We start from the raw sequence: 168,714 nt of genomic DNA on the forward strand, positions 1-168,714 counted from the left end.
CCTTTTAAAACCTTGAGTATTTTATCGTAATTTGCTTGAAAGTTGTGCATATGAATTATAGTGTCGTAACTACAATTTACTGCCTTTTAGCAGTTTGCGCAACTTTTTCTAAATGCACAACGGGTTATATTACTCTTTTAATATCTCTCTCATATTATGATAACTACATATCATATATGTGAGTATAGTTAAATTAGTAAATCTTTTATGGTTTAAACTTTAGAGATACCGTCTATTAGTTTTTGGGTAGATAATACAGTTGCAAATTCATCTTTTAAACTTGCGATAGCAGTATCATGAATAAGTTGTGCTCCATAGTGCTCACCATTTACTCCAACCTTATTAAAAGTGGCAACAGCATCTTCTATTAAATAAGTATTAAAACCAAAATTACCAGCCATTCTCGTAGTCGTAGAAACACAATGATCGGTAGTAAGACCAGCAACCACCAGAGTATCAATATTTTTGTTTTCTAATTGTTCTTTGAGGTTTGTACCAATAAAAGCACTATTTACCTCTTTTTCGATAATAGGCTCATTAGTTAACGGCACTATAAAATCCATGAAATCGTTACCAGGATTGTTTTTTGATAATGGAGAAGAGGGAGTAGTAGAACAATGTTTAATATGAAATACAGGTAATTTCTTCTTACGCCAAAAAGCAAGCAGTTTTTTCATATTAATTTCGGCATCAGGGTTATTGCGCTCGCCACCCCAATATGCTATATCTTCAAAACCTTTTTGAATATCAATTAGCAATAATGCAGAAGTGTTGTCTTTTGAAATACTCATTAGTTTTTTTCTTTTTTTCTAAAGTCGGTATTATAGATCACACCTAACTGCAATCGATCAAAATTAACACCGGTAAAGTGGTTTTTAAGATACCCTAATTGGATACTAAAATTAGATTTTACATTATATCCAACAGCTCCGTATAACCTGTTTTGACCAAAAATTGGCTCCTGTAGGTTAATGAACACTTCATCATATACATTGAGAAACCATTGTTCATTAATAGGGTAGGTGAGCTGTAACCTATATCTTGCTCGGTGTTCGGTGAAATCATCATTTTGTGTACTTATAAATCTTTGCTCAAGACGATATCGGTGTTCAAATTTAAATTTACCGACGCTGTTTTTTAAAATAAACTGTTCGAATATTCGATGTTCATTGGAGTTTTCTTCATCAGGAATATCTTCAAAAGTGCCATCGGTACTAATAAAACCATATCCAAGAGTAGCAATTGCTTTATCATTGATATGATAATTTAACCCGGTCCTTAAGAGTAATTGATTAAATGTGGAAGTCACTTCGTAAAAACGGAATTGCGCTTCAGAATGAATACTAAAGTTATTGCTAATACGATTGGTGCCAAAATACATATACCAGGCACCAAATTCATCTTCGCCATTATCTTGAGCACTCGAGAAATTAATTAAAGAAAGCAATATTAAAAAAAGAAATAGTTTTTTTGTGTTCATGTGTGATTTGTATTTTGAGTTTTTCAAAATTAGGAATTAATTCTGTAGACCATCTGATTTGATAATAAATAAAGGGTGTAAAGATAGAATAAACCAACACCAGTTTTGATATAAAATTATGCTAAAGAAATTACAGTTTTTTTTTGTTGATCATTTCAAAAAAGGATTTGCGATATGTATCACTTATAGGTAATGCTTTATTGACAATATAAGCATGTAAAGAATAGGTTTTGATAATATGATTAATAGATACAATATAGGATTTATGAATCTTAATAAATGTCGTAGAAGGAAGTGTACTTTCTATATGTTTTAGTGTGCTATATGTAATAATTTGTTTGTCTAATAAATGAATCGCTACATAATTTTTTAGCCCCTCGATATAGAGAATCTCATTTATATATACTTTTTCATAATTATTTTTACCATCGGTCTTTACAAATAGGTATTCTTCGGTGGATTTATTTTGATGAATCGAAGATTCTTTCTGCTTAATTTTAAGTACTGCCTGATAAAAACGATCAAACTCAAAAGGTTTTAATAAATAATCAACAGCATTAAGTTCATATCCTTCTATGGCAAATTGAGGATAAGCAGTAGTAAAAATAATCTGTACTTTATCTTTAATAATTTTTGACAACTGAATTCCAGATAAATCCGGCATCTGAATATCAAGAAATACGAGGTCTATATTTTCATTTTCGATATGTTGTAGTGCTTCCAAAGCTTTTGTGGTACTACTGATGAGGTCAAGAAAAGGTACTTTTTCTACATAGTTTTTAAGCAAACGTATTGCTGGCGGTTCATCATCTACAATAAGGCAACGTAAAGATCTGCTCATAATGGAATTTTTAAATAGGCTTCAAAATAAGATTTTTCTTCTTTTTTATGCAATGTAAAATCATTTTTAAAAAGAGCAATTAACCTTTTTTGGATACTAGAATATCCAATTCCCGATGCTGCATAATGCTCTGAATTAGCAACTCTATTTTTAGTGTTGATTTCTAAGCTTTCTGGTAGGATAGTGATTGTGATATTGGCTACTTCAGAGGTGTCATTTACAATTCCATGTTTAAAAACATTTTCAACAAAATGAATAAGCAGCATGGCAGGTACCTTTTGATTTGTAACAATCCCATGTACCTGGTAATTCACAGCTAGATTATCTTCGTAACGTTTTTGGAAAAAATATATATAATCTTCAATAAACTTAAGATCTTTTTCTAGTGATATACTATCCTGGTGAGCTTCATAAGTAACAAATCGTAAAAGATCAGAAAGCCTATGAATGTCTGCAGCAGTTTTTGGTTGACTTTCTATGAGTTCAGAATAAAAACTATTTAGCGTATTGAATAAAAAGTGAGGTCCCAATTGGGATTTAAGTAATTGTAATTCTGCCTTTTTATTCTCAATTTTTAATTGATGAAGTGTTTCTTTATGGTCTATGAATCTAAAGAAAAGATAGATAGCTGTACTAAAAAGTAGACTTTTAGAGGCATAATAAGAGTTGTCAAAAACATAAAACCCAAAATGTCGAGTACGTTCTACATAATTATGCTGTCCTGTAATGGAGTATAATAGCACTTCTTCTAATACATATCGAATACCAGCAAATAAAAATGCCAGTACAATAATTCCGATACTAAATTTAAGGATGTGCTTTCGCGAAAGCGTAAGAGGGCACAATACTTTATAGTTTAATACGTAAATACTAAAAAAAGTGATATACATAGTGATACCGAATAAATATATAGGGTAATCAAAATATTCTGCCCAACTACTTTTGTTCTTATATATGTAATCACCATATAAATCCATTATGATGATTAATGCACCAAGTATGGTATGATATCTCCAACGGTATTTAAATGCTGTCATGATTCAAAAATAACATTTAGAATATTTAATTTTTCCTTATGTGGTTACAATCCCTCTTTTTCTTATACGAAAAGGGGAAACTATACAACCAAATATCTGTTAGCGCAATTATCCCTTTTTTATCCTGCGATTTACCTGTTACATGTAAATTAAAAACCTTTTAGAACACTAACCCTTTATTTTGTTTCAAAATCAAAAAACAATGAAACCAGTTATTATATTTATTACGTTATTTCTATTATTTTCTTGTAAAGAAAAACAATCAGAGCATGTTGTGAGCCAAACCCAAAATGTAGACAAGATACCCGTTATCGATTCTGCATATGTAGCAACTAAAACAGCTTATTTTAAAATTAAGGATGGAGTTATTGTAGGAGATGGTCGAACAGTGCTGGATACTATTATATCTACATCACAATTTGTGATGTTTGGAGAACGTCATGGTTCAAAAAATACTTCGCAATTGATTACCGCTTTGATTCCAATGTTACATACGGGAGGATTTAATCATACTGCTTTTGAAGTTGGACCATATTCGGCTAAAAAATTGGTCACACTTAGCACTCCACCATCAGAAACGGTGAATAACTTAAGGAAATTTACTTCGCAATATGCCGGCAAAGAGGATAATCAAGTTCCAATTCCATTTTTTGATGGTCTCGAAGATGCATATTTCCTTCAATCCATCCGGGAGCATGATATGGGTATTTGGGGACTAGATCAGGAATATTATTCGTCAACCTTATATTTTATGGATGAATTACTCTCTTTTGTAAAGAATGATGCTGATTATACTATTATCAAATCAGAAAAAGAACAAGCGTCCAAAATAATTGCTTCATGGTATGAGAAGGAGGAGAATTCGGATACTGATATTGATCTTTTTACAGAAATCCAAAAGGAACCTAAAGTGCAACAATATTTGAATCGTTTCAGGAAAAATGAAGCTACCAAAAAAATCATCGAAGATCTAGAAATTAGCTGGGATATTTATTCTCGTTGGCGTAAAGATTCACATGCAGATCGGATAAGTTATATGCGTAATAACTTTTTGAAACATTATCAACAAGTAGTAAAAATGGAATCTAATCCTAAGGTATTCTTAAAGTTTGGAGGTTTACACGCTTCTAAAATTCTAACTAATAATTGTTATGATTTGGGTAATTTGATTACAGAACTGGCACATCAGAATAATAGCAAAGCAACGATTATAAATTCCTGGAATTATCACTTTATTGATGAAACAGGAACAGAAGTGAATTATTTGAAAAAATATGCTTGGTATTATAAACGCTTACGAGATCTTATGGTGTTAGGTAAGAGAGATGAATGGACTATTATTGATTTGACAGCTATTCGTGATGATATCCAGAATGGTCGTGTAACTTTACCTAAAAACGGAGATTATCACCGTATCAAAAGTCTTATAGATGGATATGATTATCAGTTAATTCTTCCATTAGATACAGCAGTGACGCCCAATAAAAACTAATCTAAAAAGTATTAATAAAGATTCATTTAAAAACAAAAAATACAATTATGCGTATCATTATTTTGATAATACTACTCAATTTAAGTGTATTATCTATAGCTCAGGAACAAAAACCTGTTATTAGTGTCTTAGGAATGACCCATTTGCATAACCCAGGTGCTGATGCAGTAAATATGGATATGGGTAATATTCATTCTGATAAGAGACAGGCAGAGTTAAAAGAAGTCATTAGCTTAATTTCTAGGTTTAAACCTACTAAAATTGCCATAGAAATAGATAGAGCAGATACATTATGGAGTGAAACCTATTATAATGATTTTGTGAACAATACACTAGAGAAAACAATACATGAAGATGATAGATCTTTTATGTCAAGTGAAACGGTACAAGTATGTTATCCTTTGGCCCAAATGATGAATCATAATAAATTATATGGCATTGATGCTTCTGCAAATTTTGATACAGATGCTGTAATAGCATATGCAGAGAAGCATAACCAAACGGAAGAATTGAAGGAGTTTGAAAACCTAATCCAAACAATGCAAAGTGATGTTGAAGCCATAGCAAAAGGTTCTATTTTGGAAATTATTCAATTCGCAAATTCAGAGAACTTTGACAAGAATTATAATCAAAGATTTTATTTAAAACACCTGATTGGTTTTGGTAAAGATGGTCATTATGTGGGTACTCAAGCTGTTTCTGAATGGTATCTTAGAAATTTAAAGATTTTCACCAATCTTCATAGAATTGTTGAGCCAGAAGATAGGGTTTTAGTAATTTATGGAGCCGGACATAAAGATATACTTGTTGATCTTATTAAAGATCGGATAGATTGGGAATATTATGATATTAATCAAGTATTAAATGTTAGTAAATAGTTGCTTTTATAAAAAATGCTCCCTAATTAGATAATGAGGGAGCATTTTTTATTACATTTTCTTAAGTTGTTTTTTTAAGATTCTGAATCTACTTTTTTAGTTTCAGTTTTTCCATCATTTATTATTTCAGAACCTTTCCCTTTTAAATATGTATCCAAGAATTTAAGTACTCTACCATAAGCCTCAATTTGATTTTCTTTTTTTACAAATCCATGACCTTCATCTTCAAACAATACATATTCAACAGGAACACCATTTTTCTTAACTCCTGCTACAATTTCATCAGATTCTACTTTTAAGACTCTTGGATCCTGAGCACCTTGCAATACAATTAATGGTTTTGTAACCTTTTCAGTATGAAAAAGAGGGGAGATTTGTCTTAATCTAACAGAATCAGCAGTATTAGGATTACCCATTTCGGTATATAAAGCATCTTTAAATGATTCCCACCATGGCGGAATACTTTTTAACGTTCTTAACCAATTAGTTACACCAAAGATATTCACACCTGCTTTAAATTCTTCGGGAGTATAAGTAAGCGCCGCCATTGTCATATATCCTCCATAAGAACCGCCGATAATTCCTATTTTGTTAGCATCAATAATATCTTGTTTTGCTAACCAATCTTTCCCAGCAACACAATCTTTTAGATCTTTATCTCCATGATTTTGATCATCCATTTTGAAAAACGTTTTACCATAACCACTACTCCCTCTATTATTAACAGCTAATATAGCATATCCATGATTTACCAGATATTGAATTGTAGAGTTAAATCCTTGTCTAGATTGTCCGCCTGGTCCACCATGAACCCATACTAATGCGGGAACTTTGTTATCTGCATTAGCTTGTTTAGGTTTGTAATAGATCGCAGGGACTTCTAATCCGTCGAAGGATTTAAAACGAACAACCTCAGAAGTTACAAGATGATCGGCATTGATATCTTTATTAAGAACGTCGGTTAATTTAAAATACTCTTTAGATGTGAGGTCATAAGCATATGAATTGGTAGGAGTATTTGACCCACCCACACTAAGTATAGCCATAGTTTCATCTCTGGAAAATGAAGCTCTATTAATTTGTTGATTTTCTATTGAAGGAAAATCAACTGTTTTGCCGGTTGCAACTTCTTTTACATCCATTACCGTTTTAGCGTCTTCATTGGTAAGCATGATTTGGTATTTTCCGTTTCGAGTAAAATAAAACGTGGAAATATCCCAATCTTTTTCTACTACTTTTTCTTTAGTACCATCTTCAAGATTATACTTCATTAAATAACTGAATTCGGCACTATCGTCTGTTGTATAGTATAGAGATTTACCATCTGGAGAAAAATCCTGAGGAGAGTTGCCACTTATGTTTTCGTTGATTTTAATTTGCTCTTTGGTATTTGTATTCATCAAAAACAAATCATTATCGTTAGTGTTGATCGGTTTGGTAAGAGCTATATATTTTCGATCTTCTGACATACCTCCAAACTGCATTCCATCCTCGTTTTTATATATCAATTTTGATGTAAAGGTGTTAATATTCATTTCATAGTGATCCATGAATTTTGGATTTCGTTCATTACTACCATAGAAGAAACTTTTTCCATCTTTTGACCATCCCCTAAATAATGCCCTTACATTTTTTTCAGGAGTCAAACGTTTTATTCCAGAACTATCTTTTACAAAGATTTTGAATATTTCATCTCCATTGCCATCCATTCTAAATAAAATTCTATCATCTTCGGGAAAGTAAGATATGCCAAAAATAGAAGCACTATCAGATTTGGTAACCGGTATGAATTCGCCTCCTTTTGCAGAAACAGTATACATATTATAAATTCCTGATCGGTTACTGGTCATGAGCACTTTGGACTTGTCATTAGAAAATCCATTAGTAAAGGCATTCTCATTATTCATGAACTGCTCTATCGAATATTGGTCAATTTTAATAGGTTGTTGAGCTATTTCTTCTTTCTTTTCCTGTTTACAAGAATAGAGTAGAAGTGCTCCTATACTAAGTAAGATTAGTTTTTTCATCTATTATATAGTTTAGTTATTATTCTAAAACAAAATTCTTCGCTTCTTTAAAAGGAGAAACTTCTAATTTTTCGATTGCTTCACGATATGGTTTCCAATCACTATTAAAGAAGGTATTGGTTTTATTTAATGCATCTTGTAATGCATCTTTTGCATGTTTTATAAGCGTATTCTCTGTTGAAGTCAGTCCATTCTGACGACTACCAGAATACCAGCTTGCTGTTCCCAAACGCTGCATAACAGTAACTTCTGGGTTACGAGTGATTCCCTGACGCTTATCTTCTTTACCAATGTAAATCGCAATTACGCTATCAATTTTCTTAGAAATATCCTTAGACAGTTTGATTTGATCTTTGAATTTCTTTTTATCTAATTTTTGAAATTCTTTTTGATACTTAGAGGCTATATCTTTACTCTCAACCAATTGCTTTACAGCATCTGCAGCTGTTTGTTGCATTTTTTCTAAATCTTTCGAAATAGCATATATTTCATTAATGCTTTTCTGAGAAACTTTTAATCTAGGATCAGATTGTACTTCTACCGTAGTTTCCGATTTTTGATCACCGTATTCTATAACCAGTTTGTATTTTCCTGGTTTAACGCTAACACCTCCTGGTTCGCGATCTTTTTTCTGTATTTTTCTTGAAGGCCGATCCGCGCCTTTTTCATCCATAAACCAGGTAGTCTTATATATCCCTGTAGAATCAGGAGTTTTCTTTTTTAATGTTCTGATTAAACGATCTCCATCATAAAACTTAAAATGAATAGAGTCCCATTTTATTTTAGCTTCTTCTTTTTCATCCTCTTCTGGATCTTCTTCCTCTTTTTTGCCCTCGGTTTTATCAGAGCTTTCTTCTTTCTTTTTTTCTACCTGGATATAATACGATATCAATGAGCCATAGTCTTTATTTTCACCATTATACACAGCATCTCCACCAAAACGACTTCCTGTAGGTTGCTGATATGCTGCTTGATATGCTATTGATGGTTCAAATACCTGAAGTTTTTGGTTTAAAACGGCACTATTTTTGGCTAAAGCTCTTAGCGGTTTAATATCATCTAATACCCATGCAGCTCTTCCAAAAGTTCCAATAACAAGATCGTGTTCTCTGGACTGAATAGCTAAATCTTTTACAGGAACAGTAGGGAATCCTTTAGTCCATTTTGTCCATTTATTTCCAGCATTAAGGGATATATACAATCCGTCATCAGTACCTAAAAACATTAAGTTTTTTTCGATAGGATCTTCTATAATGCACAACGCATAGCTTTTTACGTCATTTTGATCTACAATACGTTCCCAAGTTTTACCATAATCTCTGGTTCTGTATGCATAAGGTGTATAGTTAAATCTACGATAATCATTAACAACAAGAAGTGCTTCTCCTTTATTTTTATTTGATGCTTTTATTTGTACAATCCAACTTCCTTGAGGCAATCCTTTTATGTTTTTAGAAACGTCGGTCCAATTTGTTCCTCCATTTTGAGTGATATGTAAACGTCCATCATCAGTACCAACCCAAAGCATATTTTGCTCTAATGGAGAAGGCTCGACTACTAAAACAGTACAATGATTTTCTGCTCCTGTTGCATCCATAGTTAATCCACCACTTTCTGCTTGTTTTAATTTTTCTGGATTATTAGTTGTTAGATCGGGTGATATTACTGTCCAGGTAAGCCCTTTGTCAGTGCTTTTATGTACGAATTGACTTCCAAAATAAATGGTACTATTATCAAATGGATCAATATTGATTGCAGCATTCCAGTTAAAACGTAGTTCTACTTTTGGATCTGAATGTGTAGGGCGAACTATATAATTATTTCCTGTCATCCAATCATATCGACTCACAAACCCTTGTTGACTCATTGACCATCCATATCTTGAGTCATCCTTATCCGGTACTACGTCAAAACCATCTCCAAAAGAAATTTCCTGCCAGTAAGAGTTTCGTATTCCTTGAGCTTTCCAAACATAAGCAGGACCTCTCCAACTACCATTATCTTGCATACCTCCATATACGTTATAAGGAAACTCATTATCTACATTAATATGATAAAACTGTGCTACAGGTAGATTACCTATAAAACGCCAGGTTTTACCACCATCACGAGTTATGTTTAAACCACCATCATTACCATCAATCATATAACTTCCATCATTAGGATGAATCCACCATGCGTGATGATCAGGATGTACACCATTATCTACACCATATGCAGGCATTAACTGAGAAAAGTTCTTACCTCCGTCTTCAGAAACATTCACATAAGTAAATACAGAGTATACTCTATTTTCATTTTGGGGATCGACAAATATATCTGAGTAATAAAATGGACGATTACCGATATCTTTTTTGTCATTTACTTTTTCCCATTTAAATCCTCCATCTGTCGATTTATATAATGCGTTCTTTTTGGCTTCAATCAATGCATATATAATATTAGTTTTATTAGGAGCTATTGCCAGCCCAATTCGACCTAATTCTCCCTTTGGTAATCCCTCTTTATCTGTTCTTTCTTCCCAGGTTTTACCTCCATCATGAGTTATATAAAGACCAGAGCCTTCACCACCAGATTTAAAAAACCAAGGATCACGTTTATGTTCCCACATAGCGGCAACTAATTTGTTAGGGTTTTTTGGGTCTATTACCAAATCTGCAGCACCTGTTTTGTTATTATTAAATAAGATTTTCGACCATGTAACTCCTCCATCGGTAGTTTTAAAAATACCTCTTTCTGGATGTTCTCCCCAGGGAGAACCAATAGCAGCAACATAGACGACATTTGGATTAGTAGGATCAATAATTACTTTATGAATATGGCGGGTTTGTTCTAAACCCATGAGTTCCCAGTTTTTACCTCCATCTAGCGATCTGTAAATACCAAAACCTCCATTAAGACTATTTCTCGGATTTCCTTCTCCTGTTCCTACCCAAATTACCGAAGGGTTTGATTGCTGAATCGCAACAGCTCCTATGGATGCAGTAGCTTCATTATCAAAAATAGGCTCCCATTTAATACCTCCCGAAGTAGATTTCCATAAACCTCCTGATGCTGTTCCTGCATATATAATATCAGGATTAGAAGTAACTACATCGATGGACGTGACACGTCCACTCATACCTCCCGGACCTATATTACGAGGAGTACCATCTTTTATAAGATCCATGGTGAATGTTTGTGCAGATACAGAAGAAATTATACCTAGGAATAGCAATAAAAATATTTGTTTTTTCATTTTGTCAAATGTGTGTTAATTATAGTTGTATTTGTTGTTCTAATGTGTTGAGAAAGTGAATGTTTGGATATCTTTCTTTTAATTCTGATAAGTTTTTATCTTTTACTCTTGGCGAAATATGAGTAGCAATTACTTGTTTTGGATTGATATATTTCTTGATCAATTCTAAAGCGTTATCATCTAATAGCATCCAGTATGGAAGAATAGCAATATCTATAGTTTCTTCCTGTAATTTTAATTGATCAAACAAGTTAATTTCTTCAAGCCAGTTGGTGTCGCCTACATGAAGAATGTTTTTGTCATTTAGACGTACAATATAACCCACATTTTCAACTGAGATATGTCTTTCTCCTGCATGATTTATTTTAAGACTTGTGATTGTAATCTCTTCTAATGTAGAAGTTTGCTTGCTATAATTGTCCGTTTTTATTGTAATTACTCTTTCTCCAAATTCAGAAAAGTTCTTGGTAACCTGACTAGCTGCAAAAAGGAACGCTTTTGTATTGGATTCTAAATATTCCTTTGTGAGTTGTTCGCTAAAATGATCTCCATGATAGTGCGTAAATAGAATGGCATTAGGTTTTAAATCGGTAGTAATCTTATCGACTAATTTTTTTGAAGGAAATAAATAATCATCACCATATTTTGTATGCAAGCCATCAATTAAAACAGAAGATTTTCCTCCAGAAATAAATACTCCCATATTGCCCGTATAAGTGAGCATTATGTTTTCTTGCGAAATGCCAGAGACATATAGTAGAAAACTAGTGAAAAGAACGAGTAATTTTGGCACTTTTTGACAGGTTTACTTAGAAGTCTCTAAAGTAAATAAAATGAAAATGCTAAAGTCTTAAAGGGGTGTTAAGGTGAAATCATCTACATTTGAAGGATAAAACCACGGTAAAAATGAAATTTATAGAACTCACACTGAAAAGTCATATAATTGTACATGGGTTTGATGCTCGTAATCAAGAAATCATAGAAGAGGTACATGTTGAAAAAGCTTCTAGAAAATTAGTAGCAATGGATAGAATCTTATCGGTAAGTGATAAGTATATTTTAATACAATATGCCTATGATCGAATTATATACTGGGAGTATATGGAAAGTTTTGAAGAATTGCAGAGCCTGTTAAAGTAATACTCAGAACAATAATATTATAAAATTAGGAAAAAGTTTTGCGTTATGCTTTACTTAAATTCCTGAGGAAAAGATGAAGGTTCAAAATTCCAGAAATAAGGCAATAAGTAGTATGTTATTATTACAATAAGTATAATGGATATTATGTTTAACCAAAATCCTTTTTTCATCATATCAGGAATCGTTAGAAATCCTGAGCCAAATACAACAGCATTGGGAGGAGTTGCCACAGGAAGCATAAATGCACACGAAGCTGCAATAGTAGCTCCTACCATTAATATAAAAGGATGTACATCAAGAGATAGCGACATAGATGCCAGAACAGGCAATAACATTGAAGTAGTGGCAACATTGGATGTGATTTCGGTTAAAAAGTTTACTACTGTGACAATAAATACTAATAGTGTAATAAGGTAAACTCCTTGTAGTAGTGTCATTTGTGTGCCTATCCACATGGCGAGACCAGATGTTTTAAAACCAGCAGCCAAAGCTAACCCTCCACCAAAAAGTAATAAAACTCCCCACGGTAATTTAACTGCAGACTCCCAATTCATCAGAGCTTTTCCTTTTTTACTGCTGGGAAGAAGAAAGAGAAGAATTGCAGCAGTTATAGCAATTGTAGTATCATCTATTGCAGAAAAAATAGGTTGTAATAAAAATGATCTAGTAATCCATGCAAAAGCTGTAAATACAAAAACGCCTAGTACTAACTTTTCTTCAAAAGATATTTTACCAAGTTCTTTTAGTTGTTTCCTTACCTCGTCTTTTCCTCCGGGAAATTCTTTTTGTTTAAATGTAAATGCTACTTGTACCAAATATCGCCAACAAATAAAAAGCATAAGTGCAGAAATAGGGAGCCCTATGACTATCCAGTTAGTAAACGTAATTTCAAAATCATAAATCTCCTTTATGACACCTGCCAAAATAAGATTGGTAGGTGTCCCAATTAATGAGGCAACTCCACCAATAGAAGCACTATAAGCAATGGCTAGCATTAGTGCTTTTCCAAATATTTTGTTTTCATTTTCAATGGTATTTGGGTTATCTGTAAGTTGGGTAATAATTGCAATTCCTATAGGTAACATCATCACTGATGTTGCAGTATTAGAAATCCACATAGATAAAAAAGCTGTAGCAACCATGAAACCAAGAATCATGTTTTTGACATCTGTACCTATAAGATTAATGATATTTAAAGCGATACGTTTATGTAAATTCCATCTTTCTATCCCTATAGCTAATATAAATCCTCCAGCATATAAAAAGACATTATGATTACCAAATGCAGCGGTAGTTGTTTTAATATCCAATCCCCCTGAAAGTGGAAATAAAACAATTGGTAATAACGAAGTAGCAGCAATAGGAATTGCTTCTGTAATCCACCATATAGCAACCCACAGAGTACTAGCTAATATTGCATTAGCTTCTTTTTTTAAGCCTTCTGGATGAAAAAATAATAGTACAAGAATAAAAATTAAAGGGCCCGAAATAATCCCTATTTTTTTAATACTTATATTCATAGGATAGGGATGCTTATTATGAAATCATAGGATTAATAAATGATTTAATATGAATAGTAAAAGTATGTATAAAAGAATTAAACAATTATATCTTTCAAGAAATATTACTTTCAAAAGTTAAAACTTGTAAATCAAATACATTTTATAATAAGTACACCAAGAAATAAAATACAATGGAAGCCTTGAGAAAAAATATTAAGAATTTATCTCAGTTTTTAAACTGGTAATTAAGAACATAATTAATTTCTTTTTGTAATTACTTAGGAGTCATGATTTTAGAATTATCACTATTTCTTGCCGAAATAAGTCTAAAGTCTTTATTTACTTTGATGATAAATATTTTACCTGTATGTAAATTAACCATCTTCCACCTAAATCCATATGAAGTTTCAAATATGGCCGATCTGGCGGTTTTTCGTAAATCAATTTTATCAATATTTTCAATAATTTGATTAGCTAATAAATCTAGACCTCTTTGTTTTACTTCTTCTGCAGAAAGTTTGCGATCTCTGGGGTTTTGAAGATATTTAGTTGAGAGTGTGAATGAATTTTTATCAATATTGATATTTGGGTACAAAGAAAATGAGCAAAGTATCAAAAGGGGTAGTATATAATTTTTCATAATCTGACGATTTTGGTAATTACATACTATGTCATGCACATATTTTGCAATTACACGGAGTTTACGTTTATTCTCATATGTATTTGTTGTAATGCTTTAACAATTATCTCAATAAGGGGTATTGTAAAATTAAACCATTAATGCCCTTTTTTTGGTATTATTTTGTTAAACAAATGATAAATTATCTTAAAATTTAAGATTTTTCATTAAAATTTCATGGATTTATTGAGAAATATTTAATTTGAATAATGATGAAAGGCTATTTTTTATATAATTTTTTACCTGCCTCATAATATTTATCTCCGTCTATCCAAAAAGGAGTTTTTGGATTATTAGCAATATTTCTACATGCTAAAACATAAGATTGAAAAAACTTCAATAAATATTCATAATCCAAAGTATCAGGATTATCAGTAACTTGATGATAATATTTGGTGATTTCTTCATCAAAAGCGGTAAATCCCATACTAAATGTTGGAGCAGGAATACCTTTTGCAGCAAAATTTACATTATCTGACCGGTCAAATAATCCTTGTTCAGGAGCAGGATCATCAATTGCTTTTAGTCCAAATTTGGCAGCAGCATCTACAATATCGTTTTCTGCAGTTGTCCTACCTAAACCAACTATAGTAGCAATGGTAGTATCATTATAACCTCCGTTATCACTATTAAAGCAATATACCATTTGATCTAGTGGAATAACAGGATGTTCTACATACCATTTGCTACCTAAAAGACCTTTTTCTTCACCTGTAAAGAGAATAAAAAGAGCGGATCTTTTGGTTGGGTATTTTGCAATGTTTTTGGCCGCAGAAAGGACAGTAACAGTTCCTACTGCATTATCTCGTGCTCCATTGTATATAGAATCATTTTCTACCGCTTTTCCGATACCTACATGATCATAATGTGCAGAATAAATAACATACTCATCTTTAAGTTTAGGATCTGACCCTTCTACCATACCAACAACATTTTGTGAAAAGCTATTCGTTTTTTTAATTCCTTCAACTACAATCTCAATATCTAATTCTTTATTTGTAGAAAAGAGTTTACTTATTTCTTCAGTTTTGTCATTGATCCAGGTATGAGAAAAAGTATCCGAATTATTTTTATCATCAATATTCATTTTCTCCCCGTTAAAATAATGATCCATCCTAGTCCAAATAGGAGCTTTAACATTGCAAAGTTCAATTATACCTAGAGCACCATTGTCTTTGGCAAGAGCTATTTTCTGAGCTCTCATTGAAAAAGCAGACATCGTATTTTTATTATCCTTAGTACCTACAATAGCAACTATATATTTGCCTTTTACATCAATATCACCATAATTTTCTTTCATTCCATAATCCAGAAAAACAGCTTTTCCTTTGTAATTAGTATTTACTTTAGTAACTGTTAGGATATCATCTAATTCGATATCTCCTATTTTAATTTTGGTTTTTGTAGCGCTGGAGATTTTATTCAATTTTACTTTTTGGAAGTAGGTGTTGCTATCGGGAACTGTTTTTACACCGTAGCCTCTAAGCATATTAGCCAAATATTGAGCAGCAATTTTGTTTTCAGGGGATCCAGTTTGCCTTCCTTTTAATTCGTCAGAAGCTAAAAAATAAATATGACCTTCGATTTCACTTTTAGAAACAGTGGATTTTACTTTGTCAATATCATTCTGTGCAGTAATAGAAAATGTAAAAAGTAATAGTAGTATTGTTAGAATATGTTTTTTCATGTGTAAAGAGATATAATATGTTATGAAAACGAATATATGTGATATGAATTTAAGGAATATCTACTCTCTTCAAAGATAATAAATGTTCGCGATTACAACTTTTGCAATAAAGGAGAAGTTGTTTTTGGTTTCAATTATCCAAAACAAATGTTAATTCTGATTTCTTCAAAGGTCGATTCGTTAGAATCTTTTGCAAAATATACTAACTTTAACATATGAAAAAGAAAAAAGATTTTTTTAAAAAGGGCTTTACCTTTAAAGCCTACGAAGCTCCAGAACAATCTCCTTTTGATAAGCTTTTTGATATTTTTCAGGAAATTATTACACATACTTCTGGTGATCTAGATGAAGCTTTGGATTGGATGAAAGAGTTAGATAAAGAATATGAATTAACTGATGAAGAATATACATTAGATGATTTTGTAGAAGACCTAAAGAAGAAAGGATATATTCGTGAAGAAGTTGATAAAAATGGTAAAGGAGGAATGTCGATTACTGCCAAAACAGAACAGGCCATTCGAAAAAGGGCGTTGGATCAGATTTTTGGAAAATTGAAGCGAAGTGGAGCAGGCAATCACAGAACAAACTATATCGGTAGAGGGGATGAACATTCTGGAGAATTTCGAAATTATCAATACGGAGATTCCTTGGAACGAATATCGATGACAGAAAGTTTAAAAAACGCTCAAATTAATCATGGTATCGGGGACTTAAATCTTACCGAAGAAGACCTCGTTGTTGAAGAAACACAGTTTAAAGCTCAAATGAGTACGGTATTAATGATAGATATTAGCCATAGTATGATTTTATATGGAGAAGATCGAATTACACCTGCAAAAAAAGTAGCTATGGCACTGGCCGAATTAATTACTACACGATACCCTAAAGATACATTAGATATATTAGTTTTTGGTAATGATGCCTGGCCTATTGCTATTAAAGATTTGCCATACTTACAAGTTGGACCCTATCACACTAATACTGTAGCGGGCCTACAATTAGCAATGGATATGCTGCGAAGAAAACGTAATACCAACAAGCAGATTTTTATGATAACAGACGGTAAACCTAGTTGTTTAATAATGCCAGATGGACAGTATTACAAAAATAGTAATGGTTTAGATAGACATATTGTAAATAAGTGCTATATGATGGCTCAACAAGCCAGAAAGTTACATATTCCGATTACTACATTTATGATCGCTCAAGATCCTTATTTGATGCAATTTGTAAGAGAATTTACGTATGCAAATCAAGGAAAAGCATTTTATACTGGATTAAAAGGATTAGGAGAAATGATTTTTGAAGATTATGAAACTAATAGAAAAAAAAGAATCAAAGGATAATATTATACCATTAGAAAATAATACTAAAAAGAAAAAGAAAAATTTCGAAATAGATGAAAATTGAAAAAATAAATACGCTGGGTCAATTAAAAAAAGAAGGATATAAAAGTATTTCCATTAAAGATGAACTTAGAAATAACCTGAGGACAAAAATTGGCAATAAAGAAAAAACCTTTACAGGAATTCATGGTTATGAAAATACTGTGATTCCCGAATTAGAAAGAGCAATTCTTTCCAGGCATAATATTAATTTACTGGGTCTAAGAGGTCAGGCAAAAACTCGTTTGGCAAGACAAATGATTAATTTGTTAGATGAATGGATTCCTATTGTAGATGGATCAGAAATTAATGATGATCCTTTTAATCCTATTTCTAGATATGCGACTAATTTAATTGAAGAAAAGGGGGAGGATACCCCAATTAGCTGGTTACATAGATCAGAACGTTTTTCAGAGAAACTAGCTACTCCAGATGTTACCGTAGCAGATATTATAGGGGATGTGGATCCTATTAAAGCGGCTAACCTAAAATTAAGTTATGCCGATGATAGAGTAATTCATTTTGGGATGATTCCCAGAGCAAATAGAAGTATTTTTGTAATCAATGAATTACCAGATTTACAAGCACGTATTCAGGTAGCATTATTTAATATTTTGCAAGAAGGCGATATCCAGATTAGAGGATTTAAGCTGAGGCTACCCCTAGATATGCAATTTGTATTTACCGCAAATCCAGAAGATTATACTAATCGGGGAAGTATAGTAACACCATTGAAGGATAGGATTGGATCGCAAATCTTAACACATTATCCTGAAACAATAGAAGTGGCAAAAACAATAACGCAACAAGAAGCTAAGCTTGATGAGAGGCAAGCGGATTTGGTGTATGTACCGAATATAGCAAAAGACATATTAGAACAGATTAGTTTTCAAGCGAGAGAAAGTGAATTTATTGATCATAAAAGTGGTATAAGTGCAAGGATGAGTATTACTGCTTATGAAAATTTATTAAGTACAGCAGAATATCGAGCTTTGCAATCTGGAGATAGTACCACTTTATTGCGTTTGAGTGATTTTATAGGTATTATTCCTGCAATCACTGGTAAAGTAGAGTTAGTATATGAAGGGGAGCAGGAGGGAGCTGCATCTGTAGCACATTCTTTGATAGCAGATGCAATAAAAACATTGTTCCCGGATTATTTTCCTAATATAGAAAAATTAGAAAAGGAAGATTATGAAAGCCCTTATCAGGAATTAATTAATTGGTTTTTTGAAGAAAGCGGGTTTGAATTATTGGATGATGTATCAGACGCAACATACAAGGAGAAACTAGATGTAATAGCACCACTTAATGATCTAATCATAAAATATCAACCAGAATTGAGTAAAGAAGATAGCTATTTTATGAAAGAGTTCTTATTGTGGGGATTAGTAGAATTTAAAAAACTAAGCAAATACAGGCTGTCAGAAGGATTTAGGTTTAAAGATCTTTACGGGAGTTATATCAGTGGTTTATAGTATATATTTACCACCAAACAACAAAGAATCGTGCATAAGAATCTTCATTTTCTTTCATCCAAAGAAGTGGAGATTTTTTTTGTAAAAGAGGGGTTTGTATTTGTGGTAAGATTTCTTCAAAAGAAAACCATGTATTGCAATATTTTGGATTAGAAATCCAATCTTTTTTTTGTGGTATATAGAATTGATAATTACCATATTGTTCATCAGTAAAAGCATTTGATTTTTCCCAAAAACCAACAATACAGTTATTGTTTATCATAGGGAAAGTGTGATGTTTTAGCGTAATAGGAACAAACAAATATGATATAAAACAAGCTTGTTGATTGATTTTTGATACATCAAGCTGCAGGTTTTCTAAAATAGGTTTGGTTTCTTTTTTATACAGTAGAGGAAACTGTTTTAAAGTTAGTTTTTTTACTTTTTGGAGTAATGAATCTTTTCTATTTGGACCAATCCAAGTCTCAAGTCCATCTCCTAGAGTGGTGTCATAAAGATAAAATTTACAAACTAATTCTATATGTAATACTTTGTTTTGTTGAAGATCTTTAACGATAAAATCTAACTCTCCTATTGTAATTTTATGATCGAATACCTGAATGTTTTTTGCAAGAAGATCATATCGATCGGATGAAGTTATACAATATTCAAAAAAGTGCTCTACGCGTTTTCCTAAAACCTCATTTTCCCCAATATTAATTTGTACAATTTCAGGATGAATAGCATTTTTGATTAATTCTTCAAAATTAAAAATAGAGAATTCACATGATGTCCCACTATTCCATAAAGAAGTACTGTTTAAAAAACTCAGGTACTGATGTTTGAGAGACATCTAGGTCAATTTTGATTTAGTAAATACAGAAAAGTACTTGTTAATAATTGGCTTTAAGATTTTTCTATCTACAGGTTTAGAGACAAAATCATCACATCCAGCCTCTAATGCTTTTTCTATATCTTCTTCTGTTGAATATGCCGTTTGTGCAACTATAGGAAGACCAGGTCTCATTTTTTTTATTTTCCTTGTTGCAGTATATCCATCCATGATAGGCATTCTTATATCCATTAATACTAAATCTATAAGAGTATTATTCTCACAAATATCTACAGCTTCTTTACCATTTTCAGCACGATGAATAACAAATTTATATCCTTTCATTTTTGATAAAATGGTTTTAAGAAATAAGAAGTTAATGTCTCCATCTTCGACAATTAAAATAACCTGCTTGATTGGGATATCCATTTTCACTTCAGAAGTATCAGAAACAGTATCTTTATTAGGATCAATGATAGGCTGATAGGGAATTGTTAATTTAAAAGTAGATCCTTTATTGAGCATCGACGTGAATGAAATATTTCCATGAATCAATTTTGCGTTTTTTAAAGCAATGGATAATCCTAATCCAAGTCCGTCATAGCTTTTTGTTACTTCTTTTTCAGATTGAGAAAAATTTCTAAAGATTAATTCCTGGTCTTGTGGTTTAATGCCAATACCGGTATCAATAATCTTAATAAGGATTTGATTATCTATAATTTCACAAGAGATTTCAATAATACCTTTGTTTGTAAATTTGATCGCATTATCAATAAGGTTATATAAAATTTTATTGATTTTTAACTTATCCATTAATATAATTCCTTGATCATCAGTCAGAGAATTATTAAGGTAAATTGCAATATTTTTAAGGATGGCTTTGCTTTGAAAATTTGAGAATAGTTTTTGCAATAGATCATTAAGATTCATTTCTTCAAAACGAACCTCGACCTGATTGGTTTCTAATTTTGATATTTCAATAATATCATCTATTATATTGATGAGTTGATTGCTACTATCTATAATAATTTTTGAATATTCTTTTTGTTTCTCGGGAGTGATTTTTGGATCATTAATTAATTCTGAAAAACCAATAATACCATTCATTGGGGTACGTACTTCATGAGAAATATTATGAATAAATGCTGTTTTTAATTTGTTACTTTCTTCTGCACGTTCTTTTGCTATATTCAATTCTTTGGTTTTTTGTCTAATTAAGTACTTAAGATATCGATTAAGTAGAAGAATTATAATAAGAGAAAGAAGGATAATCCCTGTAAGTATTATCCAAAAACTTGGTTTTTTATAAAATGGAATAATTGCATGATATAACCAGCTGTCAAAAATAATTTCCTTTTCATCATCGGTTATGCTTTTGGTGGTTTTTGAAAAAATTTGATTAAGTATCTCATTGTCTTTCTGCACCGCAATGCTAGGAGTATAATTGTATTTTGTCTCAGAAACTATTTTAAGATTATCCAGATTTTCTGTATTAATCAAATAATTAGCGACTGCTTTAGGACCAATGTAGGCATGGTACTTTCCTGAACTTACTTGCCGTAAACAAGTAATACCATCAATTTCTGTCGAAACAATAAGGTTTTTTTCTTTTTCTTTAAGAATTTCATGTATGCCATAGTCTTTAGGAACTGCTATGGTTTTATCATAAAAATCTTTCAGATTTGATCCATAAGATGAATCTTTTCTAGTTATAATTGAATAAGGGGACTCAAAGAGTTTAGAATAAAATTCAAGGTAAGAACTACGCTTCTTGGTTTCTTGAATTTCTAATATGATATCAATTTTATTACTTTTTGCATCATTTAATAATCGCTCCCAATTGGTATATAATTTTTTTTGAAACTTATGATCTATTTTGTTCTCGATCAGTGTGAGATAATCGATCAAAATACCATCTATTTTTTCGTTTTCATTAATGAATTGATATGGGGCGTAATATGGAAATACACCAACAGAAATACTATCATTGGCTTGTAACCAATTTTTTTCATCTTCTGTAAGTATTTGAGATTTAGAACAAGAAAAGATACCTATTAAAGCAAGTGATAAAGGAAAAACATATTGTATTTTTTTTGGCATAGTAGTTAGCTAAATATCCATTACTTTTTCTCTCCCTCATTACTAAAGATACTATTTAATAGGAACACTATCAAAAAAAGAACAATCTTATTTTACAAAACGAATACTATCATAGTGTTTTTGAAGAAGTTGATGTTAGATACTTTTTCAGAATTTTACTAGTAATTTTTGGGTCCAAAGGTTTTGAAATAAAATCGTCACACCCGGCAGCAAGAGCATTCTTAATATCTTTATTTGTTGAATAGGCGGTTTGTGCGATAACAGGAAGTTCGGGGTGTGATTTTTTAATTAATCTTGTAGCTTCATAACCATCCATTTCAGGCATTTTTATATCCATAAAAACGAGATCTATATCCTTGTTTTTTTTACAAAATGCAACAGCTTCTTTACCATTTTTTGCGCGATGAATAACAAAATTGAAATCCTCCATCTTCATTAATATAGTCTTGAGAAATAAAAAATTGACTTCACCATCTTCTGCAATGAGAATGATATATTCTTTGAGATTTGTTTCTAAAGACTTAGGGGCTGTTTTAAGTCCAAAATTCTTAGAGGTTATAGACGTATAAGGAAGCTCAAGTCTAAACTTAGATCCTTTATCAGGAATGGAAGAAAATGATAATTTGCCTCCCATTAAAGCAGTATTTTCTTTAGCAATAGTCAATCCAAGTCCAAGTCCTCCATATTTTTCGGATATTTGGTTTTTTGATTGAGAGAAACTCTTAAATATACGATGTTGGTCTTTTAATTCAATTCCTATTCCAGAATCTCTTACAGTAATAATTAAAGAATCGTTTTGTATTGCACATGAAACTAATATACCCCCTTTTTTAGTAAATTTGATTGCATTTTGAATAAGACCATTGATGATCTTTTTCAATTTAGATTTATCAATAATGATAAAACGTTGTTGATTTGTAAGATTATTATTAAGAATAAGAGTAATTCCTTTTTTCTTTGCTTTAGTTTCAAAAGTAGAAAAAGTGTTATCTAATAGATAAAAAAGATCAGTTTCTTCGGCATGAATATTAACAAGTTTAGTTTGTAATTCTGAAATCTCGAGTATACTATCCATGCTATGAATTAATTGTCTACTACTGTCTACTATAATATCAATATATTTAGCTTTTTCTATTGAAGATACCCCGGGTTCTTTTAGGAGTTTAGAGAACCCAATAATACCATTCATCGGAGTACGGATTTCATGTGATATATTATTAATAAAAGCTGTCTTTAATTGATTATCTTTTTCTGCAAGATCTTTTGTAATTCTTAAAGCTTTTGTTTTTTGGCTAACTATATATCCCAAGTAAAAATTAATGCATCCAACACCTATTGCCCCTAATAGCATAAAAAAGAAAAAAGGAAACCAGAAATTTGTCTTCTTATAAAATGGTTTTGTTTCTATATAAAGCCAATTTTCTATTATACTTTGTTTTTCTTCATGAGAGATATTATGAATTGCTTTTTGAATAATAGAATTAAGTATAGTGTTATTCTTGCTTACGGCAATTCCTGGTTTATATGCTAATTCGGTTTCTGAAACAATTTCTAAATTGTTTAAATCCTTATTCTTAATAAGATAATTAATAACAGCTTTTGGACCAATAGATGCATCATATGTTCCTGAATTTAATTTTTGAAGACAAGTCAAATCATTGCCATCTTCAACAAAATTAAACAAAGGATACTTTTGCTTTAAATTTTCAAAAATTGCATAATCTTCTGGAACGGTAATTATTTTGTTTTTAAAATCACTAATCTTACTTCCATTATAAGTGCCCTTTCTAGCTACAATTACATGTTTTGACCTAAAGGATTCTGCATAAAAGTTTAAATAAGTTTCTCTATTTTTGGTAGATTGCATTTGCATAATAAGATCTACTTCACCGTTTTGTGCATCTTTCATTAATTCTGGCCAATCCAAGTAATATTTTCTTTGAAATTTATAGCCTATTTTTTCTTCTATTAAAGCTACATATTCTACAAAAACACCAACAATAGTGTCGTCATCATTGATGAATTCATAAGGAGGGTAATACGGGAAAGACGCAATGGCAATGCTATCATTTTGTGCTAACCATTTTTTTTCCATATCCGTTAATATCTCTCTCTTAGAACAAGAGAAAAACAGAACTGAACATAGTAAAAAGACAAGGGGGATAAGAAATATTTTCTTATTAGACATTTAAATACAATCTTATAAAACAATGATAGTGATCTTGTTAAAGATAGTATAATGATAATATTTTAAAAAATTTAAGTTGATTATTTATTTATTTCGGTGCCATCAGGGTATAATGCAAACCTACCTTTTGACGGTGAATGTACATGATCATAACCAGACCAAGGCCAGCCTCCAAATTCAGTTTGTTGATATTCTTGGATAGCTTCTCTAATTTCTATTTGACTATTCATAACAAATGGCCCATGTTTTACTACAGGCTCATTAATAGGCTTGCCTTGTAACATTAATAAGTGTCCCTCTGAAGCGGTATTTTTAATAGTTATTTCCTGATCAGATTCTAAAATGATTTCATGATGAACAGGTATAGTATATTCTTCTGCGATAATTTCTTTTCCTTTAAAGAAATATAATGACCTGTTAAGCCCACTAGAAGCTTTTGGAAAAGTGTAGATTGCGTTAGGGGCCATTTTTATAGTCCATATGGCTACTTCGTTTTGAGGATCTGCCGCCCAGGATTCTGGTGCAGGTTCTGGAGCGGTTTTATTATTTAGACTCCCTGCGATTAATGTAATCTCAGTATTGTTTTTGTGCTCATCCATTACATTAATTTTTGGAATTTCCTCATTCCACAACATTTTAAAATGAGGCGTCACCATTTTTTTATTTCTGGGAAGGTTAAGCCAAATTTGAAATAATAGAAATGGATTTTCTTCTTTTGTATTTAATAATGGAAACATTTCAGAATGTTGTACACCTTTACCTGCTGTCATCCATTGTACATCGCCATTTCCAAAACGTCCTGCAGCTCCTAAGGAATCAGAGTGATCTACTAATCCTTTTTGCACAATAGTAACAGTCTCAAAACCTCTGTGAGGATGTGCGGGAAAACCTGGTATTTTAGTACCATGATACATACGCCATCCATCTTTTGGAGTGAAATCTTGACCAATGTTCCTTCCTTCAAGTGAAGCATCGGGTCCTAATTGTCCATTTCCCTTGGGATATTGATCTTCATGATATGCACAAAATAAAAAAGGGTCACTGGTTTCCCAGGGAAAGCCTAAAGGTTTGATTTTTTTTATAGCACTCATAAGTTAGTATTTTGATCCTTTACTAATGTTAGATGATGATTTGGTTATAAATGCTCTAATGTCCTCATTAGCCTGAATTAGATCCTCATTACGTAGATACATCATATGTCCGCTACGATATCCTTTAAAACTAAGACGATTGGTAAGTTTTCCGTTAGCGTTTAATTGCCACATAACATATTTAGCATTAAAATAAGTGGTTGCTCCATCATAATAACCAGATTGTATCATGGTATGAAGATTGGCATTCATTGCCATTGCTTTTCGTAAATTTTTTCCGGTATGATTACCTTTACTTCTATCCCAGGGTCTAACCGGACCAAACATATTGTATTTTAAATCTGTTTTAAATTTTAGTTCCTGGCTGTAGTAATAGTTTATAGCTGGAGTAAATGCATGAAGCCACGAGGTCAATTCACTATTGTAGTCTGGGTTCTCTCCGGCTTCTTTGATATCCATTCCTTTATAACGAGAATCTAACCTACCAATCGTATATCCTTCCTTGTCGCGCAAAAGATCTTTCCAAAAATAAGATTTTGGTACTTCTAGATTATGTTGACGAATTGTTTTTTTGGAAAGACCAGAATAGTAGGACATCTTAGCAATCACTTCTTCTTTTTTAGAAGTATCAAGATATCCACTTTTTATGATTGATGGTAATAACTCATTGATTGTATATTGTTCGACTTCTGGTAAAACCTCTAATAAATCTTTGCTTTGAAGTTCAGAAGGAAGCATTTTATGATACCATGCAGCGGCAGCAAAATAAGGAAGGCGATTCACCACTTCTACTGGGCCAGCAAATTTGAAACCAATTTCGGTGGGAGAGACCAATATCACCCCGTTAAGATACATCCATTGACGATTTTGAAGTTCTAGAGCTAAACCAGAAACCCTTGTGGTTCCATAGCTCTCTCCTATAAGATATTTTGGAGATCTCCAACGATTATTTCGAGTAACAAAGGTATTGATCCAATCTGCAAGATATTTTACATCTTCATTTACTCCGAAAAACAATTTTTTATCAGGCATTTTTCCATCCTCACCTGGGGTCATTCTAGAATATCCTGTATTTACAGGATTTACAAATACAATATCTGCAACATCTAGTACAGAATTTGGATTAGATTTAATACCGTATGGTTGTATAGGGAATCCTTCATTATCAATTTTAAGAATACGTGGACCGGTATATGCGATATGCATCCAAACTGAAGCAGAACCAGGGCCTCCATTGAACGATATCAATAATGGTCGGTTTTCATCATTTTTGACATCTGATTTTTTATAATAGGTATAGCACAGAGATGCAATTGGCATTCCGGCTTCATCCCATACAGGCTGAAAACCAACAGTTGCGGTATAAGGAATTGTTTTTCCTTTTATCGTGGTGCTATGTGAAGTGACTATGGTTGTATCAATAGGAGTTTTTATATGCTGAGCTTCTGCAGAAATTGAAAAAACAAATACAATTGATAATAAAGAAAATATGGTTTTCATTTTGAAATATAATAATGGTTATCCCTAATTTTTACTAGCATTTTGAGCAATTTCCTGAAGTTTTTTATCAATCATCTCTTTTGTGATTAATTTCCCTTGCAGTATTACACCAAAAACTTGCATTAAGGCTTTACTGTTTTCTAACGGATTAGAATCCAGTAATACGATATCGGCTTCTAATCCTTCCTTAATTTGCCCAAAAGTATCTTCCTGATCAAAAAAACGAGCTGGATTGATGGTTCCTGATTGTAATATCTCTAATGGTGTTAACCCGGCCTCTGCCATTCCATTTATTTCATGATGAATAGAAAACCCCGGAACATTAAATAATTGAGGGGCATCAGAACCCAATAGAATTTTATTTCCACCACTAAGCTTTTTAAGTAGTTTTCTTCTTATGGTATTAAATTGTTGCCATTGCGCTTCATTAAAATTAGGATTATCCTCGGTGTACTGAGCTTTTCTTTGTTTCCAGTTTTGTAATGTAGATGCTGGCATATATTTCATTTCAGGATCTTGTAGTAATTCTTCTGCAGAAATAGGGGCAAACCACCTTTCGAATAAACTTTGCGTGGGAACAATCCAAATATTATTATTGTTAGCGAATTGAACTAATTCATCTATTTTTGATTCATCTGCTAAAGGTGTGAAGTTATACCCAAAAAATCCATTATCCTCAGGATTTACATTTTCTGAATCTGGTACCAATCCTTCTAGAAAACCATCAATATGATCAATTGAAGCGTATTTACTTTCTATAGCATGTCGTATTCCTACATCAACAGGGACATGTCCAGAAAATGGAATGCCTACTTCGTTTGCAGTCTTTACAAGTTGATCAAATACTTCTAATGTAATTCCTGGATGTATTTTTAAGAAATCATACCCTTCTTTTTGATATGCCGTTATTTTGTTTATAGCTTCTTCTTTAGTTTTAATGGAGTTACCATTAAGAGATGGGCTTGATGTATAAATTCTTGGACTTTGTATGTTGCTTGCTTTGGCTTTTTCTCTTAATTCTAAATGATAAGGATGTCCCAACATTCCTCGTATGGTTGTAATTCCATTAGAAAGATATAAGAAGAGAACTTCCTCAATACGTTCTTTAGATGATGATGTTGGCTGAGGAATATGAGCATGCATTTCTGCTAGCCCCGGGATAAGATATTTTCCAGTAGCGTTAATTTTGGTAAGATACCCTTCTGGATTTTCAATGGTATCAGAAATTCTTTTAATTTTTCCAGAGTCAATTACTATATGTTGCCTTTCTAGAACAGTACCTTTGACAACATCAATAATATTTGCATCTGTAATTAGAATGGCGGTTTTACTTACTTGCTTTTGTGGCTGAGCACATGATACAATAAGCAAAGTTAGAAGTATGAAAAGTGAATTTTTCATTTTTTTGTGTTTTACAATTTTTTAAAGCGGACTGCCTCTTCGCTTGTAAATTTACTTTTGAAAGAGAAGGCATAGGGTGTTTCACCATGTTCCTGTAAATGATATAATCTCTCTTTGGCTTCTTCGGGGGAAGGTTGGTGACCTTCTTCGATATACCAGAATGCCATATGCATACGAGGCATTTTATGAAACCATTCTTTTTTACGCTTTAAGATCTCTGAATGTGCTGTGTTATAAACAAAATCAAATAATGTTTCTGCATTTTCCCAAACAGACATATTAATGATTAAAAAAAGATTATCAAATACTGTAATTGCAGTGGCATTACCTTCGTCTCCTTTAAGCCTCCAGACAAAACCTTTGCTTTGTTCTGCCAATGCATTTATACGGTCTAGATTATTTACAAAATCTTCCATGATAGGATCATTTATTGGAGCTAGCATTTCTGCGATGTTTACTTGAGCAAGTTGCATAGGTATAGTGTTTTTTAATTATGTCCGATATGACAACCACATCCTGGGCGCATAAAACTTTGAGATTCTTTATGCCAAGGAAAAGCTTGACTATAGTTCGCATTCTCCCACCAGAATTTACTTCTGTTTTTGGTAGTATTTCCTATTTCATTCATGGTATCCGTATCAAATAACCTACCATTGACCATGGTATATTTTACCGTTTCAGTATTTCTAATATTTTCTAAAGGGTTTTTATCCAATACAATTAAATCTGCTAACTTTCCTTCTTTAAGGGAACCAATATCGTTTCCAGCTCCTATATATTGTGCACCATTTAAGGTTGCGGCTCTTAAAGCTTCTAAGTTTGTCATCCCGCCTTGTTGAAGCATCCATAATTCCCAATGTGCTCCAAGACCTTGTAATTGCCCATGTGCTCCCAAGTTAACCTTTACTCCTTCATCACTTAAAGCCTTACAGGTTTTTGAAACAAGAATATGTCCGTTTTCATATTCTTCATCTGGTACCATAGTTCTGTGTCTAGCACGTGCGTCAACAATAGCTCTGGGGGTATATTTAAGTAATTTTTCATTTTCCCAAACATTATCTTTTTGATAGAAGTAATATTCTCCATTCATACCTCCATAGTTTACAATTAATGTTGGAGTATATCCTGTCTTACTTCTTTTCCACAATTCATTTACATCTTTATATACAGGTGCTACAGGAATATTATGTTCTATTCCGGTATGTCCATCCATAATCATACTCATATTATGATAAAAGGTAGAACCTCCTTCTGGAACAACATTGATTTGAAGTTCTCTGGCTGCTTGTATTACCTGCTGACGTTGATCTCTTCGAGGTTGATTATAGCTTTTTACAGATTTGGCTCCAAACGCCTTGGTTCTACGGATTGAAGATCGTGCATCTTCTAATGAATTTACGACAGCTTTAAAATCTCCATCTGCACCATATAAAATAATTCCGGTAGAGTAGAGGCGAGGACCTACCATTTGACCATTTCGTATCATTTCAGACATGGTAAATATTGATTCTGTATTGGCAGAAGGGTCATGAGATGTGGTTACTCCAAAAGCAAGGTTCGCATATAATTGCCAGTGCTTCTGGGTTGTTAATCCGTATCTAAATCCTCCAACATGAGCATGAGCATCTACAATACCAGGCATAATCGTTTTGCCTTTTACATCATATACTTTTGCATCTCCAGGAACAGATATTTCAGAAACGTCACCTATTTTTTCAATACGGTTATTTCTTATAATGATTGTACCATTTTCTATGACCTGATCGCCTTCCATTGTAATTATTCTGGCATTAGTAAATGCAGTTCGACCTTGTGGTACATCGGTTTTTACTTTTAAATCAATTTTGATCCCATTATCCGTAATATCACCAACTTTTTCAGGAGAATCAGGTAAGAATGTAAAACGATCTTTTATATCATTAGAAAAATATTCATCACCTAATGTCCAGAATACTTTTTTACTATCCTTTGACCAATGAAGATTTACACCTGCATCTTTAGTAATCTGAGATACGGGTACAGATTTAGATTTATTATCGAGATCTACTTCTTTTCCATTGATCACCAAAGGAGCTACAAAAGCTTTATGTAAATTCGTAAATGCTATCCATTTGTTATCCGGACTAGGTACTAATCGATTTGCATATTTGGATTTGACATGTGTTTTTTTATCCTTTCCGTTTAAATCCACAGATTTTAGTTCCTTTGTAAGACTTCCAAAATATGTACCTCCAGTTTGATAAAAAACCCTTTCTCCATTAGCAGAAAACATAGGATATTCACCTTCATCTGTTATTAACTTTGCAATACCTCCAGAAGAAGACATAGTATATATCCCCGTGTTTTTTGTAAAACTCAATCCTTGATCACTATTTCCATTTTCTTTCCTAAAAGTGATCAAACTATTGGTAGAATTAAATACAGGGGTTCTATAAATCCCTTTTTTTGTCGTAAGCTTAGTAGGTGTTCCTCCCGACAATGGAATTTTACTTATTCCGCCTAAATTCTCATCATTCCAGGTGACATAAACGATATATTGTCCATCAGTAGAAAAGCTAGGTTCGAATTCAAAATCAGCAGACTGAGTTGTAAGCCGTTGAGGTTTGCCTTTGGGTAAATGTTTACTCCATAATTGCCCAAGAGCACTAAATACCAGTGTTTTGCCATCGGGAGAAGTTACTACATTACGAATTACCTTTGCAGTAAATTCATCTGGAGATACCGGAGCATTAAAATGTAATGTCTCTGCGATTTTAATGTTGGCATCTACTGAAAATGGAATATTAGCTATTTCCTGAGTCTCAATATTAATTTTATTAATTTTCCCGCCAGACCAGAAAACAATTTCTTTATTATCAGGTGCCCAGCTAAAATTAGGATAGGTGCCAAAAATTGCCCAGGCTTGTTGTTGATCTTTATTAAGTTTGTCATAAATAGGCCATTCTTCTCCTGTTTCCAGGTTATGAATGTACAATACAGTTTTTGTTCGTACTCTTTTTATAAATGCTAATTTCTTTCCATCTCGAGATACTTGTGGTCTCGCTGCTCCTCCTGGCCCTCCTGTAACTGTTATGGTTTTCCCAGTTTCGAAATCGTATCTTTTAATAGCATAGATTTGTTTGTTGGCATCTTTGTTATATTGAAAGAATCCACCGGGATACATATCTTCACTGTAATACATATATTTACCATCAGGAGTGATATTGGGTTCATTGACGTCTTGTTGGTCATTTTTTCTTTTGGTAAGCTGTATTCCAGAACCACCTGTGATATGATATTGCCACATTTCTCCAGCACCTAATGACCGTTGAGAAGTAAAATGTTTTCTTGCAATAAGATAATTACCATCAGGCATCCAGGTAGCATTGTTTAATAATCTAAAACTTTCTTTAGTAATTTGTTTTGCATTACTACCATCTCGGTTCATCACCCATATATTATCACCGCCTCCTGCATCACTGGTAAAGGAAATTTTCTTTCCATCTGGACTAAAACGTGGTTGTACTTCAAAAGGAATTCCTGTACGTAATACTTTTGCTTTTCCTCCAGAAAAGGGGATACTATAAATATCCCCTAAAAGGTCAAAAATAATAGTTTTTCCATCTGGACTTACATCTAGATTCATCCAGGTACCTTCATCAGTATTAAATTTGTGGTCTTTATAATTAAATTCTCCTTTGGGATTAGAAACATCCCATTTTTCTTCTTCTTTTTTATCTTTTTTGTCTTTCTGAGCTTGAGTAGTTGTTACAATTAATAATCCCAATATCAAGAAAGAGATAATGTGTTTGTGCATGATTCGTAGTTTATGTAATCCGAAAATAAGGATTTATCACATAAAATATCTTAAAGTGTTGTTAATGCAATTTTAGTTACTAAAGGAATCCTAAATCCTATTTTTTTCATCTTCAATTCCGGTTTTACGCTTTCTGGATTTTTTTACTTCTTTACTTCCAAAGTTATACGTCAAATTAAAACGAACCTGTCTGCTATCCCATCCTCCATTACCTCGTATTGATAGATCTCCAAATCGTGTATCTCCATGCCAGGGAGAGGTGTATAAAATATCATTAAATGCTAAGCGGGCAGTCAATTTATCAGAGAAAAAACGTTTTTGGAAGGCTAGATTTAAGGAGCCTAAACTTTTAATTTGGTAAGTCCCTCCCCAGATAGATGGAGAATTAAACCATCCAGAGATTTCCATTTTATAACCTTTTGGCAATGAAAAAGTATTTTGACCATATAGACTTAAGGTATTTTGAGATACAGAAACAAAATCTTGATTAGTGGCTTCAAAAATACTTCTATATGCATTAAGACTATAGTATACACTCCACCAGTTATTAATTTTGGTAGGATAAGATATACTAAGGTTAATAATTTTTTGGTCTGCTACATTTCTGGTGATTATAAAATTTTGATCTTCATCCTGTGCTTCTGTTACTTGTGCAAAATAATCTCCTACAAAACTATAACTTATAGCAGTTGTTAATCTATAATTGTGTGTATGTGATAATTTTATATTATCTGTATATTGAGGTTGTAAAAACGGGTTTCCTTTTCTAAACGATAATTCATTAAGTTTAAATTCGAAAGGATTTAGGTTTTGATAATTAGGACGTTGTATTCTTCGACTATAGGTTAATGCAATAGAATTTTTTTGATTCATTTGGTAAGTAATACCACCACTAGGAAAAAAATCAGTATAATCTCTTTTAACCCTATCATCGCCTGTATCCTGACGGCTAAATAACTGCCCGTCCGATTTTGTTTGTTCTACACGTAGACCAAATTGTAAATTAATTTTTTTGAATTTACGATTGTAATTAAAATAGGCAGCATATATCTCTTCATCATATGTAAAATCATTACTTTGATCAAGATTAATAATATCCTGACCACTTATTCTATCAAAAAAATCAAACCCGTTTTCAGTATCTATATTAGAATATTTAATACCAAGTCCCAATTTTCCTTTAAGAAAATTTTGTTCATAATCTGCTTTTGAAGTAAAAATAGTAATGTCTATCGGAGTACTAAAAAAATTGGTTGTTTCGCTTTGTAATTCGGTTTCATCTCCGTTAAAATATTGATTAGGCTGTAAGTTTGTTCGATCATTATTATATTGTCCATAATCCAAATCGATATTCATACTATATCCCAGGGTATCGCTATAACGGTAGTTTGCATTGGCATATAGGTTACTGGTTTGTGTATCAGAATCACTACCTGCAATTAAAACTTGCTCGGGGTTACTATTACCTTGACGAATAATTGGTGTTCTGGAATCAGTATCTGATATTACATTGTTAAAATTTCCGGTAAGAATAATACCAAAAGTAGATTTTTTATTAGCAAAGTAATCATATCCTAGTTTTAGATTATTACTGTTATTATCATTTACAGTTTCTGATTTGGCATCAAAAATAGTATTGTTTTGTGTTCTAAACAGATCAATAAAACTAAAACTCTTTCCAAAACGATTACTATAGGTTCCGAAGAAGTTTGATTTCTTATTCCTGGTGTTAAAGGAAACAGAACTGGTATATCGAGCAAAGTCACCATAGGTAATACCTGCACTTAGAGAACCATTTGTACCGAGAGTTTTATCTCTTTTTAATTTAATATTGATGATACCTGCATTTCCTTCGGCTTCATATTTTGATGATGGTTGTGTAATAATCTCTATAGCTTCTACATTACTGGATTGAATGGTTTTTAAATAGTTCGTGAGATCCTCTCCTCTAAGTACAGAAGGTTTGTCGTCTATATATATTAAAACTCCGGTTTTTCCTTCTACAATAAGATTATCATTATTATCTACAATAACACCAGGGGCCTTACGCAAAAGCTCATAACCAGATGTTCCGCTGGCACTTAATGTGTTTTGTACATTAAAAACAGTCTTATCTGCCATGACTTGTACGATTGGTTTTTCTGCAACCACAGTAACTTCATCAAGGCTTTCTGTTTTTATAACAAGACTAATTCTTCCTAAATCTACATCTTCGCCTTGTATTGTAATCAGAGCGGTAGTGTAGTCTGTAAAACCAAGACTTGAAATAATACCCTGATAAGTTCCATCTTTAATGTTTTCAATATTGAATTCTCCTTTGTTATTGGTAATTACTCCCGTAATGAATTCTTTGTTTGAAGATCGAATAAGAGATATTGTGGCAGCATCAACAGGTTTTGATTGCTCATCCAGAACAATACCTTTAATTGTATTTTGTGCTTTACTTATGTTCATCGATAAGAACACAAGAACAATAATTAGAATAAATTTATTACTTTTTCCGTACATGATTGATTATTTTTTTGTTTCGACAAATTTGAAAAATGAAACAATACTAGTCATGTAGAAACCGATGAGTTGACTATTGTCCCGTTAAATGGGAAAAGACAACTCGTCTGGATATAAGACAATTCGTCGAAATATATGTAAAGGAGAAATGTATTAGTTTTAGTTTTGTATACGATAATACATAATTATGAGAAAACCATTTTTAGAAAGAAAAGTTTTTGGCATCAGAACGGTAGAACTTATTGCCTTTGTTGCAATTTATGTGTTTTTCGCATTTGCATATCACTTAGCGATATGGGCGAATAGAGAAGGGTATAATAAAGAGGAGGATTCTTTATTCGACCTTATTAATTTTATCGATGATGGTGGTTTAGATTATCTACTGAAACTTATTATTACTATTCCTATTTGGTGGCTTCTTTTTAGGGTTTTAAAGAATTGGTCGATGAAAAGTAAGCTATTATTGCATATTGTGTTATTACCGTCTTTTATCATTGTATGGCAGCAATTGTACTATTCCATAAGTGATATATTTGGATTTTTCTATTTGGATGGAGCAGGACGAACATGGGATTTCTATATTCCTGCGCTTTTTTATATACTTCAGTTTGGAATATTTCATTCGTACCAGTATCATATTGATAATCAAAAAAAAATAGAATTAGAAGGTGAATTACGTGCTGCAGCCTTAAAAAGTGAATTATCAGCATTAAAGGCTCAATTAAATCCACATTTCTTGTATAATATATTTAACACAATTAGTGCTTCTGTACCCCCTGAAAATGAAAAGACTAGACATTTGATAGCAGAATTATCAGATTTGTTTAGGTATCAGTTACAAGCCTCTCAAGTTGAAAAGGTTCCTCTAAGGGAGGAATTAGATTTTGTGAAAAAATATTTGACACTAGAAAAAGAACGTTTCGAAGAACGTCTTCAAATAAAGATTGACGTGGCAGAAAATGTGATGGAAGAAAAAATACCACCTATGCTATTACAACCACTGGTTGAAAATTCTATTAAACATGGTCTTGCTTCTCTGATAGAAGGAGGTGAAATATCTATTTCAATATTCAAAAAAGAAGATAAACTTCATTTTGAGATTGGGGATACTGGTATTGGTATTAAAGACAAAGGAAAAGTATACGGAAAAGGTATTGGACTAACTAATACCAGAATGCGCTTGGAAAAAATGTATAATTCTACGCTTAAGTTAAGTGATAATACACCACAAGGACTAAAAATTAATTTTACTATATAAAATGAAGAAGGTAATCATTATAGATGATGAAGCTGCAGCAAGGAAACTCATCAAAGAATATCTAGCTGATTTCCCAGAGTTGATCTTGTTAGGAGAAGCTAATAATGGAGTTGATGCGGTTAAAATGATTAATGAGTTTAAACCAGATCTTGTATTTATGGATGTACAAATGCCGGGAATGACTGGATTTGATGTACTCACCCATATTGATGAAATTCCTCAGATTATTTTTTCTACTGCATATGACAAATATGCATTGCAAGCCTTTGATGTACATGCAATCGATTATTTATTAAAACCATATACCAAGGAAAGGTTTAAGGTAGCAATAGAACGTTTAAATTCATATACAGGTGAAAATAAGATTAGGCCTTTGGCAGAAAGCTTATTAATGGATCAACCAAAATATCCCGAGCGAATACTTGTACAGTCTCAAAGTAAGTTAATTACTATAGCTGTAGAAGATATTATACGTATTGAGGCCTATGGAGATTACTCTAAATTAATAACAGATACAGGGGTATATCTAAGTAATTTTGGCATTTCTGCATTAGAAGAAAAATTAGATAACGCGATTTTAATCCGGGTGCACCGTTCTTCAATTATTAATTTAAATAAAGTAAAAGAGTTAAATAAATATACCAAGAGCTACGATGTCGTAATGCAAAATGATGAAGTAGTGCGGGTTAGTCGAGGATATATGGATAACATAAAACGATTAATGTTTTAAAGGATATCACCAATTCCCTCTTGATTTTATATTAGCTTCACAAAATTTAATAATCTCTACAATTCGCTTATCACGGGTCTCTTGACGTTTTGCGTTATAGAGCCAATAGAGATAACTTTTGCGATATCCTTTTGCAAAGTTTTGATAATTCTTGAAGGCTTTTGGATTTTGAACAAATGCATGTTTTAGATCTTTAGGAATAATACCGTCTTCGACATCATCCAGAGCAATCCATGAACCATTTTTTTTTGCAGTGTCTATACTCATTAATCCACTTTCATGCATTAAATTGTTTTTAATTAAATCTATAATATGAGTCTTATTGACTTTACTCCAAATACTTTTAGGCTTACGCGGACAGAAATATTGTCTACGACGTAGATCATCTAACCTTTTAACGGTAGAATCAATCCAACCATAACATAAAGCAACTCTGACTGCTTCTTCCCAACGCATGCTGGGTTGTTTACTTTCTACTTTATAAAGAATTAAGTATACCCCTTGAGATTGATTATAGTTTTCATGGAGCCATGCACGCCACTCTTTATCGTTTTTAAAATATAGTTCTGGTTTATCCATACGAATATATTAGGGAGTTATAATATAATTTACTTTGTCAACTCCGGTATTTCCGGTCTTTGGGTGATATGCATATACAATAAGTTCATAATTCCCTGTAGAATCAACATTTATAGAGCCTTCGAAGAGATTTGGAGAACTTACTTTAAGAGGAATCTCCTGTATTTTAGTACCATCTTTTTTTAATATTCCTTTTACTTCTATTTGATTTGCATCCCAAAGCCCACCATCGCTAATCGTACAACCACACATCATTACAATGTTGGATTGTATACTAATACTTTTTTCTTCAATGGATTTTAGCGAAATAAACTGATGTGTTCTGGGGGTTAAAATATCGATTACAAAACCCGGGATTTCAATAATAATACCATCACCTAATATATCTTTTCCTGGGATTATCCATAGTGTAGTTGATCCTGATACCGTAGCTTGTTTTTTATTTATAGGAGCAAATACTTCTATACTTACAAAAACAGGTTCTGATATATCTAATTCAGCCAAAAAACCAGAAGTTTTATCATCTGTAATATTGATATTTCTTTCTCTTGGTGTTTTCATGATAAGGCTAGTATCTCCAGTTCCTCCTTTGGTCTTGCCTTGAGAAAGAATCTCGCCAGTACGTTGATTACGTATAATGATATACGCACCTCCTATAGAATTACCAATAAACTTGGCATCCTTGGCTTTAGCTCGTACCATTATTTTAGTTGGAGTTGCAAACGAGTTAAAATTAAAAAAGGTCACAAAAAGAACTAATATTATTTTCTTAATCATGATGATTGGTGTTTTGTTGTATTATCTAAGCTAAAAATAATAAAGTTTATCGTATATAGAGGGGATGAAGAAGTATAAAAATATCTTAAATCATGGTTCAAATACTTAAGGATATTTAAAGAGATAATAACTATTTGTTATATTACCGTAGAAAACCTTTTATTCCCTAGCATGATAGAATCATTTGTTGTTTTTTCTATCCCAGGCAGATGCGAAATCTTTATTATACAATACTTCTTTTTTTGTATTCGTATTATTGATTTGATTGAGCCAGATTATTTGTTTAGGGCTCAAATATTTTTTAGGTGATTTCTTACTTCCTAAGGCACTATTAATTTTTGTTTTCTGCAATTCGGTTAAAGGTAAATATTTATAATCTGTATGTTGTAAATAGTATTGACGATCTTTTGAAGCAATATGATAAGATCCATCATTAAGAATTGGATAAAAATCTACTTGCTTAGCATACGCATTTAGTTCATTCTTGTTTATTAATTGTTCGTCGTATTTTACTTTTACAACTTCATTATGACCAATAAACCCTGGTTCTGTAGTTAATACACCTTTGGCATTACCTAAATGTTTCTCTCCGGTCCAGAAACAATACATTTTATAGTATTTTTCTTTAATATTACTATTTTGCGATGAGGCAAGTTCTGATCCCAATAACTTCATATATTCTGGAATATGTTTTTTTTGACTTTTTAATGCATTTTCCATAGCATTATAAAGTGCAATTGCAGAATAATTACGTGCTACTCTTTTTACTATATTTTCACCTTTTGTATTAACAATTCTTACTACAGGGTTATTCCAACTTGGTTCATTATATCGTTTTAGAATTTGTGCATCTTTGCCTCCTTTATTATTATAAATTGCCAAAGGAATGAATAAATCTTCTATGGCCTCAACCATTAAAGGATGACTTAGAACATTATGTCCATAGTTTCTACAGGTAGAGCACCCCGGAACTTCCTGAAATAATATAAGAACTTCTTTTTTTTGTTTTTTTGCTAATGTTATTGCAGTGTCATAATCTCTATACCAGCTTACTTTCCCTAATTCTATACTTTGATTTTTTGGAGATGTTTTTTCTTGTGAACTTACATGCATACAAAAAACAGAGAGCATTATATATAAAGCATGTTTTAAAAAAGTATCGATCATAGATGAAATTTTGAGAGTTATTCTATAATATGCTTATGTACTATGTCGTTATTTTGTTTTGTTTTTTACAACATTTATGAAGAATTATCTATTTTTCACAGTATATACCATAAGTTTATAATAAAATGGGAGGGAAGGCATAGAGTACAGATTTGTATGTACAAAAATGTCCCTAAAATAGGGACATCAAGTTTAAATATAATAATTAGCCTTATTCAATTCTTTGATAAAACAAACCTGGACCATCACAGGCTGCCCAGGTTCCTGTTAATTTGTCGTTTGTATTAACTCTAATTAGTTCTTTGTGTTCTGCTGTACAATTTCCTATGAGGATATTATTCGAAGGATATAATAATTCGATATAAGTATCATCTGATAGTGTTATAAATTTATAAGTACCTGTTGCTTCAGTTATTTCCGAATTAACCTCTCTTGATTTAATAAACGTTTTGTTGGATTGTAATATATAGTATTCTTGCCATTCCATATCATTTCCTCTAGTTGGAGGAACATTGGCAATGCTTCCAGTCATTTCGATTAATTGCCATTTTTGAGGGTATTGCTTAGCATCAAATTCTGTAGTTGTCGATTCATCATCATTTGAGCAAGAGAATAGAATACAGATAGAGAATACAGTAAATATTATTTTTTTCACAGTTGAGTATCTTAATTTAATTATTAGATGCATTATTTATATGATGGTTGCGCCAAGGTTGCAAATCATTTCGACCTGTGATATTAGATAAACTAATTGTTCAAATTCTTTACAGGTTATTTTGGTTCTTTGTTTGGCATCCAAGGAGTAAGATAGAAATTAAACAAAAGATAAGTATACGATTCATATCATACATAATGTTTTTACGATCGTGATCGATTATAGAAAATTATTATAGTTTTTTCTTCTGTTGCTTACCTGTAATCAAATATTCTACAAGATCATCATGTAGTATTTCTCCTGTATTACTATTCGTAAAAACTACGAATCCCATATCTAAATCCTGATACATTACAGCAAGGCATCTAAAGTCTCCATTATTACCACCATGACCAAAACTGGGGCCAAATGGGGTTTTTTGCATGTGGATACTCAAACCAAAATAGTCTTGCCATTCTTTTGATCTGGTATCCTTTTCATCTTTGGGTATCTCAGTCTGTACTTTAAACATTTCCTGATATGTTTCAGCTTTTAACCCTTTTTTATCAGATAATCCTAATAAGAAATTAGTGAATGTTTTAGCTTCGGTATGCATACTCCAAGCCATACCAGGATTACTTGGCAAAGTAGTTTGCGAGGGTAGGTTATCAAAATGCCCATTGGAGACCACTTTTGCCAGATAGTCATTTTTTGAAAAGTAAGTATTTTCTAATCCTAATGGAGTTAATACTTCTTCTTTGAGTATTGTATTTATATCCTTACCTGTAATATGAACAACAACTCTTTTTAAGTATTCAAAACCTTCTCCAGAATATTGATATTTTGTCCCGGGAGTAAATTTTATATCTATTTTACCATCTTCATTCATCCATGCCCAATTAGGAAACCCTGTCTTATGACACATGACATGACGTGCCGTGATCAATTTATATCGATCATCATGTGCGATATCTTCAAAAGGTAAGTATTCATATAAAGGTTTATCTAAATTAATAATTCCTCGTTCTACTAATCGCATAACAGCAAAACCAAAAACAGGTTTGGTAATAGATGCAGCTTCAAATAATGTTTTATCATCTACTTTTTCTTTAGTAAGTGTGTTTTTTACTCCATACGTTTTATGGTATACAATTTTACCATCTTTGATTAATGCGAGTGAAACTCCAGGGATTTGATAATGCTCTTGATATGTATTAATAAACTTATCGACCATTACTGTTTTGTTTGTGTCAAAATCATGTAATATTCCTTTTCCTGGTATTATGTCAGGATCAGGGACTACAGAAAGTTGAAGAACCGGAGCATCTATTGTTTTATTAGCAATTACGGTTACATTACTATTATCATTTTGAGTGTTAATTCTAACTAATTTTTCATCTCTAAATTGACTTTCATCTGAGTAGAATAGTTTTTTTGCAGGAGAGATGATGTATTCACCTGTAGGAATATCCAAAGTATAATTGCCCATTGAATCCACTGCTGTTTGTACCCAAAGATCAGAGTTGTTTTTAGCAGTAAATCGAATTTGATTGGGATATTTCTTTAGTTTTGCATCTTTCCACGCAATTTTTCCTTGTATTGTACCTGTTTTTTCTTTTTCCTTCATTAGAATTACATCTCCTAATCTTCCAGGAGCGCTACTTTTTCCTCCGCCATTTCCCCAGGCGATAAAGGAGTTAGAGTTCTTATCATCATCTGCGTCTTTATCGATAAATACATGGTCAATCCCTATTGATTTACCAACTTTTATGGTATTGCTTAACTTCACTTTGCACTCATAAATAGTCGTAGTGCTTTTTCGCTTAGATATAATTTCTATATTATCCCAGCTGGTTTCCTTTTTTGATGGATCCCAACTCACGGATTGATCGTTAGTATCTTTGTAATGTTCGCTAAACTGATACAAATCAACACCAGATCCATTAGGAGAGTGTTGTTCATCTATGTAAAAATTAAAACTGTCTTGTGTATTCCAATCTGATTCATCAGATGTGTCAACAACATGAGATTCATCAGTGACAACAACAATAACGTATAATGCTTTTTCTGAAATGTTATATCCCACATTGAAATATGCATCAAAATCATTTTTATTTTTAAGATCACCACCATATGGAAATTTATTGATAGGATAACGTTCCAGGTCTGTAGGCCAGTCAGAAATATCTCCGTCAATTTTAATATTAGAAATGGGATATGCATAAGCAATAGCCCCATTAGAAATTGTAACCAAATCTTTTGAAGATGTATTTGTTGGTGTTGAACTACCAAAAGTCACATTGGTGAATAATAGTGTGATTAGCACTGTAAAAAAGATTGGAATATTTGTATGTTCGTTTAATTGATGATTGAATAGACGAGTAAGAGAATTAAAGTGTAAACCCATTGCGATTAGTTTTTTAAAATGAATAACTACATTCTTTAAAAAGGTAATGCATAATAACATTACCTTTTCTATAGATACTGTGATTTAAAAAATGTTACAGTTTTGTTATGCAACTAATCGATTTATACAAAAATAGTTATGTTTTAAACTGTTTTAACTAAGAACCAAATAAGAAAACCCAAGAAGTTTTTGATTAGTAAATTAGCACTAACAATTAATTTCATATAGTTTTCAATAGTATTATTCTTTTACAGTTTCAAAAAATGCTATTGCTCGAATTATTTTTTCATCCTTTGCTAAATCCTTAAAATTATCTTTTTTGATAACTTCAATATCTGGAATAATGTATTCTCGATACTTATTATTTACATCAACAATATAAGACATAGTAAGGGCTATTTTTGTATTAAAAGGAAGCTCAAAAACGTCATTACCTGTTAGGAAACCATAGCTTTTTTCTCCAATAAAAATTACATTTTTTCTATTCTTGAAAGCGACCGCTATATCTTCCCCTGCACTACCTGTCATTTTACCAATGATAAGTGCTACAGGTATCTGTAAATCTGGTGGAGTAGAAATGTTTACTTTGGTTTTTAAAGTTTTTCCAGAATAAAATCCACCATTTTCTAATCTATTCGTATTAATCTTAGCTCCATTTATATCAACTGAATTATAAACAATATTATCTCCTAACAAATTGTACAAAGCTGCTAACATTACATAAGCATTACCCCCAATATTGAAACGTAAATCTATCACCCAACCTTTGATAGTTTCTTTTTTCTTTAATTCAACGATCTTATCATACATTTTTTGTGTTTTGAGGTTGAGTGAATCTTGAGACAAATTAATCAACAACATTCCAGGCATATTTATATAACCAATATTTTTATTAATAAGTTTAACATCAAAATTGAACCCAGTTTCATTTTCTAATGCTCTTAAAAATTCGATGCTGAAATCATCCTGTGATAAGGGGGTATTTAAAGTGCTTTTATAAGAGTCTTTCTCGGCAAATAATTCACAATGATTGCAACCTATAGTATCAAATAATTTAGTCGTAGTTTTTAAAGATGTCTCAAAATCTTTCGCTTCAAATGCATTTTTAAGAGTGTATGCCTTTATATTATCCCAGTCTATTTCTTTACGGTTTAAGTACTTTGATTCTAGATTATTTAATAAATCATTATAAAAAAATGCGATACTGTCTTTAATGGTTTTCGGCTTATCTTGACCATATACATTTGTAATTAATAATAAACTAAATAAAATACCTTTAAATATTGACTTCATAATTTTAAGTTTTAATAAATGATTATATGAGCAAAGCTAATTTTGGAATCACTTATTTTTGTTAAAAAAGAAGAGAAGAATGTCCAGAAAAAAAATAATGGATGTATTATTTTTTATGCATTACCTTGTATTGGGTGGGTGTTATGCCGGTAACTTTCTTAAAGACGGTGTTAAAGGAAGACTTAGAACTAAAGCCTGCACTTTCTGCGATAGCTATGAGTGTATATATATTTTGGTTTTCAGATATCAGTAATTCTTTTACTTTTTCAACTCTATGTTGATTTATGTAATCTGAAAATGACATATTAAATGATTCGTGTATATATGAAGACAATTCTTTTTCGGTTGTTTCTAATAAATAAGCCAGATCAGCCACTTTCAGGTTTTTATTTGTAAAAACTTCTTCTGTTTTTATATAATGTTCAAGTTTTTGCGCAAATGGATTTATAGGTTGCTGTTGCTCGGTGTTTTTTTGTTTTAGGCTAAAACTATTAAATAAGAATTTTGATTTTGTCAATGTTTCTAAACCTACCCAATAAATATAGATCGTATTCATCACTAGAATAATTAGGTATAGTTGTCCATTATCTTGTAAACCGGTAAGACTCATAATACTTTGATGTAGTAAGTTTACTATTGTAATAGCCATAAATACGTAGGAAAATTTTAAGAGCCACCTCCAGTTTTTTCGCGCTGTATTAAAACCTTTGATTTGCGTACTGGTTCTTTTTAAGAATCGTATAGCGAAAAAAAGTAGTAGAAGATTAAAAATCAAATAAACAAATTCATTATAAACAAAAAATCCTGTTTTGTAGACATTCAAAAAGATATTTTTGTTTATACCTGTATGAAGGTTTATATACCAGTAAGTTCTTAAAATAGTATAAAGTAAAGCTGGTAGAAATAAAAAATATTCAAGTTTAGCAATGATATTTTCATCTTTAGATATTTGAGATTTTATGTAAAAGTAAAACCCTACTCCGATGAGGTATTTATAAGGAAAAGGGAATGAGGTTATGGGGATACCGGCAATTACCGTTATCTGCATAATGAGAAAATAATATATAAGATTAAAGAAGGATAAAGAGAAAAGGAATAATACAAAATAACCAAGCGCATTTTTGTTTACCTTTTTTTTAATTAAAAAAAACAGACACAATGCAAAGCCTTGAATAGCTCCAAAAAGAATTATGATATTTATTAACGAATTATCGATTTTTTTCTGATGTTGAAATTTTTAGGGCGATAACCTATAGTACTGCATTAATATATTATTAATGTTTTGTCTAAAAATTACTTTTTTTAATCAATTCATTGCTTATTTTGACTTTTAATTTGTCCGGTAAAAACTGTTCCGAATATCATTTATTTAGTTTTCTAGTTCGAATGTTAAATATATGAATAGAATTAAGGAGAGTATATCTTAACAATCATTTTTTTGTACATTTCTATTTTATATTAAGTTTTACTTTTATGTTTAAAGTTAGCAAGGAGTTATTGTTCAAGTGCAAATTTTACAGCACTCTTAGCGTGAATTTTTTGCAGATAAATCTAATTTCTCTTTATACTTTTATGCTTTTGAATACAGACTTTTTTTAATTTACTTTGCTACGATTAAATACGAACTTTTAAAATCTATGACAAAATTTATTAGGTTTTAAAAATACTAGGTAATGGTTTGTGTGGGGGATAGTTGAGAAAATCAGTTGTGATTTTCAGATGTATTGGTAAATTAAGTATACATGATGTTGTACTTTTCATTATTTTATTTTGACATATCCAGTTCCTTTTTCAAAATAGTTCTAAATCGTGTCGCGCTAATATAATGGTCTTCTAGTAACTTACCATCGTGCAATAGATTGAAAACTCCAAATCCCGAAGGGGCCATTTTTGCTTCTTCTACTGTATTTATTTTAGATACTTTCAAATCTACACCGTAATCCATTGCTACGTTTAGTATTGCTACTGCAGACTTTTCGTTCCAGGGACACTGGTCTGCATAAAGTAAATGCCAACCTTTGTACTTTTTTTGTTGATTGGTCCAATTGTAGAATTTAGGTTTTTTAGCGCTGCTGTTCCATGTTTTTGAAAGAAGTTCAAACCTATCTTTTGCTTCGAGTTGTTCAAAACCATTGTTCTCAAAAAGAGTTTTATTAGCCAGCCAACCACCTTTACTCGTTATTACGCATAAGCCATCCATTCCCTTGGTTTTTGCCTCTTTTTCAGCATCTTCAATGAGTATTGATCCATAACCTTTATTCCGATCCTTTTTAGCGTATATATAAGTACAATGAATAAACATATAGTTATCAGCATCTATAGGTCTCCATGCTTTTATGGCTGGAACGTATTCTATAAACCCAATCATTTTGTCTTCATCATTTTTAAGAATTTTTATTTTTAGACCTTCTTTGTAGCTCTTTTTAAACCATTTAAGTTTATCTTTAAATCCTTGTTTTTTAGTATTCTTTATGCAGAAGAAAGTTTCTTTTACAGCATTTTCTGGTGTTACCTCTACTAGTTTCATAGTTTCTGTTTTTATGATTTTATAACGGTAGCAGTACGCACTGCAGGAATGTCCCAGGCTTCTTTGATCAAACCATCAAAAATACTCCATACGACAACGGCGTCAACTTCCATTTGATTACCTTTTAATAGCATAGTGTCTTTGACATGCACGACAACTATTTCATCTCCCATAGGAGTAATAGACAGAGGGTTTATCTTAAAGGTACCAGTGGTGAGATCAGATAATTTTTTAAAAAAGTCCATTAAACCAGAAAGACCGAAATAGTCTCCTTCTAAGTCGGGCAATTCTGGGTTAAAATAATGCCAAACAAAGTCTTCTGCAATAACTTCGGTACTTGCTACTAAGTTGGTAAGGTCAAGTCTTTTTAAAACCTCGATATTTGGATGTTCTTTGTTCATAACATTAATTTTTAACTAGTTGTTTTGTAGCGCGAAAGAACTTTAAAGTAAACACATTATAAGTAAAAAAGTTATAATTTATATTAGTATTATGTTTTTGATTTAAATACTAAATCTACTATCTATCAACTATTTAAAAAATGATATAAATCACAAAATATTTCTTTTAAGATTATTACTCTTAAAATGGTTATGAGATAAATCCAAATTGATTGTCTCTATTGAGAATGAAGACGGTTTATACATTTAAAACTTAGGTTTGACACTTCTTCCATTGTTACTTATATACCACCATGTTGTAGCTAATTATTATTTGTTCATTAACCCTAGTTTTTCGACTTTTTTTAGCCATTTGACTCTAAATTCTTCTTTGGATAGTCTTATTGGTCCTATAGTTGTAATTTGTACTTTTTTTACACCTATAAAATTCATTGTTAATTTTTTCATGGCATTATGACTAGGACTTCTATAGAACCATTTGTAATACCAACTTGGCTGATCTAAGGTGCAGATTATTCTAGCCGTTTTGCCAGTAAAACTTTTATCCCACCACAAAGAGTTTTTTCTTTTATTAAAAGCAAATCCAGGAAGTAAAACTCTATCTAAAAAACCTTTCATAATTGCAGGTACAGAGCCCCACCATACAGGATAAATCCATACCAGATGGTCAGCCCATTTCAATTTTTTTTGAGCATTTAACAAATCTGGCTCCAGTTCTGTTCTTTTTCTATATCCAAATTGAAGGTTTGGGTTAAATTCTAAATCTCGAATTATTATCTCTTGAATTTCAGTACCAGAAGTTTGTACTCCTTTTTTATATGCTTCTGCTAATGCATTATTATAACTTTCCTTATCTGGATGGCCAATGATTAGTACTATTCGTTTATTCATCTTTTTGTTATTTTTAGATTCCTAGTAGTGTTAAAATTCCAATTACTAGGAAAACTACCCATCCAGGATGTTTTCCTTTTGTTCCGAATAAAACCAGAAAGGAAGAACAAAACATTGCAATTGCAATTGAACTTATTATGAATTCTATCAATTCAGCATTTAATATAGTTTGCTTAAGTGCTATTTTTATTAGTATAGCACCTACACACCAGCCAAAGAAAGAAGCTATATGCCAAGTAGCCCAAATAATTCTTAGATGCCTTTCTTTAAGGTCAGACTTTACGATTGTAGGTGTTATTTTTTTATTATTTTTTTTGTGTTGAAAAATTAAAAGTTCTCCAAATATTGAATGAGATAGCCCTAAAATAAAACAAAGGATTCCCGCAATAAACAAATGTGCATTCATATTTAATACATTAGGATTGACTATAAATTTGATGAGTAGAAATATCAGTATAGTTTTAGTTTGAAATACGTGTATTGCTATTTTTACAAGCGTTTCTAACCATTTTTTTTACAATTAATTGATGAAAAGGTTTAACAATTGTCATATAGATTTTACCCCATCTTTTATTATACTGTACTATGGTAGAAACTTTAATGTTATAGGTTAGTTCTTGAGAATTAAAAACGCTGACTCTAAAATTGAGATGTTTATCATTTGCACCAAGAATAATTTCATTACTCATTATTTCATAAATCTTAAAGTACCCTATGTAACCTCCTACTTTAAAATCAGTGTTATAATCTGAAGGTTTTTGAGTTTTTAAATCGAAAATTTTCACAATTGTATTTCTAAACTTCATCATAATTGTAACCCAATTAGGAAAATTGGCAAATATCATATTTGTAATTTTCTCTAAACTATCTAAATGATTGGTTGTAGCGTAAGTGTCTGAATAATCGATTTTATTTAACGTGTTGTTAATCAGACTTGTATCGGGGGTGTTTTCTAAAATGACTTTTGTATTCATAACCGGTAATATTACTTATAGTTGTTGTGCAGGTAGAGGATTAGAAAAACTTTTTCATTAGCTGTTCGAATCTTGAGCCTGTTAAATCATCTTCTTTAAATAACTTAAACAGGGTAAAATAAGCAGGTACGGTTAAATAAAATGTGCAAATGACGAAAGTAGTGATGCTACAAAAAATAGCTAAAGTTTGAGCACCGATTTGTCCTACATACTTTTGTTGTTCGATAAAATAAATATGAACAGATAATGAATATTCATAAAAGCGTATTGAAACTTCATATACTAGCCAAGCTGGATAAAACCATTTTCTAAATGGTATCCACCATTTCCCCCAAATTGATTTCGATTGTTCGTTATTTTCTTCCATTTTTAATCTTTTTACAAAGGTTATTTAAATGAAAGAAGTTTCATTTGATATAAATCAAATTCGAATTTTGGGATTTCTTATCCGGCTCAGGGTCTCGAGAGTAATTCCTAAATAAGAAGCAATATGTGTAAAAGGAATTCTATTGGTTATATCAGGATATATACTTAATAAGTGTTTATACCTTTCTTCGGCCTTATTAAATTGAATTGTATATAACCTTTCGCATAAACCTAACATAGTTTCAGTCACTACAATACGGATAAAGCGTTCGAAGTCATGATGTTTATTAGTAAGGCTGTCTATTATGTCTTTCGAAAATTCTAAAACTTTTGAATCTTCAACAAATTCAACATAATGTGGGCTTGGTTCCTCGCTAAAAAAACTAACAATTGGTGCCATAAACTGATTTTCGAAAGTGAACCAATCTGAAATATCTTTGCCGTCTTTCAAATAATAAGCTCTTGCGCAGCCTTCCACTATTAAATAGGCCTTTTTAGAATATTGACCCTCTCTAACTACAATCTCTCCTTTATTGAAAGTGCTAAGTTTTGAGTTGATAATGAATTCTTTTTGACATTCGACGGATAAAGGTGAATATATTTCACTTATTTTATTTAAGATTTTCTCACTATCCATTTTTCTAATTGACTACAGTATACCTTTTTTTATTTTTTCCGTTATCCTTTCCCAATAAATTTTGTTTGCAAATAAAACTCTCCGATGATCCAGAGTACAATAAAAATTAAAGAAACTAGCAATGTTTTATTCATTTGATTTGCATTTTTTTCAATCAGATATTTTAATTGGAATATCATTAACCCGATTAAAATCAGAGGGATAATAAGTCGGGAAAAACCATATTGCTCTTTTGTTAAATCATAGTAACTATACATATTTCCCCAAATTCCATTTTGGCCAGAAATAGTTGCGTAAAAAATCCAACCATAAAATGCTGTAAAAAGACCAAATATTGGAATAGTAATGATTGACAGCATCCAATGATAAGGCTTTAGTGTTTTATGTATTTTGATTTCCATTTAGATTCTGATTGGTAAATAGTAAAGAATACCAAATATATGAATTGAAGCAAGGCAAACATACCTTAACCAATCAATTTATCTACTCATTTTTATTTCTTATTAAATTTATAAAAATATAGTACTATTGCAAAAAGAAAATACCTTTTGATTTCAAACTAAACTTTGCTCTGATTTTATGTATAATACAAAGCGTTTGCTTTTTCTTTGTTTAGTTTAAGGAATTTAGACCGAGTTTATTCCCTTCAGTATCTAAAAACATGGCAAAAAATCCACTTTCATCTGCGTGTGCAGTTTTTGGGACAATGACTTTTCCTCCGTTTTTTTCGACCTTATCAAGAATATGTTGAAGATTATTTCCACCATTAAGGTATATGGTCACACCATTTGTTGAAGGAGCGTATCCTTCTCCTTTTATTATAACTCCTGTAACCATTTGTCCTTCATACGGAAATATTCCCATTTCCATTCCTGGTATTTCCATTTTTTCAATGTTAATACCCAAAATAGCTTGATAAAAACTGATTGCTCGTGAAATATCTGTTGCAGGAATTTCAAAAAGAGAAATAAAACTTTGCATCTCGTTTGTAGTTTGTTCTACTGGTAAATCTTGCTTTTCTTCTTCTGGTTTGGATTTGTTTTGGCTGTTACAAGCCATAAGACACAAGGCAAGTATTAGTATTATTTTTTTCATTTGTCTCAATTAGTTAAACACTACAAAATTATCTTTTATAAAGAAACAGAAATTGTAAAAATGCGACACTCGATCTATTTGTAGAAAAGAGCAGAAAGAGTCATATTTTCATTCCCTAAAAACTCTTTTGGGCTAGTTCCTGTAAACTCCTTAAAGTCTTTAATAAAATGGGCTTGGTCATAATATTTACTTTCGTATGCAATATGAGTTAGACTTTCTGTTTCTGTGTTAAGTAATATTTTTAATGCGGTTTGCAATCTAATGACTTTGCCTAATTGTTTTGGACTAACTCCAATTTGTTTTTCAAACTTTCTCTCAAGTTGTCTTCTTTTGGATAAATCATCTTTAAGAATTGTTTTTATTGGTGCATTTCCGTTCGTAGATAGTAGAGCATTAATAGTTGTTTTTACAATATTTTCAACCGTCGATTTATCATTTAACCTTTCCAGAAGAAATACTTCTATGATTTCTATTCGTTGTTTAACACTCTTTGCATAGATTATTTTTTGTTCTAGTTCTTTAGCTATTTTTTCTTCAAACAATAATTCTAATGGAGTTTCTTTATTAGCTAAGTTTTTAATTGGCTCAGCTACAAAATTTGCAAATCCGTATGGATAAAATCGGATTGCGAATGTATTCACATATCCTGTTGGTTCTATATAAAATGGTTTAATGGTTTGCCCAAGTATCATTGCACGAGGTTGTAATATAAATTCATCCTCTGAAGTATATCGTTTTATATCATCACCTAGAATAAAAGCCATTTCAATACAACCATCAGGAACGATTCGCTGTTTTTGCGAATCATTATCAGCAGGAACTTCTAAAGTCCAATAACAGCTAATTAGGGATTCTAAATCTGGATGCGGCTGAAATGTTTGATAATCCATTGATAGTTTGTTTTTTTAGTGACACACAATGTTAAGGGGAGGTAACATTGGACGGGTGATAAACGATATATTTTGGATTGGGACTAAGTCAAATATAAATATTTTCCTTTTATCATTTTTTGTAAATTCCAATTTTTTAATTGACGATTTTGCAAACAAACACAGATCTTTTGATTAAGCTCCAGAGCCTTATGTTTTTTATATATCGCTAAACTATGTTTTATTCCCGAATGTCAATATTAAATCCAACACCCATACTACTATATTTTTTAAATTCAGCCTGACTTGATTTTTTGTAAATTGTACCGTTTGTTAAAAGACCTAGCGAAAAAAAGATTGCCTCTCCTTTTTTGTTTTCTCCTTCGTTATCTACCCATTCAAGAGTAACTATTATATCTGAGTTTACAACTATGTGATAAGATTTTAAGTCAATCGAAATCAATCCAGTCTGTTTTGGTTCTATTTCTACAAGTATATTTTTTGTCAAAATATTCTCAAAGGGTTTATTATTTTTTAATGAGTAAAAGTTTATTCTGAAAATAGATTTAGCACTTAAACGATTGTAAGAAATATTGAAATTAAAAGCATCGACAAATGTTGGTTCTTTTCGAATGTTTATTTTAATTCCCATTTCTGCGCCTAATTGGTCGTAACTAAAACCAGTACTTAGAAATTTAGATTTGGTTTTATTTCCAATGATTTTCTTCTTAAGCGCCTTAGTAGTAATTACCACCTCATTTAGCTCACTAATATGCTCGGTTAATTCAATTAAAAAAGGCATTTTTTTTGATTTCAGGTCTTTTATCAATATTTCGATGGGTTTGTAGCCTATCATCGAAATTCTTAAAGTGTCGTTTATAACTTGGTCATTCATTTCTAAAATAAAATTACCTTCTATATCGGTAACTGTTCCAGTTTCTCCATTTAGGACACCAATATTTACATACGATAGTGATTCTCTAGTTTTAGCATCAATTATTTTACCAGATATTTCTGATGTAGCTATTGTTTTTTCTGAAATATCAAAAGTCTCAATATTCGTAGAATCTGATCCAATCAATGTTTCCCAATTTTCTGTAAAGGTATCGTTACCATTTATAGTTTTATTGAAAAAATTAACTGTTGCAGTATTTATGTTTTCATAAATTTTAACTGAGTTTATTGATGCATTGAGAATGGATGGTATACTGGTGAAATCGGCGTGAGTACTATTTTCAAATCGTAAATAAAATTTTTCTGAATTCAATTTTTTAAAATAGTTGTATTCTTCGGTTGGCTGAAAATCATTGAGCTTATCACCACTTTCAAAATAAAGATAACTGATGTTTTGATTTTGTGGATTCAGAAGATTTGAATCATATATTTCTTTAATAAACAGGTCATTATCTTCTCCAGTTGCTCCGTTAGCATACACGTTCGTGTCAACTTCTCCAAAATAATGAGTTTCTGTTCCATCAAAGGAAACTATTGTTTTTATATTTTGATTTTTATTGGACAATACTCCTGCAGCCATACCTCCCCAACTATAAGCAAGAATTCCAATATTGTTTAAATCTACATTTAATTTTTTGTTATTTCTCAAGTAATTCAAAGCAAACTCAGCGTCATAGACTTGCTCTTGCATATCTTCTTTTTCATTAGTCATATCACCAGGATAACGGCCAACAGACCAAATAGAAACAACAACAAATCCATTTTCTGCCAAACTCTCCAAAACTTTGTAATTCTCGAACCCCATTCCATTAAACCCTGCCATATAGATTATTACTGGGTGTTTTTTACTAGAAGGTGTTATGTTACCAAAGCTATTTGTTTTTATTTCCAATAATTTTTCTCCATCTGTACCGACACCCAATTCGGCAACGTAAAATTGTGCTAACTCTGAAGTAAGTCCAGAGAAATCATTGTTCTCTTGATATTTGACAGCTCTTTCTTCAAATAATTTGAATAAATCTCCAAAAATTAATGGTTTATCTTTTTTTTCATTCGATGGATACCAAATATCTAAATCTACAGGTCGAAAATGTAAACTATCGTTATTCGAGGTTTCAGGCTTATAAATTCTGCCTTTGTCTTTTAAGTTTAAAGACATAAATCCAGCATTATATTTTTCTTTTTGGTTTTGTTGACCAACTAATAGTATGGGAACTAATAAAAGTAAATAACTAATCTTTTTGGGTATCATTTTCTTTTCATGATTGGTGTCTATTGTTAAAGACGCTATTTCTTATCAAATAGTTGTCTTGATTAGGAAATGTTTTTTTTAAATGTGATATAATGTTAAGTATAGAAAAGTAGGGGAGAAGATGTAAATTAAGTTTTGGTTTGATATTAAGTTGAATGTATTATTTTGTATTTATTATCAATATTAAAACATCAATTTTTATATTTTATCACTTTGCAAATCATAATGTTTTTTATTTTGAGATTACTTTTAGTATCCTCAATAATCTCTGTCCTTCGACTTCCCAACTTCCACTAAATCCTTTTGGTAATATAAAGAAGTCTCCTTTATAATATGTTTGAGGTTGACTATTAATTGGTCGGATTGTTAAACTACCATTGAGTATGTGTATGAATTGCTCTTTTTTGTTTTCAGAAATTTCTTTTTTTGTTGGTATTTCTGCTTCTGTAAAAACATCTAATTCTACTCCAGAATAGATAATGTTCTTATACGTAGTAGAATTATGTTTTGTTAGACCAATTCCAGACAATAATTCTTGGTCAAGCAAAAATGGGTTTTTGGCTATCGATGTTTTGGTGCTATCGCCTCGCTTATTTGAAATTACTGATAATTCCAAATGAAGTTTATTTCCGCCGTTATTTGTCCAATTTCCAGAAAATCCTTTTGGTACAAAAAGGTAATCGCCCGAATAAAAAGTAAGTTTAGTAGAATCTTTAGTTTCTATATCAGCTCTACCATTAATGTAATAGACAAATTCATCAATAGGAAAATTATTGATTTCATTTAATGCAGTTTCACTTGATAAAATGTAGACACTTAGTTCTGCCCCTTTGTAAATATTTTTTTGATAGTATTCACGTTCTGGATGCGCTTTTAATTTTAGCCTGGGTATATCCAATCCTGAGATTAATCTATCCTCAATTTTAAATGGTTCAATTATTGAATCTTTGGATGTTTTTTGAGCAAAAGATAATGTAGATACTATAGTTAAAATTACGGTTATTAAAATTCCTTTCATTACGCACAAGGTTTAGTACAAGTGTAATAGTGGATCAGACACACTTAGTTTTCAAAAAGTAATATACTTAAATAAATACAAAAACGGTTCAGGTTAGTACCCAAACCGCTATCAATTTTATACAGTGTTGACAGAAGTGTTTTTATTCTAAATTGAATATATTAGACTTAATTACTTGAATGTTTTGCAATACGTTTTCACGTTTAATTGTTAGTCGAATAGCTTCATCACCTCTTAAAATTTCTTTTGTGTAATCGTAGAAATCACAATAAGAGCTTTTGGTAATATCTTTGTTGTTAATAGAAATGACAATGTCATTTAGTTTTAATCCAGCTTTTTCTGCAGAAAAATCTTTAAAAATTTTGCTCACGTATACATTGTTATCGTTCCGATTTAAGTCAAAGCCAAATGATTTTTTAGAGCTCAGTTTTTCTGTATTTTCAATTGGCGTAAGCAAGAGTTCCTGATCTTTAAAATTCAAGGTAACAATAAAATGTTTTGTAATTCCAGAACCAATAAGATTATAATTATTAGACTTTGAATAGTAGGCAACTTGATTTTGTAGATTAGAACGTCCTATTTTAAAACTTTCTAATGTTTTAATAAACATACTTTCATTTACAATACCATTTGCACTTATAGAACCTTCTCCAATAATCTCGACTATTTCTTGTGAGTTTAAATTTACACCAACTTTTTCAGTAAGTGAAATAAAACCGCCGTAGCCAAAATCAAGTAAAAAAGTTAATGTTTTATCATTAATTTTAGCTTTAATAAACGGATTAAAAGTTTTATCTAGTTTTACTTTTATTCTGATTGCATTGTTGAGGTTTTTTAGTTTATTGATGTTGTCGGTCAATATGATTTTTTGTTCTTTAGCATTTACTTGCCAAACAGCATTCTTAATAATGCTTTTACCAATAATCCCTCCATTTGTGTAACATTTGATTTGAGGTGAATCGTCAAAATCAAAATTAAACGCTCCAATTTCTTTAAAATCAATATCTCCAATTTTGATTGAAGGTATTTTTGTTAGTATGATTTTAGATTTTATTTGATTAGAACTACCCACTTCTACTTCCATTAACTTTGGAAGTTTGTTTTTATCCATAATTTCGGAAGTCAATGTATTGTATCCTCCTGTATCAAAAATGTATTCATAATTTTTATTTCCAATATGTACTGGTATTATGAAGTAGCCAAATTTATTTTGGAAGGATATCCCCTCAAAAAAGACTTTGTTTTCTAATTTAGCAGAATTAGCAAATGCTAATTGTTCTTTTGCAGATTGAGCACTAGTCAAATCGATTAAAAAAAAGAATATTATGAGTACAATAAGTTTTTGCATTTGTCAAGGCTATTTTTTATAAAGACGTAAAAAAAATAAAAATGGTTGTCTCGAACCAAATTATGTTGTTTTATCCAACATTCTCGATAATTTTTTAGTGTATAGAGTGTATAATAAGTAGGGGAGTAGAAAGCGATAAACTTTTGGGTTTACACTGAAACAAATTGTTGTATTGTTTTTAATTTATCCGTTCTTAAAACCTAAATTTTATAATGTTTAGTCCAATTAACTTTATATTTTCCCTTCTTGTTTTTTAATATTAAATAGTGTTTTCTAAAAATGGATAATCTGTATAACCTTTTTCTCCTGTTGAGTAGAAAGTACTTTGATCTGCTTTTTGTAATGGTGTATTTAGCTCAAAACGTTTCACCAAATCGGGATTACTAATAAATGGTTCTCCAAACGAAATTAGATCTGCTAAATTTTGCTCTATTGCATCATTTGCCAATTTTTTTGTGAAACCTCGATTTATGATATATGTTCCCTTGTATAATTTTCGATAATGTTTTGCGGTATCCAAAATACTTTGAGTTGGGTTAGAATCATCTGCTTCTACATAACCTCCAATATGTAGGTAGGCTAAATTATAGTTATTTAGTTTTGTAGTGATGTATTCAAACAGTTGCGTTGTTTCATCATCTGTTTGAATACCAAACCAAGTTTTAAAATCGGGAGAAAGTCTAACGCCTATTTTTGATGAAGGAATTTTTTGTTGAATTGCATCTAATGCGTCAAATAAAATTCGAGCTCTATTTTCAATACTTCCACCATATTGGTCGGTTCTTGTATTGGCACATTTTGCAAAAAATTGATGGAATAAATAGCCATTTGCAGCATGTATTTCTATACCATCAAAACCTGCTTTTATGGCGTTTTCTGTTGCTTTTTGAAAATCTAAAATTGTATTTTTTATTTCTTGAGGAGTCATTTCTTTGGGTGTGACAGTACCTTTAAATCCTGAATGCGTGTAACATTCTGAATTTGGATTAATTTGAGAAGGAGCTAAAGGTAAATTTCCATCAAGTAAATCAGGATGAGATATTCTACCAACGTGCCAAAGTTGAGCAAATATTTTACCTCCTTTTTGATGAACTTTTTCAGTAACATTTTTCCATGAAATTGTTTGCTCTTCACTATATATTCCTGGGACATTTATGTATCCAATGGCTTGTTTGCTTATACTAACCCCTTCTGTAATAATTAATCCTGCAGTTGCTCTTTGTTCATAGTATTGAGCCATTAAGTCAGTTGCTAATCCTTTTTTATTATTAGCTCTACTCCTTGTCATTGGAGCCATTACAACCCTATTTTTTAAGGTTATGTTTTGCGTTATATATTTGTCTAATACGGTCATTTTATCTTGAATTTTTGACAAAATTAAGTAAATTTGTTATTATTGCAAGTAATTCGCAATAGTTATTGCGAAAAAGTCGCATTTATATGGAAAGACGTAATACTCCAACTAAAGAAGCCGTGTTAGAATTGCTCAAGAAATCTGGAAAAGCAATGAGCAGAGATGCTATTGAACAAAAAATAACGCAGAAGATTAACCGAGCAACAATTTATCGTGTTTTAAATCGGTTTTGCGAAGATGGTATTTTACATCGGGTAGTTGCAGAAGATGGTAAACAGTATTTTGCCGTTTGCGTAAACTGTGATGATAAAATCCTTTCGGGTCATCATTTTCATTTTAGATGTACTAAGTGTGAGACTATTGAATGTCTACCGGTAAAAGTCGATTTTTCGGTACCGAATGGTTATCAAGTGGACGGTGTAAATTGTGTTTTATCCGGAACTTGTGAGGATTGTTCTCGTTGACTTTCAACTGTCCATTACGGTTTTTATATAGCCTGTTATGGTTAGTTTTATGCGTGTTGGTAATTGACTTTATTAAGTTGTCATTTTCTGATTAGAACATAACTACCTTAAGGGTTAATTATATACTATGCTATAGGTAGTTTATTCATTTCTTGCTTTTTTCTAAGGCATTGTATACAAACTGCTAGAAACCACAATACCATCAATGGTCCAAATATATAAGGAAATCCTATTTCATATGGTGTCATGGGAAAAGCGTAGCATTTAATTAGTATCAATGATATGCTAATTAAGAAACCTGATATTCCCAAAATCTTTCCAAAATATTTACTCTTTAGCATAACTATTGAAAAAAGCAACATGGCTATAGCAGTAAAAAAGTCATTTGATAATTGCATTCCTAAATGTACAGGATCAACAGTTTTTGCAATCCAATTAAGTAAATCTATATCTGTTTGTGCAGTTATACCATCTTGATAGTGTTGTAAATATCCTTTAAAAGTGAGTTGCACCATTAACATAAGATTAAAAATCACACCACTGCAAAAGATAAAAATAGCTCCTAACTGTGTAAGTATGGTTATTTTCTCGTATTTTAATAAATGATGAAGAGCAAAACCAACTAAGGAAAATAAAATTCCAAAAATACTCGCCAAAAATATTTCAATATAACTCGGTAATGATGTTAATAAGAGTATTGGAAATAAAATATTTGCAATAATTCCTGAAATTGCACCAACAGTTATCCATTGCCTGGACAATAATTTTTCAGAATTCATAACTAAAAGTATAAGTAGTTAAAGTATTGTGTATTTAAGCACCTTTTCCGAACATAATGAGTATTAACTCTACAGATTCATCAGACTCATTCCACCATTTATGATGCACATTAGCAGGGATAAATACTGTATTTCCTTCAGAAACAGTAATAGGTGCACCGTCTACAATTCCTTTTGCAGTCCCCTTAATCATTACTCCCATCATAGGAAAAGGCATAGCTTGTTCCCTTGCATCTTCTCGTACACGTTCTCCTGGCAGTATATTATACCAACCTGTTCTTAATCCTTTTTCATAATAAAAAATAGTAACTCCAGAACCATGAGCTCTACGCGTTGCATCAGGACGAAATGGAATAACTTCAGGAAATCCTTTGGTCCAAAAATGAAATGAAAAAGCATTTAATGCACTATCATCATCTTCAGTCGGCTTGTAGCCTTTAATTTCGTATACATCCATCGGTGCATAATCGCTAGAAAAAGCTTTTGCTTGTGCAGTAAGTGCGTTTATTTCTTCATTATTAATTGCTTTTAAAGTTTTTAATTCAATACGGTAGACATAAGTAGGTATATTTGGTAATCCTTCTAAAAGAATTACTTCCCATTTTTTTTCACCTATTTTTTTTCCTGTTATTTTTATTGTCCATTTCCCATCAACCTCAGGGACTTCTATACCAACAATTCGCTTTTCTCTGGCATGACGATCATTTCTGTAATCTTCGATGTAAGTGTTTAAGATTTTTTCAACTTCTATTTTAAGAACAGTTTTGGTTTTATTTTCAGCATCAGGTGTTACTTCTGATGCACTAATTCTTTGAGCACATATGCTCATCATAAACAGGCCACAAAATAATGTAGCAATAAGAGTATTTAATGTTTTCATTTGAGTAATGATTTTAAGTTTTTACTTCGCAAATGAATAAAACTTAAAACTCAAAACCTTTTGTTTTATGGTGATTGTGGATAATGAGCAGGTTTTAGGGGTGAATTTGTAAAAGACTTAAAATAGTACTGTAATATTTATTAGATACAGGAATCTCATCTTGAAATTTTTTAAGTTCAATTGATGTATTTCTGCTTTTACTATTTTTTATTTTGAAGAAATTAATATTGATTAAATATTGACGATGACAGCGATATATTGGTGATAGTGGATTGACGATTTGACTTTCAATGTTTTTAAGACTAGAGCGAAAAATTATTTTGTCTCTTTTATCATTTGAAATAATATGGATATCTACATAGTTATCATCACTCATAATATACATTACTTCATCAAGATTTAATTTTATAGGTTTGACTTTGGGAGCAGTAATTTGGTACGTTTCTTTTGAGGAAAGTAAAGAAATTTTTTGTCTATTGAAGTAACTAACAATCCCTAAAGTAAAAAAAGTAATAAATAAGCCTATTCCAGAAATTCTTCCAATAACGTTTAAATATTCTACTAATGTAAAATCATTAAAACCTGCTAAAAAACTCTTAACTATAAACATCACTCCACTTACAAAAAGTATCATCCATGTATACCATAAAATAGCTTTAACCAATGTCCATTTTTGAAATAGCTTTTTAAAAAGAAGAGGTACAAGGAACTCCATTATGTATATAGAAAGAGAAAAAACAACACCCATACCTATGAGAATTAATTTAAAATACCATAAGCCATTATGCTCTATACGAAATGGTTTAAAAAAAATAATGAATACACTAGCGATAAAGCCTAACAAAAAAACATTGAATATATTTCTATAAGTTTTTTTAGGTCTAGGGAAAGGCGTGTGTAAAAATTTGATCATTTCAAATTATATGAAACTTTATTCTGGATGAGTAAATTAACTATAACTATCTCTTGTCACATTGGTTGTGTGAATGCTTTCTTTAGTTGTTAAAGATAATTAATGCAAGTAAATTTTCAATAGGTAAATTCTATAGAAATTAATTTATACGCTTTGTTAGTGGTTAGTTTTATTCTAATTCCTTAAAGTATTTTTCTTTAATAATATTTATATGATGCCTTTCATGACCAATAATCGATTTAAGAAATTCTTCAAGTGTAATTTGATGTCCTTGCGCCATTCCTTTAATTTTCAATTGTTTCTCAGATAATGTGTTGATGAAACTTACTGATGCTTTTCTAACACTTGAAATGTCTGTAATTAATTGTTTCATTCTTAACTCTTCAAATCTAGCATTGCTAACGAGTAAGTTTTGGTCATAGCCCCATAATTCAACTGTTTCTTTTCGACTAAGTTGAAATGCCCTAAACATTTTAATTCTTTCATGATCAGTTATATGCCCAACAACTTGTTTTATAGTCCATTTGCCTGATGAATAACTATAATTACCCTTTTCTTCATCGATTGATTTTAAAAATGTAAGAGTAGAAGGTGAAGAAAAAAGGGAATATAAACCATCATCTTTAACCAAACTGTAATAATAAGGAAATCCGTCTTCAGGTTTATATTCCATAGTTCTTGAAATTTTTTCCAATTTTGTATTGTTTGTTATAGCCTCTCTTTCCTGTTATGTTTGTATCACAAAGAGTGCTTATGCAATATACAAATTGTTGTGTGTTTGTACATTTTATTCTTCATGATAGATTTTATGAAACATTTTTGCCAAATTTTTTGGGTTTTCTTTCCATGCGTTAAACATTTCAAGTCCTATATCTTCTGGGATAATATCCAGTTCTTCATTTTCTACTTTATCAAGGATTGTTTTGGCAACACTATCTGGCGAGGGCATGTCCCAATCACTTCCTTTATTCATATCAGTATCGATTGCTCCTGGATTTACTGCATGAACCATTATTCCTCTTTTAGCTAATTCGATTCGTACAGAATAGGTGGCTGAAAGTAGAGCAGCTTTTGAAGCTGAATATCCAGCAATAGAGGGCAATGGTGAATACGCTACAATTGATGTAAGATTAACTAATGTTGAAGGTGAATTTTGATCTAGAGTAGAAGCAAACGCTCTCATCATATTTAGAGTACCATAATAATTGACATCCATATCTTTTTTGATAGTACTTATTTCCCCATCCAAAATAGTCCCTGGATTTAAAACACCGGCATTGTTAATAAGGACTTGCATATCTGATGCTTGCTTAACTACTTTAGTTATTTGGTGTTCATTAGTTATATCAAGTTCAAGTGTAATTACTCTATTGTCTTCAAAGTTTGGCATTTTGCCCAAATCTCGGCAAGTAGCATAGATTTTACTAGCTCCTTTTTGCAATGATGCTTTAACAAGTGATTTTCCTATTCCTCTGTTTGCTCCTGTAATGAGAACTACTTTGTTTTTTAAGGTTTGCATATTTTTATGTTTTTATGCAAAATTAAGACTGATGCTACTCGTCTAAAATCCAAAACTTGCTGAATATATGTTTTTCCGTCTTCAATAATACTTTTTTGTCAAATCCATTCATATTTAAACGTTTAGATAATTCATCATTAGTTTTTAAACGTTCATTAAAAATGAACCCCACTTTTCCGTTTAAGGTTTTGATTTTACAAATGTATCCCTTTAAATCTTTGCGGTTATAGAAGCCACCATAACTAACTGTATGTTTTAAGTCTTTTAAGAATCTCGACGGGTTCTAAAAAGTCTAGGGTATCTATTTTTTTAGAGCTGTAGTCAATATTTATGTCATTATATAAAATAGTGCCATTTTCTACAACATAATAATATGTAGTATTCTGTGTGGATATTTTTTGTTTTGCGTTCTCAGATATTACATTTTTTTGTTTCTTCGGGTTGTTTATTTTTTTCTTTACAAGAAAAAAATAAACAGACAATTAATAGTATTGTAATTCTAAAAATTATGTTCTATACTTCTAAAAGTATCCTAAAATCCTTTTTTTTATAATCATTCCGTATAGATTCCCATATTGATATAGAGTCGGTTTAGATTTCAACAATATCAAGAGTTCATCTTCCAGTAAAATTTTCAAAATCTGATGTTACTTTTCTTTTTTCTTACCTAATGAAACCTTATAATCATCTATATTCCCTTTGATCTTTAGATTGAGATACTTTATTTTTTTGTTAGGATCTATTTCTACAATCTCGTCTTCTTGCTCTTCATTAATAGCAGCATCCTTTTTGTTTCCAAATATTTTTTGCCAGGCAGCTTTTCTGACAGTTTTCAAAGGAATACGTAAATAATAATCAATATTTTGATTATTATCATGTGTTCCAGACAATTCCATATGGCCCAAAGTAGATTCGATCGTCATAGAGGGAATATTAATTTTTCCTTTCTTGATATCCAAGCTGTTTTGTAAGGTATCAAACCGAATGTTTTGTAAGTTTTTAGCTCCCATATAATCTGAAAGGGCCAGCATTGGATCGTAATTTTTTAATCTTCCATTTAATACTTTTACGTCCATTTCTATAGTAGATTGATCCAGGTCTGGAACCATATCCGGGTATACTCTAATCTTACCTTTAATTCTGGAGGTGAGTTTCCCTTGTAAATTTTCGGAAACAAGATGGTCTTGCCCAAAATTTTCGAATTTGAACAGCAATTTATCCAAATCAACATTATTCATAACTAAATCCGGCTGCATATAGATATGTTTTGGATCGCTACCATTAAAATATCCACTTAATCGAATATTTCCTCCTGCAGCATCCATATTTAAGGTATCTATATAAATGTAATGGTTGAGTGTTGTTCTTAAATCTGCTTTGATGTTTTGAAGATCTATTCTATGGTAAATAAAGTGAGCGATATCTACTTTAAATTGCATATCCGTAAATGGCAACTCATATAAATTGAAGGCATCTGCATGTTCTTTTACATCTGCAGTCTTTGAAGTAACAACTTCTGTTGATTTTTTGGGACTTAAATCGAAATTGAAAAGCGCATCAAAGTCGATATAATTTGCCTTTAATTCGAAATAATTATCTCTTTTCTTTATTTTCTGATCTTCTCCCAAATAATAATTTAAATCGAAATTAAAATTGGTGGTTCCTATTTCTCCATGAAAATCTTTTATCACCAAATGTTCCTCTTCATAATGTATGTTTCCTCTAAAATGGTCAAAGCGAAGTGGATGCAATTTCATTTTTGTATCTAACTTATCTAAAGCCAGATCTATAGAATGTAATGCAGAATCTTTATAATGCATACTAGAGGCAAAGTGTAATGCCAAATCATCAAACGCTTCATGTCGATATTCTTTTGGAACATAATTTTCTCCCTTATAGGAAAAGACATCTTCCAGTCTTAACTTTTTAGAGGTGAGATTGATATCTAAATCTACATCTCCGTTAAGTTGGGGTTGCATCCAAAAAGCATAATCATGTATTAGCCCGTCAAAATGAAAATCACTATCATCTATATACCCTGTAAAATCTATTATTTCTAAGTCTTTGTCATTTATTAACATATCGGCATGAAAATCATGTAGTTTATGCGGATAATGTTCCAAGTCAGCATATAAACTATCGATAAAAAATTCACCTTTGGGTAAAAACTCTGATTCTGTAAAATCTTTTGCAGAAGCTTTAAAAGAAAACCCCAAGCTTAGGTTTTTTATTTGTTCATCAAAACCGGTTTGGGTAGTATCTTGTTTTGAAAAACCTGTTAATTGGGCAATATCTAAGTACTTGGAGGAAATATCCAAATGAGCTTCTACAGGAATGTTAGTATGATGTATAATTGAAGGTAAGTCTGAAAAAAAACCACTTACTGATAGATCCGAATTTCCTATCAATAGTTCAAACTGGTTCAGTGTGGCTTTCTTGCCATCCATTACTAAATGCACATTCAAATCGTGCAGGGGAGCAGGAAGTTCTTTGGCGACTAAACTCAAGTCTTTTACAATCAATTCTGTAAAGTACGCTTGATTGAGTTTTTGCAATGCCTTTTCGGGGTTGTCAATATCAATAATATCGTGAAAATTCATTTTCAGCGAAACTTGTCCTGACGCATCTTGTACTTGCTCTAGTTCAAAAAAGTCTGCAATAAAATCGAGATTGAAATTCGAGTTTATTTGCATGTTCACTTCTGGAGATTCAAAATTCTTTACAAAAATAGAGCCTTCAAATTCTCCTTTTTCTAAAGAAGCAGTCATATCAGTTAGAGAAAATTCCATGGTACTTGCATCTCTATTTTCTCCGTTAGTGAAATGACCGTTGAAGCCCATATTATCTATTTTTTTTGCTTTTTTAGTATTTTCTAAAAAGGCTTTACCAGCTCCAAAATTGGCTTTGATAAAAGGTCTGTTTCCTTTGTTAGCGGGTCCCTGGATATTGGCATTAAAATAGATTTCGCCAGCATTTCTATATTTCTCTAATACCGGTATGACATCTGTTGGAGCAAAAGCAATCAACATATCAAAATTGGGCTTTGTTCCTTTTATAGAAAGGTCAAGATCTACATCATTCTTTGTATCTATGGAACCTTCTAACTCAAAATCTCCATTTTCCATGACAATACTCGAAGGTTGTATGTCAAGAATTCCTGTATATTCATTAAATACTACATCAGTACTTACTTCAAAATGTTTATTATGTATAAAGGTAGTGTCTCCATCTTTGATTACATTTAACTCAAAATGAGTATCTATATGCCCAGCAATGATACTATCTTTTTGGCTAAAACCACCTGTGCCAGCATACATGAATTTTTCGACATCTGTATTTGTGGCTTCATCTAAGGTATGGATATCAAGACTTTTAAATCTGATTTTTTTTAGATGAATATTGGTAGAAGGTGTTTCTGTTTCAGAAGTACTTGCTAAGGAATTTTGAATATTCGTCGTGTTATTTTCATGAATCACAATATTAAAAACGCCTTCTTCTATTACTAAAGACTGAATATCATAATTTCCTTTCACCATATCCCATAGATTAAAACCTATATATATGTCTTTTACATCCATTATGACTGATGCAGTATCTTCTTTGGTTTCTAAAATTTTTACATCATATACTTTTATAGAGATGTATGGAAAGTTGCTAAAAAGAGATAATTCACTTTTGCCAACACTAATAAGTCCTTTGTGTTCTTTGTTTAGTTTTGCAATCTCCTCTTTTATAATTTCAGATTGGTTACTCTGAATATATAGCATTAGGCCTCCTACTGATAAAATAGGAACTAAAATCAGTACTAGTAAAATTCGTTTCCAGAATTTTTTAATTTTCAAAGTAGATATCTTTAGGGTTAGAAAAGGTGTTTGACCTTAAAAGTAACGAATTAGTATGAAAAAATCTTATTTTAGAATACGATTTAGTTTTTGGGCCAACCGTATTTATTGATTATATATTTTAAAGTTTTTAATAATTTAGAATATTTAAAGCCATTCTTCCTAACGACACCGATCTATACATTTAATTTAGAAAAATAAATATCTGTGTTTTTAGTTTTCAAACTTAATTTATAATTAGATGCCAATAAAAAGTTTTAGTCTGGAAATTCTGCTCCAGTTGAAAACGCTAAAAACAATAGAATCCAAGGAAGAAGGAACATTAGTAGAATAATTATTGAAAATATGATTACATATTTTTTTCTTTTTGTTATTTTATAAATTAACAATCCACCAAGAATGCCAATCATCAAAAAACCAATAATATATTCCATTCTTTTGATATTATTTCTTTTCTTCTCGCATAATTTTCTCCATTTTACGACCTCTTGCCAATTCATCAATCAGCTTTTCCATACGTCTACATTGTTTATACAATTCAAATTCATTCTCTATTTCTTCAATTCTATAACCACAAACGACTCCTTTAATTAAGTGCGCGTTTGGATTTATTTCGGCTTTTTGAAAAAATGTTCTAAAAGTTGCTTTTTCATCTATAAGTGCTTGTAAAGCATCTTGATCAAAACCAGTAAACCATTTAATTACTTGGTTGAGTTCTTCTTTTGTTCTACCATTTTTCTCTAATCTATTCAGGTATAATGGATAAATGGATGCAAATATCATATTGGCAACCTTTTCATTTTTTTCGGCTGTAACTTTCATTTTTATTGGATTTTTAACTAATTGATGTTACCGTGTTTGTGTATAATTTTATACTATGTTTTAGCAACTAATTTAACAAATACAAACCGAATAGAGAATCCATGGGGATTTTAGTTAGTGCTAGCAATTAATTTTATGAGGTGTTGATATTCCTCGAGTGGGCAGAGTTTATTCAGCTAACGATTTCGTTTAGCTTTTAATTCTGCTCAAAGATTCATTCCGCAAAAATTGAGAAATTCGGGAGTGTGATTTTTCAATTTTTTGTTCATTGGTTACTAATTTTTCTTTATTGAAAGTACTACGCCACTCTAAAATAACCAGATCATCCACTTAGTTATTTAGCTGCTATGATCTTATATATATATGGTTGTAGTACGTTTTTTTATCGATATTAATGCCCTTTTTTAGCAGATAGAACTCGATTATAACTTTTTTCAAGTAAATATGCTATTCGAGAATTATACTTTTTAATTTTCCTCATCATTTGATTGTATAAAGAAATTTTCTTTTCATTATGTTCGGGGTGTGTTTCGTCAAAAATAAACCAAAAAATACTTTCTATTTGCTCATCATTTAATTTGTTCATCTCAATAGAAGCCTGTTCGGTATCTACAAGAAATCTTTTGTATATCTCAAAACCGTCTTGCATATAATCGGCTCCATATTTCCCTCCAATACAGATGTTAAAATATTTTCTATAGTATTCTTTTTTGTCATTGTAATCCATAGAACTTAAATGTTTTACCCAAGGGTTTATGATATATGATTTTGGGATATAATTCTTTTTATGTTTATTTTCCTCATACTCAATTAACTTTTTAGAAGAATCTATATACATAGCATGACTCATTTCAGTATGATTGTTAGGTAATGATTGAAAAAATTGTTTTTCAAATTTTTTCTTTTCTTCTCTCTTACTTTTCAGGACTTTATTATAATAGTAATTTATAGAGTCGACTTTTGACTCTGAAATACTTAAATTAGAAAAATCAAATTTATATTGAGCAAAAGATTTTCCATAAAATAATAAAAATACAATGATTAAAATTTTCTTCACTTCAATCTGTTTTTAATTTGCGACAACGTCCTAGTTATGATTAGTAAATGAATTAAAAGTAGTGAGCTTTTGATTAAGTACCAACCTACATATTAATTATAGCCATTCAGCCTTAATTCCCATATTATTCAACTCCTCAATTACATTATCCTTTGCATAACATAATATTGCTTTTTTCAAATTAGGAAACTGCGTTGCATCTTCAGTGTTTTCTATATCCCAATAATCTTCCCAACCTTCTCCGAATCTTAAAAGTTGCATATAAATATCATTTCCTCCATCTTGATAAATTTCTGTTATTTCAGTTGCCAATTTTTTAGGTACAGGCAAATTCTTAAAATATTCAGTTACTTCAGGTATTGGTTCGTATCCTTCTTCTTCTATATTGATTTCTCTTTGGTCGTATAATTCTACAAATTCATCCAAATCAAATTTAGGTTTCAAAAGTTCTTTATTATACATCAATTCTTGAATCACCGATAATTTAAAACCAAAATCACTAAATTCAATTTGTTCTTCCTCTAACTTCTCAATGGTATACTTATCTTTTGTCGGTTTAGGCTTAACAAAACCCTTGTCAAAAATTTGATTGTAAGAAATATCAATTAGGCAAGGACTTTTTTTCCCAGTATATGTAAAGTGCTTTACCTCATATTTTCGCATTGTGATATTTTCAAAACGACTTTTATTGATTTCAATCCCATCAACAACTATTTTACCTTTAAAAAATGGTTTTTGTTTAGATTTTGAACTTACTTCCATTGGATTATAGTCGGTATGCAGAGATAAGTGATTTGTTTGACCATTACCATGCGGATTTGTACTTATCCCTATATCTTTCCATTAAATTCCATTTCTCTTGATTTCTGTGGGTTCTCCAAAACATTTTTTAAGTTCTTTCCAATCCATTGGGAATTCAAGAACATTTTCGTCGATAGAAAGTTGATCATTTTGGATGCGAATAATGATATCAGATGATTTATTTTTTAGATTGAATATTTTTATCATTTTCTTTGGCAGTGCAGTCTATTTTAAATTGGTTATGACGTTATGGCTATGAGTAGTTTTGTAGTTGAGTACATAACTTTGCAAGTACAGACTAAGCTAAAAATCTACGAGCATTTTTCAAAATAGGCGAGAACAAGCAATTACTTATTGCTATTGTTGTCGATAGTTTTATTTTTTTAAATAATTCGTAATTTCTACATATTCTATGTCAGTTCTGTCCTCATAGAAGTCTTTTATTACAGCTCTGTGAGCGGCTCCTACTATAACTAAAACTCTATCATCTGGGGTAATCCATCGGTCAATATTAGTCATCATATAAATATTACGTTCCCACCATTTGGATACGAATTTTGCTCCAATGTAGTTTGAGTCATTTACGAATTTTGCTGTTTGATTTAAGTATTGATCTTTATTTCTAATATCTTCTTTATCTGAGTTCCGGTAGATAAGATAATCCAGCATAGAATTTTTAGCTAAAAAATCAGATTCTTTTTTGTCTTGTGCTTTGATCGAAGCAATCATATTTTCATATCTTCTTTTATCATTATTTTCGGCAAATTCTATAAGTTCATCAAATGGTAAATCTAGCTTATAGTCTATAGAATAAACTCGATTATGATTTAACTCTTTTGCTAACCTAAATCCCAACTGCTCTATTTCATTAATAGTGAAATCACGATTATCATTTAGAGTTTCATTATACAAGCTATCTAAATACTTTGAATCAACAGAAGGATATTCGAGCATGATTTTAGTCGGTCTAAATTCTTTAAGTTTTTTAACAATATCTTTAATCTCGATTTGTCTTTTTTCAGATTCAAGACTTTCAAATTGAACAGAAGAGAAATCTGATGTTCCCGCAAAATGAAACACCCCTAAAATTGAGATTTTTGGCTTATCATTGACTTTTTGTTTCTCTTCTTTTTCCTTTGTTCTATTGCATCCTGTAAGAAGCAAAAAGCAAATTATAAAAGTTAAAAATGATTTCATACTATTTGTATTTTAGTTCTAATTACTACCAACGTCGAATATATGAATCAGAGCAAGGTAAATACCCCTGAATCAATCGATTTATCTGCACATTTTTATTTCTTGTTTAATTTATAATAAGATCACTGTCTTAACTTGTCTAAACTTGTCTAAAACACAGTGTTTATAAGGTTTCCTAAAGACCACTTACCGAAATTATTGTCTAACATAGTTGTTTAAGACACAACAAAACATTAATTTTAAGGGACAAATTAAGGGACAAGTTCCCCGCCACTTTATTTAATTTAAAACAGTTTATTATGTGTAATGTGTATTTTAGATATCGATCTAAAAAAGATATCGGAAAACTTGACGTTAGATTTCGATATGAAGAGATAAATTACGAAAAACAAACAACAACTCCTATTATCGTTTCCCGTAAAAATTGGAATCAAAAAAAACAAAGAGTTAGAACATCTTCTAAATTCGTATACCCCGTTGAAAATACGAATATAGCAAAATTAAAAAAAGCAATTTACGATAAGTTTAATACCACAATAAGTTTAAACGAAGGGTTTCACGATAATTGGTTATCTGATATTGTAGAAGATATTTTTAAGAGACCGGAACATGAGAAAAAGAACGTAGACCGAAAAAGGATATATTATGTAGATTTTGCAAAATATTGGTTAAAGCATCATGCAAAAAATCATGTTGGTAGAAACGGTAAGCTTATGAGTAAAGCAAACTTAGAAAAGTATATTGATTTCATCGATAAATTAGAAAAAAAGACCCCTAACATTGATTATGAAAATCTTAAAATTAAAGATATGGGTAACGCTTTTGTTGTGAAGTTTGTAAAGGAATTGTTTAAAAAATATGCAGCAAAATCGATTAGCTTAGACTACACTTATTTAAGATTTTTTCTTAGCAGGGCGGTAGAAGATAATATTGAGGTGGATAAATCATATTTGAAAAAAGTAGCTATAGAAGATAAAAAAGAGACTGTGATTATGCCATATTTAACCAGTGAAGAGGTTGAAACAATATACAGGCTTGAAATAGAGGACAAAGAACTTAGCCGTTTTAAAACTGCTTTTGTTATTGGTCTGGTTACAGGTTTACGAGTAAGTGATGTTACAGGTTATCACAAGCGTATAAATGAAGAAACAGGAGAAAAAGAATATTCTTTAGAGAACCGACACATTGAAGGGAATCATATCCGCTATAAACCTTTAAAAACAAGAGGGGCAAAAGGCGGTATAGAGGTTTCTATTCCTATTCATCCTTTTTTAAAAGAAATATTAGAAGAACATAACGGCTTACCCGATAGAAGCGTAAAGTACTTATTAAAATTTAATAATGCGGTTAAAACCATTATAGAAATGGCGGGTATTACTAGAATTGTAAAAACCTCTCAAAAGAAGTTTCTTAAAGATGGTATATTTGAAGTCCCAATATACAAAGAAGCAACGAGCCATATCATGCGACAAAGTGCCGCAACTAATTTATTTGGTAAAGTGCCAAAATCAGCGATTATGGCAATGATGGGATGGACTAATGAAGATCAAATGTTAGAATATATTAAATTATCTGGTATTGAGAGAGTAAAAGGAATTAAAGAATTATATGACAATGGAAACGAGAGCGTCGAGAATCTTAAAAGAAGTGCTTAAATATACTGGAGCGAGAACAATAAACGCTTTGGCTGAAATAATAGAAGTAAAGCGCGATAGGCTCTATAAAATAGAAAAAGGCGAAACCTCTGCTATAAGTGAAAATCTGATTAAAATAATAGTTAAACGTTATCCCGAAATAAATAGCCAATATTTACGGGGTAACGTTGATATTAACGATATGGTTTTATCAGATATTAAAGACATTAACGCGAGTCGTAATTTACTTATAAACGATATCCCTACAAAAGAAGATTTAATCATTTTAAATCAACAAAAGATTCTTTCAAATCAAGAAGAGATTCTTGATCTTTTAAACAAAAAAAGCGGTGACTTATAGTACACCGCTTTTTTTTGCGTAATAACCGTTTTAAGCAACTTTCTTCTTATCCCTATCCTTTTTCTTTCCCATTTCGTGCTTTATCGCGTTATATTCTTCTTTCATGCTTTCAGGTATTCCTTCATAACGTTTGAAGTTTTTAATACCAAAAACAGTCGGAAATTTATCTAGATTCAATTTGTCAAAATTCCAAATATCTTCACCGTTTATAAATGCGTTCCATGCTAAAATCATACACGCCTCTTTTTCCCTTGTTGCTAATTTCTTAAAGGTGCTTTTATAATTTTCAATATATAACTCTCGTAAGGTTAGACAAGGATGACCACCATACACGTTTTTTTGATAACATAAAGCGTCAAAAAATCTATCTGCGTGGTCTTTATCAATTTGAACAAATATATTATAAAACTTAGCTAAAAAAGATTTTGGCAAACAATCACGCATAGCTTCTCTATATCTATTTCCTTTCACCATTAACAGATAGTACCATTCTTTTCTTTTTAGTGTTTCTTCTAATACATGAACATTAGACCGACTTAATCTAGGATCAGGTGATCTATAGCTTTGCGCCCCTTTAGAACTCCCTTTTGTAAATCGTATAACTTGCTCAAATAAAATGATAGCAGGAATTTCGGTATAGTACTTGATATTATTCATGCTCAAAATGTCTGAGATAGACCTTTTTTTACCTGTGTCAATTTTAAAGAGAGCATCTTTTGAACAATTAAACATAAAAGTCATAGGAACAGCAATACCTAATTCAATTACAGCGTGTAAACGGTGCTGTCCGTCTATTAAATCGCCATTGATATTAAATTTAATTACATCGCCTGTATTCTCATCCCATTCTCCCGTTTTCATTGCTAAAACAGCTTTTTGTATGTTCTGCTTTGATAAACTCCTATTGACCCTATTTCTTTTTAGAAATTTTTTAGCCATTTCAGGAGTAACCAGAAGAACTACAAGTTTTAAAGGTGATTTGAAACGGTTTTCAACATCGGCATAAGATAGTATTTCATCATATACTTTTTGTTGTTGATCTGTAAGAGGCACGGGCTTATAATCGACCTCTTGATTTTCTAATTTTACGTCTTGATTTTTCATAAAGGTTAAAGTGGTTTTGTTAATATTTATTTTTAACTAAGCCAATATATAATATTTTGCTTCACTTATAAAACATTTCTCTCTGTAATAGAGGCTTTTACGGGTTGACCGTAATTAATTGTAAGTTTTTACTTACGCCCTGTCGAATATATCAGCTCTTTTACAGTCCTCACTACAATACGTTTTCTCTGTGGGTAAGCCACAGAAGAGACATTCTTTTTCTGGCTGTTCTGGTGGCGTTTGCGTTTTCCATTCATCATAGGTCATTTTGTTTGTTTATTCTAGGATAATATTTATCATAATAATGTTCATATAATTCAAAAATTTTTTCCCACCATTTAGGTTGTTTACTGTTCGGGTTTTTAGGAAAAACCATTGTGCCTAATTCTTCTTTCCATCTTCCATTTTTCTTTTTAGCCACAATGATTTTATATCCTCGCATAGTGTGTTGAGGGTATATTTTAAGACCATGCTTAATACACCAACTCATTTTTTTATGACTGCTTTCGGCTGCCCTCACTCTTTACAAAAGATATTAAAGTTCAGTTCACCTAATTCTATGTATTGATTATTAGGCACTGTGAACCATCCCGCAACCCCGAGGTAATCTGGTCGGTTTTCAAGGACATTTGCATCTACTCCGATTTGAAGCATTTTACCAATATCTTTTAACTGCAAGTCTACTGTTCCATCTACGCTTTTTATCCATCCTTCAAAGGAGGTGTAATAATTCCAGAGCGAACCATCAACATGAAAACATTGATGTGTTGTGTTGTCTTGTGGAGTATCTAACTTTCCAGTGAATTTAATTTCAATTTCATAGCGTTTATTGGTTTTGTTATTCTGAACATTTCCGCATAACAAAGCGGTTTTATCGTCCTCGTATTCTATGAAGTGTAACCCATTTTCAGAGAGAAAAACATCGGGTTTATGTTGGATTGAAAGTTTAATAACAAAACGTGTTTGTACTCTTGCACATAGTTCCGTATTTATGACTTTGGTACAACGTTTTTCTTCGATGTATCTACAGTCGTAAATATCTACAACATTATCCCCGTTTTGATCTGTCAAACCATCATAACAGTTTTCACCATCTGCTCCATCTTCTCCATCTGTTCCATCTTCTCCATCTTCTCCATCGTTGCCATCTGTTCCATCGTTGCCATCTTCGCCATCCGTTCCATCTTCTCCGTCTTGTCCGTCTTGTCCGTCAAGTCCCTGAATAGTTGGTATTTCTTCGTTTTTTTCTACTGCTGTACACCCGAACCCCAAGGATAATACTAGCAAAATGATTAGTGCTTTTTTCATGGTTATTATTTTTTGATTGTTATGGTTACGTTTTTATTTAAGTGTTGGTGGTTATGTACTTGGTCTACCCCGTAACCTGTAGATGTGTACTCTTTTTTTAGTTCTTCCTCAAGGAATAATTCTACCGATTTTGCCCGTTTTTCACTAAGTTTTAAGTTTAGCTTTTTAGAGCCATGAGTACCACAAGCATAACCATTAATGGTCACGGAATAATTAGGATTATCCTTGATGGTTTGGATTGCTTTTTTCAAGGTGTTTACTTGCCCTGTTTCTATATAGGTTTTCCCTTCTGAAAAGAAAATGTGATAGGTGTATTTTTTAGGTACTTCTTTTACACAATCATTGCAATTATAGTTATTAACAATTGCGGGTTTTTCTATGATCTCTTTAGTGAAGTGTTTTTCAATGATTCTAGGCTCTTTTTTCTCTTCTTTTGCCTCTGTTAAATTGATAGAAATACTAAGCCCTGCATAGTAGGTAAAACCGTTCGCACCTCTCGCATTTGTTGGTTGGTTAGGGAATCCAATAGGGGTTCTTAAAGAGTATAAATCTTTCCCTCCAACTTCTAACCCAAGGGAAACAATATTGTTAAGTCTAAAAGTGTTAAGAATCCCGTAATTCATTGTTAATACATCTTGATCTTCATAGTGTGAAGCTCCTACGCCAATAAGGGGGTAAATCCTCCAAAATTTGTATGGTCTACCCGCTATGCTTTTTAGGTTAAATAAGATATCTAAATCAAGCCCATAATATCCCGTATCATAGCCTGTATCATTATCTTTTAATGCTCCGGCACTTAGTACTAGCCTTGGTTTTATCCAATTATCAAATTCATAAGCAAGTCCTACGGCTGCGTGTTCTGCTACCTCGCTTGTGCTTGCCTCGTCGTAATAAAAATTACCTCCGGCTCTTACTTCCAGAGAAAGTTGAGAATAACAAAATGCTGTTATCATCAAAAGCCCCATTGTTAAAATTTTTGTTTTCATTTTCATTGATTTATTTGTTAGTATTTACTCTGTTTTTAATCTCCCCCTGTATGATTTCGACGTAGTGTTCTAAATCTTTTCTTAACAACCAATTTTGCGCCACTTCTTCTAATTCTTCGACGGTTTTTGTTTTGCACAACTCCCTTAATTCATCCATAAAACCTTCTTCAAAATCAATAGATTTAGGCGGGTTTTTATGCAGTGTTTCAGACAAGGTTTGACTTAATTCTTTTTTTTTAGGCGTTTTAATGCCTTTAAACATCTCTTTAGCAACTTCTGGATCAATACCATCCTTGCTCATAGAAAATCCGTTAGAGCGTCCCTGTGACATCATAGAGCCTATGTCAAGCCTCTCTGACCAGTAGCGATTTAACCAACTTAAAATTTTATCTGGCGAGAGACTTTCATAGAAATTTCCGTAAACACCTTCTTTGATATTTCTAAAAAAAAGCGTTAGATCAGTGATTTTTAAAGGATATTGACGACATATCCCTTCTGCGATAAAAGAAATTTGTGATTCTGTCAATAAATTTTTTACGCTGATTGAGTTGTTTAAATCTGTGACCCAAAGCTCAACGTAAGAAATTGTAAAATCCTCACCATATTCTTTTTTAAAACTTCCAAGTGTTTTACTAGGTAGATTTATAGCGTCTTCGATGGTTTTTATTTTTAGTTTACCATGCTTAAAACAGTTGGCAGGGCTAAATAAGTCCAAGGTTTTTTTTAATTCTGTCTTGAAACTCTTGGCTGTAGATAGGCTTTTGTCTAGTTTGTTGCTCTTGTCCATTTGTTCTAAATATTATTTCATCGTTCCAACTTTCGTTATTCAGGTAGGTTTCTGGATTTTTTCGATATTGTTTTTCCGGTTGTGAGATTTTATATTTTTCTACGTGCTGCATTATTTTTAATTTTTCAGCATGAGAAATCATTTCCCATTTTTTTTTAATGTTTTTTTTCTTACCAACTTTTTTATCGTAACAATTCCAAAAATCTTCAAACGTTGGAAAAATTTCTACTTCGGCATAGGTTATATTCTTAAGTTCTTCTCTTTCTTTTTTTTCTTTTATTTCTTCTCTTTCTTTATTTCTTATATTCTTTAGTTGTTGCGATTTGTCTGCGATTTGTTTGCGATCTGTCTGCGATTTGTTTGCGATCTGTCTGCGATCTGTCTGCGATTTATCTGTTAAGTTGCTTGTCATCAACTCTTCTTTAATTTGCATTTCTTCCCATTTGACAAGGGTTATGAGCTGAAATTTGTTTGTTGTTTTCCTTGTTACTTCTCCGCTATCTTCTAGTTTTTTCATTGCGGTTCTGCATTGACTTACTGATAGTTTTATTTGTTTAGCGAGATTTGCCCAACTTAAAACCATCGACCCCGATTTAATTACAATACCACGCCATTTTTTATCTTCAAAATTGACGGAAAGTAAAAGATGAACTAAAAGGCGAGAAGTATTAGAATCGTCATACCACTCCCATTTTAAAAATGACCTATGTAATTTTACCCAACCACTCATTTTTTTACTTATAAAAAGAGAGAAGCTAACCTTAAGATTTCTCCGGCTTGCGTCCAAGAGGTTAGCCACCGCATTGTTTCTCTCTTAAATTTTTACTCCGTTTCTAAAAACTTAATCACCTTAGTCCGCCCAATAAGCTTACTATGTTCTAATTCTAACTGTGCGGACTTTAGCATAGCGTTTGATGTTGCTACTAGGTTTTTACCTGTTGACACATCAATCTCCCCGTTTTTTACTCCTTCAAATACTTTTACCAACTCCTTTCTTAACTGTTGTACGTTTTTCATTGTAGTTCCCTTTTTAGTAATATGTAAAACTTCTTTGCCTCGACAAATTCAGGATATTTCAATACGTCTCTTCTGGTTAAGCGACCTTTGCTATACATTACGATAGCGGTTACTGTATTTTTTGTATTGATGCTATACATATGGTTTTGATATGCTTCACATTCTTTACATAAATACATTCTGTTATCTTCGGTCAATGACGTATATAAAAAGTCCAGAATAGACTTTTCTTTTTCGCAGACCAGACACCTTTTTTTTCTATCAAAAACATCTAAGCCATGATTTCTTTGATGATACCTTTCAAAATCTCTTTTTTTAGTTTTTTCCTTTTGATCTGGTTTACGACAATATTCAAGATGTTTGTCTTTTCTATTTTCCCTGTTTCTTTTTTGCGTTGCTCGCCCTTCTTCGGTTTTATTATATTGTTGATTACGTTTCTTTATTCTTTCAAAATTCTTTTTACGATATTCCTTATCGTATTCTCTTTTAATCGCTTTCTTTTTTTCTGTGGTAAATCGTCTACTTTCCCAATGGCATTGCTTGTTACAAAACATAGGTTTTCCCTCTCTTAATGCCCTGTTTATTGCTCCTTGAGTTTTGTTTACTTTTTTACCACAATGATTGCAATTCATATCCTTTTAAAAACAGGGGAGATAAGATAATTTTATTCCCCAAAATTATTTCTTCGCCTTATCTGTATTCCCCTGTTTCCTGCTTAAAAATTAACCTAATCGTCAAACGGCAAATCGTCGTTTTTTTCTTCTTTTTCTGCTGTTCTTTTATCCCCTAAAAAAGCAAAATCTGATACCTCTACTTTTGTGGTGTAATGGGTTACTCCATTTTTTTCGTAACTACTGGTTTTGTTTTTACCCTCTATGTAAATTTTAGAACCCTTAGTAACATATTTATTAAGTATCTCCGCTATTTTCCCAAAAGCAGAGATTTTATGCCACTCCGTTTTTGTTACTCTTTCACCACTGGTTTTGTCTTTGTAGTTCTCACTTGTTGCCAGAGAGAAAGAACTAACCTCATTCCCACTTTTTGTAGTGTTTTTCTCTGGCGCATTTCCTACGTTCCCGATAAGCATTACTTTGTTTAACATCCCTCTATTGTTCAAAGATTCTTAATTGCGGGTATTTGGCGTTTATTTCGCCTAGTTCAGCCTCTATAATGTTTCTGGCTTCCCTATCCACATATTGTTTAATATCCGGACTCACTAAAAGACAGGTTAAATCGTAAGGATCAATATCTATTTCAACCTCAAAAGTTTGTTCTGGTTGCCCTTCAAAAACCGCTAGTGTTATCATAAAACCTTTAGGTAGATTGCTTTTTACGGCTTGCGCTTTTAAGTCCGTTAAATTGCCCCTGTTATCACTTGTTAGTTCGATTTGTTTGTCAACGGTTGCCTTAAAGTTTTGAAGCTGGCTTACAAGCTCCATTGCCTTTGTTTTGTCCTCAAACATATATTGATGCATCCTAATGAATTGCGCCAAGGTTTTAGGGTTATACTCTTTACTAGAATTTAAGCCCGTTAATTGTAGGTCTTGAGAGAGTTCTAATGTTCCTTTATACGTTTGGCAACTCTCATAAACCGCCCCATTGTTTTGAATGAAATCTATGCCTCTACGGTTGATGGAGTAGGTAACAAAAGAATTATCAAAATTTAAGTCCTCTTCTTTTGCTTTTAGAATGTGTTCTTTAGGTATGGTAATTTGCCCCTGTACATAAAAATCACACCTATGTTTTAGCGGTGGTGCTTCTCCTGTTCGGATTTCTGTTACTCCTGAATTTGGGGTAATCTGATAATTTCCAGTTGTTCCGTCGTAGTTTAAAAAACTGTTGCCTAATGTTGATACGCTCATTATATTGATTTTTGGTGTGTGATTAGATGCAATTGTCTTTCATTTTGTCTAAGTGGTCGCTGACGGATCAGCACACCCTTCCCATTGAAGTATGCCATTTGCCCTTCTTCTTGGTAGTCTATTAAGTACAAGGGTTCGGTAACTTCTTTAACACCTGTGCGTAATAAAGCTAATTGCTCTTTTGTCTCGTCTGAAATAGGCTTCTTTTCGCTATTAAGTTCCTCTGTGAATTTCTTTCGCTTTTCTTCCAGAACCGCAAGCTTAATCGAATTTTGTGCGTGTTGTTCTTTGAGTTCTAACAATTCCTCTTCTGATAAAGAAATGGAATAGGTGTGTTCTTCATTAGTTAATGCATTATCCCGAAGCATAATTTTTCGTTCATCTTCGGCATAGTCCTGAAATAAATGTTGATCCATGTGATTTATGTTTAAAAATTAATTACTAAACTTCTTGATCCATATTTTTTAATTTGCACTTTTGGTATTTCAATTCCCTCACTATCGTAAATCGTATCTTTGGATTTATAAGACACCCTTAAAAGCTCCTTACGATCTGCTAACTTTTCTTTAAGTTCCTTGTATACTTCGTCCTGTTCATAGTCTAAAAGGTCGCCTGTATTACGTGAAGAAAATTGTACTCCTTGCATTGATACCATTTTGTCAATATCCTCAACTTCCTTGCTTTGTTTGAGTTCTTCAAAAAGGGCTGTAACTACCTCTTTTAAGCGAACTACATTTGTTAATGCTTCTATTACGCCAACCTCTCCGGCTTCAATGATTTTTTGTGCGGCAACCCGTCCGGTATTTTGAGCGTCTTTCTTGGTGAAACCTGAATCATAACCCAAGTTACCGGACTGTACCACCTCTAAGAAAATGTCCTTACTTTTTCCCATCTGTTTAACCTTCTATTTCTTGTAATTGGTTTTGCAATGCCGTTTTATGCTCTGGTGACATTGTTTTGTACTTTGTACCATACCGTGTAAGGGTCGCTTTTATCCCCTGCGGGGTACTCTTCATTGCCTTATTAAATTGTTCTTCTGTAAGGAATACGATTTCAGGCTCTTTGATTTCTTTAGGTGCGCTTTCTACGGGTTCATTATCTACATACCTGTATGAACCTTCTTCTTCCTGTACTGCTTGATCCGCTAAGTGTGCGGTTTGCATTTGGACACTCATAATTCCCCACTTGGAGATTGTATTTTTAATCACAGTTTTCTTTGCCATTGCATCAAACTGTTTCGTCCAAGGTGAATTTTTATCTCCGTAAGATGTACTGTATTTTTTTGCGTGATCGATCACTTTTTGTTTGCTCCAAAAAACAGTTTTTTCCATACCGTTGTGAAGCCTAAAATAAGCCGCATATCCAACTACTTCGCCCTTACCTACAAGATTGAAATTCGCTACAATTTCCTCGGTTAACGCATTGTGCGCAGTGAATTGATTTTCGTATACCTCTGTAACATTTAGTTTTTTGTATTGCCCCGATCTAATGGCGAGTTGAACAAAACCTTTCCATCCTACTTGAAACTGTGCTTTTCCTTTATACGCCACAACCCACGCAAAACCTAAACTTGGATTTATGGGAAGGTCTAGGATTGCGGCTGTGGCTACTGCGTGGAGGACTGTTTGCGGATCAGCCGAACTAAGGTATTTGTCTGAATTGACAACCTGTAATGCGGATGATATATAACTTTGTGCTTTTTCGCCTAGTATAGACTTAAATTGATCTTGGATTGAGTCCTGCATGAAGAGAGTAGTAGCAGGGGTTAATGAATTAGCCATATTGATTAGTTTACTATGATTATATCCGTTTTAAATATGTCTGTGATAATTTGTGTAGCCGTAGGGACGGTTTCCTTATCTATGTACCAGTAGAGTTCTTTTTGATAGTCTGCCAAGATGTAACACTCCTTTGTTTGTTCGTCTGTGGCATCGATCTGGTTTTTAGCATAGCCTAAAGCTTCTAATACTTCAACCGTGTGATCGAGGTTTGACTTGATTAAGCAAAATTTGTTTTTTAAATCCATTATGCGTGTCCTTTATATGACAGGTAACTATCAAGTTGTGCCTTGGTTATAATGTATTTACGTCCTGCTTTTTTACATTCTAAATAGCCCTCTCGAATATGAAGTCGTAGTGTTTCAGTATGGACACCTAGCATTTTAGAAACCTGTTTAACGGTAAAGATTTCTTCCCCTTGTTCTTTGGTGATATGTGCTAGGATTCTATCAATTTTAGAACCTATATTTCTGTGAATTGATTTTTCTACAAGAGCCTGTAAGTCAGACTCTTCCATCCCTATTAAGTGGATTTGAGTTTCCTTCATTTTAAAAAAATTATATACGGTTTGAGAAGCTAGATAATAGCCTCATTTAAAATCTTGATTGTGCGCTCGAATTGAGCCGGATTCTTTAGGTGATTTCTGACGTATGTCTGCTCGAAGTAGAGCCGAATTCTTTAAAATATTGTACGCGAAGTACTGCTCGAATTGAGCCGGATTCTTTGGTAATCTAAATGTAATTTTGCTCGAATTGAGCCGGATTCTTTAAATAGTAACTTACAAGAGATTCGCTTTTGGGAATACTTAAGCTGAATTATGTGTAAGCTTGTGTTTTAGAGGGATACCAAATTAAACTATTTTTTTGATATAACAACGGTTTTATTCGTTTTTTTTAAACATAGTTATTAAAATACGTGTGTTTCGTACAAAAACATAACACTCACAGGTATTGGGAAACATTGGGTTAATTTCCCTCTCTTCTTTCTTTCACTGCTTTAGTTAAGGCTCTGGTTTTTTGAGATTCTTTAGCCCTAACTTTTTCCATTTTCTCTTCAACATCTTCTGTGGTTTCTAACCACCCGTTTGTTTTGTATCGAGAATACATGAGCCAATTTCTAAAATCATCCATTTCTTTTTCACCTGTGGCATACTGGTAATTTAGATACGTAAATTTCTTTACATTGCTGTAAGGCAGACCTGTAAGCATTTCTATTCCGATACCCAATGCATCGACCAGTTGTTCGGGGTCTTCTGTTTTATAAAACTTTTTGCCCTTGCTATATACTTTGTTTATTTTACTACCAAAAGATAACGGGCTAAATTCAAACGGTTTTTCTTTATATTGGTTGTAGGCGTGTTGTACCATCGGTGCTATAATAGGCATTGACCACAACGTTGCACTTAACGGGTTTCCTTTTATTATTGCTTCCTCTATATCATCCTCTTCAAAATCCAACGCCCCTTGTACTAAAGGGAATAAAGCAGGAAGCACTACACCGTAAACAATTAAATTTCTTCCATCCTCCCATGTTGCCTTACCTCTTTGTATATTTCTTACAGAGTCCCTTATTTTTTGGAAATACTGTATTTGTGAACTCATATAGGTAGTAAACAAGTTCCCTGCCTTGTTTCTTTGATAGGCTGAAAGGTTTTCTATAGAACTAGATTGTTGGGTACTGTCTGTAAAGTTTTCAAAATCCCTCAACGCCATTTCTCGCGCTTTTTTCGGACTGTGTTTTTTAGAGTATTGTTTTGTTTTTGCATTTACATATCCTACGCCTCCTAAGATAATTCCCGCAGCATCACCATACCGAGTTAAGAGCATGAGTTTAGATGCTAAATTTGATTTTTTAGATAGTACTTGCTCGTAATCCCTAGCCATTTGTGCGGTAACATCACGATTATAGCCCCTCTCTAAACGCTCCTTCATAAAAGGGGTGTTCATTATATCTTTATACGTCTTAAAGTTCTTTATAGGAGAACTAAAAGTTCCTGCTGTCCATGCTCTAAATCCTGCCCCTGTCATATAAGCGGGGAATGACGCTATTTGAGACATTGCAGAAGGTAGGTTTAAGGCTAACGAAGCGGTTACTGCCTTGTTTTTAATATTGATGATAGCGGTTAATAGATCATTGGCTTTTGCACCATCGTTAGCAATATCAACGATATGCTGATCTACGAGTTTCATAAACTCTTTTCCTTGTCTTTGTACAACGGCTCTACGTACTTTTTCGTTTTTAAAAACATCACTTAATTGACGTACTGCGGGTTCAAACGTAGTGAACTGTATCATGTTATTAACATATCGATATAGCACGCTTTCTGCTCCAGACTCAAACCCTAACGGTTTTCTGTGGTTTGTTCTGGCAATTACATTGGGTGACATTGCCGAGGCTGTTGTGAAATCTACATCATCAACGGATATTTCTTTTGTTTGGTTCTCTAAAACTTCGGTAGGGCTATACATTTCTGTTATAGGCATATCTACCCCAAACATTTTTTTATACGTTGGGTTAACTTTTTTGTACATATTAGGGTAAAATTCTTCCACCAGAAAATCACCGTATTTCTGTATTTCGGGATTCTTATTTATAATCCCTTGAACCGCTTCTATTGCTGCATCACTAAAACCGTTATCGTTCTTTAGTTTTTCTAAAGTGGTAGGGTTCTTTGTATACATATATAATTGCAAAAACTGACCGAGTGTTTTATCATTTAGGTTTATACTTTTTTGAATAGTATTCCCTTGGCGATCTTTAATGCTTCCTTTAAAAATACCTAAGTCGTTTTTTTTGTCTCGTTGGTTTAATTTCTTAGATATGCTTTTGTAGTTTTTGCCTAAGACTTTTTTCTTTCCGTCCAATAATTCTTTATAGACTTCTTGATTCATTTTGTCTTTGCTTCTCCTTGCTGATTGCACTAAATCAGCCAATCTTTTTAACTTATTATCCTTAGAATAATCCAATTGAGCCATAAGCCCTCTAAAACCTTCCATTTTATTGAACACACCTTTTGTTTTACCAACGACATTGTTAAGCATATAAGACATAAACTTATCTGTCTTTTCTGTAGGGGATAAGCCTTTTTTAGTGTAGTCTCTTTTGTTTGTTCTTTGCGTTAAAACATCTTGAGAGTCCACCAACGCTTCGTCTTTTAAAATCGCTTGCGTTGTGTCTTCACGGTTTTTTGTTTTTTCGGCTAGATCTTTTTTAGCCTTTTCGTTAAATTTGGCTTTTCCTTCAAGCAATAAGGCTTGAAGGTTATTATAAGAATCCTCTAATAACTCCGTTGCTTTTAGTTTGGTGTCTATGTAATCAATAGTCCCTTTAGGTGTTTTCTTGGTAAGGTTATTTAAGTCGTTACCCCGTACGATCTGCAATGCCGTATTTAGGTCTGTAATCAAATCTAAAGAGCTATCTAAGTTTTCCGTAGTGGTATTTGCCTCTGCATCCCTTATGTCCTGCAAAATATCATCGGGGGTTTTTTGTATGTTTTTTAAAATTTTACCAAATCTTTTTCGTACATCTTCCGATACTTTTTTGGCTTTAAGCTTTTTGTTCTCCGTTTTTAAGAAGGTTTGAGGCTCTTTAAGCATCTTCTTTAAGTCTTTAGCTACGGCTTTATGTCCTAGTAAAGACAACTCTGAGTCAATGGCTAATAATGCCTTATTTACTTGCGCCATTGTATTAGCCTTTGCAAGCTTAGAGTTAAGATTTGTAAGATTTGTTTTAGTGGCAACGCCTATTTTTTGATTATCCAGAACGCTTTTTATATGGGCTAACGCTTCTTTTTTGGCTTCTAGAACATCGGTCTTTTCTGTTTTGAAACGTTCTTTTAGTCTACCTTTTTCTTTTCTTCCTTGGGCTAACCCTTGTTTTCTTCCTATGGCTTTCCCTTCTTTTAAAGATTCTTGACGTATAACTTTAAACGGGTCTAAGAGTTGCTTTTGAATATCAATTGCGGCTTTTTGATCTTTTGCATCAAGATTTTTGTAGTAGTCAGTGCTTTTGATGTAGTTCACACCCGCACTAACAATGTCCGCAGAAGTTTTGGCGGTCTTTACTGCGGCTTGCATTGCTAAGATTGTTCCTTTAGCTAAAGGAACGAACATATTCATTCCTAAGTTTTCTTTTCCGAACTTATCTACATTCTTGTACATTTCGGCAAGGAAAGCGTCTACTTGATTTAATTTAAAGGCTTCGGCAAGGTCTACGGCTTCGGTTGCCTGTGGTTTGGCTTGGTTAGCCTTTGACGTTTTTGAGTTAGCCTGTTTTTTACCTTGGTTAGCCTGTTCCGTTTTTTTGGCAGCCTGTGGTTTGGCTTCGCTTATTTTTGGTTGGCTTTGGCTTGCTTCTGATTGGCTAGGTCTAGCACCTTCTTTTTGAACTGCGGGTCTTGATCCATCTGGCGCAATAGTTCCGCTTTTGCTCCCAACTCCTGTAGGGGCGTTTCCAGTTGTTTCGGCTGCGTTTGCTTGTTCTCTTTCATTTAGCAAAGATAGTATTTCATTTGTATCTAAATAATCTATAACAGAAGCGTTTTCATTTTTAGCAATTTGCTGTTCTAATGCTTTCTGTATGTATTTATCGGTTGCGGGTAGTCCTGTAAGGTTTGTAAAGGCTTGTTTTAATGGATCAACTTTTTCCTTTCTTACATTGGTATATACTTCTTGCGCACCGTTAGGGTTATTAACAATAAAGTCAACAATATCCTGTTCGGTGATCTCTGTCCCGCTATCTTCGCTCATTTCTTGCGCCAAGTCGTCAAGCTGTCTGCCCTCTGTATCGCTCAAGTAACTTTTACCGATACTACGGGTACGTAGGTTCTTATCTCCAAAGTTGTTAAAACTTTTTCCTGACACTTTACTAATATTTTCAGCAATGATCCGGTCTTTGTTTCCTACGTTTTCCTCTAAAAAGGCTCTATTATTTACCTGCTGCAAAACACTTGCTATCTCTGCGGGATTCTTAGAGTTTTCCGCAACGGAAATAGAGTAATCTTGGTTTTGTGAAGGTGGCGCAATATCTCCCTGCGTATAATCCACAGTTTCCGCATACTTATCTCTAAGTTTACGGTGTGTTGGTCTGGAAACTGGTTTTCCGTTATTGTCGGTAAAACTTATTTCTGCGCCCTCTTCACGTTTAGGTGTGTATTTTTTAGCATTATTCGCCTCACTTAATACAATTTCTTTCGGGGGTTGTACTTCGGGCTGCGTTTGCTGCTGCTCTTGGACTTGGGTTTGCTCATTGGTCGGTGCTTTTGGCTCGACTGTCTGTTGATCTTGGACTGCTTCATCTGTCTTTGGTGTTACGGGTTCATTTAATATTTGTTCTTTTTTCTCTGACTTCTCAACGAATTCTTTGTTTTTACTGTCTAGAACAATCTCTTTTGTTTGTGGTGACATAGATTGATCTTCTTGAATTTCTTGTGCTGTCTGTGTTAATTCTCTAATCTGCTTATCGATATCTAAAACTTCCTGAATTTTTTCAGGGGTCATAGATTCAACTTTATTTATTGCGGCATTTAATACCTCTACATTCCCCTTAGTTAAGGACTCTAGTTTTTTATCAATCTCTTTAACAGCCGTAGGGGATAAGTCTGGATTGCTATCTCTTTCCTTTTTTAGTTGCTCAATTTCTTTGATGTTATTATCCATCGTTTTTTTAGTGATAGCATTACCAAAGGTTTGTAATCCTTTACCTACTGCCATAGGTGCGGCTGTCATTGCAACACCTCCAATAAAACCTCCACTTGCCATTGAATCGGTCACTCCGTCCCAAACACTTTTATCTGTTTGATCTAAATAATGAATATCAATAAGGTTTTGAGCTAATTGGTTTGCCCCTTCTGAAAAACCCTCTTTTGCAAAATTATATCCTGTTTTAGTTACGAATTCTTTTGTGAATTGTTTAAATCCTTGCTGTGCAAACTCTTTTGATCCTTCACCTAGAATACTTTTAAACATTCTTTTTCCTATCCCAAAGGTAATACGCTCACTAGCGGCTTCAATTCCTCCAAAAGCCAAGGCTGCGGCATTTAATTGAAACTTAGAATAATTAGTTTCCCCTGTTTTATTAGAGTCCATTAATTCCCCTCTTTTTTGCCCTGCGGCACTTGAGCCAACGGTAACTAATCCGGCTGTCCCGCCTGTAGCTCCAATAACGGCAATGTTAGGAAGTTGCGTTGCTAACTGCTGTAGTCCCCAGACTACGGCATCCCCTTTGTCTTCAATCTCTGAAACGCTTAATTGTGGTCTAATGGTCTGCTCAAAAAGTTTTTCTCCTTCTCGTAAGTCGTCTACCATTTCCCTAGCTTCCTGAACAAGTTTTTCGTTTCTAAGTGGTTGTACGGCATCAGGAATTATGTCATCTAATAAAAATGCGGCTTCTCCTAATCCACTTATCACTTTAGACATTCCAAGAGTTGCCATATCGGTTAAACTTTCAAGCATACCGTAGTTACGTTTTAGGTAACTAATCTCTTCCTGAAAAGAGCCTAAATCGTCGCTGTTATTATCAAACTCAACTACATTGTTTTTTAGCTGTTTTACAATATCGTCATACTCCGTTTTTATCCCTTGCCAGTTGTCTAGCCATTCCTGGGGGACTTCTCCGTTTTCTGCTTTCCTTTTGTCGTATATCCCTTGATATTGCTGACCTTTTTGAATTAAGCTTTTTGCTTTTTCCCCTAAGATTTTGTTTTCTTTTACTAAATTTTGATTTTCTACGTCTAAATTCACAAAGTTATCTACGGCAAAATTATTGAGTTTTAATTTTTGATCTTCTGGTAAATTTTCAAGGTATTCAACACGCATACGTTTTCTATCTTCTGGTGTTTCTCCTTTAGAAAATGAAGCGGTATATTGATCGTATAGATTTGCTACATCTTGATCTACAGGAACGGTTTCACCTTTACGATTTAGTAATACGGTTGGTATCTCCGGCATTGCAAATTCTGGATCAGTTCCTTGTTGTTGTGTACCCGAAGAATCGGGTAGCATAGGAGGTCTGAAATTCGAGTCCGAACTTTGATCTTGAGAAGTAGAAGGAGAGTCTTGTTTTGGCTCGTCTTTTTTTTTTAACATAAGATCATTAAACTCTTCTTGGCTCTTAGAGAAACTATCTCCTAATTCTCCCTTTAGGGCAGTATACACTTTATCAGAATAACCGTCTTGTGTATCTAAGGCGGTATTAAATTCTTGTTCGGATTTAGAAAAACTATCTCCTAACTCACCTTTTAAGGCGGTGTACACTTTTTTTCTATATTTTGGGTCTGTTGCTGCTTCCATTAGATACCGTAATCGTTGCCAGTTTCTTTTTTATTCTTTTTCGCTGATTTAGCTTGTTGTTCTTCTTTATTTTTTTCCACCAAATTCATCAATGTCCCGTCTAAGTCTTCAAGATCATCGTAATAACCCTCTGTTCCTTCTTTTCTCATTCGTCTTGAATAGTCACTAATTTCGTTTTTGTCACGAATAAGTCTTTCTCTTGTTTGTGGAACTTCTAGTTTTTTACCTTTTTCATCAGCCAATATTTCTTCTTGGATGGTCATTTCTATATCACCATTAGGATCACGGGATATTTGTTTAACAATTGATTTTCCTTTACCTACTTCTTTAATGTCTATCGGGATATTTAAACTAAAGTTATAAACCCCCGGCTCTTGTCCTTCTGCCTGTTCTGCTCCGGGTGACTTCAAAGGGTTGCCTTTTTCATCGGTCTTTAATCTAATCTGACCTAAAGGCACTTTATCTTTATTCTCTTTGGCTTTATTGGCTCGTTTCTTTTCGTTTGCATTTATCCGTCCTGTTAAGCCTCTTTGGTCTATTGTGTTTTCATCTCCCAAGTTTTTGGTGGCTTTTATCATTTCAGCATATTCATCCGTTAACATTTGTCTTTCTTCATCGTCAATAACTTCAACATCCTCTTCCGATAATCTAAGGTTTTGCCTAGCAAAAGAATACCCAAATTGAGATAAGCCCCCTGCTTCCTCACCAAAGAGTTGACTAGCCGCATAATCTTTTAGTCTATCGTCGCTAATGTCTCTATCTTTACTTGTTCTAAAACCTGTTTGAGAAACATTTTCCTGTACTGCAAAGTTTTTTGCGTCTTCTGTTAATTTTTCAGCTAAATTAAAGGCTCTATGTGGGGTCGGTCTTTTCTTTCCACTCATCCAATCAGAATAACTAATATATTCAGGAATACCGTCACTTTCTGCGTTTTTAAAAGCAAGTACTAACTCCCCTGTATCATCTATAGTCATATCTACCTCTTTGTTTTCCGAGAACATAGTTTGCAGCTTGTTACTAAAATTTTCATCCTTGATAATCTTTCCGTTGGCAACCCCTGTATTGTAAGCGGTTATTTCTTTAGTAACATTGTCAGAAAAACTATGCATCATTTCAGGTAATTTTGCTAATTGATCTAATTTTAACTGTAGGTTTCTTCTCTCTTCTGGGTTTAAATTTGGATCATCTAATTTTACTGCGGTTTCTCCTAAGACTTGCTTTGCTCTGGAAAGGGCATTAAAGTTTATTTCGTTAAGGCTTTTAGATTTGGTGTCCCACATCTTTAAACCTCCCTCGATCTTTGCTAGTTTAGCCTCTTTTGCTTTTGCTTCGGCTCTTTTTTCTTGTCGTTTTTTTTCGTCTAAAGCTGCTTTTCGCCCTTCTCTTGCGTCATTTCTACGTGCGGCAATGCCTCCCCAATATTGGGCTGCCTGACTAATGCCATCATCTAATCTTCTTAATCTTTGATATGCTGCGCCTCCACCTCCTGCTTTTGCCATTTTTCTTGTTTTTTTATATTACCCCCATCTAGAATTACTATATCTATTTCCTGACATAACACTACCCATTCCTGCGGCACTATTATATTGTGAACCACCACCACCGCCCATCATGCCGCCGCCACCGCCGCCCATCATGCCGCCTAACATACCACCGCCCATAAACGAAGACATAAGGCTCATGCCGTGTTCTGATTGTTGGTTTCCTATGTTCATAAGATCAGCATAAGATTGATATCTCATAGACCTTCCTACATCTAACATCTGACCGTAACCTTGCAACTCTTCTGCTTGTCTTTTTTCCTGCATCCCTCGTATTCTGGTTTGATCTTGTGCGGCTGAAAAGTTGATTGCCTTTTGTTGCTCGTCTAAGTTCGCACCGATTTGACGGTTCATTGTTGTGCTGTTTTGGGTTAAGCCTCCAATGCCTCCTAAAACACCTCTTGCTCCAGAGCCGCCTAACATATTCATTGCCTGTGCATTAAATCGGGCGTTTTCTTCTCTTTGTAAATCTGCCGATCTGGTACTTACTTGCAAGTCATTAAAAGGGTTGTTGAGTTCTTGCCACTCAAAATTATCAATGGCTGCCTGTGCTTCACCTTGCATCCTTTTTCCTTCTTTCCCTTTCTTAATTGCTCCAACCGCACCAACGGCATTTCCAACACTTGCTGCCATAACTATAAGTTTAAAAAATAATAATTCGTTTTTTCTAAAAATTCAAACCCCGATTTCTCTAAACTTTTCATTAATCCAGAGATATTACAGGTAATTATGAACCGTTTATACCCTTGATATTTCATGCACGTTTTTACTACGTCCATCAAATACGGAATAACCGTTAATCGATCTTTTCTGGATGCCTCTGGATTGATTGTTATAAATCCGAGGTAACAAAAATCTGCATCTGAAACAAATACAGGAATTGCTAATACATCTTTATTATCATCATATGCTATAAAAATTCTACTAGGTAGAGCCGAAGAGGGTAATACAGGGAAATTGTGCGCTTTCCACCATTTCACTAATTCTACATAATAGGTGTCCCTTGTCTCTAATCTCCATTTATACATATGATTTTACTGTGTTTGTAGAAACGGCAAATAATTCAGCCATTTCTGTATCTGTATTTTCTAATTCTACCTCTAAATAATACCCCCGCATTGATCCTGACTCTACACGGCTATTTTTAGTAGCAAAACAATATAATCCTACACTTAAAAGCGCAATAGAAGGGGCTGCAAGACCAATAATATTATCAGAAATGCTTAACACCTCTCCAACCAATGCGTTTACGCCCCCAACTATTGCGTATAAATTATCCCCAACGCTTACATACGATGGTATCTCATTAAATTCTATTTCTTGATTGCTAATTAAATTAGCAATGTTTCCGATTCCATTAGCGGATAATCCGGTAAAGTCTTCTACATCTTCATTTCTACGGGTATACGCATAATATCTACTCTCTCTTTTAAAATACTCGTCAACTGTTATCGTGCTTTGGGTGTAGTTGGTTTTTAATGTTGCAGACCACGGACTGTTTGACTGTGTAACCAGTGTTTTAAATATCTTGTCGTCTGCTGCTGCTTCATTAAAAATGAGCGAAACTTTAGAGGTGTATTGTGTTCCGTAAAAATTGTTTCGCGGTACGCTTTCACTGTTATGGATATACAAATCTCCATTTTTAAAAGAGTACAAATGATTGTTCATACTAATCATAAGTTCTGGCACAAAACTGTAAAAGCTCGTCCATCCTTTTTGTGCTTCACTAAACCCTATTGTCATGTATTCGTTTCCATCGGTAATAACCAAAAGATACTCGTCAAAATAAGGGTTATAAGCCGCTTGGTATATCTCATAAACATTGTTTCTAAATAAATCTTTAAAAAAATCATTAAGCCCGAAAACCGAAATTTCATTAACCCCGTCAATACTTAATCTTAAAGGCGATCCTCTTTTAGAATCTACGCAATACACCCTATTGCCAAAAAAAGCAAAACTTTCAGGGTTTTTGGAGATGCCATACTCGCCTGTATAAGCAATGTACGCCCCAAAAACATTGTTAACAGAAATTAAATCAAAAGAACCGTCCTCTTTAAAAGTTGCGTCTTTTTGATACAGTAATTGCCCTAATTTATCCTCTTGCATAACCAGAATATTATCATCTCTAAAAAACAATTTCTGTATACTCCCGTATTTTTTTTCTAAATCAATAAAGTTTACTAAAGAGAGGTTAAAAACGTTTAATTCGTTTTTAGTTGTAGAGTCACTAAAGACACCGCTATGAGTAATAGAAACAGGTCTGTATACTCTGGTGTATTCTATTGTAGAAACCGCACTAGGTCTACTATCAATCCCTAGTTTTTTCTGGTTAAATTCGTCTCTTATTTTATAACTTTCTACTCCGCTTCCTTGAATAAAAGCGTTAAAAAAAGTCAACTCTGATACCGCAGGCAAAGAAGAGGTTTGATTTCTTACATTTCCTTGGTGTCGATTGTTAATAATTTCAAATGTATCTGGTGTTTCATAAAAAACAGGAGTCTCTATAATATCGGGTTCTGTTTCAAAAATAACCGATCCCTGTGCTAAAGAAATCTCTATCTGACAACTTAATTTTGATCTTTCTGTGCTTGTCCCTGTCTCATTTCCCGTAACCCTCATTATTAAAGCGTTATTTGGGGAATCAATAGGTATTGGTGTACCAAAAATCACCTGAAAATCAATATCTCTCAAAAATTCAAAAGAAAACAATGCCCCGTCTAAATCTCCAACTTCAGTATCAAACCATTCCTGAAAATTATCATATGTATTTTGTGCTATAAAATTCCTTTCGTACAATTCGTTATACCCGTCACTTTCATAGTTTCTAAATCTTAATAAAATACGTGATCCTGCGCCTATTTGGTAGTCCACATATTTACTTGTAGCAGAATCAAAATACCCTACTAAAGTCCTTTGCGAAAACCCCATATAAACGGTAGGTCGACCTGAACTAACTTTCCTTCCTTGGTCGTATTGAAAGAATAAATTTTGATTATAATTTATATTAACATTTACAGGTTTTATTTTTGCATATAAGCCGGGTTCTTCTATAATAGCATTATCGTTTTCGTCTGTATTATCTGCAATAAAATCGGTTTCTTTTGTAACTAGCTCTATAATCCTAAACTTAGAAAGTTCATCAACAAAACCGTCAAGATCAGATTTAATAATAAGTCGATCCCCTTCTTTTACTTTATTGACATTTGCCCCTTCTATCTTAAGCCATCTAAACAGACCTTCTTCATAAAACTTGTTTACGTAAACAACATCATAATCAAAACTATTTTGTTTAATAACGAACTTATATTTTGTAGCCCAACTAGGCGGCTTATGATTTAGTGTAACTTCTATTTGGTTTTGTTTTTCTGCTAGACGGTGAGGAACGTAAACTGTATTTGTTTTAGAGGTTAGGGCTGTGGTTGACCTATTTGCATCGTCATAGTACACCACGGCAATTTCGTAGTCCCTATTTGTCTTTACTGTTGGAGAAACTGTAGAAAGCCCATAGAACGCTCGGCTACTACTTTGAATAAAGTTCCAAAACGAATATACATCACTAAAATCACTATCGTTAGGATCAAGAGGGGTGTTATCTACCTCATATATAACATATGGGGCTATCACACTAAAGCCTGTAGTATCTACCTCTGTAATTACAAAATCAGAAATACTTTTAACCGTGCTATTTGCAGGCGGGTCTTCATCTATGTAATTTAACCTAAACCTGTTCGTCCATATTGTTGTTATAAAGTTTGTAAACTCCACACTATTTACAAGAGCAGGAATATTGGCGTAGTTTTTATTTAAAATGAACTGAAAGAAATCATCAAAACGGCTTGCAGCGTTTGTGTCTTCTTCGTTTTTAACCTCAAAAGCCAATACTCTTTTCTCTTTTAACTGAACCCCAACAAGGTTGTACCGTATTTTTGCGTTTTGAATAGTTGGACTTCCCCCAACTCCATATGTATGTGCTGAAGTAGAAACAGGTATAAGGTTGCCCGATAGGTCTTTTGACACTATATTAAGGCTGTAATCCATCTTTATTTTTTGACCTCCGCTATCGTTTAACTCGTACCCTTCGTAATAATTATAATACCCTATCCTGTTCCCTAGTAGTTCCTGTCCCATTGCTTCAACGGGAATATTATCAAATAATCGCCCAAGTTCTTGAGATGGAAGGGCGGCATAGGTCTTGTTATTTGCGAAAACAAAACTTTGCTCTGTATTATTTCCCCATCCCTCTAAAGCCTTGTCAAAAGACTCTATGATGTATACAGTATTACTCTCATCTTCTTTATACAAGATTTCAACACCAACAACTCTTTCACTTCCCGTATTAATGGTGATCTCAACCGCATTAAAAGCGTTTAACATCCCTTCATTTTCTAAGGTGTCATAGTTTATTCTTGATCTACTAGGAAGAAAAGGGGTTTCGCTAAAGAATGAAATTGCAGAATACATTTCATCTAAGTATTTATAGCGATATGCGAATTTGAAAAATCGATCTTCAAAGTAATTTTCTTCTGACGTATCGGTAAAGGTTAAGGTTACTCTAGGCGCAAAACGTGGCGGTTTTTTAATCACTGAAATATCATCTTCAATAAAGCCGCTTCTACTATAACCTTTTGCTCTTTCTATATTTATCATTCTAGGGGGAAGACCTTCCTGAACCCAAAACAAAAGATTTCCTATGTTTTCATCAGCAAAAACAATATCCATGTTGTTTATTCTTTTGCCGTTGTTAAACCTCAAAATGTTGTTGGGGGAGTCTTCTAAGACATACCGAGAACTATTGGTCTTTAAATCGTATTCTACAATCCCCTCAAGAGTGTCAGATACAACAACCCAATAGATTTTTTCATTTACATCATCCTTAGTCCCGCCTATAGACCTACCGTTTACTAAATTCAAGTTAATGAGCTGGAGATTTCCTAAAACATTTTCTATTGCCCCAACGTCTGAACCTTCAGAATTACCAACACGTATATTGGTAGCTTTACGATATTGACCATTAGGCAATAAACGTTCGTCTACATCTTGGTTCATTTTACCCTGAACAAATACACGTTCTAGTCTCTGCATCATGTTTTAACAGGTTTAAAGGCTGACCTCATTACTCTCATTATTCTTTGAGGGTCTAGGTTCAACATTAGTACTTTTGCTATATGCTTGTTGGTTTTGTATTCTCTTTTTGCTCTTTCCTTTTCGTTATATGGTACATTTCTTTTTCGCCTAATCGCTGCATAATAAATGTAATTTTCTAAGGGTTCTTTGTAGTACTTGTGTATTGTAATTGGTTGGTTTTTTACTGCTTTTTCATTAAGCCCGTCAGATAGGTATTGTAAAACAATATCCCTTCCGGCAAGGTTGCTGCTAAAAGAGATAACCCCTCGTCGTTGGTCAATGTCAAATTCCCCATGACGAGTAAACTTTGAGGTGTCCGCATTTATATTATAATCATGGGCGTAATGATCGTGTCTTAAATATTCCGCATATCTATTTCCAAATTCATAAATTTTATGCCCTCTCCTAAAAGTGTTATTTCCGTCTACGTTTATGGGCGCACCTTCACTATCAAAAATAATATCGTATTCATGGTCTTGTAAGTATGCTTTTCCCATGTGTATACTTGGATTGTAGTCTAATGTTTCAAGGTGAAAATCTTCACTAATTACAGATACCTTTAAATAATCCACGTAGTCTTGAGGTAATATGAATTGCAAATCATCACCTATGTTAATCTCTAGTTCTATAACATCACCCTGACCACTAAAAGCCATATCTCGAAGTCCTGCAACTGCATACTTCTTTAGCAAAAACCGATCTACATTTTTTAAATAACTATCGGTGTCCGCTTGTGACTCTAAAACCAAAGAATCTAACACCTCTGTTAATGGGAAAAACTGATACGATCCGTAATTATTTGGGTCGCTATAATATTCTTGTCCTGTTTGCATAATTATGAGGCATTTTCTTGTTGATATTTTTGGTTTTCTTCTGCCGCCATATAAGCCGTTAGGTCAGGTTCTTTCAGGTTGATGCCTAGTTTTACGAGTACTCTTCTTATTAAGGCTTCCTCTTCGCTTGGATGCATATCTACATCCTGAAAATCGGACGCACTAGGATTATATAATTCAGAGTTATTAACTATGGTATACGTCCATTTTGGCACTAAGGGACTTCTTAGAAAACAAACCTTTAAGGGATCGTAAGTACTGTTTATTGGGTCTAACAAGTCGGGTAGTATCTGTAAGTTATTTCCCTTTCTTAAATAAACAGGGCAGGATCTGTCCGGTATTATGTCTGTTTGATTTTTGACCAGATAAAATATTCGGCTGTTTTTTGCGCTTTCTATCTCAATCTCTTCTAAGAAAACACCGTCAAGATATCTAAGGTTTTCAGGTAGGGTATATACCCCGTCTAAAGTTGTTATTTCCTGTTCGGACAAATAGTATTGTATCTTTTCCCTTAAATAGTCCGGTACGTCTGCAAAGTCAGTATTAGTAAGCCCTCTATTAGATCGGGTTAATAATCTATTAAGTTCAAAAAAGTATTCTTCGTACCTCTCTAACATTGCATTATATAAGGCAATATTATATTCTTGAGGCGTAACATTTCCCCTCAACTCATTGTTAGAAATTACCAGTATAGTTTTATAAATATTATCTATCATAATCAGTAATTATTATCAATCAAAAAAACCCCCTTATCACAGGGGTTTTAAGGGAAAAACAAAAAATCGAAACCAGTCAATTTTAATCTTCTAAGCTGTTTTACGGCTCACTGTCTTTTTTGCTTTGCTTCTTACGGGTCTTGACGCAGTAGAGAGTCTTTGAATTCTCTTATTGATCTCAAGAAAAAGATCATTGCCTTTATCGTCAACGATGTAATCAACAACCGTGGCTACTTGTTTTTTACCTAGTGTGATAGGCATAACAATTTCCCGCGTATCTCCCCAAACAACATTTGTTTTACTTGGGTCTACAGAGAGAATGTTATTACTAAAAGCAAGCATCACGTAATATGCTGTTTCTGTTTTAGGATCACGCAAAGCTTTTAATACCCTGTCAGGGTCTTTTTGCGCTTGTTTATAACAGATTAGTTTTTTCTTGGAAGGTGTAAAATATGCTGCATTTACCGTACTGCTTGTCAAGGCTTGTGCTAACGCAGAATAATCTTCTAATTCTCCTAAAAGCGTCTTAACTTCGTCAACTTTTTCTAATGCTGCTAACTCTGCCACTGCTTCCGCTTCTGGATCATCAAGTTTAAAAACTGTGTTGTATTCGGGATGATTTTCTAAATACTCTATAAGTATTGAGTCGCTTTTGTTTACGCTTAGTTTGCCCTCTTCAAACCACAACTGTTTTACTTTTGGCTCGATCTCTTTTGGGTAATCTTCTTTCCAAATAGAGTGTCCCCCCATAACATAAATCATTTGACGTAACCCAATGCTTTTACCGTCTACAATTCGATTTTTAAAAACATTATTTGTTCTAAGCTGCCAACTAATAGGTTGTTTTTTGCTTTTTAAAACATAATATCTTACTGCTTCATTTTCCATGTTTATATATTAAAAAGGGGAAGGGTTTAAAGTTTCCCCTTTGTGTGTTGCTTATCGTTTTACTACGATAAATTCATTAGCCCCAACAACTTGGTTTGTTTGTTCAGAGATATATTGAACTTCCATTTTGTCCTCTCTGATTTCAGTACCAGGTAATCCAAATATTTTAGTTCGGATTTGTCTGTTTACGTCCCCTTGTTGTCTGTATCTAATACAGATATATGGCGCTGCTTCTTTCGATCCTGTCTCGTTGGTAACTTCTCTTTCTCCCGCAGGCACAAATAATGCGGCTACGTTAGTTTGCAGGAAGTTTGCGCCCCCCATAACTGTAGGATCATTTAATAGTTTCCAATCTGTTAAGTGGAAAGAAATACCGTTTCGGCTAAAAGATTCAAAGTCTAAATGAATCGCAAGGTCTTTGGAGTTGTTAAACACCCCGTAGTTTGCGCCAGTATCAGCATATCTATTTACTGCTCCTAAGATGTTACTCATTAGGATTCTTTGGTCTTGGTCACACCATCCTGTATATGAAGTCGCGTCGCCTTGTCTTCTAATACGCTTAGTATATGCATCGATTTCGTCAAGGGTTCTTATGTAGTCATTTCCTACATTTCCTCGTTCCTCTACAATCGGAACAATACCATTCATCCCGCCTAATCCTGCGGTGTCTGCTGCTGAACCTGACTCTGCTCTTTTACTAAAGATGTGCGTTAATTCTTGTTTGTTCTGGAATTTAATACGGTTACGTTCCAGTTCGTAACTATACCACATATCTTGCCCTTCAGGGGTAGAAAGCCACGTGGCATGAGCCATGTCACTCTCCGCAACATCGTAGAATTCTTTGATTATGTGTGTGTAGTTCGTATAAATGTCTGGATCGTAAGTATACCCTTGGGTAAACCCTGCTGTCCCTTTTCCCCACTCACTTGAGAAAATAGAAATGTTTACGTTTCCAGTAAAAGAAAACGCTCCTGCCTCTCTGTTGGCAACAACAAATTCCGAAGTACTATTTACGGCTGTTACAACCCCTTGTGCTTCGGTTGTTCCATCAGAGATTAAAATAGCGTCATTCACCCTTATGTTACTTGCTGCTCCACCAGAAGTAGTAAACGTACTTCCTGCTACAGTAACATCGGTTAAAAAATTCATTAAACGGGATTGCTCACCGTGTAATACAACATCAGAGTTATAGGCTTTTTCTGCTCCAACGATTTTACAGAAACCAGTAATTAAACCGTTACCGTATCGTGGGTGCAAACCCAAAACTTTGTTTGGTTCGTATTGTGTCGCATAATCATATTGCGATATATAATTGAAGGATGTACGCAAGACTCCACTAGGAGACGTTACGACACCCGGATTTGGTAATAATGCCATCGTGTTTTAATTTTACGGGTTAAATGGAAATTTAACAGAGAACCCGCCACTTGGACGAACTCCCACCTCTCCGTAACCATTCTTCGCTTTTGGCTCTGTTGGTTTTGGATTGGTTGTAAAATCGATGTTTCGTTCTTCTTTTAATACACTATTCACACCTAAACTATAGGCTTGTTGAACCATGCTTTTTTGTACTTTTTCCCAATTTTTCGGATTCCCAAAAAACAAAGCCTGATTAAGTTCTTTGTGTTTTAATCCTCCCTCTTCGTTTATGTATGGTAACAGCAACTTATCTAAGTCATTTGACCCTGCCAACATTTCTTGTTTGTCTGGATCGGTAAAATCATAGTTAAGTTTATGTGTCTTATTACCTGTTGCATCGGATATTACTAAATCAATTTCCACTCCCTTTAATTCACTAACCGCTTGGCTGCTTGATTGTAGATACTCTTCTCTTAGTTTTTGATGTTCTTCCTTAGAAATTTGCTGACCACCAATAGTAATAGTCTCACCATTCGGTTGAGATTTTTCAGTAGGTTTTTCAGTTTTCTCTAAAGGAGTAAGGTATTTTTCTTGCTCTGCTTTTAATTCATTCTTAAAAGTATTCGCAAGTACTTTTAAACGTAGTTTATCTTTATGTTCTAAGTCGTCAAGGTCTTCTGTATCAACCCCAAGTTCTTGAGATAATAATATTCTTAAATCTTCTGTGTTTAGATTGATGCCTTTATTATCATTTTTGATCTTATCAAAGGCTAATTGCATATCACTTTTATTATCGTGATTTTCATTTAGTTTGATCCAATCCTGCATCCCGCGACCAGTTTCCTTTTTGAAGTTTAAAAACTTCTGTGTCTCTTCGTCATATTCGGGTTGCACTTCCTTTACAACTTCTTTTTCAATTTCTTTTGTTAAAGATTGGTTGTACTCTTCAATTGTTTTAAAAGAGGTGTTGCTTTTTTTGTTTAGGAAGTTTAATATTTCGGCTTCTTTATCTACTACAGGCGTAGGACTTCCTACATCGTTGTTTTCTTGTTCTGGTTTTTGCTCTGGTTCTGCCTGTGGTTCAGGTGTTGGAGTTTCTTCTTGCTGTGGTTCTGGCGTTGGTGGAGGTGTTGGCTCTGACTCATTAGTCGGCTCTGATTGTGGTGTGTCTGCAACTTTTTCAGGAGTAATTACCCCGTCAAAATCTCCAGTTTCCATTTTATCAAAATCATATGATACTCCAATAGCCATAAGTTTATCTTATATAATGTCTTACAAATATAGATAAAATCTATTGTAATTCAAATACTCATAGATTATTCTTATATACATAAAGGTATCGGGTGATCAAAATGAATTATGGTTTTCCGTAAAGAAAATTACGGTATAACCTTACAAAAAATGAGGGTTTTTTGCATTTTAATTTATTGTATTACAGACATTTAACAATTTATTTTTTTAATTATTCATTTCAAAAAACTGAAATCTGACGTTTTGCAGGTTAATATTTTGTTAAAAATGTGGAAAAAACCACCAAATTTGCCAAAAAAATCGGCGAAATTACACCTAAAATAGGAGAAATACTATGGTGTTTTTACAGAAATATTTCTATAGTTTTGCTTGTAAATCAATGCTTTGGAAGTATTGAATATGAAACATAAAGAATCCTTAAATTTTAAAAATTTAAACTATGAGAAATTTGCCAATTTATTTAAAAGCTATTTTCCTATTTTTAACCATCACTATTTTAACAAGCTGTGAATCTGAATCTCTAAATGAAGAAATAGGAATAAATGAACAAGATACATTCCAAATTGACAAAGACGAACTACAACACCCAGACGACAGGGGAAACTAATATTATAATAATTATACTTACTATAGGTGCAATAGTAGCTGCTATTGCACCTTTTTTACATATTTTATGTTCAAAAGAATCTAAAATAGAACTTTTTGGATTTAGAAATGCAAGAATGTTTTTCTATGCAATTGGTTTGCCCGTCACACTTTTAATTAGTTCAATTATACTATCCTATATTTCCAACTTTATTGGAATCAAAAAAATAAATCAAGCAGTCAGGAGTATTGCTTTTATTTTTCTTTCAGTCTCTTTCTACTATATCGTATGGACATTTTGGGCTAAAGCGGATTTTCCACCAATAGTATACTATGGTATGATAATCTTAATTGCTTGCTCATTTGGTTTTTGTATGAATAAATTTCTTAGATATATATCCACCAGTACGAAGAGACTATTAGAGATATCAAACAAAATTCCTAATCTAGATTTACGAATAAAAACAGTTAATGATATTGCTAATATAATGCCAGATGATAATGAAGACTTAGTTACCTATAAAACAATGGTTGATGTAACTGGCGACAATTTAAAAGAAACAATTACAGAAATTAAAAAAGACCTGAATTAATGGCGAGCAAGAATAATCAAAATAACTTGTCAAGAAAAGAACTTCTTAGAAAACTAAAACGTGAATTTGAAGAATCTGAAACCCTTCAATGGTTTATTGAAGTTGAAATTAAGAGGTTAACTTCGAAAGGTAGCAACTATGAAGAAATAAAAAAACTAGCAAAACTTTCAGAAGAACAAATTTTTAAATCGAAAAAGAAAAAAGAATGAGAAATCAAGAAACATCGTTGTTTTCCTTTAGACCTGTAAGATAACTAGAAATTATGTCATAAAATTTATCATCTTTTATGAGTTCTAGTAATTTTTGAGAAGCAAACGTATTGATCTCTTTACCAATTATATACTTAAATGCGCTCTGTATCTCTTCATCAACAGTTATTAAACGAATTAATTTATCCTTTAATTTTTCGTCGACATCATTTTCTTGTAGTATTACTTCTTTTGGCTTACTGATCGTCGTAGAATCAGAAACTTTTAGTTCACCTTTTATAAGCCAGTTAAGATTTACATCAGGGTAATATGATATAAATTTTAATATGTTATCTTCTGTTATACCGCTCTTACTATCCAATACGCCCCTAGTAATACCAGTCTCTTTGTAAAACTTGTATTTTGTTATACCCTTGGCGGCAATATACTCAAGCATCCTTTTCTTTATAGACGACATTTTTTGTTCTTTTTATAGTATAAACAGATTATTTTGCTTATATTTGGTATATTAACCAATATATTATAACAAACATACAACATATTACGGTTAAACCGTAATTTATTACTCATATTTAACAGTATCTACTAACAAATTTAACTAAAGAGTTATGCTAAAAAAAGAAATATACAATAAAAATCGGGTATTATCTCCTTTTTACACTTCAACCATGTCATACGAGAATGATATTTTTGATCTTTTGCGTATCGACCCTAATCATTTTGAAGAATGTGTAAGAAACCATAAAACCTATGCGCTTTTATTAAGAAACTGGATTAAGGAGTGTTCGGAACAAAACACCCCTACTAATAAGGTTGCAAAAAATATAGTACAGTCAGGAGTATTATACTATATGGGATTAACACCTACCTTAAAATTTAGAACTTGATATAATAATCCTATCATAAAGCTACTCACGGCTTAACGACAAAAACAATCGTCATATCATTTTTGAAGTATTGAATATACTATACACTCACATCTAGTATACATACTTCTATAGAACTTGATATACATATAGGATATGAACAGATTAAATACAAGACAGCGAGTAGAAAGCTGGCTAAATACCTTTGGTCACTTGTTTAATAAAAATGCGCTTGAACGAGAAGTAAATATATCTAAAGGAATTTTACAAAAACACTTAAAATATGGCAGGAAGATAACCAACGAGGACATTATAGAGTTAAGAAAATTAATGAAAGAATTTAATGACTTTTTTAAAAGAGTTGAGCACTCTAAAAAAAACCAATAAATCCTATTATATAATCTTATAAAGGAAGGCAGGAGTAATACCTACATAAGTGAGTTTGTGTATAACCCCAATTTAATTGCTCCTGTGTCCTTTTTAATTTAACTCTTATATGCTACCAGACCATTTAGACGAAATACCTCCAGAGTTTCTTTTTGCCAACTTAAAGGATTTAAACATAGATATAGGCGAATTTATGTATCAGCTTTTAAACGATAATCCAGAAGCCATAAAAATTTATATTAACATATATATAAAACATAATACTAGTAAGCCCCCAGAGTCTTAACCGAACTCTAAATTTCATAAAACCTACTTATGCATTTTGGTATAAAAGGACATTTCCAGATTGTTCGTTTTAAAAAGCGTTACAGATATCTGTAAGGATTTTATTTAAAGTTGTTTTACTTTTACAATGAAAAACAACTTGTGTTTAATAACCTAAAAACCAAACCTATGAAACAATACCAAATTACCCCTAAGTAGAATCGCATAATACCCCTTTTAAGACAATTAAATTATAGCGCTGTAATTATTGTTTTAAACTCTAAGGCTTTTCTACTTTATCAAACCCAATATATTACTTCGGGCTTGATATTTTTTAACATAAATAGTAACCATTAAATTGACTCAAAATGAACAAATCATTTGTATGGGGCTTGCTATGCATTGCCCTGACCTATGCGCAGACTTCTTTTGCGCAGGACTGTACTGAAAAAGTCGCAGTCGCCAAAGATTATTTACCTGTTTTAGAATTCCTAACAACAGAGCACAAAAAAGATTTAAAGGAAAGCATTATTCAATGCGCTAACAACGGAAACGAAGAGGCGCAATACACTATTGCAGTCCTTAATCTTTCAATTAACCCAAGTGAAGGGCAACAAAAACTTTCTTTTACAACTATTAAGCAAAGGGCTGAAAGTGGAGATACTTCCGCGTTTGGAAAACTTGCTATGTTGTATAAAAAAGGAATAGGAACAGACGTGAATTTAACTGAATCATATAAGTGGTTTGATAGAGCCGCAGGAGATGGCGATTCGTTTTCTACGTATGCATTAGGTTATTTTCAAATGAAAGGTCTTGGAGAGGCAAGACAAGACTATTCAGGCGCACAAGATTGGTTTCAATCTGGAGATGAACCAATGGCTGAACTTTGGTTTTATGTTATGCGATATTTTGGCTATGGCATTTCAGCAAACAAACCACAAGCAATTAACGCTCTTAATGCGTTGAATACCCCTGAAAGCAATACATTGGCTCATTATTTAAGAAACCAATACGTTGAACCCTCTTCCCTGTCAAGTATAGAGGATTTTGTTATAAAAAACATGGATAACCCATTGTATAACAATCCTACAGGAACAGCTTACGACACTAGCACCGACTTAAAAAATGAGTACACAGGGAAGTTAGTTGAAATGGACTGGAAAAAACAAACACCAACCAGAGTAATAAACGAGTTCAAATTAAAAATCTTAGATAGAGAATCATACTATCCCAGATACTCTATAACCATAGGAACAACAACTAAGACAGGTGCATTAAAAATTAATTCAGGAAGCCTACAATTAGAAAATCTTACTTTTCCTATTGAGGAATTATACAGAACAAATCCAGACAGGGATTTTGTAACGCTTAAACTTGGAGGAATAGACTTGAGTTACGTTAAAAGCACACCTACAGAACCAAGTGAAGCCAAAGAAGTGGGACGTTTACACGCCTCTATTGTAGAGTACGATGACGAACCCGCACCACCTATATTCTTATTCCTCGATGCAGTAGATAAAGAACCAGAAGTACCGACACCACCAACACCTCCCGCAGTTGCAGAAATCACAAGTGTTTCACCTAATCCAACAAGAGGTAGAATTACGGTTCATTATTCAAAACCGGAAATAGCGGACTCATATTTAGTTTTAGATCAAGGAGCGAGAGAACTTGCAGTTTCAAAAATAAACACTAAAACAGGAGATTTTCAACATTCGTTTGACGACCTACTCTTCTATCCTTCAGGAGTTTATTACGTGAGGCTTTTTATAAATGGCAGAGCTGTAGACACTAAACAAGTTGTTAAACAATAAAACTATCCTATTATGAAATCTATATATAAAATTTTGATAATAGGTATAGTGTTCCTATTATCAGCTAACAGTCACGCTCAATTTGAATCAAAAACAGATATTACAGATTTTGATGAATACGAAGCTAAAGCAGGTCTAAACGCCTGTTATTGTGATTCAGAATTAGCTTACAATTTACTTCTACAACGATTAGACCAATTAGAAGGTCAAAGAAAACAGGAGTGGTTAGAAGGGCAACAGGTAAGGCTTAAAAATGAAATTGACCGAAGACTCAACGAAACACATCCTAATTATGCAGAAGCGGAAAAACAGCTTTTAAAAAGACATTACAAAGGCGATAATGATGCAATTATAAATCCATTAGCAGAACAAGCTAGCAAAAACTCTTTTGAGGACAAGAGAAAAGTTCAACAAAGAAGAGTTGAATATAATGTTTTAACTCATAGAGACGATGTAAGCGATATATTAGCTGATTATACTTTTGGTGATTTAACAAGCAAAGGGGTTAAGATCAAGGGTATGACACGCAGTCAAATTTTTGATAGAAGAAGAGAAATTCTTGATGAAATAAACCACACCTATAAACCCTCTGCAAATGCATCGTCTAAATTTTGGGATGGACTTAAAAAAGTTATTGACCAAGAATATATTTTAAACCGAATGGCTGAATTAGCCAAAGCACGTTATGACTCTTATAGCGTAGAGAACAGAGTAAAAGTAATAACAAAACTACTTGTAGAGCGAAATTTCGGTAATGGATGGGGAGCATATAATGAGGTGCCCTTGGTTTATAACACTAATGAGCATAACTATAGAGATTTAGCCCTTATTAGAGCCGATCAATTAGGAAATGTACAAAGCATCCCTCCAACAGAGCCAACAGGTGCAGAGTCAATAGCAGCTCACGCTTTAACTAATATTAGCCCAAGCGTTTTTGCTAACCTATACCAAAACGAGAAGTATAAAGACATAACAAGTGAAATAAACAAGTTCTTTAACAGATCAAACTATCACTTTGCTTCAATACGATCATTACGTAATGTAATAAACTTTCAAGAAAGCTTATTGCCACGAGTAAACGCAAGTGATGTAAGTAGCTATGGGATACCTCCAGTATATCAGTCTGCTTCAAACACAGAATTAGCAATGTCGTTTCGTGCAGATCGTGACGCACCAAATTACCACACATGGAGAGGAGTTGGAAACGTATTAGCAGAAATGTACGAAACCGACTTTTTACCAAACAGCTTGCAACAAGAAGGGTTTATAATAGCAAAGATTTTTAATAGTAATGGTATTAGTGTTCCTGATTGGGTTACAAACCAAGCCCTTGGAGAAATATTTGATTTTAACAAAACTCCATATGGCGGTAAACCCGGGTCTAATTTTTATTATCGTTTTGAAGTTATATTTAAACCCTCTATTGGTATACAGCTTTGGAATCAAAGTATAAATATAAATAACTTATTTGATGATCCTATACATATCGAAGGGGCTTCGGCACTAGCTAGAGGTGAATCTTTTAATTTTGCTTTTAGAAAAAAAGTATATGCTTTTTCTAATGCCTTAAATCTTAATACAAGTCAAAGAGATTGGCTAATTGATGATAAAAACAGGAAAGAATTTGATATTTTATATGACTTTTTTGAAAATAATGGATACAATGTTGATAATGTAGATTTTGGTAGGCAGTCAATAGTAACATTTATGAATGAAAACATGATACTTCCTGTAATTTCTTTCGATCAAAATTTTCCAAGATCAACTTACATGAAAGAGATTGTCAGAATGAATAAATGGATCAGACTTTTCGGTAATCGAGAATTAGGACAATTTATTGAAGCTATAACACCAAACCTTCCAAGCCTGACAAATCAAGAATTGTATAATTTATATAGCTTTACTTGGGAAGCACATAAAGACCTTAAATTAGCATATTATAGAATTCCAATTGAAACAGTTGTGGTCTTCCAACCATTTGTAGAACTTATTCTTTTTGATACAGGAATTGGGGTAGCGATTGCATTATTAGAAAAACTCCCCGCAGCAATTAGATCGGCAGAGATACTAGCAATAATTAATCGTTTAAGATCAGCGTCTCAATTTGGAGAATTAAAACACGCCAAAACATTTGGAATTAACACATACAATTCATTAGTTAGCACATTTAAAGCTTTGGGGTTGTCAAGGTTAAAAATGGGGGTTCAATTTCATCATTTATTTGAACAACGATTTGTGACACAATTAAAAGCATTACTAGGAGCAAATACAGGGAAATGGGAAAGTGTAGTTTTAACAGTAGAAGAACACCAAAAAATTACCCAAGCATGGAGAAGAATAATTGGGTATAATGGACAAGCAGTAGGAACAAGTGGAAAAGTCACAGCTACAGCAACACTAGCAGACATTCAAGCAGCAGCTAAAGAAGTATATAAAAATTATCCAGAAATATTAAAAGCACTAGGACTATGATAAAAAAACACAGCATATTTGCGAATTGGAGAAAAAAAGATGTTGACTTTTTAGCAAATCTTGGAATCACAATTGAAGAAGGTTATTTTTCTTTTCTTATTGAAGAGGGGTCTGTTTACAACGAAATAATAAAGCATTACACTGAAAATAAAGGTTTTTTTGTAAACAGAACACCTAAAGAATTTTCAAGCAAATTTGCTGTGGTTGAGTTTTCTATGGAAGAATTGGACAATTCAAAGTATTTCGTTTTACAAAACATAGGAAAACCAAAAGGGTATCCCTTTCCTAAAAACAACTTTGACAAAATGACCGAAGAAACATATACAAATTATTGTAAAAAATGTGAATCTAATCGTCAACAAAAAGCTCCTTTTAAAATAGAAAAAGAGCCTAAATTGTCTAAAAACCAAGTAAACTTTTCTTTCCATACAATTTTTGATGAAATGTTTTTTAATATAGATTTTTTCCAAGAGGTTTTAAAACCTCTTGGATTAAAATCTAAAGAAGTTTTAATTGGGAACACAGGTGTTCCTTCTAAAAATGTTGTTCAGCTCATAATTCCAGAAGCAGAAAGCTCTTTGTTATTAGATAATTCTGTATATGATATAAATACCTCCTGTGAAATTTGTGATACAAAAAAATATACTCAACAAATTTTAGGATTCATGCCTTCATTTAAAACGGACTTTGATTTCTTAATATGCAAAACGAAAGAATTTTTTGGAGAAACAGAAACCCGTCAGGCTATGAGGCGAATAATCATATCTAAAGAATTTTGTGACATATTAGTTAAACATAAGATAATTCATTATAACACAAATGAAATTTACCCAATAACTAATAAATAAATATTATAAAAAACCATATTCGAAGAACAATAAGAAAACTCTTATATAACCTAAACAAATAACAAATGAAAAAAACAATTCTATTATTAAGTATTATAACCGCAATGGTAATGTTTGGATGTAAATCTGATGATGAAGAAGTGCCAGAAAAATTTGATCATTTTGATTATACTCAAGAAGAAAAAAACGCAGAAATTGAAAAGATAAGGAACTACATTAAAGACAACAGCATTGAAGGAATGACAGAAACCGAGGATGGTATGTTTTATCGTATCGAAAAAAAAGGAGAAGGACTAACTGGTGAAAATTTTCAAGATGTAACTGTTTCTTTTGAGATAAAAATTACAAGTACAGGAGAAATTGGCTTTGGACATGGTGATAAAGATATCTATCCTAATGGTGCAATATGGGATTTTTTTGGTTTTGAAGGTCTTTATGAAGGAATAGAAGACAGTATTGAACTAATCAATGAAGGAGGTGAGATTTTTTCGATTATTCCTCCTTATATGCATATTGGCAAAAATGACCCTAATACTGGAGAAGATATATTTGAAGAACAATACGATGAAATTGTGACTCTTAAACTAGAATTAAAGCATCTTATACGATATAGAAATTAGCATCTCTCTAAATATACTTAACAAAGAGGATGACCAATGGACTTTAGCAGACAAAAAATCTCTTGGAATGTATTAAGACAAACCACAAAACCCCATATAGTTGAATAGTCCCAACTATATTAAAGGCGGGGTTAACTCCCCCTAGTTCCCCGCCTTTTTATTCCTTTAACAAGAGTTAATTACCCCCTCAACCTTTGCGTATAGACAATCTATACGCTACTAAAAAGGGAAGTTGTTGTGTACTTCCCTTTTTTCTATTGCTGCGGTGTTGTTCTTGGTTGAAGAGACTGTGCGGCATCCTTTATATTAAATCTGTTTTCAAAATTGATAGGCGCAGAATTTTCTTGTTGTCTTTGAGAGATCATTTTACTCATGTTTGTATCAATCAAATCCTGCCTTTTGTCTTTACGATCTTCCTTGTACATTGTCTCTTGTTCTCGACCTAAAGACTTTAATTTTTCTACAAAAATCTCAACTTGATATTCGCGTTCTTCTTTGGCTTGGTTGACTTTGTTTAGTTCTGCCTGTTTCATAACCTCAATCATTGCCTTTTCCTTTTCTAGTTGAACGGCTAATTGTGTCTCAAACTGCATGGTTTCTCGCTTGGCTTGTTCCGCTTGCATTGCTGCTTGTGCATTGCTTTGCGATTGGGCTTGTATTTGTCGCATTTGTTCTTCCTCTTTCTCCTTCATGCTCTTTTTTCTGCGATAGGTCAAATATGTTTCTGCCTGTTTGATATTCATTAGCGCAATACGTTCGGCTTTGATCTTATCGTCTACAGTTATAGAACCTTCTTGTAGGGCTATTCCCATACTTTCCTTAAACTCCTGCATTTCTACTTCGGTAGGTAGCATTTGTATGATAAAACCGAACTCATGCAAATGGCGATCTTCCAAGGCTCTTACGGCTTCAAGGTTTTGAGAACCTACGGCATTAGTGTATACATCTTTTAGGTCTTTGCCAAACCGGAAAATATCACCAAGGCGTGTACTAATGGTTTCACAGGTTTTTTTAGTGATCTCCATAGAAGCGTCAACGATCCCCTGTGTAGCGGTATTAGATTGCAGGATTTGCATTTGTTGTACTCCTACAAGGGTATCGCTTGGTGTACTCCCGTCACGGGCTGCATTTACTCCTGTTAAGTCTCGGATAATATTATAGTAGTGTAGCCAAGCTCGTACTAATTGCTCAAGCTTTGTGGACTGCGCACTTGTTGGGGTTCTAAGGGCAGCACGATCTTTTATCCCTTCGTCGCCTAAATCCGCACGGGTACTAAAGACGATACCTTTAGAGTTAAACAGGTTTAAAGCATCTTCCCACGTAAGCTTTTTCCCGCTTTTCGTGCTTAGTTCTGCCAGCATATCAATATCAATTTCTACACCGTCTGGGCGTAACTCTGCGATAAGTTGCTGCGTCTTTAAGTGTATACGTTGCATCTGTCCGTCAATAGGCTCGATAGTGTCTACAAAAGAGTTTAGTCTATTGTTATAAATATTGCTAGATCGTGCAATAAAACAAGGCATTGCACGGTTGTTTTTGTCTCTGGCAAGGATTTCACTTTCTTTATATCCGTAGATATAATCAGAACCCATAATAAAATTCCCCTCGTACCATGTGTCTAGTGTTTTGGCAACACGTTCATTCTCGCTACGTTTAGAGGTATATGTAGATTCACGTTTAACCATTGTGAAACTACCATGTTTGTTTTTGCGCTTTTTATAGGTTATGTTTTTAGAGGTTCTAAAAGTGAAGCGTAGCACGTTGATTTTGTAATTTAAAACCTCGTTTATTTTTACTCTCCTAAAGTCTAAAATAGTTTGCCCTTGGTTCGTGTTTTGGGTTGCGTATTTCTCTGCTATTTTTCTAAGTGTCGCCTCGTCATAACCAGACTCTTGTTGTATTTGGCTCAAGGTTATGGTATCTACTTCAGCAAAATAATGAGCGTCACTAAAATCTTTCTTACGCACGTAGGAGTGTATGAAGTTTTCTATGTCTACATACTTGACAACAACCCCGTTATATTTATCGGTATAGACACGTACAACGCCCAAAGCATTTTCTACGATATCCTTATCCACCATTTCCTTAATTAACTTCCAGTTGTTTGTGCTTTTTACGTATTTAATTAGCAGTTCTTCGGCTATCTCTATTTTAGGCTTAAAGGCTAACTCGGTATGCATTTCGATATCCTCATTATCCTCTGGGATATATCCTTCATCCCTTAGATCGATCCCTAACATTTGGTTTGCCTTTTCTAGCATAGGGGCGGCAACCATTTTCTTTTTTAAACCTTCTTTAAATTTCTTTTTCTCTAAGGCTGCGGTGCTGTCTATTGCGGAAATATCAAGGCGGTACAAATCTTCACGAATACCGTTAGCCACGATATCCACGAACTTACCCGCAATATTAAGGGGCGACCAATCCATGTTCATGTAGTTTAAATCCCCTTGATTTCTTGCGGCTATATTTTTATCACGGTCAATACTTTGTTTCCCTCTGGAGAACAAGCGATTTTGCACAATACGTTCCCTACGGTTTTTGTAATCCGCACCGTTACTAATCATGCCCCCGTTAAACCACTCTAAAGAGATTGCTTTAGCCGCCTGTAGCCCGTATGCGTCCCCTTTTTTTTCTTCGTCGGATGCTAACGGGTCAGGGAAATAATCCCTTTTCATTTTTGTTTCCATGTCCATAGCCTATGCCTTTAATACGCTTACAGTTCCCTTGTTATTCCAAGTAGAAAGCTGTAACACTCGTTTTTTTACTACTCTTGTTGGTGCTGCGGTCAATTTTTGGTTTGCTAATAATGCTAGGCTTGAACTTATATATGCATCGTATTTTGTTCTCTTCTCTGGGTCTACATCTTTCCAGTGGGTTAAGGTTCTGGAAAAAGGCATTGTTCCCATTTCCCCTGTGGGTCTATAGGTGTTTGTTCTGGCAACTCCTACATAATCGTTAATGTGAGATTCAACCGCATAAAACTGTGCGTCTGCAATTTTATTTCCTTGTGCGGGGACACCTCCGAACTCTTTTTCCGTAGGGCTTAATTCATTCCATTTTAGTCCTGGTCTATTCATGGAGAATCCTCTGTAACCTCTATTGTATAAGACAGTTAGGAATTTCTCATTTGATAATTCTATCAAAGTTGGCATGGAAAAGTAGCGCATTGCAAGTATCATGTCCTCGAAAAAATGCTCGACTTTTGCGGGTCGATCTATGTATTCTAAAACAAACTGATTGCATGGCGCACCCACCATATTGTATTTTGTATAAAGGTGAATAGAGCCTTTAGAACCTCTTTTGTCAACGGTCTGACTTCTATTGTATGGATCACAACCAAAAGCCCCTACGTGTTCCGCTTTAGGGTGTCTGGAATATACCCCGCGAACGGTCTTCCACTCAAATTGATTTCTAATCTCTTTGGGGGGATGCCACGTAAGAAAAAACCGTCCATTCTTATCAGGATTCCACTGTGCCTCGCTGTCCTTAATGCCGTCTTTCCAATAAAAATTTCCTCGTTGTACATAGTCTTTTGGTAACTCTTTTTCGTTATGATCTAGTTGCTCGTAGATTTTCATTATATCAAATCGACAATCCCCTGCTTCATCTCTAAAGGCGTGTTCTTCTTTCCTTGGGAATTGCCGTAAATGTTCGTTATAGTCAATTGCGTTGCTCTCTAAGGCTTGCAGTTCATTATCTAAATATGTATTTGATCCACAGGTAACTTTTTCCCCAAACTCATTATAAAGAAATGTCTCTGGATCATTAGGAATACTAAACCCATATTGATCGAAAAACCCTTCATATCCATATTGTGCGGGAATGAATAAATGATATAATCCTGAAACCGTTTGACCGTTTTTTGTTCTTTGGGTAGGATCAGAATCATAGTATATATTTTTGAATTCTAAACCTCCCTTGCTCATAGCGTTAACGGTTGATCCCACTAAACTTTTTCCCACAATACGGCTACCTAAACGGTGCGAGGTTTTTATAATACTCCAGTACCGATCAAAAGGCGTTTCTTTAGGGAATTTTCCGGCTTCATCGATTGCGGATCGTAACACCCGTTCCCCATCCATTGCGTTTAATACCGTTGAGTAGTATTTAATTGTAGTGTCTAGTCCTTCGTTCATTTTCTTTGTTGAGGACGAACTACGTTTACGGGTGGGTTCTGATAAGATCAATTCTTTTTTCGGGGTGGTTGTACCGTCCCAAACAGGTTGAAAAAATGGAGGTAATTTTTTAAAGGCTCGGATTAGTCGCCCAAACATCGAACGGGCATCTTCTCCGGTTTTAGAAATAATTCCACACAGTCCGTTTTCGGTTCTGGTGGCTATTTCCAATTGTTCCCCGATACATAATGCTGTCCATCCCCAACGTCTATTTTTTACATAACAGATCCCGTAACATCTTTGGTCTGCTTTACAAGCCTCCCAATACAACATAAGTTCATTTTGTATCACTCTAAAAGTAGGATAACCTTCATCGAGTTTTACCCAATTCAAAAAGAAATACATTGTACCTGTAATGTATTGTGTTTTGCCTCCAATATTTATAAAAAGCCCGTTATCTCTACGATGCCATTGTCGCTCTATATACGACTCATATGCTTTATCAAATTGGGTTTCTTCCGTTAATCCTTTAGGTAGCGGGTCACGTTGCCATTTTTGGTTATGAGGTGCAAGATCATGGTTGAGTATTTCCTTTTTTAAAGGGGTGGCGGGTAGTGCAATTTTAATAGAATTGATGGTAATTATTTTCCCTATTGTCCCATCTTTGCTAATCACAACAATATCGTATTCAGGCTCATATCCATATTTCCAAGACTTCGCTTTATTGCGCATACGCACTGTAGTTCGTGGAACTATAGTGTTGTCTTTTTCCATATGTCCTAAATAGTTAATCACCCTAATTTTGCTTTTCGTTTTGTCCAATTCATAATGACTGTTTCATCCTTAGAATCGTCCTCGCTTTCTCCTATTAATATTTTCTCTAATTCATCTACTTTTTTAGAAGCCCATACTGCGTGTTCTGCGGCTAGTCTTCTCGATACAAGTGCGGATTTCATCCCGCTTTCTTTTAGTTTTTTACTTATGGTTTTATCGACGATATCTAAATTATTGTCTACCATTCCTTTTAATTCTTTGATTAGGCGGGGGATCACTTTTGTTAAATATGTGAGATCAGAAAAAGCGTCTTTTTCTTCGTCCCCTCCCAATTCAAATTTCATTCGCCCTATTTCTTTGGCTGACCATATCACATCTTCGACGGCTAATTTTCTTGATTCTAAAGCCGCCTTTAACTCGTTTTCTTTGGTGGCAGGATCAATGTTTTTACTGACCACTTCCAAACTATTTTCTAGCATGGTTTTTAGTTTCGCCACTAGATCGGGTAAGGTTTCTTTGTAATATGATTTGCGTTTTGTTTTCATGTCACTACAGCTAACAAATCCCTATTATCCATACAATAGTATACCTCACCATCTAGTCTAAATTCATAATCTCCAAAGTCCACGAAAAAAACCTTATCGCCTTTTTTTACTCCTTGCTCTTTTAGTTCATCATTTAGATATTTCACATGACCATATTGTTGTATATATCCGTGTGTATTTGATTCTATTTTTGTGTTATAAAAGTTATCCGGTAAGGAGAATCCTTTTATTTGGTAATCTTCTTTCTTTGCCTTTATGGGTTGCACTAAAACATGAATATGATTGCATTGCCATTCATCTTGTGGCGTTGCTCTGTACATTACAATGAGATCGTTCTCAATCCGGTAATGTCCTTTTTCCTTATCCATTAAATAAATAGGGTCTGTTTTAACCCCTTTATATACTTGGTACATCAGTACGGTATGGACGACTAAAACCTCATAGCCCACTTTTATTTTAGTGACATAATCCCTTGGCACTGCAATTACTTTTCCTATACGATTGGTATGTCTTGTCTTATCAAAAGACGGGTCTATATCCAAGGTTAATGTCCCATAGGTTACTTTATCTTTGAGTGGTTTTTTTATCTCAACGGTGAATTCATTTAAGGCTTTTAGCATTTGGATTCTTTGTTTTTTTGCCCTTCAAACCAGTTCCAAAAATCTGCGTGTGTTACTTGTCTTTTATTTTCAAGATTCACTAAATTATTTTCCCTTGAGTTTGATAACATATAGTTTCCAAAAGCGGTTAATTGTTCGATTGTAAAAGTTTCTGTTTCCATATTTTTTGTTTTAAAAAGTTGAAGCTGTCATATATGTTCCTGAAATCCGTATTTGACCACCACCACCAACGAAACTAACAGCACTATAAAGAGAGCCTGAATTACTGTTTAATGCGTTTTTAATTAGTATTTGGATCGTTGTGTCATCTGAATCATCGATAATCCCTCTCATGTTGTAGTAGTTGACATTTCCCCCTGTGATTTGTGGTTGAGAAATTTCGGCATCGTAGAGGCAACTGTATGGCAGTCCTTGAATAACTAATTGACCTGTAGGAACACCTACATTACCCACCTGTATTAGATACATGGTGAAATACACTAGAGAGCCAATTTTTAGATACCTAGCGTGTTGCAGTGTATAATTGTATGTTGCTCCACCGCCTAAATCTGCTATTACAGGGTTAAAAGTTCCCCGTTCTTCAGTTAAGCCTCCAATAAGGGCTAGTCTTCCGTCTAAATATCCTTTATCTATTAATGATCGGTCTTCGTAATCTGCGGAGTAATCCGCACCGTATTTGATCCCACCATAATTACTATAATCAAAATATGTTGCTCCTGAAACATTGTTTATTTCTAAATGGGACTCGGTAGGGGAAACGCCCCCAAAGTCACCTGTTCCAAGCGTTAAGGATTCGCCCCCGTTTATGGTTATTCCTTTGCCTAACGGTTTGCTGTTTGTGCCTATGGTAATCCTTTTGTTTAATTGACCAGTAGAAGCCCTTTTTTGTAAATCAACATTACCAACGGTATTGACCTCGAAATTGACCTCTAAATCTGATCGAAATTGTGTTGTGCTGATCATACTGCCATGAGCAATACTTTTATACTCTCCAAAATCTTCGTTCCAAACCACATAATTCGGGTTATCAGAACCATCATTAAAAGCGTCTTTAATTCGGTATATTTTATTAATATCTCCAGTAGCGGGTAAGTCCGTAGTAAAATCTACCAGAACTAAAGCAGAAGATGAAGCCGCAAAAAGGTTTTCTACAAATTCCTTGTCTACTAGCGACCTATCGGTATAGGCAAGTGAATAATCTGCGTCATATCTAATTCCTCCAGTATTGGTGTTGTCTAAGATCACTGCGCCTGTGTCTCTCATTGTAATGGAAATCCCTTCACTTAATAGTTTACCGCCACCTTTTAAGGTCATTGAGCCACCTTCTAAAACTGTTGATGAGTCAGTAGGCGAAAATGGGTTCATCGTGAGCCTACTATAGTCTGTGGTAGTTCCGTCACCATCCCTTAAAATCCTGACACTTCCCTGACCTCCTGTAACCACAACGGCATTATCTTCGTAGTTCATTACTACGTTACCATATGTTTTTCCGTTTAGTAAACTCAAGTAATCAGACCGTATCGTGTCCCAATGTAAAAACGTATTAGAATAATCGGCAGGGTCTTGTATTACATATATTTTTGTAGGATCACCAGTAGCGGGTAAGTTCCCGAAACTATCTAAAAAAACAAGTTCTGTACCCGGATTGCTTTGTTGTAAAGTACCGTCAAGACTACTAAAAGAGAGAACATTATTTATTACAGGCGTTCCTATTGATGGTGAGTTAACCCGTATAGTTGTATCGGTTAAATAAATAGTGGATTCATCAGTGCCGAGTTTAGCGATAAGACCTAAACTTTTTACATTTGCCTCTAGTTTTTTTTCTCCCCCTGCACCAGAACCCGCATTTAGTTCTATGAAATTAGGCTTAAAGGAAATGCTAAAACTATCCCCGTCTATTATGTGTGAGTTTACAACATCAAAAGAATCTGGGGCTAAAGAAAAGACACCGAAAGTTGTAGGGCTACTTATGTTATATAACAAACTTGCATTATTCGCACCATCATCATTTATACTTGCAATAATCTCTTTATTGATATCTCCTAACTCAATATTTTGGTTATCTATTTTAACCCCTCCGTCTATTGCGGTAAGATCAGTACCCCCTGCGGTTGGTGCTAAAGCAATAATATCACGAATAGGAAAATTCTTGGTTTGGTTGCTTTGTTCTGCATCCGTTCCTAAGACAAAATCATCTATGGTTACTTTATCGTCTTTTTCAAATTCTTCTACTCTCATAGCGGTTTGTTTTAGTCATTAGTTAGATAGGTTGCTGATAATTGTATTCTTTGATCTGATCCCGAAAAGGTTATTGCTGCATAGTTTCTTCCTGTTTGTGGAAGACCACTGTTTGCGGGTTTGATTTGAAATCTAAATTGATCGGTTGTCCCTCCCGATCTCACAAAAACGCCTTTTATAATATCAAAATCAACTGAGGGTGAAGCGGCTCTAAAGTCGGTTACAATCACTGTTCCATCTCCAGAGACTTCAAAAGGCATCCCTTGTATTGCTAAAATCCCTGTAGGAATATTGGTTGTGGTTATAGAAGAGATAAGCAACTCTAAATAAACAAGCTTTCCAATTCTGTAATAGGTAGCGGATTGAGTAAAGGCATATGTCGCGCCACCTCCGAAATCTAGTAATTCAGCCGTCCATACGCCCTCACTAGCGACTCCTGACAAACCAGTAACAAAAGCTCTATCCACTAATGACCTGTCGGTATAGTTAGAAGAGTAGTCACTTGCATATCTAAGCCCTCCGGTATTGGTGTTGTCTCGAAGAATTGCGCCCGTTTGACTCATTGTAATGGAAGCACCTTCAGAAATCAAACTCCCGCCTCCTTGTAAAAACAATGTCCCGCCTTTTAAGCTTACTCCATTGTTTGCTCCTGAACTTATTTCTAATTCACCGAAATTTGCTGCTGTTCCGTCGCCTTCTCTGGCTACCCTAAATTGTCCGGTAGTCCCTACTATTTCATAAAAATAATCTTCAAATAAAATTTCTACTGAATTCTGTGTTTTTCCGTTGGATATACTTGTGTATTCACCAATACCACTATCGAAATGATAAAATGCTTCGTAATCTTCGTTAGGGTCTTGTATTAAGTATATTTTTGAAGAGTCCCCATTTGAAGGTAAAGACGCATAACTATTGAGGATAACTATGTCCCCACCTGATCCTGAACTTGGTGTGCTTTGCCCGATAGTTCCGGTTGCATCTATAAAGGATAAAACGTTGCCTGCAACTGGTGTTCCTATAAAGTGGGAGTTAATTTTTATTCCTGTTACATCAACATTTATCGAGTTTTTATTTGCTGTTGCTCCATCCTCAAGGAGTATTCCACTGGTAGAGATTGAGAACAATTGCATTGCTTTTGCGCCTCTTCCTTCAATTCTAAAAGTGTTCCCTGCGCCTATAGCAAGGGTAGTGTCTTGTGCTGTTGTTCCTCCAATCTCAATATTATTCCCATCTAAAATAACACCTCCCGTACCATCTGCGGTAAGGTCAATTCCTTCTGAAGCTAAAGCAATAATATCACGAATAGCAAAGTTTTTGGTTTGGTTGGTCTGCTCTGCATCCGTTCCAAGCACAAAGTCGTTTATCGTTACATTGTCGTCTTTTTCAAAATCTTCTACTCGCATAATGGTTTATTTTTATGAATCAAACTCCTATAGTTTGATCGTATACGCTTTTAATTTCTACCTCTGTCAATAGCCTTTTCCATACGAAAAAATATCGTAGAGAACCGTCCATGCTTTCTGCATCATTATTGTTAACTGCTCCAATCAAAAAATCCCTGGTCGAAGTCCCAACGGTTACGGCTGAAGTTTCATTAAGTCTTTCGGTTAGGTTTTGATACACAATCGTTTTATCATTGGTGTTATCACGTTGCAGGGTTATCATTGTTTCATCTATGGGCGGTGCTTCTGTATAGTTTTTAAACACCCTACCATCGTGAAAAAAGAGTCTACCGGATTTAAAACTAAGTCCCATCTGACCTAAAGAGCCTGAAATGTTACCAAGCCAATCACCGGTATTTGCTCCTGTTCCACAAATAGCAATTATAGTGTAGTCTGTAGCGGGTTGTGGAAAATTTAAATCTCCGACTATTCCAAAATCTAAAAAGTCCCCGTTTCCTTGGAATCTTATTTGTCTTCTTCCTCCTGCTTCTTCAATAACTGGCTGTCTATTAATGTCTGTCTGCTCTGCAAATGGGGCGGTGCTTCCTGAAATTATATTTCTCCATTGCTCAACACTTTCCCCAATTAAGGCGGCACTTCCTGTAGTGGTATATGCGGACTCTGGGGTAAGAGCAACTAAAGCGTCTGCGGGTAATGCCAATTCGTCTGCGGGGGCGTGTCTGTATACTCGTTCTATCTTATAAACAATATCAAAAACTCCCGCCTCCCCGTCACAGGTAAGGTAAAATGTACCTCCATTAGTTAAAAAGGTTTCACTGGTATAGAAATCTAAATCTTCGGTAACGGCTGTTACTACGGTTGCACCTCTGGCAAGTCTAATGGTTCTCGTCCATATCGTGCCGACTGCCCCGCCTATATCTAGTTCTAAGGTTAGGTTTCTATTGTTTAATGTTGGGTTGACATTAAATCTAACCCGTACCCTGTAGGTGTCTAACTCGTTGTCAGGCATGAATTTATTTGCTACTAGCCAATCCGTACTTCCAGAAGGGGCGGCTGTATTAACAACATTTGCCCCGTTGTTTTCTAATACGGTTCTTGCTCCTGTAACAAGATTTAAAGGTATACCGCTTGTATATTGGTCGTCGGCATATTGAACCCACCCTAAAAATGCTTTTTCTACTTTCCTCTTGTTAAGCCGTTGTACATTTGCCGTGTTGTTATCTATTTCCGAAGTAAGATCGACAATTGTGTTTTCTAGATATTCTGTTAACCTTGGCATAATTTTTTATTTTTCATTTGCATTTTTTCCGATCAAATACCCAAGCATTGTAGTGATTAGGTAGTCAATTCTTAGTTTGTCATTTTCTGGCATCCCATCATGTGTAATCCCTCCTATAAAAGCCAAGAGTACCCCTACAATGATGCATCCTAAAAAGGCGTAAGTAATGATATGATTAGGGTCGTTTTTCATTACCAGTATATTTCTACAGAAAAGCCGTCATTAACTGCTGTACCCGCTTGTAATACATCTACAATAATATTCCCTATACTAACACCATAGTTACAAGTCATTTGTTGCCCCGCAGTATGTTTAGGTGTTGCTATTACAGAAGTAGCATCGTCAAATAAAACAGTTCCCGCATTAATTGAATACTGACCTGTAGTAACTCTGGTCGTAGTAACAGCACCTAAATAAGTACCGTGTCTACCCGTTATATTACCCGATCCATCTATAGTTAATATTAGGGTGTTACCCGTAGAGGTATTATCGTCATGGTTAATTACCGTTTTTCCTCCTTCAACCGCCCAAACGTTACCTCTAGGGAATCCGGTTTCAGTAAATGTGACTTCTTTTTGAGGAAGCACTTCGTATTCACTTACACCACCAAATAATTGATGGTCGTCGTCTAGCCCTTTTACGATACATGGTTCTGTAGAGCCGTTTACAATAGTAAAGGTGTTTCCGAAATCATATAAGCCTTTGGGAACACGCAATATTATTGCAGAATTGACATTAGGAACATTGTAGCGTAAACCAGTAGTAATCGCTTTTTTGTCCAGAGTAACATCGAGATCGGATGTATCCATTGTGTACATTGTTACTGACTGTATCGACATATCATTAACAGCGTTTCCGGGCGGTATATAAAAGAAAGTTCCTCTATCTGTAGTACCACCACCACCATAAGTAACTTCACCTATTTTACTACCTTCTAAGTGTATCTCTGCTACATCACTATTAGGTGGGCAAATCATACTTATTGTATGCATTACATCTCTATCAATATCAAATGTTGTGTTACCTCCAGTATTAATCATAGTGATCTGTAGTTGACCTGTAGTAACGGTAACATTAAACTCAAAACGTCCATTACTACCCCAAGAAGTATTATTAGGCTCAATATCAGCCCATATTTGCCCGTCATGAGTAGCACCAAACATCATCCTAAAGTCAACACGAAAACCGTTGGCTCTGGCAGTGTCCCACAGTGCTTGTGTATTATTAGGTGCTTTTGCGGTTACTGTACCTCCTGTTTGAGTTATTCTGATAACTTCTGGAAATCCTTGGTGGTTAAGAGTATTTACCCATCTTACCATATTAGAGCCTGTCCATCCAGAGTCAGCAAGGGTATTTCCTTCTGCAAAAAAGAATTGTCCTGTGTCTACAGAACTAAAGTTAATACGGGTAGTATTGAAATACGCCCAATCTTCACCGTCATAAATTATGGGTCTATTATCCGCTAACCCATTTAAAGCAATTGTACCCTCTGGGTGGTTTGCGCTAGTTGTTGGAATTATACGAGGGGGTAAGAATCCACGCATAGGACTATCTAGCTGTAGCACGGTGTTTGCTTCTAACGCAGGCTCATCTACAAAAACTGTCAGACTGTAGTTAAACAAATAAACAGTTTGAGACGTACCCGTAGACCTTTTTCTTAAAATTACTTGCGTATCACCATTACCAGAGGTAAACTCAAAGACAAACGTATTTACATCTCCTACATCGTTATTAGATGCGGGGATATCAAAAGACATTAATTGATTGTTGTTTGTGTCTACTATCTCATAATCTTGAGTCGTACCCCCTGAAGAGGTTGCCGTCCCAAAGGTCATAGTAAATTGAATCCGTTGGAATAAACAATTAGCAAATGTAATCGCCAAACCACGAGTTCCCGAACTTGTAGTAAATCTTAGCCCTCTATGCGCAGCATCAAACCCTGTCATGGTTGCTACATTTGTGCCGCCATTATCTATAGCACTTAACGTAATACTAGAGCTTGGGTTTAATGTGGTATCATCAGAGGTAAGCCTTTTTTCTGCTATCAAGTTTGTCCAATAGGTGGCATCAAAAAGCCAATCTGTAGAAGTAGGCGCAGTCCATGAGCCATATTCCCCCGCACTTAGTCTAGTTCCTATTTTAGAAAATCTACCTATTACTGTTGCTTCTGCGTGTAGGTCTACTGTTTCATTTTCAAAATCAATCCATGCGATTTCATTAGCGTGCGCACCGATACTTTTTGTTGCTATACCTCCTGTAGAACCTTGGATTACACCTTGATCTCTCCAGTTTACCGTATCTATTGATACCACTATTTCTTGATTAGCGGTGTCGGTATGTAAAGTTCCTGCTCCAAATACTGTACCCGCTTCATAATTAACAAGAAGGTTAGAAGACATAGTGCCGTTCCAAGTTCTCCCTGAATCAAAATTCATTTGAAACATTAAAGCAGAGTTCACATCTGTCTGATCTGCTCTAACAAATCTAAACTGCGTATCTGCCAGAGATACATTACCCTCTTCTATAACCTGACTCAATGTTATAGAATCATTACTATTAGGATCGTCTACACCTCTTATGACTGTTCCTAAAACAGAGAAAGTAATCACAGCGTTAGTTGTAGGACTCGTTAGAAATAAATCTAAGTCAATATGGGAAACATCTGGCGCAGTTACCGCAGACCAAGTAATTAAATTGTACCACCCTGTATTTGAGCCTCCTAAATTGGTTAGTGTTGCAAAGTCAGGATTAAAGCCTAAAGCATTTACTAGATTATAATTACTATTATAAATTATAAGGGCATCATCACTAACAGCCTTATAAATCATTTGATTAATCCCTGTGGTTGGATAGGTTGTTGTTGTCGATCCGTCTGTATTTCCTAACCAGTGATACCCTAGTGCAACCCCATGAGAAAGGGCGTGTATTTCTCCGCTATAGGTAATTGTAAAGTTGTCCGCATTTGTAATTTTGGTGATAACCCCGTCGGCTAAAGTAGATTCATTTGAGGCGTTTGCCTGTGTCCAAGTCCCTGAACTTTGTAAGTATAAGGGGGCATAAAGATCAGTAGCGGTAAACCCATGCGCGACTTGCGTTATATTTTCACTTAGGTTAGTTTCCATATGTTCCCAAGCCCCATCCTTGAAAATGTAGTGCGCTCTTTGGTTTGCGGAATAGACCATATCCCCATTTACTGCGGTAACAAAAACGTATGATGCAGAGTCCCACCGAGCAAAGTTATTTTCTTGTCCTACCCATGCGCCTGTTGCTAAACCGCCAAGCCCTGCAACAATATAACGCCCGTCTGTTACAGGGGTTGTTGGAGGTGTTACTAGCGATACATCAACAACTTTTTCGTAGTTCTGTTGTTCCCTGTTATCAACAATGGTTTGTCCGATAGATTGACTTACTACTACATCGTATCTATTGGTCGCGACTTGATTTATTTGTAGAATAGCATTACTAATATCAATTTCTAACGCCCCTGTGGTATATGTCCCTTTGTTTTGTGGGGTTTGAAATTCGCTCGTAGCATCACCAATAGTAACAATGTTGTTTGCTAAAGTTTCAATACTACTATCTGAATTGGTAAAATGCCAAAATCCTTCGGACTCATCATTTAGTGTTAAGGCAACTACGCCCGATATCCCTTTTAGGTCGTATGTTCCAGAACGTAAATCTGTAGCACTAACACTAATTACTTCGACTGTTTCTCTGTCGAAAATGTCCTGAAATCCTTTGGATAGCAGGGCATTGTACTGTATTTTCTTTTTTTTTCCCATTATGAAAGTTGTCCGGGGTTAACAGGGTAAAAGTTTCCGGCACTGCCCGCCCAAACAATAGTTTCCACTATAGTTGCCCCTGCGCCTAATGTTGCCGAGGAATGGGTGATTGTGCTTGGTCGTTGGTCTTCTGTGCCTATGTCTAACCATGCGATTGTGGGGATATAATCATCTTGACTTCTTAGTAAGTCAATAATGCTTGTTCTAAGGGTTAGGGTTCGTAGCAAGGCAATCATTTCGTTTTGTTTTGCTTCCGAAGCATCACCACCGCCACCGCCACCGCCACCGCCTACCGAACCTGTGCTTGAGAACATCATAGCTCGTAAGGTGTCTTCTGTATAGGGTACGTTAAGTGCGTCTGCGGTAAGATTGACTGCTATTCGATAGTAACTGTAAGCGTTATCGTTGTATTTTAATACTAGAAAACCATCTCCAACCGATGCGGTTACGTCTCTAGCAGGCTTCATAAAATCATAGCTAAAATCTTCATTTTGAACCACTAGATAATTATTATCAATGTATACTCTTTTCATGATAAAGAAAACTTATTATTAATAAAATCTATGGAGATAAACAAAGTTATAGTTTTTATTTATAATAAACAATTTGTAGTTTTGTGAGATGGATAACATAAAAAAGGATACTAAAGAACCGTTCCCTATTCGGGTTCACCCTGACACACAAGAGGCGTTAAAGAAGCGTGGTATATACTTGGGAAGAAACCCGCACAAAAGGAAATACAACCATTCTGTCTTTCATTTGAACGATCATTATAATTTTTTAGAATATCTTCTTGTGGTTCGTATACACCTCCAAAAGAAGTATAATATTAGTTGGAGGCGTTTAGAGTTTTTACTTTACCTGTTTCCTAAACAATTTTTCACTTACTATGACTTTGTAGAATTCCCTGCGCCCTATAATATGAGGCGTATTAAAGAGATGACTCAAGACGGTTTTGTAGAGAAGTTTGAAAACCGAAAAAAGAAGGGTCAGGGCATGACTATTTATTGTTTAACCCGTCGGGGAAAACAGATTGTTACAGACTTCTATCAGTATTTATCTGGAGAGAAAAAGCTACCACTAGGAAAACTCTACAGTCCTTTAATGGCTGAAAAACCGAACATTCAAAGAACGCTCAAGATGCAAAAGATGATTAAAAAACTAGCAACTCAAGATGGTTTGCGTTTTAAGATAGAAGAGGACTAGCGTTTACTGCGGTAGTTGTCAACCAATTTTTGATAGGGTTTTTCTTTTTCTTCACGGATCATTGTAGCGCGATCCTCTTCCGTTGTTTTACAGAAATAGACGGGATTTATTCTATACACCCCACGTTTTGTTTTGCTTACAAGGTCGTGTTTTGCGAGTTCTATAAAGGCTTTATTTATGGTGTTATCTGAAAACGAACGCTTACTATAGGCAGCCGCTTTATTCATGTTTTTCTTAAACAAAGCATTGTTTGAAACGTAGTTATTTCTATCCATATTTTCGAGACAAAAATCTAATACACTTCTTGCGCCTCTGCTAAGATCGAGCAGTATTGTAACCGCAGACTCGTAGGTTTTTACGTGGTCTTTTTGTGCCTGAAAAACAAACCATGATACCATTCCAATACGTCTTTCTTTTGAAAGTTCTTTATCGTAGGATAAATACCGTATTAGAGAGGTTGATTTATTCATCTTCTTCAACCGCAAAACATTGCATTTCTTTTAATAACAGGTGTTGTTTGCTGTCTTTAATAACGGGTATTCCCGATCCTTCATAGAAGCGTACTTTTTCACCTACTTTCAACTTCATGGTATAAAATGGCGTTCCTTTCCCAACGACTTTAACTGTTCCCGATTTTATTTTTCTGCCAGAAATAGGAATTATGATACCGCCTTTTGTTTTGTTTTCCATTGGGGCTAGTTCCACCAGTACAATATCTCTTAGGGTTACTATTTCTTTTTTCTCTGTCATGGCTTGTTTATTTATAACCGCCTACTGATAAGCCTCCTTTCGTAGTGAACACCTATACATTTGCCTTGCGATTCATTGATTTGGTCTACTTCAGTTTTGTCATCATCGATATGGATATCAAAGCCCGATAAATACCCGCTTTTTGCTTCGTAGTTGGTAAACTGAATATTTTTTTCTATTCCTAGTTCTCTTGCTACATTTAGTAAATCTTCGTGTACGATATGGACGGCATTACGCCTCAAGGTTCTTGAGGTGGTTATCCAAACTTCGCTTCCAAGGTCGATATGTTTCTTTGCCAAGTCTTGCATTTCTTCGTATTCTAAAACGCTATCGTAATCAAAGCTTATTTTCATTTTCTTCTGTTTTGGAAGCCGCTATGTATGCGATTTCAGATAGGTTAATAAAAAAGATTGGATTGTCGTTTTCGTCGGAAAATATCTGGAATGTTTTAGCCTCACCTTTTATTATTTTTTCTTTTAAAATTTTCGCAATAGCTACACTGATTTCTACGCGATCCCGATTTTTAAATACTATTGTCATGTTTTTTATTTATGTTATGGATAAAGGGGGTTTTAGTTTTCTTTAGGATCATAAGTGTGCATCATCATTAAATCAATCGTTACATCATCCTTACATTGTTCACATACGTAATGTGATCTGGCTTTTTTTATGTATTCGGCTTCACAGCACAATGTTTTATACTTTTCTCTCATAACACATTTATCGTTACTTCAGTTCGGGGAACAAGCCCGTATATTTTAGTACTACTCACTTTGCATATTCTGGCATCATCCGTAAAAACGATCCCACCCATAGCATCAAACAGCCCTTTCATTAGATTATCGGTAAGGTCTGGTTTTGTTATTTTATAAATAATCCCGCCCTCTTTTAAGAATGCTAGTTTTTTCTTTGTCCATGATTTCAGGGGAGGGAATACAAACGTTACTTTTACCCCAATTGCGTTGTCATAAGGAATGTGGTTTAGAGGTAGTTGAGATTTCACGTCGTATGCAATATTCCTTTCATTTTGCACCACTTCTTTTTTTTGATATGAGGACACAAAACTTTTTCCATTTCTCCCTTTGGCAATTCTAAATCGTGCCGATTGTTTTGCTTGTGGAGTTCCTAGAATTTTAAAAGATATTTCGCTCATATATATAAAAAAATAAACCCCCGATAAAGAGGGTTTATGAAATTCAAGACTTTAGGTCATTAGCTAACCTACACAGAAACCACTCTGTTTTTTTTAAATTTTAACAAAATAAATTTGCTTTAAACATACTTACACCAGTACAAATATACAAAAAAGATACATTTTATCCACTTAAAGTGGATAATATATCCACTTTAAGTGGATGTATTATCCATTAACTATTTTACAAAATATTGTAAATGAATTATTTAAGTCAAAAAAAACCCATATAGACAAATTTATTTGACTTTTTTTTTGTTTTTATATGCTATAATTTTTTTTTCATTATATTTATTTGAATATCAGCAGTTTATAATTTTAACATAAAAAAACATTATTTTAATTAAGAAAATTTTATATATCTTAGACTCGAAATTTATTGACGACTCTACATGAAACCGCTAAATGCCTTTAAACTAATTACTTTCATTACTGTTCTAGTGATACTTTGTTTTTTGGATCATTCTTTTTCTTTTCTTGTTTTCATTATTTTCATAGCCTTAAACCTATCATTTACCCTTGCTTTGCGTTGGTTTGCGTATCGTACTACAAGACTTGTTGCGTTTAGAAGAACTCTATTCAATAACGATATTCAAAACGAAACCGATTTTTATAACCATTTACCAAGCTTCAACAAAATGTTGTACTCTGTAAAACCTTTACTCCTTGAAGAGTGGCAAGCTAAAACCAATAGCGACAATGAAAAAACAAAAATTCCCAATTGAACAATTAGAAAACACAGTAAAGGACTTGTGGATATGTAATGTGTACCATTCAAAAATGAATTTACCTTTGCTTTTTTTTGCTGATAAAATTTCTGACCATTTTGATTTTGGAATAAGTAAAAACGAAGTAAAATCGAGAGTTATAGAACATTTAAAAGACTACAAACCAACACAGGAAGAAATAGACGACTGCATAGATCGATGTGAGAACGAAGGGAAAGCGAACCGACCTCGAATTAAGGTTATTGATCTTACCGACATAGATATTCCCGAAGAGGTAATGGATGCAGTGAAAGCCACGGTTACGGAAATTTTCAATGTTGATTTTGAAGAACTACAAAACACCAATCGATACAAAGAGGAAGAACGTAAGTTTCTTTTAAAAACGATAGCCGAACATGAGGATGATATCATTGCGGGGATGCAAGACAACTCGAAAGGTAAGGAATACCAAACGGCTAATACCATGCATCATATTTCAGAACTTATGTTTCTTAAAATAAAAATAGAAAAAGAAGTTCAAGAAAAAGCAAACCATGATCTTTTAGACTGTATCGTAGATATAAAACGAATCATTAATCATTGTAAGCCTTTTGTTGAAATAGTAGCCTAAACGATGGATAAGGCTATCAACATATTAGAACCGATACGTATCGATATTTACGAGGACTATTACAAGTTCTTAACCAAAAACGGCAAAGAGCCTTGTCCTGAAAAAATACAACATTATTACATAGATCACAACGGGAACAGGATATGTCTTGGGGAGCAGATGGTTATTGTAAGGTAACCATAAGACCTGTTCCCGTTATAAAATAAAACTCAAAAATTATGAAACAAAAAAAACTAAACACACTTTTAGGCTTAACGGATCACTTACGATTCCAGTACAAAGCAATGGTTAATGATTACAATAAGTTTTTTTCTAATAAACAAGGGGCATTTACTGGAGAAAAATCGACCTACACCCCAAAAGACGGGACAATGGACGTACCTAGTAAACGAAACAACAAACGAGTAACCACTACGGTTAAAGAAAAACTCGATTATTTTATAGAGAATACAGGCGATTTTATAGATGCTTTATTCTCGCAAGAACGCACCAATGCAGGGGGAACAGTAAAAGCCGAATTAATTATTGAGGGGGACTCTTGGGGAGAGTTTACCGTGTTAGAATTATTGCGGTTACGTTCCCTTGTTGAAGGTACGGAGTTAGGAAAATTAAGCACTATGATAGAGTCAATTCCGGTACGTTCGGACTCTGAATATTGGAACAAGTCCGAGAATGAAGAACATACCGGACGGGATATCTACGAAACAGCCTTAACTACTGGAGTAAATAAGTCAACGGTAAAAACGCCTTTTATCCCTTTAGACCCCAACTTACAAGGAAAAGAATTGCCTGTAAATTATCAAGCCCCTGTGGTTACTAAAGACGAAATCCTTGAATTAGGAGATTATTCGCACCAAAAATTTTCTGGCGAAATTTCCCATAGAGAACGAGCAATGATGTTACTAAGAAGGAACACCCTTGCTACTGCGATAACCAAGGCATTGAAAGAGGCAAATGACTGCCCTGTAGAAGAATCGGAACTAACAGGGAAAAGAATATTTAATTATTTGTTTTACGGTAATTAAAGATAATGACTACAGCGATAGCTTTAACTTCAACTTTAGCAAGAATACTCGGTTATTTTTCTGTGTTGTGTCATAGCTTTACCTATAGTCTTAATGGTGATAATACTAATTAGCATACTACAACAAACGGTCACGGGTTCGAGTCCCGTACCGCCCTCCAAGATTACCCTAGAAAGGGCGGTTAGTTCAGTTGGTAGAACATTTGGTACTTGGTGTAAGACATAGGCTAATTAAATGTAGAATCACACAAAAACCCCCCAGACCAGAAGGAAATTGATCTCTGGGGGGTATATTAAACATATGGCGGGATGGTGGAACTGGTAGACACACATTGATATTTGATTCAATTTCCTTCCTCGTTACTGTCTTATAGACCGAGTTCAAACATAGACAAGAGGATTACAGGTTCGAGTCCTGTTCCTGCCACTAAAGTAATATAGATCAATATGGAAGATAAAAACACTAGAAATAAAACCTTGTTATCTTTTTTTAAAAAGACACTGCGCACGGATAAAATACACTTAAACCGAAACTTAAATTCGCCCGCATTTATCTATGATTACAAAAAAGTTTTAGCCTGTACCGTTAGGGAATCAGAATTACTTTTAAAAGAAGACTATAGAGGTCGTGTTTTAGATACTTTAGAGATCACCAAAAATATTACCTATGATCCGAAAAAACTAAAAGAGTGGTTTAAGAACAGTACCCATAGAAAGTGCTATACTATTAGGGTTAAAGATAAAACACTTAGATTAGCAGGGTGGAATTTTTTGTTTCCAGACAAAAATAACCCAAAGGGAAAATACCCTGTTTTTTCAGAAGAACAGTTTAATATATATTTTCAGAAACATATTGCCGAAGACATTGCCTTTAATTATGCCGAAGGGGTGGAATTGGTGGTAGAATAAACCGTATAAAAAATGAAAGAAGAAGATGAATTTTTGCAAGAATATGAAACAAGCTTTTTCACAGGCTCAAGATATTACGACCTACTAACCAAAAGAGGAAGAACATCTATGCCAACGTATACAAAATATACACATCGGTATCCTACAGGAATGTGGGAACTAGAGAAAGCCTATAAGATCACACAAGACCCAAAACAAAAAAACAGGTTTGTAAAAAGACCTAATAAAATATTAGTAGACAAATTCCCTAAAATGTTTGGATTATGATTAATTTATTTGAAACACCGAGCCTCTATAAACCAAGAAAGAAACATCGATTCTTAACGTATAAAAACGGACTGATTGTAAGTTATCTTTTTGTATACCTACTCTTTTCATCCTTGATTCTTGCTTTTATTTTTTTAGTCATGGCATTTTTTGATAAAAGCGCACTTTTCCTATTACACATCTCCACTTTATCCCTATATGTAGGAGTTGCAATTTATTACGGTGTAATATTCTCCCTTCTGTATCTATATCACTGGAATAAAAACAAACTTGTTTTTACAGCGTCGGAAATGTCGCATATAGGAGCATTTAAAACCATTGGCGAAAAAATCAATGTTTCTGATGGAAACGGTTTTAGTATACCCGTAAAGATTACTAAAATCACAAAGCGCAAAAACGGCACGTATATAATCCGGTACAGATGAAGAAGAAACCAACCTATGTGATTAACGATAAATTTTACCCCCATTCTATACACTGCTATACCTGTGGTAAAACCAGTTATAACCATATGGACGTAAAAGAAAAATACTGCGGTCATTGTAATAAATTTCACGAATTCAATGCAAAATGAAACTAAGAAAAGACCAAGTTATACAAATCGTACTAAGCATTGCTATAGTACTTGCTTGTATTGGTTATATGTATATACATGGCTTTTCATTCTTAGTTTTTACCGTTGGATTTATCAATGCCTTAGTTACAGTATTATTGCTGTTTTATAAAATGAAATAATAAACCAAAAATATGAAACAATTAGAAACAGATCCCGTGCTAAAAGAATGGTACGATTCTAGACCAAAAATTATCCAACAATTATACGAAAAATGCCCTTTTGGTGAATACATTATCAGTAATGACGCACCTTACGCGCTTACCTGCCCAGGTACTACAGTAGAAGTTATCGGCTACAGAATAACAGGCGAAATAATCGTAAAACTCCTAAGAGAAAATATGCTGCCCGAAGCACTAAAACACGAAGCCGAACTTATAGAAAAATACCAAACACCAAAAGAAAATATAGAAACTATAATTACAGCAGATGGAATGAAAACAGTAGTAGAACCAGAACACTTAATACCCAAAAAAAAAGACCGACCGGACACCACTTTACCTTTGTCCAATCGGTCAAACGTGAAAATTTAGACGTAAAATTCTCATCTCAAATATAGTATTTTAAAATGAATCAAACCATACAACAATTTAGCCAGTGGATCAGAGGGCAGCCCGAATACATAAAAAGAACCTCTCAAGGGTGGCATATAAAAGCCCAAGAAGAGACAACAACCATTATTATATACGATCCCGACGGGTGGGATAGAACAAACTTTGATTACTCCTTTTTTGAGGAATATATCACCGCCAAAGAATTTGAAAAAAGAATGATAAACTCAACTATAATGTTTGGAAAGCATGAACGAACAAGAGATTAGAGAACTGTATAAAAAAACCCCGCCATCGCTACTACTAGACTACCTCGTACAAGAAATAATGCAAGGACAAGAACTCATATCAGGAATAGAACAAACAGCAGATCGAATAAAAAACTCACAGGAATATATGCACTACCTAGAAGATACCTACGAGATCGCTATAGAAAAAGCAAATACCATCATAAATACCTCTATGAAACGAGGGAGTCTACTAAAAGAAGTTCTGATAAAATTCTTTATAGGCGTAGGACTATTTATTATCATAGACCTCGCTCTTACCCTAGACCTATTGTTCTTTAAAGCAGTCCCTACCAAAACAATTGCTATACTGCGAACTTATGATTTTTCCCTCTTTATGATCTTTGTCCTGTCCCTATCTATTTATGTCAGAATAAAAATGAAAAAAATAAAGAAATGACCATAATAACTGATAGAATAACAAACGTAGAATATAAAGATAATACCCTCTCGTTACATTGGAGTAAATCCGGTATTCATTCCTTTACAGAAATAGAACCTAACACTTGGATATCCAAGAAAAGTAAAAAACTATGCTCTAAAAAAATGAACGACTTTTTAAATAACCTGAAAAAATAAAGAAATGAGTATATATAACCTCTTAAACCCTACCAGACCAGAAACTTGCCACGTTCTGCCATTATTAGGAAAACACCCTAGAAAAGAATATCCAAGGTTTAGAAATAGCTTTCTTACCGAAGAAAAAAAAATAGTCCTTATGACTAGAACAGGAGGCGGTAATAGAAAAGCTTATAAAATAGAAAATAGAGCCATAAAAAAACACCCTAACTACCTCTATGACTATGACGACCCCTTCGATAAAACATTCGCATACTGGTTCTTCTCTGTACCCGAAGAGTTTGAAAATGATGTAACACTAATTCTACTAAACCTATTTAAAGGAACTTCAAAAGAATACCAAAATACCATTAAAACCATAATGATAGAACAAAAAGAACAACTCGAAATATTATACGAAGGAACAGCCGAAAGTATACCTATACAACCAGTTTCCGAAGATTGGATAAAAAGCCATATAAAAAACTCTATTGAAGCAATGAAAAAATGAAAGTCATTATTGCCGGAGGACGAGATTTTGACGACTACCAATTTTTGAAAAAAAAATGTGACGAAATACTAAAAAAACTAACCAAAATAAAAATCGTCACAGGTAAACAAAAATCCTACGACAAAAAAACAAAACACTACTACGGAGCAGACTACTACGGAGAAAAATATGCAGAAGAAAAAGGACACATCATCGTAGAATTCCCCGCAGATTGGGACAACTTAGGACTAGCAGCCGGAGCAATACGAAATAAACAAATGGCTCAATATGCCGATGCACTTATCGCCTTTTGGGATGGTCAATCAAAAGGAACTAAAAATATGATCGACCAAGCAAAAAAACTAAACCTTAAAACCAGAGTCATTACATATACCAAACATGAAAGTCACCATAGGAACACATAAAGGATTTGAAGGAGATCAAGCTTGGTTTACTATCCATAACCAAACCTTTTTCCTGCAACCCGTAGAATCTCCAGAACTCGCACAATGGTACGCTAAAAACCTTAAAATAGCCATTGAAAAACTAGACGTAAAAGTAAAGAAAACCAAAAAAAGCCCATACGACCTATGATAAAAGAAGAAGTAGAAAAACTTACCGACGAAGTAAGAAGCATTATGAAAAAAGGAAAACTCCCATATGCCTTACTTACCCTAGAACCCGAAGAAATGGAGATACAAGCAAGTGGAACACTAAACGATGATATGTTCGTCATAGTCCTTGAAGAAATCCTATCAAAAATGAAATCAAAAACAAAATGACACGAAAAGAACAAATTGAAAAGTATTTTAATGATCCTGTCATAAAAAACTATCAAACACAACTTAAAAACCTGTTCCTTCATAGTCCAAAAACCCTAGTCCTAAAAGATAATGAAGAGATATACCATTACCCCGAAGAAACACACAAAAAAGCCTCGGAACTATGGAGACTAACTCTAAAACATACAGCAAATAATTACCCCGAAATTAAACCCGATAGAGACGGTGAAATACACAATAAATGAAAAATAAACCACCAACCAACTCATTAGCAGAATTTGCAGTAAAAACCCTTAAAGAATACGCACACCAAAATCAACTACCACCAAGATCAACAAGCGACCTATCACCCCTAGAAAAATGGCTTATCGAGAAATTACTATACAGAGATATAATCATAAAAGACCTACTCTATGATACTAAAGATAAAACTAAATAGCTATATTTAATACCTTAAAATACAAGACTATGACCAAAGAACAAGCGATACAACTCATAGAAACCAAACAAAAAGAAAAACATATCCTACTCAATCAACTCGAAAAAATTAAAAATGAAGTCGAATACTTTATCGATAATGTCGAAACCTCAAATAAAACCGTAGAAGACGTAGAGAATACAGACCGCCAATCAAGAGAAGTGCTAATGCAACTCTATGACATAAATACAGACCTTCTCTTAGCCTATGTAGTCCTTGAGAAAAATATCTCCATACTCGCAGCAGAAAACGCAATGTACGAGCCTTATATCGAAAAACTAATGAATAAATAGAAATACGCTGAAATATGACACCAGAACAAGCAAATAAACTTAAAATAAATGATAAAGTCCTGTATAGAAAATCAGAAGTATATACCCTAGAAGAACAAGGGTTTATTGACGAAATAAAACACTTCCCCAATGACTACGAACTTATCAACGGTGAACTTATTAGACACTACAAAATGACCGATCCCGAAGCATATCAAGCTATTGAACAATACCTTAAAAAGAATTAATTACACCTCCTATAACTTATGACCGTATAGATAAACCCTAATAGAAAAACACTGTCTGGTCGTGAATGTGAGACTGTTTTTGTTTTTGTGGCGATTCCCCCGAAAAGGAAATTCGTTTTGGTTTTGCATAGGGGGGTGATTTTTCGCGGTTGTTTCGTCAGATTTTTGAGTTTTTGTTTTTCGCCAGTGTTTAGGGTTTTATCATACTAATTTCTTATTACTCTCTTTGCTATATGTCATTTTTATTCATGCTATTTATATATAATAAAAACCTTACTATAAGATTAAGTTATAATAATAGCATTGTAAATCCCTTGTGATTACTCACCTTGTGTAGTACTGTGTGTTGTGTTGTCCCTGTTATCGTCCCTTATATGTGTATTTCCTCATGGTCAACCCCAAATGCTGGGCGTATTTAAAAATTACTGTACCTTAGTACTGTACACTCTCTTAATTTCCCACTATAAACCAAGGATTATGTTAAAATACTCTTAATATAGGGTATATTACTACACTTGATTATATGTGTACGTTTGTTTGTGCGTGATAAAAACACAGTCTTACACAGTCTTTATTGAAACATACAGTATGACGTTACATTGTAATCTTTGTTTATCCCTTTTTTTTTCTCCATGCGTAGTGCAACTATGTTAAGGTTTATTTATTCTTTTCAATTCTCTTTTATAATGTATAGGTTTGTTTTTCTTAAATACTTATAGTTGTGTATAAGTTCCCGTTGTAAGCGGATTCTTAAACGTAAACGCAATCTAATGGTTTTTTAAGTTCGTCAATTGCAGCCCTGTTTGATTACGGGGCTTTTTGTTTCTTGATAGTCTTTATTTATGGGGTATTTCGGGTATATATAAGTTTTCTTTATGTTATGTGTGTTTTGCATAAGAAATAAATATCAATAAATATTAAGAAAAGTTCAGTTAGTAGCTGAACTTTTAAAATAAAGTGTTATATTTGTACCATCAATGTGTCACAAGGGCGATTGAGTTAAATTATTAAAATTATAGTATTATGACAACTTTAAGAACATTATTAGTAGCGGTATTATTATCAACTTCATTAACTGCTAGTGCATCGACTATCGGTGACAACGACAACACATCTAAAGAGGTAGTAAACACATTAAACAACAAATTACAGGTATCAGTAAATGGTATGTTTGTGACGGTTGATTCTGTGGAAAAATATAGCGGTGTTAAGATCAAGTTATTTGTTGCTGATACGATGGAGCATATTACTACTAAGAAAAGTTCAAACGAATTTGATTTCACGCAGTTAGGCGCGGGTGTTTACACTTTTGAGGTTGAAGGGTTCGCACCTACTACTATCGAGGTAAAGTAAAAGTTTAACTGATGAGGCTTTAATAGCCGAAACACTCTTAATTGAGTGTCTTAAACAGAGTTCATTGACATAGTGTAATTATTATAAGCTTCTTAGGGGTTCGTCCTTTATAAGAATAAAAGAAAGTTACACTTTTGATAAAATTACGGGAATGGTAAAACAACGAAAGAGATGATTATAGTAAATTGTTTAAAGGTTCGATTCCTTGCCCGTGACTAACACCCCAAATTAATGACATTATCTATAGTATGTATTGTTCTTTTATTGCTTTGGGTACTTATTGAGCTTATTAGATTAATAAGGGCTTACAAACGATATAACAGGACTAAAAAGAGAGATAACAACAACCGTTAATGTGCTACGGTTTTCAAAGCACAGTTAAATTATTAAAATTATAAGTATATGAGAAATTTATTAGTAGTAGCGGTATTATTTATTACTTCATTAGCAACCGCACAATTTGATCCTAATACGGGAACTAACACGGGTGAAGTTTTCACGGTTGATAGTGTTAGTCGTGAGGTATGGCAAACTTCGAAGGGTACAAAGTATTTGTTTTGCATAAATCCAGAGAATAACAATCCTTATGCGGTTTGGTTATTTACTGCCACTAATGAGAAGGACGAAGACGGGCGATTGAAGTACATAAGTAAGAAGGGTTCAAAGTGTGTTTATAAGATTGGCAAGTCTGGTAATCCTTACCCAAATTGGGATAAGAAGGAGAAAAAGAAAGTAATTGCAAACAACTAATTATTATGAGTACTACAAATTTAGATTACTTATTTATCGATCAAATAACAAATTTTGCACATTTGGTTACGATAGAGCCACAGACAAAGACACAATTTTTAGAAGTCATTAAAAAAACGTATTGTCTTACTAATCCAAAAACGGAGTTGTTTTATTCATCAACGGAAAGATCCGTTTTTAATACAATAAGACTAGATAATAAAAGAGAGTCTATTTTATTTGACTAAACAAAACTAACTAGGTTAACGGTTGTTATCGGGGGTTCGATTCCCCCGAACCATCTAAATATAAACTAAAACAAATACTATGAAAGTAGAAAACATAAAGCATGGTGAAATGGTTGCCAGAGTTAAAAAAGACGGCAAGCGAATGAGTAAGACATTTATTCGTGGTGAGTATAACAGGAGCGAAAAATGTTACGAGTTACAGAACTACGACGACATTAACGACTATGTTTATGTAAAAAAAGGCACTGAATTAATGTTAGTTGATTATTAAACAAAAAATAAGATTATGAGTAAATGGTTTTACCCTGCGCAAAAGGAGATTAGCAAAGAAATAAACAAAAACAGTCGTTTTGTTAATCAAGTTATCGCTAAAAATGATGTATTTGAAAAGTACATTATTCAAGAAAATAACGAAATGTATTGTATGCTTTACCAGATCAAAAAAGATGAATACAACGAAAAAGGATATAAAATATTAAGATTTAGAGGGTTATAACCCCAAATTAAGAGCATATTTAAAAATTTCTGTACATATGTACGGAATACGGGCAACATAAACCACTAAAAAACAACCTGTTAACTACGCACAGGACAAAAGCGTATTACATTATTAAAATTATATTATTATGAAATTAGAAGAGACACCAAGAGTATTTTTAACAGATTATGCCAGTTATAACGAAGGAACACAATTTGAGTTTGGGCACTGGGTTGATTTAGACGATTACAGCGACGAAACGGAGTTAATGGAATACATATCTAACCATTTCGATGAATGCGACGAGAAACGCCCTTTATTATGCGGTAGTGAGCGTGAAGAAATAATGATAACAGATTATGAAGGTTTTCCAAAGGAATTATATAGCGAATCAGGCGGTAATTTTGAACAAATCTATGAGTTTATTAATTTAAGTGACGATCAAAAAATTGCGGTTGCCTTTATGATAGAGCAAAATTGTGATTTAGAGTATGCAATCGATCATTGTGAGGATGTTTATTTAAGGGAGTTTGACCGACACGGAAACGATAAAATAGAATTGTTTGCGGAATATTACCCAGAAGCAGACAAAGCCGACGACGATCATACATACTTAAGAATTGATTATGATTCATTTCTTGAGAATGAATTTACAGAATTTGAGTACGAAGGAACAAACTACATAATTCATGATTCTTGGAATCACTAAAATTTGAAATATGCATCAAATATTCACTAAAAAACAAGAATACACCAGAACCTTAGAACTTTTTGAAGAAATCTATAAAAACAAAGGGTTGTATTATGCTATTGCTTTTTTATATGATAGTGGTTATCAAAACAAGCATTTAGGCGAAATGATGAAATTAATAGAACCTAAAAAACGGGAACTATGACACATTTAATATATTCAGATCATAACGTCTTTGTTGATGATTTTGAAGAAGGAGAAAAAGACCACGTTAATTTTTACGAAAATAACGCACAAGTAAAAGCCGAAAATTTGCTACAGGCTATTGAATTGTATATAACTGAAAAATTATATTATACCTTCAAAAAAGAGTATTTATATCTTGACGAAGGAACGCACGTAATCCATTATGATGTTCTGGTAGACAATGACCAACAAGAGTTAACAGAAATAGAGCGTAAACAATGGGAGAAGGGAGAAATTACAGCCTATGCAAACAGGTTTGAAATGCAGGTTTACGAAATTAATAAAGTAGAATTAAAAGACGTTAAACTATGGAATCATTAGAAGAATTATTTTATATGGCAATCGGGGTGTTAATCCTCGGTTGCCTACAATGGACATTTACCTATTTTAAAAACAAAAGGAAAAAGTAAAAATTATGACACCAGAAGACAAGAAATTTTTTAAACAGCAAGCCACAAAAAAGGCTATCGAGTATTGCAAGACATTAGGTAATAGAAACGAAGCATATAAAACGTCTAGAATGCACATAAAATTCAGTACACATCTTACTGTATCAGAAATAGTAGAAATAGCAGAAAACGACTCTAAAAGGGTGTTAAACGAAGCTAAAGCGTATTGGTCAGAATTAGGAGATGTTCCCGTAAATGAAAACGACGAAATAGACGAGGATTTTAAAGATTTTCCGAAAGGCACAGATAAATTTGAAATCTGGCATTACGTTGAGGAACATTTTAACGTTAGTATTGTCGAGGACTTAATGTATGACAAGTAACAAAAGGAAAAAGTGAAAATTATGACACCGTATTACAAAATATTCGTCTATAAAAAAGAAGCACACCAAGACGATAAAAATAATCCATCATATAAAACCCTTTTTTCTACAGAAAAACAACCTGTTAAATTTAAAACCGAAATAAGAGAACCTTTTAAAGAACTCAAAGAAAAGTTTCCCGAACCGGATTATCTGGTAGAAGCATTTATCTGTAAAGTTGATCTTATAACGGTTAATAACGAGGATGATTTGTTAAAAAAGGAATTAGTTTAACAACAAAAGAATAATACACAGCTTACAGGCTTTTGCTTGTATGGGTGAAAAAATCAAAAAGAATGAAAACATTATTAAAGTATTTAACAGAATTAACGGAACTTCAATTTAGAAATATTACGGGAGAAACAGATCCTAAGTTATACGATAATTTTACACGGGAAATTAACAAATACGGGTTACTTCCTTTTGATGGATTAAGTTATACGACACAACAATTATTAATAGCGCACTACTATATAACCAATAAAAATGTTTAAATACCTCAAAAAACACCTACTAAACTAAGAAGGCAAATTTTAATACATACCCCTATGAAAAAGAGAATATCATCTTACGAAAAACCGTTCGTCGACAAAACAATAATTGTTAACGAAAAAGAAAAAAATATTTCAAAAACGTGTAATGTAATTAACGAGAATATTTACACTTTGAGATATATTTAACAAAAAACCCTTTAAAATCAAGTTAATATTGGGAAATTAATTTGATTTCGAGAAGTTTAAGAAAGTTTTTTTAAGGGTGTTTTTCTTTCAGTTTATTTATACACAACAAAAAAAAACAATGGAACTTGAAAGTAGACTAAAAAAAAATCCAAATCTAGGCTATGTCTTTACAACTATTATAAGAGACAAACAAGGCTATGATTGGAAAGTAGTAACATCTAAAGTCGTTGGACAAAAAGGTATTATTTGTAGAATTACTAAGGGAAAACAAAGGGAAGAACGTTTTATCCCAGAAAAAGGAACAACAGACATTATCCTTATTAAAGAGGATATAAAAAGCACAAAAGAAGACGTTAGCCGTATTCATTGTCAAACGCTTATTCTTGATTTGCTTGAATCTCCTAACAAACCATTACCGCATTAACTAGCATTAATTTATTAAACCTTAAAAATTCAAGAACATGAAAACCATTTTAAAAGTATTTATTGTTGCTTTTATAGCAACCTCATGCAGTTCTGACGACGACACAGGCACAGCATTTGAATTATCAAAAGCGAATTTAACCGGAACATGGACACAAACAAAGGTGACGGGTTCTAATGGAATTGAAAACCCTGTCAGTTGTGACGGAACAACAGCAACATTGCGGTTTTTTGAACAAGGTAATGCAATAGGGCAAGTTGTAGACCCTTCCACGCCTTGCTCTATTAACGAAATTGATTTTAAAAGCTATTCTATAGATGCAAACTCAATAACCTTGCTAGGCGCAGAACCTCCAACCGATCCGGAAAGAGTCAAATTCAATGTTTTAGAATTTTCTGCAAACAATTTAGTTATTGAAGGGGTAGAAAACGACGATACAACGCAAACGTATTCGCGTTAAGATTAAAAAAGGCAAGGGTTGTACCCCTCTTTTTTTCTCATTTTAAAAAGAAACCCTTGTCTATTATTTCAAAAAAAATATCAGAAAATAAAGAGGTTACAAGAATTACAAAGATTAGGAAAGTAGTAACCCATTACAGACCTAAGTTACATTATTAAAATTATAATTATTATGGAAACTACAGTAAAAGTGCCTGTTAACAGGCTTGCGAATTTTCAATTTAGTATAGAAAATATTCAACTACTACTATACTGCTACATGGGTTTAAAAACCTTTGAAGCATGGGGTTTATTTTTCGCTATACTACCAGAAGATAAGATCACAGGATTACCGCGAATGATAGCGAGTATACTTGGCGGTATTTTAATCGGTGGAGCATTAACAACCGTTACCTTAAATTCAAAATTCGATTTTAAGAAAATAAAAGAGGGGAAGGAAGAAAAAGATTATAGTCCTTACTTATGGATTATAGGTTTTACTTTAATCAGTTTGTTTTTAGCCCTTGATTTTTTTGCTTTTTTTGAATCTTATTCTCCAAAAATTTTCGCTTTTTGTGCGTCCTTAGTGACTATCGAAATTAAACTTTCTTTACTCCTTAGTAAGATGTATAAAGCGGAAAAGGATAAGGTAGAAGAAAAGAAAAAAGCACAAGCACAGCAAGAAGAACAAAGCGAGTTAATATTATTGAAGTCTGATATTGAAAAAGAGAAGAGAGAAAAAGAGGAACTACAGAAAAACTTAAAAAAGATAAATGCGACATATGAGAAGGTACAGGAGAATCTAAAGAAAGAAACAGAGTATAACCAAGGATTAAAAAAACACGCCTGTAAACATTGTGATTTTCCGATGCTATCAGAGAGTGTGAAAAAGAACCACGAAGCGCAATGCGCTAAACGCAGAAAAGACAAGTCAACTTAAAATGAAATAAAATGAATCAAAAGGATAAAATTTACAAAGTGTTAGGAAGCGAAATCAAAAGAACTCGTAGGGCTTTAGGATATTCACAAGGAACTCTTGCTGAAAAAGCTTTTGGAAAAGGTGCGGTAAAATCAAATATTTCGGAAATTGAAACAGGAAAAATAAATATGACAACAGATAGGTTAATAAAAGTCCTTGATGCTCTTGAAATTAAAGATATTAAATTATACAGATAATTATGAGTTCTGATTATACCAATAGAAATAATGCGTATTTGAATTTTTGGCAAAAACACTTAGACAATGTACGCCTTATAGGTTCAAAGGAAAAACCGTTCGTCCTCTGGAAAAACAAATATATCTTACCTATAAAAATTTATAATTTTAAAGTAAGTTTTGTTCGCTCCTTAGACGAACGAGAGGCAATTTTTGTATTAAGTTTAAGTAAAATGAATAGAGATGTTGAAAAAATCTTATCATGGCTTAAAAACGCAAATACAAGAGAGGTCTACGGTTTATATAGTGAGCATAGAAAATTGTTTTATCAAGGGTACATTGTTCAAATAGGAGATCAAAACAAAAACAAAACTCCTTACTGGATAGAAGAAAACTATAATACGTTTACTTTGGATGTAGCAACAGATATTCAAAACCTATTTAAAGACGAAAATTTAATTCTGAAATAAGAAAAACCCCCGTAACGCTTTGTTTACGGGGGTTAAAAATATGTTATTTTTTAGGGACAATAACAGGGACAACAAAAATCTTATATAATTAATTTACAGACACTTAACCCCTTTATTATTATTTGTTTAATTTATAAAAATCTAGCGCCATTGCAAAAAGTAAATAGCCTTCTGATTTAGTACTAAACTTTGCTCTGATTTTATATATGATGTTATATACAGGCTTTATTTGAGCGTGCTTTTCAGTATTTTTTCGTCACAAGCTATTTTTCCGAACTCACTCATAATAATCTTCTCGTTTTGTTCAATATCTAACCACCAAACCCAATCAACAATTTCCACGATTCCATTTATTTTCAAGAATCTATTTTTGGAGTATTTAAAGAACAAGTCAGCATTTTTTTTGATTTCTACAGATTCTATGGGAAGCCTTGCTAAGTGAAATAAAATCATTGCCTTAATCGACTCTTCATAATCTACAGAATCTGATATATCAAATGGGCCTTTAGAGATAGTTTTTTTCCATTCAATTTCGTTGCAAACTTCTATTTCGTGCGCCGTTAATACAATTTTATTTAATTCCTTAAATTCATAAAACTCATTTTCCAAGTGCCTTGAAAACTCTAAATTCCAAAAATCAATTGAGTAATTGATATTAGAAATAGATAATCCTTTGAATATTTTATTTAGTATGATATTTATATTTTCAATATCCATTTAAGGTGCTTGTATATAACAATTGAATATAGTTACCAAGGTAACTATATATCCTAAATATTAAAAATATAGTTACCATCAAAAAAGCAAGATAAGCTCATATCCTTACGATATACTCCCAGATCAACATGCATAATAGAAAGATGTGTTAGCCGCAGAAATCTATAACACAGTATCATTTGTGTTAGTATGGGGTTCCTAATACAAATATTACTTCTTTATAGACTCTTGTAATGACTCTCTTATACTTTTTTTATAAAAAATCTCAGTGTCGAAAAATGAAACTGGTATGCCTTATCCTTGTTTTTAAATTAATAATAACATTTTAAAATCAACAATGATGTCTAAAGACAATTTTGAACAAAAGCTCCCTGTATTTAATGCCATACCGACTGATGAAGTAAAAACACCTAATATACCGGTAGATAATGTCCTGCAAGAAGCAGAAAACCTTTATGTGTGGGCTACTCATGATAAAAATGACCTGGTGAATAACTCGGGCTTAGCCTGGGATAGCTATGCAGAGAAGTTGCCCGTTCGTGCTGGTGCATTACGTCATGCACAATCGGTATGGGTTAGCGAACGCTATGGGCAGGAAGAAGCCAATAAAACCTGGAAAGAAGAATCTCCAAAAGCTTATGACCTTAGAGATGATCTGCTAGACGATTTTAGATATGCGTTTAGAAAACGTACCGATTTGCTAGGTCGAGTACGTGAGATCGCCAATGGGAGTGGCAATGCCGATATGATACAAGATCTAAGTGATCTTAGTGTATTGGGAAAAAGTAATACCAAAGAACTTAACGAGGTAAAATTTAAACTTGCCAAACTAGATACAGCAGCAAATTTATCTAATACTATGGCAGAACTGCTGGCCAAGGCTAACGGAGCTATACTAGAAAACTCTTCTGCAAAATTGGTGCGTGATAAAGCATTTACACATTTAAAAGAAGCAATAGACGAGGTGCGAGATGCGGGTAAATATGTGTTTAAAGATCAACCCGAGCGATTTAGAGGATATACCAGTAGGTATTATAAAAGGTAATCCCTTGATATCACTCGCCCCGGCAGTAGTTTACTGCTTCCCGGCATAGAGATGACCCCTCCCGGTGGCTATCTCATGCCTCCCGGCAGTAGATTGATAGCTCCCGGCACTCTGGCTATACTTCCCGGCATGATGATGATGCATCCCCGCTGCCGGGAAACTTGCTTTTGGTGCAGGGGTTTACTTTACATATTCCGGTGAGTACTATATGGACTACAAGGGGGCTTAAGTATATCGCTGGCAAGCTTCTAATCGTCTCAGGAAGTTTATCGACCTCGCTATTTTTTAGAAGCAATAAAAAGTTATCTCATCTTATACATTAGAAAATCGATTATATCACGAAGTGCTAATGTATGAGAAGGGTTGAATAATTTAAAACTATGATCACTTGCTTAATTTATGAAATAGGGTATTAGGGTGTTCTGAGGATGTAAAACCGGTGATATCTTTATTTTTATCCATTATAAAAGTGATTTCATGATCGGCTATATTTGTAAATGTGGTATTCTTTACATGAAAAATTGGATAGTTCATACCGTCGACTACAGCATAAAGTGATTTTTCTCTTGTATTCATTTTTAGTTCTACTGTAGTGTTGTTTAAGTATTTATATATTCCTGTGTAGGTTTCTAAATGTTTACTGTTTTTTATTTTTTCATATGGGTTGTCGTCTGATAGTATTAATCCTTCTCCAGGAGTCCATTTGTCATATTCCATATGATAGGCTATTTTTCTTGCTTCATTAAAACCTCTTAGTTTTGCTACCAGGTGTAATGCTCCATCGATACCCGCAGAAATACCGGCAGTAGTGATTACTTTTCCGTTATCTACAAACCGTACATCTTTTCTAACATTGATTTCTGGGTATTCTTTTTCTAGTTTGTTTAATGCACTATGAAACGTAGTGGCCGTTTTACCATTTAAAACTCCTGATTTAGCTAGAGCAAAGGCCCCTGTGCATACAGAGAAATGATACTGAGTTTTTTGTTGAGTCTTGATCCAATTAATTACTTCTGCATCATTAAAAGCCGTTGAGCTGTTTCCTCCAAAAAAAGCTAAAATATCAGCTTGAGGGGCATCCTTAATATCATAGTCGGGTAGTATCTTTAATATTCCTTGGGATATAATAGGGTCTTTGGTTTTAGAAACAGTAAATACTTCAAAATTGGCATAGGCAAATACTTCCATAGGTCCTGCAAAATCCAGTATTTCTATTCCTGGTTGTAGATAGAAAGCTATTTTTTTTCTTTTAGGGGTACTTTTTTTTAATTGTTCTTTTGAGATCAGTTTCATGTTACAGTGAGTACAAGTTCCTGGTTTATTAAATTCTATAGTATCACAACTACTGGCACAAGGAGGACATACATAAATTTTATTTGGGTTCTGTACTGATGTTTGTGATAATACTGATATGCTGATAAAAAAGATGAATGATACGATTAACTTTGACATTGTTTTTTGATTAATTATTAATGCATATAAAGTTAAGCTTCTGCATACTCTTGTAGAAGGACAAGTATACGCAGTATCGGGACAGGTATTATAAAGAAGTAATACTTGTGGGTAAAGCGTTTTGATGTTTTTTTAGTAAAGACCTTAATTGATTGGTACTTTTTAATCCACAAAGATGAGCCACGTAGCTAACTTTATTTCCTTCTGCCAAAAGATGTATTGCTTTATCTACTCTTAGTTTTTCGTGGTAAGCTCCAATCGTTACTCCAGTAGTTTTTTTAAAAAGCCGAGTGAGATTGCGGCTGCTCATATGTATATCTTCTGCTAAATCTTCTAGTGTAAAAGAAGAATGTAAATGTTTGATCATATAGTCTTGCACATCATGAATGCGAGTATCCAAATGATTTCTATATTGTAAAAACACACTTAACTGGGGATCTGATTCTCCACGACGAAAATATAAAACCACCTCTTTGGCAATGTCTATGGCAAATTTTGGTCCGTATAGTTGTTCAAGGATATATAAGGAGAGATCAATACCAGAGCTTACTCCTGCACTAGAATATAAATTGTTATCGACTACAAAAAGTCGATTATTGATAAGTTCTACAGATGTAAACCTATTCTCGAATTCTGTTAAATATTTCCAATGTGTTGTACATGTATTACCGTCTAATATTCCGGATTCTGCAAGTAAAAATGTTCCGGTACAGACAGAACAAATATTAACTTCATTGTTATATTGCACTCTTAACCAATCAAAGAATGTTTTACTTTTTTGTATAAAAACAGGATCAGAGAGGAGTTGAAACTCTACTCCCGGGATAAAAATAAAGTCATTTTTTGTTAATGTAAATTGAGAAAAAGAAGAAAGTTTTGTGAAATATAACCCAGCGCTACTTTGAATTTCTTTTTGATTGTCTATAGAAACAAAATGAAGATCAATATCAGCACCATACTCTTTGGCTTCATAAAAAAGATGCGCCGGACCATTTATGTCCAGTAAATGTACTTTGGGCGGTATTACAAAAATGATATTTTTGATTCTCGGATTTTTAGTAAAGATAAGATATCTTCAAAAAAGTGTTTAAAAATCTAAATATACACGCTCTTTAATATTTGTTTTTTTGTTTTACTCGCAGGGAAGTGCCTTAATTTCTGAAACGAATACTTCTTGAGTGACCAGAGGATTTAGATTAATAAAATTAGTTTCGGTATTATAATCGATAGAAATATCTCCATTACATATTTTTCCATTGTTGTCATTATCCCATTCGATATTTATATAATATGAGATATTTCTATTTGATGTATTAAGTTCTATCATAGACTCTGGATTAGGAGGGATGGTAAGGGTTATAGTTACCGGTAGTTGATTAGATTCAAAGTTTTGAGTACTGATCAGTGTGGCTGCAACATCTGCATAGCTATTATCAAAGCCATAGACCAAAATGGTGAATTTTGGATTAGTAATGCCTATTGATGCTGCACTTTTTAACTCTAGTCTTATTGCACTATTGCCACCATCATCATCAGAATTACATGATGTACATATTAATGCTGTTAACAATATTCGAAGTAAAATTTTCATAACATAACAATTCGTGATGTGTAACCTGATTGTGCATTTTGGACATTGCCATCCAAAATGCACATTGGTTTATATACTATAGATGTGTGATCCTATGAAAGGTTGCGGCTTATTTTTATAATGAAACTGTTTCTGTTTCTTCGACCATTTTATTTCTTAACTCAATAATTTCTAATAATGTTTTAATTTCTTTTTTAATACTTTTTCTAATAAAACTAATAAAGATAATAGCTCCGATAATATAGGAAACATCTATGAGAATCATTTTCCAGGTACTGAAATACAGACTAAACTCTGGAGTAATCATATAAAAACCTATAGTGTATAACGCAAGAATAATAATGGTCACAGGGCCATGAATTTGTTTTCTAAATTTATAAAAAGCAATAGTGTTATTTGTTGTTTTTAATACGTTATCTATGATATCAATTTTCTTTGATTTTGATACACTAATACACTCTATAACAATCCTGGTTAGTAACCCTCCTATCATTAGTACGACTCCGATTCGACTTAAGATTTCTTGCACAGGAGCAAGGAAGTAGAAAAATGCAGCAATACCAATTAAAGTAACAGATAATACTGCGATGTTGCCATAATGAAACTGTACACTAGAATTTTTCTTTGTAGTGATAGCGGCTAAAGTTTCATTAATTATTTCAGTATTATTTTCAATATCTTTTTTTCCTTTTTGCCATTTGTTTTGTAATTCATCAAATTCATTTTCCATGGTCTAATATTTTTTTAAGTCTTTTTTTTATTCTGTGAATTTTTACCCTAACATTAGTGGGTTTGATACCCAAAATATTGGATATTTCATCATAATTCTGCCCTTCTAATACCATCATGATCATCAATCTATCAAGTTCTTCTAATTGTCCGATTGCTTTATATAATCCTTGTTCCTGATCAGGTTCTGGATTTTGAGATTCATCTACTAATGCATGTTCTATTTTATCTATAGATAATCGTTTCTTCTTTTTTTCTTTTCTAATGTATTGAAGGCATGTGTTTACAGTGATTCGATATACCCAGGTTTTATGGGTGGATTGTCCTTTGAAGTTAAGGAGCGCATTCCAGATATTAATAAATACTTCTTGCGAAAGATCATTAGCCAGATCAATATCTCCTTTCATAAAACCCAGGCACATCTGTCTTACCATAGGATAACATTCTCGATATACAGTTTCGAAAAGCTGTTGATTCTTTTTACTCATTTGTTAAGAATGCATTTACTTGTGCATAAAACCACTCTGGTTGATCAAACATGATGAAATGTTTACTATCTGATGCCATTTCTATCGTTTTGTTTGCTAAAGTAGCATATTGTTTTTCATAATTGGATTTTGCAATTTCTACAGTAGGGAATGATGCGCCTAAAATTAGAGTCTTTGCAGTCACTTTATCTAATACTTTTCTTAAATCTAATTTTAATAAATCGGTATATCCATATACATAGGTTTTACGATCTGCCTCCATAATCCAATGGATCAAAGTATTTACTTTTTCTTTTTTATTCGTCATATTTTGAGCCATCATAGTCGCAGTTTGTTTAAATTGTGCTTCTTCCATAGCAAGTATCTGCTTATTATAAGGACTTTCGTATTGTATATTACTTTCTGGGACTCCTGGCATCATAAGTTCACGCATACAAGGTATTGGATCTACGATAATCATACTAGTTATAGTATCAGGTAATGCCGCAGCAAGATCGGTAGCTAGATTTCCTCCCATACTATGTCCGATTATTTTGACATTAGTTAGGTTTTTAGTTTTGATATAGGTTATCAATTCTTTTTTTATGGTGTCATACCAAGGCATTGGGATAGGTTGATTACCATTAAAACCTGCATAAGAAATAAGATGAGCCTCATTTTTTGAAGTTAAATGATCAACAGTCTCCTCCCAAATAGATCCGGGAGTTGTAAACCCAGGTAAAAATAATACCGGAGTTCCTTTTCCTACAACTTTAACTTTAAAAGCTGATGTTTGACCAAATCCCAAACTAACGATTGCTAATAATACAATGGTGATTTTTAATGTTTTCATGTTTATGTTTTTTATTGTTTTTAAGACTTATTTTTCCCTTTGATGCAGAACACAATGAATTGTTACACGCAAGAGTGAAAAAAAATAGAAAACATGTCGATAAGAGGTGAAAGCCTGTGTTTACAAAGGAAAAGGAGAAGAAGAATTTATGAAGTAATAAATATTTTCCTTGTTGAGGTAAATAATACTAAGAATAAAAGTTATTTCTTTTTACGTATATCAATGGTATAGAGCCAATGTATACTTACCCAAAGTTTATGTTTGGTATCAGAATTAAAGAAATTACTAATTCGATAGTCTAAACCAAATTCAGTCTTACTTCTTCTATTGAACTCGTATCCCAGAAAAGGCAGAAGTCTGATTTCTAAATCTGTTTCATCTTGTTGATATGATCCAAGATATTCGTTACTAAACTTAAGATAGAATTCTTTGGAGTCAATTTGTTCTCCTGATAACGGTTTTTCATAGGTTACTCTATATCTCAAACGAAATTCTGGAGCTTCATTACTCGTAAAAGTTTGATCTGTTGCCAAGCGATGACCAATTCGGCCTACATGAAGTAGTTGAACATAATTGTACTGTTGAATTGTGCGATGAATAATCTCATCATCCTTTATTCTAAATAAATATCCACCATTAAGCACTCCATGAGCTCCAATTTTTGTAGAAATCAGAGAAGTTAAATCAGTAAGAATATAAGAATATTGAAATGAATTTTCTTCTGTATCATCGATGAATACTTGTCGTGATTCTATGGCATTAATTAATTTTGTACGATTAGAAAGTTTTGAAGATAATGTGAATTTGGGAAGTATACCACTTGAGAATTCACTTTGAGCGAGTATATCATGTGTTAGTAAATTGATACACAAGACTAGAAATAGAATTTTTATGATGGTATTATGCATGACTAAAACTGTATATTATCAGAATTACGCTGTACGATCTCAAGAAATTTTATGATAGTTCCCTTTGGATCAATTAAGACTTCATACAAATGATAATTTTTTTCTCTTTTACCTTTTATGACAATCTCATAAAGAGTGGTATAAGAATCTTTTGATGCTTTTTCCTGCATCAAACTTAATAATGTTTGTCGATCTGCTTTCCATTGTATTTGTGTTTTTACAATAGTATATTTGGTAAAAACAGAATCTAATGAATGAGTAATGTTTGTTTTTATTTCTTTAGGAAGTGTTTTAAAATGTATTGTTTTCTCAATATCGATAGGGTTTCCTAGAGTGTCAAACTCAATACTAAAACGTGCTCTGTTTTTTTTGGTTTTGGCTTCTATTGTTTTTCCATCTTGACTCTCTTCAGCATACCATCTTATAGTGTTTTTGAAAAAACAACTGTCTATAAATGATAATGCTTTTGGAGGGACAATATCTGGTTGGATTCGATATTCTCGTTCATACTTTGTCTGAGCTGTAGCAAATACAGTAAAAAACATTCCGAAAGCAACTATTATTTTTTTCATCAAAAAATGTTTTGAAACATAAATCAATGCTTAGAAGAATCATTAAATTGCCATAATACATTTACGATTTTCCAGGCTCCATTAATTTTTATGATGTGCATATAATCAACCCATTCATCTGCAATAAGTTTTACAGAAGCAGTTTTGTCAAAAATGTCTAGTATAATCACTTCTTTTTTAGGATTATCAGGGAACTTATCTCCATTACGATTATAAGACTCAGAAAGGAGTACCATAAAATCTGTAAAAGTCTCACGCAAATACTCTTTGTTTGTGGTTTTGTTCTTCCAAAATGTTCTTTTTACCATTCTTGGATGAGCAGCGCGTTCAAATTGCTCAGGTTTTACGTGATGTTGCGCTTCAATATAATCCAGAGCTACTTGTTTAATTGCCAAAGAGTCTTGTTTGGTTTGGCCATAGGTTTTAATGGTAATACATGAGATTATTAAAATGAGTAAAAGAGAATATGATTTCATGTGAATGCAATTATTAATAGTAAGAATATTATATTTTTAGGTTACCAATATTCGAATATTTTGGAGATTTTACCACTTTTAAATTCGAATAAAGCCATTTGAGCATCTCCTTCTTTTGTCCCAGTGTCAGTCTTATTAATAAACTTCTTTTCTGTAACAATAGCATCGAGTCCCGTAATCATGTTGATTACTTTGATATCTATTACGCTTCCATCATAACCTCCCTTTTTTTGATTACGTACGTATCCATCATATAATTCTTGTCTGGTATATGTGCCTCCATATTTTGGATGTATATAGACAAAATCATCTGTAAATAATTCAAAAACTTCATCAATATCTTTTATGGTAGAGTTGGCTTTAAAGATTTTAATATTTATAGTATAGTAATCATTTACTAACTTAACAAGAACATCTTTTGGAGTTGGTTCATGCTCTTCTTGTGCATTAATATCATGAATAGCAGTAGTACATAAAAAGAATGCGAAAATAACGCTACATGGATACTTCATTGAATTGACTGATTGTTTTTCAGTTCTAAAAATATAAGATATATGATAATTAAATAAGAAAGTTTTCTTAAATCTTAAAGATCAGTAAACTCACTTGAATTAAATAAATGAAGTTATCGTTTTAGTTTTTTTGAATTTCTCCTTAGTTTTGCAACGAAGTAAAATATTCTTTTGGTGAGGTTCCCATTAATTTTTTAAACGATTTATTAAAGGTCGTTTTAGAATTGAAACCTGCTTCTTGCGCAATCCCAAAAAAAGTAAGATTTTGGTTTTTTTCAGATTTTGCCAATTCTACAAATTCCTTAATACGATAATAATTGATGTATTCGAAGAAATTCATACCGACATTTTCATTGAGTAATCGAGCAATTTCGGGACTACTCACTCCAAGCATTTCTGCAAGCTCAGCCTTTAATAATTTTCTATTGAGATAAGGTTTTTTCTCAATCATTAATGTATCTAATTGGGCTTTTAGTGCATCAAGATCCTTTTTTGATAATTTTGATTGTGTATATTTTTTATGGATTGAAGGAGGGATAATTTTAAATAAATCGGGAGAAATCATACCATAATAGGCAATAAAGAGAATGATTAAAGCAATACTTAACCAGATAGTTTCTCTTGCCGTTCTTTCTATCATTTCAAATCCAAAAATACTAATGAAGTATACAATAACCCAGCATAGTAGACAAATACCGATTGCAATAAGAAAATTTAGGAAAAACTGTGTTTTTACGGTATAGCTTAACTCATCTCGAAGTTCTTTTTTAAATACAAAAAACAGATGCAGGCTCATGGCCCAATATGTAATGTTGAATAGTAATCCTATGCCTATAAAAATGGTTATGGTACGAAATAATTCTCCGCTTTTTACTCTTAATCTCATTTCTTGATCTGTAGGAAGCATAAACATGAAAATCACAAAAATAATGTAAAAAACTCCTGGGATGTAATGTAACAGATCCTGATAAGAAAAACGTTTTTTTAATAAAGAAGATCTGGTAAACAAGTAAATTGTGGATCCAAATAAAAGTGTAGCAAATTCTGAAAAGGCAATAAATCTAAAATTCTTACCAAAAACTTCTGATATATAGATAACCCGTCCCGATAAACCTATCATAAGCACTACTACCAAAAAAGCGACATAACCGTTAATGTTCTTTCTGTTTTTTGGTGAAAAAAGATAAATAAAGAGTAAGAAGATACTCTGAAAATATCCAAAATACACAAGTTGATTTAGAAGTGTTTGCATAGGTGTTGGGTTAAGTAGGTGGTTTTTAATACCACCTACTTTTTTATATCGCTAAAAATAGTTACTTAATCTGAAACTGATTCACATGTTTTACCGAACTATGATTCATTTTTAGATTCTCTGTATAGAATTTTTCAAAAGCAGCTTTATTTTCCCATGAAGTGATGACCAGATAATCTGGGTTATAATGATATCCAAATGGAGATGTACCTTCTACAAATTCTATTTCTATTTGGCCACCTGCCTTTTTACTTTTTTGTAACCACTCTTGCTTAAATTTTTTAAAGGATTGTTCATCTTTTTGCCAATATGCAGTGGTGATATTAAACCTTTCTGGATCGATTTTAAAAGAAAGATCTTCCTTTAATTCATAATACGTTAAACCAAAGGTTGACCAGATATTTCTTCTTTCTTGATGAAAGTCAGGCATTGTTTTTTCTATTTCTTGTAAAAATTTTTCTCGACCACTTAGCGTATCCCAATATCCAAAGACCATAACTTCGGGGTGGTAATTTCCTTGAGTCGGACTTCCTGATACTGCTCTTCCAGGTAATGGGTGATATCCCATTTTTTCGGCAACAGGAAATGCGGTTTTAAAATAGTTGTCTAATTTTTTTTTGGTGTCGGGTTTTGTATTTAGAAATATAATATCAAATACTTGTCCTTTTTTTTGGGCATATGATTTTATTTTTGATTGCGCCTGTAGATTTAAAAAATTAGTGATTAAAAATAAGGTTAATAGTGAGATTTTTAAAAGCTTCATATGTTTCTTTACTTTAATTAATGATTCTTAATTGATAAGACAAATGTAGAAGCTATATTCTGAGAACTAAAGTAAAATAAGGGCTTTGAAGTACATATACCGTATGCGTACTTATATAAAATACAAATATAACTGATAGTTATTCTTAAAAGAATAGATAATTAGAAAGTGATCATTTATTAGATATAGTTTTATCAATACTGTATAACGAAATCATCTGCTTTTTAAGCTTAGAGGAAGGAACATTTTTTAGCATAAAGTTTCTAATTCTACTGCCATATCTCATGTTACCAATTTTACCCATGTTCCAGGATTGGGATACTATCGAATTCACTTTTTTAGATCTTAATCTATAGAATTCTGAAAATGCCTGAATAATATCTTTTTGTGATGCAATTAGATTCGATAGATAATATGCATCTTCAATAGCTTGTGAACCTCCTTGTCCAAGATTAGGGGTCATGCCATGAGCAGCATCCCCAATTAAACATATATTATGATGATGCCAGGTTTTTAAAATTTTTAAATCATTAAGATCGGTTCTGATAATTTTATCAGTTGGTGTGTGTTTTATAAGTTGAATAACTTCTTCATGAAAATCAGAAAATAAATCTATGAGTTTATCTTTTAAAAATACGGTATCATCTTTCAAATTAGGCTCACTTAACGCAACGGCAAACCAATATACTTGATTCTTTTGCAATCTTGAGATTCCAAACCTTAACTGATTTCCCCACATTTCTATTCCATTATGATCAAAAGTAGGATTCATTTCATATGCTGCAACTCCTCTCCAACAAGTTTGCCCAGAGTACCGTAATCGACTTTTTGGAAAAAGTTGGTGCCTTATCTTAGAGTGAATTCCATCTGACCCAATAAGGTATGTTGTTGTAGTTTGTGTACCATCTTCAAATACAATCTCAATCTTTTGGTCGCTTAAAGAAGTATAGCTTTTAAATGCTTTTCCCATAGTTATCTTTTCTTTGGGAATATTTTTAAGTAAAAGGTACTGTAGTTTCCCTCGATGAATTGCAATTGTAGAGAAGCCAAATTGCTCTTTTGCAAAATTTTGATCGGTGTCAGAAATAGGGTTTAGTTGTAAATCTGCTAATGTAATTCTATCTATAGAATTTCCATGGAGCTGAAGATCTTTTAAGATACTCGGATTGATCCATTCAATAACCTGAAGCGCATTTGGAGGCATCCAGATACCAGCACCAATTTCTTTTAGTTCTGGAGCTTTTTCATACACATGATATTCGATTCCTAGTTTTTCAAAAGCTAAAGCTGTGGTAAGCCCACCAATTCCTGCACCAATTATTGTAATCATACGTATTATTTATGGTAAGTCATCTGCAAATAAAATATTAATTTCAGAGAATCCTTTATCTCTATTTGGAATAAGATTTTGATATGCTTTACTATTCAATAAATTTATAACATTCTCTTTTGAAGGAAAGTCCATAACCAATAAAAAAACAAATTTTTGTTCTCCGTGATATACATCCTCTATTTTACTTCTTTTGATTACCGTCCCACCAATATCTAATAATAGAGGCATAACTTCTTTTACATACTTTTGTAAGGCCTCTATTTCGTCTAAATTTGGAGAAGAGGTTACAATTAAAGTTGTTTTTATAGGTGGATCTTGTTGAAGCATTTTTTGATGCAATGACTTTTGGTGAATACTATAAAATATATCTTTTGCATTTGAGCTATGTATTGTGGAAAAAACTATGATGATTAATAGTAATGCTTTTTTCATTTTTATAGAATATGCGTACTGTAAATGTAATACAAAAGCATACGAAGTCCTCTTAATCTAGATTAATAAATTGAATATAAATTAGGTGTAAAGATCGTATCAATCCACTTTCTGTCTTTCCATTAAAATTTTGATATATTTATACTCGTTTTGGTAAGTCTGCATTCACTCTTAACCAAGTCTAGGGTACATTCATATGTATATTCTTGTTCAGATTTATCTTTGCATTTATATCCTGTAACTCCTCCGGTATTAGTATCCAAACAAAACCAACCTCCCGTTTCCTCAAGACTTTCTAATTTTTTATTAAATCGTTTTTCAGTTACTTCAATATCGTTAATGAAATATTTTGTAGTTATTTCCTGATGTATAGCTTTTGTTGTGATATTGGTGTACGCAAACATCGTTGTGAACATCATGAATATATGTAGTATTATTCTAGCCAAGAGTTTAGTAGATTTGATTTATAACGTTTAATGTAAACTGCTTCTAATGAGTTTATATATTCTTAACTTTCTTTTTTAGGAGGCAATTCTATATCTCCATCGGGATGAATACGACAGATGACTTTACTCTTTTGATCAATTAGATTTAAAACAAACACTACCGGGCCATCTTTAGGTAATTTTTGAAACTCTATACTACCGGCAACAGACTGTAACCCTTTTAAAACCGCAGCAGAAGCATTTTGCAAACATTCTTCGATATATTCATCTTCATTACTTGCAAAATATTCACTTTGTTCATCAAGTGGAAAGAAAGAAGTTAAATCTATTCCACCGCATTCACTAAAACTTTCTCCTTCTGATCCACCACCATATCCCATAAATTCTAGATCTGGAGGAGAAGTGATTTCTCCCTGGGCAGAAAAAATAATTTTAGATACTGGTTTTAGGGGGTCATATCCTGTATATTCTGAATCTATAAAAAGAGTAAAAGACTCTAGTAAATCAGCATTAATTTGCTCTTGTATACTGTTGTTTTTTGTAGTACTCATAAGTCTGTTTTTTTATGATGTAATACAAAACTAATAACAATAGGAGAGGTGTAACTACCTGTTTTCAGTGAAAAATAATATGAAAATTAAAGAGCATTAGTATATGAAAAGGAGAGGTGTTAATACATAAAGCAACTAAATTATTATTTATAAACACATGGTAAGACTTTTATATTATGAGAATTAATAGTACAGAGTAAGGTATGGGTATACGAACTTTGTTAACTATAGGATAATTTTGAACATATTTCTTACATGTTTTCAAAGTAATCTGGATTTATCTAAAGTTATCTACTGACATGGGCTGCCTTAGCAGTCAAAGTTTCTTTAGTTAAAGTTTTGATAATATATGTCCTTTACCAGATTTAAACTATTGGAAGTGTTTAAACTAGATTTTTCTTGAATTAATTTTAAAATAATTACTGCAACTTTTTATTTAAAGTATAGTATTATCTATGTAAACTTTTAAAATCAATATCACAATGAAAAAACTATTATTATTTTTAACAATTACCATTGCATTCTGTTATTCCTGTAATAATGATGATGATGAACCTAATGTTATCAAGCAAGAGTTCGTATTAGAAGAAGTAAATAATTCGGGAATCAAAGGTCTTGTTAGTATTGTAAAATCTGCTACTGATTACACATTTTTTACTATTATATTAGAGGGTACAAGCTCAGGGAATTTATATCCTACACATATTTATAATGATTCTTTGACTGATGATGGAAATATTGCTTTTTCACTTTCTGAAGCATATAGAAGAGAAGGAGATAAAGTTGCGATTTCTTCTACTCCATTTAGCCCGATTGATAAAGGTGATTCTTTTTTTGTAATGACATACGATGAACTAATCAATTTTGATGGCCACGTAAAAATCCTTAAAAGTGAAAGCGATCCAACAGTTGTAGCTCAAGGCAATATTGGAATTAATGCACAATAAGAAACTACTTTAATAGTACAAAAAATAAATAACGTTTGCTTTGTATCTTAATTTTGAATAATATGACCACTATATTCAAAATTAAGATACAATACTTTTTTTTTTTTTTTTTTTTGATATTCAGTGTTTTAGCAGAGGGATATGTGAGTTTTACAATTGACTTGTAATAAACCTCTAGTCTTTTTTACTTAAATTTTATATAAAATAGGATTAAACGCTTTGGAAGCAACAATAACTTTATCACCAATATTAAGATCCTTTATTTCATCTTCCTGGGCAATTACTTTTACAAAATTAGCATCTATTATGATGGTAACAATATAGATAACATCTTCCTTTTGTATTTGAACGATTTCACCAGAAAATTGAAATTTTCCACTTACTCGTTGATTTGTAAATATATCAATAGGATTACCTTGTTTGGTAATCATCCCGTTTTCTATAATCATCACACAATCAGACATTTTTACAACTTCACCTATATCATGACTAATGAGAAGGGTGGTTAACTTAAATTGTCTATGCACTTCGAGAATATAATCCTGTAATTTTGCTCGCATTTTTGGGTCCAACGCAGAGAGTGGCTCGTCTAATAATAAGATATCTGGTTTTCTAACCATTGCCCTGGCCAAAGCAACACGTTGTTTTTGTCCTCCAGAAAGGTGTTGAGGTTTTCTATTCTGTAAGTTCCCTAATTCTATAATAGCAATTAATTCATCTACAATTTTTTTATCTTGCCCTTTCTCTAATGCAAAAAAGAGATTTTCTTTTACTGTCATATTAGGGAATAAGGCATACTCCTGAAAAACAAGTCCCACTTTTCGTTGTTGTGGTTTTAGATATATTTTTTGTTCGGTATCTAACCATGTTTTTTGTTTGATAGTAATTAACCCTTTGTCTGCTTTTAATAATCCAGAAATTATTCTGAAAATAGATGTTTTTCCTGCTCCCGATTCTCCATACAATGTCGTTAGTTTTCCTTCTTCCAAAGTAAAATCTACATCAAGAAGCATTTCTCCTTCTACGGCTGTTAATTTTTTTTGTACTGCAATATGTATCATTTCCAGAACCTTTTTAAATGACCTCCATTAACTAGATATACTAGTAGTAGTATACAAAAACTAATGAGAAACAAAATGAGAGAATACCAGTTTGCCGTAGAATAGTTAAGAGCTTCAACTTCATCATAGATTGCAATCGAAGCTACTTTGGTTTTACCCGGTATATTTCCTCCAATCATTAATACAACCCCAAATTCTCCAATAGTATGCGCAAAAGCAAGAACAACTCCCGTAAGTAATGAAGGTTTTATATTAGGAAGAAGAACTTTAAAAAGTGTTGTGATTTTTGATTTCCCCAAGACATAAGATGCTTCTGAGATGGTCGATGATAAATTCGAAAACCCAGCTTGTATAGGATGTACCATAAAAGGTAAACTATATAAAACAGAGGCTAGAACCAGACCTTGAAATGAAAAAATAAATTGTATTCGCAGAGATTCATTAAGCCAACTTCCAAAAGTACTTGAAGGACTAAAAACAACTAATAAATAAAATCCTAAAACTGTAGGAGGGAGCACCAAAGGCATACTTACTAAGGTCTCAGCTATTGGCTTGAACCATGATTTTGAATGTGCCAACCAATATGCAAGCGGAATTGAAACAATCAATAGTAAAAGTGTTGTAACAAGAGCTAATTTAAAAGTTAATACTAAAGGTTGCCAATCCATCATTCTGATAACATTATTTCATTTGTTTTAATCATAGCTGTGATTTTTTCATCTACCTGAAGGCGTAATTCCTGAACGGCATTTGTAGTGATGATAGATACTATATTTCCTACACCAATATCAATAGTAAGTTTACTCAATAATTCTCCGTTTTCTATGGTAAGAATTTTTCCGACTATTTTATTTTGCATACTTACGGCATGTTCTACACCTTTACCAATAATAACTTCTGTTTCTTTAAAAATAACCTTGACAATATTTCCTTTTGTTAAATAAGAAGCCGTATCGGGTGTTTCAACCACAATAGTTTTGAAAGAGATATTATCCACATCAATCTCTACTAATGAAAGATTTCCATTGGTTTTAACAGCCGTTATTTTTCCTTTAAGAATGTTCATTTATTAGTATTTACATCATATCCATAACCTTCAAGGATTCCCTTTGCATCAGAGGAGAATAAGAAGTTATAAAATTGCTTAGTATTTGCAGCAACACGATTTTTTTGTTTTATCATCACTACTCCTTGGGTTATTGGTGAATATACAGCTTTATCAATATCAACCCAATTTCCTTTATTTTTCATTTGAGAAGATAGCACTACCGACTTTGATGTAAAACCAATTTCGGCAGATTTTGAAACAATAAATTGATTGGTTTGTGATATACTTTCTCCAAAAACTAATTTATGCTTTAAATTATCATAAAGTTCATAATGCTCTAATATTTCTATTGTTGATGATCCATAAGGAGCTGTTTTAGGATTTGCCAATGCGATATGCTTGATTTGTTTGTTTTCTAGCATTTGCAATGAAGGAGTTATGTCATCGATCATGGTCCATAGGATTAATTTTCCATAAGCGTAAATCTCTGGATTTTTGGTTGTTAATCCATTCTCGAATAGCTCGTAAGGATATTTCATATTGGCAGAAATAAAAATATGATAAGGAGCTCCTTCTTTGATTTGAGCAGTTAATTTCCCAGAAGAACTGATAATCAATTCACAAACTATACCTGTTTTTTGAGTGAATTTTTTGGCAATATCCTCTATGGCATAACGCATATTGGAAGCTACTGCAATAGTAACTTTATTATGATCATCCTTTTGGTAACCACAAGCAGAGATTATAAATAAAGTACAACCTATCAATATAGAATTTAGTGTGCTAGTCCATTTCATCCTTATTTTCTTATTCGAGGAAAGTATCTTAATTAGATTACTTATTTTTTATTTCGCTATAAATTAACCCTTTCCAGAAAAGTTTTTCTTCGGGTTCTAAAGTATTTTTGAACTTAAAGTCAAAGACGGCTTTTATAATTCCTTGATTGAATACTATTTTATCTATAATAATGGTTCCACTATCTAATGGAAAAATATGTTCTCCTAAATCTCTAATACTATTAAAATCAACCCAAACAGAACAATTGTCATTGTCGATATTTAAATTCAAACTGCTGTGTGTGGAGACATTATTGATGGATTGCCCTGTTATTGTATTCTTTTCTGTTTTTTTAAATTCAATGAAATTGGTTCCTGAATATTCATACATTCTGTTTTCTGATTTTAAAGAATATGGTACATGAATGGTATCAATAATCTTATAAAATACTTGCAAAGAGTCTTTTAAGATTTTTCCGTTTTTATCTTTCATGTTGTCAACCTCAGGGGGACAATCCCAATCGCAGCTAATTTGTCCAAAGCTATTTTTATAGATACCTTCCTTATAACTCCAGTTTTTTCTAAATGAAAAATCTCCTTCTAAATTTTCGGTCCATTTAATTTTTATTCCTCTTGTCGTATCTTTTTTTTGCCCTGAAGTATGGCAAGATATAGCCATTAAGGATACTAAGATTATGAAGTTAAATTTCATTTTTTATGTTTTGATAGAAGGAAATATAGATGATTTATTTTATCAAAGATACAATACTCATTTAATAATAGTATGGGAATGAGTACAGGATAATTCTATGAATCGATAGGCTAGTATAAAGACGTATAATGGTATAGAATTATTTATTATGTACTTTCTCGAGCTAGAAATAATATCATAGTGATATTTCTATTATGATTTTATAGTAAAAGACACTAATGTATAGTCAATTATGAGCTTTATATCTGTGATAACATTATTTTATAGCACGATTTTCTATGTGTTTTGTACTAATGCTACAATTTTGCTAAAGTCATTATTTTTTAAATCATCTTTATCTATACAAAGATAGAGGTGAGCTCCATTTGCACTAAAACCATAACCTTCGTGCCCTTTCATCTCAAAAGAGATCAGGTTTATATACTGGTCACTTTTATCATCGTTACCAAAATGTTGTTCTGCCCATTCTTCTGAGATCGTATGTTGAACCGAAAATGGAACACCTAATAATAAATTGTGACTAAAAAGCGTATGCAAATCATTTTTTGGAGTAGGAGGTTTTAATCCTACCTGAGCCGCCATTTTTGTATGCATCTGAATTTTAATTGCATCATCCATCATATTATTGGCAACTTGATCAATGCCATCGGCATCATCTTCAGAAATAAGATCATCTTCTAATAAATCATAATTAAAAGGATATCTTGGAAGTTGGAAACTACTTTTAAAGTGAATTGTTCTAGGTGCTAATCGTTGATCAGGAGGAATGACTTCGGGAATATCTGCAAATATGAGATTTTCTGAGTCAGGAAAGTAGTATGTCTTAAAAGCATCTTCAACATCATACTCCCACATGATGTCATCTGTAACAGAAGCAAAACATAACAAAATTCCTTTATCCGGAAATTTATTCTCGATGTCAAAAGGTTTTATTTCCTCAAAATTGAGTTGAAAAAAGAAAGCCATTGGAGCCTTTTGCCCTAATGATTGTATTGGCCACACAAAATTAGAAGGAACAGCAGGTTGACCACCAAATCTAGAATTTTTTAAATGATGCTCAGATTCTTGTTCATCAACTGAAAAAATAATATTAGGAATAATAGATTGAATTACACAATCTTCTTTATCCCATTCATATTCTTTTATTTCATCAATAATTAATTGCTTTAAATCGCTCATATCTTTATTTAGATCTTCTTATGTCAAAGATAAATACGATCTATGTTCTTTATCTCCCTGTTTTCAGTGAAATTATAATTGGATGGTTTATTTGGATTGCTATTATTTAAAAAAATCCTTTTACACCATGATTTTTAATCAGCTAAAGTTTCACAATAGAAACCATTGGTTTTTACTAAGTCTATTATGTCATTTTCATGTAAATTTTCGGTGGTTTCAATTCTTAAAACATTGTCAACGTCTTCTGTGTCAATAGACCAATTGATTATTGTTGATAAGCTATTTAATAAAGGTTTTATAGATTTAATTTTTTTCTTTGTTTCAATATCAGTTTTAAATATTAACAATTTCATGTATGTGGTTTATCTATTAGTGTAATGTACTTAGTTTTGTATTGATTATTCTTCGCTATCACTACTGGTGTCGTTGCTCATACGTTCTACATATTCTTTATATGCACGATCTCCTTCTTCTTTCCAAAAGTCATCATAGTATTTCCATTTAGAAAACTCGCTTTTAGGTTCTTTTTTACAAGATGATTTCGAATGTTTAGAAGATTTATGACTTTTACCACCACCTCCAGAACTTCCAAGGATAATTTTAAAAAGTATATATAAACCAACGGCTTGCCAGTAGGTGAGTAGCGGTAATCCAAAAATTACTGGCATTAACCAGTTCCAGAGCCACATGATGACAAAACCAAACAATATGGCTAGTCCCACTACTGCAAGTACTCCTAAAATTACCCACCCTATAATTTCTCCCAGGGATTTACTTCTCATTTTATGTTTAAAGAAATTTGTCATTTTTTTTGTTTTAGATTATATTTTTTTTAGTTCAATTTTTTTATATAATAATGAAATAGCTCTATGCCGTCTGGACATCAAAGTGCCTTCTGGAATTCCTGTTTCCTGGCTAATCTCGCGATATGTGTACCCTTCAAAATCTATCGCTATGATGATGTCTCGATATACAGGTTTTAGATTCCAGATGGTTTTTTTTAATTCACTTTTCATTTGTTCAGAGTACAAGTTATCTTGTGTGTCGTATACAATTTCTGCAAATTCGGCTAATCTGATTTCATTTTCATCTTTGTAGGCAGTTGACTTTTTATTAGACCTCATTACATCGATAATTTTGTTTTTAATAGAATGATATACAAAGCCAGCCACATTATTAATAGGAGAATACCTATCTGCTCCAGAAAACAATTTTAATGCTACATCCTGAAGAATATCCTCAGCATCACGATTTACACCAGCTTTTATCTTAGAATTGATATAAGCTTTAAGTGAAAGATATTCGTTGCTAAAAAACTCAGAGAGTTTTTTGTTATTTTCGGATTCCGAAGTCATTTAAAAACTATTTCGATAGGTCTTCATTACTAAAGACGAAACTTTTTAAAACCATTGCATTATTTTTAAAAGTAATTTTTAATACGCAATGTTTTTTACTTCTTAAAGAATAAAAAAAGTAGCGCAGGAGCTAAGTTGAAAGAAAATTGTACTTGTCAATTTTTTTTAAGAATGCAAAATATTAACAAGATGAAGTGCACTATATTAGACTATAGTAGTGTAGTCAAATATTTGTTTTTACTTTGTTAGCCAACATTTCTGTATATTCGAACCCGTTGACATCTTTAATGCCATATAATGGATAATTCAAAGAAGCAGAGGCATGATCTCCATAAAAGAAGTTAAATAAAATACTGTAGTCATCCTGTTCTTTGTTTTTTTGATAGAAAACTTTTATAAAATCATATTTTTTATCCTTATGTATCTGGATAACACTTGTCGTTTGTTGTTTTACAAAGATTTCTTGATTCACATAATCTTCAAGTGTTCGTATTTTTGAATGGTTTAACCAATATATTGTACGATACACATATTCTAGGGTTCTTTGTTTTATACTAGCGGCATTATAGTTTTCACTTGTCCAGAAATACGGTGTACAAAAATTTCTGGTTACTAATGCATTTAATTTAAATTTACTATCAAAATCTGTCGTATACTGATTTGTCCACCCACCCTTGAGATCATCGGCTAGATTTAAAACAATGTTAATGACTTCGGAATTTTGATTTTCATATTTGGTATTTAAATTTTTGGTAACTTCTTCAATTAACTCTTCAGCATTGATATTTTTTAATTCCCTTATTTTCTGAAGTACATGTTCTTTGGCCATAGGATTAAATCCGCCAATTGGTAAATCCAAATCTCCTTTTGTTCCTCCTTGAAGTTTAGAAATATAGGTTTTAAATCGCTCAGGGGATATGGGTTTATTATATAAATCTTCTATAAAAGAAAGTACAGGTATATTTTTAAATTTCATTTTGATTGATTTTAAAGCTTCAGATGCTTAATAATATCCTGAATGAATTTTGATGTGCCTTTTTCAATTTGTTTTGTTAACGTATCCAGATCATCAAAATTAGGATTTTCGACTACAATATGTTCTACTATAGAAACCTCTTTTTCTGTAGTAGTAGGGATGTGATATTTATCCCAATCACTGTTTTTAAATAGTGTCCAATATTTGGTTTGAATCTTTTTGTTATATCCTGCTAGCCAAATTTCGAACCTGATTTTCTCATGATTAAAAATCATAGCAATTTTTAACTTTTCTTTTTTTAAGCGTTCTGGAGTGAAAGAAAAATAGGTAATATCCATATAACCATGATGAATATTTCCGGATACAAAATAATCAGGGTACTTATTTTTAAAATAAGTTTTTAAACTCATCATATATTCAATCAAACCTTTATACGCCTTTTTGATATCCCCTTTTTCTAGTTGTTTTTTATATTCGGTAACATAATTGTTAAATGAGTTCATATATTGTGTTTTTTTGATTTGCGATATGAATTTTTATCTAAATAATAATTTAAACCTCTCATTTCCATCATCCTTCGAGAATTAAATAGCTTTAACTCCTGGCTTTTTATTGATTTTTTTAAAACATACAATTTATTTCTAATTTCAATTCATAAATATAAAATACAAGATGTTGTTTTATCTAAAATGTATATTAATTTTTAGATATCTAAAAGCTTGTTTTATGGATAAAGAACAGAGAAGATATGACAAAAGCCCATCGGTGAGATGAGCTTTGTTATTATATGTGATTGAATATCTAGATTGAAATTAGAGACCTTTTACGGCTTCTGCATTATTCACCAATACGATTACATCATATCCAAATATGATTTTTCTAAACGCCTTGGATAATTTTGCATATAGACCATATCGAAGAGGTACTAAATCTAAAATGTAATATTTTTTGGTAATTGATGGGATTATATTTTGAATCTCTTCTGGAAATTGTTTTGTATTATCAAATGACATTATAGGATCTGGAGTAAATGGATTTCCAGTCATCGTTTTTCCGTGAATACCCATAATTATATAATGTAGTGAATGCATATCGTTAGTAATTGCTAATTCACTACCCATATTAGCAATATCATAAATATGAGTACGAGTTAATCCTTTGGCTGCGTGATTCGCTCCTAATTTGAAGATTACTTTTGGAGTATTTTCATTTTTTTTCGCCTCTTTGTAATAACGCATAAAATTACTCTTCATTAATTGACCTCGTGTCTGATTGTTTTTATAATATTCTTTGGAAATAGTATTATATGCATATATTTCTTTTGTTTTCCAGAGTTGGTTTAAGATTTCAATTTCCTTTTTATTCGTGGTGAGAGCTAGTAACTCTTTATGGGTATTTTCATCATAGCTAAAGATATATGTTGCATTAAAATCTTTATTGGTAATGGCAGATGTAAAGGCTTCTTTAGCTTTTTTCTTTAACTCTATAAGTTTGTTTTTGAATGGTTTGTTAGAAGTGGTCTTCATCATATGATCAAAGTTTAACCCAAATTGAACCATAAAAGTCTGATCAATACCCCAGATCTCTCCATTTTTTTTAATGGTATTGGTAAACATATCATAATCATCTTGATTGCTGTAAAAAGGAATAGAAAATGGAAACTCTTTATACAGACTTCTTGCTTTGTCAATAGGATTTTTAGAAGAGGCTATTGCAGTTATTTTTTCTGCGGCTAAAGCATCGGTTTCGATGCATAATGTTTTATAACCAAAAGGTTGTGCAATATCGTATATGAACTTTGTAAATGTTCCGGCTTCTTTTATTCCGTGTTGTTCTCCCACAAAAACAAATTGACTGTTTTCTAGACTTTTCTGAGTAAGTGTAACAAATTTTTGATCTGTAAAATCATCGATTTCAAAACTATACTTTGCCAAATCGACCTGGTTTTGTGCCAGAAGCAGAGGTGAGGATAAAAAAGTGCAACTTAAAAGTAAACATAAAATTCTGTTCATCACATTTTGTTTTTTGATTGAATACTCAAAAATACCTCGTTTGGGAATTGGTTTTTAAATGATTATTATCAACTACGATATCTCATACATAAAACTTGATATAATGATTATGAACTGTGTTATTTTATGCATAAGCATATCGTTTTATCTATTGAAATGCTATAAGAAACGATAGAATACAAATACATTTTAGTAGTAATTACCTACATTTATTAATATAAAATATATAATTATGGAAATACAGACGGCAAAACTTCCTGTATTATGGCGATGTGCTATCGTTGTTATTCTTGGGGGAATTATGTTTGGTATTATAGCCATCGCTTCAAGGTTTAAGGAACCTCCTAAAGTTTATCCATTCTTCGCAGTATTATGGCTATGTATTATTTATTTGAGTTTTGAAGCCATTCGTCGTTTTCAGTTAAAAGTTATAAAAAAGAATCAAAAAAATATGGTTGTGTTTGTACAAAGTATTCTTTTGGGAACTTCAGTATATACTACACTGTTTTATTTTTATAAATGGTTAGATTATTTTATCCTAGGCAGTGAAAAACCCATGATACCACATATGGTATTCGCTTTTTTTACTGGTATCGCTATTTCTACCATTCTAAGCTTAATTTTACTGGCATTTAATTGGAGAAATCAATATTATATATCACATATTCAAAATGAGCAATTTAAAAGAGAAATTGTAAATGCTAATTTATCTATTCTTAAAAACCAACTCGACCCACATTTTATGTTTAATAACTTCAACACTTTATACTACCTTATCGATGAGGATAGTGTGCTGGCACAGAAGTTTTTAAAAAACATTGCTGCAGTATATCGTTATATCCTTCAAAATAATGAACAAGCAATTATACCAATCTCTCGCGAATATGAAATGGCACGTCAATACCTTTTGTTAATAGAACAACGTTATAAAATGGCTTTAAAAGTACATGATTCTGTAAATCTTGAGTTATTTAAATGTAAAAGCGTCCCACCTTTGGTACTACAACAATTGGTAGAAAATGCTGTAAAACATAATCGAATAGACCAGCAATCTCCATTACACATTCACTTTGAAGCAGATGAAAATTATTTTACCGTAAAGAATACAAATAACCCTAAACGATCTCAGCATACGAATGGTACAGGGTTGGATAATATTACAAAGAGGTATGATTTTCTAACTGATGATAAGGTAATCATTTCACATACCAAGGAAGAATTTATAGTATCTATCCCTCTAATATCTGTAATTGATGAAAATTAAAACTGTTATTCTAGAAGATGAAGCCTCAGCCAAGGATCATTTGATAAAATTGATAAAACAAATAACTCCCGATATTTCTGTGATTAGTTCATTATCTACAGTAACTGAAGCACTACACTGGTTTCATACACAGAAACATCCTGATTTAATTTTTATGGATATCCATCTATCTGATGGAGTTTCATTTGATATTTTAGAAGAAGTTGAGATTGATGTCCCTATTATTTTTATTACAGCATATGATGAATACGCTATTAAAGCATTTAAAACTACTGGTATCGATTATTTGTTAAAACCGATTACCAGAGAAGATTTGGAAAATGCAATAGAGAAATTCTTAAAAAATAAAAATAAAATAAATGAGGAGTGGATTATTCAGAACCTTGATTTAGCACAATTGATTAAAAAACCAGAAAATGTGCAATATAAGAAGCGATTCTTACTAAGGTCTGGTAATAGTATGATTCCCGTAGTTATAGATGATATCGCATATTTTTATAGAGATGAACTTGTGTTTGCCAAACTAAAAGATAAGAGATCAATCCCAATAGACCATGCATTAAATCAATTACAAACCATGGTAAATCCTGAGCAATTTATCCGTTTAAATCGTCAATTATTAGTTAATATTAGTGCAATTAAAAAATTGGTTCCTTCAAAACCAGGGCAATTGTCCATAACATTATCCCCAGAATATCATACTGAAATACAGTTAAGTTCTGAAAGGTCTAGATGGTTAAAATTGGTTTTAAGTTAAGATATCAACTGTTTTTTAAAAGAACAGCTTTTTGTTGATCAAACTCGTCTTGAGTAATTGCACCCTCATCTAAAAGTTTCTTTAACTTAGTTAGTTTATCAATACCATCTTCTTCTGTTTTTTGTATAGGCTGCTGGTTGACAACAATTTTAGCAGGAGATACTTCACTAGATAAACTCCAAACCAAAGAGACTACCCATCCCACAATGCTCCATCCTAAAAATAAGTTTAAAGCAATGATGGCTACCGTATTACTTTTTCCTCGCATTAACGCAATTATAGAAGGGATAAAATAAAATATAGCTCCAACTATGATAAAAATAACAAAAACAACTCCAACAGTAGTGTCACTTGTATTAGATTGAAATAATAAATTCATAAAAGAATGTTTGATTTTTATTCAGTATTGATCATACATAAAACAGGAGGGGTTAGTAGTTTATGTATCTAAATGCGAAGCTACTGTATTTTTTCAAATATTCATATTAACCATAAATAAAGAAGGTGTAGATTTATAAATTTAAAGATAAAATTAGCCTAAAATATAGCACCTATAAAATATAGTTCATGTAGAATTGAATTTATTTTATTTTGCCATCATGAAATCCTGCTCTTTTCCAATTACCGTTTTCTCGTACCCATATGTTTGTGACTCTAAACCCATTTTCTTGTAGATTACCTTGTCTTGTATTAGAAACTAAGATTTTAGCCGTTACAATAGCGACATTATCATAAAATTGTACGGTTTCTTCACTCATCTCATAAGCATTAACAATTAGATCTCCGTTCTCAATATCTTTATTTCTCTTATGCAAATAATTGACCCAGGTGTTTTTATTAATTGATTCTGAACTACCGTTGGTATGAATATAGTTATCAGTAATCATCGCCTTTAATTTTTCTACATTACTATTTTTGAAAGCCTGATTAAATTCTGCTATGGTTTCCCAAAGTTTTTGTTCATCATTAACAGATGGTTTATTGGTATTAGAAGAACAACTTAGAAGAACTGTTAATATTAGAGTGAAAAAACTGATGTAAATAAGGTGGGTTTTCTTCATGACAATTTAGTATAACATGTGATTATGCAATATATATACTATTCTAAATCGCAACAATTTTTTAAGATTCTTTTATATTCTTACAATTGTAGTGATTTTATGTCTCAAGAAGATAATCATTTAAATTTATCAAGTAGGAAAACCCCGGTCGACTAGGGATCGGGGTTTGGGTACGTACCTATTACCAAGCTAATACAGGTTAAGTAACTCGATATATTTCAGAAGAATTTTATTCTAGAGTATGTGTAAGAGTATCCTGTCATATTAAAGTTACAAACAAAATCAATATGTTGGTTACGGCAAAACAACGTATTTTTTATAGATAGAAAATAAAAAAACCCGTTGTGCATTTAGTTAATATTAATTTTTAGGTTGTTTATATTTCTGTTGAATTCAAACCTATTGATATATTGAATAATGGTCATTGCTGTGATCTTTGATAAGATTCTATTTTTAAATCCCT

181 protein-coding genes, 1 tRNA gene and 1 pseudogene are annotated in these 168,714 nt (G+C 32.9%); 58 read left to right on the forward strand and 125 right to left on the reverse strand.

Annotated features, from left to right (window positions below):
- Positions 1-212: 212 nt before the first annotated feature.
- The 4 genes from FOF46_RS00800 to FOF46_RS00815 all read right to left on the reverse strand — a co-directional run bounded on the left by FOF46_RS00800 (position 213) and on the right by FOF46_RS00815 (position 3,358).
- Positions 213-791, reverse strand: a complete 579-nt coding sequence (locus tag FOF46_RS00800) for a cysteine hydrolase family protein (protein ID WP_143915132.1) — start codon at positions 789-791, stop codon at positions 213-215.
- Complete coding sequence (locus FOF46_RS00805; protein ID WP_143915133.1) at positions 791-1,480, reverse strand: DUF2490 domain-containing protein; 690 nt, start codon at positions 1,478-1,480, stop codon at positions 791-793. The genes FOF46_RS00800 and FOF46_RS00805 overlap by 1 nt, the downstream gene beginning before the upstream one ends.
- A gap of 130 nt (positions 1,481-1,610) precedes the next feature.
- A complete protein-coding gene (locus FOF46_RS00810) occupies positions 1,611-2,321 on the reverse strand; it encodes a LytR/AlgR family response regulator transcription factor (RefSeq protein WP_143915134.1) in 711 nt (236 codons plus the stop codon).
- Complete coding sequence (locus tag FOF46_RS00815) at positions 2,318-3,358, reverse strand: sensor histidine kinase (RefSeq protein WP_143915135.1); 1,041 nt, start codon at positions 3,356-3,358, stop codon at positions 2,318-2,320. Before FOF46_RS00815 ends, FOF46_RS00810 begins: the two co-directional genes overlap by 4 nt.
- Before the next feature lie 202 nt (positions 3,359-3,560).
- On the opposite strand from FOF46_RS00815, the gene FOF46_RS00820 reads away from it, so the two are divergent.
- Both FOF46_RS00820 and FOF46_RS00825 read left to right on the forward strand, forming a co-directional pair.
- On the forward strand, positions 3,561-4,850 hold the full coding sequence (locus FOF46_RS00820) for a hypothetical protein (protein WP_143915136.1): 1,290 nt from the start codon (positions 3,561-3,563) through the stop codon (positions 4,848-4,850).
- A 47-nt stretch (positions 4,851-4,897) separates the two neighbouring features.
- Entirely contained in the window at positions 4,898-5,728 is an 831-nt protein-coding gene (locus FOF46_RS00825; RefSeq protein WP_143915137.1) for a DUF5694 domain-containing protein, read from the forward strand.
- A 74-nt stretch (positions 5,729-5,802) separates the two neighbouring features.
- Here the strand turns inward: FOF46_RS00825 and FOF46_RS00830 are convergent, their stop codons facing one another.
- The 3 genes from FOF46_RS00830 to FOF46_RS00840 are packed head-to-tail and all read right to left on the reverse strand — an operon-like array spanning position 5,803 to position 11,786.
- A complete protein-coding gene (locus FOF46_RS00830; RefSeq protein WP_143915138.1) occupies positions 5,803-7,755 on the reverse strand; it encodes a S9 family peptidase in 1,953 nt (650 codons plus the stop codon).
- Positions 7,756-7,774: 19 nt separating this feature from the next.
- Complete coding sequence (locus tag FOF46_RS00835; RefSeq protein WP_143915139.1) at positions 7,775-10,993, reverse strand: VPS10 domain-containing protein; 3,219 nt, start codon at positions 10,991-10,993, stop codon at positions 7,775-7,777.
- A gap of 19 nt (positions 10,994-11,012) precedes the next feature.
- Positions 11,013-11,786: an MBL fold metallo-hydrolase gene (locus FOF46_RS00840; RefSeq protein ID WP_143915140.1), complete on the reverse strand. Its 774-nt coding sequence runs from the start codon at positions 11,784-11,786 to the stop codon at positions 11,013-11,015.
- 113 nt (positions 11,787-11,899) lie between these two features.
- On the opposite strand from FOF46_RS00840, the gene FOF46_RS00845 reads away from it, so the two are divergent.
- Positions 11,900-12,133, forward strand: a complete 234-nt coding sequence (locus FOF46_RS00845; protein WP_143915141.1) for a hypothetical protein — start codon at positions 11,900-11,902, stop codon at positions 12,131-12,133.
- A 50-nt stretch (positions 12,134-12,183) separates the two neighbouring features.
- On the opposite strand, the gene FOF46_RS00850 is transcribed toward FOF46_RS00845, so the two are convergent.
- The 3 genes from FOF46_RS00850 to FOF46_RS00860 all read right to left on the reverse strand — a co-directional run bounded on the left by FOF46_RS00850 (position 12,184) and on the right by FOF46_RS00860 (position 16,001).
- The gene (locus FOF46_RS00850; RefSeq protein ID WP_143915142.1) at positions 12,184-13,653 is read right to left on the reverse strand and encodes an SLC13 family permease; all 1,470 of its coding nucleotides are present in this window, start codon (positions 13,651-13,653) and stop codon (positions 12,184-12,186) included.
- 256 nt (positions 13,654-13,909) lie between these two features.
- Positions 13,910-14,275, reverse strand: a complete 366-nt coding sequence (locus FOF46_RS00855; protein WP_143915143.1) for a hypothetical protein — start codon at positions 14,273-14,275, stop codon at positions 13,910-13,912.
- Between the two features lie 259 nt (positions 14,276-14,534).
- A complete protein-coding gene (locus FOF46_RS00860; RefSeq protein ID WP_109434614.1) occupies positions 14,535-16,001 on the reverse strand; it encodes a M28 family peptidase in 1,467 nt (488 codons plus the stop codon).
- A 215-nt stretch (positions 16,002-16,216) separates the two neighbouring features.
- Here FOF46_RS00860 and FOF46_RS00865 point away from each other — a divergent pair, with 215 nt between their 5' ends.
- Together FOF46_RS00865 and FOF46_RS00870 are read left to right on the forward strand one after the other, a co-directional pair.
- Positions 16,217-17,347 (forward strand): vWA domain-containing protein, encoded by a 1,131-nt coding sequence (locus FOF46_RS00865; protein WP_143915144.1) that lies wholly within the window; start codon positions 16,217-16,219, stop codon positions 17,345-17,347.
- 53 nt (positions 17,348-17,400) lie between these two features.
- Positions 17,401-18,864: a magnesium chelatase gene (locus FOF46_RS00870; protein ID WP_109434616.1), complete on the forward strand. Its 1,464-nt coding sequence runs from the start codon at positions 17,401-17,403 to the stop codon at positions 18,862-18,864.
- Between the two features lie 7 nt (positions 18,865-18,871).
- Here FOF46_RS00870 and FOF46_RS00875 read toward each other — a convergent pair whose 3' ends face one another.
- From FOF46_RS00875 to FOF46_RS00915, 9 genes are all read right to left on the reverse strand, one after another.
- On the reverse strand, positions 18,872-19,696 hold the full coding sequence (locus FOF46_RS00875; RefSeq protein WP_143915145.1) for a DUF1853 family protein: 825 nt from the start codon (positions 19,694-19,696) through the stop codon (positions 18,872-18,874).
- Positions 19,697-21,775, reverse strand: a complete 2,079-nt coding sequence (locus tag FOF46_RS00880) for a response regulator (RefSeq protein WP_143915146.1) — start codon at positions 21,773-21,775, stop codon at positions 19,697-19,699.
- A gap of 109 nt (positions 21,776-21,884) precedes the next feature.
- Positions 21,885-23,870 carry a response regulator gene (locus tag FOF46_RS00885; RefSeq protein WP_167571710.1) on the reverse strand — a complete coding sequence of 662 codons (1,986 nt, stop codon included), beginning with the start codon at positions 23,868-23,870 and terminating at the stop codon, positions 21,885-21,887.
- Between the two features lie 173 nt (positions 23,871-24,043).
- Positions 24,044-25,054 (reverse strand): pirin family protein, encoded by a 1,011-nt coding sequence (locus FOF46_RS00890; protein ID WP_143915148.1) that lies wholly within the window; start codon positions 25,052-25,054, stop codon positions 24,044-24,046.
- Positions 25,055-25,057: 3 nt separating this feature from the next.
- A complete protein-coding gene (locus tag FOF46_RS00895) occupies positions 25,058-26,554 on the reverse strand; it encodes a S10 family peptidase (protein WP_143915149.1) in 1,497 nt (498 codons plus the stop codon).
- A gap of 24 nt (positions 26,555-26,578) precedes the next feature.
- Positions 26,579-27,955: an amidohydrolase family protein gene (locus FOF46_RS00900; protein ID WP_143915150.1), complete on the reverse strand. Its 1,377-nt coding sequence runs from the start codon at positions 27,953-27,955 to the stop codon at positions 26,579-26,581.
- Positions 27,956-27,966: 11 nt separating this feature from the next.
- On the reverse strand, positions 27,967-28,428 hold the full coding sequence (locus tag FOF46_RS00905; protein ID WP_143915151.1) for a DUF3291 domain-containing protein: 462 nt from the start codon (positions 28,426-28,428) through the stop codon (positions 27,967-27,969).
- A 14-nt stretch (positions 28,429-28,442) separates the two neighbouring features.
- Entirely contained in the window at positions 28,443-31,751 is a 3,309-nt protein-coding gene (locus tag FOF46_RS00910; RefSeq protein WP_143915152.1) for an amidohydrolase family protein, read from the reverse strand.
- Positions 31,752-31,841: 90 nt separating this feature from the next.
- A complete protein-coding gene (locus FOF46_RS00915) occupies positions 31,842-34,259 on the reverse strand; it encodes a TonB-dependent receptor domain-containing protein (protein ID WP_143915153.1) in 2,418 nt (805 codons plus the stop codon).
- 187 nt (positions 34,260-34,446) lie between these two features.
- Between FOF46_RS00915 and FOF46_RS00920 the strand changes: the two genes are divergently transcribed.
- Positions 34,447-35,517 (forward strand): sensor histidine kinase, encoded by a 1,071-nt coding sequence (locus FOF46_RS00920; protein ID WP_109434626.1) that lies wholly within the window; start codon positions 34,447-34,449, stop codon positions 35,515-35,517.
- A gap of 1 nt (position 35,518) precedes the next feature.
- Positions 35,519-36,247 carry a LytR/AlgR family response regulator transcription factor gene (locus tag FOF46_RS00925; RefSeq protein ID WP_109434627.1) on the forward strand — a complete coding sequence of 243 codons (729 nt, stop codon included), beginning with the start codon at positions 35,519-35,521 and terminating at the stop codon, positions 36,245-36,247.
- A 6-nt stretch (positions 36,248-36,253) separates the two neighbouring features.
- Here FOF46_RS00925 and FOF46_RS00930 read toward each other — a convergent pair whose 3' ends face one another.
- The 21 genes from FOF46_RS00930 to FOF46_RS01030 form a co-directional block, all read right to left on the reverse strand.
- Positions 36,254-36,826: a YdeI/OmpD-associated family protein gene (locus FOF46_RS00930; RefSeq protein WP_143915154.1), complete on the reverse strand. Its 573-nt coding sequence runs from the start codon at positions 36,824-36,826 to the stop codon at positions 36,254-36,256.
- Positions 36,827-36,835: 9 nt separating this feature from the next.
- Complete coding sequence (locus tag FOF46_RS00935) at positions 36,836-37,603, reverse strand: hypothetical protein (protein ID WP_109434629.1); 768 nt, start codon at positions 37,601-37,603, stop codon at positions 36,836-36,838.
- 180 nt (positions 37,604-37,783) lie between these two features.
- Positions 37,784-38,770: a VPGUxxT family thioredoxin-like (seleno)protein, type 2 gene (locus FOF46_RS00940; protein WP_143915155.1), complete on the reverse strand. Its 987-nt coding sequence runs from the start codon at positions 38,768-38,770 to the stop codon at positions 37,784-37,786.
- A gap of 211 nt (positions 38,771-38,981) precedes the next feature.
- A complete protein-coding gene (locus FOF46_RS00945) occupies positions 38,982-39,425 on the reverse strand; it encodes a hypothetical protein (RefSeq protein WP_143915156.1) in 444 nt (147 codons plus the stop codon).
- Positions 39,426-39,657: 232 nt separating this feature from the next.
- On the reverse strand, positions 39,658-41,811 hold the full coding sequence (locus FOF46_RS00950) for a serine hydrolase (protein WP_167571711.1): 2,154 nt from the start codon (positions 41,809-41,811) through the stop codon (positions 39,658-39,660).
- Between the two features lie 240 nt (positions 41,812-42,051).
- Positions 42,052-43,104, reverse strand: a complete 1,053-nt coding sequence (locus FOF46_RS00955) for a S41 family peptidase (RefSeq protein WP_109434633.1) — start codon at positions 43,102-43,104, stop codon at positions 42,052-42,054.
- A 106-nt stretch (positions 43,105-43,210) separates the two neighbouring features.
- Complete coding sequence (locus FOF46_RS31270) at positions 43,211-43,753, reverse strand: helix-turn-helix domain-containing protein (RefSeq protein WP_167571712.1); 543 nt, start codon at positions 43,751-43,753, stop codon at positions 43,211-43,213.
- A 1,116-nt stretch (positions 43,754-44,869) separates the two neighbouring features.
- The gene (locus FOF46_RS00965; protein ID WP_143915159.1) at positions 44,870-45,631 is read right to left on the reverse strand and encodes a GNAT family N-acetyltransferase; all 762 of its coding nucleotides are present in this window, start codon (positions 45,629-45,631) and stop codon (positions 44,870-44,872) included.
- An 11-nt stretch (positions 45,632-45,642) separates the two neighbouring features.
- A complete protein-coding gene (locus tag FOF46_RS00970) occupies positions 45,643-46,032 on the reverse strand; it encodes a nuclear transport factor 2 family protein (protein WP_109434637.1) in 390 nt (129 codons plus the stop codon).
- Between the two features lie 309 nt (positions 46,033-46,341).
- Entirely contained in the window at positions 46,342-46,923 is a 582-nt protein-coding gene (locus FOF46_RS00975) for an NAD(P)H-dependent oxidoreductase (RefSeq protein ID WP_109434638.1), read from the reverse strand.
- Between the two features lie 13 nt (positions 46,924-46,936).
- Positions 46,937-47,329: a hypothetical protein gene (locus FOF46_RS00980; protein ID WP_143915160.1), complete on the reverse strand. Its 393-nt coding sequence runs from the start codon at positions 47,327-47,329 to the stop codon at positions 46,937-46,939.
- A gap of 55 nt (positions 47,330-47,384) precedes the next feature.
- Positions 47,385-47,897, reverse strand: coding sequence for a DUF2867 domain-containing protein (locus tag FOF46_RS00985; RefSeq protein WP_143915161.1), 513 nt, complete (start codon positions 47,895-47,897; stop codon positions 47,385-47,387).
- A 40-nt stretch (positions 47,898-47,937) separates the two neighbouring features.
- Positions 47,938-48,264, reverse strand: coding sequence for a hypothetical protein (locus FOF46_RS00990; protein WP_143915162.1), 327 nt, complete (start codon positions 48,262-48,264; stop codon positions 47,938-47,940).
- Positions 48,265-48,318: 54 nt separating this feature from the next.
- Positions 48,319-48,900 (reverse strand): Crp/Fnr family transcriptional regulator, encoded by a 582-nt coding sequence (locus tag FOF46_RS00995; protein WP_109434642.1) that lies wholly within the window; start codon positions 48,898-48,900, stop codon positions 48,319-48,321.
- A gap of 41 nt (positions 48,901-48,941) precedes the next feature.
- A complete protein-coding gene (locus tag FOF46_RS01000) occupies positions 48,942-49,301 on the reverse strand; it encodes a hypothetical protein (RefSeq protein ID WP_109434643.1) in 360 nt (119 codons plus the stop codon).
- 211 nt (positions 49,302-49,512) lie between these two features.
- Positions 49,513-49,995: a VOC family protein gene (locus FOF46_RS01005; RefSeq protein ID WP_109434644.1), complete on the reverse strand. Its 483-nt coding sequence runs from the start codon at positions 49,993-49,995 to the stop codon at positions 49,513-49,515.
- 74 nt (positions 49,996-50,069) lie between these two features.
- Positions 50,070-50,885 (reverse strand): AraC family transcriptional regulator, encoded by an 816-nt coding sequence (locus tag FOF46_RS01010; RefSeq protein ID WP_143915163.1) that lies wholly within the window; start codon positions 50,883-50,885, stop codon positions 50,070-50,072.
- Positions 50,886-51,105: 220 nt separating this feature from the next.
- A complete protein-coding gene (locus FOF46_RS01015; protein ID WP_143915164.1) occupies positions 51,106-53,070 on the reverse strand; it encodes a carboxypeptidase-like regulatory domain-containing protein in 1,965 nt (654 codons plus the stop codon).
- 232 nt (positions 53,071-53,302) lie between these two features.
- Complete coding sequence (locus tag FOF46_RS01020) at positions 53,303-54,088, reverse strand: cupin domain-containing protein (protein WP_109434647.1); 786 nt, start codon at positions 54,086-54,088, stop codon at positions 53,303-53,305.
- 142 nt (positions 54,089-54,230) lie between these two features.
- Positions 54,231-55,436 (reverse strand): PDZ domain-containing protein, encoded by a 1,206-nt coding sequence (locus FOF46_RS01025; protein WP_143915165.1) that lies wholly within the window; start codon positions 55,434-55,436, stop codon positions 54,231-54,233.
- Between the two features lie 259 nt (positions 55,437-55,695).
- Positions 55,696-56,790: an alkene reductase gene (locus FOF46_RS01030; RefSeq protein WP_143915166.1), complete on the reverse strand. Its 1,095-nt coding sequence runs from the start codon at positions 56,788-56,790 to the stop codon at positions 55,696-55,698.
- 65 nt (positions 56,791-56,855) lie between these two features.
- On the opposite strand from FOF46_RS01030, the gene FOF46_RS01035 reads away from it, so the two are divergent.
- Positions 56,856-57,254 (forward strand): Fur family transcriptional regulator, encoded by a 399-nt coding sequence (locus FOF46_RS01035; RefSeq protein ID WP_333968552.1) that lies wholly within the window; start codon positions 56,856-56,858, stop codon positions 57,252-57,254.
- Between the two features lie 125 nt (positions 57,255-57,379).
- Here the strand turns inward: FOF46_RS01035 and FOF46_RS01040 are convergent, their stop codons facing one another.
- From FOF46_RS01040 to FOF46_RS01085, 11 genes are all read right to left on the reverse strand, one after another.
- On the reverse strand, positions 57,380-58,033 hold the full coding sequence (locus tag FOF46_RS01040) for a hypothetical protein (protein WP_143915167.1): 654 nt from the start codon (positions 58,031-58,033) through the stop codon (positions 57,380-57,382).
- Between the two features lie 34 nt (positions 58,034-58,067).
- On the reverse strand, positions 58,068-58,913 hold the full coding sequence (locus FOF46_RS01045) for a cupin domain-containing protein (protein ID WP_143915168.1): 846 nt from the start codon (positions 58,911-58,913) through the stop codon (positions 58,068-58,070).
- A 94-nt stretch (positions 58,914-59,007) separates the two neighbouring features.
- Entirely contained in the window at positions 59,008-59,826 is an 819-nt protein-coding gene (locus FOF46_RS01050) for a LytR/AlgR family response regulator transcription factor (protein ID WP_143915169.1), read from the reverse strand.
- Between the two features lie 169 nt (positions 59,827-59,995).
- The gene (locus FOF46_RS01055) at positions 59,996-60,520 is read right to left on the reverse strand and encodes a DinB family protein (protein WP_143915170.1); all 525 of its coding nucleotides are present in this window, start codon (positions 60,518-60,520) and stop codon (positions 59,996-59,998) included.
- A 93-nt stretch (positions 60,521-60,613) separates the two neighbouring features.
- Positions 60,614-61,345: an SDR family NAD(P)-dependent oxidoreductase gene (locus FOF46_RS01060; RefSeq protein WP_143915171.1), complete on the reverse strand. Its 732-nt coding sequence runs from the start codon at positions 61,343-61,345 to the stop codon at positions 60,614-60,616.
- 647 nt (positions 61,346-61,992) lie between these two features.
- On the reverse strand, positions 61,993-65,187 hold the full coding sequence (locus FOF46_RS01065; RefSeq protein WP_143915172.1) for an AsmA family protein: 3,195 nt from the start codon (positions 65,185-65,187) through the stop codon (positions 61,993-61,995).
- A 444-nt stretch (positions 65,188-65,631) separates the two neighbouring features.
- Positions 65,632-66,009, reverse strand: coding sequence for a DUF2200 domain-containing protein (locus FOF46_RS01070; protein ID WP_143915173.1), 378 nt, complete (start codon positions 66,007-66,009; stop codon positions 65,632-65,634).
- A gap of 391 nt (positions 66,010-66,400) precedes the next feature.
- Positions 66,401-67,066 carry a hypothetical protein gene (locus FOF46_RS01075; protein ID WP_143915174.1) on the reverse strand — a complete coding sequence of 222 codons (666 nt, stop codon included), beginning with the start codon at positions 67,064-67,066 and terminating at the stop codon, positions 66,401-66,403.
- A gap of 96 nt (positions 67,067-67,162) precedes the next feature.
- Complete coding sequence (locus FOF46_RS01080; protein WP_143915175.1) at positions 67,163-67,828, reverse strand: DUF6892 domain-containing protein; 666 nt, start codon at positions 67,826-67,828, stop codon at positions 67,163-67,165.
- A gap of 81 nt (positions 67,829-67,909) precedes the next feature.
- Positions 67,910-68,074, reverse strand: a complete 165-nt coding sequence (locus tag FOF46_RS31275; protein ID WP_167571713.1) for a DUF7738 domain-containing protein — start codon at positions 68,072-68,074, stop codon at positions 67,910-67,912.
- A 168-nt stretch (positions 68,075-68,242) separates the two neighbouring features.
- On the reverse strand, positions 68,243-69,064 hold the full coding sequence (locus FOF46_RS01085) for a DUF5694 domain-containing protein (protein WP_143915176.1): 822 nt from the start codon (positions 69,062-69,064) through the stop codon (positions 68,243-68,245).
- Positions 69,065-69,363: 299 nt separating this feature from the next.
- Between FOF46_RS01085 and FOF46_RS01090 the strand changes: the two genes are divergently transcribed.
- Both FOF46_RS01090 and FOF46_RS01095 read left to right on the forward strand, forming a co-directional pair.
- Positions 69,364-70,719, forward strand: coding sequence for a tyrosine-type recombinase/integrase (locus tag FOF46_RS01090; protein WP_143915177.1), 1,356 nt, complete (start codon positions 69,364-69,366; stop codon positions 70,717-70,719).
- Positions 70,679-71,059, forward strand: a complete 381-nt coding sequence (locus FOF46_RS01095) for a hypothetical protein (RefSeq protein ID WP_143915178.1) — start codon at positions 70,679-70,681, stop codon at positions 71,057-71,059. The genes FOF46_RS01090 and FOF46_RS01095 overlap by 41 nt, the downstream gene beginning before the upstream one ends.
- A gap of 30 nt (positions 71,060-71,089) precedes the next feature.
- On the opposite strand, the gene FOF46_RS01100 is transcribed toward FOF46_RS01095, so the two are convergent.
- The 24 genes from FOF46_RS01100 to FOF46_RS01215 all read right to left on the reverse strand — a co-directional run bounded on the left by FOF46_RS01100 (position 71,090) and on the right by FOF46_RS01215 (position 98,902).
- Positions 71,090-72,163 (reverse strand): hypothetical protein, encoded by a 1,074-nt coding sequence (locus tag FOF46_RS01100; RefSeq protein WP_143915179.1) that lies wholly within the window; start codon positions 72,161-72,163, stop codon positions 71,090-71,092.
- A gap of 256 nt (positions 72,164-72,419) precedes the next feature.
- Complete coding sequence (locus FOF46_RS01105; protein WP_143915180.1) at positions 72,420-72,653, reverse strand: hypothetical protein; 234 nt, start codon at positions 72,651-72,653, stop codon at positions 72,420-72,422.
- 26 nt (positions 72,654-72,679) lie between these two features.
- Positions 72,680-73,471, reverse strand: a complete 792-nt coding sequence (locus tag FOF46_RS01110) for a hypothetical protein (protein WP_143915181.1) — start codon at positions 73,469-73,471, stop codon at positions 72,680-72,682.
- A 5-nt stretch (positions 73,472-73,476) separates the two neighbouring features.
- Positions 73,477-74,457 (reverse strand): OmpA family protein, encoded by a 981-nt coding sequence (locus FOF46_RS01115; RefSeq protein ID WP_167571714.1) that lies wholly within the window; start codon positions 74,455-74,457, stop codon positions 73,477-73,479.
- Positions 74,458-74,467: 10 nt separating this feature from the next.
- Complete coding sequence (locus tag FOF46_RS01120) at positions 74,468-75,172, reverse strand: hypothetical protein (RefSeq protein ID WP_167571715.1); 705 nt, start codon at positions 75,170-75,172, stop codon at positions 74,468-74,470.
- Entirely contained in the window at positions 75,159-75,761 is a 603-nt protein-coding gene (locus FOF46_RS31280; RefSeq protein WP_167571716.1) for a hypothetical protein, read from the reverse strand. Before FOF46_RS31280 ends, FOF46_RS01120 begins: the two co-directional genes overlap by 14 nt.
- A gap of 305 nt (positions 75,762-76,066) precedes the next feature.
- Complete coding sequence (locus FOF46_RS01130; protein WP_143915185.1) at positions 76,067-76,261, reverse strand: hypothetical protein; 195 nt, start codon at positions 76,259-76,261, stop codon at positions 76,067-76,069.
- Positions 76,258-76,893 carry a hypothetical protein gene (locus tag FOF46_RS01135; RefSeq protein ID WP_143915186.1) on the reverse strand — a complete coding sequence of 212 codons (636 nt, stop codon included), beginning with the start codon at positions 76,891-76,893 and terminating at the stop codon, positions 76,258-76,260. The genes FOF46_RS01130 and FOF46_RS01135 overlap by 4 nt, the downstream gene beginning before the upstream one ends.
- 95 nt (positions 76,894-76,988) lie before the next feature.
- Entirely contained in the window at positions 76,989-77,363 is a 375-nt protein-coding gene (locus tag FOF46_RS01140; protein ID WP_143915187.1) for a single-stranded DNA-binding protein, read from the reverse strand.
- Positions 77,364-77,367: 4 nt separating this feature from the next.
- Complete coding sequence (locus FOF46_RS01145) at positions 77,368-78,123, reverse strand: hypothetical protein (RefSeq protein WP_143915188.1); 756 nt, start codon at positions 78,121-78,123, stop codon at positions 77,368-77,370.
- Positions 78,123-78,539, reverse strand: a complete 417-nt coding sequence (locus tag FOF46_RS01150) for a hypothetical protein (protein WP_143915189.1) — start codon at positions 78,537-78,539, stop codon at positions 78,123-78,125. Before FOF46_RS01150 ends, FOF46_RS01145 begins: the two co-directional genes overlap by 1 nt.
- Positions 78,540-78,550: 11 nt before the next feature.
- Positions 78,551-79,015 carry a hypothetical protein gene (locus FOF46_RS01155; protein WP_143915190.1) on the reverse strand — a complete coding sequence of 155 codons (465 nt, stop codon included), beginning with the start codon at positions 79,013-79,015 and terminating at the stop codon, positions 78,551-78,553.
- Positions 79,016-79,019: 4 nt separating this feature from the next.
- A complete protein-coding gene (locus FOF46_RS01160) occupies positions 79,020-79,868 on the reverse strand; it encodes a recombinase RecT (protein ID WP_167571717.1) in 849 nt (282 codons plus the stop codon).
- Positions 79,869-80,148: 280 nt separating this feature from the next.
- A complete protein-coding gene (locus FOF46_RS01165; RefSeq protein WP_143915192.1) occupies positions 80,149-80,448 on the reverse strand; it encodes a helix-turn-helix domain-containing protein in 300 nt (99 codons plus the stop codon).
- A gap of 418 nt (positions 80,449-80,866) precedes the next feature.
- Positions 80,867-87,190, reverse strand: a complete 6,324-nt coding sequence (locus FOF46_RS01170) for a hypothetical protein (RefSeq protein WP_143915193.1) — start codon at positions 87,188-87,190, stop codon at positions 80,867-80,869.
- Complete coding sequence (locus tag FOF46_RS01175) at positions 87,190-88,689, reverse strand: hypothetical protein (RefSeq protein WP_143915194.1); 1,500 nt, start codon at positions 88,687-88,689, stop codon at positions 87,190-87,192. The genes FOF46_RS01170 and FOF46_RS01175 overlap by 1 nt, the downstream gene beginning before the upstream one ends.
- Positions 88,690-88,707: 18 nt before the next feature.
- Entirely contained in the window at positions 88,708-89,364 is a 657-nt protein-coding gene (locus FOF46_RS01180; protein WP_143915195.1) for a hypothetical protein, read from the reverse strand.
- 2 nt (positions 89,365-89,366) lie between these two features.
- The gene (locus tag FOF46_RS01185) at positions 89,367-89,759 is read right to left on the reverse strand and encodes a hypothetical protein (protein ID WP_143915196.1); all 393 of its coding nucleotides are present in this window, start codon (positions 89,757-89,759) and stop codon (positions 89,367-89,369) included.
- Positions 89,752-93,816, reverse strand: coding sequence for a hypothetical protein (locus tag FOF46_RS01190; protein ID WP_143915197.1), 4,065 nt, complete (start codon positions 93,814-93,816; stop codon positions 89,752-89,754). Before FOF46_RS01190 ends, FOF46_RS01185 begins: the two co-directional genes overlap by 8 nt.
- Positions 93,813-94,688, reverse strand: a complete 876-nt coding sequence (locus tag FOF46_RS01195; protein WP_143915198.1) for a hypothetical protein — start codon at positions 94,686-94,688, stop codon at positions 93,813-93,815. The genes FOF46_RS01190 and FOF46_RS01195 overlap by 4 nt, the downstream gene beginning before the upstream one ends.
- Before the next feature lie 2 nt (positions 94,689-94,690).
- Positions 94,691-95,305 carry a hypothetical protein gene (locus FOF46_RS01200; RefSeq protein WP_143915199.1) on the reverse strand — a complete coding sequence of 205 codons (615 nt, stop codon included), beginning with the start codon at positions 95,303-95,305 and terminating at the stop codon, positions 94,691-94,693.
- 189 nt (positions 95,306-95,494) lie between these two features.
- Positions 95,495-96,292 (reverse strand): hypothetical protein, encoded by a 798-nt coding sequence (locus tag FOF46_RS01205; RefSeq protein WP_143915200.1) that lies wholly within the window; start codon positions 96,290-96,292, stop codon positions 95,495-95,497.
- Positions 96,293-96,343: 51 nt separating this feature from the next.
- On the reverse strand, positions 96,344-97,669 hold the full coding sequence (locus tag FOF46_RS01210) for a hypothetical protein (protein WP_143915201.1): 1,326 nt from the start codon (positions 97,667-97,669) through the stop codon (positions 96,344-96,346).
- Positions 97,670-97,681: 12 nt separating this feature from the next.
- On the reverse strand, positions 97,682-98,902 hold the full coding sequence (locus FOF46_RS01215; RefSeq protein ID WP_143915202.1) for a hypothetical protein: 1,221 nt from the start codon (positions 98,900-98,902) through the stop codon (positions 97,682-97,684).
- Between the two features lie 542 nt (positions 98,903-99,444).
- Here FOF46_RS01215 and FOF46_RS01220 point away from each other — a divergent pair.
- Positions 99,445-100,080 carry a hypothetical protein gene (locus tag FOF46_RS01220; RefSeq protein ID WP_143915203.1) on the forward strand — a complete coding sequence of 212 codons (636 nt, stop codon included), beginning with the start codon at positions 99,445-99,447 and terminating at the stop codon, positions 100,078-100,080.
- A gap of 26 nt (positions 100,081-100,106) precedes the next feature.
- On the forward strand, positions 100,107-100,289 hold the full coding sequence (locus FOF46_RS01225) for a hypothetical protein (RefSeq protein WP_143915204.1): 183 nt from the start codon (positions 100,107-100,109) through the stop codon (positions 100,287-100,289).
- 4 nt (positions 100,290-100,293) lie between these two features.
- On the opposite strand, the gene FOF46_RS01230 is transcribed toward FOF46_RS01225, so the two are convergent.
- Positions 100,294-100,746, reverse strand: a complete 453-nt coding sequence (locus tag FOF46_RS01230; protein ID WP_143915205.1) for a hypothetical protein — start codon at positions 100,744-100,746, stop codon at positions 100,294-100,296.
- A gap of 151 nt (positions 100,747-100,897) precedes the next feature.
- Here FOF46_RS01230 and FOF46_RS01235 point away from each other — a divergent pair, with 151 nt between their 5' ends.
- The 7 genes from FOF46_RS01235 to FOF46_RS01260 all read left to right on the forward strand — a co-directional run bounded on the left by FOF46_RS01235 (position 100,898) and on the right by FOF46_RS01260 (position 107,560).
- Complete coding sequence (locus FOF46_RS01235; RefSeq protein WP_143915206.1) at positions 100,898-101,176, forward strand: hypothetical protein; 279 nt, start codon at positions 100,898-100,900, stop codon at positions 101,174-101,176.
- 135 nt (positions 101,177-101,311) lie between these two features.
- Positions 101,312-101,542, forward strand: a complete 231-nt coding sequence (locus FOF46_RS01240) for a hypothetical protein (RefSeq protein WP_143915207.1) — start codon at positions 101,312-101,314, stop codon at positions 101,540-101,542.
- Positions 101,543-101,651: 109 nt separating this feature from the next.
- Positions 101,652-101,828 carry a hypothetical protein gene (locus FOF46_RS31285; protein ID WP_167571718.1) on the forward strand — a complete coding sequence of 59 codons (177 nt, stop codon included), beginning with the start codon at positions 101,652-101,654 and terminating at the stop codon, positions 101,826-101,828.
- A gap of 346 nt (positions 101,829-102,174) precedes the next feature.
- Positions 102,175-103,620: an SEL1-like repeat protein gene (locus FOF46_RS01245; RefSeq protein ID WP_143915208.1), complete on the forward strand. Its 1,446-nt coding sequence runs from the start codon at positions 102,175-102,177 to the stop codon at positions 103,618-103,620.
- 12 nt (positions 103,621-103,632) lie between these two features.
- Positions 103,633-106,092, forward strand: a complete 2,460-nt coding sequence (locus tag FOF46_RS01250; protein ID WP_143915209.1) for a hypothetical protein — start codon at positions 103,633-103,635, stop codon at positions 106,090-106,092.
- Positions 106,089-106,940: a hypothetical protein gene (locus FOF46_RS01255; protein WP_143915210.1), complete on the forward strand. Its 852-nt coding sequence runs from the start codon at positions 106,089-106,091 to the stop codon at positions 106,938-106,940. The genes FOF46_RS01250 and FOF46_RS01255 overlap by 4 nt, the downstream gene beginning before the upstream one ends.
- A gap of 65 nt (positions 106,941-107,005) precedes the next feature.
- On the forward strand, positions 107,006-107,560 hold the full coding sequence (locus FOF46_RS01260) for a hypothetical protein (RefSeq protein WP_143915211.1): 555 nt from the start codon (positions 107,006-107,008) through the stop codon (positions 107,558-107,560).
- 254 nt (positions 107,561-107,814) lie between these two features.
- Here the strand turns inward: FOF46_RS01260 and FOF46_RS01265 are convergent, their stop codons facing one another.
- Genes FOF46_RS01265 through FOF46_RS01310 form a run of 11 tightly spaced genes read right to left on the reverse strand, consistent with a single transcriptional unit; the run spans position 107,815 to position 122,849 of the window.
- Entirely contained in the window at positions 107,815-110,253 is a 2,439-nt protein-coding gene (locus FOF46_RS01265; protein ID WP_143915212.1) for a hypothetical protein, read from the reverse strand.
- A 3-nt stretch (positions 110,254-110,256) separates the two neighbouring features.
- Positions 110,257-112,470, reverse strand: a complete 2,214-nt coding sequence (locus FOF46_RS01270) for a hypothetical protein (RefSeq protein WP_143915213.1) — start codon at positions 112,468-112,470, stop codon at positions 110,257-110,259.
- Positions 112,467-112,994, reverse strand: coding sequence for a hypothetical protein (locus FOF46_RS01275; protein ID WP_143915214.1), 528 nt, complete (start codon positions 112,992-112,994; stop codon positions 112,467-112,469). The genes FOF46_RS01270 and FOF46_RS01275 overlap by 4 nt, the downstream gene beginning before the upstream one ends.
- Positions 112,991-113,614: a hypothetical protein gene (locus FOF46_RS01280; RefSeq protein WP_143915215.1), complete on the reverse strand. Its 624-nt coding sequence runs from the start codon at positions 113,612-113,614 to the stop codon at positions 112,991-112,993. The genes FOF46_RS01275 and FOF46_RS01280 overlap by 4 nt, the downstream gene beginning before the upstream one ends.
- Complete coding sequence (locus FOF46_RS31290; RefSeq protein ID WP_167571720.1) at positions 113,608-113,775, reverse strand: hypothetical protein; 168 nt, start codon at positions 113,773-113,775, stop codon at positions 113,608-113,610. The genes FOF46_RS01280 and FOF46_RS31290 overlap by 7 nt, the downstream gene beginning before the upstream one ends.
- A 10-nt stretch (positions 113,776-113,785) precedes the next feature.
- Positions 113,786-115,852 (reverse strand): hypothetical protein, encoded by a 2,067-nt coding sequence (locus FOF46_RS01285; RefSeq protein WP_143915216.1) that lies wholly within the window; start codon positions 115,850-115,852, stop codon positions 113,786-113,788.
- An 11-nt stretch (positions 115,853-115,863) separates the two neighbouring features.
- Positions 115,864-117,255, reverse strand: a complete 1,392-nt coding sequence (locus tag FOF46_RS01290; protein ID WP_143915217.1) for a hypothetical protein — start codon at positions 117,253-117,255, stop codon at positions 115,864-115,866.
- Between the two features lie 19 nt (positions 117,256-117,274).
- The gene (locus FOF46_RS01295; RefSeq protein ID WP_143915218.1) at positions 117,275-118,534 is read right to left on the reverse strand and encodes a hypothetical protein; all 1,260 of its coding nucleotides are present in this window, start codon (positions 118,532-118,534) and stop codon (positions 117,275-117,277) included.
- A gap of 6 nt (positions 118,535-118,540) precedes the next feature.
- Positions 118,541-118,726, reverse strand: a complete 186-nt coding sequence (locus FOF46_RS01300) for a hypothetical protein (protein WP_143915219.1) — start codon at positions 118,724-118,726, stop codon at positions 118,541-118,543.
- The gene (locus FOF46_RS01305) at positions 118,726-122,316 is read right to left on the reverse strand and encodes a DUF2793 domain-containing protein (protein ID WP_143915220.1); all 3,591 of its coding nucleotides are present in this window, start codon (positions 122,314-122,316) and stop codon (positions 118,726-118,728) included. The genes FOF46_RS01300 and FOF46_RS01305 overlap by 1 nt, the downstream gene beginning before the upstream one ends.
- Positions 122,316-122,849 (reverse strand): hypothetical protein, encoded by a 534-nt coding sequence (locus FOF46_RS01310; RefSeq protein WP_143915221.1) that lies wholly within the window; start codon positions 122,847-122,849, stop codon positions 122,316-122,318. The genes FOF46_RS01305 and FOF46_RS01310 overlap by 1 nt, the downstream gene beginning before the upstream one ends.
- Before the next feature lie 88 nt (positions 122,850-122,937).
- Here FOF46_RS01310 and FOF46_RS01315 point away from each other — a divergent pair, with 88 nt between their 5' ends.
- On the forward strand, positions 122,938-123,522 hold the full coding sequence (locus FOF46_RS01315; RefSeq protein ID WP_143915222.1) for a hypothetical protein: 585 nt from the start codon (positions 122,938-122,940) through the stop codon (positions 123,520-123,522).
- On the opposite strand, the gene FOF46_RS01320 is transcribed toward FOF46_RS01315, so the two are convergent.
- From FOF46_RS01320 to FOF46_RS01340, 6 genes are read right to left on the reverse strand one after another with little or no spacing between them, the layout of a single operon-like run.
- On the reverse strand, positions 123,519-123,992 hold the full coding sequence (locus FOF46_RS01320; RefSeq protein WP_143915223.1) for a replication/maintenance protein RepL: 474 nt from the start codon (positions 123,990-123,992) through the stop codon (positions 123,519-123,521). The two genes, FOF46_RS01315 and FOF46_RS01320, sit on opposite strands and share 4 nt — an antisense overlap.
- A complete protein-coding gene (locus FOF46_RS01325; RefSeq protein WP_143915224.1) occupies positions 123,985-124,272 on the reverse strand; it encodes a co-chaperone GroES in 288 nt (95 codons plus the stop codon). The genes FOF46_RS01320 and FOF46_RS01325 overlap by 8 nt, the downstream gene beginning before the upstream one ends.
- Before the next feature lie 11 nt (positions 124,273-124,283).
- Positions 124,284-124,625: a hypothetical protein gene (locus tag FOF46_RS01330; RefSeq protein WP_143915225.1), complete on the reverse strand. Its 342-nt coding sequence runs from the start codon at positions 124,623-124,625 to the stop codon at positions 124,284-124,286.
- Complete coding sequence (locus FOF46_RS01335; protein WP_143915226.1) at positions 124,609-124,812, reverse strand: hypothetical protein; 204 nt, start codon at positions 124,810-124,812, stop codon at positions 124,609-124,611. Before FOF46_RS01335 ends, FOF46_RS01330 begins: the two co-directional genes overlap by 17 nt.
- 32 nt (positions 124,813-124,844) lie before the next feature.
- The gene (locus FOF46_RS31295; RefSeq protein WP_167571721.1) at positions 124,845-124,985 is read right to left on the reverse strand and encodes a hypothetical protein; all 141 of its coding nucleotides are present in this window, start codon (positions 124,983-124,985) and stop codon (positions 124,845-124,847) included.
- On the reverse strand, positions 124,982-125,425 hold the full coding sequence (locus FOF46_RS01340) for a RusA family crossover junction endodeoxyribonuclease (protein ID WP_143915227.1): 444 nt from the start codon (positions 125,423-125,425) through the stop codon (positions 124,982-124,984). The genes FOF46_RS31295 and FOF46_RS01340 overlap by 4 nt, the downstream gene beginning before the upstream one ends.
- Before the next feature lie 738 nt (positions 125,426-126,163).
- Here FOF46_RS01340 and FOF46_RS01345 point away from each other — a divergent pair.
- From FOF46_RS01345 to FOF46_RS01500, 34 genes are all read left to right on the forward strand, one after another.
- Positions 126,164-126,802: a hypothetical protein gene (locus FOF46_RS01345; protein ID WP_143915228.1), complete on the forward strand. Its 639-nt coding sequence runs from the start codon at positions 126,164-126,166 to the stop codon at positions 126,800-126,802.
- A gap of 218 nt (positions 126,803-127,020) precedes the next feature.
- Positions 127,021-127,827, forward strand: a complete 807-nt coding sequence (locus FOF46_RS01350; protein WP_143915229.1) for a DUF7873 family protein — start codon at positions 127,021-127,023, stop codon at positions 127,825-127,827.
- A 302-nt stretch (positions 127,828-128,129) separates the two neighbouring features.
- Positions 128,130-128,253 (forward strand) — tRNA-OTHER (locus tag FOF46_RS31300).
- A gap of 20 nt (positions 128,254-128,273) precedes the next feature.
- The gene (locus FOF46_RS01355) at positions 128,274-128,735 is read left to right on the forward strand and encodes a hypothetical protein (RefSeq protein WP_143915230.1); all 462 of its coding nucleotides are present in this window, start codon (positions 128,274-128,276) and stop codon (positions 128,733-128,735) included.
- A 12-nt stretch (positions 128,736-128,747) separates the two neighbouring features.
- Positions 128,748-129,002, forward strand: a complete 255-nt coding sequence (locus tag FOF46_RS01360) for a hypothetical protein (protein WP_143915231.1) — start codon at positions 128,748-128,750, stop codon at positions 129,000-129,002.
- The gene (locus FOF46_RS01365) at positions 128,999-129,427 is read left to right on the forward strand and encodes a hypothetical protein (protein ID WP_143915232.1); all 429 of its coding nucleotides are present in this window, start codon (positions 128,999-129,001) and stop codon (positions 129,425-129,427) included. The genes FOF46_RS01360 and FOF46_RS01365 overlap by 4 nt, the downstream gene beginning before the upstream one ends.
- 322 nt (positions 129,428-129,749) lie before the next feature.
- Positions 129,750-130,148 (forward strand): hypothetical protein, encoded by a 399-nt coding sequence (locus tag FOF46_RS01370; protein WP_143915233.1) that lies wholly within the window; start codon positions 129,750-129,752, stop codon positions 130,146-130,148.
- A gap of 35 nt (positions 130,149-130,183) precedes the next feature.
- Entirely contained in the window at positions 130,184-130,435 is a 252-nt protein-coding gene (locus tag FOF46_RS01375) for a hypothetical protein (RefSeq protein WP_208746739.1), read from the forward strand.
- On the forward strand, positions 130,416-130,853 hold the full coding sequence (locus tag FOF46_RS01380; RefSeq protein ID WP_143915234.1) for a hypothetical protein: 438 nt from the start codon (positions 130,416-130,418) through the stop codon (positions 130,851-130,853). The genes FOF46_RS01375 and FOF46_RS01380 overlap by 20 nt, the downstream gene beginning before the upstream one ends.
- Positions 130,850-131,032: a hypothetical protein gene (locus tag FOF46_RS01385; RefSeq protein WP_143915235.1), complete on the forward strand. Its 183-nt coding sequence runs from the start codon at positions 130,850-130,852 to the stop codon at positions 131,030-131,032. Before FOF46_RS01380 ends, FOF46_RS01385 begins: the two co-directional genes overlap by 4 nt.
- Positions 131,033-131,036: 4 nt before the next feature.
- Positions 131,037-131,522, forward strand: a complete 486-nt coding sequence (locus tag FOF46_RS01390) for a hypothetical protein (RefSeq protein WP_143915236.1) — start codon at positions 131,037-131,039, stop codon at positions 131,520-131,522.
- Positions 131,519-131,926 carry a DUF2493 domain-containing protein gene (locus FOF46_RS01395; RefSeq protein ID WP_143915237.1) on the forward strand — a complete coding sequence of 136 codons (408 nt, stop codon included), beginning with the start codon at positions 131,519-131,521 and terminating at the stop codon, positions 131,924-131,926. Before FOF46_RS01390 ends, FOF46_RS01395 begins: the two co-directional genes overlap by 4 nt.
- Complete coding sequence (locus FOF46_RS01400) at positions 131,901-132,095, forward strand: hypothetical protein (protein ID WP_143915238.1); 195 nt, start codon at positions 131,901-131,903, stop codon at positions 132,093-132,095. The genes FOF46_RS01395 and FOF46_RS01400 overlap by 26 nt, the downstream gene beginning before the upstream one ends.
- Positions 132,092-132,283, forward strand: a complete 192-nt coding sequence (locus FOF46_RS01405) for a hypothetical protein (RefSeq protein ID WP_143915239.1) — start codon at positions 132,092-132,094, stop codon at positions 132,281-132,283. Before FOF46_RS01400 ends, FOF46_RS01405 begins: the two co-directional genes overlap by 4 nt.
- Entirely contained in the window at positions 132,280-132,528 is a 249-nt protein-coding gene (locus tag FOF46_RS01410; RefSeq protein ID WP_143915240.1) for a hypothetical protein, read from the forward strand. Before FOF46_RS01405 ends, FOF46_RS01410 begins: the two co-directional genes overlap by 4 nt.
- Positions 132,525-132,722 (forward strand): hypothetical protein, encoded by a 198-nt coding sequence (locus FOF46_RS01415; RefSeq protein WP_143915241.1) that lies wholly within the window; start codon positions 132,525-132,527, stop codon positions 132,720-132,722. The genes FOF46_RS01410 and FOF46_RS01415 overlap by 4 nt, the downstream gene beginning before the upstream one ends.
- A 29-nt stretch (positions 132,723-132,751) precedes the next feature.
- Positions 132,752-133,054 carry a hypothetical protein gene (locus tag FOF46_RS01420; RefSeq protein ID WP_143915242.1) on the forward strand — a complete coding sequence of 101 codons (303 nt, stop codon included), beginning with the start codon at positions 132,752-132,754 and terminating at the stop codon, positions 133,052-133,054.
- Positions 133,055-133,068: 14 nt separating this feature from the next.
- A complete protein-coding gene (locus FOF46_RS01425) occupies positions 133,069-133,281 on the forward strand; it encodes a hypothetical protein (RefSeq protein WP_143915243.1) in 213 nt (70 codons plus the stop codon).
- A gap of 1,023 nt (positions 133,282-134,304) precedes the next feature.
- Positions 134,305-134,634: a hypothetical protein gene (locus FOF46_RS01430; RefSeq protein WP_143915244.1), complete on the forward strand. Its 330-nt coding sequence runs from the start codon at positions 134,305-134,307 to the stop codon at positions 134,632-134,634.
- Positions 134,635-135,036: 402 nt separating this feature from the next.
- A complete protein-coding gene (locus FOF46_RS01435; protein WP_143915245.1) occupies positions 135,037-135,384 on the forward strand; it encodes a hypothetical protein in 348 nt (115 codons plus the stop codon).
- A 5-nt stretch (positions 135,385-135,389) separates the two neighbouring features.
- Positions 135,390-135,611, forward strand: a complete 222-nt coding sequence (locus FOF46_RS01440; protein WP_143915246.1) for a hypothetical protein — start codon at positions 135,390-135,392, stop codon at positions 135,609-135,611.
- A 79-nt stretch (positions 135,612-135,690) separates the two neighbouring features.
- Positions 135,691-135,882: a hypothetical protein gene (locus FOF46_RS01445; RefSeq protein ID WP_143915247.1), complete on the forward strand. Its 192-nt coding sequence runs from the start codon at positions 135,691-135,693 to the stop codon at positions 135,880-135,882.
- Between the two features lie 15 nt (positions 135,883-135,897).
- Positions 135,898-136,107 (forward strand): hypothetical protein, encoded by a 210-nt coding sequence (locus FOF46_RS01450; RefSeq protein WP_143915248.1) that lies wholly within the window; start codon positions 135,898-135,900, stop codon positions 136,105-136,107.
- A 130-nt stretch (positions 136,108-136,237) separates the two neighbouring features.
- Positions 136,238-136,798, forward strand: coding sequence for an antirestriction protein ArdA (locus FOF46_RS01455; RefSeq protein WP_143915249.1), 561 nt, complete (start codon positions 136,238-136,240; stop codon positions 136,796-136,798).
- A gap of 10 nt (positions 136,799-136,808) precedes the next feature.
- Positions 136,809-136,985, forward strand: a complete 177-nt coding sequence (locus FOF46_RS31305) for a hypothetical protein (RefSeq protein ID WP_167571722.1) — start codon at positions 136,809-136,811, stop codon at positions 136,983-136,985.
- The gene (locus FOF46_RS01460) at positions 136,982-137,347 is read left to right on the forward strand and encodes a hypothetical protein (protein WP_143915250.1); all 366 of its coding nucleotides are present in this window, start codon (positions 136,982-136,984) and stop codon (positions 137,345-137,347) included. Before FOF46_RS31305 ends, FOF46_RS01460 begins: the two co-directional genes overlap by 4 nt.
- A 94-nt stretch (positions 137,348-137,441) precedes the next feature.
- On the forward strand, positions 137,442-137,798 hold the full coding sequence (locus tag FOF46_RS32295) for a hypothetical protein (RefSeq protein ID WP_208746740.1): 357 nt from the start codon (positions 137,442-137,444) through the stop codon (positions 137,796-137,798).
- A gap of 21 nt (positions 137,799-137,819) precedes the next feature.
- The gene (locus tag FOF46_RS01470) at positions 137,820-138,071 is read left to right on the forward strand and encodes a hypothetical protein (RefSeq protein ID WP_143915251.1); all 252 of its coding nucleotides are present in this window, start codon (positions 137,820-137,822) and stop codon (positions 138,069-138,071) included.
- 62 nt (positions 138,072-138,133) lie between these two features.
- Positions 138,134-138,331: a hypothetical protein gene (locus FOF46_RS01475; protein WP_143915252.1), complete on the forward strand. Its 198-nt coding sequence runs from the start codon at positions 138,134-138,136 to the stop codon at positions 138,329-138,331.
- Positions 138,332-138,635: 304 nt separating this feature from the next.
- Positions 138,636-138,941 (forward strand): hypothetical protein, encoded by a 306-nt coding sequence (locus FOF46_RS01480; RefSeq protein ID WP_143915253.1) that lies wholly within the window; start codon positions 138,636-138,638, stop codon positions 138,939-138,941.
- Between the two features lie 37 nt (positions 138,942-138,978).
- Positions 138,979-139,401: a hypothetical protein gene (locus FOF46_RS01485; RefSeq protein WP_143915254.1), complete on the forward strand. Its 423-nt coding sequence runs from the start codon at positions 138,979-138,981 to the stop codon at positions 139,399-139,401.
- A 171-nt stretch (positions 139,402-139,572) separates the two neighbouring features.
- Positions 139,573-140,319: a hypothetical protein gene (locus FOF46_RS01490; protein WP_143915255.1), complete on the forward strand. Its 747-nt coding sequence runs from the start codon at positions 139,573-139,575 to the stop codon at positions 140,317-140,319.
- 11 nt (positions 140,320-140,330) lie between these two features.
- Entirely contained in the window at positions 140,331-140,555 is a 225-nt protein-coding gene (locus FOF46_RS01495) for a helix-turn-helix domain-containing protein (protein ID WP_143915256.1), read from the forward strand.
- 2 nt (positions 140,556-140,557) lie between these two features.
- Positions 140,558-141,004, forward strand: coding sequence for a hypothetical protein (locus tag FOF46_RS01500; RefSeq protein ID WP_143915257.1), 447 nt, complete (start codon positions 140,558-140,560; stop codon positions 141,002-141,004).
- Positions 141,005-141,229: 225 nt separating this feature from the next.
- Here FOF46_RS01500 and FOF46_RS01505 read toward each other — a convergent pair whose 3' ends face one another.
- On the reverse strand, positions 141,230-141,721 hold the full coding sequence (locus FOF46_RS01505; protein ID WP_109437034.1) for a hypothetical protein: 492 nt from the start codon (positions 141,719-141,721) through the stop codon (positions 141,230-141,232).
- A 340-nt stretch (positions 141,722-142,061) separates the two neighbouring features.
- Between FOF46_RS01505 and FOF46_RS01510 the strand changes: the two genes are divergently transcribed.
- Complete coding sequence (locus tag FOF46_RS01510) at positions 142,062-142,766, forward strand: hypothetical protein (protein ID WP_143915258.1); 705 nt, start codon at positions 142,062-142,064, stop codon at positions 142,764-142,766.
- Between the two features lie 384 nt (positions 142,767-143,150).
- Here the strand turns inward: FOF46_RS01510 and FOF46_RS01515 are convergent, their stop codons facing one another.
- From FOF46_RS01515 to FOF46_RS01590, 16 genes are all read right to left on the reverse strand, one after another.
- Positions 143,151-144,218 carry a DJ-1/PfpI family protein gene (locus FOF46_RS01515; protein WP_143915259.1) on the reverse strand — a complete coding sequence of 356 codons (1,068 nt, stop codon included), beginning with the start codon at positions 144,216-144,218 and terminating at the stop codon, positions 143,151-143,153.
- Between the two features lie 88 nt (positions 144,219-144,306).
- Positions 144,307-145,284, reverse strand: a complete 978-nt coding sequence (locus FOF46_RS01520; protein ID WP_333968024.1) for a GlxA family transcriptional regulator — start codon at positions 145,282-145,284, stop codon at positions 144,307-144,309.
- Positions 145,285-145,350: 66 nt separating this feature from the next.
- Positions 145,351-145,809, reverse strand: coding sequence for a hypothetical protein (locus FOF46_RS01525; RefSeq protein WP_143915261.1), 459 nt, complete (start codon positions 145,807-145,809; stop codon positions 145,351-145,353).
- A 115-nt stretch (positions 145,810-145,924) separates the two neighbouring features.
- A complete protein-coding gene (locus FOF46_RS01530) occupies positions 145,925-146,539 on the reverse strand; it encodes a hypothetical protein (protein WP_109436981.1) in 615 nt (204 codons plus the stop codon).
- Complete coding sequence (locus FOF46_RS01535) at positions 146,529-147,026, reverse strand: RNA polymerase sigma factor (RefSeq protein WP_109436980.1); 498 nt, start codon at positions 147,024-147,026, stop codon at positions 146,529-146,531. Before FOF46_RS01535 ends, FOF46_RS01530 begins: the two co-directional genes overlap by 11 nt.
- On the reverse strand, positions 147,019-147,858 hold the full coding sequence (locus tag FOF46_RS01540; RefSeq protein ID WP_143915262.1) for an alpha/beta fold hydrolase: 840 nt from the start codon (positions 147,856-147,858) through the stop codon (positions 147,019-147,021). The genes FOF46_RS01535 and FOF46_RS01540 overlap by 8 nt, the downstream gene beginning before the upstream one ends.
- Positions 147,859-148,058: 200 nt before the next feature.
- The gene (locus tag FOF46_RS01545; protein ID WP_143915263.1) at positions 148,059-148,766 is read right to left on the reverse strand and encodes a DUF2490 domain-containing protein; all 708 of its coding nucleotides are present in this window, start codon (positions 148,764-148,766) and stop codon (positions 148,059-148,061) included.
- 2 nt (positions 148,767-148,768) lie between these two features.
- Positions 148,769-149,338: a hypothetical protein gene (locus tag FOF46_RS01550; RefSeq protein WP_143915264.1), complete on the reverse strand. Its 570-nt coding sequence runs from the start codon at positions 149,336-149,338 to the stop codon at positions 148,769-148,771.
- A gap of 23 nt (positions 149,339-149,361) precedes the next feature.
- Positions 149,362-149,814: a nuclear transport factor 2 family protein gene (locus tag FOF46_RS01555; RefSeq protein ID WP_109436976.1), complete on the reverse strand. Its 453-nt coding sequence runs from the start codon at positions 149,812-149,814 to the stop codon at positions 149,362-149,364.
- Between the two features lie 41 nt (positions 149,815-149,855).
- On the reverse strand, positions 149,856-150,326 hold the full coding sequence (locus tag FOF46_RS01560) for a nuclear transport factor 2-like protein (RefSeq protein WP_143915265.1): 471 nt from the start codon (positions 150,324-150,326) through the stop codon (positions 149,856-149,858).
- A gap of 142 nt (positions 150,327-150,468) precedes the next feature.
- The gene (locus tag FOF46_RS01565; protein ID WP_143915266.1) at positions 150,469-151,578 is read right to left on the reverse strand and encodes an AraC family transcriptional regulator; all 1,110 of its coding nucleotides are present in this window, start codon (positions 151,576-151,578) and stop codon (positions 150,469-150,471) included.
- Between the two features lie 61 nt (positions 151,579-151,639).
- Positions 151,640-152,341 (reverse strand): hypothetical protein, encoded by a 702-nt coding sequence (locus FOF46_RS01570; RefSeq protein ID WP_109436973.1) that lies wholly within the window; start codon positions 152,339-152,341, stop codon positions 151,640-151,642.
- Between the two features lie 172 nt (positions 152,342-152,513).
- Entirely contained in the window at positions 152,514-153,671 is a 1,158-nt protein-coding gene (locus FOF46_RS01575; RefSeq protein ID WP_109436972.1) for an FAD-dependent monooxygenase, read from the reverse strand.
- Positions 153,672-153,680: 9 nt separating this feature from the next.
- On the reverse strand, positions 153,681-154,106 hold the full coding sequence (locus tag FOF46_RS01580) for a DUF1330 domain-containing protein (protein WP_109436971.1): 426 nt from the start codon (positions 154,104-154,106) through the stop codon (positions 153,681-153,683).
- Positions 154,107-154,228: 122 nt separating this feature from the next.
- Positions 154,229-154,552 (reverse strand): hypothetical protein, encoded by a 324-nt coding sequence (locus tag FOF46_RS01585; RefSeq protein ID WP_143915267.1) that lies wholly within the window; start codon positions 154,550-154,552, stop codon positions 154,229-154,231.
- 62 nt (positions 154,553-154,614) lie between these two features.
- A complete protein-coding gene (locus tag FOF46_RS01590; RefSeq protein WP_109436969.1) occupies positions 154,615-155,103 on the reverse strand; it encodes a hypothetical protein in 489 nt (162 codons plus the stop codon).
- A gap of 482 nt (positions 155,104-155,585) precedes the next feature.
- Between FOF46_RS01590 and FOF46_RS01595 the strand changes: the two genes are divergently transcribed.
- A complete protein-coding gene (locus tag FOF46_RS01595; protein ID WP_109436968.1) occupies positions 155,586-156,050 on the forward strand; it encodes a hypothetical protein in 465 nt (154 codons plus the stop codon).
- 188 nt (positions 156,051-156,238) lie between these two features.
- On the opposite strand, the gene FOF46_RS01600 is transcribed toward FOF46_RS01595, so the two are convergent.
- The 12 genes from FOF46_RS01600 to FOF46_RS01655 all read right to left on the reverse strand — a co-directional run bounded on the left by FOF46_RS01600 (position 156,239) and on the right by FOF46_RS01655 (position 165,169).
- Positions 156,239-157,111 (reverse strand): ATP-binding cassette domain-containing protein, encoded by an 873-nt coding sequence (locus FOF46_RS01600; protein ID WP_143915268.1) that lies wholly within the window; start codon positions 157,109-157,111, stop codon positions 156,239-156,241.
- Positions 157,108-157,779 (reverse strand): molybdate ABC transporter permease subunit, encoded by a 672-nt coding sequence (gene modB / locus FOF46_RS01605; RefSeq protein ID WP_143915281.1) that lies wholly within the window; start codon positions 157,777-157,779, stop codon positions 157,108-157,110. Before modB ends, FOF46_RS01600 begins: the two co-directional genes overlap by 4 nt.
- A complete protein-coding gene (locus FOF46_RS01610; protein WP_109436966.1) occupies positions 157,779-158,177 on the reverse strand; it encodes a TOBE domain-containing protein in 399 nt (132 codons plus the stop codon). Before FOF46_RS01610 ends, modB begins: the two co-directional genes overlap by 1 nt.
- Positions 158,174-158,956 (reverse strand): molybdate ABC transporter substrate-binding protein, encoded by a 783-nt coding sequence (modA, locus tag FOF46_RS01615; RefSeq protein ID WP_143915269.1) that lies wholly within the window; start codon positions 158,954-158,956, stop codon positions 158,174-158,176. Before modA ends, FOF46_RS01610 begins: the two co-directional genes overlap by 4 nt.
- 37 nt (positions 158,957-158,993) lie before the next feature.
- Positions 158,994-159,647 carry a hypothetical protein gene (locus tag FOF46_RS01620; protein ID WP_143915270.1) on the reverse strand — a complete coding sequence of 218 codons (654 nt, stop codon included), beginning with the start codon at positions 159,645-159,647 and terminating at the stop codon, positions 158,994-158,996.
- 276 nt (positions 159,648-159,923) lie between these two features.
- On the reverse strand, positions 159,924-160,826 hold the full coding sequence (locus FOF46_RS01625) for a DUF1963 domain-containing protein (protein WP_143915271.1): 903 nt from the start codon (positions 160,824-160,826) through the stop codon (positions 159,924-159,926).
- A gap of 134 nt (positions 160,827-160,960) precedes the next feature.
- Complete coding sequence (locus FOF46_RS01630; protein ID WP_109436962.1) at positions 160,961-161,179, reverse strand: hypothetical protein; 219 nt, start codon at positions 161,177-161,179, stop codon at positions 160,961-160,963.
- A gap of 45 nt (positions 161,180-161,224) precedes the next feature.
- On the reverse strand, positions 161,225-161,632 hold the full coding sequence (locus tag FOF46_RS01635; protein WP_109436961.1) for a hypothetical protein: 408 nt from the start codon (positions 161,630-161,632) through the stop codon (positions 161,225-161,227).
- A gap of 15 nt (positions 161,633-161,647) precedes the next feature.
- Complete coding sequence (locus tag FOF46_RS01640; protein WP_143915272.1) at positions 161,648-162,181, reverse strand: RNA polymerase sigma factor; 534 nt, start codon at positions 162,179-162,181, stop codon at positions 161,648-161,650.
- Positions 162,182-162,404: 223 nt separating this feature from the next.
- Entirely contained in the window at positions 162,405-163,157 is a 753-nt protein-coding gene (locus tag FOF46_RS01645) for a hypothetical protein (protein WP_109436959.1), read from the reverse strand.
- An 11-nt stretch (positions 163,158-163,168) separates the two neighbouring features.
- Complete coding sequence (locus tag FOF46_RS01650) at positions 163,169-163,660, reverse strand: DUF7000 family protein (RefSeq protein WP_143915273.1); 492 nt, start codon at positions 163,658-163,660, stop codon at positions 163,169-163,171.
- A 309-nt stretch (positions 163,661-163,969) separates the two neighbouring features.
- Complete coding sequence (locus FOF46_RS01655) at positions 163,970-165,169, reverse strand: hypothetical protein (RefSeq protein ID WP_143915274.1); 1,200 nt, start codon at positions 165,167-165,169, stop codon at positions 163,970-163,972.
- Between the two features lie 232 nt (positions 165,170-165,401).
- Between FOF46_RS01655 and FOF46_RS01660 the strand changes: the two genes are divergently transcribed.
- Together FOF46_RS01660 and FOF46_RS01665 are read left to right on the forward strand one after the other, a co-directional pair.
- Positions 165,402-166,433, forward strand: coding sequence for a sensor histidine kinase (locus tag FOF46_RS01660; protein ID WP_143915275.1), 1,032 nt, complete (start codon positions 165,402-165,404; stop codon positions 166,431-166,433).
- Entirely contained in the window at positions 166,423-167,190 is a 768-nt protein-coding gene (locus FOF46_RS01665) for a LytR/AlgR family response regulator transcription factor (protein ID WP_143915276.1), read from the forward strand. The genes FOF46_RS01660 and FOF46_RS01665 overlap by 11 nt, the downstream gene beginning before the upstream one ends.
- Positions 167,191-167,194: 4 nt before the next feature.
- Here the strand turns inward: FOF46_RS01665 and FOF46_RS32300 are convergent, their stop codons facing one another.
- From FOF46_RS32300 to FOF46_RS32435, 3 genes and pseudogenes are all read right to left on the reverse strand, one after another.
- Entirely contained in the window at positions 167,195-167,569 is a 375-nt protein-coding gene (locus tag FOF46_RS32300) for a superinfection immunity protein (protein ID WP_109436954.1), read from the reverse strand.
- 202 nt (positions 167,570-167,771) lie between these two features.
- Entirely contained in the window at positions 167,772-168,251 is a 480-nt protein-coding gene (locus FOF46_RS01675; RefSeq protein ID WP_143915277.1) for a nuclear transport factor 2 family protein, read from the reverse strand.
- Positions 168,252-168,601: 350 nt separating this feature from the next.
- Positions 168,602-168,714 (reverse strand): annotated as a pseudogene (locus tag FOF46_RS32435) (IS982 family transposase); the annotation flags it as partial.

Source organism: Aquimarina algiphila (assembly GCF_007489275.1).
GTDB classification, from domain to species: Bacteria; Bacteroidota; Bacteroidia; order Flavobacteriales; family Flavobacteriaceae; genus Aquimarina; species Aquimarina algiphila.

Excerpts from the sequence above, each read along its gene's own strand:
- FOF46_RS00800 (WP_143915132.1), bottom strand. The coding sequence starts at position 791 with ATGAGTATTTCAAAAGACAACACTTCTGCATTATTGCTAATTGATATT.
- FOF46_RS00805 (WP_143915133.1), bottom strand. The coding sequence starts at position 1,480 with ATGAACACAAAAAAACTATTTCTTTTTTTAATATTGCTTTCTTTAATT.
- FOF46_RS00810 (WP_143915134.1), bottom strand. The coding sequence starts at position 2,321 with ATGAGCAGATCTTTACGTTGCCTTATTGTAGATGATGAACCGCCAGCA.
- FOF46_RS00815 (WP_143915135.1), bottom strand. The coding sequence starts at position 3,358 with ATGACAGCATTTAAATACCGTTGGAGATATCATACCATACTTGGTGCA.
- FOF46_RS00820 (WP_143915136.1), top strand. The coding sequence starts at position 3,561 with ATGAAACCAGTTATTATATTTATTACGTTATTTCTATTATTTTCTTGT.
- FOF46_RS00825 (WP_143915137.1), top strand. The coding sequence starts at position 4,898 with ATGCGTATCATTATTTTGATAATACTACTCAATTTAAGTGTATTATCT.
- FOF46_RS00830 (WP_143915138.1), bottom strand. The coding sequence starts at position 7,755 with ATGAAAAAACTAATCTTACTTAGTATAGGAGCACTTCTACTCTATTCT.
- FOF46_RS00835 (WP_143915139.1), bottom strand. The coding sequence starts at position 10,993 with ATGAAAAAACAAATATTTTTATTGCTATTCCTAGGTATAATTTCTTCT.
- FOF46_RS00845 (WP_143915141.1), top strand. The coding sequence starts at position 11,900 with ATGAAATTTATAGAACTCACACTGAAAAGTCATATAATTGTACATGGG.
- FOF46_RS00850 (WP_143915142.1), bottom strand. The coding sequence starts at position 13,653 with ATGAATATAAGTATTAAAAAAATAGGGATTATTTCGGGCCCTTTAATT.
- FOF46_RS00855 (WP_143915143.1), bottom strand. The coding sequence starts at position 14,275 with ATGAAAAATTATATACTACCCCTTTTGATACTTTGCTCATTTTCTTTG.
- FOF46_RS00860 (WP_109434614.1), bottom strand. The coding sequence starts at position 16,001 with ATGAAAAAACATATTCTAACAATACTACTATTACTTTTTACATTTTCT.
- FOF46_RS00865 (WP_143915144.1), top strand. The coding sequence starts at position 16,217 with ATGAAAAAGAAAAAAGATTTTTTTAAAAAGGGCTTTACCTTTAAAGCC.
- FOF46_RS00870 (WP_109434616.1), top strand. The coding sequence starts at position 17,401 with ATGAAAATTGAAAAAATAAATACGCTGGGTCAATTAAAAAAAGAAGGA.
- FOF46_RS00875 (WP_143915145.1), bottom strand. The coding sequence starts at position 19,696 with ATGTCTCTCAAACATCAGTACCTGAGTTTTTTAAACAGTACTTCTTTA.
- FOF46_RS00880 (WP_143915146.1), bottom strand. The coding sequence starts at position 21,775 with ATGCCAAAAAAAATACAATATGTTTTTCCTTTATCACTTGCTTTAATA.
- FOF46_RS00885 (WP_167571710.1), bottom strand. The coding sequence starts at position 23,870 with ATGGAAAAAAAATGGTTAGCACAAAATGATAGCATTGCCATTGCGTCT.
- FOF46_RS00890 (WP_143915148.1), bottom strand. The coding sequence starts at position 25,054 with ATGAGTGCTATAAAAAAAATCAAACCTTTAGGCTTTCCCTGGGAAACC.
- FOF46_RS00895 (WP_143915149.1), bottom strand. The coding sequence starts at position 26,554 with ATGAAAACCATATTTTCTTTATTATCAATTGTATTTGTTTTTTCAATT.
- FOF46_RS00900 (WP_143915150.1), bottom strand. The coding sequence starts at position 27,955 with ATGAAAAATTCACTTTTCATACTTCTAACTTTGCTTATTGTATCATGT.
- FOF46_RS00905 (WP_143915151.1), bottom strand. The coding sequence starts at position 28,428 with ATGCAACTTGCTCAAGTAAACATCGCAGAAATGCTAGCTCCAATAAAT.
- FOF46_RS00910 (WP_143915152.1), bottom strand. The coding sequence starts at position 31,751 with ATGCACAAACACATTATCTCTTTCTTGATATTGGGATTATTAATTGTA.
- FOF46_RS00915 (WP_143915153.1), bottom strand. The coding sequence starts at position 34,259 with ATGTACGGAAAAAGTAATAAATTTATTCTAATTATTGTTCTTGTGTTC.
- FOF46_RS00920 (WP_109434626.1), top strand. The coding sequence starts at position 34,447 with ATGAGAAAACCATTTTTAGAAAGAAAAGTTTTTGGCATCAGAACGGTA.
- FOF46_RS00925 (WP_109434627.1), top strand. The coding sequence starts at position 35,519 with ATGAAGAAGGTAATCATTATAGATGATGAAGCTGCAGCAAGGAAACTC.
- FOF46_RS00930 (WP_143915154.1), bottom strand. The coding sequence starts at position 36,826 with ATGGATAAACCAGAACTATATTTTAAAAACGATAAAGAGTGGCGTGCA.
- FOF46_RS00935 (WP_109434629.1), bottom strand. The coding sequence starts at position 37,603 with ATGATTAAGAAAATAATATTAGTTCTTTTTGTGACCTTTTTTAATTTT.
- FOF46_RS00940 (WP_143915155.1), bottom strand. The coding sequence starts at position 38,770 with ATGATCGATACTTTTTTAAAACATGCTTTATATATAATGCTCTCTGTT.
- FOF46_RS00950 (WP_167571711.1), bottom strand. The coding sequence starts at position 41,811 with ATGGGTTTACACTTTAATTCTCTTACTCGTCTATTCAATCATCAATTA.
- FOF46_RS00955 (WP_109434633.1), bottom strand. The coding sequence starts at position 43,104 with ATGAAGTCAATATTTAAAGGTATTTTATTTAGTTTATTATTAATTACA.
- FOF46_RS31270 (WP_167571712.1), bottom strand. The coding sequence starts at position 43,753 with ATGGCTATTACAATAGTAAACTTACTACATCAAAGTATTATGAGTCTT.
- FOF46_RS00965 (WP_143915159.1), bottom strand. The coding sequence starts at position 45,631 with ATGAAACTAGTAGAGGTAACACCAGAAAATGCTGTAAAAGAAACTTTC.
- FOF46_RS00970 (WP_109434637.1), bottom strand. The coding sequence starts at position 46,032 with ATGAACAAAGAACATCCAAATATCGAGGTTTTAAAAAGACTTGACCTT.
- FOF46_RS00975 (WP_109434638.1), bottom strand. The coding sequence starts at position 46,923 with ATGAATAAACGAATAGTACTAATCATTGGCCATCCAGATAAGGAAAGT.
- FOF46_RS00980 (WP_143915160.1), bottom strand. The coding sequence starts at position 47,329 with ATGAATGCACATTTGTTTATTGCGGGAATCCTTTGTTTTATTTTAGGG.
- FOF46_RS00985 (WP_143915161.1), bottom strand. The coding sequence starts at position 47,897 with ATGAATACAAAAGTCATTTTAGAAAACACCCCCGATACAAGTCTGATT.
- FOF46_RS00990 (WP_143915162.1), bottom strand. The coding sequence starts at position 48,264 with ATGGAAGAAAATAACGAACAATCGAAATCAATTTGGGGGAAATGGTGG.
- FOF46_RS00995 (WP_109434642.1), bottom strand. The coding sequence starts at position 48,900 with ATGGATAGTGAGAAAATCTTAAATAAAATAAGTGAAATATATTCACCT.
- FOF46_RS01000 (WP_109434643.1), bottom strand. The coding sequence starts at position 49,301 with ATGGAAATCAAAATACATAAAACACTAAAGCCTTATCATTGGATGCTG.
- FOF46_RS01005 (WP_109434644.1), bottom strand. The coding sequence starts at position 49,995 with ATGAAAAAAATAATACTAATACTTGCCTTGTGTCTTATGGCTTGTAAC.
- FOF46_RS01010 (WP_143915163.1), bottom strand. The coding sequence starts at position 50,885 with ATGGATTATCAAACATTTCAGCCGCATCCAGATTTAGAATCCCTAATT.
- FOF46_RS01015 (WP_143915164.1), bottom strand. The coding sequence starts at position 53,070 with ATGATACCCAAAAAGATTAGTTATTTACTTTTATTAGTTCCCATACTA.
- FOF46_RS01020 (WP_109434647.1), bottom strand. The coding sequence starts at position 54,088 with ATGAAAGGAATTTTAATAACCGTAATTTTAACTATAGTATCTACATTA.
- FOF46_RS01025 (WP_143915165.1), bottom strand. The coding sequence starts at position 55,436 with ATGCAAAAACTTATTGTACTCATAATATTCTTTTTTTTAATCGATTTG.
- FOF46_RS01030 (WP_143915166.1), bottom strand. The coding sequence starts at position 56,790 with ATGACCGTATTAGACAAATATATAACGCAAAACATAACCTTAAAAAAT.
- FOF46_RS01040 (WP_143915167.1), bottom strand. The coding sequence starts at position 58,033 with ATGAATTCTGAAAAATTATTGTCCAGGCAATGGATAACTGTTGGTGCA.
- FOF46_RS01045 (WP_143915168.1), bottom strand. The coding sequence starts at position 58,913 with ATGAAAACATTAAATACTCTTATTGCTACATTATTTTGTGGCCTGTTT.
- FOF46_RS01050 (WP_143915169.1), bottom strand. The coding sequence starts at position 59,826 with ATGATCAAATTTTTACACACGCCTTTCCCTAGACCTAAAAAAACTTAT.
- FOF46_RS01060 (WP_143915171.1), bottom strand. The coding sequence starts at position 61,345 with ATGCAAACCTTAAAAAACAAAGTAGTTCTCATTACAGGAGCAAACAGA.
- FOF46_RS01070 (WP_143915173.1), bottom strand. The coding sequence starts at position 66,009 with ATGAAAGTTACAGCCGAAAAAAATGAAAAGGTTGCCAATATGATATTT.
- FOF46_RS01080 (WP_143915175.1), bottom strand. The coding sequence starts at position 67,828 with ATGGAAGTAAGTTCAAAATCTAAACAAAAACCATTTTTTAAAGGTAAA.
- FOF46_RS31275 (WP_167571713.1), bottom strand. The coding sequence starts at position 68,074 with ATGATAAAAATATTCAATCTAAAAAATAAATCATCTGATATCATTATT.
- FOF46_RS01085 (WP_143915176.1), bottom strand. The coding sequence starts at position 69,064 with ATGAAATCATTTTTAACTTTTATAATTTGCTTTTTGCTTCTTACAGGA.
- FOF46_RS01090 (WP_143915177.1), top strand. The coding sequence starts at position 69,364 with ATGTGTAATGTGTATTTTAGATATCGATCTAAAAAAGATATCGGAAAA.
- FOF46_RS01095 (WP_143915178.1), top strand. The coding sequence starts at position 70,679 with ATGGAAACGAGAGCGTCGAGAATCTTAAAAGAAGTGCTTAAATATACT.
- FOF46_RS01100 (WP_143915179.1), bottom strand. The coding sequence starts at position 72,163 with ATGAAAAATCAAGACGTAAAATTAGAAAATCAAGAGGTCGATTATAAG.
- FOF46_RS01105 (WP_143915180.1), bottom strand. The coding sequence starts at position 72,653 with ATGAGTTGGTGTATTAAGCATGGTCTTAAAATATACCCTCAACACACT.
- FOF46_RS01110 (WP_143915181.1), bottom strand. The coding sequence starts at position 73,471 with ATGAAAAAAGCACTAATCATTTTGCTAGTATTATCCTTGGGGTTCGGG.
- FOF46_RS01115 (WP_167571714.1), bottom strand. The coding sequence starts at position 74,457 with ATGAAAACAAAAATTTTAACAATGGGGCTTTTGATGATAACAGCATTT.
- FOF46_RS31280 (WP_167571716.1), bottom strand. The coding sequence starts at position 75,761 with ATGAAAAAACTAGAAGATAGCGGAGAAGTAACAAGGAAAACAACAAAC.
- FOF46_RS01130 (WP_143915185.1), bottom strand. The coding sequence starts at position 76,261 with ATGAAAAACGTACAACAGTTAAGAAAGGAGTTGGTAAAAGTATTTGAA.
- FOF46_RS01135 (WP_143915186.1), bottom strand. The coding sequence starts at position 76,893 with ATGAATTGCAATCATTGTGGTAAAAAAGTAAACAAAACTCAAGGAGCA.
- FOF46_RS01140 (WP_143915187.1), bottom strand. The coding sequence starts at position 77,363 with ATGTTAAACAAAGTAATGCTTATCGGGAACGTAGGAAATGCGCCAGAG.
- FOF46_RS01145 (WP_143915188.1), bottom strand. The coding sequence starts at position 78,123 with ATGAGCGTATCAACATTAGGCAACAGTTTTTTAAACTACGACGGAACA.
- FOF46_RS01150 (WP_143915189.1), bottom strand. The coding sequence starts at position 78,539 with ATGGATCAACATTTATTTCAGGACTATGCCGAAGATGAACGAAAAATT.
- FOF46_RS01155 (WP_143915190.1), bottom strand. The coding sequence starts at position 79,015 with ATGGGAAAAAGTAAGGACATTTTCTTAGAGGTGGTACAGTCCGGTAAC.
- FOF46_RS01160 (WP_167571717.1), bottom strand. The coding sequence starts at position 79,868 with ATGCAGGACTCAATCCAAGATCAATTTAAGTCTATACTAGGCGAAAAA.
- FOF46_RS01165 (WP_143915192.1), bottom strand. The coding sequence starts at position 80,448 with ATGAAGGAAACTCAAATCCACTTAATAGGGATGGAAGAGTCTGACTTA.
- FOF46_RS01170 (WP_143915193.1), bottom strand. The coding sequence starts at position 87,190 with ATGGAAGCAGCAACAGACCCAAAATATAGAAAAAAAGTGTACACCGCC.
- FOF46_RS01175 (WP_143915194.1), bottom strand. The coding sequence starts at position 88,689 with ATGGCAAAAGCAGGAGGTGGAGGCGCAGCATATCAAAGATTAAGAAGA.
- FOF46_RS01180 (WP_143915195.1), bottom strand. The coding sequence starts at position 89,364 with ATGGCAGCAAGTGTTGGAAATGCCGTTGGTGCGGTTGGAGCAATTAAG.
- FOF46_RS01185 (WP_143915196.1), bottom strand. The coding sequence starts at position 89,759 with ATGTATAAATGGAGATTAGAGACAAGGGACACCTATTATGTAGAATTA.
- FOF46_RS01190 (WP_143915197.1), bottom strand. The coding sequence starts at position 93,816 with ATGATGCAGAGACTAGAACGTGTATTTGTTCAGGGTAAAATGAACCAA.
- FOF46_RS01195 (WP_143915198.1), bottom strand. The coding sequence starts at position 94,688 with ATGCAAACAGGACAAGAATATTATAGCGACCCAAATAATTACGGATCG.
- FOF46_RS01200 (WP_143915199.1), bottom strand. The coding sequence starts at position 95,305 with ATGTTAGAGAGGTACGAAGAATACTTTTTTGAACTTAATAGATTATTA.
- FOF46_RS01205 (WP_143915200.1), bottom strand. The coding sequence starts at position 96,292 with ATGGAAAATGAAGCAGTAAGATATTATGTTTTAAAAAGCAAAAAACAA.
- FOF46_RS01210 (WP_143915201.1), bottom strand. The coding sequence starts at position 97,669 with ATGGCATTATTACCAAATCCGGGTGTCGTAACGTCTCCTAGTGGAGTC.
- FOF46_RS01215 (WP_143915202.1), bottom strand. The coding sequence starts at position 98,902 with ATGGCTATTGGAGTATCATATGATTTTGATAAAATGGAAACTGGAGAT.
- FOF46_RS01220 (WP_143915203.1), top strand. The coding sequence starts at position 99,445 with ATGAACAAGATACATTCCAAATTGACAAAGACGAACTACAACACCCAG.
- FOF46_RS01230 (WP_143915205.1), bottom strand. The coding sequence starts at position 100,746 with ATGTCGTCTATAAAGAAAAGGATGCTTGAGTATATTGCCGCCAAGGGT.
- FOF46_RS01235 (WP_143915206.1), top strand. The coding sequence starts at position 100,898 with ATGCTAAAAAAAGAAATATACAATAAAAATCGGGTATTATCTCCTTTT.
- FOF46_RS01240 (WP_143915207.1), top strand. The coding sequence starts at position 101,312 with ATGAACAGATTAAATACAAGACAGCGAGTAGAAAGCTGGCTAAATACC.
- FOF46_RS31285 (WP_167571718.1), top strand. The coding sequence starts at position 101,652 with ATGCTACCAGACCATTTAGACGAAATACCTCCAGAGTTTCTTTTTGCC.
- FOF46_RS01245 (WP_143915208.1), top strand. The coding sequence starts at position 102,175 with ATGAACAAATCATTTGTATGGGGCTTGCTATGCATTGCCCTGACCTAT.
- FOF46_RS01250 (WP_143915209.1), top strand. The coding sequence starts at position 103,633 with ATGAAATCTATATATAAAATTTTGATAATAGGTATAGTGTTCCTATTA.
- FOF46_RS01255 (WP_143915210.1), top strand. The coding sequence starts at position 106,089 with ATGATAAAAAAACACAGCATATTTGCGAATTGGAGAAAAAAAGATGTT.
- FOF46_RS01260 (WP_143915211.1), top strand. The coding sequence starts at position 107,006 with ATGAAAAAAACAATTCTATTATTAAGTATTATAACCGCAATGGTAATG.
- FOF46_RS01265 (WP_143915212.1), bottom strand. The coding sequence starts at position 110,253 with ATGGACATGGAAACAAAAATGAAAAGGGATTATTTCCCTGACCCGTTA.
- FOF46_RS01275 (WP_143915214.1), bottom strand. The coding sequence starts at position 112,994 with ATGAAAACAAAACGCAAATCATATTACAAAGAAACCTTACCCGATCTA.
- FOF46_RS01280 (WP_143915215.1), bottom strand. The coding sequence starts at position 113,614 with ATGCTAAAAGCCTTAAATGAATTCACCGTTGAGATAAAAAAACCACTC.
- FOF46_RS31290 (WP_167571720.1), bottom strand. The coding sequence starts at position 113,775 with ATGGAAACAGAAACTTTTACAATCGAACAATTAACCGCTTTTGGAAAC.
- FOF46_RS01285 (WP_143915216.1), bottom strand. The coding sequence starts at position 115,852 with ATGAGAGTAGAAGAATTTGAAAAAGACGATAAAGTAACCATAGATGAT.
- FOF46_RS01290 (WP_143915217.1), bottom strand. The coding sequence starts at position 117,255 with ATGCGAGTAGAAGATTTTGAAAAAGACGACAATGTAACGATAAACGAC.
- FOF46_RS01295 (WP_143915218.1), bottom strand. The coding sequence starts at position 118,534 with ATGCCAAGGTTAACAGAATATCTAGAAAACACAATTGTCGATCTTACT.
- FOF46_RS01300 (WP_143915219.1), bottom strand. The coding sequence starts at position 118,726 with ATGAAAAACGACCCTAATCATATCATTACTTACGCCTTTTTAGGATGC.
- FOF46_RS01305 (WP_143915220.1), bottom strand. The coding sequence starts at position 122,316 with ATGGGAAAAAAAAAGAAAATACAGTACAATGCCCTGCTATCCAAAGGA.
- FOF46_RS01310 (WP_143915221.1), bottom strand. The coding sequence starts at position 122,849 with ATGAAAAGAGTATACATTGATAATAATTATCTAGTGGTTCAAAATGAA.
- FOF46_RS01315 (WP_143915222.1), top strand. The coding sequence starts at position 122,938 with ATGGATAACATAAAAAAGGATACTAAAGAACCGTTCCCTATTCGGGTT.
- FOF46_RS01320 (WP_143915223.1), bottom strand. The coding sequence starts at position 123,992 with ATGAATAAATCAACCTCTCTAATACGGTATTTATCCTACGATAAAGAA.
- FOF46_RS01325 (WP_143915224.1), bottom strand. The coding sequence starts at position 124,272 with ATGACAGAGAAAAAAGAAATAGTAACCCTAAGAGATATTGTACTGGTG.
- FOF46_RS01330 (WP_143915225.1), bottom strand. The coding sequence starts at position 124,625 with ATGAAAATAAGCTTTGATTACGATAGCGTTTTAGAATACGAAGAAATG.
- FOF46_RS01335 (WP_143915226.1), bottom strand. The coding sequence starts at position 124,812 with ATGACAATAGTATTTAAAAATCGGGATCGCGTAGAAATCAGTGTAGCT.
- FOF46_RS31295 (WP_167571721.1), bottom strand. The coding sequence starts at position 124,985 with ATGAGAGAAAAGTATAAAACATTGTGCTGTGAAGCCGAATACATAAAA.
- FOF46_RS01340 (WP_143915227.1), bottom strand. The coding sequence starts at position 125,425 with ATGAGCGAAATATCTTTTAAAATTCTAGGAACTCCACAAGCAAAACAA.
- FOF46_RS01345 (WP_143915228.1), top strand. The coding sequence starts at position 126,164 with ATGAAAAAACAAAAATTCCCAATTGAACAATTAGAAAACACAGTAAAG.
- FOF46_RS01350 (WP_143915229.1), top strand. The coding sequence starts at position 127,021 with ATGAAACAAAAAAAACTAAACACACTTTTAGGCTTAACGGATCACTTA.
- FOF46_RS01355 (WP_143915230.1), top strand. The coding sequence starts at position 128,274 with ATGGAAGATAAAAACACTAGAAATAAAACCTTGTTATCTTTTTTTAAA.
- FOF46_RS01360 (WP_143915231.1), top strand. The coding sequence starts at position 128,748 with ATGAAAGAAGAAGATGAATTTTTGCAAGAATATGAAACAAGCTTTTTC.
- FOF46_RS01365 (WP_143915232.1), top strand. The coding sequence starts at position 128,999 with ATGATTAATTTATTTGAAACACCGAGCCTCTATAAACCAAGAAAGAAA.
- FOF46_RS01370 (WP_143915233.1), top strand. The coding sequence starts at position 129,750 with ATGAAACAATTAGAAACAGATCCCGTGCTAAAAGAATGGTACGATTCT.
- FOF46_RS01375 (WP_208746739.1), top strand. The coding sequence starts at position 130,184 with ATGAATCAAACCATACAACAATTTAGCCAGTGGATCAGAGGGCAGCCC.
- FOF46_RS01380 (WP_143915234.1), top strand. The coding sequence starts at position 130,416 with ATGAACGAACAAGAGATTAGAGAACTGTATAAAAAAACCCCGCCATCG.
- FOF46_RS01385 (WP_143915235.1), top strand. The coding sequence starts at position 130,850 with ATGACCATAATAACTGATAGAATAACAAACGTAGAATATAAAGATAAT.
- FOF46_RS01390 (WP_143915236.1), top strand. The coding sequence starts at position 131,037 with ATGAGTATATATAACCTCTTAAACCCTACCAGACCAGAAACTTGCCAC.
- FOF46_RS01395 (WP_143915237.1), top strand. The coding sequence starts at position 131,519 with ATGAAAGTCATTATTGCCGGAGGACGAGATTTTGACGACTACCAATTT.
- FOF46_RS01400 (WP_143915238.1), top strand. The coding sequence starts at position 131,901 with ATGAAAGTCACCATAGGAACACATAAAGGATTTGAAGGAGATCAAGCT.
- FOF46_RS01405 (WP_143915239.1), top strand. The coding sequence starts at position 132,092 with ATGATAAAAGAAGAAGTAGAAAAACTTACCGACGAAGTAAGAAGCATT.
- FOF46_RS01410 (WP_143915240.1), top strand. The coding sequence starts at position 132,280 with ATGACACGAAAAGAACAAATTGAAAAGTATTTTAATGATCCTGTCATA.
- FOF46_RS01415 (WP_143915241.1), top strand. The coding sequence starts at position 132,525 with ATGAAAAATAAACCACCAACCAACTCATTAGCAGAATTTGCAGTAAAA.
- FOF46_RS01420 (WP_143915242.1), top strand. The coding sequence starts at position 132,752 with ATGACCAAAGAACAAGCGATACAACTCATAGAAACCAAACAAAAAGAA.
- FOF46_RS01425 (WP_143915243.1), top strand. The coding sequence starts at position 133,069 with ATGACACCAGAACAAGCAAATAAACTTAAAATAAATGATAAAGTCCTG.
- FOF46_RS01430 (WP_143915244.1), top strand. The coding sequence starts at position 134,305 with ATGACAACTTTAAGAACATTATTAGTAGCGGTATTATTATCAACTTCA.
- FOF46_RS01435 (WP_143915245.1), top strand. The coding sequence starts at position 135,037 with ATGAGAAATTTATTAGTAGTAGCGGTATTATTTATTACTTCATTAGCA.
- FOF46_RS01440 (WP_143915246.1), top strand. The coding sequence starts at position 135,390 with ATGAGTACTACAAATTTAGATTACTTATTTATCGATCAAATAACAAAT.
- FOF46_RS01445 (WP_143915247.1), top strand. The coding sequence starts at position 135,691 with ATGAAAGTAGAAAACATAAAGCATGGTGAAATGGTTGCCAGAGTTAAA.
- FOF46_RS01450 (WP_143915248.1), top strand. The coding sequence starts at position 135,898 with ATGAGTAAATGGTTTTACCCTGCGCAAAAGGAGATTAGCAAAGAAATA.
- FOF46_RS01455 (WP_143915249.1), top strand. The coding sequence starts at position 136,238 with ATGAAATTAGAAGAGACACCAAGAGTATTTTTAACAGATTATGCCAGT.
- FOF46_RS31305 (WP_167571722.1), top strand. The coding sequence starts at position 136,809 with ATGCATCAAATATTCACTAAAAAACAAGAATACACCAGAACCTTAGAA.
- FOF46_RS01460 (WP_143915250.1), top strand. The coding sequence starts at position 136,982 with ATGACACATTTAATATATTCAGATCATAACGTCTTTGTTGATGATTTT.
- FOF46_RS32295 (WP_208746740.1), top strand. The coding sequence starts at position 137,442 with ATGACACCAGAAGACAAGAAATTTTTTAAACAGCAAGCCACAAAAAAG.
- FOF46_RS01470 (WP_143915251.1), top strand. The coding sequence starts at position 137,820 with ATGACACCGTATTACAAAATATTCGTCTATAAAAAAGAAGCACACCAA.
- FOF46_RS01475 (WP_143915252.1), top strand. The coding sequence starts at position 138,134 with ATGAAAACATTATTAAAGTATTTAACAGAATTAACGGAACTTCAATTT.
- FOF46_RS01480 (WP_143915253.1), top strand. The coding sequence starts at position 138,636 with ATGGAACTTGAAAGTAGACTAAAAAAAAATCCAAATCTAGGCTATGTC.
- FOF46_RS01485 (WP_143915254.1), top strand. The coding sequence starts at position 138,979 with ATGAAAACCATTTTAAAAGTATTTATTGTTGCTTTTATAGCAACCTCA.
- FOF46_RS01490 (WP_143915255.1), top strand. The coding sequence starts at position 139,573 with ATGGAAACTACAGTAAAAGTGCCTGTTAACAGGCTTGCGAATTTTCAA.
- FOF46_RS01495 (WP_143915256.1), top strand. The coding sequence starts at position 140,331 with ATGAATCAAAAGGATAAAATTTACAAAGTGTTAGGAAGCGAAATCAAA.
- FOF46_RS01500 (WP_143915257.1), top strand. The coding sequence starts at position 140,558 with ATGAGTTCTGATTATACCAATAGAAATAATGCGTATTTGAATTTTTGG.
- FOF46_RS01505 (WP_109437034.1), bottom strand. The coding sequence starts at position 141,721 with ATGGATATTGAAAATATAAATATCATACTAAATAAAATATTCAAAGGA.
- FOF46_RS01510 (WP_143915258.1), top strand. The coding sequence starts at position 142,062 with ATGTCTAAAGACAATTTTGAACAAAAGCTCCCTGTATTTAATGCCATA.
- FOF46_RS01515 (WP_143915259.1), bottom strand. The coding sequence starts at position 144,218 with ATGTCAAAGTTAATCGTATCATTCATCTTTTTTATCAGCATATCAGTA.
- FOF46_RS01525 (WP_143915261.1), bottom strand. The coding sequence starts at position 145,809 with ATGAAAATTTTACTTCGAATATTGTTAACAGCATTAATATGTACATCA.
- FOF46_RS01530 (WP_109436981.1), bottom strand. The coding sequence starts at position 146,539 with ATGGAAAATGAATTTGATGAATTACAAAACAAATGGCAAAAAGGAAAA.
- FOF46_RS01535 (WP_109436980.1), bottom strand. The coding sequence starts at position 147,026 with ATGAGTAAAAAGAATCAACAGCTTTTCGAAACTGTATATCGAGAATGT.
- FOF46_RS01540 (WP_143915262.1), bottom strand. The coding sequence starts at position 147,858 with ATGAAAACATTAAAAATCACCATTGTATTATTAGCAATCGTTAGTTTG.
- FOF46_RS01545 (WP_143915263.1), bottom strand. The coding sequence starts at position 148,766 with ATGCATAATACCATCATAAAAATTCTATTTCTAGTCTTGTGTATCAAT.
- FOF46_RS01550 (WP_143915264.1), bottom strand. The coding sequence starts at position 149,338 with ATGAAAAAAATAATAGTTGCTTTCGGAATGTTTTTTACTGTATTTGCT.
- FOF46_RS01555 (WP_109436976.1), bottom strand. The coding sequence starts at position 149,814 with ATGAAATCATATTCTCTTTTACTCATTTTAATAATCTCATGTATTACC.
- FOF46_RS01560 (WP_143915265.1), bottom strand. The coding sequence starts at position 150,326 with ATGAAGTATCCATGTAGCGTTATTTTCGCATTCTTTTTATGTACTACT.
- FOF46_RS01565 (WP_143915266.1), bottom strand. The coding sequence starts at position 151,578 with ATGCAAACACTTCTAAATCAACTTGTGTATTTTGGATATTTTCAGAGT.
- FOF46_RS01570 (WP_109436973.1), bottom strand. The coding sequence starts at position 152,341 with ATGAAGCTTTTAAAAATCTCACTATTAACCTTATTTTTAATCACTAAT.
- FOF46_RS01575 (WP_109436972.1), bottom strand. The coding sequence starts at position 153,671 with ATGATTACAATAATTGGTGCAGGAATTGGTGGGCTTACCACAGCTTTA.
- FOF46_RS01580 (WP_109436971.1), bottom strand. The coding sequence starts at position 154,106 with ATGAAAAAAGCATTACTATTAATCATCATAGTTTTTTCCACAATACAT.
- FOF46_RS01590 (WP_109436969.1), bottom strand. The coding sequence starts at position 155,103 with ATGAGTACTACAAAAAACAACAGTATACAAGAGCAAATTAATGCTGAT.
- FOF46_RS01595 (WP_109436968.1), top strand. The coding sequence starts at position 155,586 with ATGAAAAAACTATTATTATTTTTAACAATTACCATTGCATTCTGTTAT.
- FOF46_RS01600 (WP_143915268.1), bottom strand. The coding sequence starts at position 157,111 with ATGATACATATTGCAGTACAAAAAAAATTAACAGCCGTAGAAGGAGAA.
- modB (WP_143915281.1), bottom strand. The coding sequence starts at position 157,779 with ATGGATTGGCAACCTTTAGTATTAACTTTTAAATTAGCTCTTGTTACA.
- FOF46_RS01610 (WP_109436966.1), bottom strand. The coding sequence starts at position 158,177 with ATGAACATTCTTAAAGGAAAAATAACGGCTGTTAAAACCAATGGAAAT.
- modA (WP_143915269.1), bottom strand. The coding sequence starts at position 158,956 with ATGAAATGGACTAGCACACTAAATTCTATATTGATAGGTTGTACTTTA.
- FOF46_RS01620 (WP_143915270.1), bottom strand. The coding sequence starts at position 159,647 with ATGAAATTTAACTTCATAATCTTAGTATCCTTAATGGCTATATCTTGC.
- FOF46_RS01625 (WP_143915271.1), bottom strand. The coding sequence starts at position 160,826 with ATGAGCGATTTAAAGCAATTAATTATTGATGAAATAAAAGAATATGAA.
- FOF46_RS01630 (WP_109436962.1), bottom strand. The coding sequence starts at position 161,179 with ATGAAATTGTTAATATTTAAAACTGATATTGAAACAAAGAAAAAAATT.
- FOF46_RS01635 (WP_109436961.1), bottom strand. The coding sequence starts at position 161,632 with ATGACAAATTTCTTTAAACATAAAATGAGAAGTAAATCCCTGGGAGAA.
- FOF46_RS01640 (WP_143915272.1), bottom strand. The coding sequence starts at position 162,181 with ATGACTTCGGAATCCGAAAATAACAAAAAACTCTCTGAGTTTTTTAGC.
- FOF46_RS01645 (WP_109436959.1), bottom strand. The coding sequence starts at position 163,157 with ATGAAATTTAAAAATATACCTGTACTTTCTTTTATAGAAGATTTATAT.
- FOF46_RS01650 (WP_143915273.1), bottom strand. The coding sequence starts at position 163,660 with ATGAACTCATTTAACAATTATGTTACCGAATATAAAAAACAACTAGAA.
- FOF46_RS01655 (WP_143915274.1), bottom strand. The coding sequence starts at position 165,169 with ATGAACAGAATTTTATGTTTACTTTTAAGTTGCACTTTTTTATCCTCA.
- FOF46_RS01660 (WP_143915275.1), top strand. The coding sequence starts at position 165,402 with ATGGAAATACAGACGGCAAAACTTCCTGTATTATGGCGATGTGCTATC.
- FOF46_RS01665 (WP_143915276.1), top strand. The coding sequence starts at position 166,423 with ATGAAAATTAAAACTGTTATTCTAGAAGATGAAGCCTCAGCCAAGGAT.
- FOF46_RS32300 (WP_109436954.1), bottom strand. The coding sequence starts at position 167,569 with ATGAATTTATTATTTCAATCTAATACAAGTGACACTACTGTTGGAGTT.
- FOF46_RS01675 (WP_143915277.1), bottom strand. The coding sequence starts at position 168,251 with ATGAAGAAAACCCACCTTATTTACATCAGTTTTTTCACTCTAATATTA.